169 protein-coding genes are annotated in these 173,662 nt (G+C 70.3%); 116 read left to right on the top strand and 53 right to left on the bottom strand.

Annotated elements, in window-relative coordinates:
• Both ESP57_RS18795 and ESP57_RS18630 read left to right on the top strand, forming a co-directional pair.
• On the top strand, window positions 1-1,159 hold a 1,159-nt coding region (locus tag ESP57_RS18795), incomplete at its 5' end, for a hypothetical protein (protein ID WP_243648564.1).
• Window positions 1,160-1,514: 355 nt separating this feature from the next.
• Window positions 1,515-2,633 (top strand): hypothetical protein, encoded by a 1,119-nt coding sequence (locus ESP57_RS18630; RefSeq protein WP_207904575.1) that lies wholly within the window; start codon window positions 1,515-1,517, stop codon window positions 2,631-2,633.
• An 80-nt stretch (window positions 2,634-2,713) separates the two neighbouring features.
• Here ESP57_RS18630 and ESP57_RS16325 read toward each other — a convergent pair whose 3' ends face one another.
• Entirely contained in the window at window positions 2,714-3,709 is a 996-nt protein-coding gene (locus ESP57_RS16325; RefSeq protein WP_129232289.1) for a ketopantoate reductase family protein, read from the bottom strand.
• A gap of 72 nt (window positions 3,710-3,781) precedes the next feature.
• On the opposite strand from ESP57_RS16325, the gene truB reads away from it, so the two are divergent.
• The 13 genes from truB (at window position 3,782) to ESP57_RS16260 (ending at window position 16,715) form a co-directional block, all read left to right on the top strand.
• The gene (gene truB / locus ESP57_RS16320) at window positions 3,782-4,729 is read left to right on the top strand and encodes a tRNA pseudouridine(55) synthase TruB (protein ID WP_424220106.1); all 948 of its coding nucleotides are present in this window, start codon (window positions 3,782-3,784) and stop codon (window positions 4,727-4,729) included.
• On the top strand, window positions 4,726-5,094 hold the full coding sequence (locus tag ESP57_RS16315) for a hypothetical protein (protein WP_129232288.1): 369 nt from the start codon (window positions 4,726-4,728) through the stop codon (window positions 5,092-5,094). The genes truB and ESP57_RS16315 overlap by 4 nt, the downstream gene beginning before the upstream one ends.
• Window positions 5,095-5,120: 26 nt before the next feature.
• Window positions 5,121-5,564, top strand: coding sequence for a hypothetical protein (locus ESP57_RS16310; RefSeq protein WP_129232287.1), 444 nt, complete (start codon window positions 5,121-5,123; stop codon window positions 5,562-5,564).
• Complete coding sequence (locus ESP57_RS16305; protein ID WP_056013901.1) at window positions 5,561-6,493, top strand: bifunctional riboflavin kinase/FAD synthetase; 933 nt, start codon at window positions 5,561-5,563, stop codon at window positions 6,491-6,493. The genes ESP57_RS16310 and ESP57_RS16305 overlap by 4 nt, the downstream gene beginning before the upstream one ends.
• 32 nt (window positions 6,494-6,525) lie before the next feature.
• On the top strand, window positions 6,526-7,740 hold the full coding sequence (locus ESP57_RS16300) for an MFS transporter (protein WP_129232286.1): 1,215 nt from the start codon (window positions 6,526-6,528) through the stop codon (window positions 7,738-7,740).
• Between the two features lie 309 nt (window positions 7,741-8,049).
• The gene (locus tag ESP57_RS16295) at window positions 8,050-8,994 is read left to right on the top strand and encodes a sugar-binding transcriptional regulator (protein WP_129232285.1); all 945 of its coding nucleotides are present in this window, start codon (window positions 8,050-8,052) and stop codon (window positions 8,992-8,994) included.
• Window positions 8,995-9,036: 42 nt separating this feature from the next.
• A complete protein-coding gene (gene deoC, locus ESP57_RS16290; RefSeq protein WP_056013888.1) occupies window positions 9,037-10,044 on the top strand; it encodes a deoxyribose-phosphate aldolase in 1,008 nt (335 codons plus the stop codon).
• A gap of 10 nt (window positions 10,045-10,054) precedes the next feature.
• Window positions 10,055-11,641 (top strand): aldehyde dehydrogenase family protein, encoded by a 1,587-nt coding sequence (locus ESP57_RS16285; protein ID WP_082571610.1) that lies wholly within the window; start codon window positions 10,055-10,057, stop codon window positions 11,639-11,641.
• Window positions 11,638-12,498 carry an aldehyde dehydrogenase family protein gene (locus ESP57_RS16280; RefSeq protein WP_129232284.1) on the top strand — a complete coding sequence of 287 codons (861 nt, stop codon included), beginning with the start codon at window positions 11,638-11,640 and terminating at the stop codon, window positions 12,496-12,498. The genes ESP57_RS16285 and ESP57_RS16280 overlap by 4 nt, the downstream gene beginning before the upstream one ends.
• A 7-nt stretch (window positions 12,499-12,505) precedes the next feature.
• The gene (locus tag ESP57_RS16275; protein ID WP_056013881.1) at window positions 12,506-12,745 is read left to right on the top strand and encodes a hypothetical protein; all 240 of its coding nucleotides are present in this window, start codon (window positions 12,506-12,508) and stop codon (window positions 12,743-12,745) included.
• 30 nt (window positions 12,746-12,775) lie between these two features.
• Window positions 12,776-14,278: an SDR family oxidoreductase gene (locus ESP57_RS16270; protein WP_207904574.1), complete on the top strand. Its 1,503-nt coding sequence runs from the start codon at window positions 12,776-12,778 to the stop codon at window positions 14,276-14,278.
• Window positions 14,279-14,458: 180 nt separating this feature from the next.
• The gene (locus tag ESP57_RS16265) at window positions 14,459-15,655 is read left to right on the top strand and encodes a N(5)-(carboxyethyl)ornithine synthase (protein ID WP_129232282.1); all 1,197 of its coding nucleotides are present in this window, start codon (window positions 14,459-14,461) and stop codon (window positions 15,653-15,655) included.
• Window positions 15,656-15,836: 181 nt separating this feature from the next.
• Window positions 15,837-16,715, top strand: coding sequence for a glycerophosphodiester phosphodiesterase (locus tag ESP57_RS16260; protein WP_129232281.1), 879 nt, complete (start codon window positions 15,837-15,839; stop codon window positions 16,713-16,715).
• A gap of 17 nt (window positions 16,716-16,732) precedes the next feature.
• Here the strand turns inward: ESP57_RS16260 and ESP57_RS16255 are convergent, their stop codons facing one another.
• Together ESP57_RS16255 and ESP57_RS16250 are read right to left on the bottom strand one after the other, a co-directional pair.
• Window positions 16,733-17,281 (bottom strand): O-acetyl-ADP-ribose deacetylase, encoded by a 549-nt coding sequence (locus ESP57_RS16255; protein ID WP_129232280.1) that lies wholly within the window; start codon window positions 17,279-17,281, stop codon window positions 16,733-16,735.
• 8 nt (window positions 17,282-17,289) lie between these two features.
• Window positions 17,290-17,568 carry a metal-sensitive transcriptional regulator gene (locus tag ESP57_RS16250; protein WP_022893547.1) on the bottom strand — a complete coding sequence of 93 codons (279 nt, stop codon included), beginning with the start codon at window positions 17,566-17,568 and terminating at the stop codon, window positions 17,290-17,292.
• Window positions 17,569-17,639: 71 nt separating this feature from the next.
• Between ESP57_RS16250 and ESP57_RS16245 the strand changes: the two genes are divergently transcribed.
• Together ESP57_RS16245 and ESP57_RS16240 are read left to right on the top strand one after the other, a co-directional pair.
• On the top strand, window positions 17,640-20,003 hold the full coding sequence (locus ESP57_RS16245) for a heavy metal translocating P-type ATPase (RefSeq protein ID WP_341539102.1): 2,364 nt from the start codon (window positions 17,640-17,642) through the stop codon (window positions 20,001-20,003).
• A gap of 62 nt (window positions 20,004-20,065) precedes the next feature.
• The gene (locus ESP57_RS16240; RefSeq protein WP_129232279.1) at window positions 20,066-22,039 is read left to right on the top strand and encodes a DUF2207 domain-containing protein; all 1,974 of its coding nucleotides are present in this window, start codon (window positions 20,066-20,068) and stop codon (window positions 22,037-22,039) included.
• Window positions 22,040-22,088: 49 nt separating this feature from the next.
• Here ESP57_RS16240 and ESP57_RS16235 read toward each other — a convergent pair whose 3' ends face one another.
• Entirely contained in the window at window positions 22,089-22,295 is a 207-nt protein-coding gene (locus ESP57_RS16235) for a hypothetical protein (protein WP_056013854.1), read from the bottom strand.
• A 258-nt stretch (window positions 22,296-22,553) separates the two neighbouring features.
• Between ESP57_RS16235 and ESP57_RS16230 the strand changes: the two genes are divergently transcribed.
• The 6 genes from ESP57_RS16230 (at window position 22,554) to ESP57_RS16205 (ending at window position 29,547) form a co-directional block, all read left to right on the top strand.
• Window positions 22,554-24,677, top strand: a complete 2,124-nt coding sequence (locus ESP57_RS16230) for a DEAD/DEAH box helicase (protein ID WP_056013851.1) — start codon at window positions 22,554-22,556, stop codon at window positions 24,675-24,677.
• 171 nt (window positions 24,678-24,848) lie between these two features.
• Window positions 24,849-25,880 carry a 6-phosphofructokinase gene (locus ESP57_RS16225; RefSeq protein WP_056013848.1) on the top strand — a complete coding sequence of 344 codons (1,032 nt, stop codon included), beginning with the start codon at window positions 24,849-24,851 and terminating at the stop codon, window positions 25,878-25,880.
• Window positions 25,881-25,882: 2 nt separating this feature from the next.
• Window positions 25,883-26,365, top strand: coding sequence for an 8-oxo-dGTP diphosphatase (locus ESP57_RS16220; protein WP_056013845.1), 483 nt, complete (start codon window positions 25,883-25,885; stop codon window positions 26,363-26,365).
• Window positions 26,366-26,456: 91 nt separating this feature from the next.
• Entirely contained in the window at window positions 26,457-27,635 is a 1,179-nt protein-coding gene (locus ESP57_RS16215) for an inorganic phosphate transporter (protein WP_129232278.1), read from the top strand.
• Between the two features lie 5 nt (window positions 27,636-27,640).
• Window positions 27,641-27,976 carry a hypothetical protein gene (locus tag ESP57_RS16210; RefSeq protein WP_056014928.1) on the top strand — a complete coding sequence of 112 codons (336 nt, stop codon included), beginning with the start codon at window positions 27,641-27,643 and terminating at the stop codon, window positions 27,974-27,976.
• A 59-nt stretch (window positions 27,977-28,035) separates the two neighbouring features.
• Window positions 28,036-29,547, top strand: coding sequence for an NCS2 family permease (locus ESP57_RS16205; protein WP_129232277.1), 1,512 nt, complete (start codon window positions 28,036-28,038; stop codon window positions 29,545-29,547).
• A gap of 85 nt (window positions 29,548-29,632) precedes the next feature.
• Here ESP57_RS16205 and ESP57_RS16200 read toward each other — a convergent pair whose 3' ends face one another.
• Window positions 29,633-30,919 carry a uracil-xanthine permease family protein gene (locus ESP57_RS16200; RefSeq protein ID WP_129232276.1) on the bottom strand — a complete coding sequence of 429 codons (1,287 nt, stop codon included), beginning with the start codon at window positions 30,917-30,919 and terminating at the stop codon, window positions 29,633-29,635.
• A gap of 139 nt (window positions 30,920-31,058) precedes the next feature.
• Here ESP57_RS16200 and ESP57_RS16195 point away from each other — a divergent pair, with 139 nt between their 5' ends.
• Window positions 31,059-31,376 (top strand): DUF4190 domain-containing protein, encoded by a 318-nt coding sequence (locus tag ESP57_RS16195; protein WP_115962442.1) that lies wholly within the window; start codon window positions 31,059-31,061, stop codon window positions 31,374-31,376.
• A gap of 112 nt (window positions 31,377-31,488) precedes the next feature.
• Here the strand turns inward: ESP57_RS16195 and ESP57_RS16190 are convergent, their stop codons facing one another.
• Genes ESP57_RS16190 through ESP57_RS16170 form a run of 5 tightly spaced genes read right to left on the bottom strand, consistent with a single transcriptional unit; the run spans window position 31,489 to window position 36,666 of the window.
• On the bottom strand, window positions 31,489-32,295 hold the full coding sequence (locus ESP57_RS16190) for a FadR/GntR family transcriptional regulator (protein ID WP_129232275.1): 807 nt from the start codon (window positions 32,293-32,295) through the stop codon (window positions 31,489-31,491).
• 9 nt (window positions 32,296-32,304) lie between these two features.
• Window positions 32,305-33,096 carry a 3-oxoacyl-ACP reductase gene (locus tag ESP57_RS16185; RefSeq protein WP_165877503.1) on the bottom strand — a complete coding sequence of 264 codons (792 nt, stop codon included), beginning with the start codon at window positions 33,094-33,096 and terminating at the stop codon, window positions 32,305-32,307.
• Window positions 33,097-33,135: 39 nt separating this feature from the next.
• On the bottom strand, window positions 33,136-34,506 hold the full coding sequence (locus ESP57_RS16180) for an aldehyde dehydrogenase family protein (protein ID WP_129232274.1): 1,371 nt from the start codon (window positions 34,504-34,506) through the stop codon (window positions 33,136-33,138).
• Window positions 34,503-35,318 (bottom strand): gamma-glutamyl-gamma-aminobutyrate hydrolase family protein, encoded by an 816-nt coding sequence (locus tag ESP57_RS16175; protein ID WP_129232273.1) that lies wholly within the window; start codon window positions 35,316-35,318, stop codon window positions 34,503-34,505. The genes ESP57_RS16180 and ESP57_RS16175 overlap by 4 nt, the downstream gene beginning before the upstream one ends.
• Window positions 35,299-36,666, bottom strand: a complete 1,368-nt coding sequence (locus tag ESP57_RS16170; protein WP_129232272.1) for a glutamine synthetase family protein — start codon at window positions 36,664-36,666, stop codon at window positions 35,299-35,301. The genes ESP57_RS16175 and ESP57_RS16170 overlap by 20 nt, the downstream gene beginning before the upstream one ends.
• 223 nt (window positions 36,667-36,889) lie before the next feature.
• Here ESP57_RS16170 and ESP57_RS16165 point away from each other — a divergent pair, with 223 nt between their 5' ends.
• Together ESP57_RS16165 and ESP57_RS16160 are read left to right on the top strand one after the other, a co-directional pair.
• Window positions 36,890-38,452 carry an amino acid permease gene (locus ESP57_RS16165; protein WP_056013828.1) on the top strand — a complete coding sequence of 521 codons (1,563 nt, stop codon included), beginning with the start codon at window positions 36,890-36,892 and terminating at the stop codon, window positions 38,450-38,452.
• Between the two features lie 185 nt (window positions 38,453-38,637).
• Entirely contained in the window at window positions 38,638-40,161 is a 1,524-nt protein-coding gene (locus ESP57_RS16160) for an aspartate ammonia-lyase (RefSeq protein WP_129232271.1), read from the top strand.
• Between the two features lie 10 nt (window positions 40,162-40,171).
• Here the strand turns inward: ESP57_RS16160 and ESP57_RS16155 are convergent, their stop codons facing one another.
• The 3 genes from ESP57_RS16155 to ESP57_RS16145 form a co-directional block, all read right to left on the bottom strand.
• Window positions 40,172-41,047 (bottom strand): fumarylacetoacetate hydrolase family protein, encoded by an 876-nt coding sequence (locus tag ESP57_RS16155; RefSeq protein WP_207904573.1) that lies wholly within the window; start codon window positions 41,045-41,047, stop codon window positions 40,172-40,174.
• 125 nt (window positions 41,048-41,172) lie between these two features.
• The gene (locus tag ESP57_RS16150; protein WP_115962460.1) at window positions 41,173-41,931 is read right to left on the bottom strand and encodes an SDR family NAD(P)-dependent oxidoreductase; all 759 of its coding nucleotides are present in this window, start codon (window positions 41,929-41,931) and stop codon (window positions 41,173-41,175) included.
• Between the two features lie 31 nt (window positions 41,932-41,962).
• Window positions 41,963-42,811, bottom strand: coding sequence for a fumarylacetoacetate hydrolase family protein (locus tag ESP57_RS16145; protein ID WP_129232270.1), 849 nt, complete (start codon window positions 42,809-42,811; stop codon window positions 41,963-41,965).
• 128 nt (window positions 42,812-42,939) lie between these two features.
• On the opposite strand from ESP57_RS16145, the gene ESP57_RS16140 reads away from it, so the two are divergent.
• Together ESP57_RS16140 and ESP57_RS16135 are read left to right on the top strand one after the other, a co-directional pair.
• Window positions 42,940-44,238 (top strand): L-fuconate dehydratase, encoded by a 1,299-nt coding sequence (locus ESP57_RS16140; protein WP_129232269.1) that lies wholly within the window; start codon window positions 42,940-42,942, stop codon window positions 44,236-44,238.
• On the top strand, window positions 44,235-45,218 hold the full coding sequence (locus ESP57_RS16135; RefSeq protein WP_129232268.1) for an aldo/keto reductase: 984 nt from the start codon (window positions 44,235-44,237) through the stop codon (window positions 45,216-45,218). The genes ESP57_RS16140 and ESP57_RS16135 overlap by 4 nt, the downstream gene beginning before the upstream one ends.
• Window positions 45,219-45,245: 27 nt before the next feature.
• Here ESP57_RS16135 and ESP57_RS16130 read toward each other — a convergent pair whose 3' ends face one another.
• The 10 genes from ESP57_RS16130 to ESP57_RS16085 form a co-directional block, all read right to left on the bottom strand.
• A complete protein-coding gene (locus ESP57_RS16130) occupies window positions 45,246-46,016 on the bottom strand; it encodes a GntR family transcriptional regulator (protein WP_056013808.1) in 771 nt (256 codons plus the stop codon).
• A complete protein-coding gene (locus ESP57_RS16125; RefSeq protein WP_129232267.1) occupies window positions 46,013-46,885 on the bottom strand; it encodes an amidohydrolase family protein in 873 nt (290 codons plus the stop codon). Before ESP57_RS16125 ends, ESP57_RS16130 begins: the two co-directional genes overlap by 4 nt.
• Complete coding sequence (locus ESP57_RS16120) at window positions 46,882-47,223, bottom strand: L-rhamnose mutarotase (RefSeq protein WP_056013796.1); 342 nt, start codon at window positions 47,221-47,223, stop codon at window positions 46,882-46,884. The genes ESP57_RS16125 and ESP57_RS16120 overlap by 4 nt, the downstream gene beginning before the upstream one ends.
• Entirely contained in the window at window positions 47,223-48,758 is a 1,536-nt protein-coding gene (locus tag ESP57_RS16115) for a sugar ABC transporter ATP-binding protein (RefSeq protein WP_129232266.1), read from the bottom strand. The genes ESP57_RS16120 and ESP57_RS16115 overlap by 1 nt, the downstream gene beginning before the upstream one ends.
• Window positions 48,755-49,792 (bottom strand): ABC transporter permease, encoded by a 1,038-nt coding sequence (locus ESP57_RS16110; protein ID WP_129232265.1) that lies wholly within the window; start codon window positions 49,790-49,792, stop codon window positions 48,755-48,757. The genes ESP57_RS16115 and ESP57_RS16110 overlap by 4 nt, the downstream gene beginning before the upstream one ends.
• The gene (locus tag ESP57_RS16105; RefSeq protein WP_115962478.1) at window positions 49,789-50,862 is read right to left on the bottom strand and encodes an ABC transporter permease; all 1,074 of its coding nucleotides are present in this window, start codon (window positions 50,860-50,862) and stop codon (window positions 49,789-49,791) included. The genes ESP57_RS16110 and ESP57_RS16105 overlap by 4 nt, the downstream gene beginning before the upstream one ends.
• The gene (locus tag ESP57_RS16100) at window positions 50,859-51,947 is read right to left on the bottom strand and encodes a mandelate racemase/muconate lactonizing enzyme family protein (RefSeq protein ID WP_129232264.1); all 1,089 of its coding nucleotides are present in this window, start codon (window positions 51,945-51,947) and stop codon (window positions 50,859-50,861) included. Before ESP57_RS16100 ends, ESP57_RS16105 begins: the two co-directional genes overlap by 4 nt.
• A 20-nt stretch (window positions 51,948-51,967) precedes the next feature.
• The gene (locus tag ESP57_RS16095) at window positions 51,968-53,029 is read right to left on the bottom strand and encodes a sugar ABC transporter substrate-binding protein (RefSeq protein WP_129232263.1); all 1,062 of its coding nucleotides are present in this window, start codon (window positions 53,027-53,029) and stop codon (window positions 51,968-51,970) included.
• Window positions 53,030-53,182: 153 nt separating this feature from the next.
• Window positions 53,183-53,854: a FadR/GntR family transcriptional regulator gene (locus ESP57_RS16090; RefSeq protein ID WP_056013777.1), complete on the bottom strand. Its 672-nt coding sequence runs from the start codon at window positions 53,852-53,854 to the stop codon at window positions 53,183-53,185.
• A gap of 33 nt (window positions 53,855-53,887) precedes the next feature.
• Window positions 53,888-55,504 (bottom strand): DNA-3-methyladenine glycosylase 2 family protein, encoded by a 1,617-nt coding sequence (locus ESP57_RS16085; protein WP_129232262.1) that lies wholly within the window; start codon window positions 55,502-55,504, stop codon window positions 53,888-53,890.
• Window positions 55,505-55,579: 75 nt separating this feature from the next.
• Between ESP57_RS16085 and ESP57_RS16080 the strand changes: the two genes are divergently transcribed.
• From ESP57_RS16080 to ESP57_RS16065, 4 genes are all read left to right on the top strand, one after another.
• Window positions 55,580-57,007, top strand: coding sequence for an FAD-binding oxidoreductase (locus tag ESP57_RS16080; protein WP_129232261.1), 1,428 nt, complete (start codon window positions 55,580-55,582; stop codon window positions 57,005-57,007).
• Between the two features lie 9 nt (window positions 57,008-57,016).
• Window positions 57,017-58,186 carry a PrsW family intramembrane metalloprotease gene (locus ESP57_RS16075; protein ID WP_129232260.1) on the top strand — a complete coding sequence of 390 codons (1,170 nt, stop codon included), beginning with the start codon at window positions 57,017-57,019 and terminating at the stop codon, window positions 58,184-58,186.
• Between the two features lie 198 nt (window positions 58,187-58,384).
• Window positions 58,385-58,756, top strand: coding sequence for an FKBP-type peptidyl-prolyl cis-trans isomerase (locus ESP57_RS16070; protein WP_056013771.1), 372 nt, complete (start codon window positions 58,385-58,387; stop codon window positions 58,754-58,756).
• Window positions 58,757-58,831: 75 nt separating this feature from the next.
• Entirely contained in the window at window positions 58,832-59,524 is a 693-nt protein-coding gene (locus tag ESP57_RS16065) for a lysoplasmalogenase (protein ID WP_129232259.1), read from the top strand.
• On the opposite strand, the gene ESP57_RS16060 is transcribed toward ESP57_RS16065, so the two are convergent.
• Together ESP57_RS16060 and ESP57_RS16055 are read right to left on the bottom strand one after the other, a co-directional pair.
• Window positions 59,424-59,735: a protealysin inhibitor emfourin gene (locus tag ESP57_RS16060; RefSeq protein ID WP_115962494.1), complete on the bottom strand. Its 312-nt coding sequence runs from the start codon at window positions 59,733-59,735 to the stop codon at window positions 59,424-59,426. The two genes, ESP57_RS16065 and ESP57_RS16060, sit on opposite strands and share 101 nt — an antisense overlap.
• Window positions 59,736-59,778: 43 nt before the next feature.
• Window positions 59,779-60,825 (bottom strand): M4 family metallopeptidase, encoded by a 1,047-nt coding sequence (locus tag ESP57_RS16055; RefSeq protein WP_115962497.1) that lies wholly within the window; start codon window positions 60,823-60,825, stop codon window positions 59,779-59,781.
• A 72-nt stretch (window positions 60,826-60,897) separates the two neighbouring features.
• Between ESP57_RS16055 and ESP57_RS16050 the strand changes: the two genes are divergently transcribed.
• Both ESP57_RS16050 and ESP57_RS16045 read left to right on the top strand, forming a co-directional pair.
• Entirely contained in the window at window positions 60,898-61,788 is an 891-nt protein-coding gene (locus ESP57_RS16050) for a hypothetical protein (RefSeq protein WP_129232258.1), read from the top strand.
• Window positions 61,789-61,798: 10 nt separating this feature from the next.
• Window positions 61,799-62,650, top strand: coding sequence for a CPBP family intramembrane glutamic endopeptidase (locus ESP57_RS16045; RefSeq protein WP_056013758.1), 852 nt, complete (start codon window positions 61,799-61,801; stop codon window positions 62,648-62,650).
• A gap of 18 nt (window positions 62,651-62,668) precedes the next feature.
• Here the strand turns inward: ESP57_RS16045 and ESP57_RS16040 are convergent, their stop codons facing one another.
• Window positions 62,669-63,040, bottom strand: coding sequence for a DUF488 domain-containing protein (locus ESP57_RS16040; RefSeq protein WP_129232257.1), 372 nt, complete (start codon window positions 63,038-63,040; stop codon window positions 62,669-62,671).
• Window positions 63,041-63,100: 60 nt separating this feature from the next.
• Window positions 63,101-63,295, bottom strand: coding sequence for a hypothetical protein (locus ESP57_RS16035; protein WP_056014911.1), 195 nt, complete (start codon window positions 63,293-63,295; stop codon window positions 63,101-63,103).
• A gap of 117 nt (window positions 63,296-63,412) precedes the next feature.
• Here ESP57_RS16035 and ESP57_RS16030 point away from each other — a divergent pair, with 117 nt between their 5' ends.
• Window positions 63,413-64,429, top strand: coding sequence for an NAD(P)-dependent alcohol dehydrogenase (locus ESP57_RS16030; protein WP_165877502.1), 1,017 nt, complete (start codon window positions 63,413-63,415; stop codon window positions 64,427-64,429).
• Window positions 64,430-64,563: 134 nt separating this feature from the next.
• Window positions 64,564-64,833 carry a 30S ribosomal protein S15 gene (gene rpsO, locus ESP57_RS16025; protein WP_056013748.1) on the top strand — a complete coding sequence of 90 codons (270 nt, stop codon included), beginning with the start codon at window positions 64,564-64,566 and terminating at the stop codon, window positions 64,831-64,833.
• A 246-nt stretch (window positions 64,834-65,079) separates the two neighbouring features.
• Here the strand turns inward: rpsO and ESP57_RS16020 are convergent, their stop codons facing one another.
• Window positions 65,080-65,625, bottom strand: coding sequence for a CGNR zinc finger domain-containing protein (locus ESP57_RS16020; protein WP_207904572.1), 546 nt, complete (start codon window positions 65,623-65,625; stop codon window positions 65,080-65,082).
• 93 nt (window positions 65,626-65,718) lie between these two features.
• Between ESP57_RS16020 and ESP57_RS16015 the strand changes: the two genes are divergently transcribed.
• The 4 genes from ESP57_RS16015 (at window position 65,719) to ESP57_RS16000 (ending at window position 69,539) form a co-directional block, all read left to right on the top strand.
• On the top strand, window positions 65,719-66,684 hold the full coding sequence (locus ESP57_RS16015; RefSeq protein WP_129232255.1) for an EamA family transporter: 966 nt from the start codon (window positions 65,719-65,721) through the stop codon (window positions 66,682-66,684).
• Window positions 66,685-66,727: 43 nt separating this feature from the next.
• Window positions 66,728-67,930: a trans-sulfuration enzyme family protein gene (locus tag ESP57_RS16010; protein ID WP_129232254.1), complete on the top strand. Its 1,203-nt coding sequence runs from the start codon at window positions 66,728-66,730 to the stop codon at window positions 67,928-67,930.
• A 31-nt stretch (window positions 67,931-67,961) separates the two neighbouring features.
• Entirely contained in the window at window positions 67,962-68,849 is an 888-nt protein-coding gene (locus ESP57_RS16005; RefSeq protein WP_129232253.1) for an LLM class flavin-dependent oxidoreductase, read from the top strand.
• A 75-nt stretch (window positions 68,850-68,924) separates the two neighbouring features.
• Window positions 68,925-69,539, top strand: coding sequence for a hypothetical protein (locus ESP57_RS16000; RefSeq protein ID WP_129232252.1), 615 nt, complete (start codon window positions 68,925-68,927; stop codon window positions 69,537-69,539).
• A 24-nt stretch (window positions 69,540-69,563) separates the two neighbouring features.
• Here the strand turns inward: ESP57_RS16000 and ESP57_RS15995 are convergent, their stop codons facing one another.
• The gene (locus ESP57_RS15995; protein WP_056013724.1) at window positions 69,564-69,941 is read right to left on the bottom strand and encodes a thioredoxin family protein; all 378 of its coding nucleotides are present in this window, start codon (window positions 69,939-69,941) and stop codon (window positions 69,564-69,566) included.
• A gap of 283 nt (window positions 69,942-70,224) precedes the next feature.
• Here ESP57_RS15995 and ESP57_RS15990 point away from each other — a divergent pair, with 283 nt between their 5' ends.
• Complete coding sequence (locus tag ESP57_RS15990) at window positions 70,225-71,082, top strand: alpha/beta fold hydrolase (RefSeq protein WP_243648584.1); 858 nt, start codon at window positions 70,225-70,227, stop codon at window positions 71,080-71,082.
• Between the two features lie 27 nt (window positions 71,083-71,109).
• Here the strand turns inward: ESP57_RS15990 and ESP57_RS15985 are convergent, their stop codons facing one another.
• Entirely contained in the window at window positions 71,110-71,925 is an 816-nt protein-coding gene (locus ESP57_RS15985) for a glycosyltransferase family 2 protein (RefSeq protein WP_129232250.1), read from the bottom strand.
• A gap of 196 nt (window positions 71,926-72,121) precedes the next feature.
• Here ESP57_RS15985 and ESP57_RS15980 point away from each other — a divergent pair, with 196 nt between their 5' ends.
• The 3 genes from ESP57_RS15980 to ESP57_RS15970 all read left to right on the top strand — a co-directional run bounded on the left by ESP57_RS15980 (window position 72,122) and on the right by ESP57_RS15970 (window position 75,677).
• Window positions 72,122-73,699, top strand: a complete 1,578-nt coding sequence (locus ESP57_RS15980; RefSeq protein WP_243648563.1) for a M28 family peptidase — start codon at window positions 72,122-72,124, stop codon at window positions 73,697-73,699.
• A gap of 197 nt (window positions 73,700-73,896) precedes the next feature.
• Window positions 73,897-75,045 carry an LLM class flavin-dependent oxidoreductase gene (locus ESP57_RS15975; RefSeq protein WP_082571600.1) on the top strand — a complete coding sequence of 383 codons (1,149 nt, stop codon included), beginning with the start codon at window positions 73,897-73,899 and terminating at the stop codon, window positions 75,043-75,045.
• A gap of 2 nt (window positions 75,046-75,047) precedes the next feature.
• Entirely contained in the window at window positions 75,048-75,677 is a 630-nt protein-coding gene (locus ESP57_RS15970) for an FMN reductase (protein ID WP_056013718.1), read from the top strand.
• On the opposite strand, the gene ESP57_RS15965 is transcribed toward ESP57_RS15970, so the two are convergent.
• Window positions 75,603-76,280, bottom strand: a complete 678-nt coding sequence (locus ESP57_RS15965) for a DedA family protein (RefSeq protein WP_129232248.1) — start codon at window positions 76,278-76,280, stop codon at window positions 75,603-75,605. The two genes, ESP57_RS15970 and ESP57_RS15965, sit on opposite strands and share 75 nt — an antisense overlap.
• 237 nt (window positions 76,281-76,517) lie before the next feature.
• Here ESP57_RS15965 and ESP57_RS15960 point away from each other — a divergent pair, with 237 nt between their 5' ends.
• A complete protein-coding gene (locus ESP57_RS15960; RefSeq protein ID WP_056013715.1) occupies window positions 76,518-77,003 on the top strand; it encodes a hypothetical protein in 486 nt (161 codons plus the stop codon).
• A gap of 74 nt (window positions 77,004-77,077) precedes the next feature.
• Here the strand turns inward: ESP57_RS15960 and ESP57_RS15955 are convergent, their stop codons facing one another.
• Together ESP57_RS15955 and ESP57_RS15950 are read right to left on the bottom strand one after the other, a co-directional pair.
• Window positions 77,078-78,505, bottom strand: coding sequence for a DUF5979 domain-containing protein (locus ESP57_RS15955; protein WP_129232247.1), 1,428 nt, complete (start codon window positions 78,503-78,505; stop codon window positions 77,078-77,080).
• Window positions 78,506-78,824: 319 nt separating this feature from the next.
• Window positions 78,825-79,031, bottom strand: coding sequence for a dodecin family protein (locus ESP57_RS15950; protein WP_056013706.1), 207 nt, complete (start codon window positions 79,029-79,031; stop codon window positions 78,825-78,827).
• A gap of 196 nt (window positions 79,032-79,227) precedes the next feature.
• On the opposite strand from ESP57_RS15950, the gene ESP57_RS15945 reads away from it, so the two are divergent.
• Window positions 79,228-81,264, top strand: coding sequence for a glycosyltransferase (locus ESP57_RS15945; RefSeq protein ID WP_129232246.1), 2,037 nt, complete (start codon window positions 79,228-79,230; stop codon window positions 81,262-81,264).
• Window positions 81,265-81,270: 6 nt separating this feature from the next.
• Here the strand turns inward: ESP57_RS15945 and ESP57_RS15940 are convergent, their stop codons facing one another.
• Window positions 81,271-81,462, bottom strand: coding sequence for a DUF5302 domain-containing protein (locus ESP57_RS15940; protein WP_056013701.1), 192 nt, complete (start codon window positions 81,460-81,462; stop codon window positions 81,271-81,273).
• A 363-nt stretch (window positions 81,463-81,825) separates the two neighbouring features.
• On the opposite strand from ESP57_RS15940, the gene ESP57_RS15935 reads away from it, so the two are divergent.
• On the top strand, window positions 81,826-84,108 hold the full coding sequence (locus tag ESP57_RS15935) for a polyribonucleotide nucleotidyltransferase (RefSeq protein WP_056013698.1): 2,283 nt from the start codon (window positions 81,826-81,828) through the stop codon (window positions 84,106-84,108).
• Window positions 84,109-84,287: 179 nt separating this feature from the next.
• On the opposite strand, the gene ESP57_RS15930 is transcribed toward ESP57_RS15935, so the two are convergent.
• The 4 genes from ESP57_RS15930 to ESP57_RS15915 all read right to left on the bottom strand — a co-directional run bounded on the left by ESP57_RS15930 (window position 84,288) and on the right by ESP57_RS15915 (window position 87,299).
• Window positions 84,288-84,497: a hypothetical protein gene (locus tag ESP57_RS15930; protein WP_056013695.1), complete on the bottom strand. Its 210-nt coding sequence runs from the start codon at window positions 84,495-84,497 to the stop codon at window positions 84,288-84,290.
• Window positions 84,494-85,186 carry an ArsR/SmtB family transcription factor gene (locus ESP57_RS15925; protein ID WP_158556787.1) on the bottom strand — a complete coding sequence of 231 codons (693 nt, stop codon included), beginning with the start codon at window positions 85,184-85,186 and terminating at the stop codon, window positions 84,494-84,496. Before ESP57_RS15925 ends, ESP57_RS15930 begins: the two co-directional genes overlap by 4 nt.
• Window positions 85,187-85,236: 50 nt before the next feature.
• A complete protein-coding gene (locus ESP57_RS15920) occupies window positions 85,237-86,184 on the bottom strand; it encodes an ATP-grasp domain-containing protein (RefSeq protein WP_129232245.1) in 948 nt (315 codons plus the stop codon).
• An 89-nt stretch (window positions 86,185-86,273) separates the two neighbouring features.
• A complete protein-coding gene (locus tag ESP57_RS15915; protein WP_243648562.1) occupies window positions 86,274-87,299 on the bottom strand; it encodes a LacI family DNA-binding transcriptional regulator in 1,026 nt (341 codons plus the stop codon).
• 211 nt (window positions 87,300-87,510) lie between these two features.
• Between ESP57_RS15915 and ESP57_RS15910 the strand changes: the two genes are divergently transcribed.
• The 4 genes from ESP57_RS15910 to ESP57_RS15895 all read left to right on the top strand — a co-directional run bounded on the left by ESP57_RS15910 (window position 87,511) and on the right by ESP57_RS15895 (window position 92,582).
• Window positions 87,511-88,803, top strand: coding sequence for an ABC transporter substrate-binding protein (locus ESP57_RS15910; protein WP_207904571.1), 1,293 nt, complete (start codon window positions 87,511-87,513; stop codon window positions 88,801-88,803).
• Between the two features lie 97 nt (window positions 88,804-88,900).
• Complete coding sequence (locus ESP57_RS18625; RefSeq protein ID WP_056013683.1) at window positions 88,901-89,815, top strand: carbohydrate ABC transporter permease; 915 nt, start codon at window positions 88,901-88,903, stop codon at window positions 89,813-89,815.
• A complete protein-coding gene (locus tag ESP57_RS18620; RefSeq protein ID WP_056013678.1) occupies window positions 89,812-90,687 on the top strand; it encodes a carbohydrate ABC transporter permease in 876 nt (291 codons plus the stop codon). Before ESP57_RS18625 ends, ESP57_RS18620 begins: the two co-directional genes overlap by 4 nt.
• Window positions 90,684-92,582: a glycoside hydrolase family 35 protein gene (locus ESP57_RS15895; protein WP_243648561.1), complete on the top strand. Its 1,899-nt coding sequence runs from the start codon at window positions 90,684-90,686 to the stop codon at window positions 92,580-92,582. The genes ESP57_RS18620 and ESP57_RS15895 overlap by 4 nt, the downstream gene beginning before the upstream one ends.
• Before the next feature lie 40 nt (window positions 92,583-92,622).
• Here ESP57_RS15895 and ESP57_RS15890 read toward each other — a convergent pair whose 3' ends face one another.
• A complete protein-coding gene (locus ESP57_RS15890; protein ID WP_056013675.1) occupies window positions 92,623-93,081 on the bottom strand; it encodes an Lrp/AsnC family transcriptional regulator in 459 nt (152 codons plus the stop codon).
• A gap of 166 nt (window positions 93,082-93,247) precedes the next feature.
• On the opposite strand from ESP57_RS15890, the gene pdhA reads away from it, so the two are divergent.
• From pdhA to ESP57_RS15870, 4 genes are all read left to right on the top strand, one after another.
• A complete protein-coding gene (gene pdhA / locus ESP57_RS15885) occupies window positions 93,248-94,435 on the top strand; it encodes a pyruvate dehydrogenase (acetyl-transferring) E1 component subunit alpha (protein WP_129232244.1) in 1,188 nt (395 codons plus the stop codon).
• Window positions 94,432-95,442 (top strand): alpha-ketoacid dehydrogenase subunit beta, encoded by a 1,011-nt coding sequence (locus tag ESP57_RS15880; protein WP_129232243.1) that lies wholly within the window; start codon window positions 94,432-94,434, stop codon window positions 95,440-95,442. Before pdhA ends, ESP57_RS15880 begins: the two co-directional genes overlap by 4 nt.
• A 2-nt stretch (window positions 95,443-95,444) precedes the next feature.
• Window positions 95,445-96,884, top strand: a complete 1,440-nt coding sequence (locus ESP57_RS15875) for a dihydrolipoamide acetyltransferase family protein (RefSeq protein ID WP_129232242.1) — start codon at window positions 95,445-95,447, stop codon at window positions 96,882-96,884.
• Window positions 96,885-96,950: 66 nt separating this feature from the next.
• Window positions 96,951-97,262 carry a 4a-hydroxytetrahydrobiopterin dehydratase gene (locus ESP57_RS15870; RefSeq protein ID WP_165877501.1) on the top strand — a complete coding sequence of 104 codons (312 nt, stop codon included), beginning with the start codon at window positions 96,951-96,953 and terminating at the stop codon, window positions 97,260-97,262.
• 64 nt (window positions 97,263-97,326) lie between these two features.
• On the opposite strand, the gene ESP57_RS15865 is transcribed toward ESP57_RS15870, so the two are convergent.
• Entirely contained in the window at window positions 97,327-97,809 is a 483-nt protein-coding gene (locus ESP57_RS15865) for a GNAT family N-acetyltransferase (protein ID WP_056013663.1), read from the bottom strand.
• A complete protein-coding gene (locus ESP57_RS15860) occupies window positions 97,788-98,456 on the bottom strand; it encodes a TetR/AcrR family transcriptional regulator (protein WP_082571594.1) in 669 nt (222 codons plus the stop codon). Before ESP57_RS15860 ends, ESP57_RS15865 begins: the two co-directional genes overlap by 22 nt.
• Window positions 98,457-98,560: 104 nt before the next feature.
• On the opposite strand from ESP57_RS15860, the gene ESP57_RS15855 reads away from it, so the two are divergent.
• Window positions 98,561-100,168, top strand: coding sequence for a carboxyl transferase domain-containing protein (locus tag ESP57_RS15855; RefSeq protein WP_115962575.1), 1,608 nt, complete (start codon window positions 98,561-98,563; stop codon window positions 100,166-100,168).
• Between the two features lie 20 nt (window positions 100,169-100,188).
• On the opposite strand, the gene ESP57_RS15850 is transcribed toward ESP57_RS15855, so the two are convergent.
• Window positions 100,189-100,905, bottom strand: a complete 717-nt coding sequence (locus ESP57_RS15850; RefSeq protein ID WP_129232240.1) for an MBL fold metallo-hydrolase — start codon at window positions 100,903-100,905, stop codon at window positions 100,189-100,191.
• A gap of 104 nt (window positions 100,906-101,009) precedes the next feature.
• On the opposite strand from ESP57_RS15850, the gene ESP57_RS15845 reads away from it, so the two are divergent.
• From ESP57_RS15845 to ESP57_RS15810, 8 genes are all read left to right on the top strand, one after another.
• Window positions 101,010-101,651: a TetR/AcrR family transcriptional regulator gene (locus ESP57_RS15845; protein WP_129232239.1), complete on the top strand. Its 642-nt coding sequence runs from the start codon at window positions 101,010-101,012 to the stop codon at window positions 101,649-101,651.
• A gap of 121 nt (window positions 101,652-101,772) precedes the next feature.
• The gene (locus ESP57_RS15840; protein ID WP_129232238.1) at window positions 101,773-103,845 is read left to right on the top strand and encodes an ATP-binding protein; all 2,073 of its coding nucleotides are present in this window, start codon (window positions 101,773-101,775) and stop codon (window positions 103,843-103,845) included.
• Complete coding sequence (locus ESP57_RS15835) at window positions 103,842-105,020, top strand: acyl-CoA dehydrogenase family protein (RefSeq protein WP_129232237.1); 1,179 nt, start codon at window positions 103,842-103,844, stop codon at window positions 105,018-105,020. Before ESP57_RS15840 ends, ESP57_RS15835 begins: the two co-directional genes overlap by 4 nt.
• Before the next feature lie 13 nt (window positions 105,021-105,033).
• Complete coding sequence (locus ESP57_RS15830) at window positions 105,034-105,609, top strand: MaoC family dehydratase (protein ID WP_115962590.1); 576 nt, start codon at window positions 105,034-105,036, stop codon at window positions 105,607-105,609.
• Window positions 105,606-106,421, top strand: coding sequence for an HpcH/HpaI aldolase/citrate lyase family protein (locus ESP57_RS15825; RefSeq protein ID WP_129232236.1), 816 nt, complete (start codon window positions 105,606-105,608; stop codon window positions 106,419-106,421). Before ESP57_RS15830 ends, ESP57_RS15825 begins: the two co-directional genes overlap by 4 nt.
• Window positions 106,422-106,523: 102 nt before the next feature.
• Window positions 106,524-107,609, top strand: coding sequence for an aldo/keto reductase (locus ESP57_RS15820; protein WP_243648560.1), 1,086 nt, complete (start codon window positions 106,524-106,526; stop codon window positions 107,607-107,609).
• Window positions 107,610-107,690: 81 nt separating this feature from the next.
• Window positions 107,691-109,076 (top strand): M16 family metallopeptidase, encoded by a 1,386-nt coding sequence (locus ESP57_RS15815; protein WP_129232235.1) that lies wholly within the window; start codon window positions 107,691-107,693, stop codon window positions 109,074-109,076.
• A 37-nt stretch (window positions 109,077-109,113) separates the two neighbouring features.
• Window positions 109,114-109,716, top strand: coding sequence for a histidine phosphatase family protein (locus ESP57_RS15810; protein ID WP_056013639.1), 603 nt, complete (start codon window positions 109,114-109,116; stop codon window positions 109,714-109,716).
• 38 nt (window positions 109,717-109,754) lie between these two features.
• Here ESP57_RS15810 and ESP57_RS15805 read toward each other — a convergent pair whose 3' ends face one another.
• Window positions 109,755-110,237, bottom strand: coding sequence for a GNAT family N-acetyltransferase (locus ESP57_RS15805; RefSeq protein WP_129232234.1), 483 nt, complete (start codon window positions 110,235-110,237; stop codon window positions 109,755-109,757).
• A 92-nt stretch (window positions 110,238-110,329) separates the two neighbouring features.
• Here ESP57_RS15805 and dapB point away from each other — a divergent pair, with 92 nt between their 5' ends.
• Both dapB and ESP57_RS15795 read left to right on the top strand, forming a co-directional pair.
• On the top strand, window positions 110,330-111,073 hold the full coding sequence (dapB, locus tag ESP57_RS15800; protein ID WP_129232233.1) for a 4-hydroxy-tetrahydrodipicolinate reductase: 744 nt from the start codon (window positions 110,330-110,332) through the stop codon (window positions 111,071-111,073).
• A complete protein-coding gene (locus ESP57_RS15795; protein WP_129232232.1) occupies window positions 111,070-111,510 on the top strand; it encodes a hypothetical protein in 441 nt (146 codons plus the stop codon). Before dapB ends, ESP57_RS15795 begins: the two co-directional genes overlap by 4 nt.
• Before the next feature lie 13 nt (window positions 111,511-111,523).
• On the opposite strand, the gene ESP57_RS15790 is transcribed toward ESP57_RS15795, so the two are convergent.
• From ESP57_RS15790 to ESP57_RS15775, 4 genes are read right to left on the bottom strand one after another with little or no spacing between them, the layout of a single operon-like run.
• Window positions 111,524-112,429: a TIGR01777 family oxidoreductase gene (locus ESP57_RS15790; protein ID WP_129232231.1), complete on the bottom strand. Its 906-nt coding sequence runs from the start codon at window positions 112,427-112,429 to the stop codon at window positions 111,524-111,526.
• Window positions 112,430-112,432: 3 nt separating this feature from the next.
• Complete coding sequence (locus ESP57_RS15785; protein ID WP_056013621.1) at window positions 112,433-112,858, bottom strand: OsmC family peroxiredoxin; 426 nt, start codon at window positions 112,856-112,858, stop codon at window positions 112,433-112,435.
• A gap of 53 nt (window positions 112,859-112,911) precedes the next feature.
• Complete coding sequence (locus tag ESP57_RS15780; RefSeq protein ID WP_129232230.1) at window positions 112,912-113,400, bottom strand: DUF4395 domain-containing protein; 489 nt, start codon at window positions 113,398-113,400, stop codon at window positions 112,912-112,914.
• Window positions 113,384-113,824, bottom strand: a complete 441-nt coding sequence (locus tag ESP57_RS15775) for a TlpA family protein disulfide reductase (protein WP_129232229.1) — start codon at window positions 113,822-113,824, stop codon at window positions 113,384-113,386. The genes ESP57_RS15780 and ESP57_RS15775 overlap by 17 nt, the downstream gene beginning before the upstream one ends.
• Before the next feature lie 120 nt (window positions 113,825-113,944).
• On the opposite strand from ESP57_RS15775, the gene ESP57_RS15770 reads away from it, so the two are divergent.
• Complete coding sequence (locus ESP57_RS15770) at window positions 113,945-114,754, top strand: thymidylate synthase (protein WP_129232228.1); 810 nt, start codon at window positions 113,945-113,947, stop codon at window positions 114,752-114,754.
• On the top strand, window positions 114,751-115,344 hold the full coding sequence (locus ESP57_RS15765; protein ID WP_129232227.1) for a dihydrofolate reductase: 594 nt from the start codon (window positions 114,751-114,753) through the stop codon (window positions 115,342-115,344). Before ESP57_RS15770 ends, ESP57_RS15765 begins: the two co-directional genes overlap by 4 nt.
• A 140-nt stretch (window positions 115,345-115,484) precedes the next feature.
• On the opposite strand, the gene ESP57_RS15760 is transcribed toward ESP57_RS15765, so the two are convergent.
• Entirely contained in the window at window positions 115,485-116,042 is a 558-nt protein-coding gene (locus ESP57_RS15760; protein ID WP_129232226.1) for a hypothetical protein, read from the bottom strand.
• Here ESP57_RS15760 and ESP57_RS15755 point away from each other — a divergent pair.
• The 17 genes from ESP57_RS15755 (at window position 116,019) to dapF (ending at window position 133,844) form a co-directional block, all read left to right on the top strand.
• Window positions 116,019-116,435: an endonuclease domain-containing protein gene (locus ESP57_RS15755; protein WP_165877500.1), complete on the top strand. Its 417-nt coding sequence runs from the start codon at window positions 116,019-116,021 to the stop codon at window positions 116,433-116,435. The genes ESP57_RS15760 and ESP57_RS15755 overlap by 24 nt on opposite strands.
• Before the next feature lie 166 nt (window positions 116,436-116,601).
• Window positions 116,602-117,576: a 4-hydroxy-tetrahydrodipicolinate synthase gene (gene dapA / locus ESP57_RS15750; protein WP_129232224.1), complete on the top strand. Its 975-nt coding sequence runs from the start codon at window positions 116,602-116,604 to the stop codon at window positions 117,574-117,576.
• A 107-nt stretch (window positions 117,577-117,683) separates the two neighbouring features.
• Entirely contained in the window at window positions 117,684-119,360 is a 1,677-nt protein-coding gene (locus ESP57_RS15745; protein WP_056013597.1) for a ribonuclease J, read from the top strand.
• 190 nt (window positions 119,361-119,550) lie between these two features.
• The gene (locus ESP57_RS15740) at window positions 119,551-120,615 is read left to right on the top strand and encodes a permuted SH3 domain-containing protein (protein ID WP_129232223.1); all 1,065 of its coding nucleotides are present in this window, start codon (window positions 119,551-119,553) and stop codon (window positions 120,613-120,615) included.
• Window positions 120,612-121,379: an ABC transporter ATP-binding protein gene (locus ESP57_RS15735; protein ID WP_129232222.1), complete on the top strand. Its 768-nt coding sequence runs from the start codon at window positions 120,612-120,614 to the stop codon at window positions 121,377-121,379. Before ESP57_RS15740 ends, ESP57_RS15735 begins: the two co-directional genes overlap by 4 nt.
• Entirely contained in the window at window positions 121,376-122,617 is a 1,242-nt protein-coding gene (locus ESP57_RS15730) for an ABC transporter permease (RefSeq protein ID WP_129232221.1), read from the top strand. The genes ESP57_RS15735 and ESP57_RS15730 overlap by 4 nt, the downstream gene beginning before the upstream one ends.
• Window positions 122,618-122,719: 102 nt before the next feature.
• Window positions 122,720-123,211, top strand: a complete 492-nt coding sequence (locus ESP57_RS15725) for a GNAT family N-acetyltransferase (RefSeq protein ID WP_056013585.1) — start codon at window positions 122,720-122,722, stop codon at window positions 123,209-123,211.
• Window positions 123,212-123,320: 109 nt separating this feature from the next.
• A complete protein-coding gene (locus tag ESP57_RS15720; RefSeq protein WP_129232220.1) occupies window positions 123,321-126,230 on the top strand; it encodes a DNA translocase FtsK in 2,910 nt (969 codons plus the stop codon).
• A 75-nt stretch (window positions 126,231-126,305) separates the two neighbouring features.
• On the top strand, window positions 126,306-126,908 hold the full coding sequence (pgsA, locus tag ESP57_RS15715) for a CDP-diacylglycerol--glycerol-3-phosphate 3-phosphatidyltransferase (protein ID WP_115962638.1): 603 nt from the start codon (window positions 126,306-126,308) through the stop codon (window positions 126,906-126,908).
• A gap of 13 nt (window positions 126,909-126,921) precedes the next feature.
• A complete protein-coding gene (locus ESP57_RS15710; protein WP_129232219.1) occupies window positions 126,922-127,440 on the top strand; it encodes a CinA family protein in 519 nt (172 codons plus the stop codon).
• Between the two features lie 145 nt (window positions 127,441-127,585).
• On the top strand, window positions 127,586-127,894 hold the full coding sequence (locus ESP57_RS15705; RefSeq protein ID WP_056013571.1) for a helix-turn-helix domain-containing protein: 309 nt from the start codon (window positions 127,586-127,588) through the stop codon (window positions 127,892-127,894).
• 69 nt (window positions 127,895-127,963) lie between these two features.
• Window positions 127,964-128,209, top strand: coding sequence for a DUF3046 domain-containing protein (locus tag ESP57_RS15700; protein WP_115962644.1), 246 nt, complete (start codon window positions 127,964-127,966; stop codon window positions 128,207-128,209).
• A gap of 320 nt (window positions 128,210-128,529) precedes the next feature.
• Window positions 128,530-129,594 carry a recombinase RecA gene (gene recA / locus ESP57_RS15695; RefSeq protein ID WP_056013564.1) on the top strand — a complete coding sequence of 355 codons (1,065 nt, stop codon included), beginning with the start codon at window positions 128,530-128,532 and terminating at the stop codon, window positions 129,592-129,594.
• Window positions 129,595-129,628: 34 nt separating this feature from the next.
• Window positions 129,629-130,354, top strand: coding sequence for a regulatory protein RecX (locus tag ESP57_RS15690; protein ID WP_129232218.1), 726 nt, complete (start codon window positions 129,629-129,631; stop codon window positions 130,352-130,354).
• A 45-nt stretch (window positions 130,355-130,399) separates the two neighbouring features.
• Window positions 130,400-131,977, top strand: a complete 1,578-nt coding sequence (gene miaB / locus ESP57_RS15685) for a tRNA (N6-isopentenyl adenosine(37)-C2)-methylthiotransferase MiaB (protein WP_115962865.1) — start codon at window positions 130,400-130,402, stop codon at window positions 131,975-131,977.
• A 1-nt stretch (window position 131,978) separates the two neighbouring features.
• On the top strand, window positions 131,979-132,899 hold the full coding sequence (miaA, locus tag ESP57_RS15680; protein ID WP_129232217.1) for a tRNA (adenosine(37)-N6)-dimethylallyltransferase MiaA: 921 nt from the start codon (window positions 131,979-131,981) through the stop codon (window positions 132,897-132,899).
• Between the two features lie 63 nt (window positions 132,900-132,962).
• Complete coding sequence (gene dapF / locus ESP57_RS15675) at window positions 132,963-133,844, top strand: diaminopimelate epimerase (protein ID WP_129232216.1); 882 nt, start codon at window positions 132,963-132,965, stop codon at window positions 133,842-133,844.
• Window positions 133,845-133,891: 47 nt separating this feature from the next.
• Here the strand turns inward: dapF and ESP57_RS15670 are convergent, their stop codons facing one another.
• A complete protein-coding gene (locus tag ESP57_RS15670) occupies window positions 133,892-134,506 on the bottom strand; it encodes a class I SAM-dependent methyltransferase (RefSeq protein WP_129232215.1) in 615 nt (204 codons plus the stop codon).
• Between the two features lie 42 nt (window positions 134,507-134,548).
• Here ESP57_RS15670 and hflX point away from each other — a divergent pair, with 42 nt between their 5' ends.
• The 4 genes from hflX to ESP57_RS15650 all read left to right on the top strand — a co-directional run bounded on the left by hflX (window position 134,549) and on the right by ESP57_RS15650 (window position 140,570).
• Window positions 134,549-136,078 (top strand): GTPase HflX, encoded by a 1,530-nt coding sequence (gene hflX, locus ESP57_RS15665; RefSeq protein WP_115962653.1) that lies wholly within the window; start codon window positions 134,549-134,551, stop codon window positions 136,076-136,078.
• A 208-nt stretch (window positions 136,079-136,286) separates the two neighbouring features.
• Window positions 136,287-137,330, top strand: a complete 1,044-nt coding sequence (locus ESP57_RS15660; protein WP_129232214.1) for a methylenetetrahydrofolate reductase — start codon at window positions 136,287-136,289, stop codon at window positions 137,328-137,330.
• Window positions 137,327-139,678, top strand: a complete 2,352-nt coding sequence (gene metE, locus ESP57_RS15655) for a 5-methyltetrahydropteroyltriglutamate--homocysteine S-methyltransferase (RefSeq protein ID WP_129232213.1) — start codon at window positions 137,327-137,329, stop codon at window positions 139,676-139,678. The genes ESP57_RS15660 and metE overlap by 4 nt, the downstream gene beginning before the upstream one ends.
• Before the next feature lie 124 nt (window positions 139,679-139,802).
• The gene (locus ESP57_RS15650) at window positions 139,803-140,570 is read left to right on the top strand and encodes an alpha/beta fold hydrolase (RefSeq protein WP_165877499.1); all 768 of its coding nucleotides are present in this window, start codon (window positions 139,803-139,805) and stop codon (window positions 140,568-140,570) included.
• Between the two features lie 21 nt (window positions 140,571-140,591).
• Here ESP57_RS15650 and lexA read toward each other — a convergent pair whose 3' ends face one another.
• A complete protein-coding gene (gene lexA, locus ESP57_RS15645; protein WP_056014891.1) occupies window positions 140,592-141,269 on the bottom strand; it encodes a transcriptional repressor LexA in 678 nt (225 codons plus the stop codon).
• 266 nt (window positions 141,270-141,535) lie between these two features.
• Here lexA and ESP57_RS15640 point away from each other — a divergent pair, with 266 nt between their 5' ends.
• The 9 genes from ESP57_RS15640 (at window position 141,536) to ESP57_RS15600 (ending at window position 152,952) form a co-directional block, all read left to right on the top strand.
• A complete protein-coding gene (locus tag ESP57_RS15640; protein WP_129232211.1) occupies window positions 141,536-141,970 on the top strand; it encodes a LysM peptidoglycan-binding domain-containing protein in 435 nt (144 codons plus the stop codon).
• A gap of 43 nt (window positions 141,971-142,013) precedes the next feature.
• Window positions 142,014-143,105: a histidinol-phosphate transaminase gene (locus tag ESP57_RS15635; RefSeq protein ID WP_129232210.1), complete on the top strand. Its 1,092-nt coding sequence runs from the start codon at window positions 142,014-142,016 to the stop codon at window positions 143,103-143,105.
• Window positions 143,102-143,716: an imidazoleglycerol-phosphate dehydratase HisB gene (gene hisB / locus ESP57_RS15630; protein WP_056013533.1), complete on the top strand. Its 615-nt coding sequence runs from the start codon at window positions 143,102-143,104 to the stop codon at window positions 143,714-143,716. Before ESP57_RS15635 ends, hisB begins: the two co-directional genes overlap by 4 nt.
• Window positions 143,713-144,351: an imidazole glycerol phosphate synthase subunit HisH gene (hisH, locus tag ESP57_RS15625; protein ID WP_129232209.1), complete on the top strand. Its 639-nt coding sequence runs from the start codon at window positions 143,713-143,715 to the stop codon at window positions 144,349-144,351. Before hisB ends, hisH begins: the two co-directional genes overlap by 4 nt.
• 100 nt (window positions 144,352-144,451) lie before the next feature.
• The gene (gene priA, locus ESP57_RS15620) at window positions 144,452-145,198 is read left to right on the top strand and encodes a bifunctional 1-(5-phosphoribosyl)-5-((5-phosphoribosylamino)methylideneamino)imidazole-4-carboxamide isomerase/phosphoribosylanthranilate isomerase PriA (protein WP_129232208.1); all 747 of its coding nucleotides are present in this window, start codon (window positions 144,452-144,454) and stop codon (window positions 145,196-145,198) included.
• Complete coding sequence (locus tag ESP57_RS15615) at window positions 145,195-145,980, top strand: SseB family protein (RefSeq protein WP_243648559.1); 786 nt, start codon at window positions 145,195-145,197, stop codon at window positions 145,978-145,980. The genes priA and ESP57_RS15615 overlap by 4 nt, the downstream gene beginning before the upstream one ends.
• A gap of 109 nt (window positions 145,981-146,089) precedes the next feature.
• Window positions 146,090-147,532, top strand: a complete 1,443-nt coding sequence (locus ESP57_RS15610; protein ID WP_129232207.1) for a pyridoxal phosphate-dependent decarboxylase family protein — start codon at window positions 146,090-146,092, stop codon at window positions 147,530-147,532.
• Between the two features lie 63 nt (window positions 147,533-147,595).
• Window positions 147,596-152,173 carry an ATP-dependent helicase gene (locus ESP57_RS15605; protein ID WP_129232206.1) on the top strand — a complete coding sequence of 1,526 codons (4,578 nt, stop codon included), beginning with the start codon at window positions 147,596-147,598 and terminating at the stop codon, window positions 152,171-152,173.
• Between the two features lie 2 nt (window positions 152,174-152,175).
• Entirely contained in the window at window positions 152,176-152,952 is a 777-nt protein-coding gene (locus ESP57_RS15600; protein ID WP_129232205.1) for a DNA-formamidopyrimidine glycosylase family protein, read from the top strand.
• A 66-nt stretch (window positions 152,953-153,018) separates the two neighbouring features.
• On the opposite strand, the gene ESP57_RS15595 is transcribed toward ESP57_RS15600, so the two are convergent.
• Complete coding sequence (locus ESP57_RS15595; RefSeq protein ID WP_056013514.1) at window positions 153,019-153,369, bottom strand: DUF1844 domain-containing protein; 351 nt, start codon at window positions 153,367-153,369, stop codon at window positions 153,019-153,021.
• Between the two features lie 263 nt (window positions 153,370-153,632).
• Between ESP57_RS15595 and infC the strand changes: the two genes are divergently transcribed.
• The 17 genes from infC to ESP57_RS15510 all read left to right on the top strand — a co-directional run bounded on the left by infC (window position 153,633) and on the right by ESP57_RS15510 (window position 170,606).
• Window positions 153,633-154,253 carry a translation initiation factor IF-3 gene (gene infC / locus ESP57_RS15590; protein WP_082571582.1) on the top strand — a complete coding sequence of 207 codons (621 nt, stop codon included), beginning with the start codon at window positions 153,633-153,635 and terminating at the stop codon, window positions 154,251-154,253.
• A gap of 55 nt (window positions 154,254-154,308) precedes the next feature.
• Window positions 154,309-154,503, top strand: a complete 195-nt coding sequence (gene rpmI, locus ESP57_RS15585; RefSeq protein ID WP_022893409.1) for a 50S ribosomal protein L35 — start codon at window positions 154,309-154,311, stop codon at window positions 154,501-154,503.
• A gap of 50 nt (window positions 154,504-154,553) precedes the next feature.
• Window positions 154,554-154,940: a 50S ribosomal protein L20 gene (rplT, locus tag ESP57_RS15580; protein WP_056013510.1), complete on the top strand. Its 387-nt coding sequence runs from the start codon at window positions 154,554-154,556 to the stop codon at window positions 154,938-154,940.
• An 89-nt stretch (window positions 154,941-155,029) separates the two neighbouring features.
• Window positions 155,030-155,842, top strand: a complete 813-nt coding sequence (locus ESP57_RS15575; RefSeq protein ID WP_129232204.1) for a TrmH family RNA methyltransferase — start codon at window positions 155,030-155,032, stop codon at window positions 155,840-155,842.
• Window positions 155,843-155,897: 55 nt separating this feature from the next.
• Window positions 155,898-156,686 carry an amino acid ABC transporter ATP-binding protein gene (locus tag ESP57_RS15570; RefSeq protein WP_056013504.1) on the top strand — a complete coding sequence of 263 codons (789 nt, stop codon included), beginning with the start codon at window positions 155,898-155,900 and terminating at the stop codon, window positions 156,684-156,686.
• A 54-nt stretch (window positions 156,687-156,740) separates the two neighbouring features.
• A complete protein-coding gene (locus ESP57_RS15565) occupies window positions 156,741-157,607 on the top strand; it encodes a glutamate ABC transporter substrate-binding protein (RefSeq protein WP_056013501.1) in 867 nt (288 codons plus the stop codon).
• A 67-nt stretch (window positions 157,608-157,674) separates the two neighbouring features.
• Window positions 157,675-158,322 carry an amino acid ABC transporter permease gene (locus tag ESP57_RS15560; RefSeq protein ID WP_056013498.1) on the top strand — a complete coding sequence of 216 codons (648 nt, stop codon included), beginning with the start codon at window positions 157,675-157,677 and terminating at the stop codon, window positions 158,320-158,322.
• The gene (locus ESP57_RS15555; protein ID WP_056013493.1) at window positions 158,319-159,245 is read left to right on the top strand and encodes an amino acid ABC transporter permease; all 927 of its coding nucleotides are present in this window, start codon (window positions 158,319-158,321) and stop codon (window positions 159,243-159,245) included. The genes ESP57_RS15560 and ESP57_RS15555 overlap by 4 nt, the downstream gene beginning before the upstream one ends.
• Before the next feature lie 37 nt (window positions 159,246-159,282).
• Window positions 159,283-160,323, top strand: coding sequence for a phenylalanine--tRNA ligase subunit alpha (gene pheS / locus ESP57_RS15550; RefSeq protein WP_056013489.1), 1,041 nt, complete (start codon window positions 159,283-159,285; stop codon window positions 160,321-160,323).
• A 3-nt stretch (window positions 160,324-160,326) separates the two neighbouring features.
• Entirely contained in the window at window positions 160,327-162,852 is a 2,526-nt protein-coding gene (gene pheT, locus ESP57_RS15545) for a phenylalanine--tRNA ligase subunit beta (protein WP_056013486.1), read from the top strand.
• A 388-nt stretch (window positions 162,853-163,240) separates the two neighbouring features.
• Window positions 163,241-164,284: an N-acetyl-gamma-glutamyl-phosphate reductase gene (argC, locus tag ESP57_RS15540; RefSeq protein ID WP_115962686.1), complete on the top strand. Its 1,044-nt coding sequence runs from the start codon at window positions 163,241-163,243 to the stop codon at window positions 164,282-164,284.
• Window positions 164,281-165,432: a bifunctional glutamate N-acetyltransferase/amino-acid acetyltransferase ArgJ gene (argJ, locus tag ESP57_RS15535; RefSeq protein WP_129232203.1), complete on the top strand. Its 1,152-nt coding sequence runs from the start codon at window positions 164,281-164,283 to the stop codon at window positions 165,430-165,432. The genes argC and argJ overlap by 4 nt, the downstream gene beginning before the upstream one ends.
• A 2-nt stretch (window positions 165,433-165,434) precedes the next feature.
• Window positions 165,435-166,337, top strand: a complete 903-nt coding sequence (gene argB / locus ESP57_RS15530) for an acetylglutamate kinase (RefSeq protein WP_056013477.1) — start codon at window positions 165,435-165,437, stop codon at window positions 166,335-166,337.
• Window positions 166,334-167,521: an acetylornithine transaminase gene (locus ESP57_RS15525; RefSeq protein WP_056013474.1), complete on the top strand. Its 1,188-nt coding sequence runs from the start codon at window positions 166,334-166,336 to the stop codon at window positions 167,519-167,521. The genes argB and ESP57_RS15525 overlap by 4 nt, the downstream gene beginning before the upstream one ends.
• A gap of 33 nt (window positions 167,522-167,554) precedes the next feature.
• Window positions 167,555-168,484, top strand: coding sequence for an ornithine carbamoyltransferase (gene argF / locus ESP57_RS15520; RefSeq protein WP_056013471.1), 930 nt, complete (start codon window positions 167,555-167,557; stop codon window positions 168,482-168,484).
• Entirely contained in the window at window positions 168,484-169,992 is a 1,509-nt protein-coding gene (argH, locus tag ESP57_RS15515) for an argininosuccinate lyase (protein ID WP_129232202.1), read from the top strand. The genes argF and argH overlap by 1 nt, the downstream gene beginning before the upstream one ends.
• Window positions 169,989-170,606, top strand: a complete 618-nt coding sequence (locus ESP57_RS15510) for a DNA-3-methyladenine glycosylase (protein ID WP_129232201.1) — start codon at window positions 169,989-169,991, stop codon at window positions 170,604-170,606. Before argH ends, ESP57_RS15510 begins: the two co-directional genes overlap by 4 nt.
• A 39-nt stretch (window positions 170,607-170,645) precedes the next feature.
• Here the strand turns inward: ESP57_RS15510 and ESP57_RS15505 are convergent, their stop codons facing one another.
• On the bottom strand, window positions 170,646-171,248 hold the full coding sequence (locus ESP57_RS15505; RefSeq protein WP_129232200.1) for a hypothetical protein: 603 nt from the start codon (window positions 171,246-171,248) through the stop codon (window positions 170,646-170,648).
• On the bottom strand, window positions 171,245-171,850 hold the full coding sequence (locus ESP57_RS15500) for a hypothetical protein (protein ID WP_056013458.1): 606 nt from the start codon (window positions 171,848-171,850) through the stop codon (window positions 171,245-171,247). The genes ESP57_RS15505 and ESP57_RS15500 overlap by 4 nt, the downstream gene beginning before the upstream one ends.
• Before the next feature lie 107 nt (window positions 171,851-171,957).
• On the opposite strand from ESP57_RS15500, the gene tyrS reads away from it, so the two are divergent.
• Window positions 171,958-173,259: a tyrosine--tRNA ligase gene (gene tyrS / locus ESP57_RS15495; protein ID WP_129232199.1), complete on the top strand. Its 1,302-nt coding sequence runs from the start codon at window positions 171,958-171,960 to the stop codon at window positions 173,257-173,259.
• The last annotated feature ends 403 nt before the right edge of the window (window positions 173,260-173,662 follow it).

Here is a 173,662-nt window from a genome sequence, read left to right as displayed (position 1 = left end):
GTGCGGTGCTGACAACGAGAAGTTGACGGTTCCCGAGGACACGGCGACGATCGACTGGAACTCGACCGAGGTCGATGGAGTCATCACGGTCACTGCGACGGCGAAGCCGGGCAACGTCTTCCCCGAGGGTGCGACGAAGGCATGGACCTTCACGATCAACGACGCACCGTGCATCGTCGACGTCGTCGGCGAGCCGACGTTCAGCGACAAGTGCGGTGCTGACAACGAGAAGCTGACCGTCCCCGAAGACACGGACACGATCGACTGGAACTCCTCGGAGGAGAACGGCACGATCACGGTCACCGCGACCGCCAAGGCCGGCTCCGCATTCCCGGTCGGTGCCAAGGACGAGTGGACCTTCGTGGTGAACGACGCTCCTTGTGCGATCGAGCTCGTGGGTGCGCCGGAATTCTCCGACAAGTGCGGTCCCGACAACGAGAAGCTGACGGTTCCGTCGGACACCGACACCATCGACTGGGCCTCGGCCGACGCGAACGGGGTCTGGACGGTGACCGCCACGGCGAAGCCCGGATACGCGTTCGAGGAGGGGGGCCCGGTCACCTGGGCGTTCCCGTACAGTGACAAGCCCTGCATCGCGCCGTCGCTCACGGGCTCGTTCGCGACCGGCGTCTGCGAGGCGGACTCGCCGTGGATCACCTTCGATGTCGAGATGACCGACCCCGACGAGCAGTCGACCGGCAACACGGCCTCGCTCATCATGACCGACGGCACCAACACCGAGACGATCGTGCTGGGCGACCTCGAGAACGGCAGCCTGTCGGGCAAGGTGCTCTGGCCCGGTGCGTCCGTCGATGCCGATGGCAAGGCCAACGGATGGCCCGGCTGGGCGCTCGTCGGCGACAAGTGGATCGAGGTCGACGACAACTTCGCCTGGACTCGCGGTGACATCACGGCACAGCTCGTGGTCAACCCCGAGCTCGACGTCAAGATCTCGTACCCGCCGGCCACGCCGAACTGTGCCATCGGACCGAAGGTCACGCCTCCGGGCGGCGAGGGCGCTACCCCCGCCGCGTCGAACGGTACGGGCCTCGCCAGCACCGGTTTCGCCGGAACGACGATCGCGATCGTCGCCGGCATCATCGTGATCGCCGGTGTCGCGTTCCTCGTGGTGGCTCGAATCCGCCGCAAGCGCGCATAGCATTCGCTGAAGCACGACTGAGGGGGCCCGGTTCGCCGGGTCCCCTCGGTGCTGATACCCCAGTTCGGGGGTGAATCACCATCTCCGGGGCCGAAACGGCGAGCCTGTCCCCATCTCGGACGACATACTTGACGACATTGCACCGCCCCCGGCAGCAGTGATACCCGAAACCCGAAACACCCGAGCTGATCGACGCTGCACCACGCGGCGATCTGGCCGCTCACGCCCGAACACGACCACGGCATATACCCGTGTGCCGGTCGCATCGGGCTCGCACGGCACGTCGCGCTTCGGCGCGCAGTCGACGCTCCTGGTATCGCAGGCCCACGCCGGCCGACCCCAGGAGATTCATTCGATGAGGAACACCCGCGCACTCCGCGTCGCGGCGACGATGGTCGGCGCGCTCGCGCTGACCCTCGCCGTCGGCGCATTGCCCGCCCAGGCCGCTCAGCCCGATTTCATCTGCGAGCCGCTCGATTCCGGCAAGATCGACACGACCGGCAGCCCCGCGACGGTCACCGTCACGGCGCCCGCGGGACAGTTGATCGACGGCTATTGCGTCAAGGCCGGCACCACGAAGTACTTCGTGCCTGTCGTGCCCCCGCAGGCGACGGTCGTCATCGATCACCCCGACAAGGACTCCGTCAGCCACTACTCGTACAGCTATTTCACGCCGACGACGCCCGACCCCGAGAAGCTCGCCATTCCGGGCGACCCTGCCTGGGCGGACAAGTGCGGCACCGACGCCGACGGCTTCACCCTGCCGTCGGACACCGATGACATCGACTGGTCGACGACCGGACTCGTCGGCGGTATCGAGCGGCTGACGGCGACGGTGAAGGGCACCAAGACCTTCACCGACGGCGCGACGACGAAGACCTTCGAGCACGTCTTCACCGATGAGGACTGCGACCCCACGACGGAGACGGCGACGCTCGACGGTTCCGTGGCGACGGGTGTCTGCGAGGCGGACTCCCCGTGGATCCACTACAACGTGAAGCTGACCGACCCCGAGGGCACGGTGACGAACCGAACGGTCTCCCTCGTCATGACCGACGGCACGAACACCGAGACGATCGTGCTGGGTGACCTCAAGTCCGACGGCACGCTCGAAGGCAAGAAGCTGTGGCCCGGTGCCTCTGTCGACGCCGAGGGCAAGGCCAACGGATGGCCGGGCTGGGCGCTCGTCGACGGCAAGTGGGTCGAGACCGACGGCAACTTCGCCTGGACCCGCGGTATCACGGAGGCGAAGCTCGTCGTGAACCCCGAGACCGCGGTGACGATCTCGTACCCGGAGGCGACTCCCGTGTGCGCCACCGGCCCGGAAGCAACGCCCCCGGGTGGCGGCAACGGCAGCACCGCCCTCGCAGAGACCGGCTTCGCCGGCACATCGATCGCGATCGTCGCGGGCATCATCGTGATCGCCGGTGCCGCGTTCCTCGTGGTGGCTCGCATCCGCCGCCGGCGCGCATAGCGTTCGCCGAGAAACGACTGAGGGGGCCCGGTTCGCCGGGCCCCCTCAGTCGTCGCCCGGGCCGCTACGCTCGTCGTCGCTCAGGCCGGCACGTCGGCGAGCACGCGCTCGACCGGCAGCGACGAGCCGCGCTCCTCGACCTCGTGCACGAGCGCGGTGAGCGCCCGGTTCACGGGCGCGTCGAGGCCGATGGCCGAGGCCTGGCGCACGACCGCGCCGTTCAGGAAGTCGATCTCGGTCGGCTGCCCACGCCGCAGGCTCTGCTGCGTCGATCCGAGGTTCGGCACGCCGCCCATGCGCACGCGCATCGACCACGGCAGCACTTGTCCGATCGCGAGCGGCAGTCGTGCGAAGAACCGCAGACGCCGGTCGCCGAGCCCCTGCAGCGAGCCGAAGTGCACGCCCTGGGCGACGGCGATGCGCACGGTCTCCCGCATCGACGCCGTCACGACGCGGCGCAGGCGTCGATCGTCGACGACGTCCTGCACGCTGCGGCCGACGATCGCGGGCACGGCGTTCAGCATGTTGACGACGAGCTTCGTCCACTGCGCGCCTCGGAAACCGGGGATCGCGACGACCGGAACCGCCGCGGAGAGCACGGCGGCGACGCGCGTGCACTCGGCGTCGGCCGGGCCGTCGCCGCGGCCGAGGTAGCTCGTCGCCGGCGTCGTGACACGCACGACACCGGGCTCCGTGTAGTTGGCGGCGATGATCGAGAGCAGGCCCATGCAGGAGGCGCGGGGGAGGAGCCGTGCAGCGGTCGCGACGCCGTCGAGGCCGTTCTGCACGACGACGACGGGCACGTCGCCGATGAGCTCCGCGTTGTCGGCGATGGCGGATGCCGCGTCCTGCGCCTTCGTGCAGACGAGCACGAGTTCGGGGGCCATCGTGAGCCGCTCGCCGGCGGTCACGCGGGCATGCACCTCCCCGTAGGCACCGCTGAGGGCGATGCCCGACTCGCGGATCGCCGCGAGCCCTACACCGCGTGCCGTGACCTCCACGTCGTGGCCCGCCTTGGAGAGCAGTGCCGCGAATGTGCCGCCGAGCGCGCCTGCGCCGATGATGCCGATCCTCACCGCTCCAGCGTAGGCGTGCCCGCGCGGGCCGGTCGCGCGGGCGGACCGCGCGCGGCTGTTAGCCTGTACGGCGTGAACAGCGGCATCCTCCTCGTCGACAAGCCGCAGGGAATCACGAGCCACGACGTGGTCTCGCGCATGCGCCGCCTCGCCGGCACGCGCAAGATCGGCCACGCAGGGACCCTCGACCCGATGGCCACCGGCCTCCTCGTCCTGGGCGTGAACGGCGCCACCCGCCTCCTGCACTACCTCGTCGGCCTCGACAAGGAATACCTCGCCACCATCCGCCTCGGGTGGAACACGACGACCGATGACGCCGAGGGCGACGCGCTCGCCGCCGCCTCCGCCGACGTCGTCGCCGCGGTCGCCGAAGACGATGTGCGGGCCGCGGTCGTGCCGCTCACGGGAGACATCGAGCAGGTGCCGAGCGCGGTCAGCGCCATCAAGGTGGCCGGCAAGCGCGCGTACCAGCGCGTGCGCGACGGCGAGACCGTCGAACTGGCGTCCCGCAAGGTCACCGTCTCGGCGTTCGAGATCCTCGCGTTCCGGGCCGGCGACGGCCACCTCGACGTCGACGTCCGCGTCGAGTGCTCGTCGGGCACGTACATCCGCGCCCTCGCGCGGGACCTCGGCGCGACGCTCGGCACGGGCGGCCACCTCACCGCGCTCCGGCGTACGCGCATCGGGCGCTTCGGCGTCGACGAGGCCGGCGAACTCGAGGGATTCGACGTCGCGAGCGCCATCATGAGCCCAGCGGATGCCGCGCGGCGGGCCCTGCCCGCGGTGGCGCTCACGGCCCAGCAGGCCGTCGACCTCGGTCACGGCAAGCGGGTCGACGTCGACGCGGTGGCCGGCCTCGAGGCATCCGACGCCCCGGTGCCCGCGGTGCTCGCTGCCATCGACCCTCGTGACCACCTGGTCGCGATCGTCGAACCCCGCGGACGGCAGCTGAAGGTCGTCACCGGATTCCCGCCCGCCGACCCGCAGGAGCCGGTCGAGCCGCAGGGCGGCGAAGCATGATCGAGTGGTTCACCTGGGTGCAGCTCGCCGTCGCGGTCGCGGCCGGCCTGCTCTGCATCGCGATGGGGCTCGCCGGTCGGGTGCCGGGCGATCTGACGATCGGTGCGCTCGCCCTCGTCGAGGTCCTCCTCCTCGTGCAGGTCATCGTCGCGTTCATCGCGCCGGCGCTCGGCAACGAGCCGACGGGCAGCGTGCTCGAGTTCGGCACCTACCTCGTCGGCGCCCTCATCCTTCCGCCCGCGGCCGCCTTCTGGGCGCTGCTCGAACGCAACCGCTGGTCGACGGTCATCCTCGGCGTCGCCGCGCTGTCGGTGGGCGTCATGGTCTACCGCATGTTCCAGATCTGGACCGTGCAGCAGGCGTGAGCGCCCGTCTGAGAGAATCGATCGACATGAGTGACGTGCGCAGTGCCGAACCCGAGGCACGAGAAGGCCGACGGATGAGCGGCATCGGGCGAGTGCTCGTGGCCGTCTACGGGGTGCTCGCGCTCGCGGCGACGGGGCGCTCGTTCGTGCAGATCGCATCGAAGTTCGACGAGGCGCCGCTCGCGTACACGCTCTCGGCGCTCGCCGCGGTCGTCTACATCGTCGCGACGATCGCCCTCGTGCGCCCGGGCATCGCCTGGTACCGTGTCGCCTGGGCGACGATCGTGTTCGAGTTCACGGGCGTCATCGTCATCGGCACGCTCAGCATCGTCTTCCCCGAGCTCTTCCCGCACGACACGGTGTGGTCGCGATTCGGCGCCGGCTACCTGTTCATCCCCCTCGTGCTGCCCGTGCTCGGCATGTGGTGGCTCGCACGCCACCGCCCGACTTCGAAAGCGGTAGCCTCGTGAAGACCTTCAAGGGACTCGGCGCCGTGCCCACTGGTCTCGGCCCGTCCGTCGTGACGATCGGCAAGTTCGACGGCGTGCACCAGGGCCACCGAGCGGTCATCGCCCGCGCCCGCGGCATCGCCGAGCAACGCGAGCTCGCGACGATCGTCGTCACCTTCGACCGCAACCCGCTCGCCCTGCTGGCACCCGACAAGTGCCCCGACTCGCTCGTGAGCGTGCGCCAGAAGCTCGAGCTGCTCGCCACGACGGGCGTCGACGCCACGCTGCTGCTGCCGTTCGACCGCGCGCTCGCCTCGGTGCCGGCCACCGAGTTCGTCGAGCGCGTGCTGGTCGACGCGCTCGACGCCAAGGCCGTGCTCGTCGGCGCCGACTTCCGCTACGGAGCCCGGGGCGCGGGAGACGTGCCGCTGCTGATCGAGCTCGGTGCGAAGTTCGGGTTCACGGTCGAAGTCATCGACGACGTGCGGCCCGAGGGGGAGCGGCGCGTCTCCTCCACGTGGATCCGCGAGCTCCTCGCCGAGGGCGACGTGCGACGGGCGACCGAACTGCTCGGCCACACGCCGACGGTGTCGGGCATCGTCGTGCACGGGGCTGCCCGCGGACGCGAGCTCGGCTATCCGACGGCGAACCTGTCGCCCGAGTCCGAGGGACTCATCCCGTCGGACGGCGTGTACGCGGGCTGGCTGACCGACGCCGGCACGCGGTATCCGGCCGCGATCTCGGTCGGCGACAACCCGACGTTCCAGGGTGTCGCGAAGAAGCAGGTCGAGGCCTACGTGCTCGATCGGGAACTCGACCTCTACGACCACGTCGTCGACGTCGAGTTCGTCGAGCGCATCCGCGGCATGGTGGCGTTCACGAGCATCGAGGCGCTCGTCGACACCATCCGCGACGACGTCGAGCGCTCGCGGGTCATCCTCGGCGCCTGAGCGCGAAGCGCCCCGCCTCTAGACTCGAGGGAATGACCTCGCTCGCGCCCCGACCGCTGTGGGCGGGTCGAACCCTCGCCCTCGTGGGCATCGTGCTCGTGGCGTTCAACCTCCGCACCGCGGTGGCGTCGCTCTCGCCGATCCTCCACCAGCTCGAGGTCGAGCTGCCGCTCGCGCCGGTGGTCGTCGGCTTCCTCGGCATGCTGCCGCCGCTCTGCTACGCGCTCTTCGGCATCCTGACTCCGATGGTCGCGAAGCGACTCGGGCTCGAGCTGACGCTCATCATCGCGCTCGTGGCGCTCTCGATCGGGCTCGCCGGTCGCGGGCTGGCTGGTTCGGCGCTCTGGCTCGTGGCCGCGTCGGCGGCGACGTTCGCGGCGATCGGCGTCGGCAACGTGCTGCTCCCGCCGCTCGTGAAGCGGTACTTCCCCGATCGCATCGGCCTCGTCACGACGATCTACGTGACGGCGATGTCGATCAGCACATTCATGCCGCCGCTCATCGCCGTGCCGGTGGCGGAGGCCGCGGGCTGGCGGGTCTCCCTCGGCGAGTGGGCGTTCGTCGCGGCGATCTCGCTCGTGCCGTGGATCGCCGTGCTCGTGCATCCGAAGGCTCGCGCGATCGAGGCGCTGCCCGAGGAGGCCGATCCGGGCCTGCTCCGGTACGCGGTGCGCTCGCCGCTGGCCTGGTCGCTCATGATCGTCTTCGCCGTCTCGGGCTTCAACGCCTACGCGGTATTCGCCTGGCTGCCGACGATCCTGCAGGACATCGCGGGCGTCTCGCCCGGTGAGGCAGGGGTGCTGCTCTCGCTGTACGCCGCCATGGGCCTGCCCGCCGGGCTGCTCGTGCCGCTCCTCGCCGCCCGCTACGGCAAGGTGGGGCTGCTCGTGGTCGTCTCGGTCGCGACGCTCGTGGTCGGGTACCTCGGCCTACTGCTCGTTCCGGGCACGCTGACCTGGCTGTGGGTCGCGCTGGCCGGCACCGGGCCGCTGCTCTTCCCCCTCGCCCTCGTGCTCATCAACCTGCGCACGCGAACCCATGCGGGTTCCGTCGCCCTCTCGGGCTTCGTGCAGTCCGGCGGCTACCTGATCGTCGCCATCGGGCCGCTCGTCGTCGGGCTCCTGCACGAGGCGACGGGCGGGTGGACCTGGCCGATCGTCTTCCTGCTCGCCTCCGCCGTGCCTGCGGCCATCGCCGGTGCGGTCGTCGCTCGCCCCGGCTACCTCGAGGACGAGCACACCGCCTGAGCGGCGGGCCTCCTCGGCTGCACCATTGCCGCGGTCGCGGTGCGGTCGTAGTATCCGGGTGCCATGGACACCTTCCTGCAACTCGCCGAGGTCGCCGCCGCACCGAAGGCACCGAACCTCCGGGGGAGCCGCCGCTGCTCGGCGGCTGAGACCCGGATCGGACATCGTTCCGGCTCCGTCGCGAGGTGCTCGCCTCGGTGTCGCTCGGGCGCGCGCGACATCCGCTCGTCTGCTCATATGAGCACGATCGCCTGCGAGTGTTGCTGATGCGCATCCACGTGCCTACGCTGGAGGGGAACGAGGAGGCGCATGGACGAGATCGACGAACTGCTCTCGATCAGGGCGGCTGAGCTCTACTACGAAGAGAACAAGACCCAAGACGAGATCGGGCAGGCGTTGCGCCTCACCCGGTGGAAGGTCGGGCGTCTCCTCGCACAGGCGAAGCAGCGCGGGTTCATCCGCATCGAGATCCTGCACCCGCGGGCCAGGCGCCTGCCGATCGAGCGGCGCCTCCGCGACGAGCGCGGGCTCGCCGACGCGATCGTCGTGTCGACGGCCGGTGTCACCTCGCCCGAAGAGCTCCAGGCTCGCACCGCCCAGGCGGCGGCCGACTACCTGACTGCGCTGCGGCCGGTGCCGCGCACCCTCGGCGTGAGCTGGGGCCGCACGCTCTTCGAGATCTCGCAGCACCTCCGCCAGGGCTGGGCGACGGGCGTCAACGTCGTGCAGATCAACGGCGGCGTGAGCCTCAACCGCCGGCCGGGCACCGCAGCGGCCACCGCGGTCGGCATCGCCCAGAAGGGCGGCGGCAGTGCCACGCTGCTGCCGAGTCCCGCGATCCTCGAGCGGCTCGAGACGAAAGAGGCGATCGAGTCCGACCGCGTCGTCGCCGGCGTCATCGAACTCGCCCGCTCGGCCGACGCGTACCTGTTCAGTGCAGGCGCCGCCGATCACTCCTCGGTGCACGTCGAGAGCGGGTACCTCTCGGCGCCCGACGTCGACCTGCTCGTGCAGAAAGGCGCCGTCGGCGACGTCGTGGGCCGCTACATCGACTCCGACGGCAACATCGTCGACCCGGCGCTCGACGCGCGCACCGTGGGCCTCACGCTCGACGAACTGCGCAAGGCGCACCTCGCGATCGCCGTGATCTCGGGGCCGGGCAAGCTCGCCGTCGCCGACGCGGTCGTGCGCAGCAGTCTCTGCTCGGTGCTCGTCACCGACGAGGCCACCGCCCTCCACCTCCTCGGCGGCTGACGCCGTCCCATCGCACCTCTCACGAAAGCCAGGTCACCTCTCATGTCAGGCACCTCCCTCGTCTCAGCCCGCGAGCGGGCCATCGCCGTGCTCGGCGGCGAGCCCGACGATGCGACCCTGCGGCGCTACCTGCACGGCATCGCGGGCGTCGACGCCGTCGGCCTCGAGCAGCGCGCTGCCGGGCTCGGCACGCGTTCGATCAAGACGAGCTCCAAGAAGTGGGCGCTCGACCGCATCATCGAGCTCATCGACCTCACGACGCTCGAAGGCGCCGACACTCCCGGCAAGGTGCGTTCCCTCGTCGCGAAGGCGGTCAACCCCGACCCGTCGGATGCCTCGACGCCTCGCGTCGCAGCCGTCTGCGTCTACGGCGACATGGTGCCATTCGCGGTCGACGCCCTCGGCGCCGCGCACGGCGACCCCGACGACGGCCTCATCTCCGTCGCCGCGGTGGCGACGGCCTTCCCGAGCGGCCGCGCCTCGCTCGACATCAAGCTCGCCGACACGGCCGAGGCCGTCGCAGCGGGTGCCGACGAGATCGACATGGTCATCGACCGCGGGGCGTTCCTCGCCGGTCGCTACGGCCTCGTCTTCGACCAGATCGCCGCGGTGAAGGCGGCGTGCGCCCGTCCAGACGGCACGAGCGCGAGCCTCAAGGTGATCCTCGAGACCGGCGAGCTCGTGACCTACGACAACGTGCGCCGTGCGTCGTGGCTCTCGATCCTCGCGGGCGGCGACTTCATCAAGACCTCGACCGGCAAGGTGGCCCCCGCGGCGACGCTGCCGGTCACGCTCCTCATGCTCGAGGTCGTGCGCGACTGGCACCTCGCGACGGGCCAGCGCATCGGGGTCAAGCCCGCCGGCGGCATCCGCTCGTCGAAGGACGCCATCAAGTACCTCGTGACGGTCGCGGAGACCGTCGGCGAAGACTGGCTGCAGCCGCACCTCTTCCGCTTCGGCGCCTCGAGCCTCCTGAACGACGTGCTGCTGCAGCGGCAGAAGATCGCGACCGGGCACTACTCCGGCGCCGACTACGTGACGATCGACTGAGACGGACAACATGAGCTTCCTCGACTACGCACCCGCACCCGAGTCGCGCGCGATCCTCTCGCTCCGCGACAGCTACGGCCTCTTCATCGACGGCGAGTTCGTCGACGGCCGCGGCGAACCGTTCCAGACCATCAGCCCGGCGACCGAAGAGCGCATCGCGATGATCGCGAACGCGAACCCCGCCGACGTCGACGCTGCGGTGGCCGCCGCCCGTCGCGCCTACGACCGCACCTGGTCGAAGATGAGCGGGCGCGACCGCGGCAAGTACCTCTTCCGCATCGCCCGCCTCGTGCAGGAGCGCGCCCGCGAGCTCGCCGTCGCCGAGTCCCTCGACAACGGCAAGCCGATCAAGGAGTCGCGCGACGTCGACGTGCCCCTCGTGGCAGCGTGGTTCTTCTACTACGCGGGCTGGGCCGACAAGCTCGATCACGCCGGCCTCGGCGCGAACCCGCGCTCCCTCGGCGTCGCCGCGCAGGTGATCCCGTGGAACTTCCCGCTGCTCATGCTCGCGTGGAAGATCGCCCCGGCACTCGCCGCCGGCAACACCGTCGTGCTGAAGCCCGCCGAGACCACGCCGCTGACGGCGCTCATCTTCGCCGAGATCCTGCAGCAGGCCGAGCTTCCGGCCGGCGTCGTGAACATCATCACGGGCGCGGGCGACACCGGTGCTGCCCTCGTCTCGCACGAGGGCGTCGACAAGGTCGCGTTCACCGGATCGACCGGCGTCGGCCGGGCGATCGCCAAGCAGGTCGCCGGCACCGACAAGAAGGTCACCCTCGAGCTCGGCGGCAAGGCCGCGAACATCGTCTTCGACGACGCGCCCATCGACCAGGCCGTCGAGGGCATCGTCAACGGCATCTTCTTCAACCAGGGGCACGTCTGCTGCGCCGGCTCGCGCCTCCTCGTGCAGGAGAACATCCACGACGAGGTCGTCGAGCGGTTGAAGCTGCGCCTGTCGACGCTCCGCCTCGGCGACCCGCTCGACAAGAACACCGACATCGGAGCCATCAACTCGAAGGAGCAGCTCGAGCGCATCCGCACGCTCTCCGACATCGGCGAGGCCGAGGGCGCCGAGCGCTGGACCGCGCCCTGCGAGATCCCCGAGAACGGCTTCTGGTTCGCGCCGACGATCTTCACGGGCGTGCAGACCTCGAGCCGCATCGCCCGCGACGAGATCTTCGGCCCGGTGCTCTCGGTCCTGACCTTCCGCACCCCGGCCGAGGCCATCGCCAAGGCGAACAACACCCCCTACGGCCTCTCGGCCGGCATCTGGACCGACAAGGGCAGCCGCATCCTGGCGGTCGCCGACCAGCTGCGCGCCGGCGTGATCTGGGCGAACACCTTCAACCGGTTCGACCCCGCGTCGCCGTTCGGCGGCTACAAGGAGTCGGGCTACGGCCGCGAGGGCGGCCGTCACGGCCTCGGCGCGTACCTCGCACCCGCCCCGATCGGGCAGTCGTCGACGAGCCACGCGGCGATCAGTGGCCGCGCATCCACCGCGGCCGTCGAAGCGGATGCCTCGGCGCCCGCGAAGCGCTCGCGGACCGCGAAGCCCGCCCGAACGCTCAAGAACGCGACGAAGGGATCGAAGCGATGAGCCGCCTCGCCGTGCCGAAGACGTACAAGCTCTACATCGGCGGAGCGTTCCCGCGCAGCGAGTCGGGCCGCACCTACGAGGTGCTCGCCGCCGACGGCTCGTTCCTCGCCAACGCCGCGCTGGCCTCCCGGAAAGACGCCCGCGACGCGGTCGTCGCCGCACGGGCCGCCGTCTCGGGCTGGTCGGGCGCCACGGCGTACAACCGCGGACAGGTGCTCTACCGCATCGCCGAACTCCTCGAGGGGCGCCGGGCGCAGTTCGTCGCCGAGATCGAGGAGGCCGAGGGGGTCACGCGCGCCGTGGCATCCGCTCAGGTCGGCGAGGCGATCGACCGCTGGGTCTGGTACGCCGGGTGGGCCGACAAGTTCGCCCAGGTCGCCGGCAACGCGAACCCCGTCGCCGGACCGTACTTCAACATCTCGGTGCCGGAGCCGACCGGCGTCGTGGCGATCGTCGTGCCGCAAGACAGCTCGCTCCTCGGCTTCGTGTCCGCGGTCGCGCCGGCGCTCGTGGCGGGCAACGCCGTCGTGGCGGTCGCGAGCGAGCGCTTCCCGCTGTCGGCGATCAGCCTCGCCGAGGTGCTCGCCACGAGCGACGTGCCGAAGGGCGTCGTCAACGTGCTGACGGGCTCGCCCGCCGAGATCGCGCCGTGGCTCGCGAGCCATGCCGACGTCAACGCGCTCGATCTGGTCGGCGCGGGCGCGCTCGACTGGATCTCGCTCGAGGTCGACGCGGCCGACACGCTGAAGCGCGTGCTGCGACCGGAGTCGGGCCCGGATGCCGCGGCGCCCGCGCTCGGCCGCATCGCCGCGTTCACGGAGACGAAGACGGTCTGGCACACGAAGAGCCTGCGATAGGAGCACCATGTCCGGACGCAACGGCGCGTCAGACGAGCGGGGTCGCCTCGCGACCGACCCCTTCGAGTACCGCATCACGAAGCAGGGCGGCGTGACCGTGTTCCGTGGCGGCCAACCGGTGATGACCGTCGGCGGGCGCGAGGCGGCCAGGCTCGTGGCCGGCCTGCAGCGCGCCGACGATTCACAGGTGCAGCACCTTCTCGCGCGCGCGAGCGGCAACTATCGTCGAGGCAACGAACGCTCGTAGGTTCGTTCGTCGTTCGACGATCGTTGGGGGTTGCGTGTGCATGTGCTCGTCACCGGGGCGACCGGATACATCGGCGGACGACTCGTGCCCAGGCTCCTCGCCGCGGGGCACGAGGTCCGCGTGCTCGCCCGCCGGCCCGAACGCCTGCGCGACGTGCCGTGGCGTGGCGAGGTCGAGGTCGTCGAAGGCGACCTCCTCGATCCGGGCTCCGTCGATGCCGCGGTGGAGAGCGTCGACGTCGTCTACTACCTCGTGCATTCCATGGGCGGCCAGGGGGACTTCGAGGCGACCGAACGCCGCATCGCCGAGAACGTCGCGAGCGCAGCGCGGCGCAATGGGGTGTCACGGCTCGTGTATCTCGGTGGACTGCACCCCGAGGGCGAGCGGCTCTCGCGCCACCTGCGTTCCCGCGCGCAGGTCGGCGAGGTGCTGATCGCCTCCGGCGTGCCGACGATCGTGTTGCAGGCCGGGGTGATCATCGGTTCCGGCTCGACCTCGTTCGAGATGATCCGTCACCTCACCGAGGTGCTCCCGTACATGCCGGCGCCCCGTTGGGTGCGCAGCTTCATCCAGCCCATCGCAGTGCGCGACGTGCTCACCTACCTGGTCGCTGCGGCGGAGGCGCCGCTCGAGGCGAGCCGTGCCTTCGACATCGGCGGCCCAGACATCCTCCGCTACGGGCAGCTCATGAACGGCTACGCGGTCGAAGCCGGACTGCCGCAACGACCGATCGCCGCCCTGCCCGTGCTGACGCCGTGGCTCGCCGGGCAATGGGTCAACCTCGTGACCCCGATCCCGCGTCGCATCGCCGTGCCGATCATCGAGTCGCTCCAGTTCGACTGCGTGATGCGCGATCATGACATCGACCAGGTGATTCCACCGCCTTCCGAGGGGCTGCTGCCCTACCGGGTCGCGGTGCGGCTGGCACTCGAGCGCGAGCGGGCGGGCGAGGTCGAGACGAGCTGGCGCAATGCCGAGGTGGCCGGGGCGCCGAGCGATCCGCTGCCGAGCGATCCCGACTGGGCGGGGCACACGGTCTACCTCGACGAGCGCGAGCGACGGACCCCGGCTCCCGTGCGCGAGCTCTGGCGCGTCATCGAGGGCGTGGGCGGCGAGAACGGCTGGTACTCGTTCCCGCTCGCCTGGGCGGTGCGGGGGTGGGTCGACAAGCTCACCGGCGGCGTGGGCCTCCGCCGGGGGCGGCGCGATCCCGACACGCTCCACGTCGGCGACGCCGTGGACTTCTGGCGCGTCGAGGCGATCGACCGCGGCAGCTTCCTCCGTCTCCGTGCCGAGATGCGCGTGCCGGGACGGGCGTGGCTGGAACTCGAGGCGCGGTCCGCGCCGGACGGCGGTGCCGAGTACCGCCAGCGTGCGGTGTTCTTCCCGAAGGGTCTCTCGGGGCGCCTCTACTGGTGGGCGATCTTCCCGTTCCACGGCATCATCTTCGCGGGCATGGCCAATCGCATCACCGCAGAGGCCGAGGCGGAGGCCGAGGCGGCACGCGTCGCCCATCGCGTCGACGAGGACTGAGCTGTCGCCGGGTGCTCGTGGAGCGTGGTCCGCGTCGCCGGTTGCGGCGGGCAGGACATGGCGTAGCCTCAGGGCAGGCCGTCGATCGCGCGGCCGGTGATTCGACGGCGACCCAGTTCCTCGCGGATTCCTCTGAGAGAATCCGTCGCGCACGCACCGGCGGGAGACAGGACGTCCGAAATGGCCGGCACGACGACCCCCCGACTCCTCACGATCGGGGTGCTCGCGCACTCGCGCAAGCCCGACGAGAAGCGGCTTCCGCTGCATCCGTCGCACTTCGAGCGCATCGATCCCGACCTTCGGGAGCGGATGATCCTCGAACACGGCTACGGCGAGCTCTTCGGGATCTCGGACGACGAGCTCGGAGCGTTGGTGGGCTCCCTCGGCACCCGCGAGGAGGTCATCGCGCGGAGCGAGGTCGTGCTCCTGCCGAAGCCGCAGGCGGCCGACCTCGAGCAGCTCCGCGACGGCCAGGTGCTGTGGGGCTGGCCGCACTGCGTGCAGGACCGCGAGCTCACCCAGCTCGCCATCGACAAGCGGCTCACCCTCATCGCGTGGGAGGCGATGAACCACTGGACCGCCAGTGGCGGCTTCGGCCTGCACGTGTTCCACAAGAACAACGAGCTCGCAGGCTATTGCTCGGTGCTGCACGCCCTGCAGCTGTGCGGATCGACGGGAGATTACGGACGACGGTTGAGCGCGGTCGTCATCGGGTTCGGCGCGACCGCGCGCGGCGCGGTGACCGCGTTGAACGCCCACGGCATCCACGACGTCCGGGTGCTCACCAACCGCGACACCGCCGCGGTGAGCTCACCGATCCCGTCCGTCGACATCATCCAGTTCGAGCACGACCCCGAGGCTCCGTTCGAGAGCACGGTCAACACGGACGACGGACCGGTCGCCCTGGCGCCGTTCCTCGCCGAGCGCGACATCGTGGTGAACTGCACGCTGCAGGATCCGAACTCGCCGCTGACCTACCTGCGTACTGAGGATCTCGGGCTCTTCCGGCCGGGCAGCCTCATCGTCGACGTGTCGGTCGATGCCGGAATGGGCTTCGAATGGGCCCGCCCCACGTCGTTCGAGGATCCGATGTTCACGGTCGGCGACTCGACCAACTACTACGCCGTCGACCACAGTCCCTCCTTCCTCTGGAACTCCGCCACGTGGGAGATCAGCGAGGCGTTGATGCCCTTCCTGCGCACCGTCATGGAGGGCCCCGACGCCTGGGCGGCGTCCGAGACGATCGACCGCGCCACGGAGATCGCCGAGGGGCGGGTCCGCAATCACGCGATCCTGGAGTTCCAGCGCCGATCGGCGGAGTATCCTCACGGCGCCGCCGAGACCGATGAGGTCGTGCCACCCGCGAACGGGAGGTAACGAAACGGTAACGGTGTTGCTAGAGTGACCTGCACCGATCGCGCAACGGCGCGCGACGGTGGAAAGGCCCGAACCCGTGTTCCACCCCCTCGACACGGTCGCTTCGGCGACCCGGCGTCGGCGGCCCGCCCCAGCCGCCCCTGCCACCCGAACGACCGAACCAGCCCGACCGCCACGCCTCTTGAGCCCGCCGCCCCGCGGGGTGCGGGTCAGCCTCGCGAGCCTCGCCGCCGCCCTGCTGGCCGGGCTCCTGCTCTTCGCCCAGGTGCCCCCGACGGTCTACGCGATCGACGTCTTCGGGGCGCTCCGCGAGCCGGGGGAGCCGGCCTTCACCGTCGGCCATCGCGGCGACCGTGCCGCCGCCCCCGAGAACACGATGCCGTCACTCGAACTCGCCATGGACGAGCTCGCGTTCGTCGAGACCGACGTGCAGCTCACGAGCGACGGTGTCCCCGTGCTGTTCCACGACACGACGCTCGAGCGCATCACGGGCGACACGCGCTCGATCGGCGAGCTCGACGCCGCCGCCGTCGAGCGGCTCGACGCGGGCGCATGGTACGGCGCGGAGTTCGCGGGGACTCGGGTCCCGACGCTCGACGCCTTCCTCGAGGCCCTCGCCGAGCGCGACGAGGCCCGTGCCCTCATCGAGCTGAAGGCCGACTGGGGCGCCGAGGGCATCCGCGCCGTGACGGGGCTCATCGAGCGCCATGGCCTCCGCGGTCGGGTCGTGCTGCAGAGCTTCAGCCTCGAGACGCTCTTCGCACTGCAGCGCGTCGCGCCGACGATACCCCGCATCATGCTCATCCGGGAGCTCCCGGCGAACCCCGTGCCCATGGCCGAGCGCCTCGGGGTCATCGGGTTCGGCACCACCGCGGCTTCCGTCACCGCGCAGCCCGGCGCCCTCGTCGCCCTGCACGACGCCGGCATCGCCGTGCTCTGCTACACGCTCAACAGCCATGAGCACTGGGAGGAGGTGAGCGCGCTCGGCGTCGACGGCATCATCACCGACGAGCCGAGCGAGCTCGACGACTGGCTGGCCGTCACGGCGCCGGGCACCTGATCGAGCGCGCCCGCTGCTCAGTCGGCGGCTGCCTCGTCGATGCCGAGGGCTGCCGCCGCCTCGGCGAAGACGTCGCGCATGGCGGGGGAGAAGAGCACGAACCGGATGAGCCCGGGAGCTGGGGCGTCGGCCGCCGTCGAGAGCGCGACGCGCGCGGCATCCGTCGCCGGCCAGCCGTAGACGCCGGCCGAGACGGCCGGGAGGGCGACGGAGGCGGCGCCGAGCGAGGCGGCGAGGCCGATCGAGTTGCGGTACGCGGCGGCGAGCAGTCGGCGCCGGGCGTCGGCCTCGGCTCCCTCGTCGGGCCAGACGGGCCCGACCGTGTGGATGACCCAGCGCGCGTGAAGGCGGCCGGCGGTCGTCGCGACGGCCTCGCCCGTCGGCAGGCCGCCGGGCAGCGCGGTCGCGCGGAGGCGGCGGCACTCGGCGAGGATCTCGGGTCCGCCGGCGGCGTGGATCGCGCCGTCGACCCCGCCGCCGCCGAGGAGCGAGGAGTACGCCGCGTTCACGATCGCATCGACCCGCTGCACGGTGATGTCGCCCGTGACCAGCTCGATGCGCAGCATCCGCTCGCCTACCCCCGGTTGTTGGAGAGCTCGAAGATGCGCACGAGTTCGGCCACTGCTGCTTCGCGCTGCTCGCCGCCCGCCTCGTACATCTCGGTGACGTGGGTGCGGAGGTGGTTCTCGACGAGGAGCTTGTTGAGGGAGCCCAGTGACTTCTGCACCGCGAGCGAGAGCGTGATGATGTCGACGCAGTAGTCGTCGTTCTCGATCATCTTCTCGATGCCGCGCAACTGGCCCTCGATGATCTTCGTGCGGTGCATGGCGCGCTTCTTGATGTCCTCGATCACCTCAATAGGATACCTCGTTTGCACCAGATACCCCAGGGGGGTACTGTTGAGATCCGGAACGATGAAGGAGAGTGGCGGATTTGCTGCAGTACGGGACCCGGACGATCGACCTCGGCATCGAGGGCATGACGTGTGCGAGCTGCGTCTCTCGGGTCGAGAAACGCCTCGGCAGGCTCGACGGCGTCGAGGCCGAGGTGAACCTCGCGACCGAGAAGGCGCGCGTGTCGTTCCCGTCGACGACGTCGATCGACGAGCTCGTCGAGGCCGTGCGGGCCGCGGGGTACACCGCGATCGTGCCCGCCGCCCCGACCGAGCAGGGCCGCGGCGATTCAGGCGCAGGCTCCGAGACCGGTTCCGCGCGGCAGGGAGCCCCGGATCGGGGTTCCGTGGCTCCGTCCGCCGATGCGGGGGAGCGCACCTCTGCGCGGAGCGGTGAAGCGGGCGCCGCGGCATCCGACCCGCTCATGACCAGGCTCGTGGTCTCGGCGGTGCTCACCGTGCCGGTCGTCGTGATCGCGATGGTGCCCGTGCTGCAGTTCACCTACTGGCAGTGGTTCTCGCTCGCCCTCGCGGCACCGGTCGTGGTGTGGGGCGGATGGCCGTTCCACCGGGCCGCGGCCGTGAACCTGCGGCACGGTTCGCTCACGATGGACACGTTGGTCTCGCTCGGCACGCTCACCGCGTTCACCTGGTCGCTCTGGGCGCTCTTCTTCGGACACGCGGGCATGCCGGGCATGACGCACGAATGGACGTTCGGGGTCCGGGGCACTCCCGGCGGGGACATCTACCTCGAGGTGGCCGCGGGCGTCATCACGATCCTGCTGCTCGGGCGGGTGCTCGAGCAGCGGTCGAAGCGCCGTGCCGGTCAGTCGCTGCGCACCCTGCTCGAACTCGCCCCGCGCGAGGTCTCGGTGCTGCGCGGCGAGGGCGCCGAGGAGCGCGAGGAGCGGGTGCGCATCGAGAGCCTGCGCCCCGGCGACCGGTTCGTCGTGCGCCCCGGTGAGCGCGTCGCCGCCGACGGCGTCGTGCTGCGCGGGGAGGCGGGAGTCGATGAGAGCATGCTGACGGGCGAACCGGCACCCGTCGACGTAGCGCCCGGCACCTCGGTGACCGCCGCGACCATCGTGCACGGCGGCAGCCTCGTCGTCGCGGCCGAGCGCGTCGGTGCCGACACCCGGCTCGCGCAGATCGCACGCCTCGTGGAGGACGCCCAGCTCGGCAAGTCGCGCGCCCAGCGCCTCGCCGACCGCATCTCGGCGGTGTTCGTGCCGATCGTCATCGCGCTCGCCGCGGCGACCGCGATCGTGTGGGTCGCGACGGGCAGTCCCGTCGAGCAGGCCATCACCGCGGCCGTGGCGGTGCTCGTCATCGCCTGCCCCTGCGCCCTCGGCCTCGCCACGCCGATGGCGATCCTCGTCGGCACCGGGCGCGGCGCCGAACGCGGCATCCTCATCACGGGGCCCGACGCGCTCGATCGTGCGGGCGACGTCGACACGATCCTCCTCGACAAGACCGGCACGCTGACCACCGGCCGGATGTCCCTCACCGGCGTGACGACCGCCGACGGCACCATCGGTGCGGCCGACGCAGGCGGAGCCGCCGCCCTCGACCTCGCCGCGGCGCTCGAGCGGAGCTCGGAGCACCCGGTCGCGCGGGCGATCGTCGATGGGGCGGATGCCTCGGGGCCGGCCTGGCGCGCACTGCAGGTGACCGAATTCCGCGCCCACGCCGGTCTCGGCGTCACTGGCGAGGTCGAAGGCGTGCCGGCCGCAGCCGGGCGACCGGCGTTCCTGGTCGGACTCGGCTACCGCATGCCCGCGGCGCTCGAGGCGCGTGCCGCTGCCTCCGACGACACTCTCGTGGCCGTGGGGTCGGCCGGTGAGGTGCAGGCGCTCATCGAGGTCGGCGATCGCGTGCGCGACGGCGCCCGCGAGGCGGTCGACCGGCTCCGCGCCCTCGGGCTCCGCCCGGCACTCCTGACGGGCGACGCCGAGCGGCCGGCGGCGCGGGTCGCCGCATCACTCGGCATCGACGAGGTGCACGCGGGAGTCAGCCCGGAGGGCAAGCTCGCGATCGTCCGGCGCGAGCAGGGCGAAGGGCACCGGGTCGCGATGGTCGGCGACGGCGTGAACGACGCCGCGGCGCTCGCAGCGGCCGACCTCGGCATCGCGATGGGCGGCGGCACGGATGCCGCGGCCTCCGCGAGCGACCTCGCCCTCACCCGTGATGAGCCGGGTGCGATCGCCGACGCGATCTCGCTCGCCCGGGCGACGCTGCGCACGATCAAGGGCAACCTGTTCTGGGCCTTCGCCTACAACGTCGCGGCGATCCCGCTCGCGGCGGCCGGGTTCCTGAACCCGATGATCGCCGGCGCGGCGATGGCGTTCTCGAGCGTGTTCGTGGTGCTGAACAGTCTCCGGCTCCGCCGGGCATGACGCAGGGCGCGGGCCTCGGTCGGGGGAGACCCCCGGGTCCGCGCCCGCGCTAGCGTAGGGGCATGCGCCGCTCCCGTTCAGCAGCCGTCATCGGCTTCGCCGCCGTGACCATCGGCCTCATGGCCGCACTCGCGTCGGCCCTCCCGGCCATGGCGGCAACCCCCGCTGCGAGCGCCCCGGCCGCGGGTGCGCCGCACGCGCTCGTCGCGCCTGCGCCTGCGCCCGCGGTGATCGGTGTCGGCACCGGCGTCGGCGGCGAGGTCGCGAGCGGCCTCGACGACTTCACCTTCGATTCCTTCGACGCCGTCTACGAGCTCTCGCGCGACGAGGCCGGCCGCTCGGTGCTCGACGCGACCGAGACCCTCGTCGCCCGGTTCCCCGAGTTCGACCAGAATCGCGGCATCCGGCGTGTGCTCCCGAGGTCGTATCGCGGGCACCTGACGGACATCGAGCAGATCACGGTGACCGACGGCACGGGCGCGCCCCGATCGTTCGAGGTCGAGGAGGACGAGGACGACGACGGCTTCCTCTTCGTCACGATCCGCGCCGACGACTTCGTGCACGGCGAGCAGACGTACGTGATCAGCTATCGCCAGCACAACGTCACGCTGCAGCCCGACGATGCGAACATCGACGAGTTCTACTGGGACGTGAACGGCACCGGGTGGGCCCAGCCCTTCGGCCGGGTGAGCGCCGAACTGCGGCTCAGCGACGACGTCGCCGCCGCCCGCACGGATGCGGTGGCCTGCTACCTCGGGTACGAGGGCTCGAGCACGCCCTGCGACTCGCTCGAGGAGCAGCCGGAGCCGCCCGTGATCACGGCCGAGGCCCTCGACGTGCAGCCGTACCAGACCCTCACGCTCGCGGCGGGGTTCGCCGCGGACACCTTCGTGCCCCGCGACGACTCGTTCGGCTCCTCGCCGGCGGCGGTCGGCGGTGCCGTGGCAGCGGTCATCGCCGTACTCTCGGCCGTCACGGCGCTGTTCCTGCGCATCACGCGCTGGCGCAACCACCCCGGGCGCGGCACGATCATCGCGCAGTACGAGCCGCCGCAGGGCATCTCGACCTTGATCGCCTCCGACCTCGTCGGTGCGTCGGCGAAGGGGGTGACGGCGACGATCCTCGAGCGCGCGGTCGCCGGTCAGTTGCGGATCGTCGAATCCGGCAAGAAGAAGTACGCCGTCGAGTACGTCGGCGCCGGCGGCCCGGCGGACCCCGACGCCGAGGCGGTCGTCACCGCCCTCTTCGGGAACCGTCGCATCGGCGAGCGGCGCGAGCTCGCGAACGACACGGCGCTCGGCAAGCGCCTGTACGCGATCAATCAGGGCGTCGGCAAGCACGTGGTGTCGGCGGGACTCCGCCGCAGGCCGGCTGTCGGGCTCCGGGTGCTGCTGCTCATCGTCGCGTCCGTCGCCTCGACGCTCTCGTTCGTGCTCGGCATCATCGCGATCGAGAACCAGATGGGCGGGTTCTGGCCGGCCGTCTGCTTCGCCGTCGCGATCCTCGCCGCGGTGGTCACCCTCTTCACGATCGCCGTGGTCCGTCCGCTGACCGAGCAGGGCCGTGCGCTCCGCGACCACCTCGAGGGCTTGCGACTCTACATCCGCCTCGCCGAGGCCGACCGGCTCCGCGTGCTGCAGAGTCCGAGCGGGGCGCTTCGGGTGGAGCGGCCGGCGGTACCCGATGCAGAGGCGGCGACGGATGCCGCGGCCACGCCCGTCTCGACGGTCGCCCTCGACCCGGTCACGGTGCTGAAGCTCAACGAGCGGCTGCTGCCCTTCGCGGTGCTCTTCGGCCTCGAACGCGAATGGGCCGAGGTGCTCTCGGCCCTGCACGAGCAGGTCGGCACGGAGCCCACGTGGTATTCCGGCACGAGCGGCTTCAACGCCGGCGTGCTCGCGTCGGGCATCTCGTCGTTCTCCTCGGCCTCGAGTTCTTCGTGGTCGGGATCGGCCTCGAGCTCGGGGTCGAGCGGCTCCGGGGGCGGCGGCTCAGCGGGCGGCGGAGGCGGCGGCGGCGGAGGCGGCGGGGTCTGACCGTCGTCGGCCGGACGGCGTCGCCTCCGGCAGCTGAGTGCCGCGCACGCTACTCGTCTGCTGCGGCAGCCGGATCGTCGGCGAGATCGACCCGGCGCTCGGCGTCCACGCCGGGCACCTCGTCGTCGAGGCTGTCGTCGATCGACCGCTCGTCGTCGTCGGCGACGTCGCCCGGTTCGTCGAACTCCGTGTCCTGCGACACCGTGAAATCCTCATCGGGCGAGACGCCGTCGCCCACCCCTGCGAGACCGTCCATGAGGCAAGGGTAGGCCTGTCGCGCCGATCCTGCACGGGGTTGACGCTAGACTGGCCGTGCGCACGACGAATCCGTTCTTCGTCCGACCGCGTGAGCTGGGTCCGAATGATCCCGAGTTCGCGCGCTGCTCGGTTCGGGATTCGCGCACCGCGGGCCACCGACCAGTTCGGTGCCGCCGAGCGGTCTCGAACATCTCACGATGTCGAGGGGGGCGCCGGATCCGGCCCAAGCGGATTCGGCCCAGACACTGGAGGACCATTGGCCCAGACGAGGCAGCGGCAGCGGACGCGTTCACGCGACGATGACGCACCGATCATCCCGATCCTCGCGCGCAAGGTGCGCGAGGTGGAGCAGAAGGCGCAGAAGGGCAAGCTCGGCCCGACGAACCGCACGAAGTTCCAGGTGATCGCACTCCTCATGCGCGAGGAGCGCGCACGGGTCAAGGCCGACACCGAGATCACGGATGCCGCGCGCTCAGAGCTGCTCAAGCGCCTCGACGGCATCGCGCAGATCCTCGCGAAGACCGCGGCCCGCGACACGAGCCTCATCGCACTGCTCGAGCCCGACGCCTCGATCTCCACGGTCGCGCAGCGGTTCCGCCGCGACTGGCTGCTCGAGTCGGGCGCGGAGCTCTCGCCCGACGAGCTCATCATCACCCGCGAGGCCGAGGTGACGCCCGTGCTCAGCGAGAACCAGGTGATCCCGGCATCCGTTCGCTCGCGCCAGCTCGCGAACCCGTTCCTCGCGCCCGACTTCTCGAAGCAGGCCGCCCCGGTCGTGCCCGTGCGCCGGCTCGCCAACTGGGAGCTGCTCGGTCCGCTGTTCAAGTCGTTCGAGGTCGGCTCCGGCGGCCAGGCCGCCACGATGGAGCTGCCCGAGGAGCCGAAGGTCGACCGGCTCGCGCCGCGCGGCCTCGAGCTCATGAAGCACCAGGCCCGCTTCATCGAGAGCGCCCGCCTCGGGCACCGCACGTTCCTGCTCGCCGACGAGCCGGGCCTCGGCAAGACGGCGCAGTCGGTGCTCGCGGCATCCGTCGCCGGCGCCTACCCGCTCCTCGCGGTCGTGCCGAACGTCGTGAAGATGAACTGGGCGCGCGAGGTCGAGCGGTGGACCCCGCATCGTCGTGCCACGGTCATCCACGGCGACGGCGACACGCTCGACGCCTTCGCCGACGTCGTCATCGTCAACTACGACGTGCTCGACCGGCACATGGCGTGGCTGTCGACGCTCGGCTTCAAGGGCATGGTCGTCGACGAGGCGCACTTCATCAAGAACCTGCAGTCGCAGCGCTCGAAGAACGTGCTCGCCCTCGCCGACCGCATCCGCCGTGCCGCGCCCGGCGGAGACCCGCTGCTGCTCGCCCTCACGGGCACGCCCCTCATCAACGACGTCGACGACTTCCGCGCGATCTGGAAGTTCCTCGGCTGGATCGAGGGCGACAAGCCCTCTCCCGAACTGCTCGGCAAACTCGAGGAGACGGGGCTCACCCCCGCGGAACCCGGCTTCTACAGCGCCGCCCGCCGCGCCGTGATCGATCTCGGCATCGTGCGTCGCCGCAAGGTCGACGTCGCCGCCGACCTGCCCGCCAAGCGCATCGCCGACCTGCCCGTCGAACTCGACGACGAGCTCGGCCGATCCGTTCGCGCAGCCGAGCGCGAGCTCGGCAACCGGCTCGCCGGTCGCTTCCGTGCGCTCGTCGAGGCGCGGCACCTGCGCATCGGCGACCTCGACGAAGACCAGCGCGACCAGTTCATCCGCGCCGTCGCGAGCGCCGAGCTCGAGGAGTCGAAGGCGACGAAGTCGGGCGAGAACGTCTTCACGATGGTCCGCCGCATCGGCCAGGCCAAGGCAGGCCTCGCGGCCGACTACGCGGCCCAGCTCGCGCGCTCCGTCGGCAAGGTCGTGTTCTTCGCGAAGCACATCGACGTCATGGACCAGGCCGAGGCGGCCTTCGCCGCGCGGGAGCTGCGCACGGTGTCGCTCCGCGGCGATCAGACCGCCCTGGCGCGCCAGGCGGCGATCGACGCGTTCAACAACGACCCCGAGGTGGCCGTCGCCGTCTGCTCGCTCACCGCAGCCGGCGTCGGCGTGAACCTGCAGGCCGCGTCGAACGTCGTGCTCGCCGAGCTCAGCTGGACCGCCGCCGAGCAGACGCAGGCGATCGACCGCGTGCACCGCATCGGTCAGGACGAGCCGGTCACCGCGTGGCGCATCATCGCCGCGCACACGATCGACGCGCGCATCGCCGAGCTCATCGACTCGAAGCAGGGGCTCGCCGCCCGTGCCCTCGACGGCAGCGACGTCGAACCCGGCTCCGCGGACTCGGTGCAGCTGGACGCCCTGCAGCACCTGCTGCGTCAGGCGCTCGACGGCGCGCTGTAGGCCGCGGGGCGCCGCGTGCGCGGCCGGGCGCAGCGCCCGGATCGCGCGACCGCGGTGCGCCGCCCGACCGCGTCGGAACGGGAAGTCGAGGTTCGCTAGACTTCCGGAGTCGTGCCCCGATGAAGCGGCTCCGGCGACGCATCCCCCAGAGCAACAAGGAGTCCCACGAGCATGAAGATCGGCATCCTCACGTCGGGCGGCGACTGCCCCGGCCTCAACGCGGTCATCCGCGGTTCCGTGCTGAAGGGCGTCATCTCGTACGACACCGAGTTCGTCGGCTTCCGCAACGGCTGGCGCGGCGTCGTCGAAGAGGACATCGTGCCCATCGTGCGCCACGATGTGCGCGGCCTCGCCAAGCAGGGGGGCACGATCCTCGGCTCGAGCCGCACCAACCCGTTCGAGGGCGAGGGCGGTGGCCCCGAGAACATCCAGCGCATGCTCGACCGCAACGGCATCGACGCGATCGTCGCGATCGGCGGCGAGGGCACGCTCACCGCGGCCCGTCGTCTCTACGACGAGGGCGGCATCAAGGTCATCGGCGTGCCGAAGACGATCGACAACGACCTGGCGGCGACCGACTACTCGTTCGGCTTCGACACGGCCGTGCAGATCGCGACCGAGGCCATCGACCGCCTTCGGACCACGGCGGACTCGCACGGACGCTGCATGGTGCTCGAGGTCATGGGCCGCCACGTCGGCTGGATCGCCCTGCACTCGGGCATGGCCGGTGGCGCGCACGCGATCCTCATCCCCGAGCAGCCGCAGTCGATCGAGCAGATCGCCGAGTGGGTCGAGTCGGTGCGCGACCGCGGCCGGGCTCCGCTGGTCGTCGTCGCCGAGGGCTTCACGTTCTCCGACATGACCGAGGCGCACTCGCACAAGGGGCTCGACGCGTTCAACCGCCCCCGTCTCGGCGGCATCGCCGAGCTCATCGCACCCATGATCGAGGAGCGCACGGGCATCGAGTCCCGTGCCACGGTGCTCGGCCACATCCAGCGCGGCGGCGAGCCGACCGCATACGACCGCGTGCTCGCGACGCGCCTCGGCATGGCCGTGGTCGACGCGGCCTACGACGGCGCATGGGGTTCGATGGTCACCCTCCGCGGCACCGACATCCAGACCGTCTCGATCGCCGACGCGGTCGGCACCCTGAACCGGGTGCCGCAGTCGCGCTACGACGAGGCGAAGATCCTCTTCGGCTGATCGTGCTGCTGCCCCAGGTGTGCGTCTGCTACCTCCTGCGCGAGCGCGAGGGGCGCGTCGAGGTGCTCCTGGGGCGCAAGAAGCACGGGCTCGGCATGGGCTACTTCGTCGCCCCCGGCGGCAAGCTCGAACCGGGCGAGTCGGCGACGGATGCCGCGGTGCGCGAGATCTTCGAGGAGTCCGGGCTCGTCGTAGCCGCCGACGACCTCGAGCCCCGCGGCATCCTGAGCTACGTCTTCCCGCACAAGGAGGCGTGGAGCCAGGAATCCAACGTGTTCGTGTGCCGCAGCTGGACGGGTGAGCCGGTGCCGTCCGACGAACTCGATCCCGAGTGGTTCGACGTGCGTGAGATCCCGCTCGACGAGATGTGGGACGACGCGAGCCGGTGGCTGCCGGGCGTCCTCGCGGGCGGCACGGTGCGGCGCACCTTCGTGTTCGGTGCCGACCTCGCTACGGTGGTGGAGGAGCCGGGTTCCGTCACGTAGTATCGATGGGTGCGCGGCGAACGCCGTTTCTGCAAGGCACGTCCCCTGAACATCTGGTGAACCTCATCACCGATCCCAGAGAAAGACGCCGGTGGATCTCACCCTCATCGTCGTGCTGGTCATCGCACTGGCGCTCTTCTTCGACTTCACCAACGGGTTCCACGACACGGCCAACGCGATGGCCACGCCCATCGCCACGGGCGCGCTGAAGCCCAAGGTCGCGGTCGGCCTCGCCGCCATCCTGAACCTCGTCGGCGCGTTCCTCTCGACCGAGGTGGCCAAGACCATCTCGGGCGGCATCATCAAAGAGGGTGACGGCGGTGTGCTCATCACCCCCGAACTCATCTTCGCCGGCCTCATCGGAGCGATCGTGTGGAACATGATCACGTGGCTGCTGGGCCTGCCGTCGTCGTCGAGCCACGCGCTCTTCGGCGGCCTGATCGGTGCCGCGCTCGTCGGCTTCGGCGTCGGCGCGATCGACTTCGCGGTCGTGATGTCGAAGGTCATCCTGCCCGCGCTGCTCGCGCCGCTGACGGCGGGGCTCATCGCGTACACGGCGACGAAGCTGGCCTATGCCATCACCCGGCGCTACGACGGCAAGCCCGACGGGCGCGACCGGTTCCGCCACGCGCAGATCTTCTCCTCGTCGCTCGTCGCCCTCGCGCACGGCACCAACGACGCCCAGAAGACGATGGGCGTCATCACCCTCACCCTCGTCGCCGCGGGCCTGCAGCCCGCCGGCGCCGAGGTGCAGCTCTGGGTCATCGTCACCTGCGCCATCGCGATCGCCCTCGGCACGTACATGGGCGGCTGGCGCATCATCAAGACCCTCGGCACCGGCCTGACCGATGTGAAGCCCGCACAGGGCTTCGCCGCCGAGACCGCGACCGCCGCGACCATCCTCGCCTCGAGCCACGTGGGCTTCGCCCTGTCGACGACCCAGGTCGCCTCGGGCTCGGTCATCGGCTCCGGCCTCGGCCGCCGGGGCTCGAAGGTGCGCTGGCGCACCGCGGGCCGCATCGGCGTCGGCTGGCTCCTGACCCTGCCCGCGGCCGGCGGCGTGGGCGCACTCGCCGCGGTCGTCGCCCACCTCGGCTTCATCGGCATCATCATCGACACGATCGTCGGCGTCTCCGTGATCGCCGGCATCTTCCTCTGGTCGCGCCGCAACGAGATCTCGCACCACAACGTGGTCAGCGAGGTCGCGCACTCCGGCCGCGCGGTGAAGATCAAGCGCAACCCGAAGCCGAAGAAGAAGGTGGCCTCGTGATCGACATGTTCGCGTTCCTCCTCGTCTTCATCTCCGCGATGGTCGCCACGGTCGTCGTGGTCTCCGCGTACTCGCTCGGGGTCCGGCTGCTCACGCTGTCGGGTCGCACGCCCATCGTGACGCCCGCCGAGTTCACCGACGCGATCACCGTGGTGACGCCGGCCGAGATCCGCCAGGCCGAGAAGCGTGCCGCCAAGGCGAAGAAGAAGAGCCCGTTGAGCGAGCGGCAGAAGCGTGCCGCGCTCGTCGGCGCGTGGGCGTGCTTCGCCCTCAGCGGCATCGCCGTGATCTTCGGCATATACCTGATCGTGGGCGAGCACGTCATCAAGCTGTTCACCTGAGCAGCTCCAGTCCACCCGTCGTGCCGCATCCCGGCGCGTCCCTCATCGAAGGTTCCCGGATGACCACTGAAACGAGCCCTGAAACGACCCCCGAGACGACCGGCGGGGCGAACCCCGAGTCCGTCGCCGAAACGCCGCAGGCGAGCGGGAAGCCGTTGCACCCGATCGATCGGTTCTTCGAGATCACGGGGCGCGGCTCCACCGTCGGCACCGAGGTGCGCGGCGGCATCGTGACCTTCGTCACGATGGCCTACATCGTGATCCTCAACCCGATCATCCTGTCGGCCGGCGTCGACGTCGACGGGAACCAGCTCGGGTTCGCCCAGGTCTCGGCCGTCACCGGCCTGACCGCCGGCGTCATGACGATCCTGTTCGGCCTCGTCGCCCGACTGCCCTTCGGCTTCGCGGCGGGGCTCGGCATCAACTCGTTCCTCGCGGTCTCCGTGGTCGGCCAGGTGACCTGGCCCGAGGCGATGGGCCTCGTGGTCATCAACGGCCTCATCATCGTGCTGCTCGCGGCCACCGGCCTGCGTCGCCTGATCTTCGACGCCGTCCCGATCCAGCTGAAGCTCGCGATCACGGTCGGCATCGGCCTCTTCATCGCGTTCATCGGCTTCGTGAACGCCGGGTTCGTCACGTCGACCGGCGCCGCGTCGCCGCCCGTCGGCCTCGGCATCGGCGGGTCCGTCGCGACGGTCCCCGCACTCGTCTTCATCTTCACCCTGCTGCTCACCGGCATCCTCGTCGCGCGCAAGGTCAAGGGCGGTATCCTCATCGGCCTCGTCTCCGGCACCGTGCTCGCGGTCGTCGTCGAGGCGATCTGGAACATCGGCCCCATGTTCGCGGGCGACGCGTTCAACGCCGGCGGCTGGAGCCTCTCGGTGCCCGAGCTCACCGGCTCGATCGTGAGCCTGCCCGACCTCTCGCTCGTCGGACAGGTCTCGTTCGGCAGCTTCGAGCGCATCGGCGTGCTCGCGGCCGTCATGCTCGTCTTCACGCTCGTGTTCACGAACTTCTTCGACGCCATGGGCACGATGACGGGGCTCTCGAAGGAGGCGCAGCTCGCCGACGCGAAGGGCGACTTCCCGCGTCTGAAGTCCGCACTGATCGTCGAGGGCGTCGGCGCCGTCGCGGGCGGGTACGCCTCGGCGTCCTCGAACACGGTCTTCATCGAGTCGGGCGCCGGCATCGGCGAGGGCGCGCGCACCGGCCTCGCGAACATCGTGACCGGCCTGCTGTTCCTCGCCGCGATGTTCTTCACGCCGCTCGTCTCGATCGTGCCGACGGAGGTCGCCTCAGCGGCCCTTGTCATCGTGGGTGCGCTCATGATGGCGCAGATCAGGTACATCGACTTCTCGGAGTTCTCGGTGCTGCTGCCGGTCTTCCTCGCCGTCACCGTGATGCCCCTCACGTACTCGATCGCGAACGGTATCGGCGCGGGCTTCATCGCCTGGGTCGTCGTGCGCTCGCTGTCGGGCAAGGCCCGAGAGATCAGCCCGCTGCTCTGGGTCGTCGCGGCCGGCTTCCTCGTCTACTTCGCACGCGGACCGGTCGAGGCGCTCTTCTCCTGACCGTCGGCTGAGACGCGGATGCCCCGGGGCCGATCGGCCCCGGGGCATCCGTCGTTCGTGGCTCGACTCGGTGCGAGCCGGCGGCTCAGTCCGTGCCGCGCGCCTTGGCGATGCCGTTCATGAGGTGGTAGATCACGATGGCGGCGATCGTGCCGAGCGCGATGCCGTTGAACGAGACGCCGCCGACCGCGAAGGTGAAGTCCGCAATGCCGATGATGAGCGCCGTGGCAGCCGTGAACTGGTTCACCGGCTTCGAGAAGTCGACCTTGTTGTCGAGCCAGATCTTCACGCCGATGATGCCGATGAGGCCGTAGAGGGCCGTCGTGACTCCGCCGAGCACCCCGGCGGGGATCGTGTTGATGACCTCGCCGAACTTGGGGGAGAGACCGAGCAGCACCGCGACGATGCCGGCGACCCAGTACGCGGCGGTCGAGTAGATGCGCGTCGCGGCCATGACGCCGATGTTCTCGCCGTAGGTCGTGGTGCCCGAGCCGCCGAAGAAGCCGGCGATCGTCGTGGCGAGGCCGTCGGCGAAGAGCGCGCGACCCGTCGATCGGTTGACCGACGGATCGGTCATCTGCGCGACGCCCTTGATGTGGCCCACGTTCTCGGCGATGAGCACGAGCACGACGGGCAGGAACGCCGGGAGGAAGCCCCACACGGCGGCGTCGGCGAACGGGTTCGCCGGGAGGTGGAAGGTCGGCAGGCCGATCCACGCGGCGTCCTCGATGCGCGCGAAGTCGATCTCGCCCTGGATCGCCGCGGCGACGTAACCGATCACGACGCCGACGAGGATCGACATGCGACCGAGGATGCCGCGGAAGGCGACGCTCGCGATGATGACCGCTGCGAGGGTGATGAGGGCGGTCAGCGGGGCGAGCATGAAGTTGTTCTTCGCCGCCGGCGCGAGGTTGAAGCCGATGAGCGCGACGATCGCACCCGCGACGACGGGAGGCATGAGCACGTCGATCCAGCGCGTGCCGACCCACTGCACGAGGAGGCCGACGAGTGCGAGCAGCACGCCGACGACGACGATGCCGAAGAGTGCCGCACCCATGGGGTCCCCGATGCCCTTCGCACCCATGGCGACGCTGATCGGTGCGATGAACGCGAACGAGGAGCCCAGGTAGCTCGGCACCCGGTTCTTCGTGATCACGAGGAAGAGGATCGTGCCGATGCCGGAGAAGAAGAGCGTCGTCGCGGGCGGGAAGCCCGTGAGGATCGGCACGAGGAAGGTCGCGCCGAACATGGCGACGACGTGCTGGGCGCCGAGGCCGATCGTGCGGGGCCAGCTCAGGCGCTCACCGGGGGCGACGACCTCGCCGGGGGCGACGTTCTTGCCGTCGCCGTGGACGGTCCAGGGCAGAGTCATGCTGCTCCGTTTCATGGGAGTCGAAGGGTGGGGATCCATCCGATCGTATCGGGGGGATAGCCCCATACCGCGTGATTCCGCGGGTCCGTAGCGTGGAAGCACGCCCACAAACGGGCACCCACGAACAGGAGAGCACAACATGACCACCGTCACCGACACCGCAACCCAGGCGCCGTTCGCGGAGCCGAACCCGTACGCCGCGCCGGCCGCGGAGACGACCGGGTTCAGCATCGCGAGCCTCGTGCTCGGCATCGTCTCCATCGTGGCGAGCTCCACCTTCTTCGTGCCGGTGGCCGGGCTCGTGCTCGGAATCCTGGCACTGAAGCGCGAACCCGCGTCGCGCACCATGGCCATCTGGGGCATCGTGCTGAACGGCGTCATGCTCGCGGGCACCGTGCTCTTCGGGCTCCTCGCGATCGTCTTCGGACTCGCGATGCTGCCGTTCGCGTTCCTCTGAGTTCGCGCGTGAGCCCGCCCCGGGCTCGGGAACGGGTCGCCTCCTCCGGGAGGCGGCCCGTTTCCGCAATCCGGGCGGGCGGATGCCGCGGCATCCGCTCGGCCTGAGCCGCTCAGGCGTAGAAGCCGCGCAGGAGTGCCTCGGTGCCCTCGAGGTGCTCGGCCATGGCGCTTGCCGCCTCGTCGGGGCTGCCGCGAAGGATCGCGCCGACGATCGCACGGTGCTGTTCGTTGGAGTGCGCGATGTTCGGCGCGAGCAGCGGGATCCCGTCGAGCAGTTCGTTGACGCGCATGCGCACGTCGGCGACGAGCGGGATCACGCTCGGCGCTCCGAGCACCTCGGCGATCAGCAGGTGCAGGCGCGAATCCGCCATGCGGTACTGGTCGCCGGTGGACGCGCTGCATTCCTCGTAGGCCTGCCAGAGCCGCTCACGGTCGTTGCCCGACAGCTCGCTCTCCGCCGCCCGCCTCGCGGCGCCGACCTCGATCACCGAACGCAGCGCCAGCGTGTCCTCGAGCTGTCCGGAGGTCACGAAGGGGTCGTCCGCCGTGCCCCGCGATGCGGGGAGCGCGACGGGCAGCTCGTCGGAGACGAAGGTGCCGCCGTAGCGCCCGCGCCGGGCCACCACCCAGCCGGCCTCGGCGAGCGAGGCGATCGCCTCCCGCAGCGTGTCGCGGCTGACCTCGAGCATCGTCGCGAGCTCGCGTTCGGCGGGAAGTCGTTCGCCCGGGCCGATGAGCCCCAGGCGGATGGATTGCAGCAGTCGCTGCACGGTCTCCTCGAAGGCGTTGGCCGGGCGCGCGGGCGTGAGCAGCAGCCCGGCGCTCAGCACCTCGGCGTTCGGCGCCTCCGCGCCGAACGCCCCGGCGCTGTCACCCTCCGCGGGCTCCGCCTGCTCGTACCGTTCAGCATCCGACATGCTTCGAGCCTAGAGCGGAGTCACGTACGCCGAGCTGATGCCGCCGTCGACGAGGAACGTCGAGCCGGTGATGAACGAGGCGTCGTCGCTCGCGAGGAACGCGACCGCCGCCGCGAGCTCCTCGGGCTCGGCGAACCGGCCCACGGGGATGTGCACGAGGCGGCGCTGCGCGCGCTCCTGGTCCTTCGCGAAGAGCTCCTGCAGGAGCGGCGTGTTCACCGGGCCAGGGCAGAGGGCGTTCACGCGGATGCCCTGACGGGCGAACTGCACGCCGAGCTCCCGGCTCATCGCGAGCACCCCGCCCTTCGAGGCGGTGTACGAGATCTGGGAAGTCGCCGAACCCAGCACCGCCACGAACGAGGCCGTGTTGATGATCGAGCCGCGCCCCTGCGCGACCATGTGCCGGAGTGCCGCGCGCGAGCACAGGTAGACCGACTTGAGGTTGACGTCCTGCACCTTCTGCCACGCGGGCAGCTCGGTCGTCTCGATCGAGTCGTCGTCGGGAGGGGAGATGCCGGCGTTGTTGAACGCGATGTCGACCGAGCCGTACACGCGGGCCGCCTCGTCGAAGAGGTGATCGACCTGCGCCTCGTCGGTGACGTCGACCTGTACGAAGAGTCCGCCGACGAGTTCGGCGGCGGCCGGCCCCGTCGTGGCGTCCATGTCGCCGATGACGACGCTGGCGCCCTCGGCGGCGAGGCGCTTGGCGGTCGCGAGGCCGATGCCCGAGGCGCCGCCGGTGATCACGGCCACGCGGCCGGCGAGGCGCTGGGTCAGGTCGATGCGGGGAAGGTCGGTCATGGTGCTCCTGTCGTAGGGTTCGGGTCTCGATACGCTTCGCTACTCGACTGACGGGGAATCGACGGCGAGGAAGACGTTCTTGGTCTCGGTGAACGCGAGCGGCGCGTCGGGGCCGAGCTCGCGGCCGAGACCCGACTGCTTGAACCCGCCGAACGGCGTCGAGTAGCGCACCGACGAGTGCGAGTTCACCGAGAGGTTGCCCGAGTCGATCGCGCGGGCGACCCGGATGCCGCGGCTCAGGTCGCGGGTCCAGATCGAGCCCGAGAGGCCGTACTCGCTCGCGTTCGCGAAGCGCACGGCGTCGTCTTCGTCGTCGAAGGGGAAGACCGAGACGACGGGGCCGAAGATCTCCTCGCGCGCGGTGCGCGAGTCGCGGGCCGGGGTGAGCACCGTGGGCGGGAACCAGAACCCCGGGCCCGTCGGCGCTGCTGCGCGGAACGCGAGCTCCGAGTCATCCGGAACGAAGGAGCGCACGCGGTCGAGGTGGGCGGCCGCGACGAGCGGGCCCATCTCGGTCGACTCGTCGGCGGGATCGCCGACGCGCACCCCGGCCACGGCGGGCTCGAGCAGTTCCATGAAGCGCTCGTAGACGCTGCGCTCGACGAGGATGCGACTGCGTGCGCAGCAGTCCTGGCCGGCGTTCTCGAAGACCCCGTAGGGCGCGGTCGCGGCGGCGCGCTCGAGATCGGAATCGGCGAAGACGATGTTCGCGCTCTTGCCGCCGAGTTCGAGCGTGACGCGCTTCACCTGGTCGGCGCAGCCCGACATGATCTGCTTGCCGATCTCGGTCGAGCCGGTGAAGACGATCTTCCGCACGGTCTCGTTCGTCACGAATCGCTGGCCGACGACCGATCCCTTGCCGGGGATCACCTGGAAGAGGCCGTCGGGCAGGCCGGCCTCGAGGCCGAGCTCGGCGAGGCGCATGCTCGTGAGCGGGGTCCACTCGGCGGGTTTCAGCACGACGGCGTTGCCGGCCGCGAGCGCGGGTGCGAAGCCCCACGCGGCGATCGTCATCGGGAAGTTCCATGGCGTGATCACCCCGACGACGCCGAGCGGTTCCTGGAACGTGACGTCGAGCCCGCCGGCCACGGGGATCTGCCGGCCGAAGAGGCGTTCGGGGGAGGCCGAGTAGTACTCGAGCACGTCGCGCACGTGTCCGGCCTCCCACCGGGCCTGGGTGATCGGATGCCCCGAGTTGCGCATCTCGATGGCCGCGAGCTCCTCGACCGCACCGTCGACGGCGTCGGCGAAGCGGCGGAGGAGCCGGGCCCGATCGACGGGCGCGAGCCGCGCCCAGTCGCGTTGCGCCGCCGCGGCGCGGGCGATGGCGACATCCGCGTCGTCGATCGAGGCGGCGGCGACCGTCGTGACGACGCTCTCGTCTGCCGGGTTGACGATCGTGTGGGTCACGGCGTGTTCCTTTCGGTGGAGGCGGTCGCGGAGCGTTCGGCGCGGTGCGCGCGTGCGGCATCGACGAGACCGGCGAAGAGACGGCGGTCGGCGGCGTTCTCCTCGGGATGCCACTGCACCCCGATGCCGAACGGCACCGTCTCGAGCTCGACCGCCTCGATGACGCCGTCGTCGGTGCGTGCGGTCACCCGGAGTCCCTCGGCCACCTCGTCGAGCGCCTGGTGGTGGTACACGTGGATCGGCAGGGGAGCGGCGGTCTCGCCGAGCACGGCCGCCAGCCGCGAATCGGGCTCGACCGTCGCCGAGGTCTCGCCGAACTGCGCCGGACCCGGCTGGTAGGCGTCGCTCCCGACGACGTCGGGCAGGTGCTGCACGAGCGTGCCGCCGAGCGCGACGTTCAGCATCTGCGCGCCGCGGCAGATGCCGAGGAAGGGCAGCTCGAGCTCGATCGCCGTCGTCAGCAGTCGATCCTCCCACTCGTCGCGGTCGGTGCGCGGGGCGCCCGTGCGGTCGTGCCTGGCTTGGCCGTAACGGGCCGGGTCGACGTCGGCGCCGCCGGAGACGATGAGCCCGTCGAGCGTGCCGAGCACGGCTCTCGCGATATCGGCGTCGGCGGGCTGCGGCGGCAGCAGCACGGCGATGCCGCCGGCGTCGGTCACGGCGTCGATGTAGACCTTCGGCAGGAAGGAGGCCCGCACGTCCCAGACGCCCGTCTGCGCCTGCTCGAGGTAGGTGGTGATGCCGATCACCGGTGCCGGAGCGACTGGCGGGCGCGTCGGGATGCGCGTCGGCTCAGAGTCGTTCGAAACCACGCACCCGCTCCCAGTCCGTGACGGCCGCGTCGTAGGCGGCGAGCTCGATGCGCGCGTTGTTCAGGTAGTGGTCGACGACCTCGTCGCCGAAGGCCTCCCGCGCGATCGCCGACTCGGCGAAGAGCTCTGCCGACTCCCTGAGCGTGGCCGGCACGCGCACCACGTCGCTCTCGTACGCATTGCCTTCGAACAGCTCGTCGAGCTCGAGTTCGCCGTCGATGCCGGCGAGGCCTGCGGCGATGAGCGCCGCGACGGCGAGGTACTGGTTGACGTCGCCCCCCGGCACCCGGTTCTCGACGCGCATGCCGAGCCCGCGCCCGACGACGCGCAGCGCGCACGTGCGGTTGTCGAGTCCCCACGCGATGGCGGTCGGTGCGAAGCTGCCGGCGACGTATCGCTTGTAGGAGTTGATGTTCGGCGCCGAGAAGAGCGTGAGCTCGCGCATCGCCGCCACCTGGCCCGCGAGGAACCGGCGGAAGAGAGTCGACATGCCGTGCGGGGCATCCGGATCGCTGAAGACCGCCTCGCCGTTCTCACCGCGCAGCGAGATGTGGATATGGCAGCTGTTGCCCTCGCGCTCGTTGAACTTCGCCATGAAGGTGAGCGACTTGCCGTGCCGGTCCGCGATCTCCTTCGCCCCGTTCTTGTACACGGAGTGGTTGTCGCACGTGCCGAGCGCGTCGGTGTAGCGGAAGGCGATCTCCTGCTGCCCGAGGTTGCACTCGCCCTTCACGCCCTCGCAGTACATGCCCGCGCCGTCCATCGAATTGCGGATGTCCCGGAGCAGCGGTTCCATGCGCGTCGACGCGAGCAGTGCGTAGTCGATGTTGTAATCGCTCGCCGGGGTGAGGTCGCGGTAGCCCTTCTGCCAGGCCGTGCGGAACGAGTCGTCGAAGACGATGAACTCGAGTTCAGTGCCGACGAAGGCGGTGAGACCGCGCTCGGCGAGGCGTTCGAGCTGTCGCTGCAGGATGCGCCGGGGCGAGGCCTCCACGGGAGTGCCGTCGAGCCACTCCAGGTCGGCCGTGACGAGCGCCGTCGCCTCGAGCCAGGGCGCCATGCGCAGCGTCGAGAAGTCGGGGATCATCGCCATGTCGCCGTAGCCGCGCTCCCAGCTCGACATCGCGTAGCCGTCGACGGTGTTCATGTCGACGTCGACCGCCAGCAGGTAGTTGCAGCACTCGGCGCCGTGGGCGGCGACGTCCTCGAGGAACAGCCGCGCCGACACTCGCTTTCCGACGAGGCGGCCCTGCATGTCGGTGAACGCGACGATCACGGTATCGACGTGGCCGTCGGTGACCGCGCCGTGCAGGGCATCGAGGGTGAGGTATCCGGTGGGTGCCGTCATCCGCTGTGCCTCCGTTGGTCGTGAATGGTTGGTGATGCCGACCATTACACCACACGGTGGATGGAATGGGTTCGCCGATATCCGCATGGTTCTCGGTGGATTCATGCGTGTGCTTTTCGAAAAGGTCTGTACGAGCAACCATTGGGGGCCCTATAGTTCAGGCCAACGCATCCCACCCCCGCGCTGCTCCGGCCGCGCGCTTCGAGAGAGCAAGGGAACCGCCATGACCAAGGACACGCTGAAGGTCTCGGGAGTCAAGTACACGACCGCCGAGGCCGGGTACTTCGAGAAACGAAAGCTCACCCGCACCGCCGGTGTCTGGGGGCTCTGGGGCCTCGCCGTGGCGGCCGTCATCTCGGGCGACTTCTCGGGGTGGAACTTCGGAATCGACTTCGCCGGGTTCGGCGGCATGCTGATCGCCTTCGCGGTGCTCGTCGTCATGTACTACGGGCTGATCTTCTCGATCGGGGAGATGTCGTCGGCGATGCCGCACACGGGCGGCGCCTACTCCTTCTCGCGGGCCGCGATGGGCCCGTGGGGCGGCTTCGTGACGGGCCTCGCCGAGACCATCGAGTACGTCGCGACGACCGCGGTGATCGTGTTCTTCTCCGGGTCCTACGCGGATGCGATCACGAGCGAGCTGCTCGGGTTCTCGATGCCGCAGTGGATCTGGTGGGTGATCCTCTACCTCGTCTTCATCGGCATCAATGCGGCCGGTGCGAGCATCTCGTTCAAGTTCGCGATCGTGGTCTCGATCATCTCGATCGCGATCCTGCTCGTCTTCAGCGCGATGGCGCTCTTCTCGGGCCAGTTCTCGTGGGACAAGCTCTTCGACATCGTGCCCGACGCCGGGCAGACCGCCTTCCTGCCGCACGGCGTGCTGCCGATCCTCTTCGCCCTGCCGTTCGCGATGTGGTTCTTCCTCGGCATCGAGGAGCTGCCGCTCGCGGCCGAGGAGTCGAAGGACCCGGTCCGCGACATCCCCAAGGCCGGACTCATCGCGCGCGCCACGCTCATCGTGACCGGACTGCTCGTGCTGTTCCTCAACACCGGCGTCGTCGGCGCGGAGGCCACGGGAACCGCAGGGGAGCCGCTGCTCGACGGGTTCCGGGCCATCGTCGGCGACGAGCTCGCCGCGGTGCTCGCACTGTTCGCCCTCATCGGCCTGCTCGCGTCGCTCCAGGGCATCATGTTCGCCTACGGCCGCAACATGTACTCGCTCTCGCGCGCGGGCTACTACCCGAAGTTCCTCTCGCTCACGGGCAAGCGCCAGACCCCGTGGGTCGCGCTCGTCGCGGGCGCCGTCATCGGCTTCGCCGCGCTCGTCGTGCTCGACGTGCTCGCGCAGGTCGACGCGGCGGGGGCCGGTGCGGTGGCCGGTGCCATCGTGCTGAACATCGCCGTGTGGGGCGCCGTGCTCGCCTACCTGCTGCAGATGGTCGCCTTCGTGATCCTCCGGCGCAAGTACCCGAACGCCAAGCGGCCCTACGTCAGCCCGTGGGGCGTGCCCGGTGCCGTGGTGGCCGCGCTCATCGCCGCCCTCATCTTCCTGGGCTTCCTCCTCAACCCGACGTTCGTGCCCGCGATCATCGCGATCGGCGTCGTCTACGCCGTGATGCTCGCGATCTTCGCCCTCTGGGGCCGACACCGGCTGATCCTGTCGCCTGAAGAGGAGTACGCCGTGTCGGGCGGCCTCCACGGCGACCCGCAGGCCGAGGGATACGGCGGCACCGTCGAGAGCGAGCTGCTCGCGACCGACGGCGTCGACGAGACCGACAGGGTCTAGCCTCCGGAGGGGATGCGGCGGGGCGTGGGGGCGCCCCGCCGCATTCGTCTGGTCGGGGCAGGCGGCGATAGGCTCGATGTCGAGTACGAGCGCGGCGATCCCGCGCAGACCCCAGGCGATGGAGCCGGCTGCGGGGCGTCGACACCCCTCGACGTCCACTCGCGCGCGACTCCGTGGAGGAAGACATGCACGAGCCCCAGCCCACCGGCGATCAGTCCACCGACGACACGTACATCGACCCGACGCTCGCCGGAAACGGCACTCACCCGCCCACCCGCACCGAGACCGACTCCCTCGGCTCGGTGGAGGTTCCCGCGGAGGCATACTGGGGCGTGCACACGATGCGGGCGCTCGAGAACTTCCCGATCTCCAAGCGCCCGATCTCCGTCTACCCCGATCTCGTCGTCGCGCTGGCCTCGGTCAAGCAGGCCGCGGCGCGCGCCAACCGCGAGGTCGGCGTGCTCACCGACCAGAAGGCCGCGTGGATCGACGACGCCTGCCAGCGCATCATCGACGGCGAGCTCCACGACCAGTTCGTGGTCGGCGTGATCCAGGGCGGCGCGGGCACCTCGACGAACATGAACGCGAACGAGGTCATCGCGAACCTCGCGCTCGAGATCGCCGGCTACCCCAAGGGTCGCTACGACGTGCTGCACCCGATCGACGACGTCAACCGGAGCCAGTCGACGAACGATACGTATCCCACCGCGGTCAAGCTCGCGATGACGTTCTCGCTCACGACGATGATGCGCGAGCTCGACCTGCTGCGCGTCTCGTTCGGCCGCAAGGGCCAGGAGTTCCACGAGGTGCTGAAGGTGGGTCGCACCCAGCTCCAGGACGCCGTGCCCATGACGCTCGGCCAGGAGTTCCACAGCTTCTCGACGACGCTCGGCGAAGACCACGAGCGCCTGAACGAGACCATCAAGCTCCTCTCCGAGGTGAACCTCGGCGCGACCGCGATCGGCACCGGCATCACGGCCGACCCCGGGTACGCGGCGGCCGCCGTGCGGCACCTCAGCGCGATCACCGGGCTCCGACTCGTGTCGGCACCCGACCTCATCGAGGCGACGAGCGACACGGGCGTCTTCATGACGTTCTCGAGCGCCCTCAAGCGCAGCGCGATCAAGCTCTCGAAGATCTGCAACGACCTGCGCCTGCTCTCTTCCGGGCCGCAGGCCGGCTTCGGCGAGATCAACCTCCCGCCGCGACAGGCGGGCTCGAGCATCATGCCCGGCAAGGTCAACCCGGTCATCCCCGAGGCGGTCAGCCAGGTCGCCTACGCCGTGGCCGGAGCGGACGTCACCGTCATGATGGCGGCCGAGAGCGGCCAGTTGCAGCTGAACGCCTTCGAGCCGGTGATCGCCCACTCGCTCCTGCAGTCGATCACGTGGATGCGCCAGGCGTGCTGGACCCTGCGCGTCAACTGCGTCGACGGCATCACCGCGAACGTCGAGCGACTCGAGGCCATGGTCGCCTCGAGCGTCGGCGTCATCACGGCGCTCATCCCGTTCATCGGCTACACCGAGGCATCCAACCTCGCCAAGCTCGCGCTGAAGACGGGCCGGCCCGTCGCCGACCTCGTGGTCGAGGCCGGACTCATGAGTCGCGAGGCCGTGATGGCGCAGCTGCAGCCCTCGAAGCTCTCGGGCATCCGCCCGATCACGATGGCCATTCCGCTCATCGACCTGCAGGGCGAACCGAGCGAGTAACCCGGGCGGGTCAGATGACCCGGCAGTGCGTGGTGAGCGAGCCGATGCCCTCGACGCTGACGGTGACGGTCGAGCCGTCGCGGAGGAACACCGGGGGCTTCCGCGAATACCCGGCGCCGCCGGGGCTGCCGGTCGAGATGAGCGTGCCCGGGGGGATCGTGGCCGAACGCGAGAGCAGCGAGATGATCTCGGCGACGCTGCGCACCATCTCGTTCGTCGAGGCGTCCTGCATGATGCTGCCGTCGAGGTTCGTGGTGAGCCAGAGGTTCTGCGGGTCGGGGATCTCGTCGGCCGTGACGACCACGGGGCCCGTCGGGGTGAAGCCGTCGAACGACTTGCAGCGCGACCACTGGGCTTCGCTGAACTGGATGTCACGTGCCGTGATGTCGTTGACGACGGTGTAGCCCCAGACGTAGTCGAGCGCGTCGCGCACGTGCACGCCGCGGGCGGGGCGACCGACGATGACGCCGAGCTCGGCCTCGTAGTCGACCTGGGTCGTGAGGTCCTCGGGCCACGTCGTCGTCGCGCCGTGCGCCGTGAGCGAGTTCGGCCAGAGCGAGAAGATCGTCATCGCCGTCTCGGAGCGCAGTTTCAGCTCGGAGGCGTGCGCCGCGTAGTTCGCGCCGATCGCGATGACCTGTGCGGGCCGGAGCACCGCGGAGGAGTGCCGGAGCGCGGCCACCGGCGTGAGCTCGGCCTCGAGCATGACGGCCGTGTCGACCACCTCGCGCACCTCGGCGAGCCCCTCGGGGCCGCGTTCGATGAGATCCTGCAGGTCGCGGGGCGGCTGCTCCATGAACTCGTCGAGGAAGAGCGCCGAGTCCGCGATCACCGCCGCGAGCCGAGGGGTCGTCTGGCCTTCGGCTCTCAGGTGCGCGAACTTCACCTGTTCAGGCTATCGGGCGCGACGACGATCCGGCTGTGCACGTTGTACAACGAACACAGCCGGATGCACCATCACGTCGACAAACGGCAGCGGATGCCGGGTCGGCAGCGGCAGCGGATGCCGCGTCAGCTCGCCGCGGGTCGGAGCCGCAGCTCCTGCATGCCGCCGTCGACCGCGAGCTCGACGCCGGTCGTCGACCCCGATGCCGGGCTCGCGAGGTAGGCGACCGCGCCGGCGACCTCGTCGGCCGAGACCAGGCGTCCGTGCGGCTGGCGCGCTTCGAGTGCCGCGCGCTCGGCGGCAGGGTCGGCTGCCGATGCCAGCAGCCGGCCGATCCATGGGGTGTCGGCGGTGCCGGGGTTCACGGCGTTGACCCGGATGCCCTCGCGCAGGTGGTCGGCGGCCATGGCGCGGGTGAGCGAGGCGACGGCGCCCTTGCTCGCGCTGTAGAGCGCGCGCTCGGGGAGGCCGGCGGTCGCCGCGATCGAGGCGGTGTTGACGATCGCGGCCGCGGGGGAGTCGCGGAGGTGCGGCAGTGCGGCGCGCGCGACCCGCATCATGCCGAGCACGTTGATGTCGAAGACCCGGTGCCACTCCTCGTCGGAGTTCGCCTCGATCGTGCCCTGTGCGCCGATGCCGGCGTTGTTCACGACGATGTCGATGCGCCCGAGCTCGCTCGCGACCCGCTCGACGCCGGCGCGCACGCTCGCGTCGTCGGCCACGTCGACGGCGATGGCGAGATCGGCGTGCGCCGCGGCATCCGGCTGCAGGTCGAAGACCGCCACACGGGCGCCGCCCTGCTGCAGGCGGTCGGCGATCGCGGCGCCGATTCCCGACGCACCGCCGGTGACGATCGCGACCAGGCCGCTGAATTCGTTGCTCATGGGAGTGTCCTTCCGGGTCGTGCTGGTCGGGTCAGGCGGAGATGTACTGCTGGCGCTGGGCGCCGAGGCCCTCGATGTCGAGTTCGACGACGTCGCCGGCGGAGAGGTAGGGGAAGCGACCGGACAGGGCGACGCCCTCGGGCGTGCCGGTGAGCACGAGGTCGCCCGGCTCGAGGACGAGGTACTGGCTGAGCGTCCACACGATCGTGTCGATGTCGAAGATGAGGTCGGCGGTGCGCGAGTCCTGGCGGGCCTCGCCGTTCACGAAGCTGCGGAGGCGCACGTCGTCGGCGTTCAGCTCGTCGTCCGTGGCGAGCCAGGGGCCGGTCGGGCAGAAGCCGGGCGCGCTCTTGCCCTTCGACCACTGACCGCCGGAGACGGCGATCTGCCAGTCGCGCTCCGAGAGGTCGTTGGCCATCACGAAGCCGGCGATGTGGGCGCGGGCCTCGGCAGGGGAGTCGAGGTAGCTCGCTCGGCGACCGATGACGATGCCGAGTTCGACCTCCCAGTCGGTCTTCTCGCTGCCGCGCGGGATGGCCACGTCGTCGTACGGGCCGACGATCGTGTTCGGGGCCTTCATGAACATGACGATCTGCTTCGGCGGCTCCGAACCCGACTCCGCGGCGTGCGCCGCGTAGTTCATGCCGACGCAATAGACGGCCGACGGGCGGGCGATCGGGGCGCCCGTGCGGAGGGCTGCGGCGTCGGCGACCTCGGGCAGTTCGCCGGCGGCGACCGCGGCGCGAGCGCGCTCGACGCCGTCGCCGCTCAGGAACGCTCCGTCGATGTCCGCGGTGATCGATCGCAGGTCGAGGGAACGGTCGCCGTCGATGACGACGGGGATCTCGGTGCCGACGTTGCCGAGGCGGGCGAATCTCATGCTGTGCTCTTTCTGGTGGCTGATCGTTCCGACGAATTCGCGGGTACATCGCCGATTCTGGCACATGTTCCCGAGATTGACACCCTATACATCCGATGTTTAGGATCGAACTGTCACGAAAGGACACCATGACCGCAATCGTCGCCGTCGATACCCACGACATCAGGTTCCCGACCTCGCTCGCCCTCGACGGGTCGGACGCGATGAACCCCGATCCCGACTACTCGGCGGCCTACCTGGTGATCCGAACCGACGCCGAAGACGGCCTCGAGGGGCACGCGTTCGTCTTCACGATCGGACGGGGCAACGACGTGGAGGTCGCTGCGCTCGACACCCTCCGCGGGCACCTCATCGGCCGCGACGTCGAGGACCTGCTCGCCGACATGGGCGCGGCATCGCGCCTGCTGCTGCACGATTCGCAGTTGCGCTGGCTCGGCCCCGAGAAGGGCGTCATGCACATGGCCATCGGCGCCGTCGTGAACGCGCTGTGGGACCTCCGTGCGAAGCGTGCCGGCCAGCCGCTGTGGCTCCACCTCGCGAGCCTGAGCCCCGAAGAGCTCGTCTCCCTCGTCGACTTCCGCTACCTGAGCGACGCGATCACCCCCGGCGAGGCGCTCGAGATCCTCCGTGCCGCCGAGCCCGGCCGTGCCGAGCGCATCGCGCGGCTGCAGGAGACCGGATACCCCGCCTACACGACGAGCCCGGGGTGGCTCGGCTACTCCGACGAGAAGCTCGAGCGCCTCTGCCGGGAGGCGGTCGCCGACGGCTTCCCGCAGATCAAGCTGAAGGTCGGCGCCGACCTCGACGACGACATCCGCCGCCTCGCCATCGCGCGCAAGACGGTCGGCCCCGACTTCCCGATCGCGATCGACGCGAACCAGCGCTGGGACGTCGCCGACGCGATCGCCTGGGTGAACGCGCTCGCGCAGTTCGACCTCGCCTGGATCGAGGAGCCGACGAGTCCCGACGACGTCCTCGGCCACGCCGCGATCGCCCGCGGCGTCGCACCGATCCGGGTTGCGACGGGCGAGCACGTGCAGAACCGCGTCATCTTCAAGCAGCTGCTCCAGGCCGGCGGCATGGACGTGATGCAGATCGACGCGACCCGCGTCGGCGGCGTGAACGAGAACATCGCGAACCTGCTGCTCGCGGCGAAGTTCGGCGTCCCCGTCTGCCCGCACGCCGGCGGCGTCGGACTCTGCGAGGCCGTGCAGCACCTCTCGATGTTCGACTACGTGGCCGTCTCCGGCACGATGGAGGGTCGCATGGTCGAGTACGTCGACCACCTCCACGAGCACTTCGTCACCCCGACGGTCGTGGAGCGCGGTCGGTACCGCGCCCCGAGCGCACCCGGTGCCGGCACCGAGATGTTCCCGGCCTCGATCGCGGAGTTCGCGTGGAGCGCGCCGCAGATGGTCGCGCGATGAGCGGCTCGACGCCGGCTCCGATCGACCTCGGCCCGCTGAGCTTCGGGTGCGCCTCGATCGGCAACCTCTATCGCGAGATCGACGACGAGCGCGCGCAGCTCGCCCTCGAGGCGGCGTGGGACGGCGGCATCCGCACCTTCGACACCGCGCCGCACTACGGGCTCGGCCTCTCGGAGCGGCGCCTCGGCTCGTTCCTCCGGCAGAAGCCGCGCGACGAGTTCGTCGTCTCGACGAAGGTCGGCCGGCTGCTGGCGCCGAATCCCGACTTCGACGGCGGACGCGACCTGGACCACGGCTTCGACGTACCCGACGACCAGGTGCGGGTGTACGACCCCAGCCTGTCCGGGATCCGGCGCAGCCTCGAGGCATCCCTCGAGCGCATGGGCCTCGACCACGTCGACGTGCTGTACCTGCACGACCCCGACGCCTACGACCTCGAGCGGGGCCTCGCCGAGGGCCTGCCGGCACTGGCGACCCTGCGCGACGAGGGCCTCGTGCGAGAGATCGGCGTGGGCGTGAACGACGCGGATGTCGCGGCGCGCGCCGTGCGCGAGGGCGACCTCGACCTCGTGATGATCGCCGGCCGGTACACGCTGCTTGAGCAGCCGGCGCTCGCCGAGCTGTTCCCGGCATGCCAGGAGCGCGATGTGCGCGTCGTCGATGCCGCGGTGTTCAACTCGGGCCTGCTCGCGACCTCTTCCCCGAACAGCGATGCGACCTACAACTACGGCGCCGTGCCCCGCGACGTGCTGGAGCGCGCTCAGACCCTCGCGGCGACGTGCGCGGAGTTCGGCGTCGAGCTTCCGGCGGCGGCGCTGCAGTTCCCGTTGCGGAACCCGCTCGTGGCCACCGTCGTCGTCGGCACCTCCCGCCCCGATGCGGTGCGGGAGAACGTCGGGCACATGTCGGCGGCCATCCCAGACGAGCTCTGGACGGCGCTCGAGGAACGGGGCCTCATCCCGGCCGATGGCCGGCGCTGAGTGGAGAACGGATCGCGAATGGGCCGATCAGCCGAGCGATGCGATCATCTCGACGACGGGGAGGAAGCGAACGCGTGAGAACTCGATGTGCTCGCGCATGAGCTGCGACGCCCCGTCGGCATCTCCGACGATGATGGCCTCGGCGATGGCGGCGTGATTGTCGATCGTGCGCGAGACCTGGCCCGAGCGGTCGTACTCCTCGAGCACCGCGTTCAGGCGCCGGTGGTCGGCGTCTCCGTCGGCGTCGGTGGAATGCGACGCGAGATAGAGCCGCAGGAAGTGCAGGTGGAAGTGCGTGCGTTCGAACGACTGGGCGATCAGGTCGTTGCCGGCGGACTTCGCGATGAGCGCGTGGAAGCGCGCATCGTGATCGGTCAGCGCACGGAACGCATCGGGGCCGGCCTCACGTGCGCCGGTGGTCGCGCGTCCGGCCGCGAGTTCCGCGCGGAGGGCCGCAGTCGTCTCGGGACTGATCGACGCCGACGCCTGTGCGGCGGTCCACTGCTCGATGAGCACGCGGAACTGCGTCAGCTCGACGAACTCGCGGACGGTCAGCAATGGCGTCGTCGAGTAGCCGCGAAGCGGCACCTTCACCACGAGTCCGTCGGACTCGAGCCGGGCCAGCGCCTCCCTGACCGGCGTCGGGGAGACCCCGAGCTCGGCCGAGAGCGAATCGATGTTCACGCGACTGCCGGGCGCGATGCGGTGCTCGAGGACGAGATCCCGGATCACTCCGTACGTCTCGTCGGACAGCACTGAGCGAGCGATGCGCGCCCCCTCGGGAAACGTCGTGCTCATTCGTGCCCCAATGTCGTCGAACGGTAGAAACGGAGAGCGGTGCCGCGATCGAGCTGTTCCCGTTCCGACCCGGTCGCGCCCGTCACACGGTGCACCCGGTCGATCCAGTCCGCGAACGTTCCGCCTGCACCAAGGTACCGGCTCACGGGCCAGTCGCTGCCGAGCATCGCCCGCGACGCACCGAATGCGGTGACGGCGTGTTCGATGAAGGCGTCGGCGTTCGCCTCGAACGCCTCGGTTCCGGATGCCTCGGCCGACAGTCCCGAGACCTTGACGGTCGTGGCGGGACGGGCCGCGAGCCGGGTGATGCCCTGCGCCCAGGCCCGACCTGCCTCGGTGGCGATGCCGGCGTCGACGGGCGGCTTGCCCAGGTGGTCGAGCACGACGTCGAGCTCCGGCACCTGGTCGAGGAGATCGATCAAGTCGGTGAGCTGGGAGTGGGTGATGCAGGCGTCGAAGGTGAGGCCCCGCGCCGCGAGCAGTCGAAGGCCCTCGAGCAGCACGGGATCCGAGAACACCGCAGGCGACTCGCCCTGGAGCAGGTGACGGATGCCGACCACGCCGCCGAGCGCATCGAGGGCGTCGAGATGGGCCTCCAGCGCGTCGGGGTCGAGGAGATCGGCAGCCGCGACGATCGCGATGAGCTCTGGCCATTCGTCGCCGAGGCCCGCGATCCATCGTGCTTCGGCGAGCCCCTGCTCGGGGGCGCATCCCGCCTGGATGAAGACCGCCCCGGTCACCTGCCCGTCGGCGCGATCCAGGTCGGCCGGCAGGCGCGGTCGATCGAGCGCCTCGAAGTCGGCGAGCCACGGATAGCTCAGTCGCGTCGTGTCCCACACATGCGCGTGCGCGTCGACGATGCCCGTCATGCTCGGTGCTCGTCGTTCCGCTGGCGGCGGAGGTCCCAGACCTCTTCGATCGGGCTGAATCCGACGTCGCCGTCGGCGTCGCGGAACAGCTCGACGAACTCGCCGATGCGCTGCTGCCAGGCGACGTTCGCCGGATCCGAGTCGAGCGCCAGCATCGCGGCATCGAAGTCGTCGCATTCGACGACGTGGAAGAGCCGGTCGCCGGAACGCCAGATGGTCCAGTCGTGGATGCCGAGCCGGGCGAAGGATCCCTCGAGGTCGGCGGGGATCTTCGCGTGCTCCGTCCGATACCCGTCGATGGCTCCCGGCCGGATGATGGAGTGGAGTGCGACTCGCATCAGCCCTCCACCACGTCGATGCGCTCCTCGTGGATGAGGCGGATCACCGACTTGCTCATCTCATCGTACTCATGGGAGTTCAGGACGCTTCCGGTGACCTCGAAGTCCTGCATGACGACGATCCGGTCGACCAGGGTCACCATCTCGGCGAGGTCGCTGGAGATGACGAGCACGGCCTTGCCCTGCTCGGCGAGCGCCCAGATCAGCTGGTAGAACGCACCCTTCGTGCGGACGTCGATTCCCACGGTCGGCTCATCGATGATGAGGATGTCGGTGTTGGCCGCGAGCCACTTGCCGAGCGAGACCTTCTGCTGGTTGCCGCCGGAAAGCTGGCCCACGAGCTGATCGCGGTTCGACACCTTGACGTCGAGCGAGGCGATGTACTCGTCGGCGGTCGCGCGAGCGGCGCGCTCGCGCACGAACCCGAACGCGTTCGACAGGCGCTTCAGCACCGTGACCGTCAGGTTGCGGGCGACGGTCTGGTCGAGGAAGAGGCCCTCGGCCTTCCGGTCCTCGGTCACGTACCCGATGCCGTAGCGGCCGAGCGCATCGCCCACCGAGCGGATCTGCGCGGCGCTGCCGTTGACCAGCACCTCGCCCTCGGTGATGCGGTCGAGCCCGAGGATCGCCTTGGCCAGCTCGGAGCGCCCGGCGCCGACGAGTCCGTAGATGCCGACGATCTGGCCAGGGTGCACCGCGAACGACACGTCGCGGTGTCCGCTGAACGTCGAGACGTCGCGCAGTTCGAGCGCCGGCGTGCCGCGCTCGGACGGAGAACGGTCGGGCACCTCGAGCTTGGCGAGGGTACGTCCCACGAGCAGGTCGACGATCGTGTCCTTGGAGTAGTTCGAGAGCGGTTCCGACTCGGCCACCGAACGTCCGTCGCGGAAGACGGTGACGGTGTCGCAGTGCGCGAACACCTCTTCGAGCTTGTGGCTGACGAACAGGATCGCGCGTCCCTGCGCGGAGAGGCGGTGCACGACGTCGAACAGCAGCTTCGACTCGGTCTCGCTGATCGACGCGGTCGGCTCGTCGAGCAGGAGCACCGCGCTGTCGGTGTAGAGCCCGCGGGCGATCTCGACCAACTGGGTCTGCGCCGGCGAGAGCAGGCTCGTGGGCGTCGCCGGGTCGATCGGGAAGTCGAGCAGGTCGAGCACGCGCTTGGCGCCCTCCCTGACCTCGCGCCACTGCACGCGTCCGCCCTTCACGGGGGTGTTGCCGAGCACGATGTTCTCGGCGACCGTGAAGTCGGTGATGACGTTGCGCTCCTGGTGCACCACGCCGATGCCGGCACGGGTCGCCTCGTGCGCCGAGCGGAACGAGCGCGCCTCGCCGTTGACGATGAGCTCGCCGGAGTCCTGCGGCTGGATGCCGGTGATGATCTTGATGAGCGTGGACTTGCCCGCGCCGTTCTCGCCGAGGAGTGCGTGCACCTCGCCCGGCTTCAGGCGGAGGTTGACCTCGTCGAGCGCCCGGACTCCGGGGAACGTCTTGGTGATGCCGCGCACTTCGAGCGCGTAGGCCGTGTCGGTCATGCCGGTGCTCCTGGGTCGATGGCTCGCGCTGCCGCGGTCGGCGGTGCATCGGGCGGTGGGCGGCGGCTGCGCTGACGGGTGGCTGGGCGCCGGGTCCGAACGCGGTCGAGTGCCACGGTGCCGAGCACGACGGCGCCGATGACGAAGTTCACCCAGCTGGGCTCCAGCTGGAACTGCGCGCGTGCGCTGTCGACCAGTCGCACGATGGTCGCTGCGAGCACGGTGCCCAGCACGGCGACGGTGCCGCCGGTCAGCGAGACGCCACCGATGATCGGCGCGGCGAAGCTCGACAGCAGCCAGTCCTCGCCGATGCTCTTGTTGGCACCCGGCAGCGAGGCGAGCACGAGGAACGCGGCGACGCCGCACAGGAGCCCGGAGAGGCCGTGGGCAGTGACGAGGCTCCTGTTGTTCGAGATTCCGGAGAGGGTCGCAGCGAGCGGGTTGCCGCCGCTCGCGAGCATGTTGCGGGCGAAGAGCGTCTGCCGGTACGCGACGGAGAGGAGGATGGCGATGCCCACGGCGATCCAGAAGATGAGCGGGATGCCGAGGGGCCGCGCCGTGCCGATCGCCGCGATCTCGGGCCAGTTGGCCGAGGTGATCGTGCGGGTGCCGACGATCGCGTACTGGGCGCCCGAGAGGATCGTCATGGTCGCGAGGGTGACGATGAAGCCGTTGATCTGCGTGAGCACCACGATGAGGCCGTTGAGCACGCCGGCGGCGAGGCCGATGAGGATCGCGATGATCCCGCCGAGCCACGGGGGCACGCCGAAGTCGGCGATGAGCACGGCGGCGGAGCAGGCCGCGAACCCGCCGATCGCGCCGACGGCGAGGTTCATCTGGTTGACCGCGAGCGCTGCCATCTGCGCCAGGCCGATGACGATCGGGATCGCGAGGAATTGGAAGAACGTCTCGATCGAGATCGGGGAGAGGAACCCGCCGCTCGAGCTGATCGTCAGGACGATGACGCCCGCGACGATCACCGCGGCGAGGATCGTGTTCTGGTCGCGGGCCAGTCGTGCGAGACGCGCGCTCATGACACCACCGCCTCTTCTTTGGACTTCGCGGGCGACTGCTGTCGCGACGCTCGCAGACGGGATCGGGCTCCTGCGACCGAACGGATGCGGTCGGCGGAGAGGGCGATCAGGAGGATGGTGCCGAGCAGGATGTTGAGTCCTTCGATGCCGACACCGAAGAGCAGGAGGCCCTGGCGGATCACGACGGTGATCGTGATGCCGAGGAAGGTGCCGATGACGGAGACGTAGCCGCCGGCGAGCAGGGTGCCGCCGAGGATCGGTCCGAGGAAGGACTGCAGCATGAATTCCTGGCCGATGCCGGGGGTGAACGAGCCGGTGCTCGCTCCGAGCATGAACCCGGCGAGTGCGGCCAGCATGCCCGAGAGCGTGTGCACGGTGATGATGCGTCGCGGAACGGGGATCGCCGAGAGCAGCGCGGCGCGATCGCTCGAACCGGTCAGCAAGATCTCGCGGCCGATGCGCGCTTTGGAGAAGAGCAGGCCGATCACGATCATCGCCGCGACGGCGACGAAGAGGATGAGCGGGACGCCGTCGGGACCGCAGGTGTCGCCGATGCAGAGGTCGGAGAGCTTGGAGCGCCCGAGTTCCGCGAGCCCGGGCGTCTGCACGGTGATCGCGTTGCCGGTGCTGACCCACGAGTAGACGGCGGGAACGAGGCCCAGCAGGGCGAAGCTCATCGCGAGCGTCACGACGAACGAGTTGACCCCGGCGTAGGCGATCAGCACGCCGCAGAGTGCGCCGACGGCGCCGCCGACCACGAGGCCGACGGCGATGCCGACGATCAGCGGCACGTCGAAGGCCTGGAAGACGATCGCGGAGCCCATTGCCCCGATCGCGGCCATTCCGCCGACGGCCAGGTTCATCTGCCCGACGGAGAGCACGACCATCTGGGCGAGGCCGACGACGGTGAAGATGGCGATGCTCGTGAGCATCGGGCCGATCACGAATGCGGGGGAGAAGAACATCGGCTTGAGGCTGCCGATGAGGACCACGAGCACGATGATGAGGAGCAGGAGCCCCACGCGGTTGTCGCTGAGCACGCTGGTCAGCCGGTTGGATCTGCTCGTCATGCGACTCGCCTCCGATCGATCTCGTCGGCGTCCCAGTCGATGCCGAGGCCCGGCGTCGAGGGGGCGACGGCGGAGCCGTCCTCGATGACGAGCTCGGTCTTGGTGATGCCGCGGAGCTGCGGGATGTGCTCGACGTAGGCGCCGTTCGGCACCGCGGCGACGAGGCTCACGTGCAGCTCCATGAGGAAGTGCGGGCAGACGGCGACGTTGTACGCCTCTGCGAGGTGTGCGACCTTGAGCCAGGGGGTGATGCCGCCGACACGGGCGACGTCGACCTGGACGATGCCGGCGGCATCGCGGTGCAGGTAGTCGCGGAACTGGGCGATCGAGTACATCGATTCGCCGACCGCGATCGGGATGCTCGTGGACGAGGCGAGGCGGGCGTGGCCGCTCACATCATCGGCGGGCAGGGGCTCCTCGAACCAGTAGAGGTCGGCGTCCTCGAACGCCGCCGCGCGCCGGATGGCCTCGGCGGAGGTCATCGACTGGTTGGCGTCGACCATGATGTGCAGGTCGGCGCCGACGGCCTCGCGCACTGCGAGCAGGCGATCGCGGTCTTCGCGGATCGAGCGCTTGCCGACCTTGAGCTTGACGCCGCGCAGGCCCTTCGCCTGCGATGCGAGTGCACCGGCCACGAGGTCGTCGGTGGGCAGGTGGAGCCAGCCGCCCTCGGTGTCGTAGAGGGGGACGCGCTGGCGGTAGCCGCCGGCCACCTGCCAGAGCGGCTCGCCGGCACGGCGGGAGCGCAGGTCCCAGAGGGCGGTGTCGACCGCCGCGAGGGCGAGGGACGTGATGGCGCCGACGGTGGTGGCACGGGTCGAACGGAACAGTTCCGTCCAGATGCCTTCGACGTTCCTGCTGTCGAGGCCGGGGAGGAGGGGCACCAGGTGGTCGCGCAGCATGGAGAGTACTGCGCGACCACCGGTTCCGATCGTGTAGGAGTAACCGACACCCGTGAGCCCGTCGGCAGTGTCGATCTCGAGGAAGATCGTCTCCTGCTTGATGAAGCTCTGGACGGCGTCGGTGCGCATCGTCTCGACCTCGAGGTCGACGAGTGACGCGCGTGCCGCAGTGATGGTGGTCATGGTGTCGGTTGGCTCCGTGGTTACTTGCAGTCGAGCAGGTCGTTCTTGAACAGGTCCATGATCGTGTCGGACTCGGCGTCCTGCTCGTCGGTGTAGGTCTCGAGGTTGTCGGTCGTGACGACGAACGAACCGGAGTCCACGATCACGCCGGGGTCCTTGACCGTGCAGGCCTTGGTCTGCAGCTGGGCGAGCACCCAGGAGCCGACGAATGCCTGGCCGGTCGGGTTCTGCACGACGGTCGCCGAGACGGAGCCGTCGGCGATGCCGTCGAGGATGACCTCGTCGTCGTCGATCGCGACGACCTTGATGGGCAGGCCCGACTCCTTCACGGCGGAGGCCGACGCGACTGCGGGGTTGTACGCGGTCGAGACGAATCCGTTGATCTCGGAGCCCTTGGCGGCGAGGAGGTCGGCGACGGCCTTCTGCGCCGTGCCGAGGTCGACGTCGATGTCGGTGACGGTGCTGAGGAGCGTGACCGCGCCGCCCGTCTCCTCGACGGCCTTCTCGACGCCGGCGATGCGACGCTGCGTGTTCGAGTCGACGTTGTTGCCCGTCAGGTGCACGAGGTTTCCGGTGCCGCCCATGGCCTCGATGGCTGCGACCGCAGCCTTGTATGCGGCGACCTCGGTGTCGGTCGAGAGGCAGAAGTCGGCCTCGTTCACGTCACCCGCGGGGCACGATGCGATGGAACCGACGGCGAAGCCCTGGTCCTTCAGCATCTTGAAGGTCGTGTTGATGTCGGTCGGCGAGACGCCGAAGATGCCGAAGGCGTTGACGCCCTGGGCTGCGAGCGAGTTCAGGACCTCGTTCTGCTTGGCCTGGTCCCACTCGGCGGTCTCGTTGAAGACGGTCGAGCCGAGGCCGAACTCTTCGGCGGCAGCCTCTCCGGCGGCCTTCCACGGCTGGAAGTAGGGGTGCGAACCGCCGGGGACGAGTGCGACGTTCACCGATGCGAGATCGCCGGCTTCACCGGAGTCTGCGCCGGTGTCGGCCGCCTTGCTGGTACATGCCGCTGTGGTGAGTGCGAGTGCGATTGCCGCGGTAGCGAGCAGCCCGCGAGCGGCCTTGGTGCGAACAGCCATGGTGTTCCTCCACGTTGAGAAATGAAATATCCAATAGGATCATGACCAACGATGGGCGAACATCAGATCATTGTCAAGCTGTCCGCATCACAAGTTCGTCACGGTCGCCGAATCGGCGGGCTGCACCCACGGTGCTGACTTCGAGACGCCGATTCACAACGCCGCACGCAGCCAGTTCTCGACGCCGGCGATGTGGGTCAGCGTCAGCGCGCGCGCCAGCTCGTGATCGTGCTGTTCGAGGGCCGCGAGGATCGCGCCGTGCTCCGCGATGGTCCGCCCCGTCGCATCCTCCTGCGTGATGCCGCGCCAGATTCGCGCGCGCACGGTGTGGCTCGACATCGATTCGAGCAGGCCCGCGAGGTACGAGTTGCCGGCTGCCGAGGCGATGCCGCGATGGAAGTCGAGGTCGTGCGCGACGAGCGTCTCGATGTCGGATGCCGCGTCGACGCTGCCGAGGAGTTCGTGCAGGTGGGCGAGGTCCTCGGGTTCCGCGTTCTGAGCGGCCAGCGCCGAGGTCGCCGGTTCGAGCACCCGGCGCACCGCGAAGATCTCGAGCACCGACTGATCGCTGTGCAGGTCCACCACGAAGCTCATCGCCTCGAGGAGCAGGGTCGGCTCGAGGCTCGTGACGTAGGTTCCGTCGCCTCGACGCACGTCGAGCACCCGGATCACCTCGAGCGCCTTGACGGCCTCGCGGAGCGATGACCGACTGAGTCCGAGTCGTTCGCTCAGCTCCTTCTCGGGCTCGAGCCGATCGCCGGGGCGCAGTTCGCCCGACACGATCATCGCCTTGATCTTCAGGATCGCTTCGTCAGTGACCGCCATGACGGCGATCTTAGCCGACCGTCGACCGAGACATCAGATCTTTCTCGCAGCGGCGCGCCAGAGGTGCATCGAGGCGTAGCTGCGCCACGGCGCCCACCGCGTGCCGAGGGTCGCCAGCTCGCTCGCGGTCGACGGAAGCCCCAGGATCTCGGCGCCGTTGCGCAGCGCGAGATCGCCCGTGAGCAGCACGTCGGGCGCCCGTGTCACGCGCATCGCGACGTAGCCGGCCGTCCAGGGCCCGATGCCGGGAACGGCGAGCAGATCGGCCTGCAGTTCGATGCGCTCGCGCTCGAAGGCGACGACGAGCGACCCCGACGCGAGCCGATTCGCGACGTCGACGATGGTGCGCACGCGAGCCGCCGGCCCCCTGAGCACCTCGTGGCCGTGCTCGGCGATGGTCGAGGCGGACGGGAAGAGCGTCGTCGGCGCCCCGTCGGAGTACGGGGCGACTCGCTCGCCGAGCTCGGCGGCGAGCCGGGCGAGAGCGGTGCGGGCCGCCTTCACCGAGATCTGCTGCCCGATGAGCGCGCGGAACACGAGTTCGTGCGGATCGAGGCATCCGGGAACGCGGATGCCCGGTGTCTCGGCCACGGATGCCGCGAGCGCCGGGTCGCGGGAGAGCGCGGCGTCGATTGCCACGGCGTCGGCGTCGAGGTCGAAGAGCCGCCGCACCCTCGCGACGAGCGGCGGCAGGTCGGCGAGCGTCGCGAGGCGCGCCTCGACCTCGATCGCGGGCGCCGCCGCGTCGCCCGAAGCGGTGAACGCCACGACCGCCGGGCCGCCCGGCAGGCGGAGGGTCCGCTCGTAGTGGTCGTCACCGGCCCGCTCGACGCCGTCGAGGGCGCGAGCCGAGAGCCAGTCGAAGACGCCGGCGGCGTCGAAGGGCGGCCGAGCGGGCAGCTTCAGTCGCACCACCCCGCCGTCGATGGCGGCGTGAGCCGAGTCGGGCGAGCCGGCTGAACCGCCCGCCGTCGACGCCGCGGTCGTGGTCGCACGGACGGCGCCGGCCGAACTCGGCCGCCGCTCGCGCACGCGAGCCGCGGCACGCAGCTCGAGCGGGCTCCGCTCGTAGACCTCACGGATGGTGTCGTTGAACTGCCGGATGCTCCCGAAGCCCGAGGCGAAGGCCACGTCGGCAGCGGGGAGCGCCGTCGAGGTGAGCAGCGCGCGCGCGGTCTGCGCCCGATGCGCCCGAGCGAGGGCGAGCGGTCCGGCGCCGAGTTCTGCCGTGAGCACGCGCGTGAGGTGCCGCGGCGTGTAGCCGAGCCGGGCAGCGAGCCCCGGCACGCCCTCGCGCTCGACGACGCCGTCGGCGATGAGGCGCATGGCGCGTGCGGCGAGGTCGTCGCGGAGGTCCCACTGGGGAGAGCCGGGCACCGCGTCGGGCAGGCAGCGCTTGCAGGCCCGCAGCCCGGCCTCGTGCGCCGCGGCGGCGGTGAGGTAGAAGCTCACGTTCGACGCCTTCGGGGCGACCGCCGGGCAGCTCGGCCGGCAGTAGATGCCCGTCGAGTGCACGCCCGTGATGAACTGCCCGTCGAAACGGGCGTCGCGCGCCTGCATCGCACGGTACCGCTCGGCGAACTCGGGGTCGTCGAGCGGGTCGCCGTGCAGCCGGCGACGGGCGGAGGCGGTGCTGGCGGTGCTCGTCATGCGACCAGCCTGTCATGACCGGCCGACATCGACCAGCGGGAATCGGACATGAGCGCCGAGCCGTATGGTGGTGGGATGCCGCCTGCCGTCGTGACCCTCCTGCGAGACGCCCTCGGTGCCGCCGTCTCGACCGCGTCCGCTGATCTCGACGCGGTTCGCGAGGACCGATCGGGGTGGCGCAGCGCCACCCCGCCGATCGCGGTCGTGCACGCGGCATCCGTCGCCGAGGTGCAGGCGGTCATTCGCATCGCGCACGAGACCTCCACCCCGGTCGTGCCGCGGGGCGCGGGCACGGGCCTGGCAGGCGGGGCCATCGCGAGCCCCGGCGCGATCGTGCTCGATCTCTCGCGCATGAACCGGGTGCTCGAGATCTCCGAGGCCGACGAGCTCGCGGTCGTCGAGCCCGGGGTGCTGAACGGCGACCTCAACGACGGGCTCGCCCCGCTCGGCCTGTGGTTCGCCCCCGACCCGGCGAGCCGTGCCATCTCCTCGATCGGCGGCAACATCGCCACGAACGCCGGCGGGCTCCTCTGCGCGAAGTACGGCGTGACCCGCGAGGCCGTGCTCGGCCTCGCGGTGGTACTCGCCGACGGGCGCCTGCTGCGCACCGGCCACCGCACCGTCAAGGGCGTCACGGGGTACGACCTCACCGCGCTGTTCACGGGCTCGGAGGGCACGCTCGGGGTGATCGTCGAGGCGACCGTGCGGTTGCGGCCGATCACGCCCGGCGAGACGGTCACCGTCGCCGCGGTGCTCCCCGACGTCGAGGCGGCCGCCGCGGCATGCGCTGCCGTCACCGCGGCGCGCCTCCGGCCCGCCGTGCTCGAACTCATCGACGCCGCGGGGCTCGCGCGCGTCGCCGCGTACCTCGGCGCCGACGGCATCGCGGGCACGCCGCTCGAGTCGCTCGGCGCATCCGAGACCTTCCTGCTCGCCCAGTGCGATGGGGCAGGGGCCGCCGACGAGGCCGACGAGATCGCAGGCCTGTTCGCCGCGGCCGGCGGCCGGGTCAGCCTCTCGGCGGATGCCGCGGCCGGCGACCGCCTCCTCGGCATCCGCCGCGCGATGCATCCGGCGCTCGCCGCCTCGGGCCAGGTGCTCATCGAGGACGTCGCCGTGCCGCGTTCGCGCCTGCCCGAGATGTTCCGCGCGATCGAGGAGATCGGCCGGCGCCACGGCATCGAGATCCCGACGATCGCGCACGCCGGCGACGGCAACCTGCACCCGAACTTCGTCTTCACCGGCGACGAGGTGCCCGAGCACGTGTGGGCCGCGGCCGACGACATGTTCCGCACCGCCGTCGCTCTGGGCGGCACGCTCACCGGGGAGCACGGGGTCGGCATCCTGAAGCGGCGCTGGCTCGCCGACGAGCTCGGCGACGACTCGTACGAACTGCAGCGCGGCATCAAGGCGCTCTTCGACCCGCGAGGCATCCTGAACCCGGGTGTCATGTTCGACGAGCGCGTCGCGACCGACGTGTCCGAGGACCCCGCCGCTCGATAGGCTGCCCCGGTGACCTCCGTGGCCCCGCAGTCAGCCCCTGAACCCGCCGTGAACCCGTCGCCGGCGCCGCCGATCTGGACGGCGCCGCCGAAGGCGCGCAGCGGCGGGCTGCTCTTCGCGGTCATCGGGATCGTCGTCGCGGGGTTCGTCGGCCTGCTGGTGCTCGCCTACCTCGCCGTGGGGCTCGGGGTGTCGACGCTCCTCATCGGTTCGCTCCTCGCCCTCGTGCCGCTCGCGCTCGTGCTCCTCGCGGTGCGCTGGGTCGATCGCTGGGAACCCGAGCCGCGTTGGGCCCTGTGGTTCGCCTTCCTCTGGGGTGCTGCCGTGTCGGTGGCGATCGCGCTCGTGGTCGACCTCGGGCTGCAGCTCGCGATGGCCTTCGCCGAACCCGGCGGAGCGACCGACGAGGCGCTGCAGGCGGTCGTGCAGGCGCCGATCGTCGAGGAGGTCGCGAAGGGGCTCGGGGTGCTCCTGATCTTCGCCTTCTCGCGCTCGCACTTCGACGGCCCTGTCGACGGGCTCGTCTACGCCGCGACGGTCGCCGCCGGCTTCGCCTTCACCGAGAACGTGCTCTACTTCGGCGCCGCGCTCGCCGAAGGCGGCGCAGAGACCCTCGGTGCCACCTTCATCGTGCGCGGCCTCTTCTCTCCCTTCGCCCACGTGCTCTTCACGGCGTGCACGGGCCTCGCGATCGGCATCGGCGCCAGGCGCGGCGGGGGAGCCGGCGTCGTCGGATGGTTCCTGCTGGGCCTCCTCGGCGCGATCGCCCTGCACGCCCTCTGGAACGGTTCGCTCACCTTCGCCGACGACGCGATCGGCCTCTACTTCACGGTGCAGGTGCCGATCTTCATCGCCGCGATCGTGCTGACCGTGCTCCTCCGCCGGCAGGAGGTGCGGGTCACCCGCCACCGGCTCGCCGAGTACGGCGCCGCCGGGTGGTTCAGTCCGGCGGAGGTCGAGATGCTCGCCACGCCGGCGGGCCGCCGTCAGGCGAAGGCGTGGGCGAAGTCGCAGACGCCCGCGCGCACCCGCGTCATGCGGAAGCTCGTCACGGATGCCACGCACCTCGCGTTCACCCGCCAGCGCATCGCCACCGGGCTCGCGAACGAACGCACGTTCGCCGACGAGCGGGGCCTGCTCGACGCGATCGTCGTCGATCGCCGGGTGCTGCTGAGCTGAGGCATCCGCTGCCCGGTGGACGAAACAGCCGGATCTCGGGGCAAAAAACTCGCCGCCCTGTGGTGTGGCATGGCCGACATCTCTACGGGGCGACGAGTTCTAGGTCTCAAGCGTGCAACGTGTTCGCAGTCAGCGCAAGAGGGGGGTGGACGTTCGTCCGCGATTGCGACGAGCCCGCGAACCTGCTCAACTTGATGCATGACCGATACGAACAGCAAGCCCGAGATCGACGCTCCCGAGGGGCCGGCCCCCGTCGAGCTGGTGATCGAAGACATCGTCGTCGGCGACGGCGCAGAGGCGCAGCCCGGCTCGACCGTCGACGTGCACTACCTCGGCGTCGAGTACGACAGCGGCGAGGAGTTCGACTCCTCGTGGGGTCGCGGCCAGTCCATCAACTTCCCCCTCCAGGCGCTCATCAGCGGTTGGCAGGAGGGCATCCCCGGCATGAAGGTCGGCGGCCGCCGCAAGCTCACGGTTCCCCCGCACCAGGCATACGGCCCCGCCGGCGGCGGACACCAGCTGTCGGGCAAGACCCTCATCTTCGTGATCGACCTGCTCGGCGTCAGCTGAGCCGACTCCCGATCACTGCGAAGGCCGGTGGGCGCGAGCCCACCGGCCTTCGTCGCGCTCGGCTACGATTCGGGGGTGCTGCCTGCGTTCATCCCGTACCTCGTCGTCTCGGCGCTGCACCTCGTGCTGCTGTACGTCGGGCCGGCGTGGAGCGTGACGGCCACGAAGGCGTTGCTGATGCCGCTGCTCGCCCTCGCGGTCGTGCTCCTCGCGCGGCCGCTCCGCGCGCCCGCGCCGCTGCTCCTGGCGGGCATCGCCTTCTCGTGGGGCGGCGACGTGCTGCTGTCGTTCCCCGGCGACGGATGGTTCGTGGCGGGCCTCTCCTCGTTCCTGCTCGCGCATGTCGTCTACATCGTGCTCTTCCTGCGGATGCCGCGTGCCCGTCGCCGCCCTCCCGTCTGGTCGTACGCCTACTGGGCATGGATGATCGTCATGCTCGGCCTGCTCCTGCCGCACGCGGGGGCGCTCGCCGCCCCGATCGTGCTCTACGCGGCGGCCATCGGCACGATGGCGATGTGCGCGTCGATGCACGGCAGGTGGGTCGTGCTCGGCGGAGCGTTCTTCATCGTCTCCGACTCGGTGCTCGCCCTCGGCAGGTTCCTGCCGGGGTACGAGTTCGCCGCGCACGACTTCGTCGTCATGTCGACCTACCTGGCGGCGCAGGGCCTCATCGCGTGGGGCGTGGTGGCCGCGATTCGGGCGCGCCGAGCCGCTTCGGATCCGTCGTCTCCTGCACCCGATCGACGAGCTGACGCCACGGCCCCGTGAGCTGGCGCTCGGCGAGCGTCGCCTCATGCGGTTCGCAGCGGATGCGGTAGACGAAGCGGTCGGGCTCGGGAGGCACCGGTGGCGGTTCGCCCCACGGGATCTCGTCGATGAGGATGTACCACTCGTCGGGGTCGGGCTGCTCGTCGACGCGAACCTCCCAGGTGAGCCGGGTGCCGGCGAGGCCCCCGCTCCGGGACACGATGACGTCCATGGGGTGATCGTACTCCGCGGTCGACGAACGCGGCCGGTGAACGCTACCCGGCGGGCGGCACCTCGATGCCGACCGCAGACCAGCCGTGCATGACGGCCAGCTCCTCGCGGCTTTCGGGGCCGAAGCGCTCGCGCGCCGAGCGCACGGTCTCCGCCGCGAATCCGGCGAAGTCCTCGTCGGGCGACAGCCGGCCCGAGGTGAGCACGTCGTACCAGATGCGCCCGACGTGCTCCCAGGCGAAGCCGCCGAGCTCGGTCGCGGCGAGCGCGAACGCCCGGTTGGGGATGCCCGAGTTCAGGTGCACGCCGCCGTTGTCGTCGTCGGTCTCGATGTAGTCGCGCAGGTGCCCGGGCTGCGGGTCGCGGCCGAGCACGTCGTCGTCGTAGGCGGTGCCGGGCTCGATCATCGAACGCAGCGCCCGCCCCTGCACCTCGTCGGTGAAGATGCCCTCGCCGATGAGCCAGCTCGCCGCCTCCGCGTCCTGGCCGAGCGCGTACTGCTCGACGAGCGCGCCGAACGCGTCGGAGACATGCTCGTTGAGCGCGCCCGACTGCCCCTGGTACCGCAGTTTCGCCGTGTGCTCGGTGACCCCGTGGGCCAGCTCGTGGCCGATGACGCTCAGCGAATCGGTGAAGCCGCGGAAGATCTCGCCGTCGCCGTCGCCGAAGACCATGCGCTCGCCGTCCCAGAAGGCGTTGTCGTACTTGTCGCCGAAATGCACGGTCGCCTCGAGCGGCATGCCCGCGCCGTCGATCGAGTCGCGGCCGAAGACGCGCTCGAACATGCGATGCGTGTCGCCGAGGCCGTCGTAGGCGTCGTCGACCGCCTCGTCGCCCGTCGCGCGCTCGCCCTCGCGGCGCACGAGGCGACCCGGCAGCTTCTCGCGGCCCTCGGCATCGGAGATGCGACGGTCGGGCGCCGAGGGGGCGTCGGGGAGCACGCTCGGCAGTCCGGGCAGCGGCTCGATGCCGAGACGCGCCGGAGGCTCGCGCAGCAGCGCGCGCCTCGCGGCCTCGGCCGCGATGGGGAATCGCGGGGCGGCGGCCTGGGCGATGCGGTCGAGCAGGTAGGGAGGCACGATCTGCTGCATGGGTCGATGCTCGCACCAGCCGGCGACATCTGCGAGGAGCCGCACCGTGCATGCCGCCCATAGGCTTGACGTGTGACGACCTCCCCGCTCCTCGGCCTCCTGCTCGACGTCGACGGCCCCATCGCGAGCCCCGTGACGCGTTCGATCGCGATCCCGTCGATCGCCCGCGACCTCGCGGAGCTCGCGAACGCCGGAAACCCCGTGATCTTCAACACGGGCCGCTCCGACGCGTTCATCGCCGAGCAGGTCGTGCCGCCGCTGCTCGCCGCGGGTCTCGAGCCGGGTGCGCCCGTCTGGGCGATCTGCGAGAAGGGCGCGGTCTGGGCCGCGATCGACCGTGACGGCCTCGGCGAGGTCTTCGTCGACCTCGACCTCGCGATGCCGGCCGACTTCGCCGCCGACATGCGCGCCTACGTCGAGGCGCACTTCGACGAGTTCGCCTTCTTCGACGACACCAAGCGCGCGATGGTCTCGGTCGAGCAGCACGTGCACGTGGCATCCGCCGACTATCTCGAGGCCCAGCCCCGCTTCGACGCCCACGCGCACGACGGGCTCGCCGCGCGCGGCTTCGGCACGGTGCGTGAGGGCGACGAGCGACCGGATGCCGCGGGGCGCGTGCACTGGCGCATCGACCCGACGATCATCTCGACCGACGTCGAGTCGGTGCGCCTTGGCAAGGACCTCGGGGCCGCGCGCGCCGTCGAGTTGCTCGAGGAGAGAGGCATCCGCCCGCAGCACTGGCGCACGATGGGCGACTCGCGCGGCGACTACCGCATGGCCGACTGGCTCGCCGAACGCGGGGAGCAGGTGCGGCACGTCGACGTGCGACCGGCCGAGGGCATTCCGGCGACCTCGTATCCCGTGCTGACCGCGGGCGAGCTCATCCACGACGAGGCGGGCGCCGTGTTCCTGTCGCGCTGGGCGGCGGCCTCGCGTCGCGGCGACCTCGGCGACGACGAGTAGCCGGCCGCCGATGCCGAGCGCGAACCTCGTCGAGGCCGTCGAGCAGCCCGAGCTGCGGACGCATCCGATCGCCCTCGTGCCGGCCCTGCTCGTGTGCGGGGCGGCGGTGCTGCTCTTCGGGTTCATGGTGCCGATCGCCGGCTACGCGATGCTCGCGGTCGGGCTCGTGGCAGCGTGGCTCTGCGATCGCTCGGGCCGCACCGAGCGCCTCCTCGCCGACCTCGCGCTCATCGCCGTCGGCCAGGTCATCATCTCGACGGTGTCGCTGAAGGCCGACCTCAGCGACGAGGGCATGGTGCGATTCGCGGTCGTGCTCGGCCTCGCCGTGCTCGTGCCCTACGTCATCTCGCGGTTCGTGTACCGCGAGCACGTCATCCGCTTCCCGTGGCGCACGGGCCGCCGCTGGAACCGTACGCAGTGGCTCTACCTGATCTTCGTGACGCTCGCGGGCTGGCTGATCCTGCCGTTCTACTTCATCACCTCTGGTGTGTACGAGAACTGGCCGACCGTGACCGAGCCCGATACCATCGCGCGCCTCTTCGTCGGCGTCGCCGCCGTGGGAACGTGGGACGAGCTCTTCTTCATCTGCACGGTCTTCGTGCTGCTGCGCCGGCACTTCCCGTCGTGGCAGGCGAACCTGCTGCAGTCGATCGTGTTCGTGTCGTTCCTGTGGGAGCTCGGGTATCAGTCGTGGGGGCCGCTGCTCACGATCCCGTTCGCGCTCATCCAGGGCTACACGTTCAAGCTCACGAAATCGCTCACGTACGTGTTCGTCGTGCACATGCTCTTCGACGCCGTCGTGTTCGCGGTCATCGTGTACGCGCATACAGGGTGGCCGGCGATCTTCCTGCTGGCCCCGTAGCGTCGGGGCCGGCAGCGGTCAGTCGCCGCGATCGACGGATGCCCCGTGCTCTCCGAGCCACTCGAGCAGCACCGCCGCGTGGTTGACCTGCTCGTCGCGTGCACCGAAGAGCAGCGTGACCCGGTCGTGCTTCTCGCCGAGGTCGACGAGCTCCCGTGCAGCGGCGTTCTCGTCGAGCTCGCCGAGATATCGCGCGGCGAACTCGTCGAATCGTTCGCGGTTCTGGTGCCATTCGGTGCGGAGGTCGGGGGAGGGCGCGACATCCTTGTCCCACAGGTCGAGCTCGGCGCGCGCCTTGCTCACGCCGCGCGGCCAGAGCCGGTCGACGAGCACGCGATAGCCGTCGGATGCCTCGGCCTGGTCGTAGACCCGCTTGATGACGAAGACCATGGGGTCAGTCTGCCCCGGGGCATCCGCCGTGCCAAGCGGTGTGCGACCCCGTGCCGGAGCTCAACTCTTCGGCCGGCTCCGCAACCCGATCACGATGAGCGCCACGCCGCCGAGGGCGATGATGGGCCCGAGGATCGCCCAGAGCGTCGAGCCGGTCATGGCGCTGCCGCCGATGAGCCCGAATCCCTGCAACATGAAGACGACGCCCATGATGACGACGAGCGAACCGATCGCGACGAGAACTGGCTTCCGCATGCGGGCAGCATCCCGCACCGGCGGCGGCGCCGCAAGCACCGGTGCCGTCCAGCCGCGCGATCGGTAGTCTCGGACCATCGGGAGGTCGCTCCTGAGTACGACGAGAGGATGCCGCGCATGCGCGCGATCGCGCTCGACCGCTACGGCCCGCCCGAGCGGGTCATGCGTCTCGCCGAGCTGCCGGATCCGGTGGCTGGAGCGGGCGAGGTGGTGGTGCGGGTCGCCGCCGTGTCGCTCAACTCGTGGGACGTCGACCTCGCCACCGGGGCGACGCTCGTGCGCCTCGAGTCGCCGTTCCGCCCGAAGCGTCGGGTGATCGGCTCGGATGTCTCGGGCACCGTCGTCGCCGTCGGGCCGGGTGCGAGCCGCCATCGCGTCGGCGATGCCGTGGTCGGGGAACTCTCCGCGGCGGGCTGGGGCGGCTTCGCCGACCTCGTCGTCGCGCGCGAGGACGCGGTCGTGGCGAGGCCGGTCGGGCTCGACGACCTCACGGCCGCCGCGTTGCCGCAGGCCGCGAGCATGGCCTGGCAGGCGCTCGGAGGTGCAGAGGCCGTGGCGCCGGATGGCTCGTCGGGCGGTTCACTGCGGGGCCGGCGCGTGCTCATCGTCGGCGCCGGCGGGGGAGTGGGCACGTTCGCGATCCAGCTCGCGAAGCGCGGCGGCGCCCACGTGACCGCCGTCGAGCGTGCGGTGTGGAAGCTCGACGCGCTCGCCGAGCTCGGGGCCGACGTCGTCGCCGCTGGTGTACCCGACGGTGCAGACTCGCGCCACGCCTTCGATCTCGTGCTCGACGTCGTCGGGGCACTGCCGCCGGCTCAGGCGAAGGAGTTGCTCGCCGACGGCGGGCGAGCCGCGTACATCGGCGGAAGTCCGGGACGTATCGCCCAGGTGCTCTTCGCAGGTGCCCGTTCCGGTCGACAGGCCGGGACCGATGCCGACCCGGAGGCGGCACGGCATATCCGCCTGCTCGCCGCCGTGCCGAACCGCGACCTGCCCGAGATCGCCGCGCTCGCCGCGGCAGGGCAGCTGCGCGCGATCATCGACGGCCCGCACCCGCTCGAGCAGGTGCCGCACCAGCTCGCCCGGCTGCAGTCGGGCGCCGTGCTCGGCAAGGCGGTCATCGGGCTGGCGTGACGAACCACGCGGGTCGGCCGCGAGGCATCCGCTCTGGTAGAGTATTGAGGTTGCCGTCATGACGGCCGCGCACAAAGAGAGCCCGGGCAATCTGCTACGGGCAGCGCGCAACTAGAAGAAAGGGGATCCCATCTATGGCACTTGAATCCGATGTCAAGAAGGCGATCATCGAAGAGTACGCGACGCACCCCGGTGACACTGGATCCCCCGAGGTCCAGATCGCGCTCCTCACGAAGCGAATCAAGGACCTCACCGAGCACCTGAAGGAGCACAAGCACGACCACCACTCGCGTCGTGGCCTGCTCCTCCTCGTCGGTCAGCGTCGTCGTCTGCTCGGCTACCTCGCCGATGTGGACATCAACCGCTACCGCAAGCTCATCGAGCGTCTCGGCCTGCGCCGCTAAGCAGCTTCACCGCTGCGGCTCTCGTTGATACCGCGAGCTTCTTGCGAAAGCCCCCCGCCACCCAGTGGCCGGGGGCTTTCGTCATCCCCGGGGTGGTCCGCCGGATCGAGGCGACCGGACATCTGCGAGTCTGCGGATGCTTCGCGCGACACGCCGTGTCGGTGAGGTCGCGTGCGGCGTGTCGCTGGGAATGTCCGCCGACTCGCGGGGCGAGGGGCCGACGGTCGAGCGCGTACTCCCTACTCCCTACTCGACGCGTGCGCGGTGCGCCCGAGCGGCCATGCGGTTGCCGCAGCGAGTGCTGCAGTAGCGGCGCGAGGCGTTCTTCGACAGGTCGGCGTAGATGCCCGCGCAGTCGTCGGCCTGGCACGCCCGCAGGCGATCCATGCCATCGGCGCGGATGACGTCGACGAAGGCCATCGCCGCCTCGACGAGGATGCGGGAGGCGAGCGGGGCGTCCTGACTGGTCGCGTGCACGTGCCAGTCGAGGTCGTCGTGCCGCACGAGCCGGGGCAGGGCGTTGGCCTCGTCGAGGATCGCGTTCACCTCGTTCACCGCGTCGTCGCGATCGAGGCGCCAGAGCACCCGCAGCCGGTCGCGCGCTGCGGCGACCTCGGCGACCTCGGCGGCGGTGCCGTCGCGCCGGCCCGAGTACCACCACGCGTCGAGGATCGCGCTCAGCTGCTCGGGCGTCGAGAGTTCGTCGGCGCCTGATTCGGATGCCTCGGGCACGGTGTCGGCCAGGGCGGCGACGAAGCCGAGTGCCGCGATCGCGTCATCGGTGAAGATCATTTGACTCCTGACATCCGTTGGCGGTACTGTCACGAGCATAACGTCGTTCGGTCATGACATGGCCACGAATCCCCGACTGAGAAGGAGACGCCGATGCGCGGCTCGAAGGGTGTCCTCGGCATCGTCCTGGGTCTCGCCGCAGGTCTCGCCTTCGGCGCCGGCGGCGTGGTCGTGAAGCCCCTCCTGGAGTCGGGCTGGTCGCCCGGCGCCGCCGTCTTCGCACGTATCAGCGTCGCAGCGCTCGCCCTCATCGTTCCGGGCCTCATCGCCCTGAAGTTCGACCTCCGGCCGCTCTGGCGAGCCCGCTGGACCGTGCTCGCGTACGCGCTCATCGCCGTCGTCGGCACCCAGGTCGCCTTCTACGCCTCGATCGCGCTCATCCCCGTCAGCACGACGCTCCTGATCGAGTACCTGGCGCCGGTCGCGCTCGTGCTCGTCGCGTGGGCCCGCCAGCGCCGGGCGCCGCAGTTCGTCGTCATCGCGGGCTCGGTGCTCGCGATCACGGGCCTCTACCTCGTGATCGGTCCGGGCGGCGGCGGCCTCGACGTCGTCGGACTGCTGCTGGCTGGCGTCGCGATGGTCGGCGTCTGCGTCTACTACGTGCTCGGCGAGCGAGCGGATGCCTCGGTCCCCCCGATCTCGCTCGCTGCGAGCGGCTTCGTGGTGGGTGCCATCGTGCTCGGTGCGCTGGGCATCGTCGGCGTGGTTCCGTTCTCGGCGGAGCTCGTCGACGTGCAGTACTTCGGCACGGTCGCGCCGTGGTGGCTGCCGGTGCTGACGGTCGGCCTCGTCTCGACGGCGTTCGCCTACGTCGCCGGCATCAGCGCCATCCGCCTGCTCGGTACGCGCCTCTCGTCGTTCCTCGGGCTCTCCGAGGTGATCTTCGCGGCGATCGTCGCGTGGTTCGTGCTGGGCGAGGCGATCGGTCCGCTGCAGGCTGCGGGCGGGCTGCTCATCCTCGGCGGCATCGTGCTCGTGCGCTTCGAGCGTCCACGCGACGCGGCGTCGGTCGCGCTCGACATCGATCTCGTGCCGGTTGCGGTGGACGCTCGCGACTAGCAACCGGCCGTAATACTCGGCGACCCGGGCGTAGCGTCGAGACATGACACGCGCCGACTGGACCGAGCTCGCCGACACGACCCAGGCGGTGCACGCCGGCAATGCCGTCGACGGCGGCTCGGGGGCGATCCGCACGCCGATCGTGATGGCGAACTCGTACGCGCTGCCCGATGACCCGTCGACCATGAGCTGGTCGGGCACCGAGAACCCGCTCTACACGCGCAACTCCGGGGCGAACCAGATCGGGTTGCAGGCGAAGCTCGCGGTGCTCGAGCACGGCGAGGACTCCGTGGTGCTCGCGAGCGGCGTCGCGGCGCTGCACGCGGTGTTCTTCACCTTCCTGAGGTCGGGCGACCACGTCATCGTCTCGGACGTCTCGTACGAGGCGACCTATCGGCTCTTCACCGAGCTCTTCCCCGAGAAGTACGGCATCGAAGCCGACTTCGTCGACACGAGCGACCTCGACGCCGTGCGCGCGGCGCTCCGCGCGAACACCCGCCTCGTGCACATCGAGGCCATCGCGAACCCCACGACGAAGGTGACGGATGTCGCGGCCGTCGCGGTGATCGCGCACGAGGCCGGCGCCCTGCTCAGCGTCGACTCCACGTTCACTCCGCCGCCGTTCTTCCGCCCGCTCGATCACGGCGCCGACCTCTCGGTGCACTCGCTCACCAAGTACATCAACGGCCACGGCGACGCGATGGGCGGCGCCGTCTCGGGGCGCCACGAGCTCATCGCGCAGCTGAAGGCCGACGCGATGGTCGACGTCGGCGGCGTCATCAGCCCCTTCAACGCCTGGCTCATCATGCGCGGCTCGGTGACGCTGCCGCTCCGCCTGCGGCAGACGTTCGCGACCGCCCTGCGCGTCGCCGAAGCGCTCGACGCCGATCCTCGCATCGCGTTCGTTGCCTATCCGGGACTGGCCGGGCACGAACAGCACGAGCTCGCCACGGCGCAGTTCGGCGGCGCCTACGGCGGGGTCATGTCGTTCGCCATCGACGGCGGTCCCGAGGTGCAGAACGCCTTCGTCGCGGCGCTGCGCATCGTGACCTCCGCCGTCTCGCTCGGGCACGACGAGTCGCTCATCGTGCACGTCGGCACGACGGGACCGCGCGTGGCGTTCTACCCCGACGGTTTCAAGGCCCTCGGGCACCTGCGCTTCTCGATCGGCCTCGAAGACGCCGACGACCTGATCGCCGACCTGCTCCAGGCGCTCGACACCGCAGTGGGGCCGCTCACGGTCTGAGCGGCGTGGCGGTGCTGCCTAGACTCTGAAGATGCGATTCGGCGTCATCATCCTTCCGCAGTACGACTGGCCCGAGGCGGCGCACCACTGGCGCGGCGCCGAGGAGCTCGGGTTCAACCACGCGTGGACCTACGACCACCTCTCGTGGCGGGGCCTCGCCGGAGAGCGCTGGCACGCGACGGTGCCCACGCTCACGGCTGCGGCGGTGGTCACCGAGCGCATCGGGCTCGGCACGTTCGTCGCGAGCCCGAACTACCGGCATCCGGTGCCCTTCGCGAAGGATGCCGCGACGCTCGACCAGATCTCCGGCGGCCGCCTGCTGCTCGGCGTCGGCTCGGGCGGCACCGGGTTCGACGCGTTCGTGCTCGGCCAGCCCGAGTACACGCCGCGGCAGCGTCTCGCGCGCTTCGTCGAGTTCGCCGAGGCACTCGACGTGCTCCTGCGGTTCGAGGAACCCGGGTCCGGCGGCATCTCGTTCGAGGGGGAGTGGTTCACCGCATCCGGTGCTCGCATGGTCGGTGAGCCGGCGCAGCGGCCGCGGATGCCGCTCCACCTCGCGGCAGAAGGACCGAAGGGACTCGACCTCGTGGCCCGGCTCGGCGACGGCTGGGTGACGACGGGCGGCACGATCGAAGACACCGACGCGTGGTGGCGACGCCTGGCCGAGCTGAGCGACCGGCTCGATGAGGCGTGCGGTCGGGAAGGCCGCGATCCGTCGAGTCTCGAGCGCATCCTCTCGCTCGACTCGGAGCCGCGGTACAGCCTCGAGAGTGCCGCTGCGTTCGAGGACGCCGTCGGGCGAGCGGCCGAACTCGGATTCACCGATGTCGTCGCGCACTGGCCGCGCGAGCAGGGCCTCTACGCGGGCGACGAATCCGTGCTCGACGAGGTGGCCGAGCTCATGCAGCGGCTGCGCTGACCCGCGCGCGCCCAAGACCTCGGCCGAGGCATCCGCTGGGATCGGGACCTCCGCGCCCGCGATAGCCTGAAGTACATGCCCGCGCTCCGCTCGAAGCCGTTTCTCGCCTGGGAGCCGCTCCCGTACCTCGTCGTGTTCGTGCTGCTCCTGCTGACGGGCGTCGTGCGACCGGATGGCCCGCCGTGGCTGCTGTGGCCCTTCCTCGTGGTTCTCGGGGCGGCGGTCGCGTGGCTGGTCGTCGGCCTCGTGCGCGGGTCACGGCGCTCGAACCCCGATCAATGGGGAGACCTCACGACGATCGACGGGCTCGAGCTCGTCGACGCAGCGCGCGTCGAGCGCGAGGTGCGCGCCGTGGTGCCGGTGGCCGATGCGCACCGCCACCAGCCGGCGATCGAACTCGCTCGGCTGTACGGCGGCACAGAACAGCACGCGGTGCTCGTGCCGCGCTCGAGTCGATGGCTCTCGCGGCGGTACCGCGTTGGGGTGCAGCTCGTGGGCGGCGACCGACCCCGTCATGCCGGCTTCCTGAGCCCGGCCGCCGACGACCGGTGGCGCGAACTGCTCGACGGCTTGCGCGAGCACGGTCGATACGCACGAGTGCCCGCCCTCATCACGGGCGGTTCGCGGCCCTACGGCGTCGAGGTCGACCTCAGTGGACTCGAGCGGCTCGAGGGCTCGGCGGCGGAGTGATCCGTCGGCGCTGGCCGACGCGGCTCAGGCCGAGGCCTCCTCGGCTTCCTGCTTCGCGAGGTCCGCGCGCACCTGCTCCATGTCGAGCGCCCGCACCTGGGAGATGAGCTCGTCGAGCATCGGCCGGGGGAGCGCGCCGGGCTGTGCGAAGACGCCGATGCCGTCCTTGAACGCCATGATCGTGGGGATTGACGTGATGTTCATGGCCGCGGCGAGCTGCTGCTGGTCTTCGGTGTCGACCTTGGCGAAGGTGAAGTCGGGGTTCGCCTCGGCGGCGGCCTCGTAGTTCGGCGCGAACTGCAGGCACGGGCCGCACCAGCCTGCCCAGAAGTCGACGAAGACGGTGCCGCCCTCGAGGATCGTCTTCTCGAAGGTGTCCAGGGTGAGCGCCACGGTAGCCATGCTGCAAGCCTATTCCGCGTCGCTGTGGACGTGCTCGGTGTTCGCTCTGCGCGAGCTGTGCGCCGGCGCCTGCCGCGGGAAGCTGGATCGCATGCGAGTGTGCCGCCCCGCCCCGCCCCAGCGCCGGTATCGTGAAGGCGTGGTCGCTTTCGGAGACGCGCTCGGTTCGTTCCGTCGCCGCGGCTCGGTCTCCGACGAATCGTCGGAACCGGAGGTCGCGGTCGATGTCGCGCGTCCGCATGGGGCCGCGCAGCCCGACCCGGCACGTGCCGCCGACGACGCGATCCCCGACCTCGATTGGCGGGTGTTCCCCCAGGGTGCTGAGCACTCGATGTTCGAGGCACCGAGCGGCATGCTCGCACGCGTCGCGCTCGGACCTCCGTCGGCCCCGCGCATCGTGCTGGTCCCGGGCGCCACGGGCTCGAAAGAGGACTTCGTGCTCATGATGCCGCTCTTCGCCGAGGCCGGATACCGCGTCGAGTCGTTCGACCTCGCGGGCCAGTACGAGTCATGGCGGGCAGGGCCGTGGAACCTCCGCCCGCCGCGGCAGCGCTACGACGAGCGGCTCTTCCTCGACGACTTCCTCGCGGTGCTCGACGACGGCACGGCGCCCGCGCACGTGCTCGGCTACAGCTTCGCAGGCACCCTCGCCGAACTCGCGCTCCTCGCGCGGCCCGAGCGCTTCGCGAGCCTGACGCTCCTCAGCGCCCCGCCCGAACCCGGCCAGTCGTTCCGCGGGGTCAAGCGCATCGGACCGATCAGCGCTTTCACGTCGCCCCGCCAAGGTGCGGGCCTCATGCTCTGGGGCATCCGCAACAACCTCAACCGGGTGCCGCCGCGTCGACTCGAGTTCGTGCGCGATCGATTCGCGCTCACGCGCCGCGAGAGCGTCGACGACATCATCGCGCTCATGATGCAGACGCCCGACCTCCGGGCCGAGCTCGCGGCATCGTCCGTCCCGAAGCTCGTCGCGGTCGGCGAGCACGACCTCTGGCCGCGAGAGCTGCACGAGCGATTCGCTCGCGAGATCGGGGCGCACCTGTCGGTCTATCCCACCGGCCACAGCCCGTGCGAGACCGCGCCGCATCAGCTCGTGCGCGACATGCTCGCGTTGTTCGAGGCGACGGAGCTCACCCCGTAGCCATCGCGGGCGGCGACGGGCGGATGCTCACGCGGGCAGCGGATCCTCACCGTCGGGTTCGGCCGCATCGACGACGACGGCATCCGTGGGCGATGCGTTCGCCTCCCATACCCAGACCGGCGCGCGGCGTCGTTCGGCCCGCCGGGTGAGCGGCGGCCACTCCCGCGACTCGACCGACATCGTGTGGAACGCCATGCGCACCCGTCGGGCAAGGCCGTCGAACGTGTCGAACGGGCGCGCCGAGACGCCCACGAGCATGCGGCGGTCGCGCACGACCGTCATGCCGGGCTGCATCCACCACGCGAGGTCGAGGTCGTCGTGCACGTCGGCTCGCTCGCGGTGCACGAGGTCGCGGAGACGTGCCCACGCGTCGGCCCGCATCGCGTAGTTCGAGCCGAAGATGGGCGGATGCCCGAGCAGCGCACCGATCACGGTGAAATAGCCGCCGATGTAGATGTTCCGTGCGATCCAGCGCACGACGGAGTTGCGACCGTAGAACGTGCCGCCGTTCGTGACGACCGCGGGGCGGTCGAAGGCGGCCATGCGCCGCTCGATCTCGGCGATCCAGTCGGGTGCAGGCACCGAGTCGGCGTCGAGGCGGGCGAGGAGATCGCCGGTGGCCGCGTCGAACCCCGCGGCCGTTGCCGGCCAGATGCCGCGCAGCGGCTCGTGCACCACTCGCGCGCCGGCGGCGAGGGCGACGTCGGCCGTGGCATCCGTCGAGCCGTTGTCGACGACGATGACCTCGTCGGGGAGTCGGGTCTGGCTCGCGAGCGCGTCGAGGCATGCGGCGAGGAAGTCCGCGTCGTTCAAGCTCGGAATGATGACCGAAATCGTGCCCATCACGGCGAGTCTAGCCACGAGGCGCACCGGTCACGCTCGATCCGTGCGCCGATGCGCCGAATCGGAAGCAAGGGCTGTCTTCTGCGCGACGCACCACATATGCTGGCCCCCGACCGGGGGTCAATGGAGACGGACCGGCACGGAAGGGGAGACGATGTACCCATCTGCAACACTTTCCAAGCGCGCCAGGACGGCGGTGATCGCAACCGCGGCGATCGCCGGGCTGGCGCTCGTACCGACCAGCGCGGCGCTGGCGGCGCCGGCGGGCGCCGGGTGCGACAACCGCACGAACAACACCTACGAGAAGCTGCTCGAGTGCGTTCGCGTCGACGGCGTGCTCGAGCACCAGCAGGCGCTGCAGGACATCGCCGATGCCAACGGCGGGAACCGTGCGGCCGGGACCACCGGCTACACCGAGAGCGTCGACTACGTCGTCGACACGCTCGAGGCTGCCGGCTGGAACGTCGAGCTCGACGGGTTCGACTTCACCTACGTACCGCCGCCAACGCTGCAACAGCTCGCACCGACCCCCGCGACCTACGAGTCGGCGGTCTTCACGGGCACCGGCTACGGCGACATCACGGGCAACGTGGTGCCCGTCGACATCGTGCTCGCACCCCCGCGGGACCCTGTCACGAGCGGTTGCGAGGACAGCGACTTCGTCGGCTTCCCGGCCGGGTCGATCGCGCTCATCCAGCGAGGCACGTGCGAGTTCGGCGTCAAGGCCGTCAACGCCCAGGAGGCCGGCGCGGCGGCCGTCATCATGTTCAACCAAGGCAACACCGAGCTCCGTTCCGGGCTGCTGACGGGCACGCTGTTCGGTGTCAACCAGACGCCGCTGTCGATCCCGGTCGTCGGCGCGAGCTTCGCCGATGGCGCCAAGCTCGCGCAGGCGGGCTCGACCGCCCACGTGGTCGTCTCCTCGCCGGAGTCGCGGCCCCAGGTGAACGTGATCGCCGAACTGCCGGGCAAGAACGACGGGAACGTCGTGATGGCCGGAGCGCACCTCGACTCGGTGCAGGCCGGACCCGGCATCAACGACAACGGCAGCGGCTCGTCGGCGCTGCTCGAGATCGCGCAGCAGATGTCGAAGCTGCAGCCCGAGAACACGCTGCGGTTCGCATGGTGGGGTGCTGAGGAGAGCGGGCTGCTCGGCTCGCGGGCCTACGTCGCCGACCAGGTGGCTGCGGGCACGCTCGACGACGTCGCGCTGTACCTGAACTTCGACATGGTGGCGTCTCCCAACTACATCTTCATGGTGTACGACGGCGACGAGTCGGGCTGGGACGCCCCCGAGGGGGTTCCGATCCCCGAGGGCTCGACGCAGATCGAGGACCTCTTCGAGAGCTACTACACGTGGGCGGGCGTGCCGTATGACGACGCGCAGTTCAGCGGGCGCAGCGACTACCAGGCGTTCATCCAGAACGGCGTGCCGGCCGGTGGCCTGTTCACCGGCGCCGAAGTCGTGAAGACCCCGGCGCAGGCGGAGATCTGGGGCGGCACCGCGGGTGCGCAGTACGACCCGTGCTACCACCTCGTCTGCGACACGATCGACAACCTCGCGCTCGATGCGCTCGACGTCAACTCCGACGCGATCGCGACGGCGGTGCTCACCTACGCGTACTCCACCGAGTCCGTGAACGGCGTGGTCGGCGCGAAGGTGCCCGGGAACTTCGTGCTGCCGGCACCTGGCACTCCCGAGGGCACGGTCAACCTGCCGGGCGGCGGCGGGCTCGCGCCCGACCACGGCCACGAGCACGACGAGCTCGACTGACACCGATCGAGCGCGGTTCCAGGGGCGGACAGGCATCGGGCCTGTCCGCCCCGTTCGCGTGCACGGACGGTGCTCGGCGCCTGATCCGTGCGGGGCGCACCGATCGGGAATACTGTGCAGGAGGCATCCGTTTGCTCAGATGTATGCAAAAGCATGCAACACGGAATCTCCCACGAGGATGAGCCCAGGAGGGCACCATGCAGTTCGGAATCTTCACCGTCAGCGACATCACGCAAGACCCGACGACGGGGCGCACGCCGAGCGAGCACGAGCGCATCACCGACGTGCTGACGATCGCACAGCACGCCGAAGAGGTCGGCCTCGACGTCTTCGCACTCGGCGAGCACCACAACCCGCCCTTCTTCTCCTCCTCGCCGACCACGACGCTGGCCTACATCGCAGCGAAGACGTCGAAGATCCAGCTCACGACCTCCACGACGCTCATCACGACGAACGACCCCGTGAAGATCGCCGAGGACTTCGCGATGCTGCAGCACGTCGCCGACGGCCGCGTCGACCTCATGCTCGGCCGCGGCAACACCGGCCCCGTCTACCCGTGGTTCGGCAAGGACATCCGTCAGGGCATCAACCTCGCCCTCGAAAACTACGGGCTGCTGCACCGCCTGTGGCGTGAGGACTTCGTCGATTGGGACGGCCAGTTCCGCACGCCCCTCCAGGGCTTCCAGTCGACGCCGCGCCCGCTCGACGACGTGCCGCCCTTCGTCTGGCACGGCTCGATCAGGAGCCCCGAGATCGCCGAGCAGGCCGCCTACTACGGCGACGGCTTCTTCGCGAACCACATCTTCTGGCCTGCCTCGCACACCCAGCGCATGGTGGCGCTCTACCGCCAGCGCTTCGAGCACTATGAGCACGGCACGGCCGAGCAGGCGATCGTCGGACTCGGCGGTCAGGTGTTCATGCGCAAGAACTCCCAGGACGCCGTACGCGAGTTCCGCCCGTACTTCGACAACGCGCCCGTCTACGGCCACGGCCCGAGCCTCGAGGAGTTCACCTCGCAGACGCCGCTCACGGTGGGCAGCCCCCAGGAGGTCATCGACAAGACGCTCGGCTTCCGCGACTACGTCGGCGACTACCAGCGTCAGCTCTTCCTCATGGACCACGCCGGCCTGCCGCTGAAGACCGTGCTCGAGCAGCTCGACCTGCTCGGCTCGGAGGTGGTGCCGGTGCTGCGCAAGGAATTCGCGAACAACCGACCCGCGACGGTTCCGGATGCCCCGACGCACGAGTCGCTCGTCGCCGCGCGCAATGCGGCGAAGGCCGACGGCGGCACGATCGCAGCTCCGAAGGGCGCCGCGTTCGGCGCCGCAGCAGTGAAGGGAGCCTGACGATGACCACGCGCACCCTCGCCGTCGTCTCGGCCGGCCTCAGCCAGCCGTCGTCGACGCGCATGCTCGCCGACAAGCTGAGCGACGCCACCGTCGCCAAGCTCGCCGAGCAGGGCATCGACACGACAGTCGAGACATTCGAGCTGCGGGATGTCGCGACCGACATCATGAACCACATGCTCACGGGCTTCCCGAGTCCGAAGCTCGAGGCGGTCATCGAGGCCGTGACCGGCGCCGACGGACTCATCGCCGTCACGCCGATCTTCACGACGAGCTACTCGGGACTGTTCAAGTCGTTCTTCGACGTGATCGACAGCGCCGCGCTCGCCGAACTGCCGGTCGTGATCGGCGCGACGGCCGGGACGCCTCGGCACTCCCTCGCGCTCGACTACGCACTGCGGCCGATGTTCACCTACCTGCACGCGATCGTCGCGCCGACTGGCGTGTTCGCCGCGACGGGTGACTGGGGCGAGTCGGCAGACAGCGTGAAGACGCTCCCGGCCCGTATCGACCGGGCCTCCGGCGAGCTCGCCGCGCTCGTCGCCGCGAGCGACCGTTCAGCGAACGTCAGGGACCCCTTCGCCCTCGACCGGCCCTTCGGCCACCTCATCGGCGGCCTCACGGGGGAGTGACGCCTCTCTGGCCGTGCGACGGCGGTCGAGCAGCGCCATCGCCCGGTCGACGGCGAGGCCGAGCACGATCGCGACCGGAACGGAGACCGCGGTCGCGATGAGCGGCGAGTCGAGGAGCAGGCCTCCGACGACTGCGCCGATCCCGATGTTGAAGCACGCCCACACGGCCCCGGCAGCCGCTGTCAGCGGGACGTAGCGCCGGAGCGGGACCCGACCCGCTCCGGCCGCCATATTCACCGCGATGCGGGCGAACGGCACGTAGCGCGCCGTGAACACGAGCAGCGCGGTCCGGCGGTGCACGGCGACCCGGACCCGTTCGATCGCGGCTGCGGTCCGGCGCGTGCGCTGCCAACGCCACCGGTCGAGGCCGACGCGCCGACCGATCAGGTAGCAGAGCGCGTCGCCGACGGCCGCGCCGACGGCCGCCACGGGAAGCAGCAGCCAGAACGGCGGTGCTCCGGTCGTGGCCGACACGGCGCCGAGCGCCACGACGACCGTCTCGCTCGGCAGCACGACCAGGAACGCGTCGGCCACGACGAGCGCGAAGACAGAGGGCAGGAGCCACGGCGACGCGGCGAGCCCGGTGAGCCACGCGTCATCCATGTGCCCGTTCTAGTGGCCGGAAGTGAACGGAAGGCGACGTCGGGACCTCGTCACGAGTGATCATAAAGTGAATGAACCTCATTTTGGGGATGTCGGACGCGGCCGGTGAAGCGTACCGTCGGCGACAGGACGTGGTCAGGTGCGACACCGTCCACGCGGACCGATCGGGGGCGACCCGTGTGAAGGCCGGTGCCTGCGCAGTCCGGCCGCGCACACCCGCCCGAAGGGAAGCAGATCATGCTCATTCGCCGAACACTCGCCGTGCTCGCAGCGACCGCCGCGCTCGTACTCGTGGGCGCCGGTGCCGCCTCGGCCGCCGGCAGCCCGCACTTCATCAAGAACGCCACGGGCGCATCGCTCTCGGGCACCTCGCTCGTGGTCCAGTTCAAGGAAGCGGGACTCTCGTCGGGTTCCACGGAGACCATCACGGCCACCGCGCAGCTCGACGCGACCTATTCATGCGTCAACAACGGCGGCCACGTGCCGTCCGACCCGAAGAAGACGACGATCAGCACCGACGTCTCAGAGAGCGGGGAGTTCACCGCCGGGAAGAACGGGAGCGTGACGGGGATGCTGACCCTCAGTGCGCCGGCAGCAGCCGATGTGCTCGACTGCCCGGGTGGACAGACGTCGACACTCGTCTCGGGAATGTGGTCGAACGTCTCGATCTCCGATGAGGACAGCGGGGCGTTCCTCGCCCTCGCCGGCACGTTCGCCTTCTAGCCGGGGGGTCGCCTTCCAGATCGAAGCACGAGGAGCGGGAGGGCTCGCCCCTCCCGCTCCGCGTCGCGCCCGCCTCAGCCCGCGTGCGCCCGACGTCGGACGGTCACGAGCGCCGCACCGCCGAGCAGCACCAGGACGATCGCGCCCGCGAGCGGCCAGCCCGGCTCGACGCCCGTCGAGGCCAAGCCGGCGCCCGTCACCGCGGGCGACGGCGTGGAGACCTGCGGGGTCGGCGGGGTCGACTCGGTCGGCACGAGGGCGACCGGATTCTCGAGGGCCACGGCGATCGTCGTGCGGTCGCCGATCACGAGCTCAGCAGAGCCGGCATCCGTGCTGACGCCGTCGCCCGAGAACCGGGGCGTTCCGTAGGTCGCTCCGCTGATCGCCTCGGGTTCCGCTTCGCTCAGCGTCACGATGGTGCCCGTCGGCAGGCCGGCGATGCCCTTCGGTGATCCAGGCGAGAGCGTCAGCGATCCGGTGACCGGCTGGCCGCCGCGCAGGTAGGAGTACGTCACCGTGTAGGTCGTGCCGTCGGGCACCGTGGCTGCGCCGTCGCCCGAGAGCGTCTTGGCCACGGTGAATCCGCCGAGCTTTCCGGTTCCGCCGCCCTCGCCGCCGGCGGTGACGAACTCGACGGGCCACGTGGTGAACTCCTCGCCGGAGGCCGTCACGGTGTTGCCGAAGAGGTCGCCCTCGCGCGCGTCCGCGGGCAGCGTCGTGCGGTACTTCAGCATGTAGACGCGATCCTCCGAGGTCACCGGCTCATTGAAGGTGAACTCGAAGGAGTGCGTGGCAGGCGAGTCGACGAGCGTGAAGGTCTCGGGACCGGTGCCCGCGACGAGGTCGTGGTACTCCCACGAGTCCCACTTCGATGCGGGGACCCAGCCTGCCGTGAGGCTCGAGGCGTCGAAGCCCATGCGCCCGTCGTAGACGTCGACGAGCACGGGCGACGGGTCGGCGGCGAGCACGTCCGACGGGACGACGACCTGCCACGTGATCGACGTGCCGTCGTCGTTCAGCCAGCCCCACTTCTTCGGCGAGGTCGGGGCGGTGCTGGGCTCGCCGCCGCCCCCGACGATTCCGCCGCCGGGGATCGGGACGCGGATCTCGAGGCCGTTGCCGGTCGTGAAGACGTACGTGTCGTCGTCGGTCGCGGCCGACGACTGCGCGAAGAAGTGCAGCGAACCGTGCACGTCGTCGTGCGACTCGACGTAGTCGCCGAGCGTGCAGACGATGCTCGATTCCGAGACGACGCACTCGCCGACCGCGGCTCCCGCCGAGTCGCGGAGCACGAAGTTCGCCGAGTAGGCGCGCACCGGGCTCGGGAAGTCGAGGCGGAAGGTGTCGCCCGCGACCGCGGTGGCCGGGACGGCCCAGGTCGCATCGACGGCATAGCGCTGCCCGACCCCGATGGGGCCGTTCGGGGCGTCGGCGTTGATCGCGACGCTCGTGATGGCGTCGAGTTCGCTCGCCTGCGCCGAGGTCGGCACGGTGACGGCCATCGCCAATGAGGCGAGCGCCGCGGCCGCGACGGCCGCGATCGTGCGGAATCCTCGGTGTGGTCGGACGGGGGTGTGCGCATGCGGGTGCACGGTGGATCAGCTCCTTCGGGTGGAAAGCGGAGGGGCTGTGGGTGCAGCCCTCCACCCGAAGAGACGGCCGGAGCCGCGTTCGATGATGCCGATCCGGCGATGCTCATGGAACTCTCAGCTACCGCGAGCGGCGCGGCGCCGCGGTCGCACCGGCACGCGCGCCGGGCATGCCGGATGCCGGTCGCCCGTTCGGTGATCGGACGATCGGCGCGTGCTCGTCGCCGGGCGCTCAGTCGTCGAGTACGAAGGTCACCTCGAGCGTGACCGACCACGACGTGACGGCGCCGTCGGTGACGTCGACCTTCTGCTCCTTGACCCAGGCGCCGGTGACGTTGCGCAGGGTCTCCGACGCCCGGGCGACGCCGGCGGCGACCGCGTCGTCGAAGCCGGTCTCGGAACGAACGGTGATGGTGGTGACACGTGCGACGGAAGTCATTGCATTCCCCCTCGAATCTGTGCGTGCGTACCGACTCATCTTGCGCCTCCGCCGTGCGGAAAGCGAGGGCTTGCGGAGTCTCCGAACCCCCGCCTCGTCGACGGGGCGGCGAACGGCAGTCGACGAGACGATGAATCCTCGGTTCCCGGAGGTGATTCCGTCCGTTCTTCGCCGGAGCACCCCTCACGCTGGAGTCGTGAAGGTCGTCCTCCTCGCAGAATCGTTCCTCCCGCACATGAACGGCGTGACGCACTCGCTGCTGCAGGCGCTGCGCCACCTCGAGCGACGGGGGCACGATGCCCTCGTGATCGCCCCGCGCTCCGGGCCGATCGACCACACCCTCTACGGCGCCCGATCCGTGCTGCTGCCGTCGGTCCCGCTCCCGAGCTATCCCGATGTTCGCGTCACGCTCGCGGGCGCGCATCGTCTGGCCGAGGTGATGCACGCGCACGGGGCCGAGGTCGTGCACCTCGCCTCGCCGTTCGTGCTCGGCTGGCGCGGCGTGCTGGCCGCCGAGTCGCTCGGCATCCCGAGCGTCGCGGTCTACCAGACCGACATCCCGTCATATGCGGAGCGCTACGGCGTCCCGGGCGCGGCGCCCGCGCTCACCCGCCACCTCGGGCGCCTGCACCGGCGCGCCACGCTGACGCTCGCACCCTCGTCGTCGGCCGTCGAACGGCTCGAGTCGCTCGGCGTCGACCGGCTCCGGCTCTGGCGCCGCGGCGTCGACACCGAGCGGTTCGCGCCAGACCGGCGCGACGAGGGCCGGCGCCGCGAGTGGGCGCCGAACGGCGAGATTCTCGTCGGCTACGTCGGGCGCCTCGCACCCGAGAAGCAGGTCGAGGACCTCCGCGCGATCGCGACGCTGCCGGGCGTGCGGCTGATCGTCATCGGCGACGGACCGTCGAGGCTGCAGCTCGAGCGGGTGCTGCCCGAGGCCCGCTTCACCGGGTTCCTCGGCGGCGACGAACTCGCGCGGGCGATGGCGAGCCTCGACGTCTTCGTGCACCCCGGCGAGAGCGAGACGTTCTGCCAGACCGTGCAGGAGGCGATGGCGAGCGGCGTGCCGGTCGTGGCGACCGGGCGCGGCGGCCCGCTCGACCTCGTGCAGAACAGCGTGAACGGATGGCTCTACCGCCCGGGCGACCTCGACGACCTGCGGGATCGCGTGCGCGACCTCACCGGTGACGATGCGAAGCGCCGGGCATTCGGGGAGCGCGCACGCCAATCCGTCGCCGGGCGAGGATGGGACCGGCTCGGTGACGAGCTCATCGGCCACTACGAGTCGGTGATGGGGCACGCGACGGTCACTGCGACGGATGCCGAGGCGCCTCCGAGCCCCGTCCAGGATCAGGGCCCCGTGGCATCCGCACCGCCCGCTCCTGCCCCGCGCCGCTGGAGTCGCTACGTCGCCGTCGGGGACTCGCTCACGGAAGGGCTCTGCGACACGTCTCGCGCGCCAGCGGGGGAGTACCGAGGCTGGGCCGACCGCCTCGCGATGCTGCTCGCGGTCACGAGCCGCGATGCACCGGTCGGATACGCGAACCTCGCCGTGCGCAGCCGCAAGGTGCGGGACGCGATCGACGTGCAGCTTCCCGAGGCCGCCGCGCTCGGCGCCGACCTCGTCTCGGTGCTCATCGGGGCCAATGACCTCGTCGGCCGTCGAGTCGATCCCGAGCGGCTCGCGCTCGACCTCGGCGCCGCCGTCTCACGCCTGCGGTCGACGGGGTGCGACGTGCTGCTCGTGACGCCGTTCCTGCCGCGCCGGCCGGTGACCCGGTTCTACCGGCAACGCTTCCGGACCTACAACGCGAGGCTGCGCGAGCTCGCCGCGGCGACGGGATCGATGCTCCTCGACGTCGAGGCCGACCCCGAGCTCATCGACCTCGAGCGCTGGGCGGAGGATCGCGTGCACCTGAACGCCGCCGGCCATCGCGGCATCGCGTACGCTGCGGCTCGCGTGCTCGGTGTGCGCCATGCCAGCGTGCTCGGCGAGCTCGAGCACGCGGTGCACGATCAGGAGGAGGACCTCGGCCTCACCGCGGTCGGCGACGCCGAGTGGCTCGTGCGACACGCGGTGCCGTGGCTTCGTCGTCGGCTCGCCGGACGTGCCGCGGGTGACGGGCGAACGCCGAAGCGTGCGCAACTGGTGCCCGTCATCGTGCCGACGGCCGACCGCGAGCCTCGGAAGACGCAGCTCGTCACCGTCCAGGGGACGGTGACGAGGGAGTGAGACGGATCAGCCGCTCTTGCGGCGGAACTCGCGCTTGTGGTCGGCCGGGCCCTGCGTGTGCTGTGCTGCGCCGCCCCCGTCGAGGTGGGATTCGCCGGAGCGCTTCTTCGCCGCGCTGTTCTTGCGATCGAGGGCCTCGCGGAACTTGCGCTTCGCCTCGTCGGACGGGCCCTGGTTGGTCTGCTCGTCGGAACTCATGGGTTCGAGTCTGTCACGGATGCCTCGCGCCCGCGCACGTGCAGGCGGTGCCGAGCGGGCTCGCGCCACGCGACATCCGCTGTTCACCGGCCGAAAACGGACGCTCTGCTAGCATTGGGGGAGGTTGCCCGTGCTTTTCGTGCGGGCGATCGCTGGAGCAGGCCGGCAGGAAGCTGGTCCCCTGTGGTGGATTACCGATCGTTGATCGAGTGCGACGAAGTCGTGTTTCGAGATCCGAGCGGTGGACTTCTACTGGTGGCCAGCGTGAACGCGTCGACCGACGCGATTCGTATTGCCTGTTCCTGCTCCTCTGGATGAGTCGCGCCCACACGGGGTGCGACGGTAAACAAAGGAGACGACCTCTTGGAAGGTCCTGAAATCACGTTCGCCGAAACGGTCATCGACAATGGCAAGTTCGGCACCCGCACCATCCGCTTCGAGACCGGCCGTCTCGCCCAGCAGTCGCAGGGCTCCGCCGTCGCCTACATCGACGAAGAGACCATGCTGCTCTCGGCGACCTCGGTCTCCAAGCAGCCGAAGGAGCACTTCGACTTCTTCCCGCTCACGATCGACGTCGAAGAGCGCATGTACGCAGCTGGCCGCATCCCGGGCTCGTTCTTCCGCCGCGAGGGCCGCCCCTCGACCGAGGCGATCCTCACCTGCCGCCTGATCGACCGCCCCCTGCGCCCCTCGTTCGTCGAGGGCCTCCGCAACGAGGTGCAGGTCGTCGTCACCGTGCTCGCGATCGAGCCCGATGAGTTCTACGACGTGCTCGCCATCAACGCCGCGTCGCTCTCGACGCAGCTCTCCGGTCTCCCGTTCTCGGGTCCGGTCGGCGGCGTCCGCGTCGCCCTCATCGACGGCCAGTGGGTCGCGTTCCCGAAGTACTCGCAGATCGAAGAGGCCGTGTTCAGCATGGTCGTCGCCGGTCGCGTGATCACCGAGGCCGACGGCTCGCAGGACGTCGCGATCATGATGATCGAGGCCGAGGCGACCGACAACGCGTGGAACCTCATCCAGGCCGGCGGGGTCAAGCCCGACGAGGCCGTCATCGCGCAGGGCATCGAGGCTTCGAAGCCCTTCATCAAGCAGCTCGTCGAGGCGCAGCAGTCGGTCGCGAAGACCGCCGCGAAGCCGACCGCCGACTACCCGACGTTCCCGCCGTACCAGGCCGAGGTCAAGGCGGCGGTGGAAGCGTTCGCGAGCGCCGAGCTCAAGGACGTCTACAAGATCGCCGGCAAGGTCGAGCGCCAGGACGCCGATGACGCGCTCAAGTCGCGCGTCAAGGAGCACGTCGCGGCCAAGGTCGAAGCGGGCGAACTGCCCGATTCGGCCAACGCCGAGGTCTCCGCGGCCTACAAGTCGGTCACGAAGCACGTCATGCGCACGCGCGTCCTCGAAGAGGGTGTGCGCATCGACGGCCGCGGGCTCGCCGACATCCGCCCGCTCGACGCAGAGGTGCAGGTCGTTCCCCGTGTCCACGGCTCGGCCATCTTCCAGCGCGGTGAGACCCAGATCCTCGGCGTCACGACGCTGAACATGCTGAAGCTCGAGCAGTCGATCGACTCGCTGAGCCCGGTCACCAAGAAGCGCTACATGCACAACTACAACTTCCCGCCCTACTCGACCGGTGAGACCGGTCGCGTCGGGTCGCCGAAGCGTCGCGAGATCGGGCACGGCGCACTCGCCGAGCGCGCCCTCGTGCCCGTGCTGCCCACGCGCGAGGAGTTCCCCTACGCGATCCGCCAGGTGTCCGAGGCTCTCGGCTCCAACGGCTCGACGTCGATGGGCTCCGTCTGCGCCTCGACCCTCGCGCTCCTGAACGCGGGCGTGCCGCTGCGCGCACCCGTCGCCGGCATCGCGATGGGCCTCATCTCCGACACCGTGAACGGCGAGACGCGCTACGCGGCCCTCACCGACATCCTCGGCGCCGAAGACGCCCTCGGCGACATGGACTTCAAGGTCGCCGGCACGTCGGAGTTCGTCACGGCGATCCAGCTCGACACGAAGCTCGACGGCATCCCCGCCTCGGTGCTCGCCGGCGCGCTGACGCAGGCGAAGGACGCTCGCACGACGATCCTCGCCGTGCTGAACGCCGCCATCGACGGCCCTGACGAGATGGCTCCGACCGCGCCCCGCGTGATCTCGGTGCAGATCCCCGTCGACAAGATCGGCGAGCTGATCGGCCCGAAGGGCAAGACGATCAACGCGATCCAGGACGAGACCGGCGCCGACATCTCCATCGAGGAGGACGGCACCGTCTACATCGGCGCGACCGACGGCCCCTCGGCCGAGGCCGCCCGCGCCCAGGTCAACGCGATCGCGAACCCGACCAACCCCGAGGTCGGCGAGCAGTTCCTCGGAACCGTCGTCAAGATCGCGGCGTTCGGCGCGTTCGTCTCCCTGCTCCCGGGTAAAGACGGCCTGCTGCACATCAGCGAGGTGCGCAAGCTCGCCGGTGGCAAGCGCGTCGAGAACGTCGAAGACGTGCTCGGCGTCGGCCAGAAGATCCTCGTCGAGATCACGAAGATCGACGACCGCGGCAAGCTGTCGCTCGCCCCGGTGCTGGCCGAAGACGCCGACACCGAGGGTCGCGAGACCGCAGGCACGCACGCTGAAGAGCCCGCAGAGGGCGCCGACGCGTAGGTCGCAGTCATAACAGCGGATGCCCCGCCCGATTCGTTCGGGCGGGGCATCCGTCGTTTTCAGGCGGTGCTGCTGCGACGTGCACCGCCACAGATTCGGAGATCTCCATCCTCTCGGCGAGATCCGGCTGATCGGAACCGATCGGATGGTGAGCTCCGCCGTTGTGGCGGCGGAGCGGCTCACATGGGCAGGAAGCCGGCGCTGCGGTGCAGTGCATCGCGCTCGGCGAGTGCCGCCTCGGCGGTGGCTCGTGCATCGATGCGGCGCTGCAGACGATCTCGATCGTTGCGTCGAGCTGCGCGCTGCAGTCCCCAGCTCGCAAGGCTGAGACCGCTGCGCACCGCCCAGCCGGAGAGGAGTCCGGAATCGGGGGAGAGGAGAGTGGTCATCGTTCCTCCTTCGGAGAGGTGTCGTTCTTCTGGGTGTCGTTCTTCGACGGGTCTTCGGTGACCTCCCCGCGCACGAGCGGGAAGGCGTTGACGTGCAGCTGCACGGGCCGGGAGCCGGTCGACGGTGTGCGCTTGTAGGCCGCGACGTACTTCGCGATCGCCGCGTCGATGTCGGCGACGAGGCCGCTCAGCTGCTCGGGCGTCAGGCGCAGGTTGATGGTGTCGCTCGTCGCGACGTCGAGCCACGCGTCGTCGAAGACGTGCTCGCCCTCGCTGAGGAACTCGCGGAAGTTCTGTTCGCGCTTGCGGAACCACTCGTCTTCGACGAGCTTGACCGCGAGACGGTCGGCGCTGCCCGGCGGCAGCGAGCGGGCATCGGGAATCGCGATCGAACCCGGCGTGCGCTCCCACCAGCGCTCGCGGCCCTTTCCTCGCGTGGTGTCTTCGCGCACGAGCCCGGCGCCTTCGAGCTGCCGCAGGTGGTAGCTCGTCGAGCCGCTCGATTCGCCGAGTCGTTCGCCGAGCCCGCTCGCGGTGAGCGGGCCGTATGCCGAGAGCTCGTCGTAGATGCGGACGCGCAACGGGTGCGCGAGGGACTTGAGGCTCGCCGACGGCAGCACGTGGTCGATGCCGGGGTGGCGGCTGCTGCTGGGCTGGGCCGTGATGTCGGCGGGGTTCGTGGTTGCCATGTTGCAAAGGTATCGCTGCAAAGAAATCTTTGCAAGCATTTGTTTGCAACTTATCGCGCAGGGCGTGTGCGACGTTCGAACCGGAGGAGGGTCGCCTCGGCGAATCTCGCCGCGCTGCCCGGCGCGAGGCCGAAGTAGAGCATCGGTTCGATGAGCTCCAGTTCGAGCACGGCGAGCCGGCCGTGGACGCGCACGACGTCGACGCGCGCGTACAGCAGGTCGTACGGCAGGCGAGTGAGCATCGCCTGCACCTCCGCGACATCCGAATCGGCGACATCGCTCACCTCGATGGTGCCGCCGTAGATTCCGTGCGCGCGGAAGTCGCCGATCGCAGGTCGCTTGCGCAGCACATGGCTCAGGGATCCGCCGATGAAGATGAACGAGAGCTCGCCCTCGTCGAGGATCGCGTCGGCGAACGGCTGCACCATGACCTCGGCATCGGGTGGGAAGGCGTCGAGGGCCTGCTGAAGGGTTGCGGCGGTCGTGCGCACGACCCCTGATCCGCCGACGCCGACCGCGGGCTTCACGACGAGCTCGTCCCAACCCGACTCGGAGATGTCCGCGCTGAGACGCGCTCCGGTCCTCGGGGTTCCGCGCACCAGCGGCACGATGGGAACGCCCAGGCGATCGAGGTCGTCGAGGTAGTGCTTGTCGGCGTTCCAACGCACGGCCCCCTCGGGGTTCAGCAGCAAGGCGCTCGATCGCTCGATCGCGGCGACCGTCTCGAGGAACTGCGGCAGGTGGTCGACGTAGTCCCACGTGCTCCGGATCACGACGGCGTCGTAGGCGTTCCAGTCGACCTCCGCGCTGCTCCACGCGACGGGCTCGGCGTCCACGCCGCGCTCGGCGAAGGCATCGAGGAGCCGGTGGTCGTCGTCGAACAGCGACTCGACGTCGGGGATCTCCCACGTCACGAAGCGGGGGAGTCGCTCGCAACGCAGCACGGCGATGCGCAGTCGTCTCGCGAGCGATGCCTGATCGGAGCCGGTGCCCGTCATGGCGCCAGACGCTACCACGGGCGCGATCGAGCGGCGGGTGTTCTGCGTCGAGTGTTCGGCGTCGAGTGGGAGGCGCGACGCGTTCGGCGTCAGGCGGGCGGTGCCGTGCTGCCGCGCACGATGAGCGTCGCGTCGACGGTGGTCTGCTCGGGTGTCGAATCGGGGTCGGCGATGACCTCGATCAGATGGCCGACCGCGAGGCGACCGATCTCTTCGAACGGCTGCGCCACGGTGGTCAAAGCCGGGCTGCAGTAGGCGGCGAGGGCGATGTCGTCGACGCCGATGACCGAGACGTCGTCGGGCACGCGGCGACCGTGTTCGTGCAGGGCCCGGATGACGCCGAACGCCATCTCGTCGCTCGAGGCGAAGATCGCCGTCACCTCGGGCATGCGGGCGAGGAGGAGTCCGGCCTGGTAGCCCGACTCCGGTGACCAGTCGCCGCGCAGGATGGGGGGTGCGTCACGACCCGCGGCCTCGAGCGCCGCGCGCCATCCGCTCTCGCGTTCGCCGGCCTCCACCCACTCGCCGGGCCCCGCGAGGTGCCACACCGTCTCGTGTCCCAGTGAGAGCAGGTGCTCGGTCGCGACCCGGCCGACGGTCGCCTGGTCGACGGCGACGACCTGCGTCGACGCGGACCTCGATCCGTCGATCGTCACGGTCGGGATGCGGCGGCTGATCTCCTCGGTCGCATCGCTGCCGACGAGCAGCGGCACGACCAGCACGATGCCCTCGACGGCCTGCTCCGCCAGGCGGGACATCGCCTCGGCGATGGCCTCGGGGGAGAGCGAGGTCGTCGTGGCCATGCTCACGGCGTAGCCGGCCGTTCGCGCGGCGCGCTCCATGCCGTAGCTGATGACGGCGCTCGAGTAGTTGAGGGTGGGCATGCTCACGACGCCGATCGTTCGGCTGCGCCCGGAGGAGAGCATGCTCGCAGCGGCGTTGCGCCGGTAGCCGAGCTGGGCGACGGCCTCCTCGACCTTCGCTCGGGTGCGCGCGGTGACGTTCGGGTGATTGCTGAGTGCGCGGGAGACGGTCTGCTTCGAGACGCCCGCGAGTGCGGCGACGTCGGCCATGTCGGGGGCCCGGCCGGCGGGAGATCTCGGTGTGCTGCTCATGGTCGCTCCATCGGGGCGTCAGTGCGCATGGACCCTCCATCCGCGTCGATGTTACCGATCATACCCATCCGACAGATTTCGGTGGGGATTTCGAGCGGTTCCTTGATCCAATGGGGACTCGAGTTGTTGAGATCGGTAACAATCTGTGTAATGCTGTCCGACGACGGCCCCCGCGGCCAGCACCTCTGCATTCACATTCAAGGGAGATTCAGTGAAGAAGACAGCACTTCGCTCGGCCGGTCTGGCCGGAGCCGTCGCGGTGGGCCTCGCGCTCACGGCCTGCTCGAGCGGGGGCGGCGCGACCGCCGACGGCCCCGCCGAGATCGACTTCTGGGGCTGGGCCCCGGGCTATGCCGACGCGGTTGCGGCGTACAACGCCTCGCAGGACGACGTGAAGGTCAACTACGAAGAGGTTTCCCCCGGAGCCAAGGGCGGCTACGAGAAGATGCTCAACGCGGTCACCGCGGGCAATGCGCCGTGCCTCGGCCAGGTCGGCTACGAGACGCTCACGAGCTTCGCCGCTCAGGGCGCCCTCGAAGACGTGTCCGACATCGCCGCCGACGACGAGGGCGACTTCAGCGCGGCCACCTGGGCGGCGATGAGCGTCGGCGACGCCGTCTACGGCGTGCCCGTCGACCAGGGCCCGATGGCCCTCTTCTACAACACCGAGGTCTTCGACGCACTCGGCATCGCCGTGCCGACCACGTGGGACGAGTACAAGGCGGCAGCGCAGCAGATCCACGCGGCCGACCCGTCGAAGTACATCTCGGCGACGTACCTCAACTACGACTACGCCGGATTCGACTGGCAGGCACAGGCGCCCTGGTTCGGCGTCGACGGCGACTCGTGGAACGTCTCGATCGACTCGCCCGAGGGCGGAGAGGTCGCCTCGTACTGGCAGGGCATGGTCGACGAGGGTCTGCTGAGCCCCGCCCCCATGTGGGACCAGTCCTGGTACACCGGCCTCGGCGACGGCAGCATCGCCACGCACGTCGGCGCCGTCTGGATCGCCGGCATCCTGAAGGGCAGCGCCCCCGACGGCGCTGGCAAGTGGGCCGTTGCGCCGATGCCGCAGTGGAACGCCGGCGACGAGATCACCGGCAACGTCGGCGGATCCGGCACGGCCGTGCTGAAGGGTTGCGACAACCCCGAGGCCGCGTGGGACTTCGCTCACTTCATGAGCACCGACGCCGACACCTACTCGGCGCTCGTCGAGTCGGCGGGCCTCTACCCGGCCGCCACCGACCTGCTCACGCTCCCGGTGCTCAGCGAGGGTGACGACTACTTCGGCGGGCAGAACATCTACGAGGTCTTCGCCGAATCCTCCGAGCACGTCGCCGATGGGTGGGTCTGGGGCCCGAACATGCCCGAGACCGTCGGGTTCCTCGACGACGGGCTGAGCGGGGCGTGGGCCGGCACCGGCACCATCGCCGACGCGCTCGCGACCACACAGCAGAAGACCGTGGACGCGCTCGAGGCCCAGGGCCTCTCGGTCTCCGAGTAGAGCAGGGGTTCGCGGCGATCGCCGCGCACCCGCGGGTGGCGGACCGGGTCGACCGGCCCGCCACCCGGCCCATGATGCACGCACGACAAGGAGCGACATGACCGCGGTCACCACGAACGGAGCAAGTGCGCGCGTGCGCAGGTGGCGCACGCCATGGCTGTTCCTCACCCCGTTCCTCCTGCTGTTCGTGGCGATGTACCTGGCCCCGATCGCGTTCGCGTTCATCCAGAGCCTCTTCACCCTGCAGCGCGACGGGCTCGGACTCACCGCGCCGACCCTCGCCTTCGATCCCTTCGCCAACTACGCGAGGGTCTTCACCGACGACGAGTTCATCGCCTCGCTCGGCCGGGTGCTGCTGTTTGGCGTCGTGCAGGTGCCCGTCATGCTCGGGCTCGCCCTCTTCATCGCGCTGCTCATCGACTCGAAGTCGGCGCGAGGCCGGGGCTTCTTCCGCCTCGGCAGCTTCCTGCCCTTCGCGGTGCCCGGCGTCGTCGCCGCGGTGATGTGGTCGTTCCTGTACTCGCCCGTCACGAGTCCGATCAACGGGTTCCTCGAGTCCGCGTTCGGGTTCACCATCCCGTTCTTCAGCGATGCGCTCGCCCTCTGGTCGGTCGCGAACGTCGTGACGTGGTGCTGGACCGGGTACAACATGCTCATCATCTACTCGGCACTGCAGACCATCCCCGCCGAGACGCTCGAAGCGGCGAAGATCGACGGCGCCTCGTCGTGGCGCACCGCCTGGAGCATCAAGATCCCGATGGTGCGGCCGGCCCTCATCCTCACGACCGTCTTCTCGATCATCGGCTCCGCCCAACTCTTCAACGAGCCGACCGTGCTGAAGCCCATCTCGGGTGGTGCGATCACCTCGACGTACACGCCGCTCATGGCCGCACAGGCGCAGGTGGCGGCGCAGAACTACCCGTACGCCGCCGCGGAGTCCGTCGTGCTCGCCGTGCTCGTCGGCGTCACGTCCTTCGTCTTCTTCAAGATCACCGGAAGGGGAGACCGTTGACCCCGACCCTCGCGTCCGCCACCCGCCCCCGCGGTCAGCGCGACACCACGCCGGCCAGCCGCACCGGCGTCATGGCAGTGCTGCTCCTCGCCGCCTTCTACTTCCTGATGCCGATCTGGTGGCTCATCGTCGCGGCGACGAAGCCCGCAGGTCACCAGTTCAGCGGCAGCGGCCTCTGGTTCGACGGCTTCGGCCTCGTCGACAACATCGCCCTCGTCTTCGACGTGAACAACGGCATCTTCGGCAGGTGGATGCTGAACAGCATCTTCTACTCGGGCACTGCCGCGCTCATCGGCACGGTGGTGTCGGCCATGGCCGGCTACGCCATCGCGAAGTACGCGTTCCGCGGGCGGGGCGTCGTGTTCGGGGTCATCCTCGCCGCGGTGCTGATCCCCAAGGTCATGTTCACCCTGCCGCTCTTCCTCATGTTCAACCAGGTCGGGCTCCTGAACACCCCGCTCGCGATGCTGCTCCCGTCGATCGTGAGCCCGTTCGGCGTGTACCTCGCGAGCGTCTTCGCCGCGCAGTCGGTGCCCGACGAGCTCATCGAGGCCGGTCGTCTCGACGGCGCGGGGGAGTTCCGCATCTTCCGGTCGGTGTCGATGCGCATCATGACTCCCGCCCTCGTCACGATCTTCCTATTCCAGTTCGTCGAGGTCTGGAACAACTACCTCCTGCCGGCGATGGTGCTGAACGACACCTCCCTGCAGCCGGTCGTCGTCGGGCTCGTCGGCTGGTCGGCCTCCAACGGCAACGTGCCAGCGGGCACCGTCGTCGTCGCCGCCTTCCTCTCGATCATCCCGCTCGTCATCGCCTTCCTCTCCCTGCAGCGCTTCTGGCGCGCGGGCCTCACCGCCGGAGCCATCAAGTGACCCGCCCCGCTCCATCCGACACCACCACCGCGACCGTGATCGCAGCCGGCGAGCCCGTCGCGTCGGCGGCGCGACCCGGTCGCGACCTTTCGCCCATCCTCACGTTCCGCGACGGCGAGCTGTTCCGCGACGGTGCGCCGCACCGCGTGCTGAGCGGATCGATCCACTACTTCCGCGTGCACCCCGAGCTCTGGCGCGACCGGCTCGAACGCCTTGCGGCGCTCGGCCTCAACACGGTCGACACCTACATCGCGTGGAACTTCCATCAGCGCGGCCAGGACGCCGCCGACTTCAGCGGATGGCGCGACGTCGAACGCTTCATCGAACTGGCCGGCGAGCTCGGCTTCGACGTCATCGTGCGACCCGGCCCCTACATCTGCGCCGAGTGGGACAACGGCGGCCTGCCGTCGTGGCTGACCGGCGTGCCCGGACTCCGCCCGCGCTCGAGCGACGCGCAGTACATGGCCGCCGTCGAGGAATGGTTCGACGAGCTCATCCCGCGGCTGGCCGCACTGCAGGCGAGTCGCGGCGGACCGATCGTGGCCGTGCAACTCGAGAACGAGTTCGGCAGCTACGGCGACGACTCGGGATATCTCAGCCGGCTCCGTGACGCGCTCGTGCAACGCGGTGTCACCGAACTGCTCTACACCGCCGATGGGCCGACCGAGCTCATGCTCGACGGCGGCACCCTGCCCGAGGTGCTCGCGACCGCGACCTTCGGCTCCCGCGCCCGCGAGGCGGCCGAGCTCCTCCGCTCGCGCCGCGACGGCGAACCGTTCCTCTGCGCCGAGTACTGGAACGGCTGGTTCGACCACTGGGGCGAGCACCATCACGTGCGCGAGCCCCGCGGTTCGGTCGGGGTGATCGACGAGATCCTCGAGGTCGGCGGCTCCGTCAGCATCTACATGGCGCACGGCGGCACGAACTTCGGGCTCTGGTCGGGAGCGAACCATGACGGCCGCGTGCTGCAGCCGACGGTCACGAGCTACGACTCCGACGCCCCGGTGAGCGAGCACGGCGACATCACCGAGAAGGGTCGGATGCTTCGGCAGCGACTCGAGGCATTCACCGGCGTCGTTCCGCCGGCCGTACCCGAGGATCGACCCGTGCTCGCCGCCCGACGGCTCTTCACGACGCCGGCCGCGGCGCTGCTGCCGGCGATGCGGGCGGCGGGCGGCGACGAGGCATCCGTCTCCGTGTCGCCCGCGAGCTTCGAGTCGCTCGGGCTCGACGCCGGACTCGTGCTCTACGAAGCGACCCCGATCCTGCCGAACGGCGCGAGCACGCTCTCGATCCGGGGCCTGCACGACCGCGCCCTGGTCTGGGTCGACGGCCGGTTCGTCGGCGCCGTCGACACCGTGAGCGCGGCTGCAGGTCTCGAGCTCTCCGGTCACGGCGAGCGCGTGCGCCTCGAGGTCCTCGTCGAGAACCAGGGCCGCATCAACTACGGGCCGCTGCTGGGCCAGGGCAAGGGCATCCTCGGCGCAGTGCAGGTCGACCGCCGGATCGTGCAGGGCTGGCGGAGCCGACCGATCGCGCTCGCCGAGTGGACCTCTGCCGAACTCGAGGCGGCTGTCGCGGGCGGCGAGGGGGTCGAGGGGGTCGAGCCAGGTGCCGCGGGGTTCTCCACCGCTGTGCTCGAGATCGACGCCGCCGCCGACACCTTCCTCGCGCTGCCCGGCTTCGTGAAGGGCTTCGTCTGGGTCAACGGCTTCCTCCTCGGCCGGTACTGGGAGATCGGACCGCAGGTCACGCTCTACGTGCCGTCCCCCGTGCTGCGTGCCGGTGTCAACACCGTGACCGTGCTCGAACTCGAGCGGAGCGGCGAGGCGATCGAACTGCGCGAGGTTCCCGAGCTCGGGCCTGCTGAGGAGTACATCGAGTCGTTCGGCTGAGTGCGGGCCGCCGCCCAGTGCGTCCGGCGCGCGCAGCGGGTCAGCGCTCGAGGAGCGGCGCGAGCCGGTAGGGGATGAGCTCGCCCATCGCCAGCGAGGTCTCGGTGCGCTCGACGCCGTCGATCGCGAGGATCTCGCCGTCGATGCGGAAGAGGTCGTGCGCGTCGCGGCAGACGACCCGCACGAGCAGGTCGATCGACCCCGAGAGCCCGTGCGCCTGGATCACCTCGGGAATGCGCCCGATCTCGTCGACGACCTCGCCGAGCAGCTTCTGGCGAACGTGCACGGAGATGAAGGCCTCGATCGGGTAGCCGAGCGGGGCCGGGTCCATGCTGCGCTCGAACGAGAGGAACGCGCCGGACGCCTCCAGGCGCGCCATGCGCGCCTGCACCGTGTTGCGCGAGAGCCCGAGGCGATCGGCGAGCGCCACCACGGTCGCCCTCGGGTCGGGGGCGAGCGCCGTGAGCAGCGCCTTGTCGACAGCGTCGTAACCGGTCATAACGCCACACGATAGCAGCCGACCGGGTGCTGCAACCGTGCAACATGCTCAACGGGGCTTTGGTTGGTTGAGCTGTGTGCGAGATCGACGTACGCTCAGGGTATCCGGCAGTGCCGCCGGGCGCGGGCAGCCCACGAAGCGAGCCCGCCGACAGCGAGGATCGACGATGACCCCATCCGACCGAGACGCCACCGGGCTCCTGACGCAGCGCGAGCTCACCCGGCCCGACGACGACCTCGTGCAGCTCGTGACCCCCACGGGCGAACGCCACGCGAACGCGGAGTTCGATCCGTGGATCGCCGACATCGACCTCGGCGCCCTTGGCCGCCTCTACCGCGACATGGCGATCGTGCGGCGCATCGATGCGGAGGCCACCGCGCTGCAGCGTCAGGGCGAACTCGGACTCTGGCCGCCGCTCGCCGGCCAGGAGGCCGCGCAGATCGGCTCGGGCCGCGCGCTCCGCGACGACGACTTCATCTTCTCCAGCTACCGCGAGCACGCGCTCGCGTGGGTGCGCGGCGTCGAGCCTGCCGAACTCCTCTCGGTCTGGCGCGGAACCGCCGCCTCGGGCTGGAACCCCTTCGAGCACGGCATGGCCGTGCCGCAGATCATCATCGGCGCCCAGGCGCTGCACGCGACCGGTTACGCCATGGGCGCGGCATGGGAGGGCTCGGATGCCGCGGCGATCGCGTTCTTCGGCGACGGCGCCACGAGCGAGGGCGACGTCAACGAGGCATTCGTCTTCGCCGCGAGCTTCGACGCCCCGGTCGTCTTCTTCTGCCAGAACAACCAGTGGGCGATCTCCGAGCCCGTGGGCCTGCAGTCGAAGCAGCATCTCGCCCGCAGGGCCGACGGCTTCGGCATGCCGGGCGTGCGCGTAGACGGCAACGACGTGCTCGCCGTGCTCGCCGCGACCCGCATCGCACTCGACCGCGCTCGCCGCGGTGCCGGCCCGACGCTCATCGAGGCGGTCACCTATCGCATGGGACCGCACACGACGGCCGACGACCCCAAGCGCTACCGCACCGACGACGAGCTCGCCGAGTGGCGCGAGCGCGACCCGCTCGCACGAGTGCTCGCGTTGCTCGAGGCATCCGGAGTCGACATCGCGGGCCTCGAGCGCGACGTCGCGGCCGACGCCGACCGCGCTGCGGCGGAGCTCCGCGCCGCGATCACGACGATCGCCGATCCCGAGGCGCTCACGGTCTTCGACCACGTCTACGCCGAGCCCAACAGCCACCTCGAGCGGCAGCGCGACCACTACACGCGCTATCTCTCGATGTTCGACGACGGGTCGACGCAGAACAGCACGGGCGCCGCGGCATCCGAGACCGCCGAAGGAGGCGCACGATGACCACGCTCACGCTCGCGAAGGCCCTCAACGCCGGACTCCGCCGCGCGCTCGCCGACGACGACAAGGTCGTGCTCATGGGCGAGGACATCGGCACGCTCGGCGGCGTCTTCCGCGTCACCGACGGGCTGAAGGCCGAGTTCGGTGCGAAGCGGGTCGTCGACACGCCGCTCTCCGAGGCCGGCATCGTCGGCACCGCCGTCGGCCTCGCCTACCGCGGCTTCCGACCCGTCATCGAGATCCAGTTCGACGGATTCATCTACCCGGGGTTCGACCAGATCGTCGCGCAGGTCGCGAAGCTGCACTACCGCTCGCGCGGGAACGTCCGCATGCCGATCACGATCCGCGTGCCGTTCGGCGGCGGCATCGGCGCGGCCGAGCACCACTCCGAGTCGCCCGAGGCGTACTTCGCCCACACCGCGGGGCTGCGGGTCGTGGCGTGCTCCGATCCCGCCGACGCCTACATGATGGTGCGCCAGGCGATCGCGAGCGACGACCCCGTGCTGTTCTTCGAGCCGAAGCGCCGCTATCACGTGAAGGGCGAGGTCGACGAGACGGCCAGCCTCGCCGACGCCCGGCCGATGGGCGTGGCGACGACCGTGACGACCGGCACCGACGTGACGCTCGTGACCTACGGCGCGCTCGTGCAGACGGCGCGCGACGTCGCGACGGCGGCAGCCGAAGACGGCGTGTCGGTCGAGGTCATCGACCTGCGATCGATCGCGCCCGTCGACTACGCGACGATCGAGGCCTCCGTGCGCCGCACCGGGCGACTCGTCATCACGCACGAGGCCGGCCAGCAGGGCGGAGTGGGGGCGGAACTCGCCGCCTCGATCACCGAGCGCTGCTTCGAGTTCCTCGAGGCAGCTCCCGTGCGCGTCACCGGCCACGACATCCCGTACCCGCCCGCGAAGCTCGAGCGGCACCACCTGCCCGACCTCGACCGCATCCTCGACGGCATCGACCGGGTGCTCGGCCGGCCGAACTCGCTGAGCGGGGTGGAGGCGTGAGCATGATCCGCGACTTCCCGCTGCCCGACCTCGGCGAGGGACTCACCGAGTCCGAGCTCGTCGCCTGGCGCGTCGCCGTCGGCGATCGGGTCGAGCTCAACCAGATCATCGCCGACGTCGAGACGGCGAAGGCCGTCGTCGAACTGCCGTCGCCGTACGCCGGCGTCATCACGGCGCTGCACGCGGCCGAGGGGGAGACCATCGACGTCGGCGCCCCGCTCTTCTCCTGCGACACCGGCGAAGCGGATGCCTCGAGCCCGGCTCCGATCGCCGGCTCCGCGTCGCCCGCTGCGCAGACCGCACAGCCCGCTCCGGTCGCCCAGGCGGCGCCGGCATCGTCGGGCCGCGACGCGGATGCCGCGGCCGGCTCATCCGCGGCCGACGCCGCGCCCGGTCCGAATCTCGTCGGCTACGGCGCTGCTGCCGAGACCGGCCCGAAGCGACGCGCCCGCCGCTCGGCGCTCGCGGCCGACCTCGTGCCGCCGGTTCCCGAGGTGCAGCCGGCCGAGCCCGCGGCCGTCGCAGCGCCGGCCGCCGCAGCGACCCGCTCCGAACGACCGCGGTCGACGCCGCCCGTGCGCAAGCTCGCTCGCGACCTGGGCCTCGACCTCGAGACCATCGAGGGCAGCGGCGCTCGCGGCCTGATCACGCGAGAAGACGTCGAGCGCGCGGCATCCGCTCTCGCGATGCCGGTGCCCGACGACGTGTCGTCGCTCACGGCGCCCGGCCGCACCGATGCGCCCGCCGAGACGCGGATCCCCATCAAGGGAGTGCGCAAGCACACGGCGGCGGCGATGGTGCGGAGCGCGTTCACCGCGCCGCACGTCACCGAGTTCCTCACCGTCGACGTGACGGCCACGATGGAGCTGCTCCGTTCGCTCCGTGACGATCGCGAGTTCGCCGGGCGCAAGGTGACACCGCTCACGGTCGTCGCGAAGGCGCTGTGCCTGGCCGCGCGGCGCACCCCCGAGGTCAACTCGCGCTGGGACGAGGAGGCGCAGGAGATCGTGCGGTTCGGCGGGGTCAACCTCGGCATCGCCGCGGCGACCGAGCGCGGCCTCGTCGTGCCGAACGTGAAGGCGGCCGATCGGATGTCGCTCGGCGAACTCGCCGACGCGATCGCCGCGCTCGCCGAGACCGCCCGTGCCGGGCGCACGAGCCCGGCCGACCTCTCGGGCGGCACGATCTCGATCACCAACATCGGCGTCTTCGGCATCGACGCGGGCACGCCGATCCTGAACCCGGGGGAGGCGGCGATCCTCGCGATGGGCGCCGTACGCCGCCAGCCGTGGGAGTACCGCGGCGAGATCGCGCTCCGCGAGGTCATGACGCTGAGCCTGTCGTTCGACCACCGGCTGGTCGACGGGGCGCAGGGCTCCCGCTTCCTCGCCGACGTCGGTGCGGTCCTCCGGGAGCCCGGGCGCGCGCTGACCATGATGTGAGGAGCCGGCCCGGCCCGACGTGATCGCCGCTGGCGGCACCGGCGCCCCGGCGAGAGGATGGTGGGCATGAACGCACGCAGCATTCTCTCCCCCGGGGAGACCGCCGACGAGCTCGCCGGCTCGGCCTTCGTCCATGACGGCGACCGGCTCGTCGCGACGTACTCGACCGCCGACTTCGCGAGCGCCGTGCGCGTGCTCGACGCCGTCGCCCTCGTCGCCGACGAGCTGAACCACCATCCCGACGTGCAGCTCGGCTGGGGACGCGTCGGCTTCGAGCTGAGCTCTCACGACGTCGGCGGCGTCACCTCGCGCGACCTCGAGCTCGCGGCGCGCATCTCGGGCATCGCCGCGGAGCACGGGGCTCGCGCGGGCGATTGAGCCCGTCGAGCGGAGCGGCACTCGAGCGGGGCGCCGCATGTCGAGCCGCGGAATCCGCTCGCCGTCAGTCGAGCGTGTAGACGCGTTCCTCGATCTCGACGTCGCGAGCGTTCGCGAAGCTCGACCCGGCGCCGACCTGGCGGAACCCGAGGCGCTCGAGTATCGCGATCGAGGGTGCGTTGTCGCTCGCGACGCGGGCGCGCAGCGGTCGTTGCGGCAGGGTCTCCACGAACAGGTGCACGGCGCGAGTGGCGATGCCCTCGCCCCAGTGTGAGGGGTCGATCCAGCACGTGATCTCGGCCACGCCGTCGTCGAACCACTGGGCGACGCTGCCCGCGATCTCGCCGTCGGCCCGCACCGTGCGGGCATCGACCGTCGGGTCGTCGAGGAGCCGCCGCCAGTGGGCGTCGAACATCGCGCGATCGCTCGGGTCGGGCGGGGTGAACGCGGCCATGCGCACGGCGGTGGGATCCTGCTCGAATCGGAACAGAGCGTCGAGATCGCCCACGCGGGTCGCGCGCAGGGTCACGACATGAGGCTCGCCCATGTCATTTCCTCCAGGATGCCGCGGATGGTGCCGTCGGCGGGTCTGCGTCCAGGGATGCGGGCGCTGTGCGGAGTGGAGTTCAGGAGACCGAAGGCGGCGTGTGCCCGGATCCTGAGCTCCGTCTCGGCCCGATCGGGCCGGAGTCTTGCGAGGGTGTCGACCCAGTGCTCGACGTACTGTCGCTGGAGGAGGCGCACCTCGTGCCGGGCGCCGAGGTCGAGCTGCTCGAGCTCCCGGTCTTGCACGAGGATGACATCGGCGTCGCCGAGGGCGAAGTCGACATGGAACGCGATGAGCTCACGGAGCGAGACAGCCGGGTCGGATGCCTCGACGAGCACGCGTTCGGCTCCGTCGAGGAGCGTGCGGCTCGCACCCTGGAGGATCGCGGCGAGCACCGCGGCCTTGCCCGGGAAGTGCCGGTAGACGGCGGGGCCGCTGACGCCGACCGCAGCGCCGAGGTCTTCGATGGTGACACCGGCGTACCCCCGCTGGGCGAAGAGCGTCGCGGCGGCGGTGAGGATGGCCTGACGCCGGTCGGCTTTCTGGCGGCTGCGTTCGGTCGCGGTCGCGGCGACGGTGACCGCCGCAGGCGACTCGTCGGCGCGCGCGTCGCCGAGGATCTCGGCCGTGCTCGGTGTGGTTGCCATCTCGGTTAATGCTCGCTAACATCGGGAATCGAGTTAGTGCACACTAACCGAAATCCTGCGCCGGCCACAAGTGGGCGCGCCGTCGACGAAGACTGGTGGCACGAATGCCGATCCTGCAGACGAGCATCGACCCGAGCGGCGATGCCGCACGCTCCAACGCCGAGGCGCATGCGACGCTCGTCGCCGGCCTGCGCGAGCGGCTCGCTGCCGCGGCGCTCGGCGGCCCCGAGTCATCCCGCGACCGTCACGTCGCGCGAGGCAAGCTGCTGCCGCGCGACCGGGTCGACCGCCTGCTCGACGAGGGGAGCCCCTTCCTCGAACTCTCGCCGCTCGCGGCCGAGGGCCTCTACGGCGGCGACTCGCCCGGGGCCGGCATCATCACGGGAGTGGGCCTCGTGCACGGTCGCCCCGTGCTCGTCGTCTGCAACGACGCGACGGTCAAGGGCGGCACCTACTACCCGATGACCGTGAAGAAGCACCTGCGCGCGCAGGAGGTCGCGAAGGAGCAGCGCCTGCCGTGCATCTACCTCGTCGACTCGGGCGGCGCCTTCCTCCCGCTGCAGGACGAGGTGTTCCCCGACCGCGAGCACTTCGGCCGCATCTTCTTCAACCAGGCACAGCTCTCGTCGATGCGCATCCCACAGCTCGCGGCCGTGCTCGGCTCCTGCACGGCGGGCGGCGCCTACGTTCCGGCGATGAGCGACGAGACGGTCATCGTGCGAGATCAGGGCACGATCTTCCTCGGCGGACCGCCGCTCGTGAAGGCCGCGATCGGCGAGGTCGTCACTCCCGAAGAGCTCGGCGGCGGCGAACTGCACTCACGTGTCTCAGGGGTCACCGACCACCTCGCCGAAGACGACGAGCACGCCCTCGAACTCGTGCGCGACATGGTCGCGACGCTCCCCGAGCCCGCGCCGAGAGCCTGGACCGTGCGCGAGCCGAGGCCGCCGGCCGTCGACCCGTCGACGCTCACCGCAGCCGTGCCGGTCGACGTGCAGCAGCCCTACGACGTGCGCGAGGTCATCGCCCGCCTCGTCGACGGCAGCGAGTTCGCCGAGTTCAAGCGCGAGTACGGCGACACCCTCGTGACGGGCTTCGCCCACATCGACGGGCACCCCGTCGGCATCGTCGCGAACAACGGTGTGCTCTTCTCGGAGTCGGCGATGAAGGGCGCGCACTTCATCGAGCTCTGCGACCAGCGCGGCATCCCGCTGCTGTTCCTCCAGAACATCTCGGGCTTCATGGTGGGCCGCGACGCCGAGGCCGGCGGCATCGCCAAGCACGGAGCGAAGATGGTCACCGCGGTCGCAACGACCCGGGTGCCGAAGTTCACGGTCGTCATCGGCGGCTCGTTCGGGGCCGGCAACTACTCGATGTGCGGCCGGGCGTACTCGCCCCGGTTCCTCTGGATGTGGCCGAACGCCCGCATCTCGGTGATGGGCGGTGAGCAGGCGGCATCCGTGCTCTCGACCGTCAAGCGCGACCAGCTCGCGGTGAAGGGCGAGACCTGGTCGGATGCCGCGGAGCAGGCGTTCAAGGATCCGATCCGTGCCCAGTACGACGACCAGGGCAGCCCGTACCACTCGACCGCGCGGCTCTGGGACGACGGCATCATCGCTCCGGAAGACACGCGCACGGTGCTCGCCCTCGCGCTCGAGCTCGCGAGCCGCACCCCGCTGCCCGAGCCGGCGTTCGGGCTCTTCCGCATGTAACAGGGTGACGGACCGGCCGATCAGCTCTTCGCCGCCGCCTCGACCTCGCGGATCGCCTCGTCGACCCCGCCGTTCCACGGGGTGCCGTGGCCGGGCAGCACCCAGCTGACCCCCAGCCCCTCGAGTCGGTGCAGCGACGCGAGCGCCTCGGCCGGGTCGTCGGTGAAGGGCGCGGGCTGCGGGCCGGTGGCGCCCGTGAGCACGTGGCGGGTGGTGAGCGCGTCGCCCACGAAGACGGCGTCGGCCACCGGAACGTGAACGGCGATGCTGCCGGGGGAGTGACCCGGCATGCTGATCACCCGCGGTGCGCCCGGCAGATCGAGCACGTCGCCGTCGGTCACCGTGACGACCTCGGTGAGCGGGGTCGTTCGGAGGCCGTTGCGGGTGAGCGCGTACCAGAGGAACTTCGTCGTCGCCCCGAGTTTCATGCCGCCCCACTCGGGCTTCGTCGACTCCTCGCCGCGTGCGCGTGCGGCGTCGGCGGTGTGCACGAAGGCCAGCACGCCGTGCTCGCGGCGCAGGCGCTCGGCGAAGCCGATGTGGTCGGAGTCACCGTGGGTGAGCACCACGCCGCGGATGTCGGCGAGCGAGCGACCCATCGAGGCGAGCTCGGCGGTCAACTCCTTCCACTGGCCCGCGAGTCCCGCGTCGATCACGGTGACGCCCTCGGGGGTGTCGACGAGATAGACGGCGACGATGTCGGAGCCGATGCGGTGGAGGGAGGGGCCGAGCTTCATCAGATGCCTCGCTTGTCGTGAGTGGGTAGCTTGATGGCTATGCTACATAGCTATCAAGGCTAAGCGCAATAGCCTAGAGTCGAATGGTCGAAAGGAACCCGCCGATGCCGACACCCGAACGAACCTCGCTCGACGCCATCGTCGCCGCCGGGCGAGACATCCTCGAGGCCGAGGGGCTCGGCGGGCTCACGATGCAGGCCGTCGCCGAGCGCGTCGGGGTGCGCGCCCCGTCGCTCTACAAGCGGGTGCGCAACCGCAGCGACCTCGTGCGCCTGATCGCCGCATCCGCGGTCGCAGAGCTCGGGCGGCGCCTCGACGCCGAGACGGTTCCGGTCGCCGGTGGCGTCCGCAGTCGCGAGGCGACGGGTGCGACGGATGCTTCGGCGAGCACGGATGCCTCGGCCAGCAGCGGTGCCGAGGCTGCCGAGGTCGCCCGCCTCGCCCGCGTGGTGCGCAGGTTCGCGCACGAGCAGCCGGCGTCGTATCGTCTCGTCTTCTCGCCCGGCGAGGAGTCGGGCCTCGAGGTCGAGACGCTCCGCGAGGCGAGTGCACCGTTGCTCGCCGTCGCGAGCCGGCTCGCCGGCCCCGATCATGCGCTCGACGCCGCCCGCACGCTCACGGCGTGGATCACGGGCTTCGTCAGCATGGAGCTCTCGGGGGCCTTCCGCCTGGGCGGTGACGTCGACCGGGCGTTCGAGTTCGGCGTCGACCGCATCGCCGCGGCACTCGCACCGCGTTCGGGGTGACGGTTCGCCCTCGTGCTTGCGCCCGTGCTCGTGCTTGTGATTTGAGTTAATGCCCGCTAACATCGACTCCAGTTAGTGCGCGTTAACTGAGTTCGCGCACCTCGAGCGCAGGGAGGCGCGAATGGGCACGGTCGACGCCGTCGATGAGGCACGGTCGACTCGTCCGTTCGACCGGGTGCTCGTCGCCAACCGCGGCGAGATCGCCGTGCGGGTGATCCGCACGCTTCGGCGCCTCGGCATCCGCTCGATCGCCGTCTTCTCCGACGCCGACGCCGACGCGCCGCACGTGCGCCTCGCCGACGAGTCCGTGCGCATCGGTCCCGCCGCTGCCGCCGAGAGCTACCTCGACCCTGCCCGCATCATCGCGGCGGCGCGTGAGACGGGCGCCGAGGCCATCCATCCCGGCTACGGGTTCCTCTCCGAGCACGCGGGCTTCGCCGAGGCGTGCCGTGACGCCGGCATCGTCTTCGTCGGCCCCGGGGTCGAGGCCCTCGACGTCATGGGCGACAAGATCCGTGCCAAGCGCCACGTCGAGGCATCCGGGGTGCCGACCGTACCCGGCGTCTCCGATCCTTCGCTCGACGACGCCGCGCTCGCCGCGGCAGGCGAGGCCGTGGGCTTCCCCCTGCTCGTCAAGCCGAGCGCCGGCGGAGGCGGCAAGGGTATGCAGATCGCCCGTGACGCCCGGGAGCTCGCCGCCGCCATCCCCGCGGCCCGGCGCGTCGCACTCGCCGCATTCGGCGACGGCACGCTGCTGCTCGAGCGGCTCATCGAGAGCCCCCGCCACATCGAGGTGCAGGTGCTCGCCGACGACTTCGGCGCGGTCATCCACCTCGGCGAGCGCGAGTGCTCGCTGCAGCGCCGTCACCAGAAGGTCATCGAAGAGGCACCGTCACCGCTCCTCGACGCCGAGACCCGCGCGCGCATCGGCACGGCTGCGTGCGACGCCGCCCGCAGCGTCGACTACCGAGGGGCGGGCACCGTCGAGTTCCTGGTGTCGGATGCCGCGCCCGACGAGTTCTTCTTCATCGAGATGAACACCCGGCTCCAGGTCGAGCATCCCGTCACGGAGCTCGTGACGGGGGTCGACCTCGTCGAGCAGCAGCTCCGCGTCGCGGCCGGTCAACCGCTCACGCTCCGCCAGGCGGACATCGAGCTCACCGGTCATGCGATCGAGGCGCGCCTCTACGCCGAGAGTCCCGAGCGCGGATTCCTCCCGTCGATCGGCGAACTCCTCGTGTGGCGGGAGCCGAGCGGTGCAGGGGTGCGCGTCGACGGGGGCATCCGCTCGGGGCAGGAGATCACGGCCGACTACGACCCGATGCTCGCGAAGGTCATCGCCTACGGCGCCGACCGCGGCGAGGCGATCGCTCGCCTCGATGCGGCGCTCACCGACACCGTCGTGCTCGGCGTCGAGACGAACCTCGGATTCCTCCGCCGGCTCCTCGCCGACCCCGCCGTGCAGCGCGGCGACCTCGACACTGGTCTCATCGACCGCATGCCGGACCCCGAGTCGGATGCCGCGCCGCTCGAGGTGCTCGCCGCGGCCGCGCGGTTCCGCGCCACCGAGGCGATCGACGCCGCACGTGCGGCCGGTGCCCATGCGTGGCAGACGTCACGGGGGTGGCGCCTCGCCGGCTCGAGCGACGCTGTCGCCCTCGGGGCCGCCGACCCCTCTAGTGATGACACAGCACCCGACGTCATCGCGGCCGCAGCCGACGGCGCGGTCTGGCTGCACACCGCCTCGGGCATCTGGCGAGTGCCCGCCACAGGTCGTCGAGCCGCACTCGATGCGCGCCTCGCCATGATCGAACGGGGCGGCCTCGCCGACCCCGAGCTGCGCGCGCCGATGCCCGGCACCGTCACGGCCGTGCTCGTCGCCGATGGCGACACCGTGGCACCGGGCGACGCCGTCGTGGCCATCGAGGCGATGAAGATGGAGCACCGCGTCACGGCATCGGTCGGCGGCATCGTGCGACTCGCGGTCGCGGTGGGGGAGCAGGTCTCGCGAGACCAGTCCGTCGCCCGCGTCGAACCGCAGCCCGAGGCATCCGAGACCGTCTCGTCGACCGCGCAGCCCGAGGCATCCGAGACCGTCAGGTCGAACACATCGCACGAGGCATCCGAGCCCGTGACCGTACCGTCGAACGCGCCCCACGAAGGCGCGCACCCGACTCCGTCCCACCAGGAATGAGGAGCACCACCGTGAGCACCGAGTTGACCGCCGAGGAACAGCAGCTGTACGACATGGTCTGCGAGTTCGCCGACACCGTCGTCGCCCCGCAGTCGTACGAGGCCGATCGCACCCACACGCTCTCGATGGACGTCGTCGCGCAGATGGGCGACCTCGGGCTCTTCGGCCTGCCGTTCCCCGAAGAGGTCGGCGGCCAGGGCGGCGACTACATGGCGCTCTGCCTCGCGATCGAGGCGCTCGCCCGCGTCGACCAGTCGATCGCCATCACCCTCGAGGCCGCGGTCGGCCTCGGTGCCATGCCGGTCTTCCGCCACGGCACCGACGAGCAGAAGGCCGAGCTCCTGCCCGACCTCGTCGCGGGCCGCGCGCTCGCCGGGTTCGGCCTCACCGAGTCCGAGGCCGGGTCCGACGCCGGCGCAACGCGCACGACCGCAGTGCTCGACGGAGACGAATGGGTCGTCAACGGCTCGAAGCAGTTCATCACGAACTCGGGCACGCCCATCACGAAGTTCGTCACGGTCACCGCGGTGACGGGCGAGCGCACGCGCCCCGACGGTTCGGTGTCCAAGGAGCTCTCGACGATCATCGTTCCGAACGGCACGCCCGGCTTCACCGTCGACCCGGGCTACGACAAGTCGGGCTGGCGTGCGTCCGACACGCATCCGCTCACCTTCGAGGACGTGCGGGTGCCCGCCGCGAACCTGCTCGGCGAGCGCGGCCGCGGTTTCGCGAACTTCCTCCGCACGCTCGACGAGGGACGCATCGCGATCGCCGCGCTCGCGACCGGCGTCGCGCAGGGCTGCCTCGACGAGGCGCTCGCCTACGCGAAGACCCGCAACGTCTTCGGCGTGCCGATCGCGTCGCACCAGTACATCGCGTTCACGATCGCCCAGATGCAGGCCCGCGTGTACACCTCGCGGCTCGCCTGGCACGATGCCGCCCGGCGTGTCGACGCGGGCATGCCGTTCAAGAAGGAGGCGGCGATGGCCAAGCTCGTCTCGAGCGACGCCGCCATGCTGAACTCGCGCGATGCCACGCAGATCTTCGGCGGCATGGGGTTCATGAACGAGTCCCTCGTGGCGAGGCACTACCGTGACTCCAAGATCCTCGAGATCGGCGAGGGCACGAACGAGGTGCAGCTCATGGTCATCGCACGCGAGCTGGGCATCGGCTAAGGGGGAACAGACGATGACGGATGCTTCGGCAGAACGGGCGCCGCTCCGCGACGTCGTGCAGCGCGGGCTCTGGTTCGAGGAGTTCGAGGAGGGCGTGCGCTACCTGCACCGCCCCGGCCGCACGGTCACCGAGGCCGACAACGTGCTGTTCACGACGCTCACGATGAATCCGCAGCCGTTGCACCTCGACGCGGCGTGGTCGGCCGAGCAGCCGTTCGGCCAGCGTCTCGTCAACTCGCTCTTCACGCTCTCCACGCTCGTCGGCCAGTCGGTCGGCCAGCTCACGCAGGGCACGCTCGTCGCGAACCTCGGGTTCGGTGCCGTCGCGTTCCCGCACCCCGTCTTCGTCGGCGACACCCTCTACGGCGAGAGCGTCGTCGAGTCGAAGCGCGAGTCGGCCTCCCGCCCCGGTCAGGGCGTCGTGGTGCTCGCGCACACCGCTCGCAACCAGCACGGCGAGGTCGTGGCGACCGCCTCGCGCACGATGCTCGTCTGGCTCCGCGAAGCGGGGGAGCGCATGCCCGCGACCGGTTCGACGACCGGCGCCGAGGATGCGAACGGTGGGAAGAATGCAGAGGTGAGCGGATGACGCACCCGCCCTTCCGCTTCGGCCCGGCCCTGCTCTTCTGCCCGGCCGACCGGCCCGATCGCTTCGCGAAGGCCCTCGATCGCGCCGACGCCGTGATCCTCGACCTCGAAGACGCCGTCGCGGCCGACGCGAAGCACGCGGCGCGACTCGCGCTCCTCAGCACGCCGCTCGACCCCGAACGCGTGATCGTTCGCGTGAATCCGGCATCGAGCCCGGAGTTCGCCGACGACCTCGCCGCCCTCGCCCAGACCGGCTACCGCACGGTCATGCTCGCCAAGTGCGAGGGCACCGCCGACCTCGTCGACCTCGCCGAGTACGAGGTCATCGCGCTCTGCGAGACCGCGCGCGGGGTGCTCGCGGCGAACGAGATCGCGGCGCTCCCGAACGTGTCGGCACTCATGTGGGGCGCCGAAGACCTCGTCGCCTCGCTCGGCGGTTCGTCGAGCCGTTTCGACGACGGTCGATACCGCGACGTCGCGAGGCATGCCAGGTCCCAGGTGTGCCTCGCGGCGGCAGCGCACGACGTCGCCGCGATCGACACCGTGCACCTCGAGATCGGCGATCTCGACGGGCTCCGCGCCGAAGCCGAAGACGCCGTCGCCGTCGGATTCGCGGCAACCGCGTGCATTCACCCGGGTCAGGTCGAGGTCGTGCGCGAGGCGTACCGACCCGATGCCACCCGGTTGGAATGGGCGAGAGCGGTGCTCGACGCCGCTGCCGAGCAGGGCGGCGTGTTCGCGTTCCGGGGCGGGATGGTCGACGAGCCGGTGCTCCGTCAGGCCCGATCGCTCACTCGTCGGGCCCGAGACTGAGCGAAACGATTCGATAACGGTTCACCCGCCGTTCCACGGATCGCACCCTTCGAACGTCGATCGAGACGTATTCTCAGAGTCAATCCTGGGGAGGAGGGGAACGTGGCACGACGACACGTCTATCGGGCGAACGAAGCGAGCGGTGCGGGGGCAGCGCTCGCGCTCGCCGAGTCGCCCGCGCGCGACGAGCCGGCCACGGCCGCCGACCTCTTCGACGGGCTCCACGTCGACGTCATCGCGTCGAACCCGCTCTCCGGCCCCATCATCGTGCCCAAGCGGGTCTCGATCGGCGACTCCGGCATCGAGGTGCACCCGCTCGCGCTCGGCGCCAGCACCTTCGGCTGGACCCTGAGCACCGAGCAGGCGTTCGACGTGCTCGACCGTTTCGCCGGCCTCGGCGGTTCGCTCGTCGACACCGCCGACAGCTACGCCGCCGGTCGCAGCGAATCGATCATCGGCAAGTGGATGGACTCGCGCGGCACTCGCGACCGCATGGCCGTGGCCACGAAGATCGGCCACCACCCCGATCATCGAGGACTCTCGCCCGCCGAGATCTCGGCGGCCGTCGACGACTCGCTGCTGCGCCTCGGCATCGAACGCATCGACCTCCTCTACTTCCACGGCGACGACGGCGAGGTGCCGCTCGAAGAGAGCCTCGGCGCGGTCGACGCCCTGATCACGGCCGGCAAGGTCGGCTCGATCGGTGCCGCCGACTTCACGCCCGACCGTCTCATCGAGGCCCGCGTGCTCGCGGCCAACGGACTGCCGCGGTTCCAGGCGCTCACGACGAAGTACAACCTGATGGAGCGTCTCCCGTTCGAAGGCGCCCCCGAGCTCGTCGCCCATGCGCAGGGGCTCGCCGTGCTGCCGTACTTCGGTCTCGCCAGTGGATTCCTCGGCGGGCAGGTGCGACGACGCGCCGACGTGCGGCATGACGCGAGGGGCGAACGGCAGGCGCGATACCTCGGTCGACGCGGCCACCGCGTGCTCGCGGCGGTCGACGAGATCGCCTTCGCCCACGGCGTGCAGCCGGCAACGATCGCGCTCTCCTGGCTGCTGGCCAAGCCCACGGTCGTCGCGCCGGTCGTCAGTGCGTCGAGGCCCGACCAGGTCGATGCGCTCATGGCCGCGGCATCCGTCGAACTGCAGCGCTCGGAGATCGTCGAACTCGACCGCGCTTCCGCCTGAGCGGCGCGGTGCGCACGCCTCGGCGCGCCCGGGCGTTCGCCCCCCGAGCGCGCCCGACGCGGGTGGCATAGGCTGATCGAGATGAACGGCGCTGTCGACCTCCCACTCGGCCAGGCCGAGCTCTCCTTCACCGCAGCAGGCGACGCGCGAGTTCGGCGCAGCGTGCTCCCATCGGGGGTCCGAGTGCTCAGCGAACAGGTGCCCGGCAGTCGCAGCGCGACCATCGGCTTCTGGGTCGCGGTCGGTTCGCGCGACGAGCAGCGAGCGGATGCCGCGCACCCCGCCACGTACGGATCGACGCACTTCCTCGAGCACCTCCTCTTCAAGGGCACGGCCACGCGGTCCGCGCTCGACATCGCGATCTCCTTCGACGCCGTCGGCGGCGAGCACAACGCGATGACGGCGAAGGAGTACACCTGCTACTACGCCAAGGTGCAAGACCGAGACCTGCCCATGGCGGTCGAGGTGCTCGCCGACATGTTCACCTCGTCGCTGCTCGACCCGACCGAATTCGAGAGCGAGCGCGGGGTCATCCTCGAAGAGCTCTCGATGGCGGGCGACGACCCGGGTGACGTCGCCAACGAGCGCTTCTTCGAGGCGGTGCTCGGCGCCCATCCGCTCGGCCGGCCGATCGGCGGCAACCCCGAGACGATCCGCAGCGCCACGCGCGACGCCGTGTGGGAGCACTACCGTGCGAACTACCGCCCGCAAGACCTCGTCGTCACGGTGGCCGGAGCGGTCGACCACGACCTGCTGCTGACCGAACTCGAGCGGGCGCTCGCGGCAGCCGGGTGGGATCCGCGAGCCGCGGGGCAGCCGGTCGAACGTCGCTCGATCGAGCCCGCGGTGCTCGCTCCAGGAGCCGAGATCTCGGTCGTCGCCCGCCCGAACGAACAGGTGAACCTGCTCCTTGGCGTTCCCGGCCTCGTGGCGACCGACGAGCGGCGCCCGACCATGAGCGTGCTGAACGCGATCTTCGGCTCGGGCATGTCGTCACGCCTCTTCCAGCAGGTGCGAGAGCGCCGCGGGCTCGCCTACTCGGTGTACTCATTCGCTCCGGGCTACTCCGACGCGGGTCTCTTCGGCATGTACGCGGGGTGCGCCCCGGCGAAGGCCGGCACGGTCGCCGCACTCATGCGCGACGAGCTCGAGCGGCTCGCCAAGCACGGCGTGACGGCCGAAGAGCTCCGTCGAGCCTCCGGCCAGCTCGCCGGCGCCTCCGCGCTGGCACTCGAAGACTCCGACACCCGGATGTCGCGGCTCGGCCGCGCCGAACTGACCCTCGGCGAGTTCGTCGACCTCGATGAGGCCCTCCGTCGCATCTCACTCGTCACCGCCGACGACGTGCAGCGACTGGCCGGCGACCTCGTCGCGCGCCCGTTCTCGCTCGTCGCCGTCGGCGCGATCGACGAGACCGCCTTCACCGGAGCGACCGCCGCGGTCGCCCCGCACTCCGACGTCGCCTGACCGCGACTCCCGCCCTCCATCAGAGGAACCGATACCTGTGGCCCATCACCTCTACCTCGTCCGTCACGGCGAGCAGCTCGACGCCGAGCACGGCCTGCCCGACGGTCCGCTCTCGCCGAGGGGTCGTCGTCAGGCCGAACTCCTCGCCGAGCGTCTCGGCGGTGTGCCGTTCGACAACGCCTGGCATTCGCCGCTGCAGCGGGCGACCGAGACGGCGCAGATCATCGCGGCGAAGATGCCGGCACTGAGCCTCGAGCCCTCGCCGCTGCTCTTCGACTGCATCCCGACGGGCCCTGCGCCCGAGACGCCGAAGGCCTACGATGCCTTCTTCGGCTCGGTGACCGAGGCCGAGATCGAGGCCGGCAGCGCGCAGATGGAGGACGCGGCCTCCGAGTTCCTCCGCTCGCACCGCGAAGACCGGCACGAGCTGCTCATCACCCACAACTTCGTCATCGGATGGTTCGTGCGCGAGGTCCTCGGCGCACCCGCCTGGCGATGGGTCTCGATCAACCAGGCGAACTGCGGCCTCACGGTGCTCACGCAGCGGCCGGGCCGCCCCTGGAGCCTCGTCGCCCACAACGACATCGCGCACCTGCCGCCCGAGCTGCGCACCGGCCTCGCGGAGCCCTACGCGATCTGAGCGATCGCGCACGGGCACGCGCGCGTCGCGCTCTCGCGTCAGCCGACGCGCTTGCCGTACCAGTTCGTCGCGTTGGGGTTGGCGTTGTAGGGCTCGATCTCGACGTACCCGCTCGAGCGGTACAGACCGCCGGCGGCCTCGAGGCTCGCGTTCGTGTCGAGCACGATTTCCTGCGCGCCGTACTCGATCGCCCGGCGTTCGAGCTCGGCGAGGAGTCGCCGCCCTTCGCCGCCGCCACGGGCAGCGGGCGCGAGCCAGAGGTGCTTGACCTCGAAGCGCACCTCGAACGTCTCGGGCCGGCGCTGGATGCGTCGCACCCCGCCGCATCCGACCGCGGTTCCCGACTCGTCGACGACGATCAGGAAGACACCTGCGGGCGGCGTGAACTGCTCCGCGGCCGGCCAGGTCGGCCGGTACTCGCCCTGCGCGGCGGGGAACCCTACGGCACGCTCGGCGAAGTAGTCGGCGAGCAGGGCGTGCGCGTCGGCGTCGGTCACGGAGGCGTCTCGGTAGCGCAGCATGCCTCCACACTATTTGCGAATACGGCGGATGCCTCGTGGCCGACGCCTTTCGGCGAGGCTGTCGCCCGGCTCCCGCTTGCTAGGGTGAAGCCGTGACGATACGGGTCGCCGTGGCGGGAGCCACCGGCAAGATGGGGCAGCTGGCGCTTCGACTGATCGAGGAGGCCGAAGACCTCGAACTGCACGCCGCGCTCGATTCGAAGTCGAGCCTCGACCTCATGCTCGGCGCCGACGTGGCGTTCGACGTCACGCACCCGGGCGCGAGCGCCGAGATCGTCGAGTTCGCGGCAGGTGCCGGCATCCCGATCGTCGTGGGCACCTCCGGGTGGTCGAGCGAGCGAATCTCCGAGATCTCCGCGTTCGTGCGCGGTCATGCCGACGCCGGAGCCGTCCTCTTCATCCCCAACTTCTCGATCGGCAGCGTGCTCGGCACCGCCTTCGCGAAGCTCGCTGCGCCGTTCTTCGACTCGATCGAGATCGTCGAAGCCCACCACGCCGGCAAGGTCGACTCGCCCTCGGGCACGGCCGTACGCACGGCGGAGCTTATCGGTGCGGCACGCGGACCGGTCGCCGCTCCGCACGCCGACCAGCGCGCCCGCGGCCAGCTCGTGAGCGGGGTGCCCGTGCACAGCCTGCGCCTCGCCGGCGTCGCGGCCGAGCAGCGCGTCGTCTTCGGCGGCGACGGCGAGACCCTCACGATCACCCACTCCACGCTCTCGCCGAGCTCGTACGAGGCCGGCATCCTGCTCGCGCTCCGCAGCGCCCCCGAGGCATCCGGTGTCACCGTCGGCCTCGACGCGCTGCTCGACCTCGGACTGCCCGGCACCGTTCGATGACCACGAAGCTCGGCGCGCTCATCATGGCCGCGCTCCTCGTGCTCTACCTCGCGCTCGTCGGATGGCGCGCCGTGCAGTTCATGTCGACGGGGGAGCCGGTCGCGATCGCGATGGGCGTCGCGCTCGTCGTGCTGCCGCTCATCGGCCTCTGGGCGCTCTGGCGCGAGATCGACTTCGGCACCCGCTCGCACGAGCTCGTGAAGCGACTCGATGCCGAGGGCGGGCTCGACCTCGAACTGCCGCTCCTGCCGAGTGGGCGCCCCGAACGCGCGGCTGCCCGTGGTGCGCTCGACGGGTTCCGCACCGCGGCCGATGCGGCACCCGAGTCGTGGCAGGCCTCTATGCGGCTCGGACTCGCGTACGACGCCGCCGGCGATCGTCGCAACGCGCGGCAGGCCGTGCGGCGCGCCATCGCACTGTCGCGCGACGCTCGCTGAGACCCGAACCGGCCTAACGCGTCGACGTGCGCGGCGCCGCGAGCATCGCGTCGATCGCCGACTCGACGGTGGCGTGCCGGAACCGGTAGCCGTCGTCGATGAGACGCTGCGGGCGCACCTTCTGGCTCGAGAGCAGCAGCTCGTCGGCGGCACGGCCGAGGGCGACCTCGAGCACGCGCTCCGGCACGCCGAGGGCGTGCGGCCGATGCATCCGCTCGGCCATCGCCGACATCACGCGATCGGCCGTCGCCGGTGTCGGACCGGCGAGGTTCACCGGGCCCGACAGCGACGAACCGAGCAGGTGCACGATGGCGCCGACCTCGTCGTCGAGCGCTACCCACGGCCAGTGCTGGCCGCCGGTGCCGAGCCGCGCCGAGACGCCGAGGCGGGTGAGGGCGCCGACGCGCTTCATGGCCCCGCCGTGCCCGACCACCATGCCGCTGCGGAAGACGACCGTGCGGGTCTCTTCGGGGGCGAGCCCTGCCGCCGCCTCCCAGCGGCCGACGACCTCGGCGAGGAAGCCCGTGCCGGCGCTCGAGTACTCGGTGAGCAGTTCGCCGGGGCGGTCGCCGTAGTAGCCGACCGCCGAGGCGCTGAGGAAGACCGTCGGCGGTTGCCGCGCCTTGCGCATCGCGTCGGCGAGCGTGCGGGTCGCCGTGATGCGCGACTCGAGGATCTCGCCGCGGTACGACTTCGACCACGGCAGGCGGGCGAGCGAGGCGCCCGAGAGGTTCACGACCGCGTCCACGCGATCCATCACGGTGAAGTCGATGATGCCCGCCGCCGGCGACCACGCCGCCTCATCGGCGCCATGGGCGCGCCGCCGCACCAGACGCACGACCTCGTGCCCGTCTTCGGTCAGAGCGGTGACCAGTGCGGTGCCGATGAATCCGGATGCACCGGCGACGAGTACCCGCATGGATCAGGCGAGTTCGGCTTCGATCGTGATCGGAATCCCGGCGAGCGCCTGCGAGATCGGGCAGTTCTTCTTGGCGTCCTCGGCGAGGGCCTCGAACTGCTCTTCGCTGAGCCCCGGCACGCGGGCGCTCACGAGCAGGTGGCTGCCGAGCACGCCCTTGCCGGCCTCGAAGGTGACGGCCGCGGTGGTCTGGATGCTCTCGGCCGGCGTGCCGGCCTGGGCGAGGCCCAGCGACAGTGCCATCGAGAAGCACGAGGAGTGAGCTGCGGCGAGCAGCTCTTCGGGGTTCGTGGTGCCTTCGGCGCCCTCGGCGCGGGCCTTCCAGTTGACGGGGAAGGACGCGAGACCCGAGGAGTCGAGGGCGACATCGCCCGATCCCTCGAAGAGCGTGCCCTTCCAGACGGTGGTCGCTTCACTCGTGACTGCCATGTTTCCTCCTCGTCGAGCCGGGCTCCCAGCCTATCGGCGAGGGACGCCGCAGGTCAGACCCCGGGGACGATCCGGGCGCGTGCGAGCAGCAGGTAGATCTGGCAGCCGAGGCAGAAGTCGAAGGCCGCGTTCAGGAACGCGGCGAAGAAGGCGATCGCCGCGGCGATCGGCACCGCGTACTCGAGGCCGAGGAGCGAGAGCAGCACCCCGGCGAGGCCGACGGCGAACCCGATGCCCTGTGCGAAGGTCGGCGGGCGCGGGTCCTCGAGCTCGGCCGGCGGCGCGAGTCGCGGTCGCACGAGCCTCGCGAAGACGAGGCCGTACGGGTGCCGCCGGATACCCGCGAACGCGCCCCAGGCGAAGAGCGCCGTGATCGCGACGAGCAGCCAGAAGGCCGCGGCATCCGCGCCGGCGACGGCGAGCACGACGGTGATGAGGAGCAACGCCGCGGTGATGGCGGCGCCGAAGCGCGGGCCGCGGGGGTCGATGCCCGCCGATGCGCGGTCGGCGCTCGATGCCGAAGGATCAGCTGGAGATGACATGGGGGCTCCTCAAGAGGTCGTCGAGTCGTTCGCGCACGGCGCCGGCACGGGGGAGTCCGGCGATGCGGGCGCGCACCGCGCCGTCGGCGTCGAGCAGCAGCGTCGTCGGTGTCTCGGTCACGCGGAAGCGGCCGGCGAGGTCTGGGCGATGCGTGAGGTCGACCTCGACGTGCGCCGCGCCGTCGTGCTCGCCCGCGAGCTCGGTGAGCAGGCGCCCGGTCGCCGGGCAGCGGGCGCAGAACTCGGTCGAGAACTGCACGAGCGTGGCCCGTTCGCCGAATGCAGCGACGCCGAGATCGGCCGGCCGCACCACGTCGCCGGAGACGCTGCGGGCGACACCCTGACGAGAGCGCCAGACGAGGCCGAGCGCGGTCGCCGCCGCGAGCAGCGCTGCGCCGGTCGCGAGTGCCGGGAGCCAGTCCATGCGGTCGAGCGTACGCAGGCCGCGACGCCCCGTGCGGAGTGTGACCGACGATGACGGGGATGCCCGCGGCATCCGCTCGCCTTCGCCGAAGTGTCGCAGGTGAGGGTTAGCCTTGTGGAGATGGCCGAGACGATCTCAACTCCGTACGAAGACCTGCTGCGCGACGTGCTCGAGCACGGCGCCGTCAAGACCGATCGCACGGGCACCGGCACGCGCAGCGTGTTCGGCCGCCAGCTGCGGTTCGACCTCTCCGAGGGCTTCCCGCTCGTCACCACGAAGCGCGTGCACTTCAAATCGATCGCGTACGAGCTGCTGTGGTTCCTGCAGGGCTCGTCGAACGTCGGCTGGCTGCGCGAGCACGGCGTGACGATCTGGGACGAATGGGCCGATTCCGAGGGTGAGCTCGGCCCCGTCTACGGCGTGCAGTGGCGCTCGTGGCCGACGCCGTCCGGCGAGCAGATCGACCAGATCTCCGACGTCATCGAGCAGATCCGCACCAACCCCGACTCGCGCCGGCTCATCGTGTCGGCGTGGAACCCGGCCGACATCCCGTCGATGGCGCTCGCGCCGTGTCACGCGCTCTTCCAGTTCTACGTGGCCGACGGCAAGCTCTCGTGCCAGCTCTACCAGCGCAGCGCCGACCTCTTCCTCGGGGTGCCGTTCAACATCGCCTCGTACGCGCTGCTGACCCACATGATCGCGGCGCAGACCGGGCTCGAGGTCGGCGACTTCGTCTGGACCGGCGGCGACTGCCACATCTACGACAACCACGTCGAGCAGGTGCGTACGCAGCTCGAGCGCGAGCCGTTCGCGCCGCCGACGCTGCGCCTCGCCCGCACGCCCGACTCGATCTTCGACTACGAGTACGAGGACTTCGTCGTCGAGGGTTACCAGCACCACCCGCCGATCCGCGCGGCCGTCGCGGTATGAGCGAAGCGGATGCCTCGGCGGCCACGGCCTCCTGGGCCACGGATGCCTCGACCACTGCTGAAGCCACGGGCGCCTCGACCCCGGCCGCGCCGAAGCTCGGCCTGATCTGGGCCGAGGCGTATCGCGGCGTGATCGGTGCCGGCGGCGTGATGCCGTGGCACGTGCCCGAAGACCTCGCACACTTCAAGGCGATCACGCTCGGCAGCCCCGTCGTGATGGGCCGCAAGACCTGGGACTCGCTGCCCGAGCGCTTCCGCCCGCTGCCGGGGCGCGCGAACATCGTCGTCACCCGCAACGAGGAGTGGGCGGCCGAGGGCGCGACGCGCGCGGGCTCGATCGACGACGGGCTGGCGCTTGCCGCGGCATCCGACCCCGAATGGGTCTGGGGCATCGGCGGCGGCGAGCTCTTCGCCCGGCTCATCGACCGGGCCGACCGTCTCGAGGTCACCGAGCTCGACCTCGACATCCCCGGCGACGCCTACGCCCCGTCGATCGACATGAGCTGGCGGCTCGTCGAGGCCGACGGCCCTGCGACCCACGTCTCCCGCACGGGCGTCGGCTACCGCTTCCGCCGCTACGCCCGCCCCTGATCGCTCGCTGCAGACCCGTGCCGACGCGCTCCCGACCGGCCCACCTCGCTGAGTCTCAGGACGATACGGCCGACGCGCCGACAGGCCGCGGCGAGTCGCGTTTCTGATCCTGTGACTCGGCGCGGGCGTTGGCAGCCGACTCATCCTCGACAAGGTCGCTTCAGCGTCGATGCTCCAGAAACCCGGTGATCGCAGCGTCCGCCCGGCGGCCGATCCCGCACCATCGGCGTATGCAATTCCATCCGGTCGAGGTGCGCCGACGGTGCACCGATCTCGGCGGCGTGGCCCGGACAGCCGAGCTCGCCGCGATCGGCATCGATGAGCACTCCCTGAAAATGGCCGTGCTCGGCGGAGAGATCATTCGCATCCGGGAGGGTGTGTACGGGGCGGCCGACGCACCGCACGACGTGATCGCGGCTGTCGCACACGGGGGCCGGCTGGGATGCCTCAGTCGTATCCGGGCCGCTGGGCTGTGGGTGCTCGACCGGAACGACGTACGCGTGCACGTGTCCATGCCGCGCACGGGCAATGCCCGCCGGCACGTCGACTGTCGATGCGTCACCCATTGGACGGGAGGCCCGGCGGTAGGCGGCTTCGCCCCGCTGGTGGAGTCGCTCGCCCAAGTGCTGCAATGTTTCGGCATCGAGGACTTCTTCGTTGCGCTCGAATCTGCGATGAGCAAGCGGCTTCTCAACCATCGCTCGCTCCACGAACTCGGTGGGCGGCTTCCGCGCATGCACCGGTGGCTGGTCGGCTTCGCGCGATGGGACGCGGGCAGCGGGCTCGAATCAGTGCTCCGGTTGAGGCTGCGGGCGCTCGGCATCTCGCTCGTTTCGCAGGTCGAGATACCCGGGGCAGGCCGTGTCGACTTCGTGCTCGCGGGTCTGATCGTGCTCGAGGTCGACGGCATCGTGGGCCACGCCGACCTGGCATCCTCACGGCACAAGGACCTCGTGCGCGACGCCGTCGCGTCGACATACGGCCTCGAGGCGCTGCGCTTCGACTACGCAATGGTGGTGCACGATTGGCCGCTCGTCGAGGCGGCGATCCTTGCGGCGCTCGATCGAAGCCGTCGTCGTCGTTCTCGCTGAGTCGCAGGATGAAACGCATGGCGCGCCGATGCACGTCGGCGTGTCGCTTGGCTGCTCCTGTGACTCAGCGGCTGGGAGGCGAGCAGGGGAGGCGAGCAGTGCCGGGTGCATCCGCCGACCCGCAGCGCGGCCCGCGCCGCGGGGCCGACCCGATACGCTGGAGGGCGTGACTTCAGAGAATCCCTTCGGACAAGTGCTCGTCGCGCTCGTCACGCCGATGACGGCGGACGGCGAAGTGGATTGGCCCGGGGTCGAGAAGCACATCGATCACCTCATCGAGGGCGGCGCCGACGGCATCGTCGTCACGGGCACCACCGGCGAGACGAGCACGCTCACCGACCCCGAGAAGATCCGCCTCGTCGAGGTCGGCAAGGATGTCGCCGCGGGCCGCGCGAAGATCATCACGGGCGGCGGCTCGAACGAGACCGCCCACGCGATCGAGCTCTACAAGCACTCCGAGCGCATCGGCGCCGACGGCATCATGATCGTCACGCCGTACTACAACAAGCCCACGCAGGCCGGCATCCTGACGCACTTCCGCATGGTCGCCGACGCCACCGACCTGCCCGTCATTCTCTACGACATCCCTGGTCGCACCGGTGTGCCCATCAAGTACGAGACGATCCTGCGCCTCGCCAAGCACCCGAACATCCTCGCCGTGAAAGACGCCAAGGGCGACTTCTCCGAGGTGAGCCGGGTGCTGAACCAGACCGACCTCATGTACTTCTCCGGCGACGACGCCAACGTGCTGCCGCACCTCGCGATCGGCGCGACGGGCCTCATCGGCGTCACCGCGAACATCGCGCCGGCGCCGTACCGCACGATCGTCGACGCCGTGAACCGCGGCGACCTCGCCACGGCGACGGCCGCCCACCAGCAGCTCGAGCCGCTCGTGCGCGCCACGATGACCCACGTGCCCGGCACGGTCGCGGCGAAGTACATCCTGCACGGCCTCGGCCGCATCTCGAGCCCGCGCGTGCGCCTGCCGCTCGTCGGCCCCGAAGAGTGGGAGGCCGCCCTCATCGAGGACGAGATCGACCACGTGCAGGGCATCCCGGGTGTCGACTTCCACAACTTCCGCCCCGACCGCAACGCCGCTGCCGGCGGCGCGCTGCCGAAGGTCGCGGGAACCACCCGCTGAACGAGCGGATGCTGCAGCGGGCACCTGCCCGCATCGACATCCGCCCCGAGACATCCGCCGGTCACAGGGCCGGCACCGAACTGAACACCGCAACAGAAGGAGGGCACATGCCCGACGTCGTCATCGATCCCGCCCCGCTCGAGGCCGGAACGCTCCGCATCATCCCCATCGGCGGCCTGGGGGAGGTCGGCCGCAACATGACCAGCTACGAGATCGACGGCAAGATCCTCATCGTCGACTGCGGCGTGCTGTTCCCCGAAGAGCACCAGCCGGGCGTCGACCTGATCCTGCCCGACTTCGGCTTCCTGAAGTCCCGCCTCGACGACATCGTCGGCGTCGTGCTCACGCACGGCCACGAGGACCACATCGGCGCGGTGCCGTACCTCCTGAAGCTCCGCGGCGACATCCCCCTGATCGGTTCGCAGCTGACGCTCGCGCTCATCGAGGCGAAGCTCAAAGAGCACCGCATCAAGCCCTACACGCTCACGGTGAAAGAGGGCGGGCGCGAGACGATCGGCCCGTTCCGCCTCGAGTTCATCGCCGTCAACCACTCGATCCCCGACGCGCTGGCCGTGGCGATCAAGACCGACGCGGGCACCGTGCTCGCGACCGGCGACTTCAAGATGGACCAGCTGCCGCTCGACGGCCGCCTCACCGACCTGCGCGAGTTCGCGCGCCTCGGCGAAGAGGGCGTCGACGTCTTCATGGTCGACTCCACGAACGCGGATGTCCCGGGCTTCACGCCGCTCGAGCGATCGATCGGTCCCGTGCTCGACGAGGTCATCAACCGCGCCCCGCGCCGGGTCATCGTGGCCAGCTTCTCGAGCCACGTGCACCGCGTGCAGCAGGTGCTCGACGCCGCGTGGGCGAACCACCGTCGCGTGGCGCTCCTCGGCCGCAGCATGGTGCGCAACATGACGATCGCCGCCGACCTCGGCTACCTGAAGGTGCCCGAGGGCGTGCTCATCGACTACAAGAAGGCCGGCAACGTTCCCGACGACGAGATCGTCTACATGTCGACCGGTTCGCAGGGCGAGCCGATGGCCGTGCTCTCGCGCATGGCCAACCGCGACCACCAGATCGAGATCGGCGAGGGCGACACGGTGATCCTCGCGTCGAGCCTCATCCCGGGCAACGAGAACGCGGTCTACCGCGTCATCGACGGCCTCACGAAGCTCGGCGCGAACGTCGTGCACAAGGCGAACGCGAAGGTGCACGTGTCGGGCCACGCGGCCGCCGGCGAGCTGCTCTACTGCTACAACATCCTGAAGCCGAAGAACGTGCTGCCGATCCACGGCGAGTACCGGCACCTCTTCGCGAACGCGAAGCTCGCACAGGACACCGGCATCCCCGAGAAGAACACCTTCATCGGCGAGAACGGCACCGTCTACGATCTGCGCGGCGGCGTACTCAGCCCGGTCGGCCAGCTCGACCTCGGCTTCGTCTACGTCGACGGCTCGACGGTCGGCGAGATCACCGACGCCGATCTGAAGGACCGCCGCATCCTCGCTGAAGAGGGCTTCATCTCGGTCATCGTCGTGGTCGACGCCTCGACGGGCCGTGTCATCACCGGTCCCGAGATCCACGCGCGCGGATTCGCCGAAGACGACTCGGTGTTCGACGACGTCAAGCCGAAGATCATCGACGCCCTCGCCGAGGCGGCTCGCAACGGCGTGCGCGACTCGCACGCGCTGTCGCAGATCGTGCGCCGTGTGCTCGGCGGCTGGGTCAACCGCCGGCTGCGTCGTCGCCCGATGCTCGTGCCGCTCGTCATCGAGGCGTAGCCCGCGCTCTGCACGCTACGAACGGCCCGTCCTCGGACGGGCCGTTCGCCGTTTCTGCGCGTGCGGACGCCGGGTGTCGGGGATGACCCCGAATCCTCCCTGAGAAGGATTCCGCCGCCGTCGCCGACTCCATAGGGTGGGTGAGATGCCCGGCGGCCCCTACGCCCGGGCGACCCGATGAAGGAGTGCCGTGGGCGTCTGGCGCAAGTGGATCTTCCCGACGATTCGAATCGTGCTGGTGGCGGTGATCGCGATCGCACTCGCGAAACTCGCGTTCTTCCCCGATCGCGCCGAGGCCGACGCCGAGACGCTGTCGCCGACGGGGAGCGTGTCCGAGCCGCAGGTTCCGGTCGCGCGCGGTTCGATCGCCAACGACGTCGTGCTGACCGGCACGGTCAACGCGGATGCCGCGGCGCCCGTGAAGGCGACCGGCACCGGGGCCGTCGACGAGGTGTTCGCCGCTGCCGGACAGCAGGTCGCCGCCGGGCAGAAGCTCTACGACATCAAGGTGACCGACGAGGTGGAACCGACCGAGACGGTCGGGCCCGACGGCATGCCGACGATGACGGCGCCGAAGCCCTCGTTCCACTTCGAGAAGGTGCTCGCCCCCACGGCAGGCGTGCTCTCGTCGCTCGATGTCATCACTGGACAGCCCGTCGCGACGGGAGACGTGACCGGGCAGGTGGCGCCGCCGAGCTTCAACGTCACAGCGACCCTCAGCCCCGAGCAGCAGTACCGGCTGACGAGCGCGCCGACCGAGGCCCTCGTGACGATCGCGGGCGGGCCCGCCCCGTTCACGTGCGGTGGCCTCGTGATCTCGACGCCGTTGTCCGGCACCGGGGCCGGTGGCGGCGCGGGCGGAGCGGGCGCCGGTGCGGCGGGTGCGGGCGCGGAGGCATCCGGTGGCACGACGGTTCGCTGCATCGTGCCTGGTGACGTCCGCGTCTTCCCGGGGCTCTCCGCCCAGGTGAAGATCTCGGCGGGCAGTGCCGCCGACGTGCTCGTCGTGCCGATCACCGCGGTCGAGGGCGGGGCGGAGACGGGTGTCGTCTGGCTCGTGACCCCTGACGGCGAGCGCGTCGAGCAGCCGGTGAAACTCGGGCTGAGCGACGGCACGCAGGTCGAGGTCGTCGAGGGCGTCGCCGAGGGCGACCAGGTGCTCCAGTTCGTGCCGGGCGCCCCGGGCGAGGCCGGCCAGGAGGGCTGCGTGCAGTCGCCCGACGGCATGATGATGTGCGGGACGCTCACGAAATGACGCTCGTCGAGGCACGCGGCGTCGGCCGCACCGTCGAGCTGCCCGACGGGCGGCCGCTCACGATCCTGTCGGGGGTCGACCTCACCGTCTCCGAGGGCGATCGGGTCTCGATCGTCGGCCGCTCGGGTTCGGGCAAGTCGACGCTCCTGAACCTCCTCGGCCTGCTCGATGCGCCGACCGAGGGCGAGCTCGCCTTCCTCGGCCACGATGTGCGCCGCATCGGGAGCGGTGCTCGCGACCGCCTGCGCGGCAGCGAGGTGGGCTTCGTCTTCCAGCAGTTCAACCTGCTCCCGGGCCGCACCGCGCTCGAGAACGTGCAGACGCCGCTGCTCTACTCGGGCGGCCGCGAGTTCTGGCGGCGCGAGCGCATCGCGCGCGACATGCTCGAGCGCGTCGGGCTGGGGGAGCGGCTCACGACGAAGCCCGAGCGATTGTCGGGCGGAGAGCAGCAGCGCGTGGCGATCGCCCGCGCGCTCGTGCGCAAGCCACGACTCATCCTCGCGGACGAACCGACCGGCGCGCTCGACCTCGAGACGGGCGCCGAGGTCATGGCGCTCATCGAGGCCGTCGCCGCCGAGACCGGCGCCGCGCTCGTGACGATCACGCACGATCCGACGATCGCGGCGCGATCGAACCGCCACTTCCTGCTCCGCGACGGCAGGCTCGAGTCGGCGGATGCCGCAGGCGACGTGCAGAGCGACGGCAACGCGAACGTCGCTGATGCTGATGCCGATATCGACGCCCAGGTCGAGGCCGTGGCATGACCGGCTGGCTGACCCGCACGGCGACGGGCGTCGTGAGCACGATCGTCGAGGCGCTCGAAGAACTGCGCATCCACCGCGGCCGGGTGCTGCTCTCGCTCATCGGGGTCGCCGTCGCCGTCTGCGCCCTCACGACGGTGGTGGGCGCCGGGGCCATCGCCGAGCAGGCGGGCCGGGAGATGTCGGAGCGGTTCGGCGGCCGGCCGGCGACCGTCTCGATGAACGTCGGCACCGGCAGCGGTGCGACCGACAACGAGGCGGTGGCCGCGGCGTGGCAGACCACGCTCGACCGGCACGGCATCGACTATGCGAGCCGGTCCGGCTACGGCACTCTCACGGTGCAGTTCGTCGACGGCGCGGTGCCGGTCGCGATGCAGGTCGTCGACCCCGACTACGGGGTGATGCACCGCGTGCGGGTGATGGAGGGTGCTTGGTTCACCGACGGCGACGGCGATCGCCTGGCGCCGGCGCTCATCGTCAACGAGGCCTTCTGGGAGCGCATCGGAAGCCCCTCGCTTGCGACGCACCCGACGGTCGAGCTGGTCGGCAACGGGCAGGTCACCGGCGTCATCACGGGCGTCACGCCCGCGCAGAGCGAGTGGGAGACCGAACCCGCCGCATTCATCCTGACCGACTCGTTCCTCCCGCTGCAGCCCGAGACCGCCGATCCGATGATGGGCGCGTACGCGCCGTCGTACGAGATGTGGGTCCCCGACGGGTCGGCCGACGAGCTCACCGAATCGGTGAAACGTGCGTTCGAGTCGGAACTCGGCGACGGCGCCACGGTCGACGGATGGCGCAGTGACTACGCCGCTCAGGAGGGCGACCCGTTCCTGCCGATCAAGCTCATGATCGTCGGCGTCGCCGTCGTCATCCTGCTGCTCGGCGCGCTCGGGCTCCTCACGATCGCGCTCGTCACCGTGCGCGGACGCATCCGCGAGATCGGCATCCGGAGGTCGTTCGGCGCCACTGCCGGGCGCGTCTTCTTCTCGGTGCTCATGGAGACCGTCGTCGGCACGTTCGTCGCGGGCGTCGTCGGTGTCGGTGCGGCGATCGCGCTCGTGCGCAGCCCGCTCATGGGCATGGCCCTCGGCGGCGCCGAGGTGCAGGACATGCCCGGATTCCCGGTCGAGGCGGCACTGATCGGCATCGGCGCCGCCGTCGCGGTGGGCGCACTCGCCGGGCTCCTGCCGGCCCTCGGCGCAGTGCGGGTGAAGGTGATCGACGCGATCCGGTTCTGAGCCGCCGCCGACGAGCGCCACGGATGTCGCGCCGCCGATGTCGCAGCTCGGGGGCGCGCAACACGAAACACCGACGTAACACCCGGCCCGTAGCATCCGGGCATGGCGGCATTCACCGTGCGCCCGGCCACCCCCGACGACGGCTCGTTCCTCGCCGACATGGTGGTCGAGGCCGCGAACTGGCGATCGGGCGGCACCCGGCCGCGACCGACGGTGCTCGCCGACCCCGCCTCGCGCGGCTACATCTCGGGATGGCAGCGCCCGGCCGACCGCGGCGTCGTCGCCCTCGACGGCGATGGCCGACCGGTCGGTGCCGCCTGGTACCGGCTCTTCGCGGCCGACGCGGCGGCCCACGGCTTCGTCGCGGTCGGGGTGCCCGAACTGATCATCGGCGTGCGGCCGCTGTGGCGCGCGCAAGGCGTCGGCCGCGCCCTGATGCAGTCGCTGGCGGAGACCGCGCGTGCGGCGGGATTCGCCCGACTCGCCCTGAGCGTCGAGCACGGCAACTTCGCCGTCTCCCTCTATCGGTCGGAGGGTTTCACCGTCGTCGCCTCCGATGCCGGGCGGGACACCATGGTGCGTTCGCTGGCCTGAGCTCAGCCGCTCGTTCCCGCTGATTTCGAGGGCCGAATCGCACATCGGATCGCGAACACTCGCGCCGGGCTGTCGCCCAGTGCGGGCGGGCGGCCGTAGCCTTGTCGACATGGCTACGAGCACCAGGTCGAACGGGCGTGCCTCGGGCGCGTCCTCGCGTGCTTCGAGTTCCCGAACCGCGCCCACGAAGAAGCTGCCGGCCGCGAGCACGCGCGCCGCCGCGACGAAGAAGGCGCCCGCCGCACCCGAGGGGCCGAACCTCTTCGTGCGCGCATGGATGGGTCTCGCGCACCTGACCGGCGGAGCCGCCCGCGCGCTCGGGCCTGAGACGCTCTCGAAGGAGGAGCGTCGCGACGGCCTGCCGTTCTTCATCGTCGTGCTCGCCATCGTCGGCGCCGTCGTCGAGTGGTTCCTCATCAACGAGCCCGTCGCCCAGACGCTCGACTCGTGGACCTTCGGCCTCCTCTTCGGCCGGGTGGCCTTCGCGCTGCCCGTCGTCATGCTGATCTTCGCCGTCTGGTTGTTCCGGCACCCGAGTTCCGTGCACGACAACACCCGCATCGGCATCGGGCTCGGCCTCCTGCTCCTGACCGTCTCGGCGCTCTGCAACATCTTCGGCGGCCAGCCCGAGCCGCGCGAGGGCATGGCCGTGCTCGCGCGGGCCGGAGGCATCCTCGGCTGGATGGTCGCCGCGCCGCTCACGGCGCTCATCACCGAGGCCGGCGCGACCGCCGTCGTGATCGTGCTGCTGCTCCTGTCGCTGCTCATCATCACGAAGACGCCGCCGAACCGCATTCCTGCGCGGTTCCGTGAACTCTACGAATGGCTCTTCGGCGCGACCCACGACGAGCCCGTCACCGAGGTCGGCCCGAAGCCCACGAAGCGCGAGCGCAAGAAGTCGGTGCAGACCGAACTCGACGGCATCGACGCCCTCGGCGAGGGCGACGAGGAGCCGAAGGGCGGCATGCTGCCGTGGTGGCGCCGCAACGACTCCAATCGCGAAGAGGATCCCGCGTTCGAGGCGGCCGGCGTCGAGGGACTCACCGAGGTGTTCGGCGCGGGTTCCGCGGCCGGGAGCTTCGAGACGCCGCTCGAGGGCGTCGGCCAGCCCAGCTACAACACCGAGGTGATCGGCGACCTCGAGCGGGCCGAATCGGCGCTGCAGCAGTTCACGGGCGACGTGCCGCGCGGCGGCACCGGGCTCCGGGGCGACGATGCAGGGGCCACGAACGTGCTCGCGGCCTTCGATCTCGCGGGCGACGCGGGCGATGCCGCCGGCCCGCCGGGCTCCGGCGCACCCGAGGCGTCGGAATTCGATGCGGAAGCGGCATCCGAACCCGATCGCCCCTACAGTCTGCCCGCAGCGTCGACGCTCGCCGCCGGCGCCCCCGCGAAGAAGCGCTCGCAGGCCAACGACGACGTCGTGCGCCAGATCACCGGCGTGCTCGAGCAGTTCGGCGTCGACGCGAAGGTCACGGGCTTCTCGCGCGGCCCGACGGTCACGCAGTACGAGATCGAGCTCGGCCCGGGCGTGAAGGTCGAGCGCGTCACCGCACTGTCGAAGAACCTCGCCTATGCCGTCGCCTCGAACGAGGTGCGCATCCTGTCGCCGATCCCGGGCAAGAGCGCGATCGGCATCGAGATCCCGAACGCCGACCGCGAGATCGTGACCCTCGGCGACGTGCTGCGATCGGGCAACGCCGCGAACGCGACGCACTCCATGACGATCGGCGTCGGAAAGGACGTCGGCGGCGGCTACGTCGTCGCGAACCTCGCGAAGATGCCGCACCTGCTCGTGGCCGGCTCCACCGGCTCGGGCAAGTCGAGCTTCGTGAACTCGATGATCACCTCGCTCCTGATGCGGGCGAAGCCGTCGGACGTGCGCATGGTGCTCATCGACCCGAAGCGCGTCGAGCTCGCCCCGTACGCGGGCGTGCCCCACCTCATCACGCCCATCATCACGAACCCGAAGAAGGCCGCCGAGGCGCTCTCATGGGTCGTGAAGGAGATGGACATGCGGTACGACGACCTCGCGTCGTTCGGGTTCCGCCACATCGACGACTTCAACAAGGCCGTCGTGGGCGGCGAGATCGTGCTGCCCGCCGGCTCCGAGCGGAAGCTCAAGCCCTACCCGTACCTGCTCGTCGTCGTCGACGAGCTCGCCGACCTCATGATGGTCGCCCCGCGCGACGTCGAGGACTCGATCGTGCGCATCACGCAGCTCGCCCGGGCCTCCGGCATCCACCTCGTGCTCGCGACGCAGCGGCCGTCGGTCGATGTCGTCACGGGACTCATCAAGGCCAACGTGCCCTCGCGACTCGCGTTCGCGGTCACGAGCGTCACCGACTCGCGCGTCATCCTCGACCAGCCGGGCGCCGACAAGCTCATCGGGCAGGGCGACGCGCTCTTCCTGCCGATGGGCGCCTCGAAGCCGCTCCGCGTGCAGGGCGCGTGGGTCAGCGAAGACGAGATCGAGCGGGTCGTGAAGCACGTCACCCGGCAGGCTCGTCCCGAATACCGGCAGGATGTCGCGGAATCCGCCCCCCGCAAAGAGATCGACTCCGACATCGGCGACGACCTCGAGCTGCTGCTCGCCGCCGCCGAACTCGTCGTCTCGACCCAGTTCGGTTCGACGTCGATGCTGCAGCGCAAGCTCCGCGTGGGCTTCGCGAAGGCCGGGCGCCTCATGGACCTGCTCGAGTCGCGAGAGATCGTCGGCCCGTCCGAGGGCTCGAAGGCGCGCGACGTGCTCGTGACCGCCGAGCAGCTGCCGGGCGTGCTCGCACGTCTCCGCGGCGAGGAGCCGGCCGCTCCGGCGGTCAGGCCGCCGGCTGCGGCCGCGGCGCCGACGCCCGGTCCGACGCAGACCGGTCCGCTCGGAGGCGGCATCGCGCCCACCGAGGCGTACGACGCCCCCGACGCCCGCTACGACGACCCCGTCGCGCGCATGAGCGAGGGCCTGCCCGAGGTCGAGGGCGACACCGACGAGGACGCCTGGGGCCTCACCGGGCGCGACTGAACCCGGGACGGTTCCACGCCGGCCGAGACGATCGTGGGCCGTTCCGTGGAGCCGCGCGGCCGGTAGTCTGGCCGTATGACCTCTTCCGCCGGCACGCCCGCGCGATCGGCGAACTGGAACCTTCCGAACGCGATCACCGTCGTCCGCATCCTCATGGCTCCGCTGGTCTTCTGGCTGCTCCTCGCCGACGCGGGAGCCGACGGCCCGATGCGCTGGTGGGGCGCCGTGATCTTCATCGTCGCGATCTCGACCGACTGGGTCGACGGGTGGCTCGCTCGTTCCCGCGGTCTGGTCACCGACCTCGGCAAGATCCTCGACCCGATCGCCGACAAGCTCCTCACGAGCGGTGCCCTGATCTGCCTCTCGATCCTCGGCGAGCTGTGGTGGTGGGTCACCATCGTCATCGTGGTGCGCGAGGTGGGCATCACCGTGTGGCGCCTCGTCGAGCTGCGCCGCGGCAACGTGGTGCCCGCGTCGTCCGGCGGCAAGCTCAAGACCCTCGCGCAGTCCGTCGCGATCTCGCTCGCCCTCGTGCCGCTGTGGACGATCGTCGGCGACTGGATCCTCTGGCTCAATTGGGCGACGATGGCGGTCGCCCTCGTGCTCACCCTCTGGTCGGGACTGCTCTACGTGCGCGACGCCGTGCGCCTCGCACGCGCGCCCCGCGAGGCGAGCTGAGACGAGCGAGCGGATGCCTCGTGCCACCGGGGAGCCGGCAGCCCGGCTCATCGCCGAGCTCACCGAGCGCGGCCTGCGGGTCGCCGTCGCCGAGTCGCTGACGGGCGGGCTCGTGGTCGCCGAGCTCACGAGCGTGCCCGGGGCGTCCGTCGTGGTCAGCGGCGGCGTCGTGGCCTACGACACCTCGGTGAAGGGGTCGGTGCTGGGTGTCGACGCCGAGCTGCTCGAAGCCGTGGGCGCCGTGCACCCCGAGGTCGCCCGGCAGATGGCCGACCACGTGCGCACGACGCTCGCGGTCGACGGCCGCGCCGCCGATCTCGGCATCGCGACGACCGGAGTCGCGGGGCCGACCGGTCAAGACGGCAAGCCGCCGGGCACGGTCTTCATCGGCGTCGCATTCGGTGGTGACGTCGAGGCGATCGAACTCGCGCTCCGCGGCAGCCGCGCGGAGATCCGCACCGCGACCGTGCACGCCGCCATCGCGGCGGCGCTCGCGCGAGTCGGACGAACTTCTCCGAAGTCGGCGGAATAGTCTTCGTGAACACCCTGTTACATGTGGCAGGTTCACACGAAAGCCCCAGTGTGCAACGCTAGATTGGTATCACGGAGAGTCGGCTAGACTGACGCTCCCGTTTCCGGCTCCGGGGGAGCCGCAGGCAGAGAGAAGGAGGTTCCCGATGGTCCTGGTTCGACAGGAGATCGGCGATGTGCTGAGGGACTTCCGCCTGCAGAAGGGTCGTACCCTTCGTCAGGTCGCGTCCAAGGCCAGCGTCGCGCTCGGCTATCTGAGCGAGGTGGAGCGCGGCCAGAAAGAGGCGTCCTCCGAGATTCTCGCCTCCGTCGCCGACGCACTCGACACGCCCATCTCGGTGATCATGCACGAGGTCGGCGACCGCATCGCAGTGCTCGAGGGCCTCTCCGTGGTGCCCGACAGCCTGCCCGACGAGCTCGTGGCGGAGTTCGACGCCGACCTGATGGTCCGCTGAAGACTCCACGCACGCAACGCAGATCGGCCGGTCCTCGGACCGGCCGATCGTCTGTCCAGAGGTGATCGGGTGAAGCAGAGCGAGTTCCAGGCGGCGGTCGCGGAGGAGTTCGGCGTCGGATACGGCGGCGCGATCGTCGGCGATCTCGTGCTCACCGCGCTCGGCGGCCGCACGGCCCGTGAGGCGCTGGCCGCCGGGGTGCGGCCGCGCGAGGTCTGGCTCGCGCTCTGCGAGGCGACGGATGTCCCGGAGGAGCGCCGCCATGGCGCCGGCCGTCCGGTGCCAGGGGAGTCGCGCGCACCGCGACACCCGTAGACGACGGCGCTCCGCCGCGCCGCGATCCGGATCGACGCTCGCATCCGCGTCCGAAGGCGTGTTCGACACGCGGGCGTTTCTTCGAACATGCGTTCGGGAGCTGGGGTAGGCTCCTCAACAGCAGGAGCTCCAGTGCAGCTGTCCACATCCGGGTCGAGATCGGCGTCGGATGTCGGTGGCCGACCATACGGTCGATGCAACGGAACACACCGCAAACGCCTTGTCGCAAGACACCGCGAGCCAGCACCCGTCGGTCAGTGCCCGCAACGTGGAACGACAGCCTAGAGGCAGCCGCAATCGAGCAAGAAGGAGCCCCACCCATGGCATCAGCAGCAGACCGCGAGAAGTCACTCGAGACCGCCCTCGCGCAGATCGACCGCCAGTTCGGCAAGGGCTCGGTCATGCGCCTCGGCAGCGAAGATCGCGCCCCCGTCGAGGTCATCCCCACCGGCTCGATCGCGCTCGACGTCGCGCTCGGCATCGGCGGGCTCCCGCGCGGCCGCATCATCGAGATCTACGGTCCCGAGTCGTCGGGTAAGACGACGCTGACCCTCCACGCCATCGCCAACGCGCAGCGCAACGGCGGCATCGCCGCGTTCATCGACGCCGAGCACGCGCTCGACCCCGAGTACGCGAAGAAGCTCGGCGTCGACATCGACGCGCTCCTCGTCTCCCAGCCCGACACGGGTGAGCAGGCGCTCGAGATCGCCGACATGCTCGTGCGCTCCGGCTCCATCGACCTCATCGTCATCGACTCGGTCGCGGCGCTCGTGCCCCGTGCCGAGATCGAGGGCGAGATGGGCGACTCGCACGTCGGCCTCCAGGCCCGCCTCATGTCGCAGGCGCTCCGCAAGCTCACGGGTGGTCTCAGCCAGACGAACACCACGATGATCTTCATCAACCAGTTGCGCGAGAAGATCGGCGTGTTCTTCGGCAGCCCCGAGACGACGGCCGGCGGCAAGGCGCTGAAATTCTACGCGTCGGTGCGTCTCGACATCCGCCGTATCGAGACCCTGAAAGACGGCACCGACGCGGTCGGCAACCGCACGCGCGTCAAGGTCGTGAAGAACAAGATGGCGCCGCCCTTCAAGCAGGCCGAGTTCGACATCCTGTACGGCGTCGGCATCTCGCGCGAGGGCAGCCTCATCGACTACGGCGTCGACCAGGCCATCGTGAAGAAGTCGGGTGCGTGGTACACGTACGACGGCGACCAGCTGGGTCAGGGCAAAGAGAACGCCCGCAACTTCCTGCTCCAGAACCCCGACATCGCGGCCGACATCGAGCAGAAGATCCTCGTGAAGCTCAACATCGGCCAGCCGGCAGGTACTGCGGCGCCGGCGAACGTCGAGCCCATCGCACCGAAGCTCGGGCGCAAGGGCGCCTGAGTCCGAACCACGACATGACCGGGGTGAGTCAGACATGAGCGACGCATCATCAGAACGACTCGCCCCGGTCACGTACCTGCCGTGGGCGAAGGCGGAGGCGGCGAGGCCTGCTGCAGCATCGCGCAGCCGTCCCACGACCGAACCCGATGAGACCGAGGCACCCGTTGCTGCGGCGAGGAGTCGCCCGAAGGCCGACGGAGCGCGTGGTCGCCTTCGTCCGGTCTCGCGCGGAGCGACCTGGGCGGAGTCAGCCGGGTCGGTGGAGTCCGAAGAGCCGGAAGAGACCGGCGCGGAGCGCGATGAGCGCATCGACCGGCTCGTCATCTCACGGCTTCGCCGCTCGGCGCTCTCGGTGTCAGAGGTGCGCGCGGTGCTCGTCGAGCACGGGCTCGACGACATCGAGGTCGAGGAGTGGATCGCGCGCTACGAACGGCTCGGCTACCTCGATGACGCGAAGCTCGCCGAACAGGTGGTGCACAGCCACGGCGTACGTCGGGGCCGGGGCAGCGGCGCGATCATGCAGGAGCTCGGTCGTCGCGGCGTCGACAACGCGCTCGCACGGGCAGCGGTCGAAGATCTCGACCCCGAGACGGAACTCGAGAACGCGCGTGCCGTCGCCGAGCGCCGGGCTCGTCAGTTGCGCGGACTCGACCGTCAGACGGCCGAACGCCGGCTGTCGGCGTTCCTCCAGCGACGGGGGTATCCCGGCGACGTCGTACGTGAGGCGGTGTCGGCGGCACTCGCAGCCGAAGGCTCGTAAACTGGTGCGATCATGAGCACCATTCACGACGTCTCCAGCGATGAGATGGCCGGCGACCAGCTCGCCGAAGCGGCAACGACGCCGCGAACGTACGAGGTCCGCACCTTCGGGTGCCAGATGAACGTGCACGACTCCGAGCGGCTCTCGGGCTCGCTCGAGGCCGCGGGCTACGTGCCCGCCGATGGCGCGGAGCCCGACATCGTGGTCATCAACACCTGCGCGGTTCGCGAGAACGCCGACAACAAGCTCTACGGCAATCTCGGCCACCTCGCGTCGGTCAAGCGCCGCCACGAGGGCATGCAGATCGCCGTCGGGGGATGCCTCGCGCAGAAGGACAAGAACGTCATCCTCGAGAAGGCGCCGTGGGTCGACGTCGTCTTCGGCACCCACAACATGGGTGCCCTCCCGAGCCTGCTCGAGCGTGCCCGTCACAACGCCGAGGCGCAGCTCGAGATCCTCGACTCGCTCGAGGTCTTCCCGTCGACGCTGCCCACGAAGCGCGACTCCAGCTACAGCGGCTGGGTGTCCATCTCGGTCGGCTGCAACAACACCTGCACGTTCTGCATCGTTCCGGCGCTCCGCGGCAAGGAGAAGGACCGCAGGCCGGGCGACATCCTCGCCGAGATCCAGGCGCTCGTCGACGACGGAGTGGTCGAGATCACCCTGCTCGGCCAGAACGTGAACTCCTACGGCGTCGAGTTCGGCGACCGGCAGGCGTTCGGCAAGCTGCTCCGGGCGGCGGGACGGATCGAGGGGCTCGAGCGCATCCGCTTCACGAGCCCGCACCCGGCGGCGTTCACCGACGACGTCATCGACGCGATGGCCGAGACGCCGAGCGTCATGCCGCAGTTGCACATGCCGCTGCAGTCGGGGTCCGACCGCATCCTCAAGGCGATGCGCCGCTCCTACCGTTCCGAGAAGTTCCTCGGCATCCTCGACCGCGTGCGCGCACGCATCCCGAACGCCGCGATCTCGACCGACATCATCGTGGGCTTCCCCGGTGAGACCGAAGAGGACTTCCAAGAGACGCTCCGCGTCGTCGAGGCGGCCCGTTTCGCGTCGGCGTTCACCTTCCAGTACTCCATTCGCCCCGGCACGCCCGCGGCCACCATGGACGAGCAGGTGCCCAAAGAGGTCGTGCAGGAGCGATACGAACGGCTCCTCGCGCTGCAGGACCGCATCTCCTGGGAGGAGAACCAGCGCCTCATCGGCCGGCCCGTCGAGGTGCTCGTCGCCACCGGCGAGGGCAAGAAAGACGCAGAGACGCACCGCCTGAGCGGTCGCGCCGAAGACAGCCGCCTCGTGCACTTCGAGGTTCCCGCCGGATCCGAGCTGCCGCGCCCGGGCGATGTCGTCTCCGTGACCATCACGCAGGCTGCGCCGTTCCACCTCATCGCCGACTCGCTCGACGACGCGCCGCTCCGCATCCGCCGCACTCGTGCGGGCGACGCATGGGATCGCGCACAGGCCGAGAGCTGCGGCGTGCCCGCGGCGCCCGGAGCATCCGCTGCCGGTCGCGTCTCGCTCGGCCTGCCGGCCATGCCTGCGCGCGGCACCGAGCCGCTCGTCGCGCCCGGCGTCGGCACGATGCCGATCTACGACCCCGCCGACGGCCAACGCTGACGTGACGCTCATCGCGATCGTCGGTGCGACCGGCACGGGGAAGTCCGCGTTCGCACTCGACCTTGCCGAGGCCTACGGCAGGGTCGGACGCACGGCCGAGGTCGTGAACGCCGACGCGATGCAGCTCTACCGGGGCATGGACATCGGCACGGCCAAGCTCCCGCTCGCCGAACGGCGCGGCGTGCCGCACCACCTGCTCGATGTGCTCGACGTGGTCGACGAGGCATCCGTCGCCGAATACCAGTCGGCTGCGCGCGCCGCGGTCGACGACGTGATCGCGCGCGACGACGTCGCGCTGCTCGTCGGCGGCTCCGGCCTGTACGTCTCCTCGGTCATCCACGACTTCCGCTTCCCTGGCACGGATGCCGCAGTGCGCGCACGGCTCGAGGCGGAACTCGCCGAACGTGGACCGGGCATGCTCCACGCGCGGCTCCGCGAGATCGACCCCGAGACGGCGGCGAGCGTCGACGCGCAGAACGGTCGGCGGCTCGTTCGCGCGCTCGAGGTGATCGAGGTGACGGGCGAGCCGAAGGCCGCTCGGCTGCCCGACGAACCCGTGCCGTGGCGTCCCCACGGCATCGTGCACCTCCGCAGCGATCGCTCGACGCTCGTCGAGCGCCTCGACGCGCGCGTCGAGGGCATGTGGCGCGACGGCCTCGTCGACGAGGTTCGCGGGCTCGTCCCAGCCGGCATCGAGCGGGGGGTGACCGCGAGCAAGGCCATCGGCTACGCCCAGGCGCTCGGCGAGATCACGGGTCGACTCTCACGCGCCGAAGCCGTCGCCGAGACGCAGCAGCTCACCCGCACGTATGCGCGCCGGCAGGTGAGCTGGTTCAAGCGCTATCGTGATGCGGTCACGATCGACGCCGACGACGCGGTGGCACGTGGCACCGAACTCGCGCGGATCGTAGCGGTCGACTGATCGGATGGCATTCCGTTGCGGGCTGGCCGAGGGCGCCCCGGATCGCAGCCATAGACTGATCGGATGGCATTCGATCTGCGGTTCACCAAGGGCCAGGGCACCGGTAACGACTTCGTGCTCTTCAGCGACCCCGAGGGCGAGTCGGAACTCACCCCCACCCAGATCGCAGCGGTCTGCGACCGGCGGTTCGGCGTCGGCGCCGACGGCGTCATCCGCGCCGTGCGCTCGGCGAACCTCGACGCGGGCGCCGCGTCGCTCGCCGAAGACCCGCAGGCCGTGTGGTTCATGGACTACTGGAATGCCGACGGCACCGTCTCCGAGATGTGCGGCAACGGCATCCGCGTCTTCACGAGCTACCTGATCGATCAGGGTCTCACCGACCTCGGTGTCGACGACTCGATCGCGATCGGCACCCGCGCCGGCGTTCGCACCGTGCGCCGCACGGTCGCGGGGTTCGAAGCCGATCTCGGCGTCTGGCGCCTCGACGGCGGCGAGCCGCTCGTGCGCGGCAAGAGCCTGCCCGTCGCCCGGCCGGGCCTCGGCATCGACGTCGGCAATCCGCACGTCGTCGTCGCCCTCGCCGATGACGACGAACTCGACGGACTCGATCTCGCCTACCAGCCGGTCATCGACCCCGAGCCCGAGACGGGCGCCAACATCGAGTTCGTCGTACCCGCCGAGCCCCTCGTCGAAGACGGCGTCGGCCGCATCCGCATGCGCGTGCACGAGCGCGGCTCGGGCGAGACCCTCTCATGCGGCACCGGCGCGGTGGCATCCGCCCTCGCGGTGCGGTACTGGGCCGGAGCGGCCGCTCCTGACCGTTGGCGCGTGCAGGTGCCGGGCGGGGTGCTCGGCGTGCGCATGTTCCACGCGGCCGACGGGGAGCACGCGGCACTCTCGGGCCCGGCGGAACTCGTCTTCGACGGCGTCCTCAGCCTGGCCTGAGTCACCAGCCCGGTAGGTCGGGCAGCGCGTTCGACGAGCACCCGCCGTCAGCGAGCGGATGCCGCGGCGCTCACCTCGAGCACCCGGAAGCCCTTGTCCTGCGCCGCCCGGTCGATGTCGAGCCCGAGCTCGTCGCCGATCCACTTCTGCAGCGACTCGGCGCCGAGGTGCTTCGCGACGACGAGCCACGCGCTCGCGTCGTCTTCGAGGCGGGGAAGCCAGTGCTCGAGCATGGCGTGCAGCTCGGCCTTGCCCACCCGGATCGGCGGGTTCGACCAGATGCCGGCGAAACGGACGTCGGCGGGAACATCGTCAGGCAGCACCGCGTTGACATTGGTGATGCCGAGGCGTGCGGTGTTGCGCCGCACGAGGTCGAGGGCGCGTTCGTTCACGTCGACGGCCCACACCGTGGCATCCGGTGATCGGAGCGCGAGTGAGATCGCGATCGGTCCCCAACCGCAGCCGAGGTCGAGCAGGTCACCGCTCGCCGGCGGTGCGGGCGCGCGGTCGAGCAGGATGCGCGTGCCGGTGTCGAGGTGCTCGGGACTGAAGACGCCGCCCGAGGTCGAGAGCGACAGCTCGCGCCCGGCGAGCGTCACGGAAATGGTGCGGAGAGTGGCCTCGCCGCCCGGACGAGAGGAGAAGTAATGGTCGGAGGCCATACAGGGGAACCTATCGCAGCGATGGGAACTAGGGTTAACGCGATGAATGACGCCGAACAGAACTCCGCAGACGACGCCGTCGAGCGGGTGCTCAAGGGTGCAGAGACCAAAGCCGGCGTGACCCGCTTCGGGTCCGATTCCGCCGAGGCGCTCATGTCGCCCGACTCGGTCGACCTGTTCGGCTCCGACACCGACGGCGAGCAGTACGACCGCGAGGCACGGGCCGGTCTGCGCCGCGTCGGAGGACTCTCCACCGAACTCGAAGACGTCACCGAGGTCGAGTATCGGCAGCTGCGTCTCGAGAACGTCGTGCTCATCGGCGTGTACTCGCAGGGCTCGCAAGACGAGGCCGAGAACTCCATGCGAGAGCTCGCCGCCCTCGCCGAGACCGCGGGCGCGCGCGTGCTCGACGGCGTGCTGCAGCGCCGCCCGCACCCCGACCCCAGCACCTACCTCGGCCGCGGCAAGGTCGACGAGCTGCGGCACATCGTCGCCTCGCTCGGCGCCGACACGGTCGTGGCCGACACCGAGCTCGCGCCGAGCCAGCGGCGTGCCCTCGAAGACGCCATCAAGGTCAAGGTCATCGACCGCACGGCCGTCATCCTCGACATCTTCAGCCAGCATGCGAAGAGCCGTGAAGGCAAGGCCCAGGTCGAGCTCGCACAGCTCGAGTACCTGCTGCCGCGACTGCGCGGCTGGGGCGAGTCGATGTCCCGCCAGGCCGGTGGCCAGGTCGGCGGGGCCGGGGCGGGCATGGGTTCCCGCGGCCCCGGTGAGACGAAGATCGAGCTCGACCGCCGCCGCATCCACTCGCGCATGGCGAAGCTCCGCAAGCAGATCGCGAACATGAAGCCGGCCCGGGAGGCCAAGCGGGCCAACCGCAAGCGAAACGCCGTGCCGTCGGTCGCGATCGCGGGTTACACGAACGCGGGCAAGTCGAGCATCCTGAACCGCGTCACCGGCGCCGGGGTGCTCGTCGAGAACGCGCTGTTCGCCACGCTCGATGCGACCGTGCGACGCAACACCACGGCCGACGGCCGCGTCTACACGATCGCCGACACCGTCGGCTTCGTCCGCAACCTCCCGCACCAGCTCGTCGAGGCGTTCCGCTCGACGCTCGAGGAGGTCGGCGACTCCGACCTCATCGTGCACGTCGTCGACGCCGCCCACCCCGACCCCGCCGGGCAGATCGCCACGGTGCGCGACGTCATCGGCGAGGTCGGCGCACGCGACATCCCCGAGCTCATCGTCTTCAACAAGGCCGACCTCGTGACGCCCGAAGACCGCCTCGTGCTGCGCGGGCTCGAGCCGGGCGCGATCTTCGCCTCTGCTCGCACCGGCGAGGGCATCCCCGAGGTGCTCGAGGCCATCGCGCGCATGATGCCCGACCCGGCCGTCGAGATCGACCTGCTCGTGCCGTACGACCGCGGCGACGTCGTGTCGACGCTGCACGAGACCGGTCGCGTGCTCTCGATCGAGTACGACGAGGACGGCACCCGCGTGCGAGCGCTCGCGTCACCCGAGCTGGCCGGCCAGCTCGAGGAGTTCTCGGCGACCTCCGCAGGTCGCTGACCCTTCTCGCGTCACTGTGCGTCACAGTCGTGACATCACCGTGCACCCCCGCGTATCGTCGCTCCTGATCGATCAGTGACCGGCCGAAGCAGGTCACTTGGAGCGACCGCCGAGCCCGGCACCCGCCCGCGACATCCACCCGCCGTTCCGGCCGGGGGAACGCGGCCTGCCGTGTTCTTCCCGTTGCCGCTCGCCACGCAGGAGCACCATGGCATCGACCGCAACCGACGGCTCTTCCCGTGGGAGCTCGCCGCGGGCACGCGCCGTTGCATCGACCGCAACCGACGCATCGGGCGCAGACTGTACGCCCCGACTGCCGGTCTCCTTCGAACTCTTTCCGCCGCGCACCGATGCGGCGGCGCTCGCCCTCGGCCGCACGATCGACCGGCTCGCCGAGGTCGACCCCGCATTCATCTCGGTCACGTTCGGCGCCGGGGGAAGCTCGCGTGCCCGATCCCTGACGGTGCTCCGCTACATGCTCGAGCACACCCATGTCGAGCCGATGGCCCACCTGACCTGCGTGGGCTCCTCGCACCTCGAGGCCAACCGCCTCGTACGCGAGTTCCTCGACGCCGGCATCACGAGCTTCCTGGCCCTGCGCGGCGACCCACCCGCTGATGCCGACCCCGATGCGGGCATCGGCGACCTCGGCAGCGCAGCAGAACTCGTCCAGCTCATCCATCGGGTGCAGGAGGAGCGGGAGCCGTTCGCGCAGGTCGGGGTTCCCGGTAACCCCGGCGCCTCGCGCATCAGGGCCCGGCCTCGGCCCGAGCGCGTCGCGGTCGCGGCGTTCCCGACGGGACATCCGCGGTCGCGGAACCTCGGGCACGACGTCGACACGCTCCTCGCGAAGGAGATCGCCGGCGCCAACCTCGCGATCACGCAGCTCTTCTGGAGGGCCGACGACTACTTGGGCTTCGTCGAGCGCGCTCGAGCGGGCGGCGTCACGATCCCGATCCTTCCGGGCATCATGCCGGTGACGACCCCGTCGAGACTCGCACGGCTGACGGAGCTGACGGGCGTCGAACCGCCCGCATCGCTCTCCATCGACCTCGAGATCGAACCGGATGCCGCCGGGCAGACGGAGCTCGGCATCGCCTTCGCCACCCGGCTCGCCGCCGAGGTGATCGCGGGCGGTGCACCCGGCCTGCATCTCTACACCTTCAACCGCCATGAAGCCGTGCTCGACGTCGTCGACCGGCTCGGACTTCGAACCGACCGGTTCGCCGATGAGAGGAACACCGCACGATGACCACCCCCGCACCCGCCTTCCCCGACGCGACCATCCTGGGCTACCCCCGAATCGGTCGCCGCCGCGAGCTCAAGCGGGCCGTCGAGGCGTTCTGGGCCGGCTCGATCACCGCCGAGGAACTCGAGAACCAGGCCGCCGAACTGCGCGCGGCGACCCGGGAGCGCCTGGCCGCCCTGGGCCTCGCCCGCACCGGCTCTGCGATCCCCGAGACGTTCTCGTTCTACGACCAGGTGCTCGACGCCGCTGTCGCCGTCGGCGCGGTACCGGCGCGCTTCGCCGCCCTGGCGGACGAGCAAGGGCGACTCGACCTCGCCGCCTACTTCACGATCGCCCGCGGTGTCGGCGACGACGCCCCGCTCGAGATGACGAAGTGGTTCGACTCGAACTACCACTACCTCGTGCCCGAGATCGGCCCCGACACCGTGTTCTCGCTGCACGCCGAGCGCATCCTCGCCGAGTTCGCCGAGGCGAAGGCGGCCGGGTTCACGACTCGGCCCGTGATCGTCGGTCCCGCGACCTTCCTGCTCCTCGCGAAGGCAGCCGACGGCGCCCCGGCCGGCTTCGCACCGATCTACCGCCTCGCCGATCTCGTGCCCGTCTACGCAGCGCTGCTCGAGCAGCTCGCCGCCGCCGGTGCGGAGTGGGTGCAACTCGACGAGCCCGCTCTCGTGAGCGAGAGCATCGATGTCGATCGCGCTCGGGTGATCGAGTCCGTCGGCATCGCCTACGACGCGCTCGGCGCACTCGATGCCCGCCCGTCGATCTTCGTCGCGGCACCGTACGGCTCGCTCGATGACGCCCTGCCCGCGCTCGCTGCGACCCCGGTCGAGGCGATCGGCCTCGACCTCGTGCGCGGCTCGCTGCCCGAGGGCCTCGACCCCGTCACGGCCGAGTCGCTCGCGGCGAAGACCCTCGTCGCCGGCGTCATCGACGGCCACAACATCTGGCGCGGCGACCTCGCCGCAGCCTTCGATCGGGTCGCGGCCGTGCAGCACCTCTCCGCGGCCGTGTCCGTCTCGACCTCGACGTCGCTCCTGCACGTGCCGCACGACGTCGCCGATGAAGACGAACTCGACGCCCGACTCGTCTCGTGGCTCGCGTTCGCCGACCAGAAGGTCGGCCAGGTGGCCGTGCTCGGTCGCGGTCTCGTCGAGGGACGCGACGCGATCGAGGGCGAGCTCGCCGCGGCATCCGCAGCTCTCGCCGACCGCGACGCCGCACCCGGCGTGCGCGAGCCGTCGGTGCGCGACCGTCTCGCGGGCCTCGCCGAGCAGGACTTCGCCCGCGTGAGCTACGACGAGCGCGTCGCGGCGCAGGAGTCGCTGGGGCTGCCCGAGCTGCCGACCACCACGATCGGGTCCTTCCCGCAGACGGCCGAGATCCGCCGGGCGCGCGCCCGGCTCGTGAGGGGCGATCTGTCGGCTGCCGACTACACGGCGCTCATGCGCGCCGAGATCGAGCGCGTCGTGCGGCTCCAGGAGGAGCTGGGCCTCGACGTGCTCGTGCACGGCGAGCCCGAGCGCAACGACATGGTGCAGTACTTCGCCGAGCTGCTCGACGGCTTCGCGGTCACGAAGCACGGCTGGGTCCAGTCGTACGGCTCCCGCTGCACGCGACCGTCGATCCTCTGGGGCGACGTCTCACGGCCCGCGCCGATGACGGTCGAGTGGTCGAGCTACGCCCAATCGCTGACCGAGCTGCCGATGAAGGGCATGCTCACCGGCCCGGTGACGATCCTCGCCTGGTCGTTCGTGCGCGACGACCAGCCGCTCGGCGACACCGCGCGCCAGGTGGCGCTCGCGCTCCGCGACGAGATCACCGACCTCGAGACCGCGGGCATCCGCATCATCCAGGTCGACGAGCCCGCCCTTCGCGAGCTGCTGCCGCTGAAGCTCGCCGATCAGCCCGCCTACCTCGACTGGTCGGTCGGCTCGTTCCGCCTCGCGACCGGCGGCGCCGTACCCGGCACACAGGTGCACACCCACCTCTGCTACTCGGAGTTCGGCGTCGTCATCGACGCGATCAAGAACCTCGACGCCGACGTCACATCGATCGAGGCGGCACGCAGCCGCATGGAGGTCGTCGACGACCTCGAGTCGAGCGGCTTCGACCACGGCATCGGCCCGGGCGTGTACGACATCCACTCGCCGCGCGTGCCCGGCGTCGCCGAGGTGCAGGCGCTCCTCGAGCGTGCCGCGGGCGCGATCCCGGCGAACCGGCTCTGGGTCAACCCCGACTGCGGCCTGAAGACCCGCGGGTACGACGAGACCGTCGAGTCGCTGCGGCACATCGTCGAGGCGACGGTCGCGGTGCGCGCCGAGCTCGCCGCTCCGGTGCTCGCCGGCTAGCACGAACCGAGCGGATGTCGCGGCTCGCGGCATCCGCTCCACGATCCGAGCGGATGTCGCGGCTCGCGGCATCCGCTCGGCTCATGCCGGGGTGATGCACAGGAGCGACGCGTACCGTCGAGGCATGCAACTCGCGGTCCACGAATCCGGCGGGGGTGCGCGCACCGCGATCCTCATCCACGGCATCATGTCGGACTCGCGCGCCTGGCATCGCGTCACCGCGGAGCTCGAAGCGCAGGGATTCCGCGTGCTCGCGGTCGACCTCGCCGGCCACGGCCGCAGCCCGCGGGCGGTGCACTACTCGCCCGCCGGTTGGGCCGGCGACGTCGTCGAGACGCTCGAGCCGCTCCTCGACGGTCCGCCCGACATCGTCATGGGCCACTCGCTCGGCGGGCTCGTCGCGAGCCTCGTGGCCGACCGGCTCGCTCCGCGAGCGGCGATCTACATCGATCCGGCCTTCTCGTTCCCGAAGGGCGTGAAGGGCTGGGCCTTCAAGGCCTTCTTCGCCGTCGCGCCGCGGCCCAAGCGGTCGGCACTCGTGCGGATGAACCCGAAGTGGAGCGCGGTCGACGTCGACATCGAACTCGCGACGCTGCGCGACTGGGACAAGCGCACGATCCTCGGCTTCACCGACACCCGGCCGCTCGTGCCGCCGGCCCGGCTCGTGGCGCCGACGCTCGTCGTGCTCGCCGAGAAGAGCCTGCTCATCACGGCGAAGGTCGCCCGCCAGCTGCGTCATCAGGGCATGACGGTCGAGACGGTGCAGGGCACCGGGCACACCGTGTTCCGCGACGATCACGCCGGGTTCATGGACGCCGTGCTCGGGTGGCTGCGCGAACTCGCGCCGGTGACGCCGGAACCCGTGCCGGTCGGCATCCGTTCCGCCGCATAGCGGGAGTCATCCGCTCGGTTGTCAGACCGAGCGCAGCACCGCGACGATCTTGCCGAGCACCTCTGCGTGGTCACCGACGATCGGCTCGAACGCACTGTTGCGGGGGAGCAGCCAGGTGTGCCCGTCGCGCTGGCGGAACACCTTGACGGTGGCCTCGCCGTCGAGCATCGCGGCGACGATCTCGCCGTTCTCGGCGGTGCGCTGCGACCGCACGACGACCCAGTCGCCGTCGCAGATCGCGGCGTCGATCATGGAGTCGCCGACGACCTTCAGCATGAAGAGCTCGCCCTTGCCGACCAACTGCCGGGGGAGGGGGAAGACCTCGTCGACCTGCTGCTCGGCGGTGATGGGGACACCGGCGGCGATGCGCCCGACGAGCGGCACCATCGCCGCATCGCCCACCGGCGTGGGGTCGGACTGCGTGGCAGGCCGATCGGTCACGCCGGGCAGCTCGATGAGCACCTCGAGCGCGCGAGGGCGGTTGGGATCGCGTCGGAGGTAACCGGCGAGCTCGAGCTGGTTCAGCTGGTGGGTCACGCTCGACAACGAGGAGAGCCCGACGGCGTCGCCGATCTCGCGCATGCTCGGCGGGTAGCCGCGGCTCGACACCGAGCGCTGGATCATCTCGAGGATGGCGATCTGCTTCGCGCTCAGACTCTTGCGGCGGCGAGGCCTGCCTGCTGCCTGCACGTCGTCGATGTCGGTGCTCAACGTCTCCGCCCCTCGTAGCGGCCGCGAGGCCGGATGTCGGTGGTGTCTGGTCGACTGTCTTCCAGACATTCGAAACTGTATCCGTCTCGCGTGCGTGCGGCAAACATCTGTTCGAGTGTGTCGGAGATCCGGTTCCCCGGGTTTCCGGAGTTCGATCCTTGCATTGTTCGAAATTCGAATGTATGTTCGGAACAGAGTTTCGCATCCGGTCCTCCCGGCCGAGGGCCGGATGCGACTCCTACAGGAGGTGTGACATGAGCGCAGCGATCGCAACGACCGGCTTCCAGGCCTCGCGGGCCCTCCCGCGCGACTTCGACACGAGTGTGCGAGCTCAGGGCGTGTACACGCAGACCGGCGTGGCGCATGCGCCGAGCGCCGTGGTGCGCACCCGCCTTCGCCTGACCCGCCGCGGTCGCGTCGTCTTCACCATGCTCGCAGCGCTTCCGCTCGTGGTCTGGGTCCTCGTGCTCGTCCTCGGCTCGGGCGCCGCCGCCGCCGACGTCGACTCCGCGGGAGCGACCTTCGAATACGTCACGGTCGGTCAGGGGGATTCGCTCTGGGCGATCGCCGAGGCGATCGACCCGAGCGGCGACGTGCGCGAGGTCATCGCCGAGATCGTCCGGCTCAACGGCCTCGATGACGCGGTCGTCGAACCCGGGCAGCGTCTCGCGCTGCCGCTCGCTCCGTGACGATCGTCTGAAACACGGCGCCGGGCCTCGTTAGGCTTGCAGGGTGACGAGTCTCGAAGACCTCCCCATCCGCGACGACCTCCGTGGTCGAGCCCCCTACGGGGCTCCCCAGAAGGCCGTTCCGGTCGCACTCAACGTCAACGAGAACACGCATCCGATTCCCGAGAATGTCGCGCACGACGTCGTGGCCCGCGTCGCGGCGGCGATCATGACGCTCAACCGGTACCCCGACCGCGAGTTCTCCGCACTGCGCCAGGCCCTCGCGGATTACCTCGGGCACGGCCTCGACCCTGCGCAGATCTGGGCGGCGAACGGCTCCAACGAGGTGCTGCAGCACATCATGCAGGCCTACGGCGGGCCGGGTCGTTCAGCGCTGGGATTCGCGCCGACGTACTCGATGTACGGCCTGCTCGCCTCGGGCACCGGCACCGAGTGGATCACCGCCGGCCGCGACGACGAGTTCGAGCTCAGCCCCGCGACGGCCGTCGCGGCAGTGCGAGAGCACGACCCCGACATCGTGCTGCTCTGCGCACCCAACAACCCCACGGGCACTCCGCTCTCGATCGAGACGATCGAGGCGGTCGCCGACGCCGCCCGCGGCATCGTCGTCGTCGACGAGGCGTACTTCGAGTTCGCCGAACCCGGCACCCCGAGCGCACTCACCCTGCTCGCGGGGCGACCGCGACTCCTCGTCTCGCGCACCATGAGCAAGGCCTTCGCATTCGCCGGCGCGCGCGTCGGATATCTCGCCGGAGACCCTGCGGCGATCGACGCGCTGCGCCTCGTGCGCCTGCCGTACCACCTGTCTGCCCTGACGCAGGCGGCGGCCCTCGGTGCCCTCGCCCACTCCGACGAGATGCTCGCGATGGTCGACGAGATCCGCGGGCAACGCGAGCGCATCTCGGGCGAGCTCGCCCGGCTCGGATTCCTCCCGTACCGCAGCGGTTCGAACTTCGTGCTGTTCGGCGGCGTCGACGACCCGCGTGCGGTGTTCGAGCAGCTGCTCGCGCGCGGCATCCTGATCCGCGAGATCGGCATTCCCGGTCACCTGAGGGTCACCGCGGGAACGGAGGCCGAGACCACGGCCTTCCTCGAAGCGATCGCCGTATCGGCCCCGAATAGGATTGCCTCATGACCGCATCGAGCCCTTCGCGCACTGCCCGGGTGCAGCGCGAGACGAGCGAATCCAGCATCGACCTCTCGATCGACCTCGACGGCACGGGGTCGAGCGACATCGAGACCGGTGTCCCGTTCTACGACCACCTGCTCACGGCGTTCGCGAAGCACTCGCTGACCGACCTCACGGTGCGGGCGAGCGGCGACCTCGAGATCGACGTGCACCACACGGTCGAAGACGTCGGCATCGTGCTCGGGCAGGCCATCAGGCAGGCGCTCGGCGACAAGCGGGGCATCTCGCGCTACGGCGACGCACTCGTGCCGCTCGACGAGGCGCTCGCGCAGGCGGTCGTCGACATCTCGGGCCGCCCATTCCTCGTGCACACGGGCGAACCCGTCGGTTTCGAGTACCACCTCATCGGCGGCCACTTCACCGGCTCCATGGTGCGGCACGTCTTCGAGGCGATCGCGTACAACGCGGCGCTCACCGTGCACGTGACGGTGCTCGGGGGCCGCGACCCGCACCACATCGCCGAAGCGGAGTTCAAGGCGTTCGCGCGTGCCTTCCGTCAGGCCAAGGCGTTCGACCCGCTGGTGTCGGGCGTGCCGTCGACCAAGGGTGCGCTGTGACGCGCAGCCGTCGCGTCGTCGTGCTCGACTACGGTTCGGGCAACGTGCACTCGGCCGCGAAGGCGCTCGAGCATGCGGGTGCAGAGGTCACCGTCACCGCCGATCGTGCGGCGGCGCTCGAGGCCGATGGACTGCTCGTGCCCGGCGTCGGCGCCTTCAAGGCGGTCATGGATCAGTTGCAGGCGGTGCGCGGCGGCGAGATCATCGACCGCCGCCTGGCGGGCGGTCGCCCCGTGCTGGGCATCTGCGTCGGCATGCAGGTGCTCTTCGAGCACGGCGTCGAGCGTGGAGCGGACACCGAAGGCCTCGGCGAGTGGCCCGGATCCGTCACCGAGCTCCCGGCCCCGGTGCTGCCGCACATGGGCTGGAACACCGTCGAGGCCGGCGAGGGCTCTGCACTCTTCGCCGGCATCGAAGACGAGCGGTTCTACTTCGTGCACTCGTTCGCCGCGCAGGAGTGGCTGCTCGACGTCGAACCGCCGTTCCCCGCGCCGACGCTGACGTGGGCCGAGCACGGCGGCCGGTTCCTCGCCGCCGTCGAGAACGGCCCCCTGACGGCGACCCAGTTCCACCCCGAGAAGTCGGCGGAGGCGGGCATCCGCCTGCTCTCCAACTGGCTCGGCACCCTCGGCTGAGCCGATCGACCGTCACATGCACTCGGCTCCGACACGGTCGGACTAGGATGCTGTGACTGTGCCGACTCGCAAGGCGCGACCGCGATGACTAGGACAGTGAATGAGTGAATTCAACAAGACCCCCCGCCTCGTGCTGCTTCCGGCGGTGGACGTCGCCTGCGGCAAGGCGGTTCGCCTGACCAAGGGCGAGGCCGGCACCGAGACCAGCTACGGCGACCCCGTCGACGCTGCCGTCGATTGGGCCGATCAGGGTGCGGAGTGGATCCACCTCGTCGACCTCGATGCCGCGTTCGGACGCGGCTCGAACGCGAGCGTGCTGAAGAAGACCATCCGTCAGGTGCGCGGCGTCAACGTCGAGCTCTCGGGCGGCATCCGCGACGACGAGTCGCTCGAGCACGCGCTCGAGATCGGCGCGAAGCGCATCAACCTCGGCACGGCGGCCCTCGAGAACCCCGAGTGGGCGGCATCCGTCATCGCGCAGTACGGCGAGGCGATCGCGGTCGGCCTCGACGTGCGCGGCACCACCCTCGCGGCTCGCGGCTGGACCCAGGACGGCGGCGACCTCTGGCAGGTCATGGAACGCCTCGAGGAAGCCGGTGCCGCTCGCTACGTCGTGACCGACGTCACGAAGGACGGCACCCTGCAGGGCCCGAACATCGACCTGCTCCGTCAGGTCATGGAGCGCACGCACCGTCCGGTGGTCGCATCGGGCGGCATCTCGAGCCTCGACGACATCGTCGCGCTCCGCGAACTCGTGCCGCTCGGCCTCGAGGGCGCCATCGTGGGCAAGGCGCTCTATGCGGGTGCGTTCACGCTCGTCGAGGCATTGGACGTCGCTTCGCAGTGAGCGCCGATGCGGGTGGGGGCCAGGCCGACTCCGCCGGCGTGCCGTGGGCCGGGCGTTCGTTCCAGCCCAACACGCACGCCGCCGACGACGGTCGTGCGCCCGAGGCTCTCGTCGCCGCGCTCGACGCCTTCCGTACCGGCGGCGCCGGGCAGGCGCCCGTGGTCGCGGAGTTCGCGCGATCGCGCCTCCTGATCCCGCTGCTCGCCGATCTCGGCGACGGCGGGTCGGAGGTCGGCGCCCACGGCCTCGCGGTCGACAAGAGCCAGGAGCTCTCGATCGTGACGGTCGAGGGCCCCGACGGTCGCAAGGTGCTGCCGGTCTTCGCGTCGGTCGAGGCGATGTCGCGGTGGAATCCGATCGCGAGGCCCGTGCCTGCAGACGGCGTGCGGGTCGCGCTCGCCGCCGCCGACGACGGCACCGAACTCGTCGTGCTCGATCCGGGTTCGCCGACCGAGTTCGTGCTCCGCCGGCCGGCGGTCTGGTCCGTCGCGCAGGGCAACGAGTGGCTGCCGCCGTTCGAGTCGCCCGTCGTCGGCGAGGCCTTCCGGAACTCGATCGGGCGCGAACTCGCCGTGCTCGGCGTGACCCTGTTGCCGGGTGATCCGACCGGGCGTCTCCTCGGGCCCGAGCTCATCGTCCGCCTCGAGCTCGTCGCCGGCCTGAGCCGCGACGAGCTCGACGCCATCACGGCGCGGCTCGCGCGGCGCTGGGCGGCCGACGACGTCATCGCGACCTCCGTCGACTCCCTGACCGTGAAGCTCGTCGGCACGCCCGTCGGCTGAGCACGACGCGGGCTGCCAATCGGTGTCCTGCGCGACCGGCCGTTGACCGCGCCCGGGAAGCGGCGCACAATCGGTGGTGTGCGCTCGGCGCACGGAATCCAGGTGCGCCATGACCGATGCGAACACGAGGAGCGACAGCGGCTCCGACGACCGGGCAGCGGATGCCTCGTACGACGCGATCATCGAGGCATCGGGTCGCCATGCGCGCGCCTGGCTGTCGGGTGTGCGCGAGCGACCGATCCCGCCGCAGGCGAGCGCGGACGACATCAAGGACCGCCTCGGCCGCGAGTTGCCCGAGGCGGGGGAGCCCGAACTCGAGGTCATCGCGCGCCTGGCCGAGGGCGTCGAGCCCGGTCTCATCGCGATCGGCTCGCCGCGCTTCTACGGCTGGGTGATCGGCGGCACGCAGCCCGTCGCGCTCGGCGCCGACTGGCTGGTGTCGGCGTGGGACCAGAACACGGGACTCCGCGCGATCACGCCAGGGGCCGTCGCCGTCGAGGAGCTCGCCGGCGAGTGGCTGCTCGACCTGCTGGGCCTGCCGCCGCAGAGCGATGTCGGCTTCACGACGGGCGCCACCATGGCCCAGTTCTCGTGCATGGCGGCCGCGCGGAACGAGGTGCTGCGCAGGGCCGGATGGGACGTCGAGGCCGACGGGCTGACCGGCGGGCCGGCCATCAGGTTCATCGCGGGCGAGGAGCGGCACGGCACCATGGACCTCGCGGCGCGGTACCTGGGACTCGGCGCGCCGATCACGGTGCCGTCCGACGAACAGGGCCGCATCCGCGTCGACGAGTTGTCGAGGGCGCTCGCCGACGGCGAGGGGCCGGCGATCGTGGCACTGCAGGCCGGCAACATCCACTCGGGTGCGTTCGACGACTTCACCGGGGCGATCGCGGCCGCCCACGCGGCGGGAGCATGGGTGCACGTCGACGGTGCGTTCGGGCTGTGGGCGGCCGCGTCGCCGTCGCTCCGCCACCTCACCACGGGGTACGAGGCCGCCGATTCATGGTCGACCGATGCCCACAAGACGCTCAACGTGCCATACGACTGCGGCATCGCGATCGTGCGCGACCCGGCCGCGATGCGGCGCGCGCTCGGCATGCATGCGAGCTACCTGCAGGCCACGGAGGTCGGCGCCGATCCGCACGAGAAGGCGCCCGAGCTCTCGCGTCGGGCCCGCGGCGTGCCGACCTGGGCGGTGCTCCGCTCGCTCGGCCGAGCGGGTGTCGCGCAGTTGATCGACGGCCTCGCCGAGGCGGCGCGCGGCATCGCCGACGGCGTCGGCGCCCTTCCCGGCGTCGAGGTGCTGAACGACGTCGTCTTCACCCAGGTCTGCATCGCGCTCGACACTGACGCGGCGACCGAGGCGCTCAGCGAGCGCCTCTGGAACGAGGGTGAGGTGCTCGCCATGACGTCGCGCTGGCAGGACCGTGCCGTCGTGCGGTTCTCGGTGAGCAACTGGCGAACGGATGCCGCAGAGGTGCGCCGAACGGTCGACGCCGTCGCCCGTGCGCTCGAGGCGCTCGAGGCCGAGCGCCCGCCGGTCGAGTAGCGCCCGACGAAGGAGGACGCGTATCGAGACCCTGCTGTCGGCGGCATCCGCTTGAATGGAGACATGACGGAGGCGCTCGATGCGTTCTCGCCCGCGACGCGAGCGTGGTTCACCGAGTCCTTCAGCGCGCCCACCACCGTGCAGAACGGTGCGTGGCAGGCCATCTCCCGAGGCGAGCACTCGCTCGTCGTCGCCCCGACCGGTTCGGGCAAGACCCTCGCGGCCTTCCTGTGGGCGATCGACCGGTTGCATCATGAGGGCGCCGATGCCGAGTCGACGGGCACGCGCGTCATCTACCTGTCGCCGCTGAAGGCCCTCGGTGTCGATGTCGAGCGCAACCTCCGCGCGCCCCTCGTCGGCATCGCCCGCACCGCTGCGGCGCACGGCATCGAGGTGCCCGAGGTCTCGGTGGGGGTGCGTTCGGGCGACACCCCGCCCGCTGAGCGGCGACGGCTCGTGACGCACCCGCCGGAGATCCTCATCACGACGCCCGAGTCGCTGTTCCTCATGCTCACGTCGGCGGCGCGTGAGACGCTCCGCGGGGTCCAGACGGTGATCGTCGACGAGATCCACGCGCTCGCCGGCACGAAGCGCGGCTCGCACCTCGCGCTGTCGCTCGAGCGGCTCGACGAGCTCACCGCCGCGCCGGTGCAGCGCATCGGGCTCTCGGCGACCGTGCGGCCGCATGAAGAGGTCGCACGGTTCCTCGGAGGCACCCGAGCGGTGACGATCGTGGCACCGGCCTCGGGCAAGAAGTTCGACCTGCGGGTGACGGTGCCGGTCGACGACCTCTCCGACCTCGCCGGCGAGACGAGCGCGGGTTCGGTGTGGCCGCATGTCGAGGAGGCGATCCTCGACGAGGTGCTCGCGCACCGTTCGACGATCGTCTTCGCGAACTCCCGGCGCCTCGCCGAGCGATTGACGGCACGGCTCAACGAACTGTGGGCCGAACGCACCGCGATGGCAGTCGAGGTACCGCGCGACGTGACGGTCGAGGCACCGTCGGCAACGGTTCCAGTGTCGGCGACGGTGTCGGCGCCGGCAACGGCGAGACGGACGCCGGCAGAGGCGGTCGGCGCCTCGGGCACCACGGCCGGCGCGGCGCCCGTGATCGCCCGATCGCACCACGGCTCGGTGAGCAAAGAGGAGCGGGCCCTCGTCGAAGACGACCTCAAGTCGGGCCGCCTGCGCTGCGTCGTGGCGACGTCGAGCCTCGAGCTCGGCATCGACATGGGCGCGGTCGATCTCGTCATGCAGGTGGAGTCCCCGCCTTCGGTGGCGAGCGGTCTGCAGCGGCTCGGCAGGGCCGGGCACCAGGTCGGCGAGGTCTCGAAGGGACTCATCTTCCCGAAGCACCGCGCCGACGTGCTGCACTCGGCGGTCGTCGCGGAGCGCATGATCAGCGGTGCGATCGAAGAACTCCGCATCCCGGCGAACCCGCTCGACGTGCTCGCCCAGCAGACGATCGCGGCCACGGCGCTCGACGAGTGGGACGTCGAGGCGTGGTTCGAGCTCGTGCGCCGTGCCGCGCCCTACGCCGCGTTGCCCCGCTCGGCGTTCGACGCGACCCTCGACCTGCTCGCCGGACGCTACCCCTCCGACCGCTTCGGCGAGCTGCGCGCCCGCATCGTCTGGGATCGCGACTCCGGCACGATCGTCGGACGGCGGGGCGCCCAGCGCCTCGCGGTCACGAGCGGCGGCACGATCCCCGACCGGGGACTGTTCGGCGTGTTCATGATCGGCGAGGCCGGGCCTGGCCGCCGCGTCGGTGAGCTCGACGAGGAGATGGTCTACGAGTCGCGGGTCGGCGACGTGTTCGCCCTCGGGGCCACGAGCTGGCGTATTCAAGAGATCACGCACGATCGGGTGCTCGTCGCACCGGCGTTCGGCGAGCCGGGGCGCCTGCCCTTCTGGAGGGGCGACGGCATCGGCCGCCCCGCCGAACTCGGGGCGGCGATCGGCGGGTTCATCGCCGAACTGTCGGGCGCACCGACATCCGACGCCCTCGCCCGCAGCCGTGCCGCCGGGCTCGACGAGCGCGCCGCCACGAACCTCGTGAAGTTCATCGACGACCAGCGCGCGGCGACCCGCGTGGTGCCCGACGCGACGAACCTCGTGGTCGAGCGCTTCCGCGACGAGCTCGGCGACTGGCGCATCGTGCTGCACTCGCCGTACGGCATGCGCGTGCACGCGCCGTGGGCGCTCGCGATCGGCGCTCGCGTGCGCGAGCAGAGCGGCGTCGACGCCAACGCCGTCGCGAGCGATGACGGCATCGTGCTCCGCATGCCCGACACGGGCGACGATCCGCCGGGTGCCGAACTCTTCGCGTTCGAGCCCGCCGAGCTCACCGAGCTCGTCACGGCGAACGTCGGCGGGTCCGCCCTGTTCTCGGCGAGGTTCCGCGAGTGCGCCGCACGGGCGCTCATCCTGCCGCGCACGAATCCAGGCAAGCGATCTCCGCTCTGGCAGCAGCGGCAGCGGGCGTCGCAACTGCTCGAGGTCGCGCGCGACTTCCCCGAGTTCCCGATCGTCCTCGAAGCCGTGCGCGAGTGCCTCCAAGACGTGTACGACCTGCCGGCGCTGACCCGGCTCGCCGAGCGCATCGAGCGACGTGAGCTGCGATTCGTCGACGTCACGACCGAGTCGCCGAGCCCCTTCGCCTCGAGCCTGCTGTTCGGCTACGTCGGCGCCTTCATGTACGAGGGAGACGCCCCGCTCGCCGAGCGGCGGGCCGCGGCGCTCTCGCTCGACCCGGCGCTCCTCGCCGAGCTGCTCGGCACGGTCGAGCTGCGGGAGCTGCTCGATCCCGAGGTGGTCGACGAGGTCGAGAGCATGCTCCAGCGCGTCCACCCCGATCGCCTCGCGCGCGGCGCGGAAGGCGTCGCCGACCTGCTCGGCGACCTCGGTCCGCTCACCGCCGACGAGGTCGCGGCGCGGGTCGACGACGAGACGGATGCCGCGGCGGCTCTCGCCGCACTCGTCGAGGCACGCCGAGCGGCGCCGGTGAGCTTCGCCGGGCAGTCGTGGTTCGTCGCCGTCGAAGACGTCAGTCGACTGCGCGACGCACTCGGCGTCCCGATCCCGCCCGGCCTGCCCGAGGTGTTCGGCGAGGGGGTGCGCGACCCCCTCGGGGATCTCGTCGCGCGCTACGCCCGCACGCACGGGCCGTTCACGGTGGCGGCGGTGGCGGCGCGGTTCGGCATCGGACAGGCCGTGGCATCCGCTGCCCTCGCCCGGCTCGGCGGTGAGCGCCGTGTCGTCGAAGGCGAGTTCCTGCCGCACGGCTCCGGACTCGAGTGGTGCGACAGCGGCGTGCTGCGTCGAATCCGGCGGCGCTCGCTCGCGGTGCTCCGCAACGAGGTCGAGCCGGTCGAGCCGCGCGAGTTCGCGCGCTTCCTGCCGGCGTGGCAGCACGTGGGCGGCAAGCTCAGCGGCGTCGACGGCGTCGCCGCGGTGATCGAGCAGCTCGAGGGCGCGCGCATTCCCGCGTCCGCGTGGGAGGCGTACGTGCTGCCCGCCAGGGTCGCCGACTACCGGGCGGGCATGCTCGACGAGCTGACCGCATCGGGCGAGGTGCTCTGGGCCGGCACCGGGTCGCTGGGCGGCGACGACGGGTGGATCAGCCTGCATCTCGCCGAGACCGCCGAGCTCACCCTGCCGCCCCCGGCGGAGGCGCCCCTCGATCCGCTCGAGTCCGAACTCATCGCGGTGCTCGGGGGCGGCGGAGGGTTCTTCTTCCGACAGTTGGCCGAGGCCGTGGGCTCCGAAGACGACCGCGCGCTCGCCGACGCGCTCTGGCGCCTCGTCTGGGCGGGCCTCGTGACCAACGACACCTTCGCCCCGGTGCGCGGCATGCTCGCCGTCGGCGGAGCGCACAAGACCACCGCGCCCACCCCTCGCGCCCGCCTCCGGGCGGGTTCGCTCTCGCGACGCTCGCTCGCGGCCACCGTGCAGGCCGGACGCACGGCGGCGGCGCGGGCGAACCCGGCGAGGGCCGCCGGCCGTTGGTCGGTGCTGCCGCTCGCGAGCGCGGCGGCGACGCCCCGCGCGCACGCCCTCGGCGAGGCCCTGCTCGAGCGGTACGGCATCGTCACGCGTGGTTCGGTCATGGCGGAGGCGCATGTCGGCGGATTCGCGCTCGCCTACCGCACGCTCTCGGGCTTCGAGGACTCGGGCCGAGTACGGCGCGGCTACTTCATCGACGGCCAGGGCGGGGCGCAGTTCGCGACCGGTGCCGCGGTCGACCGGCTCCGTGCTGCGCCGAAGGGCGACGCGGTCGCACTCGCGGCGACCGACCCGGCGAACCCGTTCGGCGCCGCCCTCGACTGGCCGGAGCTCTCCGGTGACAATGCGCACCGCCCCGGTCGCAAGGCCGGCGCCTTCGTCGCGATCGTCGACGGCGAGGCGGTGCTCTACCTCGAACGCGGTGGGCGCACCACCCTCGTCTTCACCGACGACGAGACGGCGCTCGTCGCGGCGACCGCGGCGCTCGCCGCCGCGCTCACCCGAGGGCGCACCGAGCGACTGCGGGTCGAGACGGTCAACGGCGGCGTCGTCTTCGGCTCGGTGCTCGATCGCCCGCTCCGGGCGGCGGGGTTCCGCGAGACGCCGAGAGGGCTCCGCTTCGATGCCAGGAGCTGACGATGCCAGAGGGTGACACCGTGTACCGGGCCGCTCGCCGGCTCGATGAGGCGCTCGCCGGTCGCGCGGTGACCCGCACCGACTTCCGGGTGCCCGCGCTGGCCGAGGTCGACCTGGCCGGCGAGCCGGTGCATTCCGTCGCGAGCCGCGGCAAGCACCTCCTGATGCGCATCGGCGAGGTCGTCGTGCACTCGCACCTGAAGATGGAGGGGGAGTGGCGCGTGTTCCGCCCGGGTGAACCGTGGCGACGACCCGCCTGGCAGGCGCGCGCGATCATCGAGGTGCCGGATGCCTCGGCCGTCGGCTTCGACCTCGGCACCCTCGAGCTGTTCGGTGCCGCCGACGAGACCGAGCGGCTCGCCTATCTCGGCCCCGACCTGCTCGGTCCCGACTGGGATGCCGAGGAAGCCGTGCGCCGGCTCGCGAGTTCGCCCGAGACGCCCGTCGCCGTGGCCCTCGCCGAGCAGCGCAATCTCGCGGGGCTCGGCAACGTCTACGTCAACGAGCTGTGCTTCCTCCGCGGCATCCTGCCGGCCCGGCCCGTCGGCGACGTCGAGCTCGTACCACTCGTGGCGCTCGCGAGTCGGGTCATCCGTGCCAACCGCGATCGTGCGGTGCGCACGACGACCGGTGACACGCATCGCGGCCGGCAGCTCTGGGTCTACGGCCGAGGCGGCGAGGCCTGTCGGCGTTGCGGCACGCTCATCGAGCACGGGCGCCTCGGGCGCACCGAGCTCGAACTGCGCGAGACCTGGTGGTGCCCGAACTGCCAGCGCTAGCGTGCAGTCAGTCAGCCGCCTGGTCGGTCTCGATGCTCGAATCCGTTCAGGTCAGCGGCCGGTCGATCAGCTGACCGGGCCCGTCCACTTCTCGCCGGGACCCTTGCCGATGGGGTCGGGAATGACGGAGGCCTCGCGGAACGCGAGCTGCAGTGAACGCAGGCCGTCGCGCAGCGAGCGCGCGTGCATGTCGCTGATCTCGGGAGCGCCGGCCGTGATGAGCCCCGCGAGCGCGTTGATGAGCTTGCGCGCCTCGTCGAGGTCGATCTGATCTTCGGGGTCTTCGGCCAGCCCGACCTTCACGGCGGCGGCGCTCATGAGGTGCACGGCGGCGGTCGTGATGATCTCGACTGCGGGGACCTCGGCGATGTCGCGGGTGGCGCCCTCGACCGTGGTCTCGTCTGAACTACTGTTCACGGATTTCCTCTGCTAGACTACTTCGGGCTCCGGGGCTTCACCCCGGTACGAAAGTGGAGATTCTCCCACCCGCGCATACCGCTTCATCAAGGTTACCGGGTCATTGCACTCCGCTCCCACGTCGCAAGACGGGGGAGTAGGTAGGGTGCCGCATGAAAAAGCACGGTGGGATTCCGTGCACGCATGCGTGGATTTCTCCTTTCGTCGTCGGGCGGCATCCGCCTTCCGACCGAGCGAAACAGCTTGAGTAGAGGAGAACACGCATCAGCGATCCCCGTACAAACGACCGTATCCGCGTCCCCGAGGTTCGACTCGTGGGGCCTGCCGGAGAGCAGGTCGGCGTCGTGAAGATCGAGGTGGCCCTGCGGCTCGCGCAGGAGGCCGATCTCGATCTCGTCGAGGTCGCTCCGAACTCGAAGCCGCCGGTCGCGAAGATCATGGACTACGGCAAGTTCAAGTACGAGGCTGCGCAGAAGGCGAAAGAGGCCCGGCGCAACCAGGCGAACACCATCCTCAAAGAGGTCCGGTTCCGTCTCAAGATCGACAAGCACGACTACGAGACCAAGATGAAGCGCGCCATCGGCTTCCTCAAGGCCGGCGACAAGGTCAAGGCGATGATCCTCTTCCGCGGTCGCGAGCAGTCGCGCCCCGAGATGGGCGTCCGTCTGCTCCAGCGCTTCGCGGAAGACGTGGCCGAGTTCGGCACGGTCGAGCACAACCCGACGATCGATGGCCGCAACATGGTCATGGTGATCGGACCCCTCAAGAACAAGGCCGAGGCCAAGGCCGAAGCCAATGCACAGCGTGCTGCAGCGAAGGCGCGACCGGCGGCTGACGCCCCGGCCGACGGCGACGCGCAGACGGCCGAGCCCGTCGAGGGCTGAGCCAAACATCCCCGTCCGTCACTCGCGTGACGGCAGAACCAAGGAGAAATACGAGATGCCGAAGCAGAAGACCCACTCCGGGTCCAAGAAGCGCTTCAAGATCACCGGCAGCGGCAAGATCAAGAAGCAGCAGGCCGGTATGCGCCACAACCTCGAGGTCAAGTCCTCGAAGCGCAAGGCCCGTCTGAACCAGGACAAGATCGTGTCGGCTCCCGACGCCAAGGTCATCAAGAAGCTTCTCGGCCACTGAGCCGGCAGCATAGACAGCCGATTCAGGCCCATTAAGGAAGAAACAGAGTCATGGCAAGAGTGAAGCGGGCGGTCAACGCCCACAAGAAGCGCCGGGTCATTCTCGAGCGCGCCAGTGGTTACCGCGGCCAGCGTTCGCGTCTCTACCGCAAGGCCAAGGAGCAGGTCACCCACTCCCTCGTCTACGCGTACCGCGACCGCCGCCAGAAGAAGGGCGACTTCCGTCGCCTCTGGATCCAGCGCATCAACGCCGCGTCGCGTGCGAACGGCCTCACGTACAACCGCCTGATCCAGGGCCTCGGCCTCGCAGGCATCCAGGTCGACCGTCGCATCCTCGCCGACCTCGCGGTCAACGAGCCCGCGACGTTCGCCGCGCTGGTCGAGTCGGCCAAGCAGGCGCTCCCGGCCGACACGTCGGCCCCGAAGACCGCCGCGTAAGCAGCGACTTCAGCTTCGAACGGCCCGGCACCTCTGCTGCACAAGCAGGGTGCCGGGCCGTTCCGCGTTCCCCCAATAGAATTGGAGGCATGCTCGAGAATCCCCGATCGCCGCGCGTGCGCGCAGTAGCGAAGCTCGCCCGCAAGGCAGCACGTGCCGACAGCGGGATGTTCCTGCTCGAGGGCCCCCAGGCGGTCGCCGAGGCGCTCACCTTCCGTTCCGAACTCGTCGTCGAGCTCTTCGCGACACCGAGCGCGCTCGAACGCCACCCCGAAATCGCCGAGGCCGCAGCCTCCTCCGACGTCGAGATCGAGTTCGTCACCGAAGAGGTGCTCGACTCGATGGCCGACACGGTGACGCCGCAGGGCTTCGTGGCGATCTGCCGCCAGTTCCCGACCGCGGTGAAAGACGTGTTCGCGGCGAAGCCGAAGCTCGTCGCCATCCTCGAAGAGGTGCGCGATCCCGGCAACGCTGGCACCATCGTGCGTGCGGCCGATGCCGCGGGCGCCGACGCCGTCATCTTCACCGGTCGCACCGTCGACCTCTACAACCCGAAGGTCGTCCGATCCTCGACGGGGTCGATCTTCCACCTCCCCGTCGCCATCGGCGCCGAGCTCGCCGACGTGCTCGCGCGGGCACGGGCCGCCGGCCTCACGGTGCTCGCCGCGGACGTCAAGGGCGACGACCTGCTCTCCGCCCGCAACGACGGAGTGCTCGCCGGGCCGACCGCCTGGGTGTTCGGCAACGAGGCCAGAGGACTGCCCGACGAGCAGCTCGAGCTCGCCGATCGAGTGGTCACCGTGCCGATATACGGGCACGCGGAGTCGATGAACCTCGCGACCGCGGCATCCGTCTGCCTCTACGAGAGCGCCTTCGCGCAGCGCAGCGCTGATCACGGTTAGGTAACCACTGCTCGGCAGCTTGTCGCGACACCGCCGCTGGCCGTAACTTGGGGACATGGAGCCCACGCAGCCTGCCCCGCCGACCTCCAACATCTCGGTGCGTCGCGGTGAGCCGCTCGTCGTCGTCGACCACGTCGACAAGCACTTCGGCGAGTTGCACGTGCTCAACGACATCAACACGGTCGTCAACCGCGGCGAGGTCGTCGTCGTGATCGGCCCGAGCGGGTCGGGCAAGTCGACGCTCTGCCGTGCCATCAACCGCCTCGAGACCATCGACTCGGGCTCGATCGCGATCGACGGCGTGAAGCTGCCCGAAGAGGGCGCGGCGCTCGCGAAGCTGCGTGCCGACGTCGGCATGGTGTTCCAGTCGTTCAACCTGTTCGCACACAAGACGGTCCTCGAGAACGTCACCCTCGCGCCCATCAAGGTGAAGCGGATGTCGCGCAAGGCCGCCGAGGCGGAGGCGATGAAGCTCCTCGAGCGGGTGGGCGTGGCGAACCAGGCCAAGAAGCTCCCGGCCCAGCTCTCCGGCGGCCAGCAGCAGCGTGTCGCCATCGCCCGTTCGCTCGCGATGAACCCCAAGCTCATCCTCATGGACGAGCCGACGAGCGCGCTCGACCCCGAGATGATCAACGAGGTCCTCGACGTCATGATCGGTCTGGCCAAAGACGGCATGACCATGATCGTCGTCACGCACGAGATGGGCTTCGCCCGGAAGGCCGCCGACCGGGTGCTCTTCATGGCCGACGGCAAGATCGTCGAAGAGGCGACGCCCGCCGAGTTCTTCGACAATCCTCAGTCCGAGCGTGCACAGGACTTCCTGTCGAAGATCCTCGAGCACTAGACCTGCGCTGCCACGAGCGGCGAGGAACCACCACACAGGAGAAGAGGCAGAGACATGAAACGCATGAGATTCGCACTCGTCGCAGCAGCTGCGGTGTCGGCGCTCGCGCTTGCCGGCTGCGCCGGCGGCGGCGGGGAGGCCACCGAGGAGCCGACGGCTGAGCCCGCGCCCACGTTCGCGGCCGGCAGCACCATGGAGAAGCTGTCCGAGGCCGGCAAGGTGACGATCGGCACGAAGTTCGACCAGCCGTTGTTCGGTCTCGTCGGCCCCGACGGCGTGCCCGTCGGATTCGACGTCGAGATCGCCAAGATCATCGCGAGCGAGCTCGGCATCGACGAAGAGAACATCACCTGGACCGAGACGGTCTCGGCGAACCGCGAGCCGTTCATCGAGAACGGCCAGGTCGACTTCGTCGTCGCCACGTACACGATCAACGACAAGCGCAAGGAAGTCATCTCCTTCGCCGGGCCGTACTACATGGCCGGCCAGTCGATCCTCGTGCTCGCCGACAACGACGACATCAAGAGCGAAGACGACCTCGTCGGTCAGCCGGTCTGCTCCGTCACGGGTTCCACCCCGGCCGCGAAGCTCGCCGAGATCGGCGCCGAGCCCGTGCTCACCGACACGTACTCCAACTGCCTCGAGCCGCTCCGCAGCGGCGCCGTCGTCGCAGTGTCGACCGACAACGTCATCCTCGCGGGTCTCGCGGCCCAGAACGAGGGCGAGTTCAAGGTCGTCGGCGAGCCGTTCACCGAAGAGCCCTACGGCATCGGCCTGACGAAGGACGACACCGACTTCCGCATGTGGATCAACGACGTGCTCGAAGAGGCCTACGCAGACGGCCGCTACGAAGAGGCGTGGAACTCCACCGCCGGAACCGTGCTGCCGTACGTCGAGCCGCCGGCTCCCGACCGCTACTGATCGGAACGCGGCCCGGGCGAGCATCGTCCGGGCCGCGTGCCCTCCCCACTGACCGGAACGGAGACGCGTGGACGCCGTCATCGAGAACCTGCCGACGTACTGGCGCGGCTTCAGCATGACCTTGCTGCTGCTCGGCGTGAGCGGCCTCTCGGCGCTCGTGCTCGGCACGATCATCGCGGCGATGCGCATCTCGCCGGTGGCCTCACTGCGCGGCTTCGCAACGGTCTACACCGAGCTCGTGCGGAACACCCCGCTGACCCTCGTGCTCTTCTTCTGCGCGGTCGTGCTGCCCATCCTCGGATCGCGGCTCGAATTCGCAACGGCGGCGATGATCGGCCTCGCGGTCTACACCTCACCGTTCGTGGCCGAGGCGCTGCGGTCGGGCATCAACGGCGTGCCGATCGGGCAGGCGGAGGCCGCGCGGAGCGTGGGCCTCGGTTTCGGACAGACCGTGGGCCTCATCGTGCTGCCGCAGGCCTTCCGCATGACGATCCCGCCGCTCATCAACGTCTTCATCGCCCTCACGAAGAACACCTCAGTCGCGGGCGCCTTCTTCGTCTTCGAGCTGTTCGCCGGCACGCGTGAACTCGCGAACGCGAACGGCGATGCCGTCATCGCGATCCTCCTCGGTGCAGCGACCTTCTATCTTGCGATCACCATCCCGCTCGGTGCGGTCGCAGCCCAACTCGAGCGCAAATGGGTGGTGCAGCGATGAGCGGAACGAGCGTCCTCTTCGACGCCCCGGGCCCGAAGGCGCGTCGTCGGTCGCTGATCTCGTCGATCGTCGCCGGCGTCCTCATCCTCGCCGGCCTCGCCTGGATCGTGATGACCCTCGCGGCGCCGCGCGAGAGCGGCGGCATCACGCTTCCCGGCTACTTCGACCCGAGTCGATGGGACATCTTCGCCGACCCCGCCTTGTGGAGCCGCATCCTCACCGCCGGCGTCTGGGCCACGCTCAGTGCGGCGCTCACGGCATCGGTGTTCGCGATCGCACTCGGCATCCTGCTGTCGCTCATGCGGAGCTCCGCCATCGCGTGGATCAGGATCCCCACCGCGGTCGTGCTCGAGTTCGTGCGCGGCATGCCCGTGCTGCTCATGATGCTCTTCATCCTCCTCGTGCTGAACACCGGTGCCTTCTGGGCGGTCGTCGCGGCGCTCTCGCTCTACAACGGTGCGATCATCGGGGAGGCGCTCCGAGCAGGGCTCGCAGCACTGCCGCGCGGGCAGCGGGAAGCCGGACTCAGCCTCGGCATGCGTCCGTTGCAGTCGAAGATGCTCGTCGAGTTCCCGCAGGCGTTCCGCCAGATGCTGCCGATCATCGTCGCCCAGCTCGTGGTGCTCCTGAAGGACACCTCGCTCGGAGCGATCGTCGGCTACGTCGAGCTGCTGCGGCTGAACATGTACCAGCTTGCGACCTTCTACGGCAACCGATACCTGTTCTCGTTCTTCATCGTCACCCTCGTGCTGTACCTGATCATGAACCTCTCACTGTCGTGGTTCGCACGCTGGCTCTCGAAGCGCACGGCATCGAAGTCGAGCGGGACGAAGCTCGATCCCGACAACCCGAATCAGGCGATCCTGGTCGCCGAGGCGTCGGCGGCGGCGCGGCAGATGGGGAACGCTCCCGGCAGGATCTGACACGGGGCGTCGCATCGCGCCGGTAGACTCGGTTCTCGTGTCCGAGCCCCGTGAAATCACCGAGAGCGCCGTCCAGACGGCGGTCGATGCAGCCCTCGCGGCCATCGCATCGGCCGGCGACTCCGCCGCGCTGAAGCAGGTCCGCACCGAGCACACGGGCGAGAAGTCCGCCCTCGCGCTCCTGAACGCCGAACTCCGCAACGTCCCGAACGAGCAGAAGGCCGCACTCGGCAAGCTCGTCGGGGGTGCCCGCGGCCGGGTGAACCAGGCGTTCGCCGCCCGCGAGTCCGAGATCGTCGAGGCCGAGGCGGCCGCACAGCTCGCGGCCGAGACGGTGGATGTCACGGCGCTCGCGTCGCGATACCGGCCGGGCGCGCGGCATCCGCTCTCGCTGCTGCAAGACCGGGTCTGCGACGTGTTCACCGGCATGGGCTGGGAGGTCGCCGAGGGTCCAGAGGTCGAGAGCGAGTGGTTCAACTTCGACGCGCTCAACTTCGACGCCGACCACCCGGCGCGCGCCATGCAGGACACCTTCTTCGTCGACCCGCCCGAGTCGCACCTCGTGCTCCGCACCCACACGAGCCCGGTGCAGATCCGCTCGATGCTCGAGCGCGAGCTGCCGCTCTACGTGCTGGCACCGGGCCGCGTGTACCGAACCGACGAGTTCGACGCCACGCACCTGCCCGTGTTCATGCAGTTCGAGGGCGTCGCCGTCGACAAGGGCCTCACGATGGCGCACCTGAAGGGCACCCTCGACCACTTCGTGAAGTCGATCTTCGGCGACGAGGCGAAGATCCGCCTGCGCCCGAGCTTCTTCCCCTTCACCGAGCCGTCGGCCGAGCTCGACTTCTGGCACCCGACCTTCAAGGGCGGCGCTCGCTGGATCGAGTGGGGCGGCTGCGGCATGATGCACCCCAATGTGCTGAGGGCGGCCGGCATCGATCCCGAGGTCTACACCGGGTTCGCGTTCGGCATGGGCATCGAGCGCGGGCTCATGCTCCGCAACGACGTGCAGGACATGCGCGAAATGGTCGAGGGAGACATCCGCTTCTCCCAGCAGTTCGGAATGGTGGTCTAGAAGATGCGAGTTCCACTGAGCTGGCTCGCCGAGTACGTCGAGCTCGTGCCCGGCACGACGCCTGAAGACGTGCACGCCGCACTCGTCAAGGTCGGCCTCGAAGAGGAGGACGTGCACACGTTCGACCTCGAGGGCCCGATCGTCGTGGGCGAGGTGCTCGAGTTCGTCGAGGAGCCGCAGTCCAACGGCAAGACGATCCGCTGGTGCCAGGTGCGCGTCGCCCCCGAGGGTGAGACGGCGGCCGACGGCGGCGACGCCGTGCACGGCATCGTCTGCGGTGCCCGCAACTTCTTCGTCGGCGACAAGGTCGTCGTGACGCTGCCGGGCGCCGTGCTGCCCGGCCCGTTCCCGATCGCCGCCCGCAAGACCTACGGTCACGTCTCCGACGGCATGATCGCCTCGGCGCGCGAGCTCGGCCTCGGTGAAGACCACGACGGCATCCTGCGGCTCTCGACGCTCGGCATCGACGCACCCGTCGGCACCGACGCGATCACGCTCCTCGGCCTCGACGACGCCGCGATCGAGATCAACGTCACGCCCGACCGCGGCTACGCGTTCTCCATCCGCGGTGTCGCTCGCGAGTACGCGCACGCCACGGGGGCCCGCTTCCGCGACCCCGTCGAGCAGGCTGTGCCGGCGGATGTCTCCGATGACGCGTTCTCCGTCGTGATCGACGATGCGGCTCCGATCCGCGGCAAGATCGGCTCCTCGGTCTTCGCCACGCGCATCGTGCGCGACGTCGACGCCTCCCGCCCGACGCCGGCGTGGATGATCGCACGGCTGAAGCTCGCCGGCATCCGCTCGATCTCGCTGCTCGTCGACATCACGAACTACGTCATGCTCGAGCTCGGCCAGCCGATCCACGGCTACGACCTCGACCAGCTCCGCGGCGGCATCGTCGTGCGGCGCGCCACGGTGGGGGAGAAGTTCACCACGCTCGACGGCAAGGAGCGCACGCTCCACGTCGAAGACCTCGTCGTCACCGACGACCGCGGCCCGATCGGCCTCGGCGGCGTCATGGGCGGCGCGGAGACCGAGATGGGCGACGAGACGCGCAACGTGCTCGTCGAGGCCGCCAACTGGGACCCGGTGTCGATCGCGCGCACCGCACGTCGCCACAAGCTGCCGAGCGAAGCGGCCAAGCGCTACGAGCGCGGCGTCGACCCCGAGATCGCGGCCGCGGCCGTCTCCCGTGTCGCGCAGCTCATGGTCGACCTCGCCGGCGGCACCGCCGATGCAGGCGGCTCGCTCATCTCGACCGCGCCGGCGCGCGAGGCGATCCTCCTTCCCGCGGGCTTCGTCTCGTCGATCATCGGCGTCGAGTACACCGAAGACGAGGTGCACGATGCCCTCGCCGAGATCGGCGGCGTCATCACCGCCGTCGACGGCGGCTTCTCGGTCGTGCCGCCGGCCTGGCGACCCGACCTGACCGGCCGCGAAGAGCTCGCCGAAGAGGTCGCCCGCCTGATCGGCTACGACCGCATCCCGTCGGTGCTTCCCGTCGCGCCGCCCGGTCGCGGGCTCACCCGCTCCCAGCGCCTGCGCCGGCGCACCGCTGACACGCTCGCCGCAGCCGGATCGGTCGAGGTGCTCTCGTTCCCGTTCGTCTCCGAGGCCGACAACGCCGTGTTCGGCAGCGCCGACGGTGCCCCCGTGGCATCCGTGCGCATCGCGAACGCCCTCGACCAGACGGTGCCGTTCCTGCGTCGTTCGCTCGTGCCCGGCCTGATCGGCGCCGCGCGTCGCAACCTCTCGCGGGGTCTCACCGACCTCGACCTGTTCGAGATCGGCACGGTGTTCCTGCCCGAGCCGGGGCGCAGCTACGGGTCGCTCGAGCTGCCGGCGGGCAACGCGAAGCCGAGCGACGAGCTGCTCGCGGCGCTCGACGCCGGCATCCCGCCGCAGCCGCGCCATCTCGGTGCGCTCATCCTCGGCGACACCGTGGCGAAGCAGCCGGGTCAGCCCGCGGTTCCGGCCGGTATCGCGGATGCGCTCGACATCGTGCGCCAGGTCGAGCTCGCGACCGGTGCCCGTATCGACGTTTCGCAGGGTTCTCACCGGGCGATGCACCCCGGACGCACGGCCGAGCTGCGCGTCGACGGCACGCTCGTCGGTTTCGCCGGTGAACTGCTGCCGGCGCTCGCGATCGAAGCCGACCTGCCACGCGTCGTCGCGGTCGTCGAGCTCGATCTCGACGCCGTCATCGCGCTGACCGATGCCGCTCTGGAGGCGCGCACGATCGACACGATGCCCGCCGCGACGCAGGACCTCTCGCTCATCGTGCCCGTCGGAGTCGCGGCCGCGGAGGTCGCCGCGGCGATCCGCGAGGGAGCGGGCGCGCTGCTCGAGCAGCTCTCGATCGTCGACGACTACCGCGGCCAGGGCGTGCCCGCCGACGCGAAGAGCCTGACGTTCGCGCTCAGGTTCCGCGCCGACGATCGCACATTGACGGCCGCGGAGGCGAGCGAGGCGAAGCTCGCCGGTGCGGCGCTCGCGAACGAGCGCTTCGGGGCGACCATCCGCGAGTGAACCCTGTCGCCTGATCCGCTGATCGCGCGCGATTCCGAGGAGATCTGCGATTCAGAGGGTGATCGAGCTCCGATCCGCCCTCGGAATCGCAGATCTCCTCGTTTCGGAGATGGCCGCGACGCCAGCCGGTCATGCGTTTGCGCAGCGCGACCTGCCCCGGCTAGGGTCGCTTGTATGTCCGCCGCTCGGTTCGCAGCCCCCGCACGCATCTCGCGTGTCGTCGTGGTGCGCAGCCGACGTCGTGGCGAGCGCCGACTCTAGGCGACCCCGGCATGCGGCAACGAAGCCGAAGCAGGTGTCGCCGGAGCCATCCCTCGACCTCCTCGACCATTCAGGTCGTGAGCGTCGCCGGGAGTCACTCGACCACTCCGACCTTTAAGGTGGAACCATGACGTTCACCGTCGCCGTTTCCGGCGCGTCCGGCTATGCCGGAGGCGAGATCCTTCGCCTCCTCGCCGATCATCCCGATTTCGACGTGCGCACCGTGACCGCGCACTCCAACGCCGGCCAGCCGCTCATCGCGGTGCAGCCGCACCTGCGCAGCTACACGCACCTCACCCTGAAGGACACGACGGCCGAGAACCTCGCCGGTCACGACATCGTGTTCCTCGCGTTGCCGCACGGGGCTTCCGGTGCGATCGCCGCGCAGCTCCCGGCCGAGACCCTCGTCATCGACTGCGGTGCCGACCACCGCCTCGAGAGCAAGTCCGATTGGGCCGCGTTCTACGGTGGCGACTTCCACGGGGCGTGGACGTACGGCGTGCCCGAACTGCCGCGCCTGTCGGGCACGCAGCGCGACCGGCTCGCGAAGACGAAGCGCATCGCGGCCCCGGGCTGCAACGCGTCGACCGTCGCATTGTCGCTCGCGCCCGGCATCCGCGCCGGGGTCATCGAGGCGTCCGATGTCGTGTCGGTCCTCGCCGTCGGCCCCTCCGGAGCCGGCAAGAGCCTGAAGGCGCACCTGCTCGGCTCGGAGATCCTCGGATCGGCGAATCCCTACTCGGTCGGCGGCGTGCACCGGCACATCCCCGAGATCCAGCAGGCGCTGCGCTGGGCGGGGGGTGGCAACCCGACCATCTCGTTCACTCCGGTCATCGTGCCGATGTCGCGGGGCATCCTCGCGACGTCGACGGCGCGCATCGTGCCCGGCACGGATGCCTCGGCGGTCCGCGCCGCGTGGGAGGACGCCTATGCCGGCGAACGCTTCGTGCAGTTGCTGCCCGAGGGCCAGTTCCCGCGCACCGCCGACGTGCTCGGCGCCAACACCGCGCTCCTCGGCCTCCAGGTCGACGAGAACTCGGGCCGCGCCGTCGTGGTCGCTGCCGTCGACAACCTCGTGAAGGGCACCGCGGGTGCCGCCATCCAGTCCGCGAACATCGCACTCGGGCTCACCGAGTCGACCGGGCTCCCCGTGAACGGAGTCGCCCCGTGACCGTCACCCAACCGCAGGGATTCGAAGCCGCCGGCATCGCGGCGGGCATCAAGCGCTCGGGAGCACTCGACCTCGCACTCGTCGTGAATCGCGGCCCGGCGCAGGAGGCCGCAGTCGTCTTCACCTCGAACCGCGCGCAGGCGAACCCGATCATCTGGTCGAAGCAGGTCGCGGCCGACGGCATCGTCTCGGCGATCGTGCTGAACTCCGGCGGCGCCAACTGCTTCACCGGCCCCGAGGGCTTCCAGGTCACGCACCGCACGGCCGAGGCCGTCGCGTCGGGCCTCGGCATCGCGGCCGGCGACGTGCTCGTCTGCTCGACCGGTCTCATCGGCGACCAGCTCGACGGCGAGGTGCTCGAAGAGGGTGTCGTCTCGGCGATCGCCCGTCTCGCGACCGACGGCGGCGACGACGCGGCTCGCGCGATCATGACGACCGACACGACGCCGAAGCAGGTCGTCGTCGAGGGTGACGGCTGGTCCATCGGCGGCATCGCGAAGGGCGCGGGCATGCTGGCACCCGGCCTCGCGACGATGCTGGTGGTCCTCACGACGGATGCCGCGTTGCCGGCCGGTGCCCTCGACCTCGCGCTCCGCTCCGCCACGCGCGTGACCTTCGACCGGCTCGACTCCGACGGCTGCATGTCGACGAACGACCAGGTCTCGCTGCTCGCCTCCGGTGCCTCGGGCGTCACGCCCGATCTCGCAGAGTTCACCGCGGCCCTCACCGAGGCCTGCCGGAGCCTCGCATTGCAGCTCCAAGCGGATGCCGAGGGCGCGAGCCACGACATCGCGATCGAGGTCGTCGGCGCGGTCACCGAAGACGACGCGGTCGAGGTCGGCCGTTCCGTCGCCCGCAACAACCTCTTCAAGGCGGCGATCTTCGGCAACGACCCCAACTGGGGCCGGGTGCTCGCCGCGATCGGCACCACGAGCGCGCCGTTCGACCCGTACCTCGTCGACGTCTCGATGAACGGGGTGCGCGTCTGCCACGCCGGTCGCCCTGACGCCCCGCGCGACCAGGTCGACCTCACGCCGCGTGCCACGCACGTGCTCATCGAGCTGCATGCCGGCGAGGCATCCGCCACCATCTTCACGAACGATCTCACGCACGACTACGTGCACGAGAACAGCGCCTACGCGAGTTGAGCATGAGCGACGAGACAGAATCAGAAGACACGAACGACGCCGCCGCGAAAGCCCAGGTGCTCATCGATTCGCTGCCCTGGCTGAAGCGATTCCACGGCGAGACGATCGTCGTCAAGTTCGGCGGCAACGCCATGGTCAGCCCCGAGCTGCAGCGCGCGTTCGCGGAAGACATGGTCTACCTGCGGTACGCGGGCATCAAGCCGGTCGTGGTGCACGGCGGCGGCCCGCAGATCTCGGCGATGCTCGAGCGGCTCGGCATTCCGAGCGAGTTCCGCGGCGGCTACCGCGTGACGACGCCCGAGACGATGGACGTCGTGCGTATGGTGCTCTCGGGCCAGGTCAACCGTGAACTCGTCTCGCTCATCAACGAGCACGGGCCGCTGGCGTCGGGCCTTTCGGGCGAAGACGCCGGGCTCTTCACGGGTCGACGGCGCGGCGCGGTCGTCGACGGCGAAGAGGTCGACCTCGGGCTCGTCGGCGACGTCATCGCCGTCGACCCGGCCGCGGTGCTCGCCGAGCTCGACGCCGAGCGCATCCCCGTGGTCTCCTCGATCGCACCCGATGGCGACGTCACCGGGCAGTCGCTCAACGTCAACGCGGACTCGGCAGCAGCATCGCTCGCGGTCGCACTCGGCGCGGCGAAGCTCGTGATCCTCACCGACGTCGCGGGCCTCTACCGCGACTGGCCGAACCGGGACTCGCTCGTCTCGGTCATCGACGTGCCCTCGCTCATCGAACTGCTGCCGAGCCTCGAGTCGGGCATGATCCCGAAGATGGCTGCGTGCCTCGAAGCCGTCGAGGGCGGTGTCGCGAAGGCCGCGATCATCGACGGCCGCGTGCCGCACTCGATCCTCCTCGAGGTCTTCACGCAATCGGGCATCGGCACGGAGGTGGTGGCGGCATGAACGACTGGCAGCTGCGGTTCGACCAGCGCATCATGCGCTCCATCGGCATGCCGCTCGCGAAGCTCGAGCACGGGTCGGGTGCGTGGGTGACGGATGCCGCGGGCACGACGTACCTCGACTTCCTCGCCGGTATCGCGGTGAACTCCCTCGGCCACGCGCATCCTGTCTTCGTCGAGGCGGTGACGGCACAAGCGTCGAAGCTCGCGCACGTGTCGAACTACTTCACGACCGAGCCCGCGCTCGAACTCGCCGAGCGGCTCGTGCGCCTCGCCGGTGCCGGGCCCGACGGGCGCGCCTGGTTCGGCAACTCGGGCGCAGAAGCCAACGAGGCGGCGTTCAAGCTCGCCCGCCTGAACAACTCCGGCGGCGCGCGCACCCGCGTGATCGCGCTCGTCGACGCCTTCCACGGGCGCACGATGGGGTCGCTGGCCCTGACCGGCAAGCCGCACATGCGGGCGCCGTTCGAGCCGATGGCCGGGGGAGTTGAGCACATCCCCGCCACGATCGAGGCCCTCGAGGCATCCATCGACGACGCGGTCGCGGCCGTCTTCGTCGAGCCCATCCAGGGCGAGGCCGGCGTCGTCGAGCTCCCGCCGGGCTTCCTCGAGGCCGCGCGCGAGCTGACGCTCCGCCATGGCGCGCTGCTCGTCATCGACGAGATCCAGACCGGTGCCGGGCGCACCGGCGAGTGGTTCGGATTCCAGCACGCCGGCATCACGCCCGACGCGATCACGGTTGCGAAGGGCATCGGCGGCGGCATGCCGATCGGCGGTCTCATCACGTTCGGCCGCGCCTCCGGGCTCTACCAGAAGGGCCATCACGGATCGACGTTCGGCGGCAATCCGCTCGCGACCGCCGTCGCGAACGCCGTGCTCGGCGAGATCGAGCGCGCCGGCCTCGTCGACAACGCCGCCGTGCGCGGCCCGCAGTTGCGCCGGCGCATCGAGGCGATCGGTTCGCCGCTCGTCGAGGGCACGCGGGGCCGCGGACTCCTCGTCGGCGTGGCGCTCTCCGCGCCGGTCGCCGGCGACGTCGTCGCCCACGCCATGCGTCACGGCCTGATCGTGAACGCCGCCAACGACACCACCATCCGCATCGCGCCGCCGCTCATCATCGGCGATGCCGAGATCGACGAGTTCGAGACGCGCTTCACTCGCGCCCTCGCCGATGCACACCCGTACTGACCCGACCGACCTCCCCACGAACGGACGCACCACATGACCCGCCACTTCCTCCGGGACGACGACCTGACCCAGGCCGAGCAGACCGAGATCCTCGATCTCGCGGAGCAGCTCAAGGCCGACCGCTGGTCGCAGACGCCGCTCGCCGGCCCGCAGACCGTCGCCGTGATCTTCGACAAGTCCTCGACGCGCACGCGCGTGTCGTTCGCCGTCGGCATTGCCGACTTGGGCGGCTCGCCGCTCATCATCTCGACCGCGAACAGCCAGCTCGGCGGAAAGGAGACCCCCTCCGACACCGCTCGCGTGCTCGAGCGCATGGTCTCGGCGATCGTGTGGCGCACCTATGCCCAGTCGGGGCTCGAAGAGATGGCCGCGGGCACCACGGTGCCCGTCGTCAACGCGCTGTCCGACGACTTCCACCCGTGCCAGCTGCTCGCCGACCTGCTCACGATCCGCGAGCACAAGGGCCGGCTCGCCGGGCTCACCCTCACTTTCCTCGGCGACGGCCGCAGCAACATGGCGCAGTCCTACCTGCTCGCCGGCGCCACCGCGGGCATGCACGTGCGCGTCGCGGCTCCGGCGGAGTTCGCCCCCGAGGCATCCGTCGTGGCAGATGCCGAGCGCATCGCGGCGACCACCGGCGGTTCCGTCGCCGTCGTCACCGACGCTCGCGAGTCCGTCACGGGCGTCGATGTCGTCGTCACCGACACCTGGGTGTCGATGGGCAAAGAGGAGGAGAAGGCGCATCGCGTCGCCACCTTCGGCTCGTACCAGGTCGATGCCGAACTCATGTCGCTCGCGGCATCCGATGCGGTGTTCATGCACTGCCTGCCCGCCGATCGCGGCTACGAGGTGAGTGCCGACGTGATCGACGGCCCGCAGTCGATCATCTGGGACGAGGCCGAGAACCGCCTGCACGCGCAGAAGGCGCTGCTCGTGTGGCTGCTCGCGAGGAAGGACGCCTGATGAGCGACGTGAACGGCACCGACGACAACACTCGCGCCGACGACGCGAACGACGCGCACGGCACCAACGAGGGCTCGCTCTGGGGCGCCCGATTCGCGAGCGGTCCGTCGCCCGAGCTGCAGCGGCTCTCGAAGTCCACCCACTTCGACTGGCAGCTCGCGGGCTACGACCTCGCGGGATCCCGTGCGCACGCTCGCGCGCTCGCTGCGGCGGGGTATCTCGAAGCCGACGAGCTCGAGGCCATGCTCGCCGGGCTCGACACCCTCGAGGGCCGAGTGATCTCGGGCGAGATCGTCGCAAGCGATGCCGATGAAGACGTCCACGGAGCCCTCGAGGCGGCGTTGATCACGATCGTCGGCCCCGAGCTCGGCGGCAAGCTCCGCGCGGGACGCAGCCGCAACGACCAGATCGCCACGCTCGTGCGCCTGTACCTGAAAGACCATGCAGCGACCATCGGGCGCGACCTCGTGCACCTCATCGACGCGCTCGCCGCGCAGGCCGATGCGCACCGCACCGCGATCATGCCGGGGCGCACGCACCTGCAACACGCGCAGCCCGTGCTGCTCGCCCACCACCTGCTCGCCCACGCGTGGGCGCTCTCGCGGGATCTTGAACGGCTCGTCGACTGGACGAAGCGAGCGGATGTCTCGCCGTACGGCGGGGGAGCCCTCGCCGGGTCGACGCTCGGTCTCGACGCGGCATCCGTCGCCCGCGACCTCGGCCTGGCCCGTCCCGCCGAGAATTCCATCGACGGCACCGCGAGCCGCGACGTCGTCGCCGAGTTCGCGTTCGTGACGGCGATGATCGGAATCGATCTCTCGCGATTCGCGGAGGAGATCATCCTCTGGAACACCCGGGAGTTCGGCTTCGTCACGCTGCACGACGGCTACTCGACCGGGTCGTCCATCATGCCGCAGAAGAAGAATCCCGACATCGCCGAGCTCGCGCGGGGCAAGTCGGGCCGTCTCATCGGCAACCTGACGGGGCTCCTCGCGACGCTGAAGGCGCTGCCGCTCGCGTACAACCGCGACCTGCAGGAGGACAAGGAGCCCGTCTTCGACTCCGTCGAGACGCTCGAGGTGCTGCTGCCGGCGTTCACGGGAATGATGGCGACGCTGACCTTCCACACCGAGCGCATGGCCGAGCTCGCGCCTGCCGGGTTCTCCTTGGCCACGGATGTCGCGGAGTGGCTCGTGAAGCGGCGGGTGCCGTTCCGCGACGCCCACGAGATCACCGGCGCCCTCGTCCGGTACGCCGAGGAGCACTCGCTCGAGCTCGACGAGGTCGACGACGCAGCCCTCGCGACGATCTCGCCGCACCTCACGCCCGAGGTGCGGGAGGTGCTGACGGTCGAGGGATCCGTCGCGAGCCGCGACGGCATCGGCGGCACGGCGCCGGTGCGCGTCGCCGAGCAGTTCTCCCAGCTCGCCGACCGCGTGCGGCATCTCGTCGGGAGCCTCCCTGAGGCGCACAGCCCGGCGGCGCACAGCGCGGAGGCGCGCAGCTGAGCGGACTCGTCACCCCCGACCGGGAGTTCTTCGCACAGGACCCCGTCGTGCTCGCACCGCTCCTCCTCGGAGCGGTGCTGAGCTACGACGCCCCCGACGGACGGGTGGCGATCCGGCTCTCGGAGGTCGAGGCGTACCGAGGCGTCGGCGAGGATCCCGGTTCCCATGCATTCCGTGGCCGCACCCCGCGCAACGAGGTCATGTTCGGTGCGCCGGGGCACCTGTACGCGTACTTCAGTTACGGCATGCACGTCTGCCTGAACATCGTCGCCCGGCCCGCCGGAACCTCGTCGGGCGTCCTGATGCGCGGGGCCACGATCGTCGACGGACTCGAGCTCGCGAGGAGCCGTCGGCCCGGTGTGAGCGATCGCGACCTCGCCAGGGGCCCCGGCAGGCTCGCGAAAGCCCTCGGAGTGCCGCTGGAGGCGGGCGGCAGCGATCTGCTGTCCCCGCCGTTCGCGCTGCAAGTGCCGGCGACGGCCCTGCATTCCGCGAGCGGCCCGCGCACTGGCGTCGGCGGTGAAGGCGGCGGGTCGCAGTACCCGTGGCGGTTCTGGCTCCCCGGCGACGAGGGGGTCTCGCCGTACCGGCGCCACAAGCTCGCCGCGGAGTGAGCAGCGCGGGCGCGCGACATCCGCTGCGCTCGACGAGGCTCAGCTCAACGCGAGATGCACGACGAGTGCGCCCGCGCAGGCCCAGATGAGGCTCGCGAAGGTGCCGATGATGAATCGTTCGCGCGCTTCAGGTGCCTCGAGTTCGGTGAAGCGCCCCACGCCCTTGATCGCGACGACGATCGCGAGCGCCTCCGGGAATCCGGCGATGATCGCGCCGGCCGAGGCGACGCGTTCGAGCACGCCGATCGTGAGCCCGCCGCGCAGCACCTCGCGCCTGGTGGCGGCCTGCACGCCGCGATGCTCCTCGTCCGCCGACCGTTTCTCGGCGACGATGATGCCGCCGTGGAGGCCGGGTGCGACGGTGCCGCCCATCGCGAGGTCGAGCGCCGTGGCCGCGGCCGGGCTGCCGCCGAAGACGGCGACGGTGAGGCCGAGCACGGTGATGAGGGGGGCCAGGCCGAATTGGGCCGGCCCGGTCGCCGATGCCGCTGCGAGCAGCGCGACGCCGAGCGTGCCCGCCGCGAACCAGATGTAGGCACGGCGCGGTCGCAGGTAGGCGAGCACCGAGAGTGCCGCCGCGGCGACCAGCGACATCACCAGGGCGGACCAGGTGATGGCATCGGCGATGACGAAGAGGTTCATGCGCGGGCTCCCGTCGAGCTGTCGAGGTTCTCGAGCAGCCTAGCGAGCGCCGGCACAGCGTCGAGCTCCGCACGGATATTGGCCGACTTCATGCGCGAGCTGATCGCCGGCGCGCTCACGCCGAGCTCGTCGGCGATCTGCGACTGCATGGCACCTGCCACGATGCGGTCGTAGACCTCCCAGCCCTGTTCCGATCTGCGCTCGCGCAGGAGGAGGGCGAGCTTGAACAGCGACTCGACGTGTTCGGCATCGTCGTGCGCCGCCTCGATCGCGAGCCGGGGCGAACTCTTCTTCGCACGCTCGACCGCGTCGCGAGCGGCGAAGAACGCCTCGCCGCTCGCCTCCCGGATGTCCGACGGAAGCGGGTCCCGCACGTCACCGCATCCGATGCCGACGCTCCAGGCGCCGTCGCGGGTGAGTTCGAAGACGACCTCCACGACGGTGCGAGCGTCGCGGGTGAGCAGCTGGATCTCGTCTCCTGCGTTGCGCGCGACCGGCAGGAGCAGCTTCTCGCCGTGGTCGCGCTGGATGCGGTCCCGCTCGGCGCCGGCGAGATCGGCGTTCGTGCGGCTCGCGACCTGGTCCGCGGTGACGACGATCATGTGGCTCCTTCAGGTTGCAGCCTTCATCTGCTAGTGAATAAGCATACAACATTAATCACGAATCGGTTAGAGATGGAACCTAATCCACTCGCTGATACCCTGACGGAGTGTCAGACCCAGTGATCCTCGAATCCCAGCAGAACGACGCCTCCTTCGCAGACGTCTGGGAGGAGCTCGTCTGGCGCGGCCTCGTGCACGTGTCGACCGACCAGGCTGCGCTGAAAGAGCTGCTCTCGGGCGAGCCGATCACGTATTACTGCGGGTTCGACCCGACAGCACCGAGCCTGCACCTCGGCAATCTCGTGCAGCTGCTGACGATGCGCCGTCTCCAGCTCGCCGGTCACAAGCCGCTCGGCCTCGTCGGCGGTTCGACGGGCCTGATCGGCGATCCTCGGCCGACGGCCGAGCGCACGCTGAACACGAAGGAGACCGTCGCCGAGTGGGTCGGCTACCTGCAGGGCCAGGTCTCGCGGTTCCTCTCGGGAGAGGGCGACAACGCGGTTCGGCTCGTCAACAACCTCGATTGGACCGGCGGGCTCTCCGCCATCGACTTCCTGCGCGAGATCGGCAAGCACTACCGCGTCGGCACGATGTTGAAGAAGGATGCGGTGGCGTCGCGCCTGAACTCCGACGCCGGCATCAGCTACACCGAGTTCAGCTACCAGATCCTGCAGGGCTTCGACTACCTCGAGCTCTACCGCCAGTACGGCTGCGTGTTGCAGACGGGCGGCAGCGACCAGTGGGGCAACCTCACGAGCGGCACGGATCTCATCCACAAGGTCGAGGGCGCGAGCGTTCATGCGATCGGCACCCCCCTCGTCACGAACTCCGACGGCACGAAGTTCGGCAAGAGCGAGGGCAACGCCATCTGGCTGGATGCCTCGATGTGCAGCCCGTACGCGTTCTACCAGTTCTGGCTCAACACCGACGATGCCGACGTGATCTCGCGCCTGAAGATCTTCACGTTCCTCAGCCGGGAGCGCATCGAGGAGCTCGAGTCCCTCGTCTCGACCGAGCCGTTCAAGCGCGAGGCGCAGAAGGTGCTCGCGACCGAGGTCACCACCCTCGTGCATGGAGCGGAAGCCACGCAGGCTGTGATCGATGCATCGCGCGCACTGTTCGGCCAAGGCGATCTCGCCGCGCTCGACCCCGCGACCCTCGAGGCCGCGCTTCGCGAGCTTCCGAACACCACGGCGGCGACGGATGCCTCGATCGTCCAGCTCCTCGTCGACACCGGGCTCGTTTCGAGTCAGAGCGAGGGCCGGCGCGCTGTTGCCCAAGGTGGAGTGTCGCTGAACAACGTGCGCATCGACGATGACGCCGCGACGCTCGACAGCTATGTCGAGGCCGGCGGCATGGCCGTGCTGCGCCGTGGCAAGAAGACCCTCGCGGGCATCTTCGTCGGATAGTCGCCGCAGACCTCGTTCCGGGCCCCGGTCATTCATGTCGATGAGTGCCCGGGGCCTTGTGTTTTAGGGGTTTGTGGGTGCGACACGCCCGGGTTGCATGGGTGATTTGCGGTTGGTTGTGGTGTCCGCGTAAAGTAATCCTTCGTTGCCCCACAGGAGCGCAGAGCGGGATTGCTGAGAAGCGTCTGGTTCTGATCCTCAAGTTGGCACGATGATCCCAAGCTTGTGAAGGTGTTTTCTTCCGGGTTTGAAGCGTTCGGATGCGTCCCTGGTGGGATGGCCGGATGAGAACGATGAGCTCCGGTGGTTCGGCCCTGTTGTGGGTTGGTTGTCGGGTGCGTCCGTTCCTTGAGAACTCAACAGCGTGCACTATGTTCAATGCCAATTTTATTGAACCCCAGCT

The sequence above is a fragment of the Agromyces fucosus genome, from assembly GCF_004134865.1.
Lineage (GTDB): Bacteria > Actinomycetota > Actinomycetes > Actinomycetales > Microbacteriaceae > Agromyces > Agromyces fucosus.
The sequence above is the reverse complement of the archived record's forward strand: the minus strand, read 5'-3'. Positions and strand labels throughout refer to the sequence as shown.

Bases quoted from the DNA above. Each gene is read 5' to 3' on its own strand.
- ESP57_RS18630 (WP_207904575.1), top strand. From the start codon at position 1,515: ATGAGGAACACCCGCGCACTCCGCGTCGCGGCGACGATGGTCGGCGCG.
- ESP57_RS16315 (WP_129232288.1), top strand. From the start codon at position 4,726: ATGATCGAGTGGTTCACCTGGGTGCAGCTCGCCGTCGCGGTCGCGGCC.
- ESP57_RS16310 (WP_129232287.1), top strand. From the start codon at position 5,121: ATGAGTGACGTGCGCAGTGCCGAACCCGAGGCACGAGAAGGCCGACGG.
- ESP57_RS16300 (WP_129232286.1), top strand. From the start codon at position 6,526: ATGACCTCGCTCGCGCCCCGACCGCTGTGGGCGGGTCGAACCCTCGCC.
- ESP57_RS16295 (WP_129232285.1), top strand. From the start codon at position 8,050: ATGGACGAGATCGACGAACTGCTCTCGATCAGGGCGGCTGAGCTCTAC.
- deoC (WP_056013888.1), top strand. From the start codon at position 9,037: ATGTCAGGCACCTCCCTCGTCTCAGCCCGCGAGCGGGCCATCGCCGTG.
- ESP57_RS16285 (WP_082571610.1), top strand. From the start codon at position 10,055: ATGAGCTTCCTCGACTACGCACCCGCACCCGAGTCGCGCGCGATCCTC.
- ESP57_RS16280 (WP_129232284.1), top strand. From the start codon at position 11,638: ATGAGCCGCCTCGCCGTGCCGAAGACGTACAAGCTCTACATCGGCGGA.
- ESP57_RS16275 (WP_056013881.1), top strand. From the start codon at position 12,506: ATGTCCGGACGCAACGGCGCGTCAGACGAGCGGGGTCGCCTCGCGACC.
- ESP57_RS16265 (WP_129232282.1), top strand. From the start codon at position 14,459: ATGGCCGGCACGACGACCCCCCGACTCCTCACGATCGGGGTGCTCGCG.
- ESP57_RS16255 (WP_129232280.1), bottom strand. From the start codon at position 17,281: ATGCTGCGCATCGAGCTGGTCACGGGCGACATCACCGTGCAGCGGGTC.
- ESP57_RS16240 (WP_129232279.1), top strand. From the start codon at position 20,066: ATGCGCCGCTCCCGTTCAGCAGCCGTCATCGGCTTCGCCGCCGTGACC.
- ESP57_RS16235 (WP_056013854.1), bottom strand. From the start codon at position 22,295: ATGGACGGTCTCGCAGGGGTGGGCGACGGCGTCTCGCCCGATGAGGAT.
- ESP57_RS16225 (WP_056013848.1), top strand. From the start codon at position 24,849: ATGAAGATCGGCATCCTCACGTCGGGCGGCGACTGCCCCGGCCTCAAC.
- ESP57_RS16210 (WP_056014928.1), top strand. From the start codon at position 27,641: ATGTTCGCGTTCCTCCTCGTCTTCATCTCCGCGATGGTCGCCACGGTC.
- ESP57_RS16205 (WP_129232277.1), top strand. From the start codon at position 28,036: ATGACCACTGAAACGAGCCCTGAAACGACCCCCGAGACGACCGGCGGG.
- ESP57_RS16200 (WP_129232276.1), bottom strand. From the start codon at position 30,919: ATGACTCTGCCCTGGACCGTCCACGGCGACGGCAAGAACGTCGCCCCC.
- ESP57_RS16195 (WP_115962442.1), top strand. From the start codon at position 31,059: ATGACCACCGTCACCGACACCGCAACCCAGGCGCCGTTCGCGGAGCCG.
- ESP57_RS16190 (WP_129232275.1), bottom strand. From the start codon at position 32,295: ATGTCGGATGCTGAACGGTACGAGCAGGCGGAGCCCGCGGAGGGTGAC.
- ESP57_RS16185 (WP_165877503.1), bottom strand. From the start codon at position 33,096: ATGACCGACCTTCCCCGCATCGACCTGACCCAGCGCCTCGCCGGCCGC.
- ESP57_RS16170 (WP_129232272.1), bottom strand. From the start codon at position 36,666: ATGACGGCACCCACCGGATACCTCACCCTCGATGCCCTGCACGGCGCG.
- ESP57_RS16165 (WP_056013828.1), top strand. From the start codon at position 36,890: ATGACCAAGGACACGCTGAAGGTCTCGGGAGTCAAGTACACGACCGCC.
- ESP57_RS16160 (WP_129232271.1), top strand. From the start codon at position 38,638: ATGCACGAGCCCCAGCCCACCGGCGATCAGTCCACCGACGACACGTAC.
- ESP57_RS16150 (WP_115962460.1), bottom strand. From the start codon at position 41,931: ATGAGCAACGAATTCAGCGGCCTGGTCGCGATCGTCACCGGCGGTGCG.
- ESP57_RS16145 (WP_129232270.1), bottom strand. From the start codon at position 42,811: ATGAGATTCGCCCGCCTCGGCAACGTCGGCACCGAGATCCCCGTCGTC.
- ESP57_RS16140 (WP_129232269.1), top strand. From the start codon at position 42,940: ATGACCGCAATCGTCGCCGTCGATACCCACGACATCAGGTTCCCGACC.
- ESP57_RS16135 (WP_129232268.1), top strand. From the start codon at position 44,235: ATGAGCGGCTCGACGCCGGCTCCGATCGACCTCGGCCCGCTGAGCTTC.
- ESP57_RS16130 (WP_056013808.1), bottom strand. From the start codon at position 46,016: ATGAGCACGACGTTTCCCGAGGGGGCGCGCATCGCTCGCTCAGTGCTG.
- ESP57_RS16125 (WP_129232267.1), bottom strand. From the start codon at position 46,885: ATGACGGGCATCGTCGACGCGCACGCGCATGTGTGGGACACGACGCGA.
- ESP57_RS16120 (WP_056013796.1), bottom strand. From the start codon at position 47,223: ATGCGAGTCGCACTCCACTCCATCATCCGGCCGGGAGCCATCGACGGG.
- ESP57_RS16115 (WP_129232266.1), bottom strand. From the start codon at position 48,758: ATGACCGACACGGCCTACGCGCTCGAAGTGCGCGGCATCACCAAGACG.
- ESP57_RS16110 (WP_129232265.1), bottom strand. From the start codon at position 49,792: ATGAGCGCGCGTCTCGCACGACTGGCCCGCGACCAGAACACGATCCTC.
- ESP57_RS16105 (WP_115962478.1), bottom strand. From the start codon at position 50,862: ATGACGAGCAGATCCAACCGGCTGACCAGCGTGCTCAGCGACAACCGC.
- ESP57_RS16100 (WP_129232264.1), bottom strand. From the start codon at position 51,947: ATGACCACCATCACTGCGGCACGCGCGTCACTCGTCGACCTCGAGGTC.
- ESP57_RS16095 (WP_129232263.1), bottom strand. From the start codon at position 53,029: ATGGCTGTTCGCACCAAGGCCGCTCGCGGGCTGCTCGCTACCGCGGCA.
- ESP57_RS16090 (WP_056013777.1), bottom strand. From the start codon at position 53,854: ATGGCGGTCACTGACGAAGCGATCCTGAAGATCAAGGCGATGATCGTG.
- ESP57_RS16085 (WP_129232262.1), bottom strand. From the start codon at position 55,504: ATGACGAGCACCGCCAGCACCGCCTCCGCCCGTCGCCGGCTGCACGGC.
- ESP57_RS16080 (WP_129232261.1), top strand. From the start codon at position 55,580: ATGCCGCCTGCCGTCGTGACCCTCCTGCGAGACGCCCTCGGTGCCGCC.
- ESP57_RS16070 (WP_056013771.1), top strand. From the start codon at position 58,385: ATGACCGATACGAACAGCAAGCCCGAGATCGACGCTCCCGAGGGGCCG.
- ESP57_RS16060 (WP_115962494.1), bottom strand. From the start codon at position 59,735: ATGGACGTCATCGTGTCCCGGAGCGGGGGCCTCGCCGGCACCCGGCTC.
- ESP57_RS16055 (WP_115962497.1), bottom strand. From the start codon at position 60,825: ATGCAGCAGATCGTGCCTCCCTACCTGCTCGACCGCATCGCCCAGGCC.
- ESP57_RS16045 (WP_056013758.1), top strand. From the start codon at position 61,799: ATGCCGAGCGCGAACCTCGTCGAGGCCGTCGAGCAGCCCGAGCTGCGG.
- ESP57_RS16040 (WP_129232257.1), bottom strand. From the start codon at position 63,040: ATGGTCTTCGTCATCAAGCGGGTCTACGACCAGGCCGAGGCATCCGAC.
- ESP57_RS16035 (WP_056014911.1), bottom strand. From the start codon at position 63,295: ATGCGGAAGCCAGTTCTCGTCGCGATCGGTTCGCTCGTCGTCATCATG.
- ESP57_RS16030 (WP_165877502.1), top strand. From the start codon at position 63,413: ATGCGCGCGATCGCGCTCGACCGCTACGGCCCGCCCGAGCGGGTCATG.
- rpsO (WP_056013748.1), top strand. From the start codon at position 64,564: ATGGCACTTGAATCCGATGTCAAGAAGGCGATCATCGAAGAGTACGCG.
- ESP57_RS16020 (WP_207904572.1), bottom strand. From the start codon at position 65,625: ATGATCTTCACCGATGACGCGATCGCGGCACTCGGCTTCGTCGCCGCC.
- ESP57_RS16015 (WP_129232255.1), top strand. From the start codon at position 65,719: ATGCGCGGCTCGAAGGGTGTCCTCGGCATCGTCCTGGGTCTCGCCGCA.
- ESP57_RS16010 (WP_129232254.1), top strand. From the start codon at position 66,728: ATGACACGCGCCGACTGGACCGAGCTCGCCGACACGACCCAGGCGGTG.
- ESP57_RS16005 (WP_129232253.1), top strand. From the start codon at position 67,962: ATGCGATTCGGCGTCATCATCCTTCCGCAGTACGACTGGCCCGAGGCG.
- ESP57_RS16000 (WP_129232252.1), top strand. From the start codon at position 68,925: ATGCCCGCGCTCCGCTCGAAGCCGTTTCTCGCCTGGGAGCCGCTCCCG.
- ESP57_RS15995 (WP_056013724.1), bottom strand. From the start codon at position 69,941: ATGGCTACCGTGGCGCTCACCCTGGACACCTTCGAGAAGACGATCCTC.
- ESP57_RS15985 (WP_129232250.1), bottom strand. From the start codon at position 71,925: ATGGGCACGATTTCGGTCATCATTCCGAGCTTGAACGACGCGGACTTC.
- ESP57_RS15975 (WP_082571600.1), top strand. From the start codon at position 73,897: ATGCAGTTCGGAATCTTCACCGTCAGCGACATCACGCAAGACCCGACG.
- ESP57_RS15970 (WP_056013718.1), top strand. From the start codon at position 75,048: ATGACCACGCGCACCCTCGCCGTCGTCTCGGCCGGCCTCAGCCAGCCG.
- ESP57_RS15965 (WP_129232248.1), bottom strand. From the start codon at position 76,280: ATGGATGACGCGTGGCTCACCGGGCTCGCCGCGTCGCCGTGGCTCCTG.
- ESP57_RS15960 (WP_056013715.1), top strand. From the start codon at position 76,518: ATGCTCATTCGCCGAACACTCGCCGTGCTCGCAGCGACCGCCGCGCTC.
- ESP57_RS15955 (WP_129232247.1), bottom strand. From the start codon at position 78,505: ATGGCCGTCACCGTGCCGACCTCGGCGCAGGCGAGCGAACTCGACGCC.
- ESP57_RS15950 (WP_056013706.1), bottom strand. From the start codon at position 79,031: ATGACTTCCGTCGCACGTGTCACCACCATCACCGTTCGTTCCGAGACC.
- ESP57_RS15940 (WP_056013701.1), bottom strand. From the start codon at position 81,462: ATGAGTTCCGACGAGCAGACCAACCAGGGCCCGTCCGACGAGGCGAAG.
- ESP57_RS15930 (WP_056013695.1), bottom strand. From the start codon at position 84,497: ATGACCACTCTCCTCTCCCCCGATTCCGGACTCCTCTCCGGCTGGGCG.
- ESP57_RS15925 (WP_158556787.1), bottom strand. From the start codon at position 85,186: ATGGCAACCACGAACCCCGCCGACATCACGGCCCAGCCCAGCAGCAGC.
- ESP57_RS15920 (WP_129232245.1), bottom strand. From the start codon at position 86,184: ATGACGGGCACCGGCTCCGATCAGGCATCGCTCGCGAGACGACTGCGC.
- ESP57_RS15915 (WP_243648562.1), bottom strand. From the start codon at position 87,299: ATGAGCAGCACACCGAGATCTCCCGCCGGCCGGGCCCCCGACATGGCC.
- ESP57_RS18625 (WP_056013683.1), top strand. From the start codon at position 88,901: ATGACCGCGGTCACCACGAACGGAGCAAGTGCGCGCGTGCGCAGGTGG.
- ESP57_RS15890 (WP_056013675.1), bottom strand. From the start codon at position 93,081: ATGACCGGTTACGACGCTGTCGACAAGGCGCTGCTCACGGCGCTCGCC.
- pdhA (WP_129232244.1), top strand. From the start codon at position 93,248: ATGACCCCATCCGACCGAGACGCCACCGGGCTCCTGACGCAGCGCGAG.
- ESP57_RS15880 (WP_129232243.1), top strand. From the start codon at position 94,432: ATGACCACGCTCACGCTCGCGAAGGCCCTCAACGCCGGACTCCGCCGC.
- ESP57_RS15875 (WP_129232242.1), top strand. From the start codon at position 95,445: ATGATCCGCGACTTCCCGCTGCCCGACCTCGGCGAGGGACTCACCGAG.
- ESP57_RS15870 (WP_165877501.1), top strand. From the start codon at position 96,951: ATGAACGCACGCAGCATTCTCTCCCCCGGGGAGACCGCCGACGAGCTC.
- ESP57_RS15865 (WP_056013663.1), bottom strand. From the start codon at position 97,809: ATGGGCGAGCCTCATGTCGTGACCCTGCGCGCGACCCGCGTGGGCGAT.
- ESP57_RS15860 (WP_082571594.1), bottom strand. From the start codon at position 98,456: ATGGCAACCACACCGAGCACGGCCGAGATCCTCGGCGACGCGCGCGCC.
- ESP57_RS15855 (WP_115962575.1), top strand. From the start codon at position 98,561: ATGCCGATCCTGCAGACGAGCATCGACCCGAGCGGCGATGCCGCACGC.
- ESP57_RS15850 (WP_129232240.1), bottom strand. From the start codon at position 100,905: ATGAAGCTCGGCCCCTCCCTCCACCGCATCGGCTCCGACATCGTCGCC.
- ESP57_RS15845 (WP_129232239.1), top strand. From the start codon at position 101,010: ATGCCGACACCCGAACGAACCTCGCTCGACGCCATCGTCGCCGCCGGG.
- ESP57_RS15840 (WP_129232238.1), top strand. From the start codon at position 101,773: ATGGGCACGGTCGACGCCGTCGATGAGGCACGGTCGACTCGTCCGTTC.
- ESP57_RS15835 (WP_129232237.1), top strand. From the start codon at position 103,842: ATGAGGAGCACCACCGTGAGCACCGAGTTGACCGCCGAGGAACAGCAG.
- ESP57_RS15830 (WP_115962590.1), top strand. From the start codon at position 105,034: ATGACGGATGCTTCGGCAGAACGGGCGCCGCTCCGCGACGTCGTGCAG.
- ESP57_RS15825 (WP_129232236.1), top strand. From the start codon at position 105,606: ATGACGCACCCGCCCTTCCGCTTCGGCCCGGCCCTGCTCTTCTGCCCG.
- ESP57_RS15815 (WP_129232235.1), top strand. From the start codon at position 107,691: ATGAACGGCGCTGTCGACCTCCCACTCGGCCAGGCCGAGCTCTCCTTC.
- ESP57_RS15805 (WP_129232234.1), bottom strand. From the start codon at position 110,237: ATGCTGCGCTACCGAGACGCCTCCGTGACCGACGCCGACGCGCACGCC.
- ESP57_RS15795 (WP_129232232.1), top strand. From the start codon at position 111,070: ATGACCACGAAGCTCGGCGCGCTCATCATGGCCGCGCTCCTCGTGCTC.
- ESP57_RS15790 (WP_129232231.1), bottom strand. From the start codon at position 112,429: ATGCGGGTACTCGTCGCCGGTGCATCCGGATTCATCGGCACCGCACTG.
- ESP57_RS15785 (WP_056013621.1), bottom strand. From the start codon at position 112,858: ATGGCAGTCACGAGTGAAGCGACCACCGTCTGGAAGGGCACGCTCTTC.
- ESP57_RS15780 (WP_129232230.1), bottom strand. From the start codon at position 113,400: ATGTCATCTCCAGCTGATCCTTCGGCATCGAGCGCCGACCGCGCATCG.
- ESP57_RS15775 (WP_129232229.1), bottom strand. From the start codon at position 113,824: ATGGACTGGCTCCCGGCACTCGCGACCGGCGCAGCGCTGCTCGCGGCG.
- ESP57_RS15770 (WP_129232228.1), top strand. From the start codon at position 113,945: ATGGCCGAGACGATCTCAACTCCGTACGAAGACCTGCTGCGCGACGTG.
- ESP57_RS15765 (WP_129232227.1), top strand. From the start codon at position 114,751: ATGAGCGAAGCGGATGCCTCGGCGGCCACGGCCTCCTGGGCCACGGAT.
- ESP57_RS15755 (WP_165877500.1), top strand. From the start codon at position 116,019: ATGAGCAAGCGGCTTCTCAACCATCGCTCGCTCCACGAACTCGGTGGG.
- ESP57_RS15760 (WP_129232226.1), bottom strand. From the start codon at position 116,042: ATGGTTGAGAAGCCGCTTGCTCATCGCAGATTCGAGCGCAACGAAGAA.
- ESP57_RS15745 (WP_056013597.1), top strand. From the start codon at position 117,684: ATGCCCGACGTCGTCATCGATCCCGCCCCGCTCGAGGCCGGAACGCTC.
- ESP57_RS15735 (WP_129232222.1), top strand. From the start codon at position 120,612: ATGACGCTCGTCGAGGCACGCGGCGTCGGCCGCACCGTCGAGCTGCCC.
- ESP57_RS15730 (WP_129232221.1), top strand. From the start codon at position 121,376: ATGACCGGCTGGCTGACCCGCACGGCGACGGGCGTCGTGAGCACGATC.
- ESP57_RS15725 (WP_056013585.1), top strand. From the start codon at position 122,720: ATGGCGGCATTCACCGTGCGCCCGGCCACCCCCGACGACGGCTCGTTC.
- ESP57_RS15720 (WP_129232220.1), top strand. From the start codon at position 123,321: ATGGCTACGAGCACCAGGTCGAACGGGCGTGCCTCGGGCGCGTCCTCG.
- pgsA (WP_115962638.1), top strand. From the start codon at position 126,306: ATGACCTCTTCCGCCGGCACGCCCGCGCGATCGGCGAACTGGAACCTT.
- ESP57_RS15710 (WP_129232219.1), top strand. From the start codon at position 126,922: ATGCCTCGTGCCACCGGGGAGCCGGCAGCCCGGCTCATCGCCGAGCTC.
- ESP57_RS15705 (WP_056013571.1), top strand. From the start codon at position 127,586: ATGGTCCTGGTTCGACAGGAGATCGGCGATGTGCTGAGGGACTTCCGC.
- recA (WP_056013564.1), top strand. From the start codon at position 128,530: ATGGCATCAGCAGCAGACCGCGAGAAGTCACTCGAGACCGCCCTCGCG.
- ESP57_RS15690 (WP_129232218.1), top strand. From the start codon at position 129,629: ATGAGCGACGCATCATCAGAACGACTCGCCCCGGTCACGTACCTGCCG.
- miaB (WP_115962865.1), top strand. From the start codon at position 130,400: ATGGCCGGCGACCAGCTCGCCGAAGCGGCAACGACGCCGCGAACGTAC.
- dapF (WP_129232216.1), top strand. From the start codon at position 132,963: ATGGCATTCGATCTGCGGTTCACCAAGGGCCAGGGCACCGGTAACGAC.
- ESP57_RS15670 (WP_129232215.1), bottom strand. From the start codon at position 134,506: ATGGCCTCCGACCATTACTTCTCCTCTCGTCCGGGCGGCGAGGCCACT.
- hflX (WP_115962653.1), top strand. From the start codon at position 134,549: ATGAATGACGCCGAACAGAACTCCGCAGACGACGCCGTCGAGCGGGTG.
- ESP57_RS15660 (WP_129232214.1), top strand. From the start codon at position 136,287: ATGGCATCGACCGCAACCGACGGCTCTTCCCGTGGGAGCTCGCCGCGG.
- metE (WP_129232213.1), top strand. From the start codon at position 137,327: ATGACCACCCCCGCACCCGCCTTCCCCGACGCGACCATCCTGGGCTAC.
- ESP57_RS15650 (WP_165877499.1), top strand. From the start codon at position 139,803: ATGCAACTCGCGGTCCACGAATCCGGCGGGGGTGCGCGCACCGCGATC.
- ESP57_RS15640 (WP_129232211.1), top strand. From the start codon at position 141,536: ATGAGCGCAGCGATCGCAACGACCGGCTTCCAGGCCTCGCGGGCCCTC.
- hisB (WP_056013533.1), top strand. From the start codon at position 143,102: ATGACCGCATCGAGCCCTTCGCGCACTGCCCGGGTGCAGCGCGAGACG.
- priA (WP_129232208.1), top strand. From the start codon at position 144,452: ATGAGTGAATTCAACAAGACCCCCCGCCTCGTGCTGCTTCCGGCGGTG.
- ESP57_RS15610 (WP_129232207.1), top strand. From the start codon at position 146,090: ATGACCGATGCGAACACGAGGAGCGACAGCGGCTCCGACGACCGGGCA.
- ESP57_RS15605 (WP_129232206.1), top strand. From the start codon at position 147,596: ATGACGGAGGCGCTCGATGCGTTCTCGCCCGCGACGCGAGCGTGGTTC.
- ESP57_RS15600 (WP_129232205.1), top strand. From the start codon at position 152,176: ATGCCAGAGGGTGACACCGTGTACCGGGCCGCTCGCCGGCTCGATGAG.
- rpmI (WP_022893409.1), top strand. From the start codon at position 154,309: ATGCCGAAGCAGAAGACCCACTCCGGGTCCAAGAAGCGCTTCAAGATC.
- rplT (WP_056013510.1), top strand. From the start codon at position 154,554: ATGGCAAGAGTGAAGCGGGCGGTCAACGCCCACAAGAAGCGCCGGGTC.
- ESP57_RS15575 (WP_129232204.1), top strand. From the start codon at position 155,030: ATGCTCGAGAATCCCCGATCGCCGCGCGTGCGCGCAGTAGCGAAGCTC.
- ESP57_RS15570 (WP_056013504.1), top strand. From the start codon at position 155,898: ATGGAGCCCACGCAGCCTGCCCCGCCGACCTCCAACATCTCGGTGCGT.
- ESP57_RS15565 (WP_056013501.1), top strand. From the start codon at position 156,741: ATGAAACGCATGAGATTCGCACTCGTCGCAGCAGCTGCGGTGTCGGCG.
- ESP57_RS15555 (WP_056013493.1), top strand. From the start codon at position 158,319: ATGAGCGGAACGAGCGTCCTCTTCGACGCCCCGGGCCCGAAGGCGCGT.
- pheT (WP_056013486.1), top strand. From the start codon at position 160,327: ATGCGAGTTCCACTGAGCTGGCTCGCCGAGTACGTCGAGCTCGTGCCC.
- argC (WP_115962686.1), top strand. From the start codon at position 163,241: ATGACGTTCACCGTCGCCGTTTCCGGCGCGTCCGGCTATGCCGGAGGC.
- argB (WP_056013477.1), top strand. From the start codon at position 165,435: ATGAGCGACGAGACAGAATCAGAAGACACGAACGACGCCGCCGCGAAA.
- ESP57_RS15525 (WP_056013474.1), top strand. From the start codon at position 166,334: ATGAACGACTGGCAGCTGCGGTTCGACCAGCGCATCATGCGCTCCATC.
- argF (WP_056013471.1), top strand. From the start codon at position 167,555: ATGACCCGCCACTTCCTCCGGGACGACGACCTGACCCAGGCCGAGCAG.
- argH (WP_129232202.1), top strand. From the start codon at position 168,484: ATGAGCGACGTGAACGGCACCGACGACAACACTCGCGCCGACGACGCG.
- ESP57_RS15505 (WP_129232200.1), bottom strand. From the start codon at position 171,248: ATGAACCTCTTCGTCATCGCCGATGCCATCACCTGGTCCGCCCTGGTG.
- ESP57_RS15500 (WP_056013458.1), bottom strand. From the start codon at position 171,850: ATGATCGTCGTCACCGCGGACCAGGTCGCGAGCCGCACGAACGCCGAT.